Here is a 230,686-nt window from a genome sequence, read left to right on the forward strand (position 1 = left end):
CTGGCCACGACGCTGTCTGCCGCGGTGTATGCGGCCACGGGGCTGGACGCTGGCAGCTATCACCCGGGCAAGGACATCGTGGCCAAGGCGCTGCAGGACGCGCGTCCGGCGCAGGATGCGCTGGCGGCATCGACCCGTCGTCCGTCGGGCAATCCGGCGAGCAACGCGGCGCTGGGTTTGCCGGCACCCGACAGCGGTGCATTCGGCGCGGCGATCAAGCGGCTCGAGATCGGCGAAGGCGGGCATGTGCTGATCGCGCTCGCCGATGCGCACGGCTCGGTGGCGGGACATCTGGATCTCGAAATGCATCCGGCTGAGCAGGTCGGCAGCGTCGGCTGGTCGTGCTACAGCACCGACATTCCCGACGTGCGGCAGTTTGCCCCCACCTGCACCTATCTTCCGGGCTTTGCTGGAAGGAACACAGTGGACCTGATCGCGGTGGACCGCTTCACCTTCGACATGGCGCTTTCGATCAACGGCCAGCAGGTCGACAAGGCCAGCAAGGTCTGCCTGCGAAAGAACGAGGCTTACCGTTTCAGCCATGCCCAGGATGCCGTGCATCCGCCCGTCCAGGGCGCGGTGAGCGTGCAAGCCATCGACGGCGGGCAGTTGGAGATCCAGAGTGACCTGGCGGGCGGCATCATCAGGGAGCCGATCCATCCGAAGCTGCACTCGTTCCCCGGCCAGACCGCCACCATCCAGGTGGGCGAGAAGATCGGCGGCGACCATCCGCAGGACCACACGGTGAAGCTGGATATCACCGCAACGCCCGGTTGCGCGTAGGCGCGGACGCCGCCATACGGCAGCGTTTCGTCAGGAGCGCTGGCTATACTCCCCCCAACGTTGTGGGGAGTACCGTCCGTGAAGTTGAGCCGTCTTGTCGCCGCCGTCGCGGCGCTGGGGATCGTGTCCTTGAGCCATGCGGCGTCGCCGGTGCTCGTGGTCCACGGCGGCGCGGGCGTGATCAAGCGCGAGATGAGTCCCGCCAGGGAAAAGGCCATACGCGCGGCGCTGACCCAGGCCCTGCAGAATGGCTACGCACAACTGAAGGCCGGCAAGACCGCGGTGGACGCCGTTTCGGCGGCGATCACCGTGCTGGAGGACGACCCCAACTTCAACGCGGGCAAGGGCTCGGTCTTCACCCATGACGGCAAGAACGAAATGGATGCCGCGATCATGGATGGCGCCACGCTGGGGGCCGGTTCCATCGCCGGCGTGCATCGTGTGAAGAATCCGATCCTGCTGGCGCGTGCCGTGATGGAGAAATCGCAGCACGTGATGATGGTGGGCGATGGCGCCGAGGCGTTCGCCAGGCAAGAGGGCATCGTGCTGGTCGATCCGGCCTATTTCCGCACGGAAGAGCGCTGGCAGCAGTTGCAGAAGGCGCTCAAGGAAGACGCCAACGACGAGAAGCATTCGGACGTGGAGACGGCCAAACATTTCGGCACGGTGGGTGCGGTGGCGCTCGATGCGCAGGGGCACCTGGCGGCCGGCACCTCGACCGGTGGCATGACGGACAAGCGCTGGGGCCGCGTCGGCGATTCGCCGATCATCGGCGCCGGCACCTATGCCAACTCCGGTTGCGCCGTGTCGGGCACGGGCTGGGGCGAGTACTACATCCGTACCGTGGCCGCGCACGAAATCTGCATGCGGGTGACGCAGATGCGCGTGCCGCTGCGCCGGGCGGCGGCCGAAGTGATCAATCAGGAAATCCCGTCGATGGGCGGCAACGGCGGTGCTATCGCGTTGGATGCGAATGGCACGGTATCCATGCCGTTCAATACCGATGGCATGTATCGCGGCTGGATCGGCGCCGATGGGGTGCCGCATGTGGCGATCTACGGCGATGAGGACGACGGTGCGGCGGAGCCGTTGCCGGCGGATGCGGGTTCGTCGTCTCCGCCGTAAATCGCGCTTTGCGCGGCAGGCTCGTCGCCTGCCTTGGTCTTGCTGCTTATTCTTCGTTTTCCGGGCGCTCACGCACCGGATGCTTGCTGAGCTTGCGCTGCAGCGTGCGGCGATGCATGCCGAGCCGGCGAGCGGTCTCGGAAATGTTGCCGTCGCATTCGGTGAGCACCCGTTGGATGTGTTCCCACTCCAGGCGACGCAGCGCCAGCGGTGCTTCCGGCGCGTCGATGACATCGTCTTCGCCGACGTTGGTGTCGCCGTCGAGCAGGGCGCGAACCACCGCGTCGGCATCGACCGGCTTGGCCAGATAGTCGTGCGCGCCGCGCTTGATCGCTTCCACTGCGGTGGCGATGGAAGCGTAGCCGGTCAACAGCAGCACCCGGATCTCGGGCACCAGGGCCTGCAATTCGGGAATCAGCCGCAGGCCGTTCTCTTCGCCGAGCTTGAGGTCGAGCACGCAGTATCGCGGCTGATGGCGGCGGGTCAGGGCGCGGGCCTCGTCGGCATTGCTGGCGGTGATCACTTCGAAGCCGCGCGAGCTGAGCGCGCGGGCGAGCACGCGGGCAAAGGTGGCGTCGTCGTCGATGATGAGTAGTTGCTGGTCGCTCATGGTGTTTCTCCTCGGCGCAATGCCGATAGGTGCATTTTCGCCGCTGCGACAACGCATTCCCATGTGGCCATGTGCCACTGTGGCTATCCGCCGCACGGGATTATGGCGCGGCGATCACCGCCAACGGCAACCGCAGCCGCATCTGGGCGCCATGGCCGGTGTTGAGGGCAATCAGCTCGCCGGCCAGGCGCTCGGCGGTCGCCTCGGCCAGGGCCAGGCCAATGCCCAGGCCGGTCTGCTTGTGCGAGCGGCCGAGTTCGGAAAGCTCGCCCGTGGGATCGGAAAAGCCCGGGCCGTGGTCGGCCACGATCAGTTCCAGCCAGCCGCCATCGCGGCGCACGGTGAGCGCCACGGCCTGCGATTGGTTGAGCGCGGAAGCGTCGGCAGCGTTGTTGAGCAGGTTGAGCAAGGCATGGCGCAGGCCGGGCGGCGTGCGCAGCACGGTGCGAGCGGCTTCCTGGTCCAGTGCCAGCGCCAGGTCGGCTTCGGGACGCAGCAACTGGAAGCGTTCCAGGCAGCCGTGGATGAAGGAGTCCACCGTCAGCTGCTCGGGTTCCTGCGACAGCTGCGCCTTGCCGAACGCCACCATCTCGCGAAGGATGGTGCGGCAGCGATCCACTTGCCCTTCGAGCAATTCGAGGTCTTCGGCCAGCGCCGTGTCGCCCGCGTGTTCGCGGCGAAGTTCGGGCAGCAGGGTGCGCATGGTCGACAGCGGGGTATTGAGTTCATGCGCGGCGCCGGCCGCCTGCGTGGCGATGGCGAGGATGCCCTCGTCGCGCAGCGCACGTTCGCGCACGCGCTGCATCTCCAGCTGCTGCAGGCGGGCGGAGCGCGACAGCCGGTTGATGAAGAAACCCAGCAGCACGGCCATGATCACGAAGTTCACGCCCATGCCGAGCACATGCAGCGAGAAGTCGCCGGTGGAATACATCGACACCGGCAACGGCACGTACCAGAACAGCAGGATCGCGTAGGCCGCGCCCACCAGGGCCGCCACCACCAGCACGGCGTCGACGGTCAGCGCCGCCGCGCTCAGCGCAATGGGAATCAGCAGCAGCGTGATGAAGGGATTGCTCGCGCCGCCGGTGAAATACAGCAGGTAGCCGAGCACCGAGGTGTCCACGCCCACGTGCAGGATGGTTTCCCACTGGCGGATGGGCCAGGGCTGGGTGAGGCGCCACGCGGCGAACATGGCGAATACGGCCAGCAGGCCGATGCCCACCATCAGCGGCAGCAGCGGAATGTCCATGCGCATCCACAGCGCACAGACCAGGACGGCGGTGCTCTGGCCCGCGATGGCGCAGATGCGCAGCCAGGCGAGGCTGCGGAACAAGGTGCGGGGGCCGATGCGTTGCTGGGTGGAAGGGCGTTTCATGCCGGCGATGTTAGCCGGTTTGCGCGGCCGGCCCGTTGTCAGGGCACGCCGCTGCGTCACTTTGCGCCGTGCCGATGGCCCTGAAAAACTCGCCCCGACGAGCGGGGCGAGGGGTTCGATCAGACTTCTTCGCTATGCACGGCCGGCAACGGCGTATGCGCTTCGGAGTGGCTGCGCGAAAGCTTGTTCATCAGCGGCAGCATGACCACGGCGATCACCGTGCAGGCGATGCCGACGAAGCCCAGCTTGTTGAACAGGCCGACGTAGATGTTCAGCGACTCGACGGGGCTGCTGATGTTCTCGGGCATCGCGGCAATATTGGCCACCACGCTGCCCAGGTACTGCGAGATACCCACGGCCACGTAGTAGGCGCCCATCATGAAGCCGCCCATGCGCGCCGGCACATAGCGGGCAATCATGGCCAGGCCCAGGCCGCTCACCAGCAGCTCGCCCAGCGAGTAGAAGCCGTAGCCCCAGACCATCGTCCACGAGGATACCTGGCCGTCCACGGCACTCATGGCGCCGAGGCCGTACATGAAGAAACCCACTGCCACGGCGGCGAAACCGAGCGCGAACTTGAACGCGACCGACGGATCCTTGCCGACGCGGCCGAGGCCGTTGTACATCAGCACCAGCACCGGGCTGAGCACGACGATCCAGATCGCGTTGAGGTTCTGGTACTGCTCGGGAATCCAGTTGAAGAGGTGGGTGCCGAACACGTCGAACGAGAGGTTCACGTTCTTCTGCGCGAACAGGTTCAGCGAGGTCGCCATCTGCGCGTAGAAGATGAAGAAGAAGATCGTCTGCACGGTGAGCACGAGGGCGGCGATCAAGCCGGCACGTTCACCCTTTTCAGCGTTGCGGATCAGGTGCACGAAGATGCCGAGAATCACGAGGCCGGCGAGGTACACGCAGATCTTCGCGGCCAGCAGGCTCTGCAGGATGAAAGCCGCCACCACCACCAGCACCAGCGAGGCGCCGACCAGCGCAAGCGCGCGCTTCATCGACACCGGCTGCTCATCCGAGGGTGAGCCGATGTGCGCCAGCGTGCGACGCATCAGCGTGTAGTTGACCAGGCCAAGCACCAGGCCCACGGCGCAGGAGCCGAAGGCAGTGTGCCAACCCATCGCATCGCCGTAATGCTCGCCGACGTAATCGCGGATCCACGGCGTGGCCGTCATCGAGACCATCGAGCCGATGTTCACCGCCATGTAGTAGATGGTGAACGCGCTGTCGATGCGGACGTCGTCGCCCTCGTAGATCTTGCGCACCAGGTTGCCGGCGTTGGGTTTGAAGAAACCGTTGCCGACGATGATCACGCCCAGCGACACATAGGTGAGGGTGGGATCGTTGGAGGGAATCCACAACATCGCGTAGCCCAGCGCGAGCACCACCGCGCCGGTGACCATGGTGCGACGCGTGCCGATCAGCTTGTCGCCGACCCAGCCGCCGATGGCCGGCGTGGCGTAGATCAACGCGGCGGCCGCGCCCCAGACGAGGTTGGCCTTGGTATCGATGAAGCCGAGCTTCTTCATCATGTAGGTGACCATCAACACCTGCATGCCGTAGAAACCGAAGCGTTCCCACATCTCGATCAGGAAGACCGTGTAAAACGATTTGGTCTGTGAGACCGGCGGATTCTGGATTGCCATTCAATAGTCCGTACTGCGGTTCAAACAAAAGCCGCGCAAGGCGGCTGACTCGTGTAACCCCTAACGGGTCACAAAGGGGCCAAGCCTACCCGATCATTCATTCAGGTGCCGTTGCGACGCCGCAAGCAGGAACCTGCGACCTGCCGGGGGCGCCGGGGATGTGGCAAAATTTCGGCTTTACGCCTGCCGTCCGCAGGCGCGGCCTGTCCGCACGACCAAGAGGAAGACACCATGGCCGCCAGCGGTTTCCGAGGGCCCCGGCAAATCTGGAACGCTTTCAAGTGGTCCATGAAGGGGCTGCGCGCCGGCTGGCGCCACGAGGCCTCCTTCCGGCTGGAGGTCTGCCTTGCCCTGGTGCTGGTGCCGCTGGGACTGTGGTTGGGCCTCGGTCCGCTGGAAAAGATCGCCCTGGTGCTCCCGCCGGTGCTGGTGCTGTCGGCCGAACTGCTCAATTCGGCGGTGGAGGCGGTGGTGGACAAGGTCAGCCCCGAGTTTCACGAGCTGGCGGGCCGGGCCAAGGACATGGGGTCGGCCGCGGTGTTCCTGCTGCTGGCCATGACCGCCCTGAGCTGGGGCCTGATCCTGTGGCCGCGCTGGGTCGGCTGAGCTCGTCATTCCGGCGCAGGCCGGAGTCCAGAGCCTCTGTAGCCGGCTTTCGCGAAGTCCCTCAAAGCTTGGTTGCTATCGCGACAACCTGGCTTATTCGCTACTGGATTCCGGCCTGCGCCGGAATGACGGAGAGGGAAATGAACGCCCAGGCGAGATTTTGAACGGCTCTAAGACTTCGTAAGATTGCGCCGTCACATGCGGGATGCTGCAATGGCCACTCCACCGGATTGGAGCACCCCCATGAAACTTCTTCGTGTCCTCGTCTTGCTGTTGGTCGCCGTGGTCCTGTCGGGCTGCGGATACAACGCCATCCAGCGCCAGGACGAATCGGTGAAGGCGGCCTGGTCCGAAGTGCTCAACCAATACCAGCGCCGCGCCGACCTGGTGCCCAACCTGGTCAATACGGTGAAGGGCTATGCCCAGCACGAGGAACGCGTGCTCACCGAGGTCACCAACGCGCGCGCCAAGGTGGGCAGCACGCAGCTGACCACCGACGATCTGAACAATCCCGAGAAGCTCAAGCAGTTCCAGGCGGCGCAGGGCGAGCTGTCCAGCGCGTTGTCGCGCCTGATGGTGGTGACCGAGAACTACCCGAACCTCAAGGCCGACGGCCTGTTCCAGAACCTGCAGGCGCAGCTGGAAGGCACCGAGAACCGCATCACCGTGGCGCGCAACCGCTACGTGAAAGAGGTGCAGGAATACAACTCGATGATCCGCACCTTCCCGAACAATCTCACCGCGAAGATCTTCGGTTACCAGGTGAAGCCGAACTTCTCGGTCGAGAACGAGAAGGCCATTTCCACCGCTCCGACGGTCGATTTCAACAGCACGCCGGCACCCGCTGCCTCGGCGCACTGACGTGATCCGGCGCGTGACGCGCCTGCTGCTCGTGCTAGCGGTGGCCCTGCTGCCGCTGGCGCTGCTGCACGCGGACGAACCCGTTCCGACGCTCACGCGTCATGTCACCGATCTCACCGGCACGCTGACGCCGCAACAGGTCGACCAGCTCGACACGCAGCTGGTCTCGCTGGAAAAAGCCAAGGGCGCGCAGCTGGTGGTGTTGATCGTGCCGACCACACAGCCGCAGGACATCGCGGAGTATTCGCTGGCCGTGGCGGAGGCGAACAAGATCGGCCGCAAGGGCACCGATGACGGCCTGCTGCTGCTGATCGCCAAGAACGATCGGCGTGTGCGCATGGAAGTCGGCTACGGGCTGGAGGGCGCGGTGCCCGACGCAGCCACGGCGCGCATCACGCGCGAGTACATCGCGCCGAAATTCCGCACCAACGATTACTACGGTGGCATCCATGACGCCGTTGGCGCGCTTACCCAACTCATCAACGGCGAAGCGCTGCCACCGCCGGTGGAGAGCGGCAACCGCGAGCGCCGTCGCGGCATCGACTTCGGCCACGTGCTGCTGATCGGCGTGTTCGCCGCGATCTTCCTGCGCAGCGTGCTGGGCCGCACCACGGTCTGGCTGCGTACGTCGGTCGGGGCGGCGATCACCGGCGCGCTGGTGTGGCTGCTGGCGGCCTCGCTGGGGGCGGGCATCTTCGGCGCGCTTATCGGCGGTGTCCTGATGCTGCTACCGGGCGGCGGCGGGCGATCGGTCGGAGGCGGCGGCTGGGGTGGTTTCGGTGGCGGCGGGTTTGGCGGCTTTGGCGGCGGCGGAGGTTTCGGCGGCGGCAGTGGCGGCGGCTTCGGAGGAGGCGGCGGCTTCAGCGGCGGTGGCGGCAGTTTCGGTGGTGGTGGTTCATCGGGGAGCTGGTGATATGTCGCGCACCCAACGTCTGCTGATGAATCTGTTCGACGGCTGGTTCCAGTTGCGCCGTCGCTTTCCCAAGAGCCTGCTGGACGAGATGGCCGCGGCGATCGCCCACGGCGAGCGCGATCATCGCGGCGAGGTGTGCTTTGCCGTCGAGTCGCGGCTTGCACCGGGCGCGGTGTTCGCCGGCTTGAATGCCGAGCACCGTGCGAAGCAGGTGTTCGCGCAACTGCACGTGTGGGACACGCAACACAACAGTGGTGTGCTGTTCTACGTGCTGATGGCCGAGCACCGCGTAGTGATCCTGGCGGACCGTGGCGTGGCGGCGGTGGTCACGCAGGCGGAGTGGGATGCCGTGCGCGACCACATGCTGACCCGCTTTGCGCGTGGCGAATGGCGGCAGGGTTGCCTCGACGGCATCGCCGAGGCGCACGCGCTGTTGCTGCGGCATTTTCCGGGCAACGACAAGGGTGCGCCGGACGAGTTGCCGGATCGGCCTGTCTTGCTCTGATCCTTGGTTTCGCAAGGTTGTGTCGCGCACAAGTGCGCTCCCACAAAGGCTCAGTGACCTTGGGGGAGCGCACTTGTGCGCGACGCAGCGTTCCGTTGTATCGCCGCTTTCCTGACAGGCATAAAAAAAGCGGGCCCGAAGGCCCGCCTTTTCGAAGCGTTCGGCTCTTTCGAGCTTAGAACTTCTGGTTGTACGACACGTACCAGTAACGGTCGATGTCGAACGCCGGGTTGTACGGCGCGCTGCCGGTACCCGAGGTGGTCACCGAGTAGTAGTACGGACCCTTCTTGTTGAAGATGTTGTTCACACCCACCGAGAAGGTGCCCTTCCACGGAGCCGTGTAACGGAACTGTGCGTCGTTGAACGCAACCGAACCCTTCTGGCTCATGCCATAGGTGCCCCACCACGGATTGGTGTAATCCGGCGAGGAGCACTCGATGGTCGCGGTGTAGCAGCTGTCCTTCAGGCCTGCGTAGTAGCGGACCGTCCAGCTGGCGCCGAACTGCTTGTAGTCCCAGTCCACCTGCAGGTTCGAACGCAGACGGTACATGCCGTCTTCGCCGGTACCGCCGGAGGTGCCGCCGGACATGAAGCCGACCAGGTCCTGCGGGGTGGCGCCCGGACCGGTCACCACCTGGTACTTGGTCAGGTAGGTGCTGTCCGAAGCGATGCGGAAGCGGCCGAACGAGGTTTCCGGCAGACGGTAGTGAATACCGACGTCGTAGCCTTCGGTCTTCAGCGTGCCCAGGTTGGCCAGGCCTTCGTTGAGCGAAGAGATCGAGCCTGCGACCAGGTTCGAGGTCGCCGTCGGGCTGCGCTGGAAGCCGTTGCAGAAGTTCTGGTCGTTGTTGATGTAGCAGTAGTCGACGATCTGCTGTGCCACCACCGACGAGATGATGTTCTTCACGTAGATGTTGTAGTAGTCGACCGAGAAGTCCAGGCCTTCCACGTAGTGCGGGCTGTAGACCAGGCCCAGCGTACGGGTGATCGAGGTTTCCGGCTTCAGGTTCGGGTTCGAACCGGAGAGGAACGCCACCGGCGTCTGGCCACCGTTGGTGCTGGAGACCTGCGCACCGGTCTGGTCGATCTGGCGATAGTTCGCCGGCACGCCAGCGGCCGTGCAGCGAGCCTTGACCTGCGAGTTGGTCGCGGCAGCGCCGTAGACCGAGTCGCACGGATCGAGGAACGTTTCGAAGCTCTGGCCAATGCCGCCATCCAGATCGCTGATGGTCGGTGCACGGAAGCCCTGGGCCCAGGTACCGCGAACCAGCAGGTCCGCGAACGGACGGTAGCGGAAGCTGTACTTGTTGTTGGTGGTGCTGCCGAAGTTGCTGTAGTGCGAGTAGCGGCTGGCGATGTTGATGCCCAGCTCCTGCGCACCCGGCAGATCACGCAGAAGCGGCACGTCGAGCTCGGCGTACGCTTCGTTGGTGTTGTACGCACCGTTGGTCGGGGCGCTGGCCAGGTTGGTGGTCAGACCGGCGGCATCGGCAGCGTCGGGACGGAACACGCCCTTCTCGCCGCGGTGCTCCACGCCCACGGCCAGGTTGACCGTGCCGGCCGGCAGGTCGAACAGACCGCCGGACACGTTGGCGGTCCAGTCGGAGGTGTAGCTGGCCTGGCGATCGGTGCTGACCGAGTTCAGGTAGTTCCACACCGACTGCGGGGTGGCACCCGGACCGGCGAGGATGTTCCACGGCACGCAACCGGCGGCGCGATCGGCGGCGCTGGCGCAAGCGACCTGGCCGTCGATCATGGTCGTCGGGCCCAGGGCCGCGCGAGCATTCGGCAGGTTGATGTTGCCGGTGGTCTGGATCTTGATCTGGTTGGCGTCGTAGGTGAAGCCAGCGTCCCACGACCAGTCGTGGTTGAGGAACTGGAAGTAACCTTCGGCGCCCACGTCGATGTGCGCGAGCTTGGACTGGGTGTCCGTGATGCGCGGCATTTCCACCGTGCGGCGGAAGAACTCGAGGTCCTGGCCCGGGTACGGGTTGTAGTAGTTCTGACCGCTGATCAGCACCGGATCGTCAGCCACGCCCGACTGGAACGGGTAGCCGGCGAGCTGGCTCGAGGTATCGCGCGTGCTGTAGCTGGCGGCAGCGTGCAGCGTGATGTTGTCGGTGAGCTTGTAGCGATCCTGCAGGTACAGGTTCTTCAGCTTGGTGCCGGCGCGGAAGGTCATGTCCGACTGGGTGTTGTACTTGTCGACATTGCTGTTGGGGTCGTACAAGTGGTAACCCGCCGGCGCACCAGCCGTCTGCGTGGCCGAGCCGTGGTTGTACACGTACTGGTCGCCGGTGTTCGGATCGACGATGCGGCCGTACGGACCCAGGCCGAGGCCGGCCGTCGGGTGACGCGGACCCTGCGCGTACGAGGTCTCGGGACGCTCGCTGTTCCACATCGGATCGACGTTCTGGTACGAGGCGCCGAGGATGATCGAGTTCTTCTCGGTCGAGTGGCCCCAGGTGAAGTCGTAGTTCTGCGTCTCGCCGTCGCCCTTGCCGTTCTGGCCGTAGTAGACGTTGGCTTCGGCGCCGTCGAACTTCTCCTTGGTGATGATGTTCACCACGCCGCCGATGGCGTCGGAGCCGTAGATGGAGGAGGCGCCATCCTTGAGGATGTCGATGCGCTCGATCATCGAGACGGGGATGGTCGACAGGTCGGTCAGGCCCGAGAGGCTGGTGCTCCAGCGACGGCCGTTGACCAGCACCAGGGTACGCTGCGAACCCAGGTTGCGAATATTGACGTAGCGACCGCCGACGTCAGCGCCCGAGGACAGCGTGTCCTGCGGGGTGATGTCCGGAGTACCGGCCGACGGCATGCGGGCCAGGATGTCGTTCACGTTGGTCAGGCCGGTGGCCTGGATCGCCGCGCGGTCCATGGTGAACACAGGCTGCGAGGTTTCCACGTCCACGCTGCGAATGCGCGAACCGGTCACGGTGACGGTCTCGAGGCTCTTGGCCGAGGACTGTTCAGCCGGGGCAGGAGCGGCATCCTGTGCGGCCACCGACCATGTCTGCAGCACGAGCGCTGCGGCGATGGCAGTAGCCAGCAGGGTCTTTTGCTTCATTGTTGGAACTCCGAACAAAAAATAGCCATCAGCCAGCTCGCGAGGGCTGGGCATCCGGGTATGGGGATGGCGCGTACTACCCTGGGGAAGGGGTGCGTGCCGTGGCATCGCCGGGCTTGGGGGACAGGCGATGTAATCCCGAAGTTAAAACAAAGTGACGTGTGGGTGCAACCCTATTGCAACAGTCAGGAACTGGATGGTTTTGTTGAGGGCACTAATGTTTTGACCTATCGAGCAGCTGACGAAGGTGCTGAGATGTGCCATCAGTCATGCTCCGTCACCCGGTTCTCGTGGCGCTGCTCTAGGCCGCCGCCGCCCGCTACACTGGCGCTTTATTGCCACCCGTTTGCCCATGACGCATCCATTCATCGTCGCCTTCGACCCCGTCGCCTTCAAGCTGGGACCACTACAGATCCACTGGTACGGCTTGATGTATCTGGGCGGGTTCCTGGGCGCCTGGCTGCTTGCCGAATACCGCCGCCAGCGCGGCCGCCTGCCGGTCTCGCGCGATGCGCTGGGCGACCTGGCGTTCTACGCGATGATGGGTGTGATCGTCGGTGGGCGCATCTGGTACATGCTGTTCTACGCCGACATCCACTGGATCTGGACCGATCCGCTGGCGTTGTTCCGGGTGTGGGACGGCGGCATGAGTTTCCACGGCGGCCTGCTCGGCGTGCTCGCGGCCGGCCTGTGGTGGTCGCGTCGCAACAACATGCATTTCTTCGACACCGTCGATTTCGTGGCGCCGATCGTGCCGGTGGGCCTGGGTCTGGGCCGCCTGGGCAACTTCATCAACGGCGAGTTGTGGGGCAAGCCGAGCGATGTGTCGTGGGCGATGATTTTCCCCAATGCGCACAGCGCCGACGTGGATTGGGCGGCCACGCATCCGCAATGGCAGGCGGTGCTGGCGCAGTTCGGCGGCTTGCCGCGCCACCCGTCGCAGCTCTATGAAATGCTGCTCGAAGGCGTGGCGATGTTCACCGTGCTGTTCCTGGTGTCGCTGAAGCCGCGGCCGCGCTATCTCGTTTCCGGATTGTTCGCGCTGCTGTACGGCTGCTTCCGCTTCGGCGTGGAGTTCGTGCGCGTGCCCGACCCGCAGCTGGGCTACCTGGCCTGGGGCTGGTTGACCATGGGACAGATCCAGTCGTTGCCGCTGATCATCATCGGCCTGGTGTTGGTGTGGATGTCGCGTAACGCGCCCACCATGCGGCTGTACCACGTTTCGCTGCCGAACAAGGAGTAAGCCGTGCGCGCCTATCTCGACCTGCTGCAGCATGTGCTCGACCACGGCACGGAGAAGGCCGATCGCACCGGCACCGGTACGCGCAGCGTGTTCGGCTGGCAGATGCGTTTCGATCTGGCGCAGGGATTTCCGCTGGTCACCACCAAGAAGTTGCACCTCAAGTCGATCATCCACGAGCTGATCTGGTTCCTGCAGGGCGACACCAATATCGCCTACCTGAAGGACAACGGCGTCAGCATCTGGGACGAATGGGCCGACGAGGACGGCAACCTGGGCCCGGTCTACGGCCAACAGTGGCGCGCCTGGCCCACGGCCGATGGCGGCGTGGTGGACCAGATCCGCTGGGTGGTGGAGGAGATCAAGCGCAACCCGGACTCGCGCCGCCTGCTGGTGAGCGCCTGGAACGTGGGCGAGCTGCCGAAAATGGCGCTGATGCCGTGCCACGCGCTGTTCCAGTTCTACGTGGCGGACGGCAAGCTCAGCTGCCAGCTGTACCAGCGTTCGGGCGACATCTTCCTGGGCGTGCCGTTCAACATCGCCAGCTACGCGCTGCTGACCCACATGATCGCCCAGGTATGCAACCTGGGCGTGGGTGATTTCGTACATACGCTGGGCGATGCCCATCTGTACAACAACCACGTGGAGCAGGCCCGCCTGCAACTGACCCGAGAACCGAGAGCACTGCCCAGGCTCCAGCTCAACCCGGACGTGCGTTCGATCCTCGACTTCCGTTACGAGGACATCGCGATCGTGGGTTACGAACCCCACGGGGCGATCAAGGCGCCGGTGGCGGTGTAGTCATTTGCCGGGTTCGGCGTCCGGTCCTGCTAAGATCGGCGCCGCGCCAGGCCGCCCCAAGGGCGGTGCGGTGGTCAACACTGTCGATGAATGCAAGGATTTCCATGGCTATTTCGCTGATTGCCGCGCTGGATGAGAACTTCGCTATTGGCCGCAAGGGCCAGTTGCCCTGGCATCTGCCGGACGACTTGCGCTGGTTCAAGGAACTTACGCTCGGCAAGTATGTGCTGATGGGCTACAACACCGCGGTGGCGATTGGCCGGCCGCTGCCGGACCGCACCAACCTGGTGATGAGCCGCAAGCACGAAGCGCCGTTCCCGGGCCAGATCACCGTGCGTTCGCTGGCCGACGGCACCGCGCGTGCGGGCGGCACCGGCCTGATGGTGATCGGCGGCGGCGAGATCTATCGGGAAGCCCTGCCGGCGGCCAAACGCCTGTACCTCACCTGGGTCAATGGTGCGGTGGACGGTGCGGATACGTTCTTCCCGGGCGTGCACTTCAGCGACTGGACCGAGGTGTCCCGCGTGCACCACAAGAAAGACAGCACCCACGCGTACGACTTCGACATGGTCGAGTACATCCGCAACGACTGAGCGGATCGCCCATGCCCGCCCCGATGGCCGGCCCCATGCATGTGATGGCCGGTGTCATGCTCGATGCGCAAGGGCGCGTGCTGCTGGCCCAGCGGCCGCCCGGCAAGCACTTGGCCGGCTTGTGGGAATTTCCCGGTGGGAAACTCGAGGCAGGTGAATTGCCTGCCGACGGTCTGGTGCGCGAGCTGCGCGAAGAGCTGGGCGTGGAGGCGGTGGTCGGCGCGCCGCTGATCCGCGTCCCCTGGCACTATAGCGAACGTTTCCTGTTGCTCGATGCGCGCCTGGTGCACCAGTGGCGGGGCGAGCCGGCTTCGTTGGACGGGCAGGCGCTGCGCTGGTGCGAGCCCGCCGCAGTCGAGCTGGATCTGCTGGCGCCGGCCGATCGGCACATCCTGCGCGCACTTCAACTACCCACGCGTTATGCGATCACCTCGGATGTGCCGCCGACGGCATTCGACGAATGGCAGCAACGCATTCGTCGTGCCATCGCGGTGGGGCAGTCGATGGTGCTGCTGCGGTTTCCGCAATGGTCGACGACCGAAGTACGGAAACTTGCGGCGAGCCTGTTGGACGAGGCGCGCGCGAAGGGTACCCCTCTGCTGCTCAGCGGCGACGTGGAAGGCGCGCTGGCGCTGGGGCAGGGCGTAGGTGTCCAGCTGAAATCGGCGCAGTTGGCGAGCTGGCAGGAGCGTCCCTTGCCGGCCGCGCAATGGGTGGGAGCCAGTTGCCACCAGGCAGATGATCTTGAGCGAGCGGTGCAGATAGCCGATTTCGCTACCTTATCGCCGGTGGCTTCGACGGCGTCGCATCCTGATGCTACGCCGCTGGGTTGGAATGCGTTCGCACGGCTGGTCGATAGGGCCGCCGTACCGGTCTATGCGCTCGGCGGCATGACGTTGGAGCAACTCGATGCCGCGCGGCAAGCCGGCGGGCAGGGCGTGGCCGGTATCCGCGGATTCTGGTGAAGATGGCTTAGCCCTTCGCCTGTGCGAGCGACAGATAGCGCGCGTGCAGCTCCACCACGGCCTTGTCGAGCGCCGATTCGTCGCCGCTGTTCTCGATGACGTCATGTGCCAACGCGAGACGTTGTTCGCGACGCGCCTGGCGTTCGATCATGCGCCGTGCCAGCGATTCGTCGATGCCGTCTCGCTGCAGCAGGCGCTGCAGCTGCACCGATTCGGGCACATCCACGACCAGCACGCGGTCCACCCAGCGGTAGTGGTCGTGGTTCTCCGCGAGCAGGGGAATGGCCAGCATGCAGTACGGGCCGCGATCGGCCTGCACACGCTCGCGCAGCCACCCGCGAATGCGCGGATGCGTGATGGCTTCCAACGCACGCCGTTCCGACTCGTTGGCGAATACGCGCTGGCGCATCGCTGCGCGGTTCAGCTGCCCCGTCGCGTCGAGCACTTCCGCACCGAAGTGCGCGGCGATGGCGGCCAGGCCTTCCGAACCCGGCGCGATGACTTCGCGCGCCGCGACGTCAGCGTCGTAGACATGGATGCCCAGTGCTTCGAACCGTCGCGATACCGCGCTCTTGCCGGCAGCGATGCCGCCGGTGAGGGCAACCACATAGGCGGTACGCGGCGCGGTCAACGCAGTCCCGTCAGCTGCATGTACTGCTGAAGCAGCCATTCGCCAGCAACGAACCACACCCATCCCGCCGCGGCAATGAAGGGGCCGAAGGGCATCGGAATATCACGGCCGTGCTTGCGCAACGCAATCATGCTCCCGCCCACGATCGCGCCAATGAACGAGGACAGCAGGATCACCGGCAGCAACGCCGTCGGCCCCATCCACGCACCGAGCGCGGCGAGCAGCTTGAAGTCGCCGTAGCCCATGCCTTCCTTGCCGGTCAGCAGCTTGAACAGCCAGTACACGCTCCACAAGCTGAGGTAGCCGATAGCGGCACCGAGAATCGCGGTGTTCGGCGACACGAACAGCGGCACCAGGCTGAGCAGCAGGCCGAGCCAAAGCAACGGATAGTTCAACTGATCGGGCAGGTACTGCGTGCGGAAATCGATGCCGGCCAGCGCCAGCAGCATCCAGGTGAATACCAGTCCGGCCACCGCCGTCCAGCTGGCGCCGAACTTCCACACGATCACCGCACTGGCCAGGCCGCTGAGCAGTTCGACCAGCGGGTACTGGATGGAAATGGCGGCCTTGCAGTAACGGCAGCGCCCGCCCAGCAGCAGCCATCCGAACAGCGGGATATTGTCCCGGACTGCGAGCGGATGCTTGCAGTGAGGACAATGCGACGGCTCGCGCACGATGCCGGGTGGCAGCGGTTGGCCGTCGGGCTCGATGGCCAGCGTGTCGAACGCATCGAGTCGCCATTGCGCCATCAGACGTTCGGGCAAGCGCAGGATCACCACATTGAGGAAGCTGCCGACCAACAGGCCGAGCACGCCGGCGGCGATCGTCCAGCCCCATAGAGGAAGTTCAAGCATGCGCGATTCCGAAGCCTTGATATGAAAAAGGCCCCCCTCCCGGCGGGAGAGGGGCCTGGACTACGAGAGCTTACACGGTGGCCGCGAGCTTGAAGATCGGTAGATAGAGCGAAATAACCATGCCACCCACAAGCACGCCCAGGATCACCATGATCAGGGGCTCGAGCAGCGTGGAAAGTGTATCGACAGCGTTGTTCACCTCTTCCTCGTAGAACTCCGCGACCTTGAACAGCATGTGGTCGAGCGCACCGGATTCCTCACCGATGGCCGTCATCTGCACCACCATGTTCGGGAACACGCCGGTCTGTCGCATCGACAGCTGCAATTGGTGACCCACTGCCACGTCTTCACGCATCTGCTTGACGGCGTCGCCGTAAACAACGCTGCCAGTGGCGCCAGCCACGGCATCCAGTGCCTCGACCAGCGGCACGCCGGCGCGGAAGGTCACGCCGAGCGTGCGGGCAAAACGGGCAATGGCCGACTGGCGAAGAATATTACCGATGACCGGAAGCTTTAACATCACGCGATCAAGAAAGTGGGCGAACTTCACCGATCGTTTGTTCGCCATCACCAGCGCAACGACTCCACCGATAATGCCGAAAACGACCACCCACCAATAAGCCTTCATGAACTCGGAGGCATTGATGACGATCTGGGTCGGGGCCGGCAGTTCCGCGCCCGCGTCCTTGAAGGTCTGCGCGAACACCGGCACCACGAACAGCAGCATGATCATGCTGACCAGCAACGCCACGGCCAGCACCATCACGGGATAGAACAACGCCTTCTTGATCTTGGCCTTGATGGCCTCCGTGCGCTCCTTGTACGTCGCCACCGTATCCAGAACGGTGTCGAGCACACCGGAGGCTTCGCCTGCGTGAACCAGGTTTCGATAGAGCTCATCGAACTGCACCGGATACTTGGCCAGCGCTTCATGCAGGGCCGAGCCGCCCTCGATGGTCTGCTTCACATCCACCAGCATGTTCTTGAAGCGGATGTTCTTCTGGCCGTCGGCAATGATCTCGAACGACTGCACCATGGGTACGCCGGAAGCCATCATGGTGGCGATCTGGCGACTGAAAATGGCTACGTCGCGCGGCTTGACCGCGCTGCCGGTGGCGCCGAACAGCGGCTTGCCGCGTTCCTTCACCGTCTGGGGATTCATGCCCTGGCGGCGCAGCTCGGCCTTGACCAGCGAGGCGTTCTTGGCCGCCATATCGCCCTTCATGCGCTTGCCGCGCTTGTCCAGGGCGATCCAATCGTAGGTTGTCAGCTGGCTGACCTCAGCGCGCTGGGCGCCGAGCGACTTCACGTTCTTAGCGGTGGCCACGGCCATAGCATTTCCCCCTGCTGTTACGGTCGGGCCGCCTCAGGATGGCGGCCGTCTTATCGGTGCAGCTTAAGACATTCCCTAGGCCCAATACGTGGCACCTGACGCAACTTCGGTGCGACGGGCTGCCCACCCGGACACCCTCTCTGGCCAGAACCGGGATCAGTCCTTCGTTACGCGGTCGATCTCGGCCAGGCTGGTCATGCCCTTCTTGACCTTCAACAACGCGGAGGCACGCAGATCGTTCACCCCTGCGTTCTTGGCTGCCTCGGCGATCTGCAAGGTGTTGCCGCCCTGCAGGATGATCTTCTGGATCTCCTCGAGCATCGGCATGACCTGGTAGATACCCACGCGCCCTTTGTAGCCCTCATTGCAGCTATCGCAGCCGACGGCTTCATAGACAGTCAGCCCGGCGTCGATATCCTCTTGGGTGAACCCGGCGTCCAACAGCGTCTTCGGCGGGAGTTCGATAGGCCGCTTGCAGTCGTGCAGTCGGCGCGCCAGGCGCTGCGCAATGACCAGGGTGACCGACGAAGTGATGTTATAGGGCGCAATGCCCATGTTCATCATGCGCGAGATGGTCTGCGGCGCGTCGTTCGTATGCAGGGTGGAGAGCACCATATGGCCGGTCTGCGCTGCCTTCACAGCGATCTCGGCCGTTTCCAGATCGCGGATTTCGCCCACCATGATCACGTCCGGATCCTGTCGCAGGAACGAGCGCAACGCAGCCGCGAAGGTCATGCCGCGTTTGACGTTCTGCTGGACCTGGTTGATGCCCTCGACACGGATTTCGACCGGGTCTTCGACCGTCGAGATATTGCGCTCTGCCGTATTGAGGATATTCAGCGCCGTGTAGAGCGACACCGTCTTGCCGGAGCCGGTGGGACCGGTGACCAGCACCATGCCGTAGGGCTTGTGGATCGCGTCGATATAAAGCTGCTTTTGCGCTTCCTCATAGCCCAAGGCGTCGATGCCGAGTTTGGCCGCAGAACCGTCCAGGATACGCAGCACGATCTTCTCGCCGAACAGCGTGGGCAGGGTGCTGACGCGGAAGTCGACCGAGCGGCTCTTGGACAGATTGAGCTTGATGCGCCCGTCCTGCGGCACGCGGCGCTCGGCGATGTCCAGGCCCGACATGACCTTGATGCGCGAGGAAATGCGCGAGGCGAGTTTCATCGGCGGGCTGGCGACGGCACGCAGCATGCCATCCATGCGCAGGCGCACGCGGTATTGCGTTTCAAACGGTTCGAAATGGACGTCGGAGGCGCCACGCTTGATGGCGTCTACCAGGATCTTGTTGACGAACTTGACCACCGGGGCGTCGTCGTTCGAGGTAGCGTCGATGCCGGTGCTCTCGGCTTCGTCGTCACCGCCTTCCAGCGTCAGTTCATCGAAATCACCACCGCCCATTTCGGGCATGGCGTTGCTCATGGTGTTGAGCGTGGTTTCGATGACGCGGAAGAGCTGCCCGCGCTCCACCAGGATCGGCTCCACCATGCAGTTGGAGTGGAACTTGATCTCGTCCAGCGCATGCGACTGCATCGGGTCGGCAATGCCGACGAACAGCCGCTTGCCGCGTTTGAACAGCGGCAACGCCTTGTGCTTGTTGATCAGCGCCTCGCTGATCAGGTTCGTCGGCAAATTGGCCGGAACCAGGGCGCTCACGTCCATCATCGGCATGCCGAATTCATCGGAGGCGATGCGGGTCAGGCGGGCGCTGTCGACCAGGTTGTTGTCCAGCAGCCAGGCTGTCAGCGAGGCCTTGCCCTGGGTCGACTCGGCCACGGCCCGCCGGACGTCGGTCTCCGGCAGCACATCTTCCGATACCAGCCTGCGCGCCAGGCCGGTAAGGCCCGCGAGCGACGGTTGCATTAGCGTTGACATAGCGAAACGGTCCAGCCCCCTGATACGAAGGGAATTTACCCCAGTTGACGGGGTTGGTCATCCCAGCAGCTCAGGGTTTGGAAGCCCCGGGGTGACCGGGCGCACAGAACCAGCCTTAAACGAGCGCACCGAACCCGCATGCAACAGCCGTGCCTCGCGGGTTCTGGCCGTAGACCGCGCCCTGGCGTTGGGATAGAAAGGCCCGCCAGTTCCCAAGAAGTGCCATCAGTGACCCATCCCGACACCCAACCGCCCTTTCTCGTCTTTGGCGCTCCTTGTATCGAGGAGGCTGAGATCGCCGAGGTCGAGGCCTGCCTTCGTTCCGGCTGGCTCGGAACAGGGCCCAGGGTTGCGCAGTTCGAGCGGGATTTCGCCCACTGGCGGGGCGTGCTCCCCTCGCAGGTGGCTGCCGTCAACTCCTGCACCGCGGCACTCCACGTGAGCATGGTAGCGGCCAACCTGGAGCCGGGCAGCGAGGTTATCACCACGCCGCTCACCTTCTGCGCCACGGTCAACGCCATTCTCCATGCAGGGCTTACGCCCGTGCTCGCCGATGTCGATCCGGTCACGCAGAACATCGACCCGGACGCCATCGAGGCGGCGATCACCCCGCGAACCCGGGCGATTGTGCCCGTGCATTTCGCCGGACGCCCCTGCGCCATGGATCGGATCATGGCGATCGCCAACAAGCACGGCCTGACCGTGATCGAGGACTGCGCCCATGCCATCGAAAGCGAGTTCCAGGGCCAGCCGGTGGGTACCTTCGGCGATTTCGGCTGCTTCAGCTTCTATGTCACCAAGAACGTGGTGACAGGGGAGGGCGGCATGATCCTGGGGCGCGACGAAGAGCGCATCGCCCGGGCCCGCATCCTGGCCCTGCACGGCATGAGCAAGGACGCCTGGCACCGCTTCGGCGACCAGGGTTATCGCCACTATCAGGTGGTCGAATGCGGTTTCAAGTACAACATGATGGACTTGCAGGCCGCCATCGGTATCCACCAGTTGGCCCGCGTGGAGAGCAACTGGCAACGCCGCCGGCAGCTGTGGCAGCGCTATGACGAAGCGCTTGCGGACCTTCCGATCGGGCTTCCGGCCCATCCCGCGGAAGGGACGCGTCATGGCTACCACCTGTACACGGTGATGATCGACGCCGCGCGCTGTGGCGTGGACCGGGACAGCTTTCTCGATGCCACGAATGCAATGGGAATCGGCACAGGCGTCCATTATCTGTCGGTGCCTGAGCATCCGTATTACCAGCAACGCTTCGGCTGGCGGCCCGAACAATGGCCGGTGGCGATGCGCCTGGGGCGCCAGACCGTCAGTCTGCCGCTGTCGCCGGCCATGTCCGATGAAGACGCGGAGCGCGTCATTGATGCGCTCCCCTCCGTGCTTCGGGCCTAAGGACGGTCAGCTGCGCTGCGTGCCCCTCGGGGCGATGTGACGAAGCGCCCGCAATTCAGTATCGATCTGCGCCAGGCAAGGATCACCGTGGCGCTCAGGTTATGATGCCGCCTTACTTCCGGGGACATGCTCTTGAACCGTCTAAGCATCATTCTGCCCGCCAAAAACGAAGGGGCGGCGCTCAAGGAGCTGCTCCCCCGTCTGCGTCTGGCGCAACCAGAAGCGGAAATCATCGTGGTAGACGACGGTTCGACCGACGATACGCGCGGCATCTGCGCCAGCGCCGGCGTGAGTTGCCTTTCCTCGCCCTATTCCATGGGCAACGGTGCTGCCATCAAGCGCGGTGCGCGCGCAGCCACGGGCGATGTACTGGTGTTCATGGACGGCGATGGACAGCATGACCCTGCCGATATCGCGCGCTTGCTGGAAAAGCTTGAACAGGGTTTCGACATGGTCGTGGGCGCCCGTGACTGGGGCAGCCAGGCAGGCGTGGGGCGTGGCATCGCCAACACGATCTACAACTGGCTGGCCACGCGCATGACTGGCCACCCGGTTGCCGATCTGACCTCAGGTTTTCGGGCTGTCCGCGCCGACAAATTCCGTGAGTTTCTGCACCTGTTGCCCAACGGCTTCTCTTACCCCACCACCAGCACCATGGCATTTTTCCGCAGTGCCTATCCGGTGGCTTACGTGCCGATCAAGGCAGCGCAGCGCGTTGGGAAAAGCCATATCAAGCCGCTGAAAGATGGCGTGCGGTTCTTGTTGATCATTTTCAAGATCGCGACCTTGTACTCGCCGTTGAAGTTGTTTGCGCCGACGAGTGCATTGTTTTTCCTGCTGGGTTGCATCAACTACGCGCGGACGTTCTTCATCGACGGACGGCTGACGAACATGAGCACCCTGATGTGGAGCGCGGCGGTGATTGTTTTTCTGATCGGATTGATTTCCGAGCAGATTACGTCGCTCATCTATCGGCGCGATGCGTAGACCGATCTGCGTGATGCGGTCATGAAAAGAATGCGCTTGCTCGCACTGACAACGTCCTATCCGTTGCGCACGGGTAGTTCCGCTGGCGTATTCGTGCAAAGCCTTTATCGGCATTTGTCGGTCGGATACGCGATCGATGTGATCTGTCCGGCCGATTCGAAGCCTGCGACGGCGACTGTTGACGACGGCGCGGCATCGGGCATTCGCATCCATGCGGTGCGTTACGCTCCGCGTGCCTGGCGTACCTTGGCCCAAGGGTCGGGTGGAGTCGTGACAGGTCTGCGTCGCTCGCCATGGCATGCGTTGCTGCTGCCGGGATTGTTGATCGCGCTGTTTTGGCGCTGCTTGATGAGCGCAGGCGATGCGGACTTGATTCATGCCAACTGGTCGATATGTGGGGTCATGGCGGGCATCGTCGGGCGTCTACGAAGAAAACCCGTAATCACCACGCTACGCGGCAGTGATGTGGCGCGCGCGACACGTTCCCGGTTGGATCGAAGCATCCTCAATCTGGCCGTGCGCCATAGTCGGATCGTGATCTGCGTTTCGGTGGCCATGGCCGAGCAGCTTCGCACGCGATTTCCGCACCGTGTCGCTGACATCCATGCGTGCCTCAATGGCGCCGATGAAGCCTTCTTCCAGATCGACAGGGCAGTTTCCGGTGGCACCGACTTGCGGGTGTTGGCAGTGGGCAACCTGATCCGCCTGAAGGGCTTCGACGTCTTGATCGAGGCTGTTGCTCGTGCGCGTCAGCGCGAGCGCTTGCATGTATGCATCGTCGGTGGCGGCCCTGAGCGCGAGCCGTTGCTTGCTCAAGCGGCATCCCTGGGCGTGTCTTCGTGTATCACGTTGGTCGGCTCGGTGCCCGCAACCGAGATACCGAAACAAGTTTCCGAAGCGGATGTGTTCGTTCTTTCCAGTCGTTCGGAAGGTCGACCCAATGTTGTCGTGGAGGCGCTGGCTGGCGGTCTACCCGTCATTTCCACTGATCTGGAGGGTGTGCAGGGAATGGTCAGGAATGGTGACACCGGCTGGCTGGTCGCAGTCGATGACGCAGATGCAATGGCCGCAGCGTTGGATGAGGCGGTCACCGATCGCGTTGAACTTCAGCGACGCGGTGAACGCGCACGTGCGGTGGCTCGCACCCAGATCGGGACATGGGCGGATACCGCGCGCTGTTATACGACGTTGTTTCAGACAGCCCTGGCGGCAGGCGGAGCGGGGCATCCCTCATGTGCGGAATAGCTTTTCTGCGGGCTCCCGCGCTCTCGAGCGGAGAGCGCAGCGAACGCATGGCGGAGGCCTTGCAGCGGCTCAAGCATCGCGGTCCCGATGAATCCGGGCACTTCCTCGGTGGTGATTTCGTGGCGGCCCAGACGCGACTGGCGATCATCGATCTCAAGGGTGGCCACCAGCCCATGCGCGATCACAGCGGGCGCTGGGTCCTGGTGTTCAACGGCGAGATCTACAACTACCGGGAATTGCGAAAGCAATTGGCGGGACGTTGGACCTTCCGGGATGACAGCGACACCGAAGTGCTGCTAGCCGGCTTGGTCACCGAAGGTGCGGGCTTCGTGGAGCGCCTGGATGGTATGTGGGCGTTCGTATTGCACGACACCGCTTCCGGTGACCTGCTGCTTTCAAGGGATCGCTTCGGGAAAAAGCCGCTGTACTACCGCCGCCATGGCGAGCTTTTTGCCTGCGCCTCCGAATTGCCGGCACTGGCCGCACTGACTCCGGATGTGGCCGTCACGGAAGATGCTGCGGGCATCGCCGATTACTTCCGTTACGGCTATGCGCTGCCCGGCAGGACTTGCGTAGCAGGCGTCAGTGAGGTCTTGCCGGCGCACATGTTGCGCTTGCGCTCGGATGGCCACATCGTCCAGCAGCGCTATTGGACGCCCTCGGTTGAACCTTGGAAGGGCGGCTTCGAAGAGGCTGCCGAGCATGTTCGCGAGCTATTGACGCAGAGCGTGCACCGACGCCAGCTGGCATCCGACGTTGAAGTCGGTGCGTTCCTTTCCGGCGGAGTCGATTCAACGACCGTGTGTGCGCTTGCGCAGAAATCCGGATTCGGGAAGCTGCGGACGTTCACGGCGGGCTTTCACGAACCGACCTACGATGAGCGAGCGCCTGCGGCGCGTGCGGCTGCCGAGTTGGGGACGCTGCACACGGCAGAAGAGATCAGTCCGGATATGGCGGCGGCCCTTGCAACGGAGCTTCCCCGCCGTATGGGTCAGCCGTTTGGTGACTCCTCGCTGGTTCCCAGCGCATTGGTCGCTTCGGTGGCTGCCCGGCACGTCAAGGTGGTCCTGACGGGTGATGGCAGCGACGAGATCTTCGGTGGATACGCCAGATACATGGGCCGATTGCTGCGCCAGCGCTATCACCGGTTGCCCGCGCCGCTACGGTCGATCGTCGAGCGCGGCGTGTTGGCGATGCCCGAACCCTATGCACATCACAGCGGCAGTCTCTTGAAGCGCGCGCATCTTTTCGTTCGACTGGCGCGCGAGGACAGAGATGCTTATATCGGGCCGCCCGCCATCCGCAAGGAAACGCTCGCGCAACTGGTGCCCGGGCTCGGCACGGGAAATTCGATGCCCGATCTGCCCTGGCCCAATGACCCGGACGAGCTAAGGCAGATGCTGTTGATGGATAGCCTGGTGTATTTGCCCCAGGACATTCTGCAGAAAGTCGATCGCGCGACGATGATGTTCTCGGTGGAAGCCCGCAGCCCATTCCTGGACAAAGAGCTCTTCGAGTTCGTAGTTCGTCTACCATGGCAATGGCACTTCTCGGGCATGCGCGGAAAGCGCCTCCTGCACGCAGCGATGCGCGGCCGCGTGCCCGACTTCATCTGGAATCGACGCAAGCAGGGCTTTGCTTCGCCGGTCAGTCATTGGCTGCGCGGCTGGCTGGGAGACGACCTGATGGCGATCGCGGATTCAGGGGACACCGGTGTTGTGGATGTTGCGGGGCTGCGCGCGCTGCTGCATGAGCACCGTGCAGGGCGGGCCGATCACTCCCAGCCCCTGTGGTTGGCCTATGCCTACCTGCGCTGGCGCGCCGGTTGACCGTGTGACCACGCAGGCCGATCGCATCCTTCTCGTCTTACCGAGCCTCGAACGAGGCGGCGGTGAACGTGTAATGCTGCAACTGGCTGGATCGTTCCTGTCTGCAGGGCGGGAAGTGCATGTCGCTGCGCTGCTCGGCGGTGGTCCGCTGCGAGCTGCCGTTCCAGAAGCGGTAGTGCTGCATGAGTTGCTCGATGCTGGTGATGTGTCCAAGGGTCTTGCGCTGGCATGGAAAGCGCTCCCCAGGTTGACGTCGCTCATCCGCACGATCAAGCCACATGCCGTGCTGAGCACGATGACCGGCACCAATCTGCTGGCGGTGTTGGCATGCATGCGGGCGCGTAGCGGAACGCGCCTTGTTTTGCGTGAAGCATCCAGCCTCGTCAACACCAAAAGTGCCATCAAACGACGGGCTATGCGTTGGCTTTATCGCCGCGCTGACGCGCTGGTCGCAGTTTCCGTAGGGGTAGCGCAGGATCTGCGTGGACTGGGCCTTGCCGAGAACCGCATCCATGCCATACGCAATCCAGTTGATGTCGAACGACTGCGTCAGCTCGCTGCTGTCGGCTTGCCGCTATCGTTGCAGGGGAAGGTCCCTTATGTGGTCTCGCTGGGACGTTTGACCGAAGCGAAGGATTTCCCCACCTTGTTGCGTGCATACGCGATGAGCACGTTGCGCCGTACTCATCGCCTCATCATCGTCGGGGAGGGCGAACAACGCGCGAATCTGGAAAATCTGATACGCGATCTCGAGCTGGCGGATCATGTCGTTCTAACGGGAGCGATGGACAATCCGCATCCTGTGATGGTGAGCGCGGCATTGCACGTTCTCTCTTCCCGCTGGGAAGGCTATCCGAATGTCTTGTTGGAGGCTCTGGCACTGGGGGTTCCGATAGTTTCCACCGATTGTCCGCATGGTCCGCGCGAGATACTGGAAGGCGGGCGCTACGGTCGTCTCGTGCCGATCGGCGATGCGGTTGCATTGGCAAGTGCAATGGACGCGGAACTTAGGCGGCCATCGGTCGGGGTTGATGCTGTGCTGGCTACCCATGGCCATAGGACTATTGCATCGGGCTACTTGGCCTTGCTCGACGGCTTAGCCGAGGTGTCGCAACGATGAATCGACCCTGGCGAATTTGGCGCAACGTGGCGTATCTGCTGCTGGTGGGCGTGGCGATTGGGCTGGTCGTGTATTGGTGGCCGGTGCTCGCTGGGATCTGGCGCGAACAAGCGCTGACCTTCGTGGGCGCCGTCGCAATTATGGTTTGCGGCACGCTGGTGCAGGCGCGCAATTTTCTCGTGTTCCTGGACTCCCCGGTTCGTTTGCGAGTCCGGCGTTTCGTGACCGTGTGGGCGTGGGGTGCGTTGGCTAACTACGTGGCACCGTTTCAATCCGGTGGCATTGCCATCCGCGTGGCATGGCTGGGGCGTCACAAGGTGAGTGTTACGGACAGCTTGCTGGCAACCTGGCGTCAGCTGGCGTTGAGTCTATGGGTGGCGCTTGCAGGGCTGACCATCGGGCTGCTGCTTATCGACGATCCACGGGCCCGTTGGCCTGCATTCGTGTTATTTCTGCTATGGCTGGCCACTTTCTTCATGCGCCAACTCTGGTTGAAGTGGCTGGAGAGCATGAAGCGTCCCGCATGGCTGGCCGATCGGAAGCAACTTATGCATCGCGCCGTCACCGGCCTTACCCTGGGTGGCATGCTGGGAGTCATTGCCCAGTACGTTCTGGGCACGCTATTGCTTTATTGGGTGTACGCGGGGTTTGGCGCCTCCATAGGCTTCGGACAGGCGCTTATTCTGGCGTGCTTGGTTTATGCGTCGTCCCTGATCTCCGTCTTGCCAGGCAATCTAGGCGTGACGGAGGCGATCTACATGCTGGGTGGTCATGGTTTTGGCCTGGACTTGGCGCAGGCGGGGGCATTGGCGTTACTGATACGCGCGGCGCATATAGCTACCAACTTGCTGGTTGCACTGGTGGGTATGCGACATGGCGAAAGTGGATTTGGGACGAGGCATGATTAGTTCTTGGCAAAGCCGGCTTTGCGAGCTTCCCGTTGAAACGGTGCGAGATTGTTTGTTGTGCGAAGGCGTTGCTGGAGCGCCTGATCGGCGGTGGCGCAAGTATCTCCGTCTCATGCCTCCCTTCGACGTGGTGCGTTGCCCGGCCTGCGCTCTGCGCTGGCTAAGCCCTCGTCCTACCGCTAAAGGTTATGAGTCGCTCTATACGGACGGCATGTATTTCGGCGGTGCCGGCGCCTCACCCGCCGACTACGAGTCCGCGTCGAGAGCCCGAGTTGAATACATGCGTGCCAGGGTCGCGCGTCTTGAGCGGATGTCCAACAAAAAAGGGGCGTTGTCGATTCTCGATTACGGCGCAGCGACTGGTGACTTCGTTCGTGCGGGTCGCGATGCTGGACATGATTGCATGGGCATCGAGCTATCCGCAGATGCGCGAGCTGTTGCGCAGCAAAAGAACGGCGTGACCCTGCTGTCGATTGATTCCGTCGAGGAGATGATGAATGCCCGATTCGACGCCGTTCACATGAATCATGTGCTCGAGCACATGCCCGATCCACTTGCACATGCTCGCTGGTGCGCGCAGGTTATCAAGCCGGGCGGACTATTTGTTCTGGAAGTGCCGCAACAATTTGACAACGACCTTGATAGGCTTCGTCGCGGCTTGCGCGTCGGCGGAAAGCAGTCGCGGTTCGATGCCTATTCGCTGCATCACACGTATTTCTTTACTCCATCGACGATGGAGGCTTTGCTCGTCAAGGCGGGCTTCAAGGTGTTGAAATTGTCTACTTTCAACAGCGACAAAACGCCCCTTTGGCCGTTCTCGCCCAAGAATTACGTGCTCAGGTCGTTGCTTGGTATGGCCGATCTTCTGCATGCGGGCGGCAACATCATCGAAGTATTCGCGCAACGGATCGAGTGAAGGGGCCGTTGTTGCTGGTGGCCTGCACCATGGGGTGCGATTCTGCCGTGGTTCGCGCGCTGTAGCAGTACGTCGTCGCGCGCTGCACGGAATCAGCGCTTCATAATGACGCCTTGGCCGGTGGCAAGGTGCAGGACCTCTAAGCCTTCCGATGCGGCCAGTTCATCTGCGGCGCGTGTTGCACCGGGACAGGTCTTGAATCCGTAGTCGTCCATGACGATAACTCCGCCATTTACGAGTCGAGGATAGAAAAAATTGAGGCTGTCGCGTGTCGGCTGATAGAGGTCGACATCGATATGAACGAGTCGGAATTGTCGATCCGCGACTTCAGCAAAACGTTCGGGGATCCAGCCTGGTAATACTACGACTGAGTCGTAACGAGCGAGGTTGTGCCGTACCGTTGCCTCACTCGCGGTCAGGTCACCGCCGCCTTCAGACCAAGGCATCACGGACTCCGCGACGTTCAGGTCCGTCGCATCCGGAGCGGAAAGTCCTTGGAACGAATCAAATAAGTACAGTTTCCCGTGAGTGGATGCCTGCGCGATAAAAAACGCAGATGTACCGACGTAGCAGCCGCATTCGGCCAAGTCTCCGGGCAATGCATTGTTTAGTTTTACGTATTCGCGCAACGTCCACTTGCGGTCTTGCGAGTACGGATTCTCTGGCGACATGCGATTGAAGTCATCCAAGAATGCTTTGTCGTCGCGCCAAAGCTTGTGATCTTCGCTGATCGGAAAGTCGCCGAAAGCAGCCGCGGCCGCGCGAGCCAACTCCTGACGTACTCGTCTGCGTTGCGCAGGGTTGCCTGCGATAAGCCATTTCACTGCTCTGCCCAAGCGGGTTGGTGTGATCATCATCGTTGGCGATTCCGGTGCTTGCGGTAATGTTTGCGGGCAGAGACTAGGTCTTGATAGCGGATGGGCAGAGCATCGGCGGCGTTAGGGTAGACGCTCAAACACGAATTCATTGCAACCCAGTCCACGGGTAAGTATTTGGCGTCGTAACTCGAATCCTTGGGCTGACAGTCTGCTCACCACGTCTTCCGGTTTCGCGACTTCGAATGGATATCCACCCAGCCAGTCGCGCCAGTCGTGTGTGATGGACATGCCGCGCTTGAGCGCATAGTTACGGATATGGCTACCCGGAATCTCGCGACGTTGGCAGTCCAAAGCCAGGCTATAAAGCCAGAACAGCGGAAAGAACACTGCGCTGATGAGCCAACGTCCAAGAGTGCCGCTGCAGTAGCACCGTTTGATGCCGTGCCAGATTCGGGAGCGCACGCCTTGGTCGTTGTATAGGGCGATAAGCAGGGTTCCGCCGGGGCCAACGCACTGTTGCGCAAGATCCAGAGCCGGCCACATGGCTCCCGTGTGATGGAGCACACCCCACGAGTAGACAAGATCGAACTTTCCGAGCGACTGCATGAAGGCCGCATCGAGCACGGAGCCCTGTGACACGGCCCAATGTTTATTGCGGCCGCCGTACAGCCGACGCAATTCTTCGGTGCAGGCTACGGAGTCGGCGTCATAGTCGAATGAAACCACTTCGGCACCAAGCTGCTCCATGGCCAGGCTGGATAAACCACTGCCTGAGCCGATATCCAGTACGCGCCAGCCCTGCAGATCCTCTCGGCCCAGCAGGTCGCAAATGGCACGGCGCGATTGATCGACTCGATGTTCGTCCAGCAAGGACAGGAACGAGCGCCAGTTTTTTCCGAAGGCAAAGCGCATGAATCGTAGGTCGTCCTGATTGGCAATGCGAATGTCGAGATTGTCAGTATGTGTTCTTGGTGCGACGGCGAATTTATTGCAGTTGGTCGTTTGGTGCAGCTGCCGTGCGTTTGTCAAGCAACTCTTGCAGGGAGTGGATGGCGCTGTCCAACCGCCCGCCAAAATTCATGGTTTGTAACTGTACTAAAGCTTGGCGTGCCTTGGCTTCATATCCCAGGGATGCGAGCATACGCACCATGGTGATGCGATAAGCGGGCTCGCTGGGGGCGGAATTCACGGCTCCCTCAATCATGCTGAGCCCTAGCGGGCGATCGCCCAGCACGTTCCAGGCATAGTCACTATAAGTGGCCTGCAACCGGGCGCTGGGGCCCGGATGCGAAAGCGCTGCCTCGAATGCCTGCACCATGCGATCCGAGGGCAGGGAGCAAGCGCTGTCCTTGGCACATTGCGCCAGAGCGGCTAGAGAACTTTCGTCCTGTACTCCGGATTTTCGAGCCTTGAGCTTGGCAATCATGCTATCCCACCACGGTGCCTTCAGGGGCAGCCCCATGCGCGAATTCATGAAGATCAGGGCTTGCTGGGGCAATATCGACGATTCAGGAAGGCTCGCAGCTCTTTCCAACGGGGCGTAGGCAAGTTTGGTATAGGGCGAGGCAGGGTCGTAGTGCGAATAGATGATGTACGTGCGGCCCAGTTCGTATTGGGCCCGTGGCGAGTCGGGCGCACGTTCGGCAAGCTCCCGCGCTAGGCTCAGCGGGTCGCCCCAGGCATAGGCGGTGAGTGAGGTGAGGCCGGTCCACCATAGCATCAGACCGATAAGCACGACGCGGCGCAGCCACGGCCATATCGTCGAATCGCTTGCTACCTTTGCCAACCACGGCACGATCGCCAACAGCACGCCGAAACTGGCGAAATAGTTGCGGTGTTCGTACACCAGCTCCAACTGCAGGATGGTGCCAGTCAACAACTGGCAGCCTAAGAACAAGGCAATGCCAAGAGCGATCAATGGTTGCCGTTGGCGCAGTCGAAATATCAAGACGACCAGCGCGGCTAGAACGAACAGGCTAAACAATGTGGTCCAGGGCGAAAGCAGTCCGGTCGAGATGTGAAAGTCGTCGTGGTAGAACGACAAGGCATGCAACGTGGGCAGCACCGTCCATACGAGGTAGTCACAAACGACACGAGCTTCGGTGAGCAATCGTTGGCCGAGCGAGAAATCGCGCGTTGCCCAGTTGGCTGGATTCAAGACATGTGGAATCTGCCAGGCAAGCCCAGCGACCATTGGTATAAACAGCACGCATACGAACAAGCCGATTAGACGGCCATTTCGCTTCGCTACCCCGCCAGCACTTACTTCGGAATGGCGTCGGAAACCGAAGATGATCCATTCGATCAAGAATGCATACAGGGGGAGCATCACTGCCGTTTCCTTGGCGAGCAGGCCAATGGCAGTAGGGATTGTCAGGCTTGCAGTGCAAAGCCAGAAGCCATTCGATGGCGAGTCGCTATTGCCGGCTATGGTGGAGCAGGCCAGCATTCGCTGTCGCCCCGCTACGTAACCGATCAGTCCAGCAAGTACAAATAGGTTGGCCAGACTTTCTTCACGTTGAACTACATACAACACGGCTGTGAGGTTGATCGGGAGCAGCATCCAGCCTGCGGCGGTCAGCGCTGCAACCAGCGAATCAGTAGTAGTTTTAGATGCGATCCTCGTCGGAGTGCTGGCGGTTGCGAGCAGAAGTCGCACCAGCACGAACACCAGCACGCCGTTCAAAAGGTGGATGACGAGGTTAACCAGCTTCCAACCGAACGGATCCAGACCGCCAATCAGATAGTTCGTAGCGAAGCTGAGCGAAGCCAGGGGACGCTTGAAATCGCTGGCCGGTGAGGACAGCGCGGCCCGCACCAAGGCCGGCAAGCTAACCTCATGAGGCTGCACGCCGGTGTTATCCACGATGTTGGGATAGTCGTCGAATAGCCAGTAGCCTCCGAGGCCGGGCCAATAGACGATCATGACAATGAGCAGCGAGATGGGTAGAAGCCAGCGCGTTGCGTGCGTTTTCCAGAATGGGCTCATGTCACCGGAGTTGGAGGCTGGGGGGCTATTGTGGCGCATCGCGCGCCACAACCAGACTACCCGGCTTTCTCGGAGGCGTTTCGGCCATTTTTCCGCATTTTCTCGATTTCGAGGATCTCAGCTTCATTGATTGCGCGATCGTCCACTAATAAGCGACGTAGCAGTGGCAGGCGGGTGTAGTCGGTGCCACGCAGCACGCCGATAGCCCGGTCGTAGAGATGGGCGCTGACCAGGTACTTCGCCTGCAAACGCGGAACGTTGGCGTCCGGATCGTTCTGATAAGTCAGGTCGAGTTCGTGGATAGCCATACCGAGGTTCCCCTGGCTGACCGCCCAGTAGTGCTTCTGGTAGTGGATGAACCCAGCAGCCATGCCGTTATTGCGGTATTCCGGATTGGACAGCAATGCGTCGGCGATACCCAGCCAGGCATCGGAAGTAAGCACGGGGCATGTCCCCTGGGCTCCGATCGTACGCAGAGTTTCCAGATTCTCCAGTTGAGCCTGCCTGAAACTTGCAGTGCGTAGCAGCGAGTTGAGCCTCTCTATATCCGCTTGAACCAAGTCGTTTTGTACGCATTTGAGCAAGATGCGGTCTATGGCGAGCGAGATATCGTTTCGATGTCCTTGAGCGACCTTTTCGAGTACTTGCAGGGCTGTGGCCGGCTGGCCGTGCTTGTAAAGCCGATCAGTAAGATAAGTCTGTGCGCGCACCGAGTCCGGCTGGGTATTGGCCCAGACCAGCGCCAGGCGGTCTTCCGACGCGTACACGCGAGCGCTCAATGCCGTGGTGATGCAGCAGGCCAATAGCCAAAGGCCAGTGCCCAGGTACAACAAGCGGCGCTGTTGCCCTCCGGGTTGCCGAACCACAAACAGCGCCAGCGCCATGAGGGGGCCGATCAGCGGCATATAGTTGCGATGCTCGAAATACAGTTCCAGCATCACAGTGGAGCTTTCGATCAACTGGCCGCCGAGATACCAGAGCACTGCCAGCGCAAAAAGTGGCCATCGGCGCAGCCATGCCAAGGCGGCAGCCAGTGCTCCGATCAGTACCAGCAGGGCAGGCAGTGTGGTCCAGGGCGAAAGCAGATTGCGCGACACGATGTAGCCATCGTGATAAAGGCCGTACAGGCCAAAGCGCGGCAGGAAAATCTTGCCGAGGTAGTCGAACAGGATGCGCGGCTCAGTCAACAGACGCTGACCGACCGTGAAATCCCGCGTGCTGGCGTGTCCCCATTCGGCGGGAAGCGTCCATATCAGGTAGGCCGCCACAAACAGTGTGACGGGCCAAATCAACAGGCGTCGCACCCAGGCCAGTGCGGGAGGCAGGCGTTGCACGTCCGAACGCAGTAGCGTGGCATCTAGTGCCAACGCGTATATAGGTAACAGAATGCCGTTTTCCTTGCTTAAGAACGCCAGGCCCATGCAAACGCCCAAACCCAGCGCCATCAACGTGCCGCGTCGCCAAGTTGGACGCTCCGTCGCAAGCAGCCCTTGTACGTAAGCCAGCAACCCTAGCAGCATAAACATCGCCATCAGCAACGTCATACGCTGAACCACGAGAAGCACGCCCGAGAGTTGGATCGGGTTGAGCAGCCACGCTGCCGCGGTCAACCACGCAACTAGCCATGCACGGGCGTTCAACGAATCAGGTGTGCTCGGGCCGGACAGCCAGCGACGTGAGACACGTTCGACGAGCGCGAACACCAGGATGCCATTGAATAAGTGGATGCCGAGGTTGATCAGGCGGAACGGGAACGGATGATCTGGCCAAGAAGCTTTTTGCAACAAAAAGCTCAACATAGCCAATGGCCTGCCGGGGAAGTTGCGTGGCTGGGAGAGATACACCCCCAGGTCGCGCCAACTGGATGGGTGCTCGATGCTGTCCAGCGCAGCTAGGTTGGGAAAGTCGTCAAACAGGAAGGGGCCATGCATGGCTGGCCAGTAGAGCAGTGCACAGACGAGTAGCGTGAGCGTCAGCCCGAGCAGGGCGCGTGTTCGGGCGGACATCAAAAGTTCCGAGTAATCAAAGGATGCAGCGACAAGCGCTGCAACGAACAAAGGCTATTTGCAGGTCTGGGGCAGGTATATCGGATCTGCATCGCTGCTGCATTGCCAGCTTATGGCGCCGCCCATGCCCCCGGCCATAGTAAGCGTGACCTGTTTGCCCTGCAGCCTGGGCGCGACTGTGTGGCTTCGCATCAGCGCAGTGATCGCGCAGCCTGCGCCTCCAGGGGCGATGTTCACGCTGGCCACGTAATTGCCGCTATAGCTGGCTCCTGCTGGCAATCCGTTTGCTCCGGGCGTTGGGCAGCTCCCGGTTTGGGTGTAGTACTCGCCGACATTGGTTTTTAGGCCATCTGCAAGTGAGAACGCCTCGCTGAGTTGCGCCTTGCCAGTGGAATTGGTGTACACGGTGATCGCGATGCTGGAAAGAATGGCGATAATGGCCACCACAATCATCAATTCGATCAACGTAAAACCGCGCGTATGTTTCATGTTGGTGGCCCCTGGAGATGCCGCATAGCAAAGCAATTGGCAGGCCAGCGTTCGTCATCGAGCGTGCGCAACATCACATTAAAAAAGAAAGCCCCTCATTGGAGGGGCTTTCGAGTAGGGCATAGAACGACCGTACGCAATTAGTTGCCCACGCAGACCTGCGGCTCGTACTGCGTCGGGATGGTGCTGGCGTTGCCTGCGTCGCAAATCCAGCTGAAGGATCCGCCGTTGTTCTTGCCCGAAATGAGGACCTTCTTGGTGCTCAGCGGTGACGAAACCGACGGCGTGGCCTTGAACGTGACTTCGATATTGCAACCGGTGGGAGCATTGTCGACTACCGTTGCTGTTGAAACGTACTTGCCGCCGTAGCTGGCTCCAGTGGTAGCCAGGCTGCCACCCGTGCCATTGGGACCGCCGACCACGGGGCATGAGCCGGTCTGGTTGAAGTACTCCACGACCGGCGTCTTCAGGCCGTCGGCCACGGTCTGCGACTCGGAGAACTGCGCCTTGGTGATGTAGCTCTGGTACTGCGGGATGGCGATGGCGGCCAGGATCGCGATGATCGCCACGACGATCATCAATTCGATCAGGGTGAAGCCCTTCTGCACGTTCTTCATGGTGGATCCTCTGTTTTTGGTTAGCTAACCGGTAATGCCCCCTGAGCCCCGGTCCCGATTCCCCCTAGGCGGGAACGGACCCCCTTACTGCGGCCTGGAACGACCAGGAAGCTCGCGGCAATTGCAGCACGTTGTGTGCCACTCATGCCGTTTGGCAGGTCCCCGCTTTGGAGCGGGTGTGTGGATTGTGCATAGGGTCACGAGACGCGGCAACCTGATTGGCCCGGTGTTTTTGCAGGATTGTCGAGCCCGTCTCGGTGCGGCGAAGGCCTATGCTTAGACGGGGCACAAAGTGACGCAGCGCGTCAGTGAAATAGTGAGACGGCTGTCTCAAAGTGCTCGGGATGGTCACATCCATTGGGGTTTGACCGCTGATGCGGCGCCTGTTTTCGGGGTTCTCCGACATCTGCAGGCTGACATCGACATCCCTGGCGGCATTCGTGGCTAGCACATCCACGCCTGATAGCCATGCGGCACCAAGCCTTGCCTCAGACCCCCGCCGACTCTTAACGTCAGCGCTTTCGCAACACCCAGGAACCCCACCCATGAAACCCTTGTTTGTCGCGCTGGCGCTCGCGCTGGCCGGTACCTCCGCCATGGCGGCTGAGGTCGAAAACCACGGCACCCACCCCTTCAACATCCGCGATCTGGTGATGATGGATCGCGTTGGCGATCCGCAGCTGTCCCCGGATGGCCGCCAGGCGCTGTACACCGTGCGCGCCACCGACTACGCCGCGAACAAGGGCGTGACCTCGATTTATGTGCTCGATGTAGCCAAGGGCGGTGCGCCGGTCAAGCTGGTGGAGAAGGCTTCCTCGCCGCGTTGGGCGCCCGACGGTTCGGCCATCTATTACGTTGCCGAAAAGGATGGCGTCTCGCAGTTGTGGCGTCGCCCGCTGGGCGCAGCGGCCACCGCATCGCAGGTGACGCATGCGCCGATCGATGTCGATGGCTATAAGCTTTCACCCGATGGCAAGAAAGTGTTGCTGACTTTTGGTGTGTTCACCGATTGCGTCGATCTGGCCTGCACCAAGGAGCGTCTGGACGGCCGCGCCAAGGACAAGGCCTCCGGCACGGTCTACGACAAGCTCTTCGTGCGTCATTGGGATACGTGGGCCGACGGTCGCCGCGCGCAGCTTTACATCGCGGACCTCGATCAGCCTGCAGCGCAACCCGTGCTTCTGACGCGCGGCATCGATGGCGACGTCCCGAGCAAGCCGTTCGGCGACGACGGCGAGTTCAACTTCTCGCCCGATGGCAAGACCGTGTATTTCGACGTGCGCATCGCGGGCAAGAGCGAGCCGTGGTCGACCAATTTCCACGTCTACAGCGTGCCGGCCGACGGTTCGGCGGCACCGCTCAACCTGACCGCCGAAAACCAGGCGTGGGATGCCTTCCCGGTGCCTTCGCCGGATGGCAAGACGCTGTACTACCTTGCCATGAAGACGCCGGCGTCCGAGTCGGATCGCTTCCGCATCATGGCGTTGGACCTGGCCAGCGGTCAGAAGCGTGAAGTGGCGCCGAACTGGGACCATTCGGCGGGCGGCATGCAGGTATCGGCCGATGGCAAGACGCTCTACGTCACCGCAGACGACAACGGACAGCACCCGCTGTTTGCCGTCGACGTGGCCAGCGGCAAAGCCACCACGCTCGTCACCAACGGCGAAGTGGGCGGCTATTCGCTGGGCAAATCGTCGCTACTCGTACAGCGCGATGACCTGAAGCGTTCGGCGGATCTCTATACCGCCGACCTGCAGGGCAAGGGCCTCAAGCAGGTCACGCATTACAACGCCGAGCAGCTCAAGAAGGCGCAGATGGGCGAGCCGGAGTTCTTTACCTTCAAGGGTTGGAACAACGAAACGGTGCAGGGCTATGTGGTGAAGCCGGTGGGCTACAAGGCCGGCAAGAAATATCCGGTGGCCTTCATTATCCACGGCGGCCCGCAGGGTGCGATGAACAACAGCTGGAGCTATCGCTGGAACCCGCAGACGTACGCAGGCCAGGGCTTCGCGGTGGTCACCATCAACTTCCACGGTTCCACCGGCTACGGTCAGGCATTCACCGATTCGATCTCGGGAGACTGGGGTGGCAAGCCGCTGGAAGACCTCAAGGCGGGCTGGAGCGCTGCACTGTCCAAGTACAGCTTCCTCGACGGCGATCGCGCTTGCGCGCTGGGCGCCAGCTACGGCGGCTACATGATCTACTGGATCGCCGGTGTGTGGAACCAGCCCTGGAAGTGCCTGGTGGATCACGACGGCGTGTTCGACGCCCGCGCCATGTACTACGACACCGAAGAGCTCTGGTTCGAAGAGCGCGAGAACGGTGGCACGCAGTACGAGCACCCGGAAAACTACGAGAAGTTCAACCCGGTCAACCACGTCAAGGATTGGCGCGTGCCGATGCTGGTCGTGCATTCGGCCAAGGACTTCCGCATTCCGGACACGCAGGGCCTGGGTGCCTTCACGGCGCTGCAGCGTCGCGGCATCCCGAGCAAGCTGCTGCACTTCCCGGACGAGAACCATTGGGTGCTCAAGCCGCAGAACAGCGTGCAGTGGCATGAAACGGTCAATGCGTGGCTGAAGCGGTGGACGGCCACGGATGCGTCCGCACCTGCCAGCAAGTGATGGCTGAGTTTCAGATGTAAAAACGGCGGCCTCCGGGCCGCCGTTTTCTTTTGCGCGTGAGCGGAAGTAAACCGCCGATCAGAGCCAGCGGTTGCGCTTGAGGATGAAGTAGATCGTGGTCACGATGGCAAGCACCAGACCGATGATCATGGGGTACGCCCAGGGCTTATTAAGCTCGGGCATATGCGCGAAGTTCATGCCGTACCAGCTGGTGATCAGCGTGGGGGCGGCGAGCATGGCGGCGTAACCGGCGAGGCGCTTCATCACTTCGTTCTGGCCGAAGGTCACCAGCGACAAGTTCACGTTGATGGCTGCCGCGAGCATTTCGCGCATGGCGCTGATCGATTCGTTGACGCGGAACACGTGGTCGTAGACGTCGCGGAAGTAGGCGCGCAGTTCGTCGGGGATGAGCTGCGGATGCTGGCGCACAAGCTGGCTGATGATGTCCTGCATCGGCGCCACCGCGAGGCGCAGGGTCATCAGGTCACGCTGCATGTCGTACAGGCGACGGATCGTGCTGCGCCTGAAGGTGTCGGAGAAGATGTCCTTTTCCAGCTCCTGCAGCTCTTCACGGAAGTCGCGCACGATCGGCAGCAGGTTGTCGACGATGAAGTCGAGGACGCCGTACAGGCCGTATGCCGGGCCGAGCGCGAGCAGGTCCGGCGTGTGCTCGCAGTTGCGGCGAGCCGGCGCGTAGGAAAGCGAGGCGCCGTGGCGAACGGTGACCAGGTAACGCGGGCCCAGGAACACGTGCGTTTCGCCGAAGGCGATATGCCCGTTGACCACCTGCGCGGTTTGCACCACCACGAACAGCGAATCGCCGTAGGTTTCGATCTTGGTGCGCTGGTGGGCCGCCTGGGCGTCCTCGATCGCAAGATCGTGCAGGTCGAACTCTTCCTGCAGTTTGTGCAGCAGTGACTCATCGGGCTCGTGCAGTCCCACCCAGACAAACGTGTCGGGCTGCTTGAGCACTTCACTGATCTCATCGACGCTGATGTCGCCTATACGCTGTCCATCGAAGCGATAGGCGACGCAGTTGACGACCATGGAGGTCGGAGGCACGAGGTCGGTGGGCTTGGTGGCGGTCATATCCATGCGTAAATCATGCGCCGCCATCGAAGACAGGGCAACGACAATGGCTCAAGCCGCGGAGGCGTTCACCGATTGTGGGCGCCGCATGCACCACGCCATCACGAGCCACACCGGCAGCGCCAACAGCAACCACGGCTGATTCTGCTGCACCACGCCGGGCAGCAAATGCAGCAAGCAGGCGACGAGGACGGCGAGCAGTTGCAGTGCGATCAGGCCGGTGGCGAAGCGAGATACGGACAAGCGCTTGCGTGACCGCCACAGCGCGGGCAGCAGGAAGAAGGCGAGTGGATTGAACAGCAGCAGGTTGACGTTGCCCCACGCCGAGTGATGCGTGGTGAGTGTCCACAGGATCAGCAGGGTGACGCCAACAAGGCCTGCGAGCACCAGATACAGCGAGCCCAGCAGCGCGTAAAGCAGGGGCGCAAAGCGATACGTGGCGAGCAAGAGAACGGCGAAGAGCAGGGCGGCCAACGCCAGGGGCAGACGAAGATCCGGTGCCGTCGCAGGCGGCGCATCGAGGCGATTGGGCGACAGCAGCTGTTCGTCCAGCACCAGCGGTTGCGCGCGGCCTTCCGCGTTGTTCACCGTGACATGGTTGATTTCCCGCTGCAGCTCCATCGGCAGGAACGCTTCCTGCCATGCGTTCATCGGCTGGTCGGCGTAGGGGCCAAGGCCAAGGTCGAGAATCAGCATCAGCCATGCCTGTTGACTCATCAGGCGAGCCGTTTGCTGGCGATACGTCATGCCGCCGGGGCGCGCTTCGAGCTGCGGCTTAAGGGTGCCGCCGAGTGCCTTGTCGAGTGCGTCGCGCACGCGGGTGGCGCAGTTGCGTACGTAGTAGTCGTAGTCGTAGCGCGCGTTTTCGGGCTGCAGGTTCCACAGCAGGTAGTCGCGCATGTCCGCGGCCTGGGCCGCGGTGAAGGCGAGGCGCTGGCGCGTTACCGAGCGGCCGACTTCGGTGTAGTAGTGCTGGTCGACGTCGGACGGCGCGGCGTCCATCAGGTAGTGCATCTGGCCGCGGGCGAAATTCAGCAGGAAGCCGCTTTCGTCGAAGTCGAACACGCCGTAGTTGAAGGTGACGGCTTCGCCGCTCACGGTGTCGCGCAGCTCGATGGCGTCGTGACCGAAGCGCTCCCAGTAGGTGTCGCCGGGGCCATAGGTGATCAGCGACACTTCGAGGTTGCTGCCCGGTGCATTGGCTACGCCGGCGCTCGCCAGCGCAGGCCAGAACAGCGCGCAGCACAGCAACAGGCTGGCGACGCTGGCGATAAAGCGACCAAGGCGCGTTGGCGCCGGCGTCCTGCCTGGAGAATGCACGCTCAGTTTTCCTGGCGGGTCACGCGGAACGCCTGCACGCGGCGATCGTCCGCTTCGGTGACGTGGAACAGGTAGTCGCCGATCACGATTTCCTCGCCCACTTCCGGCAGATGGCCGAACTCGGAGGTGCACATGCCGCCCACCGTATCGAATTCCTCGTCGGAGAAGTTGGCGCCGGTCTGCTCGTTGAAATCGGCGATCGGGGTAAGCGCGCTGACCACCCAGTCGCCGCCCGATTGCTCGTGCATCAGCGTGGGTTCTTCTTCATCGTCGTGTTCGTCGTCGATCTCGCCGACGATCTGTTCGAGCACGTCCTCGATGGTGATCAGGCCGGCGACGCCGCCGTACTCGTCCACCACCAGCGCCATGTGGTTGCGCGTGTGGCGGAACTCCGCCAGCAGCACATTCAGGCGCATGGATTCGGGAATGAGCACCGCCGGGCGCAGCACGCTGGCGATGTCGAAATGATCGCCATTGCCCACGAAGCGCAGCAGGTCCTTGGCGAGCAGGATGCCGAGGATGTCGTCCTTGTCTTCGCCGTGCACGGGGAAGCGCGAGTGGCCCGATTCGACCACGGTCTCGAGGATATCTTTCAGGGGGGCTTCGGCCGAGAGCATCACGATCTGCGCGCGCGGGATCATGACGTCGTCCACGCTCAGCTCGGTCACCTTGATCGCACCCTCGACCATGGTCAGGGTGTCGATGGACATCAGGCCGTTGGCCTGGGCGGTGCGCAGCTCGTCGATGAGCTCCTTGCGGTTGCGCGGCTCGCCAGAAAACATGTGGCCCAGTCGATCCCACCAACTGCGGTGAGCCGGGCCGCTGGTACTGCCAGGGTCCTCGTTCATTACTCGTGCGGATGCTGCCCAAGGTCGGGCGGAATGGCCAGTCTAGCGGAAAATTCGTGACGATTCAGGAACAAGGCGAGGGAGGGGAGGGGCGCCGATACAGCAGGGGCGGCCCAGCCCGCACCATGCGAAGCCCTTGAGTTCAGCGGGCGCTGGCCGTGGCCGGCGGCTGCGACGGCGCTCTGGCGACCCCGGCCGTCTGGCCGCGGCCGCCATTCCAGCCGCCGCCCAGGGCCTTGTAGAGGTTGACCTGGTTCACTGCCTGGTCGAGTTGCAGGCCGACCAGCTTTTGCTGAGCCGCATAGAGGGAGCGTTGGGCGTCCTGGGTGGCGATGTAGTCGTCCATGCCTTCCTTGAAGCGGACCTGCGAGATGCCGTAGACGCGTTGCGACTGGTCCACGAGTTCCTGTTGGGCCTTGAGTTCGGGCACGATGTGGTCGCGCACGGCCAGCGCATCGGCCACTTCGCGGAAGGCCTGCTGCACGGTGCCCTCGTAGGCGGCCGTGGCGCCGGTATAGCGGGCCTTGCTGGCGGAGAGCTCGTTCTTGTTCTTGCCCCAGTCCAGCAGCGGCATGGTGGCCGAAGCGCCGGCGTTCCAGGCCAGCGAGCCGGCCGAGAACAGGTTGGAGAGGCCGCCGCTCAACGCGCCGAGCGCGGCGGTGAGCGCGATGTTCGGGAAGAAGGCGGCACGGGCGCGGCCGATGTCGGCGTTGGCCGCACGCAGGCGGTCCTCGGCAGCGACGACGTCGGGACGGCGATCCAGCAGGGACGAGGGGAGTCCCGCCGGCACATCGGTCAACAGCGGTGCCTGCCACTGGCTCGGGGTGCCGTAGCCCGCCGGCAACGGCTGGCCGATCAACACCGTTATGCCGTTGATGTCCTTGGCGATGCGGGTCTGCACGTCTTCGACGTCCACCTGGGCGGCGTTTACTTGGGTTTGTGATCGGCGCATGTCGAACTCCGACACGCCGCCGTCCCTGAAAGCGTTCTGCATCACCTGCGCGTGTTGCTGCTGCGCGGCGAGCGTCTGCTGGGCCAGCTGCAGCAGGGCGCGATCGGCATTGAGCGCCAGATAGGCGTTGGCCACTTCGCCGATCACGGCGATGCGGGCGGCCTGGTAATCGGCGGCGCTGGCCTCGGCCAGCTTGCCCGACTCGTGCGCAATGGCGCGCTGGTGGCCGAAGAAATCGAGTTCGTAATTGGTCATGCCGGCCTGCGCCTGGAAGGTATTGAACGAGGCGGCGGTGGTTCGGTTGTTCTGGATCGGGCCCAGCAGTCCGTTGCTCGGTTGTTGGGTCATTCCCGGCAAACGCTGGCGTCCGGCGTAGCCCTGCAGATCGATTTCGGGAAACAGATTCGCTCGCGCCACACCATAGCCCGCACGCGCCTCGGCCATGTTGGCGGCAGCGATGCGCAGGTCGCGGTTGTTGTCCAGCGCAATCTCGATCAGGCGTTGCAGCGCCGGGTCCTTGAAGAAGTCACGCCATTCCAGTTCGGGCATTGCAGGCGCCGGCGCGGGTGCGGCCGTGGTCGAGGCCTGGGTGACTCTCGCCTGTTCGGGATAACGGTTGGGTACCGGCATGCTCGGGCGCTGATAGGTCGGTTCCATCGTGCAGGCGGCAAGCAGGCAGGTGGTAAGAGACGCAGCGACAATCAAGGGCTTCATGGCTAGCTCCGGAATCAGCGCGAAGAAAAAGGCAGGCCGGCGAGACGGGCCAGGCGAAGGAAGGCACGCAGCGGCCGCGCCTTGGTGGCAACGTTGTGCGGCGTGTGGCTGAAGATCAGTTCGATGAGTCGATGCCGCAATGTTTCATTGGTTTCGAAGTGCACGCACAGGCGGCGCCTGCTGTGGCGGGCGACCCGCGCCGGCACCCAACCCACCTCGGGAACCAGCACGCGCAGCCGTTCACCACGTGCGGGCATGCCTGGGCCGCGGCGCAGGGCGGCACCACTGAGTGAGATATCGATGAATTGACTGGTTTCCTCCCGCGCACCCACCCGCCAGCGTGTGCCGCGGTGGAACGGAAAGCGCTCTTCCTGGCGCAGTCGCGGAAGATCCACGCAGGCCATGATGGCGGCCAGGTTGAGCACCAGGGCAATCAGCGTCCAGCCGAGGTTGAACATGGTGCCGGCGCTCATGTCGGCATTCATGATGGTGTTCGCCGCACCGGCCTGGAGCAGCAGCATCAGCGCGATGAAGAAGCCGGCGAGCCGCCAGTGCACCACGACCTTGCTGCGATCCAGCCCTTTGGCGGTGACCTTGAACGGACGGCCAAACGGACGGATGCAGGCCGAGATGATGGTCCGGGTTACGGCATAGGCCGCTACCAGCTGCGTCACCTCGGTGAAGATCGGCAACGTCTTGCGTTCGGTGATCCACGGGCCGTAGAACCAGAAGCCGATCAGTGCCGGCAGGCCGTAGTACAGGAATCGCTCCGGCGAGGTGTAGAACGCGGCGATGCCGAAGTACCAGTACAGCACCGGCGCCACCAGCATCATCAGCAGGAACGGCTTGCCGATCCAGTGCAGCATGCCGTGGATGTAGTGCAGGCGGTCGATCAGTTTGTAGCCCGCGCCACGCAGGGGGCCGTCCTTGAGCAACGCCACCTGCATGGTGCCGAGGCACCAGCGGCCGCGCTGGTTGATGTATTCCACCAGCCCTTCGGCGGAAAGCCCCACGGAAAGGCGCTCGTTGAGCCATCGCGTGATGTGGCCGCCTTTGCGCAACAGGTAGGTGGTGTGGATGTCTTCGCACACGCTGTCGGTGGGAAAACCGCCGGCGTCGGTGATCGCCTTGCGGGAAATCACGAACGATGTGCCGACGCAGAATGCCGAGTCCCAGGCGTCGCGCGAGGGCTGGAACACGTCGAAGAACACGCGTTGCTCATCCACCCAGCTGTCGGTCGCCCCCAGATTGTGCTGGATCGGATCGGCGTTGTAGTAGAACTGCGGCGTCTGCACCAGCGCCACCTTCGGATCGGCGAACAGGCCGAGTACGCGATAGAGGATGTTTTTCTGCGCCGCGAAATCGGCGTCCAGCACCAGGATGTAGGGCGCATTGGTGTGGCCGGCGGAGAGCCGCAGGCCGTTGTTGAGGTTGCCCGCCTTGGCATGGCGGTTGTCGGGTCGGCGGGTGTAGTTCACGCCCAGCTCGGCGCAGCGGTCGCGCAGCCAGTCGCGGCGCGTATCGTCCAGCACCCATACGGCGACATGCGGATAGTCGATCGCCTTGGCGGCAACGATGGTCTTCTCCAGGATCTGCCAGTCCTCGTTGTAGGTGGCGATGAAGACGTCCACGGCGGGCACGTGGGTGCCGGCCGCGCGCAGTCGGGCTTCGCCGGCATCGGCCTGCGGGCGGTTGTCACGTCGACGCACCATCACCGCGATGGCCGCCAGGGTGTACACGATGGAGACCATCTCGAAGGCATAGAACACGTACGACCACACGCTGGCGAGGCCGTGGGTGGGATCGGGCAGCGTGTCGGCCGTACGCCAGAGCGCGTAACGCAGCAGCAATCCGCCGGACAACAGGCCGAACAGCAAGCGGTCAAACTGGCGATGCGGATTGGCAAAGCGCGCCATCCCCGCGCCGAGGAGCAAGGTAAGCCCGATCACTTCGAGCATGGACATGTCGTCGAAGGGAAAGCTCATGGCGTCTGCTCCGCGTGGGCAATCGCGTGACCCACGAAGGGATTCCAGCCTTTGGCGGCCAAGGCGGCCCAGGCGGTCGCGCCAAGGTGAGGCTGGTGGTAGTAGAAAAAGTCGGCGTAGGTGGAGGTTGGACCGATCGCAAAGTCGGTGGCGATGCGCGGCTGCGGCGTGGCGTAGAGCATGCCGCTGCTGCTACGCTGCGCAGCGAGCACCTGCCACAGCGCATCAGGCACGGTCTTTCCGCTCGCCTGCAGTGTCGTGGCGACCTGCGCCGTTCCCTCGGTCCACACGCCGTCCGGCTGGCGGCGATAGCCGTAGCCGTCGCCGCTTCGATGTTGCGAGTCGACCCAGGACCACACCTGGTCCCAGTCGGAGGGGTGCGGATCGAAAGCGAGCAGCGGCCATACCTGTGCGTCGAGCCCGGATTTGTCCCGGGAAAGCGTCTTGCCGTCGTCCAGCGTGCCCACGAAAAAGCGGTGCTGGGCCGGGTCCCACATCGACCTCACGAAGTCTCCCGCCAGCTTGGCCTGTTGCGTCAACGCGGCGTCGCCGGCCTCGCGTCCGGCCCATGTCGCGGCCGCATAGACGTCCAGATTGTGTTCCGTGGCCTTCCAGTGCTGTGGGCGTTGGGCGTTGTCGTAACCGAACACGCCACCCTCGTAAGCGGCGGGCGCCTTGCCCAATGTGTGAGCCTGTATCCAGCGCAGCTGGGCCACGGCGGCATCCAGGTATCGCCGGTCGTGGCTGCTGTCATGGACGGTGAGCAACAACAGGGCTGCCCATGCGGCGTTACCGGTGGCCGTGCCGACCTGATAAGGATCCTGGCTCCAGTAGTTGCCCTTGCTCTCCCAATAGCCAGGCAATTCAACTTTGTCGTCTGCGATCGCGCCGCTGCGATAGGCGTTGCGAAGACGGCCATCGTTGAAGCTGGGGTCGTGCGACGCAGCGATCAGCAGCGCATCGGCGATGCGCCTGGCTTGCGCGGCGTCGCCGCAAGCCGTGAGCGCGATGCCGGCCAGTGCGTTGTCGTAGACGAACGCCACGTTCTCCAGCGCTCTCACCGATCCGGGCTGCAGATTCGGATAGCTGGACAACACCATGGGACCTTGCCCGGGAATGGCCGTGGCGGCCGAGCGCAGCGCGGAGCAGGTGCCATCGGCAAGCTGCTGCCGGGTCGTGTCGGTGGACAGCGCGGACCCGGAAGCCATCATGGCCAGAAGCAGTGCGATGCTGGGGAAGTAACGTCGTCGTACGAACATGCCGACCTCCATCATGCGATCAGCGCAAGCTCGCCGTGACGCTTCGGCCCGGAGTGCACGGCGGCATGCCGGCGTTGGCGCCGTCTTGCGTATCCCACTGCGCGAGCGCATAGACCGAGCCGTCTTCGGCATAGGGGAAGGGAGCGCTGTAGCCGTTCTGCAGCGCTTCGTTCGCGGTGGGCAGAATTTGCGAGATATGCGCGTCGTGCGACCGACCCGAGGGTTCGATCTGCACGCGCAACCTCGTGCCCACGTTCAGTCGTCCAGCCATCCTGGCCGGGAATACGGCAACCACGTCGGTCTTGCTGCAATCGGAGGCGCGTACCAAGGTTGCTCCCGCCGTCACCTGGGTGCCGACGGGCGCCACGATGTCCTGCGCCGCGCCGTTGCCGAACGCCTTCACCGCGTAATCGGAGAGCGTCTGCACGCGATCCTGTTCGTGGGTGACCAGGTTGTTGAGATCGCTCATTTGCTTGTTCAGCGCATCCAGCTGGGCCTGCTCGCCGGTAATGCTGCTTTGCAGGTCGGCGCGCCGCTGCGAAAGCTGGCTCAGCTGGTCGTTGCTGCTCTGTCCCGAGGCCACATAGATGCCCCGCTGGGCGGCGGCGATGCTGGCGCCCATGCCGTCGGCGCTCTTGTCCAGCGCATCGGCTTCGTTGCGGGCGGCGTCCGCCTCGGCACGCGCTGCCGATACGGTAGCTGCACTCACCGCGCCATCGCGCTGCAAGGTCATGGCGCGCTGGTACTTGGTGTCCAGCTCCTCCAGCTTGGCCGAGGCCGCGTCCTGCTGGGCCTGCAGCGACGCATAGGTGTTCTTTAGCTGAGACACATTGGCGTTCTGGTACTGATCGTACTGATGGTTGACGTATTCGAGCATGCGCCGATCCGCCTGGATGCGATGATCGAGGTCATCCAGACGGCTCTGCAGATCGAGTCGCTGCGTCAGCAAGGTGGTCAGCGAATCGCGCGCCACGGTGTTGTTCTTGATGACGGCAATCGTCTGGCCCGGCTCGATGGACTGTCCGATCTGCGCATGCAGTTCGCTGACGGTGCCGCTGATGGGCGTGGTGATCAGCATGGCGGGAGCATTGAGCACGGCACGCGTGGCGCGGTTGGACAGCCAGGGCTCGAGCAGCGTGGAAAGCAGGAGCCACGCGATGAATCCCAACAACCCATAGCCAGCCAGGCGAGGCACGATCGCGAGCGGCGACTTGCGTGCGGGGGCCAGTTCCCGGGATGGCGCAGCAGCGGTGTGGGGAAAGCGTTCGGTGGGCAGAAGGTCGGTCTTCAAAACAATCGCCTTTAGAAAATAGACGTCGCGCAGACGCCTGCGCCCGTGCGCCGAAGCGGGGCGGAAATAGGCACATCTCGTGGAGATGGCGGCCAGTGAATTGAAGTCCGGAGGATGGGTGGCTTACGTGCCGCGACGTCGAATGACGTTCCTCGTTGATGCGATGCGTCAGTTACCGGACCCGCCAAGGAATAGTGCGTTGGCGATGAACCTCGCCTGTCTTCGGCCCGGAAAACGCTCAGGAACAGTTAGATATCAGTTCAAAAAATGAATAGGCGTCACTCGCGCAGAACACGCGATTGACATCAAGCTGTCGCATTGCAGCAGCGTGTGAGATGAAGGGATGACAGTGATCAACACGTTGCGCGCTGTTTTTCGCGTGCTGGCTTCGATGGGCGCGAGTTTTCGCGCAAAAGCCTGCGAAGCGGATGGCGTCATCAGTCGTCGTTATCGTCGACAGCGTAGGGATCGTCGATGCCGAGGCCAGCCAGGATGCGCGTTTCGAGCGCCTCCATCTGTTCGGCCTCCTTGTCATCGATATGGTCGTATCCGATGAGATGAAGCACGCCATGTACCGTCATGTGCGCCCAGTGGTGGCGCGATGGCTTGCCTTGCTCCAATGCTTCGCGTGCCACGACCGGTGCGCAGATCACGAGGTCGCCGATCAGCGGCAGGTTGATGCCGGGTGGAAGCTCGACCGGAAAGGACAGCACGTTGGTCGCGTAGTCCTTGCCGCGGTAGTCGCGGTTGAGCGTACGACCTTCTTTCGCATCGACGATGCGAATGGAGAGTTCGGCAGCCTTGCGGCGCTTTGCGCCACGGAGGGCGGCCTCGACCCATTGGTGGAAGCTGCCCGAGGCAGGAACGCCCTTGCGCGAGGCGCCGTAGCCTACCGAAAGCGTCACGGGTGCACTCATCGCGGCGGCTCGTCGGATGCCTGCTCGAACGCTTCGTACGCGCGCACGATCTTCGCCACCAGCGGATGGCGCACCACGTCGCGCGAGGTGAAGAAGGTGAAGCTGATGCCGTCCACGCCGCGCAGCACTTCCACGGCATGGCGCAGACCCGAGCGCACGTGGCGGGGCAGGTCGACCTGGCTGACGTCGCCGGTGATCACCGCCACCGAACCGAAGCCGATGCGGGTCAGGAACATCTTCATCTGCTCGACCGTGGTGTTCTGCGCTTCATCGAGAATCACGTACGAGTCGTTGAGCGTGCGTCCGCGCATGTAGGCCAGCGGCGCGATCTCGATCACGTTGCGCTCGATCAGCTTGGCTACCTTTTCGAAGCCCAGCATTTCGTAGAGCGCGTCATACAGCGGGCGCAGATAGGGATCGACCTTCTGCGACAGATCGCCCGGCAGAAAGCCCAGCTTTTCGCCGGCTTCCACCGCGGGACGCACCAGCAGCAGGCGCTGCACGCGATTGGCTTCCAGCGCTTCGACCGCGCTGGCCACCGCGAGGTAAGTCTTGCCGGTACCGGCCGGACCCACGCCGAAGCTGATGTCATGCGTGGTGATGGCGTGCAGGTAGCGCGCCTGATTAGGGCCGCGTCCCTTGATCACGCCGCGCTTCACCCGGATGGTGACCTCCTGCGTGCCGTCGGCATCGGCGACGATCGCCTCGATGCCCGATTCGGCCAGGTGCAGGTTGATCTTAGCGCCGTTGAGCGACTCGCTTTCGGTGACGCCGTAAAGCGCGCGCAGCACTTTTTCCGCCGCACGCGACGCGGTTTCCTCGCCGATCACCTGGAACAGCGCACCGCGATGGTTGATCTCCACGCCCAGGCGCAGTTCGATCTGGCGCAGATGTTCATCGAAGGGACCGCAGAGATTGGAGAGCCGTGCGTTGTCTTCCGGCTCGAGGGAAAAGTCGCGTTGATGGAGGCCGTTGGTCATCGGTATGGGTCAGAGAGGGCGGTGCATCACGTAGACATCGGTCGGGCCATGGGCGGCGTGGCGGAATGCGCCCGGCACCTGACCGACGATGCGGAAACCGTGGCGCTGCCATAGGCGCACCGCGGAGGTATTGGTCGAGACCACAAAGTTGAACTGCATCGCAGTGAAGCCTGCGTCGCGGGCCCATGCCATCGAATGTTCGCACATGGCCGAAGCCACGCCCTGTCCGCGCACGGCATGGGAAACCATATAGCCGGCATTGGCCACATGGTCGCCCAGGCCCGGTTGGTTCGGGCGGAGCATGTAGCAACCCAGCACCAGTTTCTCGCGTTCGGCGATGAAGCAGCGCGTGGGCGGCGAAGTCCACCAATCGCGTGCCTGTTCGAACGTCAGGTCGGGCGGATAACTGTAGGTGTCGCCCGCGGCCACCACGCTGCGGAACAGCGGCCAGACCAGGCCGAACTCGTCGGCGCCGATTTCGCGGATCGAGAGGGCTGCCGTCACGAGGCCAGCGCGACGTCTTCGTCAGCCAGCTTCACGCGGCCACGCAGCGAGTTGCTCATCGCTTCGGTGATCACCACGTCCACGAACTGGCCGATCATGCGGGTGCTGCCGGGGAAGTTCACGAAACGCATGTTCTCGGTGCGGCCGGTGACTTCGTTCGCGCTCTTGCGGCTGATCTTTTCCACCAGCACGCGCTGTACCGTGCCGACCATCGCCTCGTTGATCCGGCGCGCGTTGTCGTTGAGCTTGGCCTGCAGGCGCGTGAGGCGTGCATGCTTCTCTTCCTGCGAGGTGTCGTCGGCCAGATTGGCGGCCGGCGTGCCGGGGCGCGAGGAGAAGATGAAGGAGAAGCTCTGGTCGAAGCCCACATCGTCGATCAGCTTCATGGTCTTCTCGAAGTCTTCGTCGGTCTCGCCGGGGAAGCCAACGATGAAGTCCGAGGAGATGCAGATGTCCGGACGCACCGCGCGCAGCTTGCGGATCTTCTGCTTGAACTCCAGCGCCGTGTAGCCGCGCTTCATCGCAGTGAGGATGCGATCCGAGCCGGCCTGCACGGGCAGGTGCAGGAAGTTGCACAGCTGCGGCACGTTGGCGTACGCCTCGATCAGCGAATCGGAGAACTCCAGCGGATGCGAGGTGGTGAAGCGGATGCGGCCGATGCCTTCGATCTGCGCCAGCGCGTGGATCAGCACGGCGAGATCGGCGGTGCCGCCGTCGTGCGTGGGGCCGCGATAGGCGTTGACGTTCTGTCCCAGCAGGTTCACTTCGCGCACGCCCTGTGCGGCCAGCTGGGCGACTTCCACCAGCACGTCGTCGAACGGACGGCTGATTTCCTCGCCGCGGGTGTAGGGCACCACGCAATACGAGCAGTACTTGGAGCAGCCTTCCATGATCGACACGAACGCGGTCGGGCCTTCGGCGCGCGGTTCGGGCAGCCGATCGAACTTTTCGATTTCGGGGAAGCTGATGTCCACCTGCGGCTTGCCGCTGGCACGCTGCGCCTCGATCAGTTGAGGCAGGCGATGCAGCGTCTGCGGACCGAACACCAGGTCCACATAGGGCGCGCGCTTGATGATGTCCTGGCCTTCCTGCGACGCCACGCAACCGCCCACGCCGATCAGCACGGGCTTGCCGCCGGCCTTGTGTTCCTTCCAGCGGCCGAGCTGGCTGAAGACCTTTTCCTGAGCCTTTTCGCGGATCGAGCAGGTATTGATCAGGATGACGTCCGCCTCGGCTTCGTCCTGGGTCAGTTCCAGCCCGTGCGAGGCCTTGAGCACGTCGGCCATCTTGGCCGAATCGTACTCATTCATCTGGCAGCCGTGGGTCTTGATGAAAAGCTTGCCGGTCATGGGCTTGGGTACCGTGGTTCCGAAGGCGGCGCGAGGTTTGCCGAACCGCGCAGTTTACGCTCCCGGCGGCGCTGTCGCCACTGGAACCCGCGTGCCGGATCAATCACTTGCGCGCAGGCGGGGCCGGAAACAGGCACTGCCGCACGAATCGACCCGCGAGCGCTTGGCGGAAGGCCCGCGCAGAGGCACACTGCCGCCTGGCCCGGCGCTTGCAAAGCATTGACCGGGAAGAAAGAACGAGGGGGAACGATGTCGCTGCTTGACCGTGATGAGGCCGCCGCCAAGGCTGGGCGGCCCGAGGGGAGTCCGTGAGTGGGCTGCCTTCATCGCGGCTGGGCGCGACGGCGATCCGGCGGCTGCTTGCCGTGGCTGCCGTGCTGGCCGGTGCGCTGTCGCTGCCGGTGCATGCCGGCGCGCTCTACCGCTGCTCCGGTTCGTCGGGTGAGGTGGTTTTCAGCAGCAGCACGGCGGGCTATCAGGGGTGCAGCCGGATTGCCGGCGCGCCCGAACCGGTTCGCAGAAAGCCCGCGCCCACCGCGCCTTCGCTGGCCACGGTGAAGGGTTCGGCGGAAACCTCGGCCAACAAGGTCGCGCCCGCGCCCGTGCCGCAGCCGCCTTCGGTGGCCTGGGTCGAGGATTCGGTGGTCACCAGTGCCCGAGTCGTTCCGCCCAAGCCGGCGGGCAAGCCGGGGCAATGGAGTTACAGCGAAGCAAGCCCAGCGCGTAGTGCCTCCGTTCCGGACAAGCCCGTCGCGGACGCCGACGGTGACGGCAGCCGCGTCTTGCGCGGCGCGGTCTATCGCGTGGTGCGCAAGGACGGCAGCGTGGAATACACCAACTTGCGTCCGGCGGGCGAGCAGGGCCACGCGGTGACCATGCTCTTCAGCTACATCGCCACCTGCGTCGCGTGCAACCTGCATTCGAACATCCGCTGGGATGCGGTGGCGCTCAATCTCGGCGCCTATACCGACGTGATCCAGCTGGCGAGCCAGGAGTCGGGTGTCGACGAGGCGTTCCTGCGCGCCATCATCCATGCGGAAAGCGCGTTCAACCCGCGTGCGCTTTCCATCAAGGGCGCCCAGGGCCTGATGCAGCTGATGCCGGGTACGGCCAGCGACATGGGCGTGCGCGATGCGTTCGATTCCGCGCAGAACATCCGTGGCGGTGCGCGTTATCTCGGCCTGTTGCTGCGCACGTTCAACGGCAACGAGCGGCTGGCGGCGGCTGCCTACAACGCGGGCCCCGGTTCGGTGCAGCGCTACAACGGCGTGCCGCCGTTCGCCGAAACGCAAGTTTATGTGGAACGCGTCGGCACGCTGCGCAAGCGCTACGGTTTGGCCATCCATCCGGGCGGCGGCCGCTCGCCGGTGGCGGCGGCGGGGCTGTCAGCTATCCAGTGAGGCCGTGGGCGTGGTCGGCGGACGCTGCGCGAGAATGATTTCGGTGTGGAACGGCGCGCCGTTGCGCAGGCCCGACACTTCCACCTTGCTGCCCGGCTTGAGCGCGGCCTCGTGCTTGCGCAGATCGGCGGGATCGACAATGTCCTGCGAGCCGATGCGCAGCAGGATGTCGTGCGGCTGGATGCCGGCCGTCGCCGCCGGACCGCCGGGATAGATATCGGTGACCTGCGCCCCGCGTGCGGCGGCGGGCAGGCCGCTGTCGGCGGCGACGGGCACGAAGGTGTAATCGGCGCCCATCCAGCCGCGCACCACATGGCCGGTATCGATGATCTGATCGAGCACGCGCTTGGCGCTGGCCACCGGAATGGCGAAGCTGATGCCTTCGGCATTGGCGGCCTTGCCGATCAGCAAGGTGTTGATGCCCACCAGCTCACCGTCGGTGTTGACCAGTGCGCCACCGGAGTTGCCGAGATTGATCGCCGCATCGGTCTGCACGAAATCTTCCGGGCTCGAGCTGCTCAACTGGCGGCCGATCGCGCTGACGATGCCCATGGTCACCGTCTGGTTCAGGCCCAGCGGATTGCCGATGGCCAGCACCACGTCGCCGGTGCGGGTGGGGCGATGGTCGGCGATGTGGATCACCGGCAGGTTGCCGGCGTCGATCTTCAGCACGGCCAGATCGGTCTCCACATCCGCGCCGACCAGGGTGGCCTTGGCCACGCGCCCATCGTAGAGCAGCACCTGGATATCGTCAGCGTTGGCGATCACATGATTGTTGGTGAGCACGTAACCCTGCAGCACGATCACGCCCGACCCCAGGCTTTGCTCGCGCCGCTTGTATGCCGGGCCGGCAGGGCGCCCGCCGAACAGGCGCTGCAGCACCGGGTCGGTGTACATCTGCACGGCCTGCTCGGTGACCATCTTGTTGGCGTAGATGTTTACGACCGAGGGTGCAGCCTTGGCCACAGCGTCTGCGTAAGAAATTGGGCCGCTCGTGCGTGCCGGCGCGGAAGCGCTGCTGACCGACTCGGTGTTGGCGGTCGGCGCAACCCCGAAACGTTCCCTGAGCCGATGGCCGACATCGGGCCATGCGAGGCTGATGACGAAGGCAGCCGCCAGCCCGAGCACCACGAAGCGGGCGATGAATGCGAGCGTGCCAGCGGCATGTTTCATGTCGTAATGCGTTTCACGGCAAGGCGTTAGAGAGGGGTGTGCGCATGTGTCGCAGGCACGGCGGTTTTATTGTACGAGTCATGCCCTGACGCTACACTAACGCGATTTTGCGGGAGCCTGATTCTACTGGCGCTTGCGAAGCGGGTCGTCCCGGGGTTGCCCCGGTGCGCTGAGGTCCCGACAACGGAAGCCTGTAGCTCTCGCTGCATGCTCATCGTGCTGGTGCCGCGCGTGCCTGCTGTTCTCTAAGGGGGAGTCTTAGGGGGAATTTTGGTTCGCAGCATGTAGTCTCTTGCTGCCGAATTTGATCGATGCGCTTGGCAAGCACCTGTGGAACTCATTAAGTTCCGCGTCTCAATGGCATGTAAGTACCGGAGAGCCTGATGGCGAACGAAGTCGTCGATCACGGCCGCCGCCGCTTCCTCACAGCGACCACGGCAGTGGTTGGTGGTGTGGGAGTCGTAACGGCAGTCGTGCCCTTCATCAAATCGTGGGAACCCAGTGCGCGGGCCAAATCCGCTGGTGCGCCGGTCACGATCGACATCAGCAAGATCGAAGAGGGCCAGCGGGTAACCTACCCGTGGCGCGGTCTACCGGTGTTTGTAGTCAACCGCACCAAGGCGCAGCTCGACGCGTTGCCCAGCCAGGATGCCCGCCTTGTCGACGCCAAGTCCGACAGCGGTTCGGCCGAGCAGCAGCCCAAGTACGCGCAGAACGAAACCCGCTCCATCAAGCCCGAGTGGCTGGTGCTGGTGGGCCTGTGCACGCACCTGGGTTGCGTCCCCGACTTCGTGCCGGTGATGAAGCCCGAGCCGTTCGATCCGGATTGGAAGGGTGGCTTCTACTGCCCCTGCCATAAGTCACGCTATGACATGTCCGGTCGCGTCTACCAGGGCGTGCCGGCACCGAAGAACCTGCTCGTGCCGCCGTACCATTTCATGGACGACACGCACATCCAGATTGGCGTGGATCCGAAGGAGGCCGGCTGATGGCCAACGTATTCACGCGTATCGGCGATTGGGTCAATGAGCGTGCGCCGGGCCTGATGCCCACGTACCGCAAGCACATGACCGAGTACTACGCGCCGAAGAATTTCAATCTTTGGTACTACTTCGGTTCGCTCGCGCTGGTGGTGCTGGTCAACCAGATCGTCACCGGCATCTTCCTCACCATGAACTACAAGACGAGTGCGGCGGAAGCCTTCAACTCGGTCGAGTACATCATGCGTGACGTGGAGTGGGGCTGGCTGATCCGCTACATGCACTCCACCGGCGCCTCGCTGTTCTTCGTGGTGGTGTTCCTGCACATGTTCCGCGGCCTGATGTACGGCTCGTACCAGAAGCCGCGCGAACTGGTCTGGCTGCTGGGCATGCTGATCTTCCTGGCGCTGATGGCCGAAGCCTTCATGGGCTACGTGTTGCCGTGGGGCAACATGTCGTTCTGGGGCGCCAAGGTGATCATCTCGCTGTTCGGCACGATTCCGGTGATCGGCGGTGCGCTGGTCGAATGGATCATGGGCGACTACCTGCCGGCGGATGCCACGCTCAACCGCTTCTTCGCGCTGCACGTCATCGCCTTGCCGCTGGTGCTGTTGCTGCTGGTGGTGCTGCATCTGGCCGCGCTGCACGAAGTGGGTTCGAACAACCCCGATGGCGTCGACACCAAGCACGGTCCCAAGGGCAACCGCTGGGATCCGACCAAGCCGGCCGATGGCATTCCGTTCCATCCGTACTACACGGTGAAGGACTTGTTCGGCGTCGGCTTCTTCCTGGTCATCGCGGCGTTCATCATCTTCTTCGCGCCGACCTTCGGTGGCTGGTTCCTGGAGCATGACAACTTCATTGCCGCCAACAACCTGGTCACGCCGTCGCACATCAAGCCGTCGTGGTACTTCACCCCGTTCTACGCGATCCTGCGCATGATCCCGTCGTTCTTCGGCACGGCGTTCTGGGGTGTGCTCGGCATGTTCGGCGCGATCGCACTGCTGTTCGTGCTGCCGTGGATCGATGGCGGCAAGGTGCGTTCCATCCGTTATCGCGGCACCGGTTTCAAGGTGGCGCTGATGACCTTCGCTGCCTCCTTCATCGGCCTGGCCCTGGTGGGCGCGGGCGTGGTGGGCGAGTTGACCACGGAGTGGGTGCCGGCGGATGCGACCTTCTGGGAAAACGCGTTCGGTCGTGTGATGACCTTGCTCTACTTCGGTTACTTCGTGTTCCTGTGGTGCTACACGCACCTCGGCTGGGAAAAGACCAAGCCGGTTCCGGAGCGGGTGGTGTTTGACCATGAATAAGCGGCAGCCCTCGATGAAGAAAATCATTTCCACGGTTGCGCTCACCGTTGGCTTGCTGGTCGGCACGAATGCGGCCATCGCGCAGGAAGAGGGCAAGTTGCCCGCGGCCGGCACCAACGTGCACGACCAGGCGTCGCTGCAGCGTGGTGCCAAGCTGTACTTCAACTACTGCGTGGGTTGCCACTCGCTGAAGTACGTGCGCTATTCGCGCATCGCCGAAGACCTGGGCCTGTCTGAAGACGAGGTGATGAAGAACCTCAACTTCACCGGCGCCAAGTTCGGCGACGTGGTGATCTCGCACATGCCGGAAGATTCGGCCCAGCAGTTCTTCGGCAAGGCACCGCCGGATCTCTCGCTGGAAGTGCGCGCCAAGACCGCCGACTGGGTCTACGGCTACCTGAACTCCTTCTATGTCGATCCGACTCGTCCGGTGGGCTGGAACAACACGGTGTTCCCGAATGCCTCCATGCCGTTCCCGCTGTGGGAGCTGCAGGGCATCCAGACCGCCGTGAAGAAGGAAGGCAGCGACGACGTCGAGAAGCTCGAGCTCTCCCAGCCGGGCAAGCTCACGCCGGCCCAGTACCAGCAGGCCACGCGGGACCTGACCAACTTCCTGGAGTACGCCGCCGAACCGGCCGCCCTCCAGCGCCAGCGCTACGGCATCTGGGTGTTGCTGTTCCTGGCGGGCTTCACTTTCCTGGCATATCTGCTAAAGAAGGAGTACTGGAAGGACGTCCACTAAGACGTCACCTTTCAGAGCCTACGGTACGGCGGCACGAGCCTTCAGAAGCTCGGCCGCCGTACATGGATAAGCCGATGGGGAGATCGCGCATGGTCCAAAGCGCTCGTTCGCGTACCGCACTCGCCCTTTACACCACCGCAGATGGCATCCAATGCCACCGGACGCGCCTCGTGCTCGCCGCCAAGGGCGTGAGCTACGACAGGGTGGTCGTCGACCCCGCCAAGCCGCCGGAAGACCTGCTCGACCTCAATCCTTACGGCAGCACGCCGACCCTGGTCGATCGCGACCTGACCCTCTACAACACGGCGGTCGTCTGCGAATACCTCGACGAACGCTATCCCCACCCGCCGCTGATGCCGATCGACCCGCTGTCCCGGGCACGCCTGCGCCTGGCCACGGTGCGGATCGAGCTGGACTGGCTGCCCGAGGTGGACACCATCAAGGCGGGCGGCCGCCCGGCCGACGCGGCCCGCAAGCGGTTGCGCGAGCATCTGCTGGGGGCGTTGCCGCTGTTCAAGGCGTCCCGGTTCTTCCTGAATCCGGAAATGAGCCTGACCGACTGCCTGGTGGCCCCGGTCGTCTGGCGCCTGCCCTGGCTGGGCGTGGACCTCGGCCGCGAGGGCAAACCCATCCTGGACTACGGCGAACGCCTGTTTGCCAGCCAGGGCTATGCGCGCAGCATGACACCCGAAGAAAAGGCCATGCGGCCCTGAGGGCGGTTGGATACGGTCCGGCCAGGCCCGCCGGCCGGCCTGGCCCGGCCATGCCTTATGGCGCGGTTGCGACAACTCGCCCCGCCTTGGCATTAAACTGACACGATCCATCTGGCGCGCCCCGGGTCTCCCGAAGGGCGTGCTCTCCATAGGTTTTTGCATGACCGACGACAATCACCCGCCGATGTCCTCCAATCGCCCCTATTTGCTGAGGGCGATTTACGACTGGATCACCGACAACAATCTGACCCCCTACATCCTCGTGGACGCTTCGCGGGAAGGGGTGCGGGTGCCTCCCCAGGTCATCAAGAACGGCCAGGTGGTGTTGAACCTGGCCATGCGCGCCGTGGCCAGCCTTGATCTGGGCAACGACTGGATCAGTTTCCAGGCGCGCTTCTCCGGCGTCAGCCACAACATCCATATCCCGGTGCAGGCCGTGCTGGCGCTGTACGCGCAAGAGAATGGGCAGGGCATGATGTTTCCGGCGGAAGAGGGGGGCGATCAGCCGCCGCCGTCGTCGCCCGATCCCAACGACACGCCGCCGCCGCCCGAAGGCGAGGCTGGCGAGAAACCCAAGCGCAGCGCGCCGTTCCTGCGCGTGGTGAAGTAAGCCCCAGCCATCGCGCCGACGCGGTCGGCGCGATCAGGAATGTAGGGCCTCAGTGCAGCGTGTTGTCCTTGCGCAGACGCGGGCGCAACGGCACCACGTTGTCGTGCGCCGGCGGCGGCACATGTTCGGAAAGCAGGCCGGGCAGGTGGCTCTGGATGGTAGGCAGGCTCAGGCCGCTCAGCGAAGAGCCGATCAGCCACAGCTTGCCGGGTTCGCGGTCGTTGCCATCGATGCTCACTTCGAAGGTGTAGCAGCGCTCCAGCAGCAGCTGGCCGTGCTGGCGCAGCAGGCGCAGGCCGCGCAGGCCGACGCTTTCATCCAGCAATTGCAGGCCATGCTGGCGGCATTGCAGGCGCGCCTCCTGCGTGGCCTGCTCGCGGCCACGGGCAAGCTTCAGCCACGAGCCGACAATGCCCAGCAGCAGTACCAACAGGATCAGATCAGAAAGCTCGCTCATGGGGCGAGAGTGTAGGCGTCGCGTGTGGCTTGCAAGGGGCGCGGTGTGAAAGTCGCTACCGGCGCCCTCGGTCTCTCCAGCCCGTCATTCCGGCCTGCGCCGGAATGACGAGCCAAAAAGCCTCGACGCTTAGTCGAGCTTCAAGCGCAGCGACAAATCCACCGCCCGCACGTGCTTGGTCAGCGCACCTACGGAGATGAAATCCACGCCCGTGCTGGCGTATTCGCCGATGGTGGACAAGTCCACGTTGCCGGAAATCTCCAGCTCCGCGCGCCCCTTGGCGATGCTTACGGCTTCGCGCATCAGCGGCAGGGTGAAGTTGTCGAGCATGATGCGATCGGCGCCGGCATCGAGCGCCTGCTGCAGCTCATCGAGGTTTTCCACTTCGATTTCCAGCAACAGCTTCGGATGCAGTCGTCGCGCGGCTTCGGCGGCTGCCTTGATGCTGCCCGCCGCGATGATGTGGTTTTCCTTCACCAGGATGGCGTCGTACAGACCCACGCGATGGTTATGGCCACCACCGCAGCGCACCGCATATTTCTGGGCAAGCCGCAGGCCGGGAACGGTCTTGCGCGTATCGAGCACGCGTACCTCGGTGCCCGCGACAGCGGCAACATGGGCCGCGGTCGCGGTGGCCGTGCCGGAAAGCAGCTGCAGGAAATTCAGCGCCGAGCGCTCAGCCGTCACCAGGGCACGTGCCTTGCCGCGCAGGCGGCAGATCACCGAGCCGGCGGCGACGCGGTCGCCATCGCGCACGGTCCACTCGATCTGCACCTGCGGATCGAGCCGGCGGAAACAGGCGTTGAACCAGTCGATGCCGGCCATCACCGCCTCTTCGCGGCAGGTCAGCGCCGCGCTCGCGGTGGCGTTCGCCGGCAACAGCTCGGCGGTGGCATCGCCGGCGCCGATGTCTTCGGCGAAGGCGCGTTCGACATCCGCCTGGATCAGCTCGGACGGCGGTGAAACAAGTTGTACTGAAGTCATTCGCTCGTTGCTTGGGACGTGGCCGGTTGGCTGAGGCGACCGACGATGGCATCCAGCGCACGGTCGAACAGTGCGGTGGATTCAAGCACGCGCGCGGTGCCGCTGGCGAGTGCCTGGGCGAGTTCGTGCGGCGCGTAGTCGGCCACCTTGAGGCCGCGACGGTTCACGAACAGGTAGCGGCCGCTCATCGGGCTGATCCACGAGAGCTTGGCGCGCTCGATGGTTTCCGGGCCCGTCACGAACTCCAGCCAGGTGCCGGGTTTGAGTTCGGCAACGAGCAGCGCCTCGGGCGTATCGAGCACCGGTTCCTGCTCGGGCTCGGAGCGGTCCAGTTCGGCCTCGGATTCGGCGATCGGCTGGATGCTCTCGGGAATCGGCAGGCTGGTGGATTCTTCCGCCGCCTGTACTTCGGCCTCCGGCACGGCTTCGCCGAGCTGGTGGCGGTAGTAGGTGTGCAGCTGGGCCAGCAGGCGATCGATGTCGCTTTCCTGGAAGGCCACGTTGCCCAGGCCGCGGCGCAGCGCGCGCTCGATGCCCGGCAGCATCTGGCGCAGCGCGCGTCGCTCGTCGAGCGTGCGGGCCGGCTTGGTGCTGTCGATGAAATCGTTGGCGAAGCGCAGCGCGTCGCGGAACTCGCTCGATTCCTCGCCCTGGCGAAGAATGGTGAGCACCAGGTAATTCGCCCACGCACGCGACAGGATGCCGTGGATCAGCGGCGGAAGGTTATGGCCTTCTATACGGCTGAGGATCTCGCGCGCGGCGCGGCGGCGCGCCTGTTCGAGCTTCTCGCGGCCACGGGTGGACTCGGCCACGCGCTGCTCGGCCAGTTCGGCACGGCGGCGGCTGATGTCCTGGAATTCCTGCAGCTCGGCGCACAGGCGCTCGAAAATGGTCATGTCATCGTCGAAGTCCTGCAGCAGGCGGTCGACGATGGATTTGATCTTGTCGTGCAGGCGATGGTCGCGATCCGATTCCGCCGACCAGCCCTTGGCGGCGTCCGCCAGGCTGTCGAGCAGCCGGCGTGCCGGATGCTGGCGATGCGCGAACAGCTTGCGGTCGAGGATGGCGGCCTTGAGATACGGAATCTGCAGGCGTGCCAGCAACACCTGCATCTCGGTCGGCAGGTTGCGGTCTTCGAGGATGAACTCGAACAGCATGCCGACCAGGTCGATGGTGTCCTCGTCGATGGTCGACACCTGGCTGGGCTTTTCGCCGCGCAGGGAGCCGATCTGGGCGAGCAGGTGCTCCTTGAGCTGCTGTACCTCGTTGGCCAGCTCGACCGCATTGCCGGTATTCACCGCCATGTGCTGGTTGATGGCCGCCTGGCTCTGCAACACGCTCAAGGCGCCGATCAGTTCGTTGGCGCTCGGCAACTGCACCGCGCCGGCCGGCAGGTGCTGTCCGACACCGACGGCGCCCGTGGGCACCGCGCGGCGCGCGCTGAACAGCGTGCGCAGGGTCTGGATCAGTTCGCTCGATGCATTGCCGCTGTCGTCGTCGCCAAGGAAGCTGCCTTCCCCCTGTTCCACGGCAGCTGCAGCGTCCGCTGCGGGCGCGGCCTGGCCGCCCGTACGTGGAGCGCCGCCGCCACGCTGGATCTCGTGGCGCAGCTGCGGCAGCACGCCGGCACGCACCAGTTCGGCGTTGATCTCCTGGTAAAGCTCGTCCAGCGAGGCCAGCACATAGCGATCGAACAACTTGTAGATGATCAGCTTGACGCGCATTTCCGCGCTGAGCTCGCGCATCGCCTGGCGGAATGCCTGCGACAGCGCGGCCGGACCCACCGGATTGGTGGCGTCGTCGATCTTGATGCCCCCGTAGATGACCGACAGGCGCTGGTTCACGGCGAACAGGTCGCGCGTGAGGCGCGTTTCGTTCTTGCCGATCATGCTGGTGATGGCCAGCGATTCTTCCAGTTCGTTGTCGGCGACCAGCGACAGCTCCACCGAGCCGACCGGCAGCGACACGCCGCCGGTGTTGCCGGTGTTGTTGCGGTAGCTCGAGGCGAAATCCGTGAGTTCGCGGGAGATCTGCGCGAGGAAGCTGCGTTCCACCATCGGACGGCGCTTTCGCACTTCGCGCATGCCATCGAAGTAGTGCATCTGGGCGGCGTTGTTCTCCGCCTTCTCGGCCAGGTCGAACAGGGCATCGTCGACATGCTCGAACATGCCGTTGATCAAGATCTGCAGGCGACGGCCCGCAATGTCCCGGACGGTGTTCAAGAGGGCGCCTCCGCGCTCGCTGGATGGGTCCAGGCGCTGGGTCAGGCTGACGATATTGGATGATTCGCTGGCGTCTTTCATCGCCTTTCACCCCCTGAAAGAGCTGCCGATGTGCCTACAGACACATACGACAATACGCCAGCCTACGATAAGGGAAGTCATGGGCCGCTGTCATTCGCCGTATCGATATATGTCGACACGTTCACAAGAAGCAGGTCCTTGCGGCCATTTGGGCTGTAAAGGCCGTCAGGCGGCCGCCGGAAAGTCAGTGAGCTGCAAGGTACCGATGCCTTCCTCGGGCAGCATCACGGGGATGCCGTCCTCGACCCGATAGATGACCTTCCGGTCGGTGGTAATGAGGGCTTCGGTGACCGGGGCGCTCACGGGGGCACCAGCGACGTTCTGCACCTGGCCGGCCCCGATGGCCTGGTTCAGTGCTTCCAGCTCCTGGCGCTGGAGCGGGCGGACGGGAACCTTGCTGACCGGGCAGCAGAGGATTTCGAGCAGGCGTTTGTCCATGGGGAGTGGGTCGTGCCGAGACGCGGAAAGTCCGTACAATAACCCTTTTGGATGGCTTGGGTCATGACCTCGACTTCCCTCCCGCCGCGCGTGGGCGTTGTGATGGGCTCCCGTTCGGACTGGGAAACCATGGAGCACGCCTCCAGCGTGCTGGCCGAGCTAGGCGTTGCGCACGAGGTGCGCGTGGTGTCGGCGCATCGGACGCCGGATCTGCTGTTCCAGTACGCCGAGGAAGCGGTGGGTCGCGGAATCCAGGTCATCGTGGCCGGTGCCGGCGGCGCCGCCCACCTGCCGGGCATGCTGGCGGCCAAGACGCGGCTTCCCGTGTTTGGCGTGCCGGTGCAGTCCAAGGCGCTCAATGGCATGGATTCGCTGCTCTCCATCGCGCAGATGCCGGCCGGTATTCCGGTGGGTACCCTGGCCATTGGTCGTGCCGGTGCCGTGAATGCCGGCATCCTGGCCGCTTCGGTGCTGGCGCTGCACGATCCGGCCATTGCGGCCGCACTCGATGCCTACCGCAGCCGACAGACGCAGACCGTCCTGGACAACCCGGACCCGCGTTCGTGACGGCGCGTCGCCAACCGGTACTGGGCATCCTCGGCGGGGGTCAGCTCGCTCGCATGCTGGCGCTGGCCGCCGCACCGCTGGGTGTGAAGACGTTGGTGGTCGATAGCGCTGCCGACGCCTGCGCCGGCCAGATCGCACCGCTGGTCGTCGCCGACTGGACCGACTACGACGCGCTGGAGCACTTCGCCCGCGAAGTGGATGTGGTCACCTTCGATTTCGAGAACGTGCCGGCCGAAACCGCGCACTGGCTCGCCCAGCGCGTGGACGTATTCCCCGCGCCGCGCGCGCTCGCCGTGGCGCAGGATCGTCTGGCCGAGAAGACGCTGTTCCGCGAATGCGGCCTGCAGACGCCGGAATTCAAGACCGTCGACACGCGCGAAGACCTCGATCACGCGCTTGCCGTGGTCGGCTCGCCGGCGATCCTCAAGACGCGTCGTCTCGGTTACGACGGCAAGGGCCAGTTCCGCATCAAGACCCTGGCCGATGCCGATGCTGCGTGGGCGGCGCTGGGTTCGCAGGCGCAGGCGCACGGCTTGATCCTCGAAGCGTTCGTGCCGTTCGATCGCGAGTTGTCGGTGATCGCCGTGCGCGGTCGCGATGGCGATTTCCGCACCTGGCCGCTCACCCAGAACTGGCATACCGACGGCGTGCTCTCGCTCAGCCTGGCACCCGCTTCGGACATCGCCGCGCTGCAGGCGCGCGCCACCGGGCTGGCGCGCACGCTGGCGGAGAAGCTGTCCTACGTCGGTGTGTTCGCGCTGGAACTGTTCGTGAAGGACGGCGAGTTGCTCGGCAACGAGATGGCGCCGCGCGTGCACAACTCCGGTCACTGGACCATCGAAGGCGCGCTCACCAGCCAGTTCGAAAACCACGTGCGCGCGGTGCTTGGACTGCCGCTGGGCGATACCTCGGCGCGAGGCCTGTCGGCGATGTTCAACTGGATCGGCGAGCTGCCCGATGCCGCGCCGGTGCTTGAAGCCATCGATGCGCACTGGCATGACTACGGCAAACAGCCGCGTCTCGGTCGCAAGGTGGGGCATGCCACGGTGTGCGCGCCAGGTGCCTCTCAATTGATAGAACGATTGGCCGGTATCGCCCATGCGCTGGGTCGTGACCCGCAGGCGAAGCCAGCGGTCGACAAGCTGCTGGAAGGTAAATAAGGACCGGGCCATTGTGGGAGCGCACTTGTGCGCGACGGCGGCGCGTGGGTGCTCCGCTCCGCAGGTTTGTCGCGCACAAGTGCGCTCCCACAGAAGAGCCAACAAAAAACGGGGCCGCGAGGCCCCGTTTTTCTTACCACATCCAGCAAAGGAATCAGGCCAGATTCTTGGCCGCGAATTCCCAGTTCGCCAGGTTCCAGAACGCCTCGATGTACTTCGGGCGGGCGTTGCGGTAGTCGATGTAGTACGCGTGTTCCCACACGTCGCAGGTCAGCAGCGGCTTGTCGCTACCGGTGATCGGGGTGGCCGCGTTGGAGGTGTTGACGATGCCCAGCGAACCGTCCGGACGCTGCACCAGCCAGGTCCAGCCCGAACCGAAGTTGCCCACGGCCGACTTGGTGAACTCTTCCTTGAACTTCTCGAACGAACCGAATGCCTTGTTGATGGCGTCGGCCAGCTTGCCGGTCGGCTCGTTGCCGCCCTTGGGGCTCAAGGAGTTCCAGTAGAAGGTGTGGTTCCAGACCTGGGCGGAATTGTTGAACACGCCGCCGGACGACTTCTTGATGATGTCCTCGAGCGAGGCGTTCTCGAACTCGGTGCCCTTGATCAGGTTGTTGAGGTTGGTCACATAGGCCTGGTGGTGCTTGCCGTAGTGATACTCGAGCGTCTCCGCGGAGATGTGCGGCTCGAGTGCGTTCTTTTCATAGGGCAAAGGGGGGAGTTCGATCGCCATGTGGTGGCTCCTGGGCGTTGGCTGAGGAAAGAGGCGTCGGGCTGGATTGGCCGAGGACCGGCGACCCGCGCACGACTGATACACTATCGATCTCATTGCATTGTAACGATGAAGCACTCGAATTATGGACGTTAACGAGCGAATCAAGGCGGTCCTGGCCGAACATGCGATCGTGCTCTTCATGAAGGGCACGCCGCAGTTCCCCATGTGCGGCTTCTCCGGCCGCGCCGCGCAGGCGTTGACGGAGGCGGGCGCACAATTTCACGCCGTCAACGTGCTGGCCGATCCGGAAGTCCGTGCGGCGCTGCCGCATTACGCGAACTGGCCGACATTCCCGCAGCTCTTCATCCAGGGCGAGCTGATCGGCGGTTGCGACATCATCGAAGACCTCAAGGCGGCTGGCGAACTCGCGCGCATGGCGGCCGATGTGGCGGGAGCCGATTCCTGATGGCGCTTCCCCTGGTTCGTTTGCCGGAAGGCTGGGTGCTTGAGCCCGGTTCGCTGGCCGGCCGCGTCGTGCTGGTCACCGGTGCCTACGGTGGCCTGGGCGCTGCCGTAGCGCGTGCCGCATCGCGCGCCGGCGCGACGGTGGTGATCACCGGTCGCCGCAAGCGCCAGCTCGAACAACTTTACGATGCGATGGTCGGCGAGGGTCTGCCCGAGCCGGTGATCCATCCGCTCGACATGGAAGTGGCCACGCCGCGCGATTACGAAGCGCTGGCCGATGGCCTCGAACGCGACTTCGGCCGGCTCGACGGCATCGTGCATGCCGCCGCCAGCTTCAAGGAGCTGACCCCCTTGGCCGTGCACAAGCCCGACGACTGGCTGCGTGCGATGCACGTCAACGTGTCGGCGCCGTTCGCACTCACCCAGGCCTGCATGTCGCTGCTCACGCGCGCTTCGGACAGTGCCGTGGTGTTCGTGCTGGACAATCCGGAGCTGGTGCAGCGCGCGCATTGGGGCGCCTACGGCGTGTCGAAGGCTGCGTTGGAACGGCTGGTCGAAATCCTGCATCAGGAAACCGAGCAATCACCGCTGCGCGCGCATGCCCTGTTGCCTGCGCCGATGCGCACCACGCTGCGGCGTGCGGCGTATTTCGGCGAAGACACCATGCTCCAGCCGCCGCCGGACGCGGCGGCCGAGGCGGCCATCTATCTGTTGAGCGAGAAGGGCCAGCACGCGCGCGGCGCGGCGCTCGATCTGCGCGCACCGGCATGACCATGAAGCAGGAACAGCGCTGACATGGAAACGCAGATGACCACGCTGTCGGCGGCGATCTTGTTGTTCCTGATCATGGACCCGCTCGGCAACATCCCGATCTTCCTGAGCCTGCTCAAGGACGTGGCGCCCAAGCGGCGCCGCAAGGTGATGATCCGCGAGCTGCTGATCGCGCTGGGCGTATTGCTCGGCTTCCTGATCGGCGGCCAGCATCTGCTCAGGCTGCTGCAACTGCGGCAGGAGTCGATCAGCATCGCCGGCGGCATTGTGCTGTTCCTGATCGGTATCCGCATGGTGTTTCCGCCGGCCGACGGCGGCGGCATCTTCGGCAAGCAGGGCGAGGGCGAGCCGTTCATCGTGCCGATGGCCATCCCTGGCGTGGCCGGGCCATCGGCCATGGCCGCTCTGTTACTGCTGACCAATACCCAGCCTGGCCGCACGGCGGACTGGGCCATTGCCTTGCTGGGCGCGTGGCTGGCGACCTCGGTGATCCTGCTGTGTTCCACCTATCTGTTCCGCTGGCTGGGCGAGAGCGTGCTCACGGCGCTTGAGCGGGTGATGGGCATGCTGCTGATCGCGCTGTCGGTGCAGATGTTCATGGGCGGCGTGACCGCGTATCTGCATCTTGTCGTTTGAAACAGCACTAACGTCACACACCGTGACCTTTCGGACCAATCCGCATAACCTTGCTGTCATAATCCGCTACCAGCATTTGGGGTAAATCCCAGGAGGCGGTCATGCTCAGTGTCGAACAGACCCTCACCGAACGTCTGCCATGGTTGGCACAACATCCCCTGATCCGCCGGCCGATGGCTGGCATGCTGGGCCGGCTGGCCGATGAGGATGGTTTCAACCGCACACTGGTAGCCGCCGGAGAGGCCGAAGGCTTCGATTTCGTCGAGCGCGTGCTCGACGTGCTTGGCGTCAGCTACTTCGTCAATCCTCGCGAGCGCGAGAACATCCCGGTGGAAGGGGGCGTGCTGATCGTCGCCAACCATCCGCTGGGCATGATCGATGCGCTGACCTTGCTGCAGATGGTGGGCTCGGTGCGCAGCGACGTGCGCATCCTTGCCAACGACTGGCTGATGTCGATCGAGCCGCTGCACAAGTTGCTGCTGCCGGTGGATGTCTTCGGCAAAGGCGCGGCCTCGAAGATGCGCGACATCTATCGCGCACTCGACAACGGCGAAGCGCTGATCGTGTTCCCGGCCGGCGAAGTCTCGCGCGTACGCCCCTCGGGCGTGAGCGATGGACGCTGGGCCGATGGTTTTGCGCGCCTGGCGCAGCGCAGCCGCGTGCCGGTGCTGCCGATCCACGTGGCTGCCCGCAATTCCGCCATGTTCTACGGCCTGTCGATGCTGGCCAAACCGCTGAGCACGGCCATGCTGCCGCGCGAAGCCATCTCGCCGTCCAGCCGCCGCGTGGGTTTCAGCGTGGGCCAGCTGGTCTCGGCCGACGAACTCGAGCAGCACAGCGGCGGTTCGACCAAGCGTGCGGCGAAGCTGATGCGTCGCCATGTCTATCGTGTGGGTCGTCATCGCGGCCTGATCTTCGGCGGGCAGGCGCCGCTGGCGCATCCCGAGCCGACCGAACGCGTGGTGGCCGAGCTGCAGTCGCAGGCGGAGAAACTCGCCGATCTCAATGACGGCAAGCAGATCCTGCTGTTCAAGGGCGCTTCGGACAGCGCCGTGCTGCGTGAAATCGGCCGCCTGCGCGAACTGACCTTCCGCAAGGTGGGCGAGGGCACCGGCGCGCGTCGCGACCTCGATGCCTACGATCCGCACTACGAGCATCTGGTGCTGTGGGATCCGAAAGCACTGCGCATCGTCGGTTCCTATCGCTTCGGTCACGGCGGCCGCCTGATTGCCGAACGCGGCATGCAGGCGCTCTACACCTCCAGCTTGTTCCAGTACTCGCCGGCGCTGGAATCGCGCCTGGCGCAGGGCCTGGAATTGGGCCGCAGTTTCATCGCGCCGGCCTACTGGCGTTCGCGTGCGCTCGATCAGCTGTGGCAGGGCATCGGCCTGTATCTGCAGCGCCATGCCGATCTGCGTTATCTGTTCGGTCCGGTGAGCATGTCGGTCAGCCTGCCGCGCGAGGCGCGCGAGTGGATCGCGGCGGCGCACCAGCATTATTTCGGTGCACCGGGCCTGGCCTCGGCGCGTCAGCCGTTCGTGGTGTCGCCCGCGGTGATCGAACTGGTCCGCGATGCCCTGGAAGGCCTCGATCCGGCCGCCGGCCTGGGCAAGCTCAAGCATCATCTGGATGCGTTGGGCGTGAGCCTGCCGGTGCTGTATCGCCAGTACGTCGACCTGGTGGAACCGGAGGGCGTGCAGTTCCTCGACTTCGGCGAAGACCCGGGTTTCTCGGGCTGTGTCGATGGCCTGGTGATGCTGGATCTGGCCACGCTCAAGCCGGCCAAGCGCGCCCGCTATCTGGGGAAATGAGGGCGCCGTCAAAACTCTGGGGCGCTTCGGCGTCCATAGGACGATTGGCCATTGCCTGACAGGGGTTTTCGGTGGTTCCTTATTGACCACCGGGGGCAGGTAAATACGTGTTCGTGATCCACCGCGTGATCCTGCGGTAAATTTCTTGTAAAATAGTTATGCCAAGCTGACGGCGTTGGTCGAGGCAGAAGGGAGCGTGTTGCTGCCCCTGACCAACCGTCGTAACTGAATTCGTAATTTCGCCCGATTTTTACCGATCGGGCTTTTTTACGCCCGGAGAAAACGTTTAAATTTACGTTAAATGGCATGAAATTGCGTTTTTAGGCAATGGGTTGCGGAATATTTTTCGATAAATCGCGAGTTCTTTCTGTCGGGCGACGTCCTTCTTTACTTCTTGTTTGCTGACGACCTCCGGGCGGCAGCTGACTTCAAACTTTTGTCCATTCTGGAATGATGATGATGAAACGAAACCACCTTTCCATGGCCATCGCTGTCGTGTTTTGCATGGCTGCCGGTGTTGCCTCGGCCCAGGACAGCACGGGCCAGACCAGCAACCCGCAGACCAAGGAACCGGTACAGCGTTCGGGTCCGTCGAGCACGTCCAACACCACCACCTCCAACGACACCAAGCGTGCCCAGCAGCTGGACACCGTGACGGTGCAGGCGCAGAGCCTGTCGCTGGGTGACGGCCTGATGTCGGTGCAGACGGCTCCGAAGGCGGTTTCGACCATCAGCCGCGACGCCATCGTCAAGGCAGCCCCGGGCGGCACCTTCGTGCAGATGATCGACTCGATCCCGGGCGTGAACGCCTCGACCGACGACGTCAGCGGCCTGGCCAACGGCAACTACCAGATCCGCGGCTTCACCAGCGACGAAATCGGTACCACCGTGAACGGCGCGCCGATCAACGACAGCGGCAACTACAAGGTCTATTCGACCGAGTACGGCGACACCGAGAACATGGGTGACATCACCGTGCTGCAGGGTTACCCGGACGTCGACACGCCGATCTCCGGCGCGGCCGGCGGCGCCATTTCCTGGGTCACCATCGACCCGTCGCACACGGCCGGCCTGGACTTTGCCCAGAGCCTGGGCAACCACGACTATCGCCGCACCTATCTGCGCTTCAACACCGGCGACCTCGGTCCGGTGCGCGCGTGGCTGTCCTACTCGAACAACACCGGCGACTTCTGGCGCGGCCCGGGTGACCTGAACGTCACCAAGGTCGACGGCAAGGCGCTGTGGACGATCGACGACAACAACTACATCTCCGGTTCGGTCCAGTACAACCGCGAGCGCAACTACAGCTACGACAGCCTGACCAAGGCCCAGGTGCGTACGGGGGGCTATTTCCAGAGCTACGACGAGCCGTACAGCCCGACCGATACGTATTACTGGAAGCTCCACACCAACCCGTTCACCAGCTGGCTGGCCAGCCTCGATGGCGAGTTCAAGCTGGCTGACAGCCTGCGCCTGTCGGTGGTGCCGTACTTCTGGTACGGCAACGGCGGCGGCGGTGGCGGCTACAAGTTCACCGAATCGACCGTGCCGCAGAACGTGATCGGCGTGGCCGACCAGGACCTCAACGGCGACGGCAAGATCGGCGGCACCGCCGTGGCTTACGACGTCAGCCAGACCTTCACCTACCGTCCGGGTGTCATCGCCAAGTTGAACCAGGACTTCGGCATGGACGACAGCCTGGAATACGGCTTCTGGTACGAGCGTGCCCGCCAGCAGCAGCAGGAAGTCTTCAACCCCGCCGTTGGCGGCGAGCCGTCCGATTTCTGGGGCGACTCCAACTACATTCGCTACTCCAATGGCGTGATCCAGCGCTTGTACCGCGAGTACACCAACTCCGAGATCAAGAAGTTCTTCGCCACCAACACCTGGACCCCGAACGACAAGTGGACCATCACGGTCGGCGCGGCGTACCTGTGGGAAGACCGTGCCGGTTACGACTACGAGAACTGGGGCAGCTACAGCACTCCCACTGCCAAGACCAACCAGTTCGGCGGCACGGCCGAAGCGACCTATCACAAGGTCAGCCCGACCGCTGGCGTGAAGTACCAGCTCAATGACGAGAACCAGTTCTACATCGGCGCCGGCCGCACCTACCGCGCACCGATCAACGGCTCGCTGCTGCAGAACGTTGCCGTGGCGGACAACCCGAAGAACCTCGCCAACGCGGCAGCCGGCACCTATCAGTCCAAGCCGGAAGAGGCCACCACGGTCGACCTGGGCTGGCGCTTCTATGCCGATCGCTTCTCGGCCAACGTCGACGCGTACGAGTCGCACCTGGTCAACAAGCAGATCTCGGGCTACGACGTGAACTCCGGCCAGACGGTGTACCTGAACCTGCCGAAGATGCACATGCGCGGCGTCACCGCTGAAGGCAGCTACAAGTTCGCCCAGGACTGGACCCTGTACGGCAACTACTCGTACCAGAAGGCCATCCTCGACGGCAACGTGGCCACCTTTGGCGACGGTACCTACCCGACCGAAGGCAAGACCTTCCTCAACACGCCGAAGAACTCCGGCTATGTGCGCCTGGGTTACGACCATGGTCCGTTCTGGGCCAGCCTGGACGCCAAGTACCGCGGTCCAATCTGGGGCGACTGGTCGAACACCGAGCAGGTGGGCGGCTACACGGTGTTCAACTTGAACGCCGGCTGGAAGTTCGACGACTTCGCCACCTGGCTGCGCAGCCCGTACATCAAGCTCAACGTGTTCAACCTGACCAACAAGCGTGCGCTGACCAACGCCAACAACATCGGCGCGTTCCTGGCCAGCAATCCGGGCAACACCATCAAGGACGTCAACACGGGCGGTACGCTGTTCACCTCGGCGCCGTACTACTCGCTGCTGGAAGACCGCACCTACATGGTCACCTTCGGCATCTCGTTCTTCTAAGTCGAACGGCTTAAGCAGTACCCGAAACCGGCGCCGCAAGGCGCCGGTTTTTTGTGCCCGAAGAAATGTTTTCGGCCATCAATAACTTACGCGAAGCGTAAGAATGGCCCGCAAGAACTGTGAGTATTTCGTCAAAAAGTTACGAAATTGTAATATAATGCGGATACATTCGTCGTGATGAGTCGCGGTCGACGGCCCCTGCGGGGCTGGTCCCGGACGAATCAAATAATTTAGGGAATCAGTCACTTAAGACGGTGGCGAGGGGGCATGGGACTCCTTCGGTCTGGTCCCATGCCTTTTTTGCGACTTTCTTAAGGGGTTGAATCTCGATGAACCATTCGTTGCGTACGAAATTGCTGCCGCTGGCGATTGCGGGCTTGCTCGCCACGGCTCCGGTACTTGCCCAGGACACCTCGTCTTCCATCAGCGGCCGCATCGTCGACGCCAGCGGCCAGCCGATCGCCGGCGCCACCGTGCAGATCGTGCATGAGCCCTCGGGCACCACCAAGACCACCACCACCGACGCGGCCGGCCGTTATTCGGCACAGGGTCTGCGCGTGGGCGGTCCGTTCGACGTGAAGGTGTCCAAGGACGGCACGCAATCCGAACAGGACAACGTCTACCTGCAGCTGGCGCAGGACACCGCCGTCAACCTGACCATGGGTGTGACTGCACAGACCGCCGATGCGCAGAACCTCAGCGGCGTGACTGTCTCGGCGAACACGCTGTCGCAGACGTTTACCCCGGAAAACAAGGGTCTGTCGACCAATGTGTCGCGTCGCGAACTCGATGCCACGCCGACCCCGGGTCGCTCCATCCAGAACGTGGTTCGTCTTGATCCCCGCGTGGTGATCACCGACCGCGCGCGCGGCGAGATCTCGGCCGTCGGCCAGAACAGCCGCTACAACAACATCACCGTCGACTCGGTCAGCGCGAACGATCCGTTCGGCCTGAATGCGAACGGCCTGCCGACGCTGGGCACGCCGATCTCGCAGGACACCATCGAGGAATACAACATCTCGACGGCCAACTACGACACCGCCACCCGTCGCGGCATCGGCGCGAACGTCAACGCCGTGACCAAGAGCGGCACCAACGATTTCCACGGTTCGGTCTACTACGCGTTCCAGAACACCGACATGATCGGTGACAACGAACTGGACAAGCCGTACGCCGGTTTCAACCGCCAGTGGACGGCAGGCGGCACCGTCGGCGGTCCGATCATCAAGGACAAGCTGTTCTTCTTCGCCTCGTATGAAAAGAGCGAGCAGGTCGGTTCGGGCAGCCCGTACGGTCCGCAGGATTCGGGCGCCGCGACGCCGATCAAGGGCCTGACCAGCCAGCAGGTGCAGCAGGTGCGCGACATCGCCGCCAAGTACGGCCTGACCGATATCGGTTCGGTGGGCGGCGGCAACTCGAACCTGCAGGACAAGCGTTACCTCGCCAAGGTCGACTGGAACATCGCCAACAACCATCGCGCCAGCTTCACCTATAGCCAGACCAAGGAACAGAAGCCGATCATCACCGGCAGCACCACCAAGCTCGTGCTGTCCAGCGGCTGGTACAACACCAACGTCGACAACAAGAGCTACGCGCTGCACTTCTACGACGATTGGTCGGACATCTTCTCCACCGACACCACCTTGTCGTATGCGAACTTCAACCAGAACCGCGGCCCGTACAACGGCGTGGCGATGCCAGACATCACGGTTTATCCGACCCAGTTTGGCGGTCCGGCGATCGAGTTCGGCACCGAGTACTCCAGCCAGGCCAACGTGCTGAAGGTGAAGACGCTCGATGCCGCCTGGGCGGGCACCCTGTACCTCGGCGATCACACCCTGAAGGGTGGCTTCGACTACGAAAAGGGCAAGTACTACAACCTTTTCCTGCAGAACTACTACGGCAGCTACACCTTCGAAGAAATCCCGGGCCCCAAGGGCACCACGGGTCTGGATAACTTCGCCAACGGCCTGTACTACCAGTACCGCTACAACCGTCCGGCCGGCACCCTGGGCCTGGGCGATGTCGCCGCCAACTACAACCTGACCCAGTGGGGCATCTTCCTGCAGGACACCTGGCAGGTGACCAACAACCTGTCGCTGCAGTACGGCGTGCGCGTCGACGTGCCGCTGATGGATGACAAGCCGCTGTACAACGCTGCCTACGCTGCAGCGCCGGGCCCGATCGTCAAAGGACAGGCGACCGGCGGCTACGGCCAGACCAACCAGTACACCATCAACGGCCATCGCGTGGTGCAGCCGCGCATGTCGTTCAACTATGCGTTCAACACCGAGCGCATGACCCAGTTGCGTGGTGGTGCAGGCCTGTTCGTGACCAACCAGCCGGCGGTGTGGCTGGGCAATATCTTCTCCAACTCGGGTGTGACGCAGACGCAGTACAACTGCGGTCCGACCCAGTCGCCGCCGTGCAACGTCAACCTGCCGGCGTTCAGCCCCGATCCGCACAACCAGAACAACGGCCCGAACGGTGCGGGTCAGATGACGGTCAACACGATTTCCAAGGACTGGAACATCCCGACCGCGTGGAAGTTCAGCCTCGGCGTCGACCGCGAGCTGCCCTGGTATGGCCTGATCGCTACCGCCGATTGGGAGCACATCAAGCAGCGTGATGCGATCTGGTTCCAGAACGTGAACCTGGGCACGCCGACCGGCCAGCTGCCGGATGGTCGCAACAGCTACTACGCGGCCTTGACCGACCCCGCTGCGACCAAGCCTGGTCCGCGCGCGCATGCCAACCCGGCCTTCTCGGGTCAGATGATCAACCTGGCCAACACCAGCAAGGGCAGCGCCGACAGCATCGCGTTGTCGCTGAAGAAGCCGTTCTCGGAAGAGTGGTCGGGCATGGTCGGCTTCACCTGGAGCCGTTCGACCGAAGTGAATCCGGGCACGTCCTCGGTCGCCAACTCGAACTACAGCAACAACTACGTCTACAACTCCAACGAAAACGTCGCCAGCACCTCGAACTACTCGGTGCCGCGTCGCGTCATCGCCTCGCTCAACTGGCAGCATCGCTTCTGGGGCGACTACGCCACCAGCGCGAGCATCTTCTACGATGGTCACTCCGCGTCCCCGTACAGCTGGACGTTCGGCAATGACGCCAATGGCGACGGCTACATCAACGACCTGGTCTACATTCCGCGTCCGGGTGAAGTCGAGTTCCGTCCGAACACCGATCCGAAGCTGATCCAGCAGTTCTGGGACAACATCCAGAAGAACGATTACCTGAAGGATCACCAGGGCGAAGTGGCCAAGCGCAACGGCGACCGCGCCGGCTGGCTCAACCAGATCGACCTGAGCTTCAGCCAGGAAATCCCGGGCATCTTCAAGGGCAACAAGGGCATCATCCGCTTCGACGTGTACAACTTCACCAATCTGCTGAACAAGCATTGGGGCATCGAGAAGCGCGTGACCTTCCCGGGCGGCCGTGCACTGGCCGACTACGCCGGTGTCGATCCGAAGACCGGCAAGTACATCTACAACATCGATTGCGGTGGCAAGTCCTCGTGCACCACCTACAACCAGGGTGGTGGTTACACCCCGCTGCCGATCCCGACCTACATCAACAACAACGACGACCTCGCCCAGCGCTGGTCGGTGCTTTTGACGGTGAAGTACGCGTTCTGACGCAATTGCTTGCGTAGCTCGACCTCTGGCCGGCGCCCTCGGGCGCCGGCTTTTTTATTAATGGAAGAAACGCGTGAAACTTGACCCTGCCATGCCCGGCGCGGGAAGCTACGCGGTCCGCCGCGTTTTGCACGGACGAGCGAGCCGCGAGGGCGCGGCGAGGAGATTGGTTGAATGAATGACATGCATGCCGGCAAATCCGGCCGACTTGCCACCGTGAGCGCGCGCATTTCGCCCGCCGGTGGCCTGGATATCCTGTCCCGCAACGAAGTGGCGCGCCTGCGCGACGCCAGCGGTTCGGGCCTGCACGCCTTGCTGCGCCGCTGCGCGCTGGCGGTGCTCACCTCGGGCAACATGAGCGACGATCCGCGCTCGATCCTGGAACAGTTCCCCGATTTCGACATCCAGGTGCTGCAGCAGGACCGCGGCATCAAGATCGAGCTGACCCATGCGCCGGCCCAGGCCTTCGTCGACGGCCAGATCATCCGCGGCATCAACGAGCTGCTGGTGGCCGTGGTGCGCGACATCGTCTACGTCTCCACGCAGATGGAGCAAGGCAATTTCGATCTGGACGACAGCGTCGGTCTTACCCACGCGGTGTTCGAGATCCTGCGCAACGCGCGCATCCTCAAGGCGCAGATCGATCCGAACCTGGTGGTGTGCTGGGGCGGCCATTCGATTTCGCGCGACGAGTACGAATACACCAAGCAGGTGGGCTACCAGCTTGGCCTGCGCAGCATGGACATCTGCACGGGTTGCGGCCCGGGCGCCATGAAGGGCCCGATGAAGGGCGCGACGATTGCGCACGCCAAGCAGCGCCGCCGCAACAATCGCTACATCGGCATCACCGAGCCGGGCATTATCGCGGCCGAGTCGCCGAACCCGATCGTCAATCACCTGGTGATCATGCCGGACATCGAGAAGCGTCTCGAAGCGTTCGTGCGCATGGGCCACGGCATCATCGTGTTCCCGGGCGGCGTGGGCACGGCGGAAGAGATCCTCTATCTGCTCGGCATCCTGCTGCATCCGGACAACGCCGGCGTGCCGTTCCCGCTGATCCTCACCGGCCCGAGGCAGTCGGCTGCGTATTTCGAGCAGATCGATCGCTTCCTTCGCCTGACCCTGGGCGAGAGCGTGACGCAGCATTACCAGATCATCGTGGACGACCCGGCCGCCGTGGCGCGCGCGATGGTTCGCGGCATCGAGAAGGTGCGCAACTATCGCCTGGACACCAAGGATGCGTTCTTCTTCAACTGGTCGCTGAACATTCCGTACGCGTTCCAGCTGCCGTTCCGTCCCACGCACGAGGCTATGCGCTCGCTGGCGATCCATCGCGATCGTCCGCGCCACGAGCTGGCGGCCGACCTGCGCCGTGCGTTCTCGGGCATCGTGGCGGGCAATGTGAAGGAAGAGGGCCTGCGTGCCATCGAGAAGTTCGGCCCGTTCGAAATCGACGGCGATGCTGACGTGATGCATTCGCTGGACGATCTGCTGAAGGCCTTCGTGGCCCAGGACCGCATGAAGCTCCCCGGCGGCACGGCCTATGTGCCTTGCTATCGGGTGCTCACCAGCAAGGCCGCCTGAACGTCATTGATTGGTCAAAACGGCTTGACAGCCCGGAGCTGAATATTCAAACTATTCAGCTCACCCCGCCCGAATAGCTCAGCCGGTTAGAGCACTTGACTGTTAATCAGGGGGTCGTTGGTTCGAGTCCAACTTCGGGCGCCATATTCGAGAAAACCCTGCCTTCGGGCGGGGTTTTTTTATGCCTGCGTTCCGGGGTGGTCTCAATGACCTCTGATTGTGGCGTTCAGACTATTCCGGTGAACTGCGCCCTGCGATCCAGCGCACAATCATGCCCAATGCCCGGGCCGTGGAGGCCGCGATGCGTGCTGGATGGCTGATCGCAGGAATGCTGGGGCTCGCGGGATGCGCGAGCAGCGGGGACCTCACGCACCGCAAGCCCACCTTCCGGGCGAGTACGGCCAAGCTCGACTCGGTCTATGCGGCCTGCGTGCAGGCGCGCTGGGCAGCGATCTCGCCCGGTGCGCGCATCGTCGAAACGCCGACGACGCTTCAGGTGGTGGTGGTCAATGCCACCACGAGCGCGGAGGAGTTGTTGGTCATCCACAGCAGGGCCGCCGGGGCCGAGGTGGCGTTGTACGAGCGCATCGAAGTGTTGGCGTTGCGTGCGTATCGGGATTCGGCCAAGGCATGCCTCTAGTGGCTCGCCGCACAGAGCCTGGCCTCGTTCGGGGCGGCCGTGCCCGCGGCAATGCGTCCCGCGAGGCTGAGCCTCAGCGCCAGTGCGTCCTCCGCATGGCCCGCGCGGCACAGCGTAAAAGTCGCGTTGCTGCCGCCCGCCGTGCCGCTGGGCTGGAAACGGATGCGCGTGCGGCCGTCGCTGCTCATGATGATCAATCGGGCGTAACCGGCATGCACCAGCGCGGGCGGGCCATCCAACTGGCTGGCCTGAGTGCTGCGATAGCGGCCCGCCGCCCAGCCGCGATCCCAACGCACGCTGTCCACGCATTGCCGGCCGTTCATCGAGGGGCAGAGCAGGGTGCGCCGCCCGCTGGTGATGGCCAGGCTGCGGGCATGCTGGAGCGAGGCGATCAGCTCGATCTGGGCGGTGATCAGCTGGTAGTGCGCCAGCATCCGCCCCATGGTGGGCATCGCGATGCCAAGCAATATCGCCGCAATAGCCAGCACGATGGCGGCTTCGATCAGCGTGAATCCGCCGTGGCGGCGCGAATGATAGGCTTCCCGTCCTGTTCTCACCGGCCGCCTCCAGCGCCACGGAAGCGTTCAGCCTAGCGATGGACTAGCGCCGCCCCAGTCATCGGGCACCAGGGCCGCGTGTCGTAGCCTGCTGACAGGCCCTGTCAGCAGGGCAATTTAAAATGCACCGTCGCGACCGCATGTAGAGAGCCATGACTGACCGCTTCGAACTCGTCTCCCCCTACCAACCCTCCGGCGATCAGCCCGAGGCCATTCGCAAACTCGCCGAGGGCTTCGAGGCCGGTCTCGCGGCGCAGACGTTGCTGGGCGTGACGGGCTCGGGCAAGACCTACACCATCGCCAACGTGATCCAGCAGGTGCAGCGGCCGACCATCGTGATGGCGCCGAACAAGACGCTGGCGGCGCAGTTGTACGGGGAGTTCAAGGAATTCTTTCCGCACAACGCGGTGGAGTACTTCGTCAGCTACTACGACTACTACCAGCCCGAAGCGTACGTGGTGGCGTCGGACACGTTCATCGAGAAAGACGCGTCGATCAACGATCACATCGAACAGATGCGACTGGCGGCCACCAAGGCACTGTTGTCGCGCAAGGACGCGATCATCGTGGCCACGGTGTCGGCGATCTACGGCCTGGGCGATCCGGAAGACTATCTCTCGCTGCGGCTGATCCTCGCCAAGGGCGAGCATATCGATCAGCGTCAGCTGATTCGCCAGTTGACCGAGCTGCAGTACACGCGCAACGAGATGGAGTTGCGTCGCGGCACGTACCGCGTGCGCGGCGAAGTGATCGACGTCTTTCCGGCCGAATCGGAAAGCGAAGCGCTGCGCATCGAACTGTTCGATGGTGACGTCGAAAGCATGGCGCTGTTCGATCCGCTCACCGGCGAGACCATCCGCAAGGTGCCGCGCTACACCATCTATCCGCGCACGCATTACGCCAGCACGCGCGAAAGCGTGTTGAACGCGATCGAGACGGTCAAGGTCGAATTGAAGGACCGCCTCGAGCAGCTCTACAAGGACAACAAGCTGGTGGAAGCGCAGCGCCTCGATCAGCGCACGCGTTTCGACATCGAGATGATGGCCGAGGTCGGTTACTGCCAGGGCATCGAGAACTATTCGCGCCACCTCACGCGCCGCGGTCCGGGCGAGCCGCCGCCGACGCTGTTCGACTACCTGCCGGCCGATGCGTTGCTGGTGGTGGACGAATCGCACGTCACCATTCCGCAGCTGGGCGCGATGTACAAAGGCGACCGCTCGCGCAAGGAGACGCTGGTGGAGTTCGGTTTCCGCCTGCCGTCGGCGATGGACAACCGTCCGCTGCGTTTCGAGGAATGGGAGGCGCGCGCGCCGCGTTCCATCTACGTGTCGGCCACGCCGCGCGACTATGAGTTGCAGAAGTCCGGCGATGCCGTGGTCGAGCTGGTGGTACGCCCCACGGGCCTGATCGATCCGGAAGTGGAAGTGCGCCCGGTGCGTACGCAGGTCGACGATTTGCTGGGCGAAGTGCACAAGCGCGTGGCGATGGGCGACCGCGTGCTGGTCACCACGCTGACCAAGCGCATGGCCGAGAACCTCACCGAATACCTCGGCGAGCATGGCGTGAAAGTGCGTTATCTCCATTCGGATATCGAAACGGTCGAGCGCGTGGAGATCATTCGCGACTTGCGACTGGGCGAGTTCGACGTGCTGGTGGGCATCAACCTGCTGCGCGAAGGTCTGGACATGCCCGAGGTCTCGCTGGTGGCGATCCTGGATGCCGACAAGGAAGGTTTCCTGCGCTCCACCGGCTCGCTTATCCAGACAATCGGCCGTGCCGCGCGCAACCTGCGCGGCAAGGCGATTCTCTACGCCGACAACATCACCCGCTCGATGCAGGCGGCGATGGATGAAACCGCTCGCCGCCGCGAAAAGCAGCAGGCATACAACGAAGCCAACGGAATCACCCCGCAATCGGTGGTGCGCCGGATTGCCGACATCATGGAAGGCGCGCGCAGCGAGTCCCCCTCGCGCGGGCGCGGCCGCCGCGGTGAGCGTCAGGGTGCCGTGGCGGAGAAGGGTGCCGACTACGCCACGCTGAACCCCGATCAGGCGTCGGCCATGGTCAAGAAGCTCGAGGCGCAGATGTACAAGCACGCCGAGAACCTGGAATTCGAGGAAGCCGCACGGCTTCGCGACCAGATCCACAAGCTGCGCGAGCGAACCGGCTAGGCGCCGTTGAAGGCGGGGTGGTTGTCCCCGGCAGGCCGAGCACGTATACTGCGCGGCTCGCACGGTACGCCGGGCGAGCTCCGGGCGGTTAGCTCAGCGGTAGAGCACTACCTTGACATGGTAGGGGTCACAAGTTCGATCCTTGTACCGCCCACCAATACCGACGAAACGGCGTGGCCTTAGGTCACGCCGTTTCTTTTTGCGCTGAAGGAGCTGGTCGATGACGTACCTCTGGGTCAAGAGCTTCCATGTCGTGTTCGTCATTGCCTGGATGGCCACGGTGTTCTACCTGCCGCGCATCCTGGTGAACATCGCCGAGGCGGGCGAGGAGCCGGTCGTGAAGGCGCGGCTGCTGCTGATGGGGCGTCGGCTGTACCGGTTCGGGCACAACATGTTCGGCGTGGCTTTCCTGTTCGGGCTCGCCTTGTGGGAGGGCTGGCGCCTGTTCCCGCAAACGCTGCCGGATGTGGTCGCGTCGAGGCACTGGATCGACGCCAAGCTGACCCTGGTCGTGCTGATGCTGGTCTATTTCATCTGGTCCGGGCGCCTGCTCAAGCGCAGTGAGAAGGGCGGGGCGCTGCCATCGCCGAAGACGCTGCGCATCATGAACGAGCTGCCCGTGCTGGTGCTGCTGGGCATTGTGTTCCTGGTGATCGCCAAGCCGTTCTGAGACCCGTCCGCTAGACGATCCCTTGTGGGAGCGCACCCTGTGCGCGACAGCGTATGGCGAAGCGGACTATTCCTATGCTGCCGGTCACGCACAGGGTGCGCTCCTACTGAGGCTTGCTGTTGGCGGCTGATTTGACACCGCGCAATAGGCTAAACTAGCGTTCTATCTCCACCACCCCGAGACAAGGTGGCCCGCGCCCAGAGCGCCGGTCGAGCGTGTGACATGGCAACTACGAGCTTCCAACGCTGATCTGAGCCACGCCTTGTTTGACACAAAGGGCGCATGGCGTCTTTTTTTATGCCCGCCGTCCAGGCAGGCAAGAGCAAGACCGGCCATCCATGGCCGGATCATGAATTAAGTGCCAGCCATCCGGGCTGGCAAAGCAACACCGGCCATCCATGGCCGGACTCTTCAAATAGAGCATTTCCTTTGGACGTCTTTTCTAGGTGTCAACATGATTGAAATCACGCTACCCGACGGCAGCAAGCGGCCGTTTGATCATCCGGTGACGGTGCAGGACGTGGCAGCCTCGATTGGCGCCGGTCTGGCCAAGGCCACCCTGGCGGGCAAGGTGGACGGCAAGCTGGTGGATGCCAGTTTCCCGATCGACCACAACGCCAGCCTCGAGATCGTCACCGAGAAGAGCCCGGAGGCGCTGGACATCCTGCGTCACTCCACCGCGCATCTGCTGGCGCAGGCCGTGCAGCGCCTGTATCCGGGCGCGCAGGTGACCATCGGGCCGGTGATCGACAACGGCTTCTACTACGACTTCGCCTATGAGCGCCCGTTCACGCCCGACGATCTGGTGAAGATCGAGGCGGAGATGGAAAAGATCGTCAAGGAAGCGCTGCCGGTGACGCGCAGCGTGAAGTCGCGCGACGAAGCGGTGAGCTTCTTCCGCGGCATGGGCGAGGAATACAAAGCCGAGATCATCCAGAGCATTCCGGCCAACGAAGAACTCTCGCTGTATTCGCAGGGCGATTTCACCGACCTGTGCCGCGGCCCGCATGTGCCCAACACGGGCAAGCTGCGCGCGTTCAAGCTGATGAAGGTGGCTGGCGCGTATTGGCGCGGCGATTCCAACAACGCGATGCTGACGCGCATCTACGGCACGGCGTGGTTGAACGACAAGGACCTGAAGGCTTACCTGCATCAGCTGGAAGAAGCCGAGAAGCGCGACCACCGCAAGATCGGCAAGGCGCTGGATCTCTTCCATCAGCAGGAAGAAGGTCCGGGCATGGTGTTCTGGCACCCCAAGGGTTGGGCGATCTGGCAGCAGGTGGAGCAGTACATGCGCCGCGTGTACCGCCAGAGCGGCTACCAGGAAGTGCGCTGCCCGCAGGTGCTGGACGTGTCGCTGTGGAAGAAGTCCGGCCACTGGGACAACTACCAGGAAAACATGTTCTTCACCGAGTCGGAGAAGCACACGTACGCGCTGAAACCGATGAACTGCCCGGGTCACGTGCAGATATTCAACACGTCGCTGCACAGCTATCGCGACCTGCCGGTGCGTTACGGTGAGTTCGGTGCCTGCCATCGCAACGAGCCCTCGGGCGCGCTGCACGGCATCATGCGCGTGCGCGCCTTCACGCAGGACGACGGCCACGTGTTCTGCACGGAAGCGCAGATCGAATCCGAAGTGACGGCGTTCCATCAGCAGGCCATGAAGGTCTACGGTGACTTCGGCTTCGAGGACATCGCGTTGAAGATCGCCCTGCGTCCCGACAAGCGCATCGGCAGCGACGAGGTGTGGGATCGTGCTGAAGACGCGCTTCGCGCAGCGCTGGGTGCGGCCGGCGTACAGTGGGAAGAGCTGCCGGGCGAGGGCGCGTTCTACGGTCCGAAAATCGAGTACCACATGAAGGACTCCATCGGCCGTGCCTGGCAGGTGGGTACCATGCAGGTGGACTTCATGATGCCCGAGCGCCTGGGCGCCGAGTATGTGGATGAGAATTCACAGCGTCGTCACCCGGTGATGCTGCATCGTGCCATCGTGGGTTCGATGGAGCGTTTCATCGGCATCCTGATCGAGCATCATGCCGGTCTGCTGCCGACCTGGCTGGCCCCGGTGCAGGCCGCCGTGTTCAGTATTACCGACGCCCAGGCCGACTATGTCCGCGAAGTGACGCAAACCCTTGTCGATAAAGGTTTCCGCGTACACGCCGATTTGCGCAATGAGAAGGTCGGCTATAAAATCCGCGAACATACGATGCAGAAAGTCCCTTACCTGCTGGTGGTCGGAGATCGCGAGAAGGAATCGGGGGCAGTATCCGTGCGTACGCGTTCGGGCGAGGACCTAGGCAGCATGCCGCTGGTCGCATTGATCGAACGCCTGGAAGCCGAGACCCGTCGCTAAGCGCACGGGCCGGCACTTTTAAGAACTCTTCTGGAGGATTGTGGTATCGCTACCACCGACACAAAGGGCAACCGCCGTAACCTTGAGATCCGCGTCCCGCGCGTACGCGTGATCGGCGCAGATTCGGAACAGCTGGGCATCCTGACCCGTGACGAGGCACTGGCCTTGGCACAAGAAGCGGGCATGGACCTGGTCGAGATCCAGCCGAACGGTGATCCACCGGTCTGCCGCATCATGGACTACGGCAAGTTCAAGTTCGAAGCCCAGAAGAAGGCCCAGGCCGCCAAGAAGAAGCAGAAGCAGGTCGAGATCAAGGAAGTGAAGTTCCGTCCGGTCACGGACGTGGGCGACTACCAGATCAAGCTGCGCAACATGCTTCGCTTCCTTGAGGAAGGCGACAAGGTCAAGGTCACCATCCGCTTCCGCGGCCGCGAAATGTCCCACCAGGACCTGGGCCAGAACCTGGCCCGCAAGATCCAGGAAGACGTGGGCGAGAACGGCGTGGTGGAGTCCTTCCCCCGTTTGGAAGGGCGCCAGATGGTCATGATGATCGGGCCCAAGAAGAAGTAAGTCTTGAGGAAAAAGCGGCCTGAGGGTCGCTTTTTTCTTGGTGACAGCCTCCAGCCGAAGCGCGCTTTTCCCTCTCCCCGCAGGGGAGAGGGCAGGGTGAGGGGCGGGTGCTCGCGGTAACCGCACCTACATTCGTCATTCCGGCGCAGGCCGGAATCCAGTGGCGTCAAGGCCTGGTTGTCGTCGCATGGCTCAAGCCTGAGGCTCTGGATGACCAGCTTCGCTGTTGTAAAGCGCCTCCGGCCTGCGCCGGAATGAGGGTGAGGGGTATTTGGCCACTGAGGCCAGCCCGGGCCCTCACCCCAACCCTGTCCCCGGCGGGGAGAGGGAGTCAGACTGCGGCGAGACCAGTTTCTGCTGGCAAATCGCCCCATCCCTCCGTATAATCGCCGGTTCGACCCACCAGGACGGGTCGTGAACCGATCGTGGCAGGACGGAAAGAGTGACCTTCGGGGTCGCCGCCAGATCAGTCAGAAACCGGGGTTCAACCCCATCAAGGAGCATTCCCATGCCCAAGATCAAGACCAACCGGGCGGCTGCGAAGCGTTTTCGCAAGACCGCGTCGGGCAAGTTCAAGGCCGGTCACGCCTTCAAGTCGCACATCCTGACCAAGAAGTCGACCAAGCGTAAGCGCGGTCTCCGTGCCACCAACCACGTCAAAGCTTGCGACACCAAGGGTGTAGCACGCATGTTGCCGTACTTGTAAGGCGAGGAGATAAACCATGGCTCGTGTAAAGCGTGGCGTTACCGCCCGTCGTCGTCACAAGAAGATCATTGGCCGCGCGAAGGGCTACTACAACGCCCGTCGCAAAGTCTTCCGCGTTGCCAACCAGGCCGTCATCAAGGCTGGTCAGTACGCCTATATCGGCCGTAAGCAGCGCAAGCGTCAGTTCCGCGCGCTGTGGATCGTTCGTATCAATGCCGCCGCTCGTCAGTTCGGTCTGTCCTACAGCCGCCTGATCAACGGTCTGGCCAAGGCCGGCATCACCGTCGACCGCAAGGTGCTGGCAGACATCGCCGTGCACGACATCAAGGCGTTTGGCGCGATCGCTGAAAAGGCGAAGGCCAGTCTGGCGGCGTAATTTGTGCGCTCATCCTTGATCGCTAAGATCAAGAAGCGGCCATCCATGGCCGCACTCTTCAAGGGATGCGCGTGACGTTCGCGGGGAGGAGGCCAGAAGCCTCCTCCCCGTTTTCGTTTCTGACTTTCAACCCGGAATCGCATCGATGGACGATCTGGATAGCCGCGCCGTGCAGGCGCTGGCCGATATTGGCAACGCCGACACGCTCGAAGCACTCGACGCGCTGCGCGTGGGCCTGCTGGGCAAGAGCGGTATCGTCACCGCCGCACTGAAAGCGCTGGGCGCGCTCTCGCCCGACGAGCGCAAGGCGCGCGGCGCCGAGGTCAACCGCATCAAGGATCGTCTTGCCGACGCGCTCGCCGCGCGCAAGCAGGTGCTTGAGCAGGCGGAACTCGATCATCGCCTCGCCTCCGAAACCATCGACATCACGTTGCCTGGCCGCAACGGCGAGCGTGGCGGCATTCATCCGATCACGCGTGCGCTCGAACGCATTTCCGCGATCTTCTCGCGCCTGGGTTACCAGCGCGCCGATGGTCCGGAAATCGAAGACGACTGGCACAACTTCGAGGCGCTGAATTTCCCGCCGCATCATCCGGCGCGCGCCATGCACGACACCTTCTACTTTGGCGATGGCCGCCTGCTGCGCACGCATACCTCGCCGGTGCAGGTGCGTTCGATGCAGGGCCGCCAGCCGCCGATCCGCATCATTGCGCCGGGCAAGGTCTATCGCAGCGATTCGGATCAGACGCACTCGCCGATGTTCCATCAAATCGAAGGCCTGCTGGTCGATGAGACCTCGAGCTTCGCGGATCTGAAGGGCACGTTGGCCGAATTCATCCGCGCATTCTTCGAGCGCGATTTCGAGATGCGTTTCCGCCCCAGCTACTTCCCCTTCACCGAGCCCTCGGCCGAAGTGGACATCCGCTGGGATGCCGAAGATGGCAGCACGCGCTGGCTCGAAGTGCTGGGCTGCGGCATGGTGCATCCGAACGTGCTGAAGAATTGCGGCATCGATCCGGAGCGCTATACCGGTTTTGCCTTCGGCCTGGGCGTGGAGCGCTTTGCGATGTTGCGCTATGGCGTCTCCGATCTGCGCGCGTTCTTCGAGAACGATCTGCGCTTCCTCAAGCAGTTCGCGTAAACGCAGCAGGAACCGATACGCATGAAATTCTCCGAGAACTGGTTGCGCGAACTGGTCGAGATCCAGGCAGACCGCGCGACGCTATCCCATGCCCTGACCATGGCCGGTCTGGAAGTGGAAGAACTTACCCCGCTGGGCGACAGCCTGGACGGCGTGGTGGTGGCCGAGATCATCGGCGCCGAAAAGCATCCCGAAGCCGACCGCCTGCAGGTATGCAAGGTGGACGCGGGGCAGGGCGAGCCGCTGCAGATCGTCTGCGGCGCGCCGAATGCACGCGTGGGCATCAAGGTGCCGCTGGCGATGGTCGGCGCGACCCTGCCCGGCGGCATCAACATCAAGGCGGCCAAGCTGCGTGGCGTGGAATCGTTCGGCATGCTGTGCTCGGCCAAGGAGCTTGGCATCGACGCCGATGCATCGGGCCTGCTCGAGTTGCCGGCCGATGCGCCGGTGGGCAAGCCGCTGGCTGCCTATCTGGGCCTGCCCGATGCGAGTTTCGAACTGAAGCTCACGCCGAACCGCCCGGATTGCCTTGGCCTCTACGGCCTCGCGTATGACGTGGCTGCCTTGTTCGGCAGCCGCGTGAAGACGGGCGAACAGGCGGCTGCGCCGGTGACCAGCGAAGCGCGTCGCGGCATCCGCCTCGAAGCGGGCGCCGATGCGCCGCGTTATCTTGGCCGCATCATCGAGGGCATCGACGCGAAGGCGCGCACGCCGCTGTGGCTGGCTGAGCGCCTGCGTCGCGCGGGCCTGCGTCCGATCAGCGCCGTGGTCGACGTCACCAACTACGTGATGCTCGAACTCGGCCAGCCGCTGCATGCGTTCGACAACGACACGCTGCACGGCGACATCGTGGTGCGCCACGCGCGCGATGGTGAAACGCTCAAGCTGCTCGACGGTTCCGAGGCCAAGCTCGACCAGGGTTTCGTGCTGATTGCCGACGCCACCAGCGGCCTCGCCGTGGCCGGCGTGATGGGTGGCTTCGATTCGCGCGTCACCGACGACACGCGCAACGTGTTCCTGGAATCCGCGCACTTCGCACCGGCTGCCATCATGGGCCGCGCGCGCAAGCTGGGCATGCATACGGATGCTTCGCATCGCTTCGAGCGCGGCGTCGATCCCGCGCTGCCGCAGCGTGCGCTGGAACGCGCCACGGAGTTGCTGCTCGCCATCGCCGGCGGCAACGCTGGCCCCGTGCTGGTTGCCGAGAACCTTGCCGATCTGCCGAAGCCGGCCACCGTGGTGCTGCGCCGCGCGCGCCTCAAGCGCGTGCTGGGTATCGAGGTGGCTGATGCCGAAGTGGCGCGCATCTTCACCGCACTGGGCATGAAGGTGGTGCCGCAGGCGGATGGCTGGCAGGTCACCGCACCGAGCAGCCGATTCGATATCGAGCGCGAAGAAGACCTGATCGAAGAGGTCGCGCGCATCCATGGCTACGACAATATCCCGACCCATACGCCTGCAGGCGCGCTGACCCTGGCGGCCGAACCGGAAGCGCGCCTCAACGAGCTCGCCGTGCGCGAGCAGCTGGCCGCCCGCGGTTACTACGAGGCGGTGAACCTGGCCTTCATCGGCAACGATGTGTTGCAGCGCTGGGGCATGACCGAGCAGCTGGTGCCGCTGGCCAACCCGCTGTCGGCGGAGCTGGCGATCATGCGTCCGTCCCTGCTGCCGGGGCTGATCGTGGCACTCTCGCACAACCGCGCCCGCCAGCAGGAGCGCGTGCGGCTGTTCGAACTGGGGCGCACGTTCCGCATCAGCGCCGAGGCCGCCGCCCGCAAGGACGCGCCGACCGAGACGCCGACCCTGTCCATCGTCGCCAGTGGCATCGCGCATGCCGAGCAGTGGGGCGAAGCCTCGCGCACGCTCGACTTCCACGACCTCAAGGGCGACCTCGATGCGCTGATCGCCTGGGGCGGCGAACCCGACCGCTGGGCCTTCCATGCCGACGGCTTGCCGGGCTGGCTGCACCCTGGCCGCGGCGCCCGCGTGACCCGCGACGGTCAGACCGTCGGGTACCTGGGTGCACTGCATCCGCAGCTGGCTAAAGCCCTGGACCTCGGTGCCGATGTCCATGTGCTCGAACTGGAGCTGGAACCGGTGCTGGCCCGCCGCCTGCCCAAGGCCGTGGCCGTGCCGCGCTTCCCGTCCGTACGCCGCGACATCGCCGTGGACGTGCCGGAAGAGGTGAGCTGGTCACAGATTGAGCAGGTGGTTCGCTCGACCCTGGGCAGCCAGCTCAAGGAGCTGCGCCTGTTCGACCGCTATAGCGGAAAGGGGGTCGAACTAGGCCGAAAGAGTCTCGCTATGGGCTTGATTTTGCAGGACGCTTCACGCACGCTTACTGACGACGACGCTGACCGTAACATTCGTGAAGCAGTCGCAGCGTTGGAGATGGCATGCAAGGCGAAGTTGCGAGGATAAGATGGCGCTGACCAAAGCAGAGATGGCCGAGCGCCTCTTTCTCGAGGTGGGCCTCAACAAGCGTGAGGCAAAAGAGTTCGTGGACGCCTATTTCGAGGTGGTCCGCGAGGCGTTGGAAAAGGGCGAGCAGGTGAAGCTGTCGGGTTTCGGCAACTTCGATCTGCGTCAGAAGAACCAGCGACCGGGACGCAATCCCAAGACGGGCGAAGAGATTCCGATTTCCGCCCGCCGTGTGGTGACGTTCCGACCGGGTCAGAAACTCAAGGTGCGAGTCGAGGGCTATGCTGGATCAAGGGAATAACACCGAGCTGCCGGTCATCCCGGCGAAGCGCTACTTCACCATCGGTGAGGTGAGCGAGCTGTGTGGCGTCAAGCCGCACGTGCTGCGGTATTGGGAACAGGAATTTCCCGCACTCAATCCGGTCAAGCGCCGCGGCAACCGCCGCTATTACCAGCGTCACGACGTGCTGATGATCCGTCAGATCCGTGGCCTGCTGTATGACGAGGGCTTCACCATCACCGGCGCCCGCGCCCGGCTGGAAGGTCCGCAGGCGCGCATGGAGTCGAGCATTTCCCACCAGATCGTGCGCCAGGTGCGCATGGAACTGGAAGAAGTGCTGGTGCTGCTGCGTCGCTAAGCTTTCAAGACGACTTCCGGTACTACCGGCTTAGCTGGTAGACTTGTCGTCTTGCCGATCATCGGGGCGTAGCGCAGCCTGGTAGCGCATCTGCCTGGGGGGCAGAGGGTCGTGGGTTCGAATCCCGCCGTCCCGACCAATTCGGCAACTGATATGAAAACGGCGCCCTTGGGCGCCGTTTTTGTTTGCAGGCCTACGGATATCTCAATAGAGAACGCGACTGCGCAACGTCCCCGGGATGGCCGCAAGCCGGTCGCGCAGCTCGCCCGACTGCTTCTCGTCGGCCGCCACGTCGATCACCACGTAGCCCACTTCGCTGTCCGTTTGCAGGAACTGCGCATCGATGTTGATGTTGCCCGCGGAGAACAGTTCGTTGATGCGCGAGAGCACACCCGGCACATTGCGATGGATGTGCAGCAGGCGGCGGCTGCGCGGATGCTCCGGCAGCGAGACCTCGGGGAAGTTGACTGCCGAGAGGGTGGAACCGTTGTCGCTGTAGCGCACCAGCTTGGCGGCGACTTCGATGCCGATGTTGTCCTGTGCCTCCAGCGTGCTGCCGCCGATGTGCGGGGTGAGGATCACGTTGTCCATGCCCAGCAGCGGCGACACGAACGCATCGTCGTTGCCCTTGGGCTCCACCGGGAACACGTCCACGGCGGCGCCGGCTAGGTGCTCCGAGCGCAGCGAGGCGGCCAGTGCATCGATATCCACCACGGTGCCGCGCGAGGCATTGATCAGCAGCGAGCCCTTGCGCATGCGGGCGAGTTCGCGGGTGCCGATCATCATTTGCGTCGCGGGCGTCTCGGGTACGTGCAGGGTCACCACGTCGGCGCGTTCCAGCAGGTCTTCCAGGCTGTTGGCGGCGCGGGCATTGCCCAGCGACAGCTTGGATTCGATGTCGTGGAAGATCACCCGCATGCCCAGGCTCTCTGCCAGCACGCCGACCTGGGTGCCGATATGGCCGTAGCCGACGATGCCGAGCACCTTGTCACGCGCCTCGAAACTGCCGGCAGCGGATTTGGTCCAGCCGCCGCGATGGCACAACGCATTCTTCTGGGGCACGCCGCGCAGCAGCATGATGGTTTCAGCGATGACCAATTCCGCCACGCTGCGCGTGTTGGAGTAGGGCGCGTTGAAGACGGGAACGCCGAGCCGGCGGGCGCTGCCCAGGTCCACCTGGTTGGTGCCGATACAGAAGCAGCCGACCGCAATTAGCCGTTTAGCCTGCTGAAGCACCTCGTCGGTGAGCTGGGTGCGCGAGCGGATGCCGACGATGTGCGCCTCGGCGATGCGGGCCTTCAACTCGGCTTCCGGCAGGGCTTTTTCGTGGTATTCCAGCTGGCTGTAACCCGCCCGCTGGAAGCTTTCCACGGCGCTGCGGCTGACGCCTTCGAGCAGGAGTACCTTGATGTCTTGTTTCGGGAACGAGGTCTTCATGGGCCGTTGCGCGATGGAGAACGCCTGCACTATGCCAGACCTTGAGGCCGTTTTGCGGCGTCGCAACACTGGACGATGCCGCGCCACGCTGGCAGGCTTGCGGAGCACCCGGGGAACGCGACATGACTGATGCTCGACTGGCTGAGCTCGCCGCTCGGTTACCCAATCTTCGCCTGCTGACCGATCCGGCCGACCTGGAGCACTACGGCCGCGACTGGACCCGTCGCTGGACACCGGCGCCGCTGGCGATCGCGCTGCCCGGCAGCGTGGAAGAAGTGCAGGCGATCGTGCGCTGGGCCAACGAGCGGAACGTCGCGGTCGTCCCGTCGGGTGGCCGCACCGGCCTCTCGGGCGGCGCAGTGGCGGCCAATGGGGAGCTGGTGCTGAGCCTGGAGCGCATGAAGAGCGTGCTCGGATTCGACGCGGTGGATCGCACGCTCACGGTGCAGGCCGGCATGACGCTGCACGCGGTGCACGAAGCGGCCAGGGAGCAGGGGCTGCTCTATCCGGTCGATTTCGCGGCGCGCGGCTCTTGCTTGATCGGCGGCAATATCGCCACCAATGCCGGCGGCATCCGGGTGATCCGCTACGGCAACACGCGCGAATGGATTGCCGGGCTGACCGTGGTGGCCGGCAATGGCGAGCTGCTGCAGCTCAACCGTGGGCTGATCAAGAATTCCAGTGGCTACGACCTACGCCAGCTGCTGATCGGCTCGGAAGGAACGCTGGGCATCGTGGTGGAAGCGACCTTGAGGCTCACCGACCCCGCGCCGCCCTCGCAGGTGATGCTGCTGGCCGTGCCCAGCATGGCCGCCTTGATGGAGGTGTTCGCGCTGTTCCGTTCGCGGCTCACCCTGCAGGCGTTCGAGTTCTTCACCGGTGCAGCGCTGCGCCACGTGCTGGTGCATGGGGCCCAGCGGGCCATCGATGGCGATCATCCGTATTACGTGGTGACCGAATTCGATGCGGGCGAAGCCGCCCAGGACGCCGCGCTGGCGGCTTTCGAATATGGCCTGGACCAGGGCTGGATCAGCGATGGCGTGATCGCGCAAAGCGAAGCCCAGGCCGCGGCCCTGTGGCGGTTGCGCGAAGGCATCACCGAAAGCCTGGCGCCGCATCGCCCCTACAAGAACGACATCTCGCTGCGCATCAGCGCCTTGCCGGGCTTCCTGCAGGAAATCCAGGCCTTGCTTGGGCGTGAGTACCCGCATTTCGAGGTGGTGTGGTTTGGCCACATCGGCGACGGCAACCTGCATATCAACGTGCTGCGGCCGGACGATCTGTCGGACAGCGATTTCATCGCCCAGTGCGAGCACGTCACCAAGTTGTTGGCCGAAACGCTGCAGCGACATGGCGGCAGCATTTCCGCCGAGCACGGCATCGGGCTGGTGAAGCGCGCCTACCTGGGCAGCACGCGTGGCGAGGCAGAGATTGCGCTGATGCGCGGAGTGAAGCAGGTGTTCGATCCCAAGGGATTGCTCAATCCGGGCAAGCTGTTTGCCTGAGAGACGTTCGATGTCTTATCCGGCGCTATCCATTTCCCTCACGTCATTCCGGCGCAGGCCGGAATCCAGTAGCGAGTACGTAGAGTTGTCGCGATAGCCGAGCATGCCCTGAGAGGTTTTCGCGAGAACCTGGGACTGAAGCTCCTGGATTCCGGCCTGCGCCGGAATGACGTGAGGAAGGGTAGGGCCAGGCGGTACCGGCTAAGCAGGGACTAAGTCGGAGCGGCGATGCTGTGCAGACCTCATTGCTGCCGGATTCCCCATGCGTGCATTGCCCACTTTGCTGTTCTTTGCCGTGGCGGCGTTCGCCGGTCCCGCGGCCGCCGACCCGGCACCCGCGAACTTCCGCGTGCTTGCCCATTTACCGCTCGGTGGTGCCGGAGGCTGGGATTACCTCAGTTTCGATGCGCAGCGACGCCATCTGTTCGTGACGCGGGGCGATCACATCGACGTGGTGGACGTGGATCAACACAAGCGCATCGGCGCGATCTCCGGGACCAAGGGCGTGCACGGCGTGGCGTTGGATCAGTCCGCGCATCGCGGCTTTGCCAGCAACGGGCAGGCCGCCTCGGTGACGGTGTTTGACCTCGACACGTTCCGTGTCGTCGCCACCATCAGCGGAACCGGCGAGAAGCCCGATGCCATCGTCTACGACGGTGCGTCGAAGCATGTGTTCACGTTCAATGGCAAAGGCCATTCCTTCAGCGTGATCGATCCCTCCACGAATACGCTGACGAGCACCGTGGCGCTGCCTGGCAAACCGGAGTTCGCGGTAAGCGATGAGGCCGGTTCGATCTACGTGAATATCGAAGACACGGCACAGCTGGTGAAGATCGACACCACCCACAACACCGTGGTCGCGACGTGGTCTCTCGGCGCCTGCGAAGCGCCGACCGGTCTGGCCATCGACCGCAAACGACATCGCCTGTTCTCGGTTTGCGACAACAAGCAGATGGCCGTGACCAACGCCGAGAATGGCCAGGCCGTGGCGCGGGTACCGATCGGCGAAGGCCCGGATGCGGTGGTGTTCGATGAAGACGCTTCGGTGGTGTACAGCTCCAATGGCGAGAGCGGCGATATCACGGCCGTCCGCCAAAAGGACGCCGATCACTACAGCGTCGTCGCTTCGATTCCCACCCAGCCCAGCGCGCGCACGCTGGCGCTCGATCCCAAGCTGCACCGGCTCTACCTCTCGGCCGCCACGTGGGCATCGGCACCGAAGGAGGGCGCTCGCCCGGACATCGTGCCGGACAGTTTTACGGTGTTGACGGTCGGAGCGCCCTGAAGCTGTCTCCGGCGCACTGAGTGAAAAGGGGGCCTGGGGACGGCGTGATAGCCTTATAAGCCGTCCCCGTTCGCTTCAGGAGCATCGAGCATGTCGCAGGAACTTCGCACCCTGTATCCCGAGATCGAGCCGTATGACAGCGGCATGCTCAAGGTCTCTGACCTGCACACGCTGTACTACGAACAGAGCGGCAACCCCAATGGCAAGCCGGTGGTGTTTCTGCATGGCGGTCCGGGCGGCGGCACCAATCCGAAATGCCGGCGCTTCTTCGATCCGGCGGTGTACCGCATCGTGCTGTTCGACCAGCGCGGTTGCGGCAAGTCCACGCCGCATGCGGAGCTGCACGAAAACACCACCTGGAATCTGGTCAACGACATCGAGCGCATCCGCACGCACCTGGGCATCGATCGCTGGCAGGTGTTCGGCGGTTCATGGGGTTCCACGCTGGCGCTGGCCTATGCGCAAACCCATCCGGAGCGAGTGACCGAACTGGTGCTGCGCGGCATCTTCATGCTGCGGCGCTGGGAGCTGGAGTGGTTCTACCAGAAGGGTTGCGACGCGCTGTATCCCGATGCGTGGGAGACCTATCTGAAGGCCATTCCCGCGGTGGAGCACGGCGACCTGATGAGCGCGTACTACCGCCGCCTCACCAGCAGCGACCCGATCGAGCGCGTGGAAGCGGCGCGCGCCTGGTCGGTATGGGAGGGTGCCACCAGCTATCTGTGGCAGGACGAAGGCCATATCCAGTCCAGCGGCGAGGACGAATTCGCGCTGGCCTTCGCGCGCATCGAATGCCACTACTTCGTGCATGGCGGCTTCTTCGAGCACGACGACCAGCTGCTGCGCAACGTGGAGCGCATCCGCAAGATTCCCGCGGTGATCGTGCAGGGACGCTACGACGTGGTGTGCCCGATGCGCAGCGCCTGGGATCTGCATCGCGCGTGGCCGGAAGCGGATCTGCGCATCGTGCAGGATGCCGGCCACTCGGCCTTCGAGCCGGGCAATATCTCGGAACTGGTCAAGGCGACGGACCGTTTCCGCGGCTGATTGAATCTTTACTGCAGAACCCCGGTCGGTGACGGCCGGGGTTTTTCATGGGAAAGATCAACCGGCGGGCAATTGCTTGGTGCCGAAAATCTTGTCGCCGGCATCGCCAAGCCCCGGCAGGATGTAGCCGTGTTCGTTGAGGCGTTCATCGATGGAGGCGGTATAGATCTCCACGTCCGGATGCGCCGCTTCGATGCGCTTGAGGCCTTCGGGTGCAGCGACCAGAAACAGTCCCTTGATGCGCTTGCAGCCGGCGGCCTTGAGCATGTCGACCGTGGCAACCAGCGTACCGGCCGTGGCGAGCATCGGATCGACGATCAGCGCGATGCGCTCGTCCATGCGGCCGGTGAGCTTCTCGTAATAGGTGATGGGCTCGAGCGTTTCCTCGTTGCGCTGCAGGCCGACCACGCTGACCTTGGCGGCGGGGATCATGTCGAGCACGCCGGGTAGCATGCCCAGGCCCGCCCGCAGGATCGGCACGATGGTGACCTTCTTACCCTTGATCTGATGCACGGTAAGCGGACCGGCCCAGCCTTCGATGCGTTGCTCGACCGTTTCCAGATCCTTGGTGGCTTCGTAGGTCAGCAACGAAGCCACTTCCGAGGCCAGCTCGCGAAATTCCTTGGTGCTGATGCCGGCCCGGCGCATCAGGCCGAGTTTGTGCTGGATCAGAGGATGGTGGACTTCGACGATCTTCATGGGGAAACCTGGCGGCAAGGTCGGGGCATTGTCACTCACGGCGCGCGATGAGGGCGAGGGGTTTGTCCAGCCGAAGCTCCCGATCCATGGCCGCCTGCGCCACCAGTTCGACATCATGGCTGACCAGGATCAGCGAGCCGCGATAGGCCGCGAGCGCCTGCTCGAGTAGCTGGCGGCTGTCGAGATCCAGATGGCTGTCAGGCTCGTCGAGCAACAACAGGTCGTAGGGTTCCCGCGCGCTGTCGAGCACGAGCAGGGCCAGCTTGACGCGCTCGCCGCCGCTCAGAAGACCCGCGGCCAGCTCGGCCCGCTCGCCCCGCAGGCCGATGCCGGCGAGGTACTCCCGATAGCGCGTCGGCGAATGGCCGGGTGATAGCGCACGCAGGTTCTCCAGTGCGCTCTGCTCATCGCGCAGCAGGCCGTAGTGCTGGTCGAGCAACAGCACTCGCTCGCCTCCGCGAATCCGGCCGTCGCGCGGGGCCAGCCGTCCCATGATGGCGGCCAGCAGACTGGATTTGCCGCTGCCATTGTCGCCATGCAGATACAGGCGCTCGCCGGGAGCGAGGTACAGATCGATCGGCTGATCATGTCCGTGCGGCGGTATGACACCTTCCAGTTGAAGCGGCGCGTGCGTCGCCGCAAGCGCACCGAGATCGAATCGTTGTGCACGATGAACATCGATGCGCGAACGCGCCTGAGCGAGTTGTTCGCGCTGCCTCGCCTGCTGCAGCTGTTGTGAGGTGTGCAGCCGCGCACCGGTGTCTTCCGAACGCTGCTTGCGACGGTCCAGCAGGATGGTCGGCAGGTTGGCGTTCGCGCGTTCGCGGTTGGCCTTCTGCTGCCGGTGGACGAGACGTTGCTGCTCGTCGTGGTGCTGCCGTTCCAACGCTTTCTGTTCGCGGCGTGCCTGATTCCATTGCCGTTCGGCGGCCTGCCGTTCCGTATCGCGAAGCATCGAGTAAGCCGCGACATTGCCGCCGTAGCGGCGCAAACCGCGCGGCGAAAGTTCGTCGACGCTTTCCACCTCGGCGAGCAGGGCGCGGTCGTGGCTGATCAGCAAATAGCCGCCGGCATGCGTGATCAGCCGTTCGCGCAGCCACTGGCGGCCACGGCGATCCAGGTGATTGCCTGGCTCATCCAATATCAGGAAATGCCGCTCGAGTTCGAACAAATGGTTCAGTCGGAGGCGCACGCGTTCGCCGCCGCTGAGGCTTTCCCAGGGGCGTGAAAGGTCGTGGGGGAGCCCGGCCTGTTCAAGCCATTGGCTGGCGCGTTCGTGCACGTTCCAGTCGTCGGCGAGTGTGTGGAAATCCGCCGGGTCCGCGCTGCCTGCTTCGATGCGCTGCAGGGCGTCGAGTTTGCGGTCCACGCCAAGGGCCGCGGCGATCGTGCCGCCGAACGCAGGCCACCGTTGTGGCAGATGGGCAAGCTCGACGTGACGCACTACCTGGCCGTGGGTGGGTTCGATCAGGCCAGCCAGCACCCGGCCAAGCAGCGACTTGCCGCTGCCGTTGCGGCCGACCAGCGCATGGCGCCCGGTAGAAAAGGACGTTTCGAGATTCTCGAAAACGGGATCGCGGCCCGGCGGTGCAAAGCCGAGTTGGTGAATAAGTAGGGATAGTGCCGTCATAAACCCTCCGGAATGGGAGTGGCATACGACAGGGCGCCGAGCGCGAAACGCGCCAAGGGATGTCGACCGCCCTGTCACTCGTGGCCAGACGCAACGCACCCGTGAAGGCTGCGATCGGTTGGCAGGCGAGCGGCTTAGAGGCGCATGTCGGCGGTGAATCCCTGGAGGAAAAGAGTGCGCAGCATAACAGCAGGCACTTAAAGGCAAACAAAAAGGGCGCCGATACGCATCGGCGCCCTGGTGGCTTGTGCCAATACGATCAGTGGCCCGCGTTGGGCGTGTTGCTCAGGCAGGTGCTCATGAACTGCTTGCGGGCATCGCCCTTGAGCGACTTGGCCTGCGGATCGGCGTTGCAGGACTTCATCTTTTCCTGCTGGGTCATCTTGGCCGGTGCGGCGCTTTCACCCTTCAGGCAGCTGCTCATGAAGGTCTTGCGGTCGTCGCCGGTCTTGCCCGTGGCCTGCTTGTTGCAGTCGGCCATGCGCTGCTGCTGCGAATTCTTGGCGGGCGCGCTGGTGGGGGCCGTCTGCGGCGCGGCAAAGGCGGTAGAGGCGGCAAAGGCCAGCGCAACGCCGGCGACCATCAGACTCAAACGCGAAGACATGCGGGTACCCTCCTTGAGAACATGACCGGCGAGTGCCGGCGCGGCAAGTCTATGCCTGCAGACAGGCCGCGTGGGAGGGCATATAGGGTCGCCTACGGACCCCGTTCAGCAAGCTTGAGGGCGACAAGCAAATCGGACTTTTCCCGGCCTGCCGGGGGGCTAAAAGAAAGGCCACGCCCGTCACCGGGCGTGGCCTCCTTAGGGATGTGAAGCTACCGATCAGTGACCGTGGCCGTGCCCTTCGTCCTGGTCATCGTCGTCGTGGTGGCCGTGCCCGTGGTCGCCGTCATCGTGATGGCCGTGCCCATGATCGTCGTCATCGTGATGACCATGCCCTTGTTCGCCGGACAATCCCGGCACGAACAGGTCGACCACGAAGCCATCGTGATCGGACACGCCGATCGCCTTGCGCACGTCGGTGGCGGTGGCGGCATCGGCTTCCGTTTGTACTGGCGCGTCGAGGTCGGCGCGACCGTACTGCATCTTCAGGAAACGCAGCCGGGCGACGTCGTTCATCAGCGCATGATCGAGCACCTGCACCGTGGGCACTTCGCGGCCGGAGTTGCCGGAGCCTGCCGCGGTATAACCCTGGATCGGGCCGAATTCCTCGGTGTAGAGGAACGAGTAGCGATCATTCTCAGGTACCGATTCCACCGCATCCCACAGGGCCGGACGCACGATGTTCTTGCCCAGCTTCAGTTGGTTTTCGCTGTCCTTGTACTTGCCCGATGCCAGTCCCACCACGTCCACCCAGCCATCGCTGAACTGGTAGGCATTGAAGTCGCCCACCACCATCAACGGCAGCCACGGATTGGCGCCCTGCAGGTTCTGCACTTGGCGCGCCAGCGAACTGGCCTGCAGGAAGCGCTTCTGGCGGTCGCGCACGGCGCTGTCGTCGTTGTCGTCGACATTGGTGCGTGCCTTCATGTGCACCGAGATCACCTGGAAGCGCACGCCGCGCGCTTCGGCGGTGAGCAGCAGCGGCGGATGGTCGTGCACGAACGCGGTCTGGCCGTTGTCGTTCCAGGTTTCGTCGGCGGCCAGTTGCTGCACGGAGACCACGCGAACGCGGTCGCTACGTACCAGGAAGCCTACGTTGATGCCGCTGGGATCGTGTCCAGGCACCAGATAGGCCTGGTACTTGGCGCGATAGTCGTCGCCCAGCTGCGTGGCCAGGCCTTGCAGCAGCGGCAGGCTCTTCACTTCCTCCACCGACAGCACGTCGGGCAGCTGCAGCACGCTGCCGATATAGGCGGACAGGCGTTGCGTCTTCAATGCCACTTCGTCGGCCGTCGGCTCCTTGCTGTCGCCGCTGCAGGTGAAGACGGTGTTGAAGTCGGTATCGCAGAAGCGCTCGGTGTTGAACGCACCGATGCGCAGGGCATACGGCGCGGTCGGAGAAACGGAACGCGGCATTTCCGCAACGTGCTTCAGGGTGATCTTGGTCGGGATGAAGGTGTAGGCACCGAAGTCGTAGGAGATGATGCCTTCAGCACGGAACGTGGTGCCCGCCACAAACGGCGTGTTGAGCGGCACGGCGCCGAAGTCCGCCGTGTTCATCTTGAACACTTCCGGGTTGCCGCTCCAATTGGGGAGCTGCACGCCGTCAGGCACCGGCACGCCATAGCGCACGCCGGGGAGACGCAACGAGCGCTTGCCATTCGCGGTGATGCTCACTTCCGCATAGGGCTCGCCGCTGAAACGCTTGTTGCCTGTGTTGATCATGCCGTTCTCGATCACCACGCGCATGCCCACGAAGCACTGGAAGTTGGTCGCGCCGCACGACAGCTTGGCCGGATCGGACGAAGGCATCGCCTCGCCAAATACCACCGCCTTGGGCAGGCGTGCGCCGTGCGAGGTCACTGTCACCACGGGGCTGGTGAGCTCGGGCAACTGGTAGTAGTTGGCGACCCTGGCGTCCACGTTCACCACATCGCCCACCACCACCGTCGGCGTGCTGGAGGTGAACACATAGATGCCGTTGGACGTAAGCGGATCGGCATCGGCGCGTGCGTCCGGTGTCTGCATGGTGAAGCCCGCCGGGCCCACCGCGGTGACGATGTTGCCGGTGGTCTTCACCGGCTTGCCCAGCAGCGGCGAGATCTGATCGCGCCCCTGGATCTGCCAGATCTCGGCGGCAACCGGGATGTCGTAGAGGATCGCGCCGATCGCCGTATCGCGCGACAGCGGGAGATTGCCGCTGGGCTGGCTCAGCTTGACCTCGAAGGCTTTGTCATCGCTCGGCGTGGTGCGGCCGTGCACCACTACGTTGAAGTTCGCCTGCATCTGCCCTTCGGCGATGCTCAGGTTGGTATCGAGCGCGTCGTAATCGTGATTGGCGACGGTCGCCGTGCCATCGAGCGTTGCCACGTGCACCGATACGCCACCGGTGGGAGCAGGCTGGGTGAGCGAGACCGTGAACGGCATTTGGACGTCCGCCGCACCACGCACCGTGGCGCTGGCATCGGCGACGGACAAGGCCTGGCCCAGCACGACGCACGAGCTCGCACTGTTGTGCGGCGTCGTGGGAGAAACCACGTTGAAATCGGCCTGGTTGTCTCCGGTGTTTTGCGGCAGGCCCGCAGCCGTGGGCTTGCGGCCATAGCCCTTATCGGCATTGGTGGTGCCGAGCGACGCCAGTGGCGTGCCGGCCTTGTACACAGAACCGGTGGAAAGGCCGACTTGATCGACCAACTGGCCCGAGCCGTCGAGAATGGCGAGGCCACCATCGTCGGTGACGCCCGTGCTGTACTTGAGATCGCCCGCCACGCTGCCGGAATAACCGCTGCTCGCGCTGTTGGTGAGCAACAGATAGCAGCCCGGCGCAATCGACGTGCCGCTCGGCAGCGTCAGGCGCGTGCCGGTGGTGCCGCTGACGTTGGAGGCGTTGAATTTGTAGCCCGACAGATCCAGCGACTTGCTGCCGCTGTTGAACAGCTCGACGAATTCGTCGTTGCCGCCGGCCGGGCCACGGACGCGAAACTGGCTGATGCTGAGGTCTGCCGCTTGCGCAGCGGTTGCCGACAGGGCGAGCAACAGTGCGGCTAAAAGGGCACGTCGAATGTGCGCTGGTTTCATTGACCACTCCCTTCCTGGGTCCAGGGCGGACCCCAACAGGGAGAGGCTAAGCAGCTATTGCGACAGTTTTGCGAAGGAAGTTGCGGCAGCGCTTCATTTTGCGAAGCGCTTTGCGTTCCGATGTGTGACCGGCATCGTCGACGTTGCGTGAACGATGCCGGTCACCTTGCGACTTCAGGCGGCTTCGGCCTTCGTGTCGGCTTTGAGTTTGCGCGGCCCCTGCAGCAGGGCCTGGCGCACGTGCGAGACGACCAGGTCCACTTCGTCGCTGGTGACCAGGAAGTGCGGCGTGAAGCGCAGCGAGTTGGTGCCGCCGTGGATCACGCCAACGCCGCGCTCGCGCATGAATTCCTCGATCGAACCGGCGCCGTAGCATTTGAACTCCGGTGCCAGCTCGCAGGAGAACAGCAGACCGGTGCCTTGCACCTTGGTGATCAGGCCGCCCAGCTCGTTCTTCAGCGCGTTGAGCTTGTCGACGAATTCCTTGCCGCGCTCGCGGATGTTGTCGCGCACCTCGTCGGTGAGCAGGTCGAGCGTGGCGAGCGCCACGTCGAGCGCACGCGGGTTGGCCGTCATGGTGTTGCCGTAGATGCCCTTGCGGTACAGCTCGGCGGTGCGCTGGGTAACAGCCAACACGGACAGCGGATACTGGCCGGCGTTGAGCGCCTTGGAGAAGGTTTCCATATCCGGCGGCGCGAGTTTCTCGAAGCCCGGATAATCGGTGACCGACAGCACGCCGTGCGCACGCAGGCCCGCCTGGATGGAGTCGACCAGCAACAGCGCACCGTGCGCTTCGGTGAGCGCGCGCGCCTTCTGGTAGAACTCCGGCGTCACCGCGCGGCCCGGATCGCCTTCGCCCATCACCGGTTCCAGGAACATCGCCTCGATGAACCAGCCGTTCTTGTCCGCATCGGCAAACACGGCTTCGAGCTGGGCGATGTCGTAAGGCTGCACGGTGAGCAGCGTGTCCTCGTGGCGATAGCTGGCCAGATGCTGCAGGTAGGTCTTGCGCGTGGAATCGGAATACAGCGCCGGCTTGTCGGTGCGGCCGTGGAAGGCACCCTTCACCACCACGCGCTTGATCGCGCGACCGGCATAGCGCGCGCCAGGGTCGGTCAGCAGCTTGGCATTGACGTCGGCAATGCGGCAGGCGAGGCCCACCGATTCCGAACCGGAATTGAGGGCGAGGTAACGCGCATACGGATTGCTGTCGCGGTTGCGGCCCAGTTCGCGATCCATCGCCTTGGCAAAACGCATCTGCGAGATGCTCGGCGTCATCACATTGGCCATCACCTGCGGACGCGCGAGCGCGGCATCGATGGAGGCGTTGTTGTGGCCAAAGCCGAGCATGCCGTAGCCGCCGTTGTCGTGGATCACGGCGCCCTTGAAGCTCACCACCCACGGACCGCGCGCCGCGGCGGGCAGGTACGGGTTGATGGCATCGTCCGGATAGAAGTTGACGAACTCCGTCTGCACCTGCGCCATCTGTTCGGCTTCGTCGAGCTTGAGGAAATCGCCCAACTCGCCGCGCAGTTCGCGGTGACGCGCGACCGCATCGCTGATGGCCTGCGCCAGGTCAGGGTGGCTCGCTGCGAGGCGTTCGACGGTGGCATCGTCAAGGCCGCTGGTCTGCGGTGCGCCGCCGAATTCGCGCAGTTCGCGCAGCTGATCAATCACACCCATGGGCTTCTCCTTCAAGGTCGACTTGCCTGCCGTCCCGATGGCATGCGCGCCGATGTGTCAACGAATGCAAAGGCGGAAGCGCGTGATCATTCAGCGTTTCCGCGGGCTCCAGAGCCTGTTTCCAATCTCTGCGAACCATGTCGCACTGCGATCCGTCACGGATGTGGCAATGCAACGACTGCCCGAGCATAGCGCGGCGTTGTCGCCGCCGGTACCCCGGGTGACGCTTGTCATGTATAGCGGTTGACGTGGACAACTGCCGGCAAACCCTTATGCCGCCTAGCATGGCGGCCAAGGAGGAGGACCCATGATCCAGTCTGTCGCAGTGGTGGCCAGCTTGTCTGGCGCCGTCAAACGTTACGGCGCTTTAAAGGCGCTGGATGGTCTCGATCTCATGCTGCACCGCGGCGAATTGCTTGCCTTGCTGGGCCCCAATGGCGCCGGCAAAAGCACCGCCATCAGCCTGCTGCTGGGGTTGGCGCGTGCGGATGCGGGCAAGGTGGAATTGTTCGGTCGCGATCCGCAGGACATCGAGGCGCGCCGCCGTATCGGCGTCATGCTGCAGTCGTCGTTTCTGCCGCCGACGCTCACCGTGGGCGAACTGCTGCGCCTCACCGCCAGTTATTACCCGGCGTCCCGCTCGATCGACGAAAGCGCCGACATGGCCGGCGTCGCCGACCTGTTGTCGCGTCGCTACGCGGCGCTGTCGGGCGGACAGCAGCGGCGCGTGCAGTTTGCGCTGGCGCTGTGCGGCCGGCCCGAATTGCTGTTCCTGGACGAGCCCACCGTCGGCATGGATATCGAGGCGCGCCAGAAGTTGTGGGCCGCCATTCGCCGTCTCACCGCCGAAGGCTGCGCAATCGTGCTTACCACGCATTACCTGGAAGAGGCCGAGGCGCTTGCACAGCGCGTGGTCGTGCTCGGCAAGGGCCGCGTGTTGAGCGAAGGCAGCGTGGATGCGTTGCGCTCGCATGTGGCGACGACCCGCATCCGCTGCATCAGCGATCTGGACGTGGCGGCGCTGTCGCAATGGTCCGACATCTCGCTGGCGGAGCGCGACGGCACGCATATCCTTCTGCACAGCGATGCACCGGAGAAGGTGCTGCGGCGTCTGCTCGACGCCGATCCGGCGCTATCGGAACTGGAAGTGCGCCGCGCCGGCCTGGCCGAAGTGTTCACCGAACTCACCCGCGAATCGGGCATCGAAAAGGAGGCTGCGTAATGTCCGTCATCACGATCCATCGGGTGCCGCCACTGCCCATGCCGCCGCGCCGCCTGCTGGGCGCCTACCTGATGGAAGCGCGCAGCGAATGCCTGCGTTACTTCCGCATGCCGGGGTTCCTGCTGCCGGTGACGCTGTTTCCCACCATGTTCTACCTGCTGTTCGGCATCGTGATGAATCGCCAGTCCGGCGCCGAAACCGCGCGCTATCTGCTGGCCAGTTACGGCGTGTTCGGCGTGATGAGTCCCGGCCTGTTCGGTTTCGGCGTGTCGCTGGCAATGGAACGCGAAAACGGCCTGCTGACGCTCAAGCGGGCGCTGCCGGCACCACCGGGTGCCTATCTGCTGGGCAAGATGGCGATGGCCATGCTGGCGTCGGGTACGGTGATGGCGTTGTTGCTGGCGCTGGCGGTCGGCGTGGCGCATGTGCAGCTGGGCGTGCTGCAGATGCTGCTGTTCCTGCTCATGGGCATGCTGGGCGTGCTGCCGTTCTGCGCGCTGGGCATGCTGGTCGGCACCCTGGTGAAGGGGCAGGGGGCACCGGGCGTGATCAATATCATCTACCTGCCGATGTCGTTCCTGTCCGGCTTGTGGATGCCGCTGTCGACGCTGCCCTCGGTGCTGCAGCAGATCGCCCCGATCTGGCCGAGCACGCACCTGCGCGAGCTGGCCTTGAAGACGGTGGGCATGGGGCAGTCGCCGGCATGGCCGCACCTGCTGGTGCTGGCCGCCTATGGCGTGGGTTTCTTCCTGCTGGCGTCCCGCCGGCTGCACCGCGTCGGTTGAAGTAGCATGGACACGAGGCGGATCGATCACGGGGAGCGGGGCACGGTGCGTCAGTGGCTGAAAAACTGGTTTACCCCCGCGCCGGATTCGCTGGTGGCGATCAGCCTGCAAAAGGGCAAGTCGCCGTGGGTGGATGCGATCCATCTGCTGTGGTCGGTCTGGGTGTTCGTCATTCCCGCGTTCGACCACTACACCTGGTCGTGGGCATTCTTCACGCTGCTGACCTATCCGCTGTTCCTGCTGCTGTACGCGAAGTGTTGCTTGGCCTCGCGGCGTCAGGCGCGCTATTTCGCGCTGACGCTGGTGGCCATGTCGATGCTGTTGCTGCCCTGGTATTCCGCCGCGCTGACCTATTTCGTGTACGGCACCATCATGTTGCGCAGCTGTCGCATGGCGCTGCGCAATTACATGGGGATGCTGGTGATGCTCAACGTCATCCTCATCGCCGAAGTGTCGTTGTTGCACTACGCATGGCAGGCGGTGATCTGGATCCCGGTCACCTCGATCATCGTGGGCCTGGTGGTGCACGCCGAACGACTGAGCGAAGAAAAGGAAGCGGAGCTGCGCCTGTCGCACGACGAAGTGCGCCGCCTCGCCGCGCTGGCCGAGCGTGAGCGCATCGGCCGCGACCTGCACGATCTGCTGGGGCATACGCTGTCATTGATCACCTTGAAGCTCGAGCTGTCACGCAAGCTGTTCGATCGCGACAGCGAGGCGGCCAAGCGGGAAATGGCCGAGGCGGAACGCGTGGCGCGGCATGCGCTGTCGGAAGTGCGCACGGCGGTGTCGGGTATCCGCGCGACCGATCTGGCGGCTGAACTCGCGGCTGCCCGGCTCATGCTGGAAGCCTCGATGGTGTCCCTCGAATGCACGCCCTTGCCACCGTCGCTGCCGATCGAGGTGGAGCGGGGCCTGGCCCTGGTATTGCGCGAAGCCGTGACCAATATCGCCCGGCATGCGCGCGCCAATCGTGCACGGGTGTCCACTGCTGTGGCCGGCCAGGCCTTGAAATTGAGCATCGAGGACGACGGGCGCGGCGGCGTCGGTATCCATGGCAACGGCCTCAAGGGCATGCATGAGCGTGTGCGTGCCCTGGGCGGCACGCTTGAAGTGATCTCGCCGGTAGGCAAGGGCACGCGGCTGCACATTACGGTGCCGCTTCGTTCGCGGCCACCGCAGCGGGAGCTGGCCCAGGATGAGGAAACGCCGAATCCGGCGGCTGCAGGTTGAACCACAGGAGCATTGCATGATTCGTGTATTGCTGGCCGAAGACCAGGCGATGGTGCGCGGCGCTTTGACCGCGCTGCTCAACCTCGAAAGCGACATCGAGGTGCTTGGTTCGGCGGCGGATGGCGAGGCCGCATGGCGCGAAGTGCAGCGCGTGAAGCCCGATGTGCTCGTCACCGATATCGAAATGCCGGGACTGACCGGCTTGGAACTGGCCCAGCGCATCCAGCGCCATGAGCTGCCGATCAAGGTGATCATTGTGACCACCTTCGCGCGTCCGGGTTTTCTGCGTCGCGCGCTGGATGCCGGCGTTTCCGGCTACCTGTTGAAGGATGCACCGGCGGAGAATCTTGCTGAAGCGTTGCGCATGGTCCATCGCGGCGGGCGCGCCATCGATCCGCAGCTGGCGCTGGAAGCCTGGTCGGAGGCCGATCCGCTGAACGATCGCGAGCGCCAGGTGCTGCGCCTGGCGGGCGAGGGCCAGTCCGCCAACGACATTGCCACGCAACTCAACCTCTCGCATGGCACCGTACGCAACTACCTGTCCGAAGCCATTGGCAAGCTCGGCGCGGCCAATCGCATCGAGGCGTATCGTCTCGCTCGCCAGAAAGGTTGGCTGTAGCCTTGGGGCACGTCATGGGCTGCCATGGCGCTTGATCCTGATCGGGTGCGCGCTTAGTGGCCGAAGTGTTTCGACGTTTCGTTGGTCTTGCCGGCCTGGCCGTGGCGTTCGTCATCGCCGGCTGCGCGTCGCGACAGCCGCCGCTCGCCAACGACGCCTACGTGTGGCAGCACCAATGGACGCCAGCGTTGGCGCGTTCGATATCGGACAGCGGCCAAGAGCTGCGCGCGTGGCGCGTGCTGGCCGCGGAGATGGATGGACGAGGCCAGTGGCGTACGTTCTCACCGGCATGGCCGGTGTTGGCGGCCAGCGGCAAGCCGGTGATTGCGGTGGTCCGCCTGGAAGGCGCACTGCAGCAGTGGGACGAAACGGTGTTGCTCGAACGCACCCGCGCGTTGCTGTCGCAGTGGCGCCTGCAAGGTATTCGCTTCGCCGGCATCGAGATCGACCACGATTGCGCCACTTCGCGGCTGCCGGCCTACACGCATTTCCTGGCATCGCTGCGCCCGCTGCTGGCGCCGGGCGAACGCTTGTCGATCACCGCGTTGCCCACCTGGCTGGAGAGTCCCGGGCTTGACGCTTTACTGGCGCAGGCCGATGAGACGGTGTTGCAGGTGCACGCCGTGCAGTCGCCGCGCGCGGGTTTGTTCCAACCGGAGCGTGCGCGTGCATGGTTGCGCGAGTTCGCCCGTCACACGGGTAAGCCCTGGCGCGTGGCGCTGCCGGCATACGGCACGCGGGTCAGTTGGGACGATCAGGGGCGGGTGGTCGCGATCGAAAGCGAGCGGCCCACCCTGGTGGACAGCACCGAGTCGCGTGAGCTGTTTGCCGAGCCGGCCGCCATGCAGCGTTTTGTGGCGGGGTTGGAGGCCGATGTGCCGCACGGGCTCGCAGGCATCGTGTGGTTTCGCCTGCCGACCGAAGGCGATGAGCGCGCCTGGAGCATGGCCAGCTGGCATGCGGTACTGCGGCGCACGCCACTGACCTCATCGATCACGGTGAACACGGTGCCCAGCGGCGATCCGTCGCGCCTCGACGTGCAAATCGTCAACTCGGGCACGAGCGACATGGCGTTGCCGGCACTGGTTCGCATCGACAGCGCCTGCGAGGCAGCCGACGGCATCAACGGCTATGCGCTGCAGCGCACGCCGCAGGGGCTTTATCTGCAACGGACTCGGGTCGGGCTGTTGCGTGCAGGTCGTCAATTGGCGATCGGCTGGCTTCGCTGTAGTCGCTCGCCCGGCACCGTGCGGATCGACCGCTGAAGCCTGGCGTCGCGCGGGGCGCAGGCCATAATGGCGCCATCGGGGCGAAGGACGCCCTTCCACAGGTGAAAACATGTTCAAGCGCTCATGGATAGTCGCTGCGGTGGTAGCCGGTCTCGCCGGTGCCGTGGCCTGGGCCTGCGGTCCCATGTTTCCCAATCAATTGCTCGATCATCGCGGCGACACCTTGAAGGCCGTGCCGCAGAACAGCTTTGCGTTCGAGGCGACGCATCTGCTCGTTGCCACCGACAAGCTGGCGGTCGAGGAGCCCTCCCTGTACGACGATGGCGGCCAGCACAAGGACGACGCCGCGCAGGCCAAGTCGCTGGGTATTTCCATCGCGCAGCTGGGGCGCGTCGACACGCTGCGTGCGCTGGACGATGGCGATGCGGCCTACGCCCAGGGCAGCGATCTGCCGGAAGACCTGCGTGCCTATACCGCGGGCGCGGTGGATTACGCCAAGGGACATGAGGACAAGGCCAGCTTGCGTTTCGAGCAGGTGTTGGCCCTGCCGCCCGCGCAGGCGACGCTGCGTGGCGTATGGGCGGCCTATATGCTCGGCCGCATCCATGCAGCGAACGCGGCCAGCGCCAGCAACGACGCGACGGCCTTTTCGCGCGAACGCGCGGCGGCCGCCAAGGCGTTCCAGCTGACGCGAACCCGGGCGGTCGAGGGCGCGCTCGATTCGCAGGGCCTGGCGGTGTCCAGCTTTGGCGAGGAGGCGCGCCTGTACCTCTACGGTCACGGCACGCAATGCAGCTGGAACGACCTCTACGGCGTAGCCGACGCGAACAACAGCGAAGATGGCGACGCCACCCACACCCAGGGCGCGAACGCGGCCTGTGGCGACGGCGTGCCGGCTGCGGATCTCAAGCGTGCCATCACCTTGTACGCCGCCCAGGCTGGACATGGATCGAATGTCGGTGTGCAGTCGCTGGTGGCCATCGCTGACTATGCGATGCGTCATCCGCAGCGCATGGCTGAGCTGATCGACAATCCCGTGTCCCAGCGGCTGCTGGTGGCCTACGCGTTGGCGCGCATGGGCGGCTCGTCGGAAGAAACGCCCGCTGGCTCGGCGCCCAAGCCGGACCAGCCGCTGCTGGCGCTGGTGCAGGCGATCGAGCAGCGCGGGATGGACAAGTTGGAAGGCGCCGATCGTCTGGCCGCGCTGGCCTACCAGACCGGACGCTACGAACTCGCGGCCAAGCTGGTGGACAAATCATCCGGCCCACTCGCGGAATGGGTACGTGCCAAGCTCGCGTTGCAGAAGGGCGACCTGGCTGCGGCCAGCGCCTCCTATGCGGCTGCGGTCAAGGCATTTCCCAAGGCGGGCGATGCGCAGGCGGCGATCGAGCCCTCCAACGCGAATCTGATCACCGGCGAGCAAGGCGTGCTTGCACTGGCGCGTGGCGAATACGTCGAGGCCATGGGGCATCTCTACGATGCCGCGGTGGCCGTGGGCGGCGACGGCAATGTCTACGACTGGGACTTGGAAACCACCTCTTACGGTTACGGCAATGACGCCATGTATATCGCCGAGCGTGTGCTTACGGTCGATGAACTGAAGTCTTTCGTCGACGCCCGCGCGCCGGCCACGCCGCTGACATCCAAAAGCCCAAGCAGTGATGATGCCTACCGTTATCGCTCGCCGATTGCGGACAGCCTGCGCTGGGTGCTGGCTCGCCGCTTGATGCGCTTGGGTCGCTATGGGGATGCCTTGCCCTACTTCCCCGCGGACAACGACTGGCGTTTCGGCACCTACGGCGACGACGGAAAGCTGCAGGTGCAGAGCTTTCGCACGCCGGCGCTCAGCTATGCCAAGGCACTGCACGATAGCGAGCACGCCTGGACCGACATCGGCAAGGCCCAGGCCCTGTATGCCGCGGCCGTCATTGCGCGCGAGCACGGCATGCAGATCCTGGGTTACGAGCAGGGTCCCGACTACACCGACAGCGAGGGCAGTTATCAGGGGGGCAGTGGGCAGACACCGCAATCGCTGCAGCAGGCTTATGTGACCGAAGGCGAGCGGCAGCGCTACGCCGCCAGCGAAGCCAAGCCGAACTATCGCTTTCACTATCGCTACATAGCCGCGGACCAGGCCAACCGTGCTGCCGACCTGCTGCCGCCGCGCTCGCAGGCATTCGCAGCCGTGCTCTGCCAGGCGACCGGTTGGATGATGGAAGGTCCGCCGGACTACGAGGATCACTACCAGGGATACGGCGAGCCCGCGCCCAGCGAGCCGTCGGAGCGCCTGCGCCGCGTCAAGGCCTACTACCAGCGTTATGTGAAGCAGGGCGCTTACGTGGAATGGGCCGGCGGCTTCGGCACGGGGTGCGAAGTGCCCGATTTCGACCGCGCACGTGCACTCAAGCGCAGTGAGCAGGTGGCGGCGATCAAGCACGCCGTGCGTCACGGCTGGCCATTGGAGCTTGGCGCGGTGCTGGTGCTGATGGGGGGCCTGGTCGCCTGGATCGCGCGGCGTCGGCGGCGCAAAACCCCGGCCTGAGGGCCGGCCAGGGGTTTTGCGCGATAATGGCCTATTCGACGCCAGTATCCCGCCGTGAAGAAGACCGATTTCGATTTTGAGTTGCCGCCTGAACTGATCGCCCAGGCGCCGCTGGCTGAGCGTTCGGCCAGCCGCCTGCTGCTGCTCGATGTGGAGGCGCAGGCGCGCCAGGACCGCATGTTCCGCGAGCTGCCGGATTTCCTGCGCGAAGGCGACCTGCTGGTGTTCAACGACACCCGCGTGCTGCCGGCACGCCTGTACGGCCGCAAGGACACCGGTGGCCAGGTGGAAATCCTGATCGAGCGCGTCACCGGCGCGCACGAAGCCACCGTGCAGTTGGGCGTGAGCAAGAAGCCGAAAGAGGGCGGCCGCATCGAGCTGGCCGACGGCAGCCATGCGGTGGTGTTGGGGCGCGACGACGCATTCTTCCGGCTGCGTTTCGAATCTCCCGAGCCGTTGGAGCGGCTGCTGCTGAAACTCGGCGAAATGCCGCTGCCGCCGTACATCGAGCGTCACGCCGATGCCAGTGACATGGAGCGCTATCAGACCGTGTTCGCCCGCGAGCCGGGCGCGGTCGCTGCGCCCACGGCGGGTCTGCATTTCGACGAAGCGATGCTGGCGACGCTGCGCGAACGCGGTGTCCAGTTCGGCTACGTGACCTTGCACGTCGGTGCGGGAACCTTCCAGCCGATCCGCGCGGATGACATCAAGGACCACCAGATGCATCGCGAATGGCTCAACGTGGGCGCGAGCCTGGTCGAGCAGATTCGCCGCACGCGTGCGGCCGGTGGCCGGGTGATCGCCGTGGGCACCACGGTGGTGCGCGCGCTGGAAAGCGCCGTGCGCGATGGCGAGTTGCAGCCGTTTGCCGGCGAGACGCAGATCTTCATCTTTCCCGGCTACCAGTTCAGCAGCATCGACGGCCTGCTGACCAACTTCCACCTGCCGCAATCGACCCTGCTGATGCTGGTGTCGGCACTGGCGGGGCGCGACTTCATGCTGGGGTCGTATCGGCACGCCGTGGAGCAGAAGTACCGGTTCTTCTCCTATGGCGACGCGATGCTGATCCTGCCGCGAGGCTGAGCTTCTTTGTTCGTCATTCCGGCGCAGGCAGGAATCCAGTGCCCCAGGGACCGGCTATCGCGAAGAGCTGAACATGCTCTACCGCGACAACCGCTCGTCATCGCACTGGATTCCGGCCTGCGCCGGAATGACGGGTAGGAAGTGGGCGCGAGTCCAACGGCCTGGAGAAGCGCCAACCTCCGAAACAAGCGATAATTCACCGATGACTTCCATGACTTTCGAACTCCAGGCCACCGATGGCGCGGCCCGCCGCGGCCGTCTCACGTTTGACCGCGGCACGGTGGAAACACCGGCCTTCATGCCGGTGGGCACCTATGGCTCGGTGAAGGCGATGACGCCGCGGGATATCCGCGAGGTCGGCGCCGAGATCATCCTGGGCAACACCTTCCATTTGTTCCTGCGCCCCGGCCTCGAGGTGGTGGAACAGTTCGGCGGACTGCACAAGTTCATCGGCTGGGACAAGCCGATCCTCACCGATTCGGGCGGTTTCCAGGTGTTCTCGCTGGCGCACAAGCGCAAGATCACCGAGGAAGGCGTAGCATTCGCTTCCCCGGTGGACGGCTCAAAGGTGTTCCTGTCGCCGGAAGAATCGATGCGCATCCAGAAGGTGCTCGATTCGGACATCGCGATGATCTTCGACGAGTGCACGCCGTATCCCGCGACGGAGAAGGTAGCCTCCACTTCGATGGAGTTGAGCCTGCGCTGGGCGGAGCGTTCGCGCCGCGCGTTCGACGACCTGAAGAACCCCAATGCGCTGTTCGGCATCGTGCAGGGCAGCGTGTACGAAGACCTGCGCCGCCGTTCGGCCGAAGGCCTGGTCAACATCGGCTTCGACGGCTATGCCGTGGGTGGCCTTGCCGTGGGCGAGCCCGAGGCCGAGCGCAACCACACGCTGGATTTCACCGTGCCGCTGCTGCCGGCCGACAAGCCGCGCTACCTGATGGGCGTGGGCCGTCCGGAAGACATCGTCGAAGCGGTGCGCCGCGGCATCGACATGTTCGATTGCGTGATGCCCACGCGCAACGCGCGCAACGGTTTCCTGTTCACCGAGCAAGGCACGCTGCGCATCCGCAACGCCAAGTTCGCGCTGGACACCCGCGTGATCGAAGAGGGCTGCGACTGCTACGCCTGCAGCAACGGCTTCAGCCGCGCCTACCTGCGTCACCTGGACCGCTGCAACGAGATCCTCGGCAGCCAGCTCGCCACCATGCACAACCTGCGTCATTACCAGCGCCTGATGGCCGGACTGCGCGCAGCCATCGCCGAAGGCAGGCTGGACGATTTCGTGGCGGAGTTCTATGCGCGCAGGGCGGGCGGGTTGTCGGACTGAGATTTCGAGGCTCAAGCGCCGGACCTATTTTCAGCCGAATCACTACCTAGCCGTCATTCCGGCGCAGGCCGGAATCCAGTAGCGAAGCAACAGGCTTCCGCGAGAGCGCCAAGCGGTTTGTGCCGGATCGCCAACACTGAGCCTTCCGGATTCCGGCCTGCGCCGGAATGACGGCTAGGAGGCGTGTCGGGGAGCGCTATCCAGGGAACCTTCACCCTCCCGGCCGGGTCCAGACCTTGCAAACCGCCCCTGCCGACGCCAGAACCCCTCACGGGCGGGCCTTGCGACGCATGCAGGGGCCGGGGGCGCGTGGCATAATCCACGATCTTTTATCAGGTGTTGGCAGAAAACGCTGCCGATACCGCTACTTGCGAGACGAGCAATGACCTTTCCGATGTCCTATGTGATGGCCCAGGCCGCTCCCGCAGCCGCTCCGGGGAATCCCCTGCTGGGCCTGGCCCTGCCGATCCTGCTGCTGGTGGTCATGTTCTTCGTGATGATCCGCCCGCAGATGAAGCGCCAGAAAGAACATCGCGCGATGCTTTCCGCGCTCTCCAAGGGCGACGAAGTCGTCACCAACGGCGGCATTGCCGGCCGCGTGGAAGAGATCGGCGAGAGCTTCGTCACGGTCGAGATCGCGCCGAACGTGAAGATCAAGGTGCAGAAGGGCGCCGTGCAGCAGGTCCTGCCCAAGGGTTCGCTGAAGTCGTCCTGACGACTTGCCGGAGCGGAGGGGCTCCGGTCCACACGATGCATTGCTCGCCGCGGCTGCCTCTGCCGCGGCTTTTGACGGATTCAAGGCATGAGTGATTTTCCACGCTGGAAATATGCGCTGGTCGCCATCGTATTGGTGCTCGGTATTGTCTATGCGTTGCCCAATGTGTTCCTGCCGGTGCCTGCCGTGCAGATCACGGCCAACCGCAACGGTACGGTCGACCAGGCACTCGAACAAAAGGTCACCGACGCGCTGAAGAAGGCCAACGTCGTCAGCACCGGCGTCGAGCTCAATGGCGATCATCTGCTCGCCAGCTTCGCCAATGCCGACCTGCAGAAGACCGCGGGCGATGCCATCAAGGCCTCGCTGGGCGACGACTACACGGTGGCCTTCAACCTGAAGTCCACGGTGCCGCACTGGCTCGGCGCCATCGGCGCGAAGTCGATGCCGCTGGGTCTGGATCTTCAGGGCGGCGTGCACTTCCTCATGGAGGTCGATCAGAACGATGTGATCGACAAGCAGGAAACGCGCTACGCGGACGATATCCGCAGCCTGCTGCGCGAAAAGAACATCCGTTACGAGTCGGTGGTGCGCAATACGCAGCGCGGCCAGGGCGTGTCGGTGGTGCTGAAGTCCGCCGAGGATCGCGTCGCCGCCGGCAACGCCATCACCGCGGACTATCCCGATCTCACCGTGACGGACGCGAATGCCACCGGCGATCGCTTCCCGCTCAACGCGGTGGTGCGTCCGGACAAGGCGCGCGAGCTGTCGCTCAACACCATTCGCCAGAACCTTGGCACGCTGCGCAACCGCATCAATGCGCTGGGCGTATCCGAGCCGATCATCCAGCAGCAGGGCGACAGCCGCATCGTGGTGGAGCTGGCCGGCGTGCAGGACACGGCCGAAGCCAAGAAGCTGATCGGTGCCGTCGCCACGCTGGAATATCGCGCCGGTTACGGCTCGCCGCAGCAGGCCGTGGACGCGGCCCGCACCGGCATCGTTCCGCCCGACGCCCGCCTCTACAAGGGCCGTGACGGACGTCCGTACCTGCTGAGCAAGAACATCATCGTCACCGGCGACCAGCTGGTGGACGCATCGTCCAGCTTCGACCAGCAGACCGGCAGCGCTGCCGTGTCGGTGACGCTGAACGCGGCCGGCGCCAAGAAGATGCTCGACTTCACCACCGGCAACGTCGGCAAGCCGATGGGCGTGGTGTACGTCGAGCGCGTGGTCGACACCAAGATCGTCGACGGCAAGGAAGTGCGCACGCCGAAGGTCACGGAAGAAGTGATCAACTACGCCACTATCAACGGCGTGTTCGGCAAGAACTTCCAGACCACCGGCCTGGGCAGCCAGAAGGAAGCATCCGACCTCGCGCTGCTGCTGAAGGGCGGTTCGCTGGCGGCGCCGGTCGATATCGTCGAAGAACGCGTGATCGGTCCCAGCCTGGGCCAGGACAACATCCAGAAGGGTCTGCGCGCCGTGACGCTCGGCCTCGCGCTGGTGCTGCTGGCGGCTGCGCTGTACTACAAGCTGTTTGGCCTCGTGGCCGACGTGGCGCTGTTCTTCAACCTGGTGATCCTGATTGCGGTGATGTCGGCGGTGGGCGTGACCCTGACCATGCCGGGCATTGCCGGTATCGTGCTGACGCTGGGTATGGCGATCGACGCGAACGTGCTGATCTGCGAACGCATCCGCGAAGAACTGCGCAACGGCTCCTCGCCGCACGCCGCGATCCGCGCCGGTTACGACAAGGCGTGGGCCACCATTCTCGACGCGAACGTCACCCACCTTATCGCCGCACTGGCGCTGACCACGATGGGCTCGGGCCCGATCAAGGGCTTCGGCGTGACGCTGCTGATCGGTATCCTGACCTCGATGTTCACCTCGGTCACCGTGACGCATGCCATCACCGCGCTGATCCACGGTCATCGCAAGCTCAAGACGTTGTCGGTCTGAGGAACAAATACACATGGAAATCTTCAACCACAACGCTAACGTGAACTTCCTCGGCATGAGGAAGTTCAGCGTGGGCCTCGCGATCCTGCTGATGGTCGCGTCCATCGTGCTCATCTCGGTAAAGCACCTGAACTACGGTCTGGACTTCACCGGCGGTGTGTCGCTGGTGGTGGATTACGACAACACGGTCCAGGTCGGCGAAGTCCGCGACGCGCTCGAGAAGGGCGGCATCGAGCATGCGCTCGTGCAGAGCCTGGGCGGCACCAAGGAAGTGTCCATCCGCCTGCAGCCGAAGGACGACCCGAACTCGGGTATCGGCAGCACCGGCAAGGTGAACCTGGACAAGATCGCCGACGACGTCACCAAGACGCTGCAGGCGGTACGTCCCGACGCCAAGCTCAAGAGCCGCGACTATGTCGGCTCCGCCGTGGGCGATGAGCTGCGCAGCGACGGCATCCTGGCCGCCATCGTGGTGATCGTGGGCATCGGCCTGTACCTCGGCATCCGCTTCGAATGGCGTTTCGCCGTGGCGGCCATCGCCACCGAAGCGCACGACGCGCTGATCACCGTGGGCATCTTCGCGCTGATGCAACGCGAATTCGACTTGACGGTGCTCGCCTCGGTGCTGGCGGTGATCGGTTACTCGATCAACGACAAGGTGGTGGTGTTCGACCGCGTGCGCGAACTGTTCCGCTTGGCCCGCAAGGCCGAGCCGGAGGAGATCCTCAACCGTTCGATCAACAACACGCTGTCGCGTACCATCATCACCGCGCTGTTCACCGGCATCACCATGGCCGCCCTGTACTTCTTCGGCGGCCCAGCCGTGCACGGCTTCGCCATCACCATGTTGATCGGTATCGTGGTCGGCACGCTCTCCTCGATCTTCGTGGCGAGCCCGATCCTGCTGTGGCTGGGCGTGTCCAAGCAGGACCTGATGCCCAAGACCAAGGACAACCCGGAGCTGGCGCGTCGTCCATAAGCGGATTGCGTTGCTTCGTTGGAAAAGAAAAGGCCCGGGATTTCTCGGGCCTTTTTCTTGCAGCGGATACCCGTCCGTTTCGACGCACCGGCTGCTTTACTAGGCGATGCTGCGTTCTGCTTTGCGTGCTGAAGCAGGCGAAGCGTTTTGCCATGGGGCGAGCAAGCACACGCCCGCAACCATCACCGAGACCGCGAGGGTGATGATGGCGTCCAGTCCGAACAGATGGCGAAGCGCCAGCGGCACACCGGGCCGCGAAAACGTAAAGAGCGAATAGGCGGTGACGATCGCATAAAGGGCCGACAGAGCGACGGCCGGCTTGGTCTTTACTTTCGCAGGACAAACCCAAAGACCTACCGCGATGGCGCACAAAGGAGTCAAAAATCCTGCCGCACCGAAAGCCAGTAGATGGTTACTGTCGGCAGTCAGCTCGTTGACCTGGCCTGAGCCGAACATTCTGAGGATCCAGATATGGACATGGGATGCTTGCCATGTGGCTGGGATGAAGGCCAGCCATCTTGCAATCGTGACGGCTTGCCCATAGCCGGCGGTGGCATTGCGCGGTCGCTCATTCCATCGTGGTGCTAGGACTTCGTGCGCAAGAGGCGAGCTCGGCGTCGGCGCGCGTTCGGTCTTCTCGATCAGCTCCGTCCACATCGGCTCCTCGTCGTTCTCGCGCGCTCGCAGTTCCTGCGTCAATGCACGTCGAGCTTCAACAGTCAGTTCGTGGGGGTTGAGCGAGGCTATAGCGACCAATGCGTCGACACTAAGCCTTTTATAGTGGCTGCGAAATTTTTCGAGCGCTTGATCGTCGATTTCCGGCGTCGAGTCCGACATGGCATTTCCCTTCCTTGGTTGCGCGTGTGCCTTGCCTGGGAACGCGGGTGTCAGGCTGTCTCGATGGACTGATTAGAGATCGGCCGTTGGGTCGTGGGCAATGGCTCATCTTGCGGCGGTTGCATCACGTGATGCGCCAGACCATGCAGGTCGAGCTGATCCACCGGAATCGGCCGGTAACCCGGACCGAACGCGACCTCGCCGAACTTCCAGCCTTCCCGCCGACGCACCGAACCCCAGAAACGCTTGGCCGCATTCCAGTGCAAGCCGACCAGGCCGTGGTTGTTGTCGTCGTCGACCATCGGATCGCCCACGCCGGTGGGGCGCAGCGGTTCGTTGTAGAGCGCTGTGCCGAATACCACGTCCCAGATCGAGAACACCTGGCCGAAGTTGCAGTTGTGCAGGTTGGGGCGGGTGGGGTCGACCAGCATGTGGTGCAGGCGGTGGAACTTCGGCGACACGAACACGCGGTTGAATAGCGGGCCGAACGCGATGCGCACGTTGGCGTGCGAGAAGTTCTGCACCAGTTCGCCCACCAGCACCAACCACGCGAATTGCTCGGGTTCCACGCCCATCACGATGCCCACCGTGGCGAGGATCATCGACTGGATGAAGCCGTCGATCAGGCTGCCGCGATCGTTGGTCCAGCAGCTCATCTGGCGCGTGCTGTGATGCATGCTGTGCAGCGCCCACCACCACGGCAGCGCGTGCTGCAGGCGATGCATCCAGTAGTACACCAGGTCGTAGACCACGTAGTAGCAACCGAACAGCAGCCACGGATGCTGCTTCAGCCACGGCACCCAGTGCGTGATGGCGAGCGGCGAGGCGCTGGCATCGCCGGGGCCGGTGTCCGGACCGCCGAAATAGTTGGCGATGGGCGTGAGGATGAGGAAACTGAAGATCGGGAAGATGCCGACCAGCATCATCACCGTGTATTGGAAATCGACCTTGGTGAGCTTGCGGTGCTCCCACTTTTCCGCCGGCACGATGCTCTCGAGCGGACGGAAGATCAGGCCGATCACGCACAACTGGAAGGTGGCGATAAGCAGCGAGGCCGAGATGTCGCGCGGGTCGCCGGCCAGGCCTTGCAGATGCAGCAGCTGCAGTACCGGCAGCACGCCATGGTTGGCAAACCCGTTGACCAGTTGGGACCACAGTTCGGACATCGTCGACACCTTGCGCTGAAACGTGTCGGTCCTGCAGGCGGGGAAAGGAGCGGGGCGCTACAGAACCGGGTAGTTCAGGATACCGCCGGCTCCCGGCCGCATCCAATCCGCAGGATTTTGACCGCCGTAACCTTTCGTGCAGCTAACTCAGCGGCGTAGACGTTGGTCGAGTTCGTGCAATCGTTCGGGTGTGCCGACGTCGGTCCATGCCCCCCGATAGTGGTTGCCGGTGAGCTGCTGGCGCGCGATGGCGCGTTCAAACAGCGGCCGGAGCTTGAATCGTGGCGGGTTCTGCCCGGCACCCGCATCGTGGATCACCTGGCGCCAGTCATCGAGCAGCTCGCGACGAAAGACCCCGATGCCGCTGTAGGTGAGGCGTGGCGCATTGCCTTCCTGGTGGATCAGGCCCTGGTCGTCCAGCCCGAAATCGCCCGAGGGATGGTGAGCGGGGTTGTCCACCATCAGCAGATGTCCCGTGCCGCGAGGTTCGGCGGGCAGCGCGGCGAGGTCCGCATCGGTCCAGACGTCGGCGCTGACGGTGATGAAGGGTTCGGGGCCGAGCAGGCTCAGTGCATTGAGCATGCCGCCGCCGGTCTCCAGCGGCGTTGGACCTTCGTAGGCGTAGCGGATGCGCAGCCCCCAGCGCGAACCGTCGCCCAACGCCTCGGGAAACTGTTCGGCCAGATGCGATGTGTTGATTACCACGTAATGCACATCGATGGCGGCGAGCTTTTCCAGGTGCCATTCGATCAGGCGTTTGCCGCCCGCTTCCAGCAGCGGCTTGGCCGTGTGATTGGTGAGCGGCCGCATGCGCTCGCCCAGGCCAGCGGCGAAGATCAGCGCATGTCTCATGCGGCGGCCACCTGGGTGAGGTCGCGGCCCTCCGCGTGTCGCTTCAGCAATGCAACGAAGTCCGCGAGTTCGGGGTAGCGCTCCGCCACCGAGACCACGTAGTGGTACACGCGCGGCACGTCCGCGAGATAGCCCGGCTTTCCATCGCGATACCACAGGCGATAGAACTGGCCGAGTACGCGAATGTGGCGATGCAGGCCGGTGAGGTCGAACCAGCGCAGGAAACGCTCGCGGCTGATTTTTTCATCGATCACGTTCGCCTTGAGCAGGCGCTGGCGATACGACTCGACCCAGCCTTCCACGCGCTCGCGCGGCCACACGATGTAGGCATCGCGCAGCAGTGAGGCGAGGTCGTAGGTGATGGGGCCGGAGAGTGCCCCCTGGAAATCGATGATGCCCGGATTGTTGTCTTCGACGATAAGCAGGTTGCGGCTGTGATAGTCGCGATGCACGAACCGGCGCGGCTGTTCGAGCGCATTGCGGATGATCACGCTGAAGGCGGCCTCCAGCACGTCCCACTCGTGGCACGTGGGAGTGCGGCCGAGGTGCTTGCCCAGGAACCATTCGGGCATCACTTCCAAACCGCTCACCAGGCGCGCGTGATCGAACAGCGGCAGATCGGCGTGCTCCATGCGCGTCTGCATCAACAGCAGTGCATCCATGGCGTCGGCGTAGAGGCGATCGGCGCTGTCGTCGTTCAAGGCGGGCAGATAGAGCTGCGTGCCAAGGTCCTCGATCAGCAGGAAACCTTGCTCGAGATCTGTCGCATGCACGGCCGGCACGTGGATACCGGCCGCGGCTAGCCGTGTGCCCATGGACAACCAGGGACGCGGATCTTCCAGCGCGGGCGGCGAATCCATCACCACCCAGCTCTTGCCGTCGTGATGAGTGCGCCAGTAGCTGCGAAAGCTGGCATCCGACGAGGCGGATGCGAGCTCGAGCGAATCATCGCCAAGGGCGGAACGGGTCCAGGCGAGGCGGGCGGCGGCGCGGTCGGGAACGGTGCTCATGGCGGGCTGGGAGTGGCGATGAGAGAAGCTTAGCGGGTATTCGCCTCGTCATGCCGGGATCCAGGGTAGGCCTGAAATCTACTATGGGAAACCTACTGTGGGAGCGCACCCTGTGCGCGACAAACCTACGGAGCGGTACCTCCAAGCACCGCGTCGCGCACAGGGTGCGCTCCCACAAACTAGCGAACCCGCTCTCGCCAAAAAAGAAAGAAGGAGTAAGAACGCACGCTCACGACAAGTTGTACGCCTTCTCCTCATGCAACGAGAGATCCAGGCCAACCTGCTCCTGTTCTTCGTCCACCCGCAGCCCCAGCGTCCAGTCAATCACCTTCAAAATCACCAGGCTCAAGACAGCGCTCCACACCACCGTGAAACCCACACCCTTCGCCTGTATCCACAACTGCCCGAACAGCGATTCCACCGTGCCGAAGCCACCCAGCTTGGGCGAGGCTAGCGGCCCGGTGAGCAGGGCGCCGAGGATGCCGGCGATGGCGTGCACGCCGAACACGTCGAGCGAGTCGTCATAGCCAAACCTGTGCTTCAGGCGCGTGGCGCTGAAGAAGCAGACGACGCCGGCAATCAGGCCGAGCATCAGCGCGCCGCCTGGCCCGGCGGTGCCGGCTGCCGGTGTCACCGCGACCAACCCGGCGACCGCACCGGAGACGATGCCCAGCACGCTCGGCCGTCCATGCACGATCCATTCGGTCGCCAGCCAGCCCAATGCCGCAGCGGCCGTGGCGATCTGCGTCACCAGCATCGCCATGCCGGCGCTGCCATTCGCTGCCACCGCGGAGCCCGCATTGAAGCCGAACCAGCCCAGCCACAGCAGGCTGGCGCCCATCACGGTGTAGCCGAGATTGTGCGGCGGCATCGGCACGTTCGGATAACCGCGCCGCTTGCCGATCACCAAGCATGCCACCAGACCCGCGATACCCGCGTTGATGTGCACCACCGTGCCGCCGGCGAAATCCAGCACGCCCAGATCGCCGAGGAACGAGCCCGGTCCGCTCCACACCATGTGCGCCACCGGCAGGTACACGATGGTGAGCCACAGCCCGCTGAACCACAGCAGCGCGCTGAACTTCATGCGTTCGGCGAACGCGCCGATGATCAGCGCGGGGGTGATGATGGCGAAGGTCAGCTGGAACATCACGAACACGCTTTCCGGCACCGTCTGGTAACGCGAATCGGGTTTGAGGCCCGCGAGAAATGCGCGATCGAATCCGCCAATGAACGAATGCAGGTTGGTCACGCCGGCCTGCATGCCTTCCGTGCTGAAGGCCAGCGAGTAGCCATAGACCATCCACAGCACCGACACCATCGCGGTGATGGCGAAGCACTGCATCAGCACCGACAGCAGGTTCTTCGCGCGCACCATGCCGCCGTAGAACAGCGCCAGGCCGGGAAGCGTCATCAGCAGCACCAGCGCGGTGGCGGTGAGCATCCAGGCGGTGTCGCCGCTGTCGATGTGCGTGGGTGCGATGGCGGCCTGCGCCCAGGCGGGCGAGGTGGCCAGCAGGCCGATGAAGGCGAGCGAGGTCTTCAGCTCAAAGCGCATCGACGTCGACCTCCTGCGTGCGAATGCGGATGGCCTGTTCCAACTCGCTCACGAACACCTTGCCGTCGCCGATCTTGCCGGTGCGTGCGGCCCCGATGATCGCCTCCACCGCGCGGTCGAGCAGTTCGTCCGCCACGGCCACCTCAAGCTTCAGCTTGGGCAGGAAATCCACCACGTATTCGGCCCCCCGGTAGAGCTCGGTGTGGCCGTGCTGGCGGCCGAAGCCCTTCACCTCAGTGACGGTCATGCCCGTTACTCCCACCTCGGTCAGCGCCTGGCGCACATCGTCCAGCGTGAACGGTTTGATGACGGCCGTAATCCACTTCATCCCCAGCGCTCCCCGTGCGGTAGATATGTCGCGGTGCAGCAGGATGCGTGCCACGGGGGCGAGTCTGTGAAGTCTGCATTCAAGCCAAAGCGTGAATGGACCAGTTTTCAATGGGTTAGGGGCAGGGCGGCACCCGGCTTCGCGGGGATGACCGTGGGGGAAGACCAATCTTTTGGGTGGGCGGTGGTGCGACGTTGCGCGGAAAAGGGGCGTTTACCACAGCCAAATCCCGCTTTTGGTGCATTGCCGCGGTTTGACCCCAAGGGCATTAATCAGTACCATTTTGGTACCGATTCCCCGCAGTCTCCCTGGCCGATTCCCCCATGCTCCGCGTCAGCCGACTCACCGACTACGCCACCGTGGTGATGACCTGCATCGCCGCCCATCCTGACGACGTGCTCAGCACGGCGCAGATCGCCGATGAGGCGCGCCTGGAGCTGCCCACCGTGAGCAAGCTGCTGAAGTCGCTGAGCCATGCGGGTCTGGTCGAGTCCTTCCGCGGCGTCAACGGCGGCTATCGCCTCGCGCGGCCGGCTGGGGACATCACCCTGGCCCAGATCGTGGAAGCGCTGGAAGGCCCCATCGGCATGACCGAATGCAGTCTCGCTGAAGGCCAGTGCGAGCGTGAGTCGCTTTGCGGCGTCCGCTCCAACTGGCAACACGTCAACAGCGTGGTGGATAGCGCGCTGCGTGCCGTCAGCCTGTCCGACATGCTCAAACCACCCAGTCGTCGTATCGACGCCAACCTGATCGGATGACCGCCAGGCCATCCATGACGACCGCCCACGACGACACGAAGAACACCATGACCACCGAAACCACTGTACGCAGCGACCTCTCCGCCACGACCCTGCGCGACAACGTCGAAGTCGCCGAGGCGCTGGGCCGTCGCTACGAAGCCGGCTTCGTCACGGACATCGAGACGGAGTATCTGCCGGCCGGTTTGTCCGAAGACATCGTGCGTCAGCTTTCCGCCCTGAAGAAAGAGCCGGAGTGGATGACCGAGTGGCGCCTCAAGGCGTATCGCCACTGGCTCACCATGCCGACGCCGGACTGGGCCAAGTTGAAGCTCACGCCGATCGACTACCAGTCGATCAGCTACTACGCCGCGCCCAAGTCGGGCCCGAAGTCACTGGATGAAGTCGACCCGAAACTGCTCGAAACCTACGACAAGCTCGGCGTGCCGCTGCATGAGCGCGCCAAGCTCGCCGGCGTGGCGGTGGATGCGGTGTTCGACTCGGTCTCCGTGGGCACCACCTTCCGCAAGGAACTGGCCGAAGCGGGCGTGATCTTCTGCTCGATGAGCGAAGCGATCCGCGAGCATGCCGAACTGGTGCAGAAGTACCTGGGCAGCGTGGTGCCGGTGGGCGACAACTTCTTCGCGGCGCTCAATTCGGCCGTGTTTTCCGATGGCTCGTTCGTATTCATCCCCAAGGGCGTGCGTTGCCCGATGGAGCTGTCCACCTATTTCCGCATCAACGCCATCAACACGGGGCAGTTCGAGCGCACGCTGATCGTGTGTGAAGACGACGCCTACGTCTCCTACCTCGAAGGCTGTACCGCGCCGATGCGCGACGAGAACCAGCTGCATGCGGCGGTGGTGGAGCTGGTGGCGCTGGAGCGCGCGCAGATCAAGTATTCCACGGTTCAGAACTGGTACCCCGGCGACGAGAACGGCGTCGGCGGCATCTACAACTTCGTCACCAAGCGTGGCGACTGCCGCGGCAACGATTCGAAGATTTCCTGGACGCAGGTGGAAACCGGTTCGGCGATCACCTGGAAATACCCCAGCTGCGTGTTGCGCGGCGATCGTTCGGTGGGCGAGTTCTACTCCGTCGCGCTCACCCATCATCGCCAGCAGGCCGACACCGGCACCAAGATGATCCATATCGGCAAGGGCACCAAGTCGAAGATCGTCTCCAAGGGCATCAGCGCCGGCCGCAGCAGCAACAGCTATCGCGGCCTAGTGAAGGTGGAGAAGGGTGCCGAAGGCGCGCGCAACTACACGCAGTGCGATTCCCTGCTGATCGGCAAGAAGTGCGGCGCGCACACCTTCCCGTACATGGAAGTGAAGAATCCCACCGCCATCGTCGAACACGAAGCGACCACCTCGAAGATTTCCGACGACCAGCTGTTCTATTGCCGCAGCCGCGGCATCGGCGAGGAAGACGCCGTGTCGATGATCGTCGACGGCTTCTGCAAGCAGGTCTTCCGCGAATTGCCGATGGAGTTCGCGGTGGAAGCGAAGAAGCTGCTGGAAGTGTCGCTGGAAGGCGCGGTCGGCTGATCGCCTTCATCGCTGCATCCGAACCCTATTTTGAACACGCGGCGCTCCGGCGTTGCCCACTGAAGAAACCGTCATGCTGAAGATCGAAAATCTGCACGCCCGCGTCGAGGGCAAGGACATCCTCAAGGGACTCACGCTCAGCGTGGGGGCCGGCGAAGTGCACGCGATCATGGGGCCCAATGGTGCGGGCAAGTCCACGCTCGGCAACGTGCTCTCGGGTCGTGACGGCTACGAAGTGACCGAAGGCTCGGTCACGTTCAACGGCGTCGATCTGCTGTCGCTGGAACCGGAAGAGCGCGCTGCTGCCGGCATGTTCCTGGCGTTCCAGTACCCGGTGGAAATCCCCGGCGTGAACAACACCTACTTCCTGCGTGCCGCGCTCAATGCGCAGCGCAAGCAGCGCGGTGAGAAGGAACTGGACTCCATGCAGTTCCTCAAGCTGGTGCGCGAGAAGCTGAAGATCATGCAGATCTCCGATGAGCTGCTGCATCGCGCCGTCAACGAAGGTTTTTCGGGCGGCGAGAAGAAGCGTAACGAGATCTTCCAGATGGCCGTGCTGGAACCGAAGCTGGCGATCCTCGACGAAACCGATTCGGGCCTGGACATCGATGCGCTCAAGCAGGTCGCGCAGGGCGTGAACGCGCTGCGCTCGGCCGAGCGCGGCTTCCTGGTCATTACCCATTACCAGCGCCTGCTCGATTACATCGAACCCGATTTCGTGCACGTGCTGGCCGATGGCCGCATTGTCGAAAGCGGCGACAAGACGCTCGCACTGAAGCTGGAGGCCCAGGGCTACGCCTGGGTGAACGACAAGGATCCGGCGCTCACGGGAGCCTCGGCATGAGCGAGGCCCAGCGCACGCCGTTCGTCGAATCATTGCTGGAGGCTGCCGCGCAGGCGCAGCTGCCGGGCAGCGGCATCGGCTGGCTGGATGCCGCGCGCCGCGAGAATCTCGATGCGTTCGAGGCGGGCGGCCTGCCGGATAGCCGGATGGAAGCGTGGAAGTACACGGCCCTGCGCGCGCTCGGTCAGCGGCGCTTTGCTGCTGGCGATGCCCAGGCGTCCGCGCGTGCGGTGGAGATGGATGGCTTTGCCTTGCCGGGCATCGAGGGTCCGTCGCTGGTCTTCGTCAACGGCGTGTTCCGCAGCGAACTCTGCCGCCTGGACAACCTGCCTGCTGGCCTGAGTCTTCAGCCGCTCTCGCAGGCACTCCAGGGCAATGCCGAACCGCTGCGTTTTGCGCTCTCGCGCCACTATCGCGAAGGCGGCGACGTGTTCGCCCGTCTCAATGCCGCACTCGCCGGTGACGGCGTGGTGCTGCGCGTAGCCGCGGGCGCCAAGGTCGCACAGCCTGTGCGCTTGCTCTTCATCGGCGCGCCAGCCGGCGAAGCCATGGCTTCGCACGTGCGCCAGATCATCGAACTGGGCGAGGGCGCGGAGCTCGCGCTGATCGAGCAGCACGTGGCCGCTGGCGTACACCAGAATCTCGCGACCCAGGTTACCGATATCGTGCTGCGCCAGGGCGCCGTGCTGCGCCACGTGACGCTGCAGGACGCTTCCGAAGGGAGCACGCTGGTGCGCCATGACAGCGTCCAGTTGGATGGCGAAGCCCACGCGGCAATGTACGCGCTGGAGCTTGGCGGCTCGCTGGTGCGCCACGATCTGCATGTCGTGCTGGCGGGCGACAAGTCGCGTCTCGACACGCGCGGCGTATTCGCGTTGCGTGGCCGCCAGCATGTGGATACGCAGATGTCGATTCGCCACGAGGCGCTCAATACGGCGTCCGAGTCCGTCTGGCGCGGCGTTGCCGATGAGCGTTCGCGCGGCGTGTTCCGCGGCGCCATCGTGGTGGCCGAAGGCGCCGATGGCAGCGACGCCAGCTTGAGCAGCAAGAATCTCCTGCTTTCGGGCCAGGCCGAGATCGACACCAAGCCCGAGCTGGAAATCTACGCCGACGAAGTGAAGGCCGCGCACGGCGCCACCGTCGGCCAGCTCGACGAGCGCTCGTTGTTCTACCTGCGCTCGCGCGGCATTCCCCTGGCCGAAGCACGCGCCATGCTCACGGCCGCGTTCTGCCGCGCTGTGTTCGAAGCGTTGCCCGAAGATGGCTTGCGCGACTACATCAACGAACGACTGATGGCGCAATTGCCCTCCGCCTAAGAACGGCCCGACAGCAATCAGGCGAAACGAATACGATGAACGCACAGACCCAGACTAGCCCCACCGTTTTCGATGTGCAGCGCATCCGTGCGGATTTCCCGCTGCTGTCGCGCACGGTGCACGACAAGCCGCTCATCTACTTCGACAACGCCAACACCAGCCAGAAGCCGGCGAGCGTGATCGAGGCGGTGGACCAGCATTACCGCCTGCGCAATGCCAACGTGTCCCGTGCGGTGCATCTGCTCGGCGAGGAAGCCACGGCAGCGTATGAAGGCGCGCGCGACAAGCTGGCGCGCTTCATCAACGCCACTTCGCGCAACGAGCTGATTCTCACCTCGGGTACCACCCAGGCGATGAACATGATCGCCTACAGTTTTGCGATGCCGCGCCTGAAAGAGGGCGACAGCATCCTCACCACGGTGATGGAGCATCACGCCAACATCGTGCCGTGGCAGATCGTGGCGTCGCGCACCGGCGCCACGGTGAAGGCGGCGCCGATCGACGATCGGGGCGAGCTGATCGTCGAGAAGTACATCGAGATGCTCACGCCCGACGTGAAGCTGGCTTGCGTCACCCATGTGTCCAATGTGCTGGGCACGGTGAATCCGGTGCGCGAGATCGCCCGCGAATGCCGCAAGCGCGGCATTCCGCTGGTGGTGGACGGCTCCCAGGCCGTGCCGCATCGCCCGGTGGACGTGCAGGCGCTGGGCTGCGATTTCTACGCCTTCACCGGCCACAAGATGCTCTCGCCCACGGGCACGGGCGGACTATGGGCGCGCAAGGAACATCTCGAGGCGATGCCGCCGTTCTTCGGCGGCGGCGAGATGATTCGCGAAGTGAGTTTCTCCGGCACCACCTTCGCCGCGCCGCCGCACAAGTTCGAAGCAGGCACGCCGAACATTGCCGGCTTCGCTGGCGTCGGCGCCGCCATCGACTATTACGATTCGATCGGCTTCGACGCCATCCACTCGTGGGAGCAGCAGCTGCTGAGCTATGCCACCGAGCGCCTGCGCGACATTCCCGGCCTGCGCCTGTTTGGCGAGGCGAAGGAAAAGGAGCCGGTCATTTCCTTCCTGATCGAAGGCGCCCAGGCCACCGATCTCGCCACGCTGCTCGACCTGCAGGGCGTTGCCGTACGCTCGGGCCATCACTGCGCGCACCCCTTGATGCAGTTCTTCAAGGTGCCCGCCACGCTGCGTGCCTCGCTCGCGTTCTACAACACGCGCGAAGAGGTCGATGCGTTCATTACCGCACTGCTGAAGGTTCGCAAGTTGCTGATGTGATCCAAGGCTGCAGTCTTTGGCACAAACGAAAACGCCGCGGCATGACCGCGGCGTTTTCGTTTTTCTACCTGGCGTGAAGCGTTACCAGATCTTCACCTGCTTGTCCGCCGATCGCACCATCACGTCACCAGCCTTGCACTGGAACGCCTGAGCAAAGGCCGGCATGTTCGACGGTGCGCCGATGGCGCGGAACTGGGCGGGTGCATGCGGGTCGGTGTTGAGCAGGGTGAGCTGCGCTTCCGGGCGGATGCTGCCGCGCCACACGCGGCCCCAGTTGAGGAAGAAGCGCTGGTCCTGGGTGTAGCCGTCGATCTTCTTGTTCGCTTCGGCCGGGTTGCGCTTCAAGGCCATCTGCAGCGCATCGTAGGCGGCATTGAGGCCGCCGAGATCGCCGATGTTCTCGCCCATGGTCAGCTTGCCGTTGACGAACTTGCCCGGCAGCGCTTCGTAGTGGTTGAACTGGTCGGCCAGCCGGTCGGTGCGGGCTTCGAACGCCTTGCGGTCCTCGTCGGTCCACCAGTTGACGTTGTTGCCCTTCGCATCGAACTTGCTGCCCTGGTCGTCGTAACCGTGGCCCATTTCGTGGCCGATCACGGCGCCGATGCCGCCGTAGTTGAGCGCGTCATCGGCGGTGGCGCTGAAGAACGGCGGCTGCAGGATGGCGGCGGGGAACACGATCTCGTTCTTCAGCGAGTTGTAGTACGCGTTCACCGTCTGCGGCGTCATGCCCCATTCGGTGCGGTCCACCGGCTTGCCGATCTTGGCGACCATGTAGTCGTAGTTGAACTTGTCGGCGGCCTGCACGTTCTGGAAATAGCTGTTGCCGGCCGGGATGGTGAGGCCGGCCCAGTCGCGCCACTTGTCCGGATAGCCGATCTTCGGCGTGAACGTGGCCCACTTCTCCAGCGCCTTCTTCTTGGTCGCATCGCTCATCCACGGCAGGTTCTCGATGCGGTTCTTGTAGGCCGCGCGCAGGTCGCCGACCAACTGCTCGGCGCGTGCCTTGGACTGCGGCGAGAAAGTCTGCGCGACGTAGAGCTGGCCAAGCGCCATGCCCATGCCGTCTTCCACGCTGTCGAGCGTGCGCTTCCAGCGCGACTTCATTTCCTTCTGGCCGTTGAGCGTCTTTGCGCTGAACGCGAAGTCTTCCTGCTGGAACGGGGTGGAGAGATAGGGCGAGGCCGCATCGATGGCGTGGAAACGCAGGTAGGCCTGCCAGTCGCTCACCGGCACATCGGCCAGCATCTTGTCGAACTCGCCGAAGAACTTCGGCTGCGACAGCGAGAAGCCGTCCTTGACGTCTGCACCCTGTGCCTTGAAGAACGCGGCCCATTCGAAATGCGGCGTCACCTTGTCGGCGTCGGCGATGCTCACGAAGTGGTAGCGGTTCTCCGGCTGGCGCAGTTCGGTGGGCACCAGCGAGGCGGCCGCCAGGCGCGTTTCGAATGCCATCACGGCCTTGGCCTGTTTCTGTGCATCGGCTTCGCTCACGCCCACCAGCTGCAGCGTGCGGGCGATGTGCGCGACGTATTCGGTGCGGATCTTTTCGAAGTCCGGCTTGCTGTAGTAGTCCGCCGTGGGCAGGCCCAGGCCACCCTGGTTGGCGTAGGCGATCTGGCGGCTGGAATCCTTGAAGTCCGCGTTGCCGCCGAAGCGGAAGCCGACCGGATTGCCGCGGGCATAGCTTTCGGCGATGTGGGCGACGACGTCCTTGTTGTTCTTCAGCGCATCGATGCGCGCGAGTTCCGGCTTGATCGGCTCGTAGCCGGCCTTCTCGATGGCCGCTTCATCCATGCCCGAGGCGTAGAAGTAGCCGATCTTCTGTTCGATCGAGCCGGCCTTGGCGCTCGCGGCGTCCTTGGCGGCCTTGTCCACGATGCCGTGCTGTATGTTGAGGCTGTCTTCGCGCAGCGCGTCGAACGAACCCCAGCGGGTGCGGTCGGCGGGGATGGGGTTCGCGGCCAGCCATTTCGCGTTGACGAAGCCGTTGAAGTCGGTGCAGACGCCCTTGCTGGCGTCCAGTTCCTTGACGTCGAATGCGCCGCTGGGAGCGGCCAGCGCGCCGGTGCACAGACCCAGGCCCACGGCCAGCGCGAGCGGTTTCACAATACGGTTCTTCATGGAGTCTCCCCTGAAATGGGATGCGGCGCGCGCATCAAGTCGTGTTCGCGGGGCGCTCGGCCCCAATCCACAGGCTAGGCAGGGGCGTCGGGCAGGGGATAGTGTCGAAGGTCATTGTGCGGTGCGATCCATGCCGGGGCGTTATCATGACGAGATGTTCCCGCACACTCTTCCCGTCTTCAGGCCGGCAACCGCCGCCGACGTAGCAGCCATCGTGGCCTTGGTCGAATCCGCTTATCGCGGCGAATCCGGCCTGCGCGGCTGGACCACCGAAAGCCATCTGCTGGATGGCCAGCGCACGGATGCCGAGAGCGTCGCCGAGTTGATCGCCCGCGACCGCAGCATCGTGCTGCTGGGTGAGCGCGATGCTGCGCTGGTGGCTTGTTGCCATATCGAGCATCAAGGCGACGCAGGATATTTCGGCATGTTCGCCGTGAACCCGGAGTTGCAGGCGTCTGGCCTTGGCCGCGCCCTGCTGGCCGAAGCGGAGCGCGTGGCGCGCGACAACTGGCAGGTACCCGCCATGCACATGACGGTGATCGAACAGCGCGGCGATCTGATCGCCTGGTACGAACGGCGCGGTTATCGCCTTACCGGCAAAACTGCGCCGTTTCCTTATGGCAACGAGCGTTTTGGCCTGCCGCGGCGCGACGACCTGCGTTTCGTCTATCTGAGCAAGACGCTGGTCGAGGAGACGGCATGAATCTCGCCGACTGGATTTTCGTGGGCACGCGCAGCGAGATGCTGCCGGGCGAATACAAAGTGGTGTGGGATGGCGACACCGCCATCGCCGTCTACAACATCGACGGCGACCTCTATGCCATCGAAGACGTCTGCAGCCACGACGGCGGCGAACTGGCCGGCGGCGAGGTGCACGGTTTCGAAGTGGAGTGCCCGCGTCACGGCGCGCGCTTCGACGTGCGCAACGGCGCGGTGATGTGTCCGCCAGCGTACGAGCCGATTGCCAGCTTTCCGGTGCACGAAGTGGACGGGCAGATCTGGACGCGCGACGACCGTTGAAATCGCGCACGCGTTCGCTCAGAAGCGGTAGACGAATGCCAGCGTGGTGGTGAGCTGGTTGGCCGAGCCAAAGCGACGCACCAGCGTGCTGTCCGCAGAATCGCCCAGCAGTCGCGCGTAATTGATGGCGACGGCGACGCCGGTGTGCTCGCTGGTGGGCATGTAGGCGTCGTATTCGAATGAGATCTGCTGGCTGCCCGCACCGGGCGACCACGGCGTGATGCCCAGCTGTGTTGCCTGTTCCGGTGTCACGCCGAAGAAGCGGCGCATCGCCGGGCCGTTCATGGCCTGCCATTGCAACTGCACGCTGTGATTGAAGTAGCCGATGGCAGGCAGGTCGCAGTCTGCGTACAGATTCAGGTACGCGCCGGCGCCCTGCGTGTCGTGCGCCAGGTTGCCGCCCACGCTGAACGCCTTGGTGGCCTGGTATTCCAGATAACCACCGGCGTTGAGCCGTGGTGACAATGAGTCGACGATGCCGCCCAACCTGGGTCCAAGGTCGCTGCGTTCGCGGCCCCACAGATAATTGCCGTAGAAGCCGCCGCGCCATGGTCCACTGTGGATGACATCCACCGTCAGGCCATCGAGCGTGGAGAGCGTGATGTGCCAGGGCAACTCGGCGTCGATGTATGGCACTGGCTGATTGCGATGGTCCTTCGATCCTATCCACCCCGGCATGCGCTGTACGCCGGCACCAAGGATGATGTTGCGCTCGTCGGTGGAAGCGTCATCCGCCCGTGCGATGGAGGAAAGCACGCAGGCGCAGAGCAGCGCAGCGGTGCGCAGCATCGCGGGAGCGGTGAAGCGCAGCGGCATGCCGAGCGTCATCACGCGCCGGGTTTGGCGCGCGCACCCGTGTTGTCGCCAAATTGCACGATCACGCGCTGGCCGATGCGCAGCGACGGCGGCGGCGTTTCGTCGAACACCAGCACGCATTCGACCGTGCGCGTGTTGGCGCGGATCAGCGGATCTTCTTCCAGCGCGCTGGGACCGAACACGGTGCCGATGCGTTGCACGTGCGCGCTGAGCGTGGGCACGCCGCTGCCGCTGTCGTCCACGACTTGCGCATGCATGCCGTCGTGCACGGCGCTGACGAACGATTCGTTGAGTTCGGCACGCACGATGCGGGCGCCTTCCGGCAGCAGCACGAAGGCCACGCCGCCTTGCGGCGACACCGTGGCGCCGGGCTGGATGTCGCGCTCGACGATCTGCGCATCCACCGGCGCGAGCAGGCTGCGCTGCGCCAGTTCGTAGCGCGCGGCTTCCAGCTTCTGTCCCGCCATGGCGTCGGCAGCGCGCGCATTGTCGAGTTCGCCTTGCAGTTGGGTGGCGGCGTCCTTGGCGTCGTCGGCGCTCTGGCCATCGCCGGCACCAGCGGCTGCGGCCGCCTGCAGTCGGGTGGCGCGCTGCTGTGCCGCTTTCAATCGTGCTTCGAGCAGATTGCCCTGGGCCCGGGCCTGCTTTTGCTCGGCCTCGGCCGCGCTCACGGCGAGCTGTGCCGGTTTGGTATCCAGTACGGCCAGGACCTGGCCCTTCTTCACGTGATCGCCTTCGCGCACCTTGATCTCGGCCACCACGCCTTCGCGCGGCATGCTCAGCTTGAGCAGGCCGCCTTCGATATCGACGCGCCCGCGTGCCACCGCCGCGTACGTGGCGGTAGGCGCAGAGGATGCGCTCGACTTGCCGCTGTCGTCATGCGAACAGGCGACCAGCACGGGCGCCAGCAGCACCAGAGCGAGCAGGGAATGAAGCGGGCGCAAGGTCATGCAGCAGGTTCCTGGTGGCCTGACGTCGAGGTCGGAGAGGGCACACGGTCGCTAAGGATACGGCCATCTTCCATGGCGAGCACGCGATCGGCGTGGCCCACCAGTCGCGGATCGTGGCTGACGCACAGCACCGTGGTGCCGTGGTCGCGGGCAATGCGGTGCAGGATGTCGATGATGATCTGGCCGTTGGCCGCATCGAGCGCGCTGGTGGGCTCGTCGGCAAACAACAGGCCTGGTTCCTTGGCGAGTGCGCGGGCGATGGCCACGCGCTGCTTTTCGCCGCCGGAAAGTTCGGACGGGCGCAGGCCCATGCGCGGGCCCAGCCCCACTTCTTCCAGCGATGCCACGGCGCGGCGTCGCGCTTCGCCGGGCGCAAGGCCGAGGTAGCTCAGCGGCAGTTCCACCTGTTCCACCGCATTCAACGCGGGAAACAGGTTGAAACCCTGGAAGACGAAACCGGTGTGCAGGAGACGGAAGCGTTCCAGCTCGCGCATGCCGAGCACGCCCAGGTCCTCGCCCAGCGCCATCACCTGACCGCTGTCGGCAGCCTGCAGGCCGCTCAGGATTGCGAGCAGGGTGCTCTTGCCGCAGCCGGACGGACCGGAAATGAGGGTGAGTTCGCCGGCGTGCACGTCCAGGGTGAGGTCGTGCAGCACGGTGTGGTGAATCGGTCCGGAGGAGAACGACTTGGTGACGTTGCGGGCCTGCAACGACACGGTAGGCATGGCATGGGGCTGAGCGCTCATCCTTACCTCAGCAACGTGGCGGGATCGGCGCGGCGCAGACTGCGCATGGCGGCCAGGCCGGAGACGATGGCCAGGCCCATGCCCAGCGCGAGGCAGGCCAGCGTGGTCCACGGATCGAGCGCCACCGGCACGCTGCGGCTGCGCGCAATGGCCAACGCGACGGCGCCGAGCAGGGTGCTGCCGACCAGGCCCAGCGCGCCCACCCAGAACGCCTGTTCCATCACCACGCGGCGCAGCGCACCGACGCCGACACCCAACGCGTTGAGCGTGGCGTATTCGCGCACGGAGCCGATCACCGCGGCGACCAGGGTCTGGCTGGTGATCACGGCGCCGACCAGGAACACGATGCCGGCGAGGAACAACACGCCGGCGCCGGCGCCGGTATCGAACATCCAGTAGAGCTGCGAGCGGCGGGCGAAATCCTGTGCGGTCCACACGTCGTACTTGCCGAACGCGCCATTGCCGCGCAGGCGCGCAGCGATGTCGTCGGCAGTCGCCGGGTCGCGCAGCTTCGCCACGAAATACGTCATGCGGTTGGCGTTGGACGGATCGGTGTCGAGTTCGGCCGCGGTAGCCAACGAGGCCACCACGTTCACGCCACCCAGCGCGCGCAGCCCGTTGCTCACGCCCACCACGCGCACGCGATGGCCATTGATGACGGCGCTGTCGCCCACCTTCACGCCGAGGCTGTCGAGGTCGGCACGGTCGACGATCACCGCATCGGGTTCGTTCAAGCGCGCGCGCAGCGCAGGCGGCAGCGCGTGGGCGAACAGCATGCCGTCGGGACGTGCATTGATGCCGGAGACGAACACCGATACACCGCCGGTATCACTGGGTCCGCGCCAGTCGGCATCGACCCAGTGGAACGGTTCCACCGCGGTGACGGCCGGGTCCATGCGCAGTCGCATTTCCACGCCCGAGTCGATCGAGCGGCCGAGGTTCACGCTCTGCGTGCCGGGATAGCCGGCCCACAAATCCGCCGACGATCCGGTGATGTAGACGCTGGCGCTGCCAAAGATGCCCAGCACCAGAGCCGCCTGCAGCAACTGCAGCAGGCCGGCGAACCCCACCGCGAGGATCGCGGGCAGGAAGCGGCGCCATTCGTAGACGAGTGTCTTGCGTGCCAGCGCGACCATCAGTCCGCGCCCCCCGCGGCTTGCGCGGTGGTGGGTGCGGGCGGGGTGGGCATGGGCGCACCGCCCAGGGCCTTGTAGAGCGAGACATAGGCGAGATCGCGTGCGGCGATGGCACTCACGCGTTCGAGCTGCGCACGCTGGTTTTCGATCAGGCCTTCCTGCACGTCGAGGTTGCTGCCCAGGGTAAGTTCCGCGCGCTTGCGCAAGGCGGCAGTGCTGCTGTCCAGCGCCTCGGTGGCGCGTTGCATGGCGTCCTCGCGCAGGCGCGATTGCTCCAGGTCGCCCATCGCGGTTTCCGCTTCCGCCACGCCCTGCAGCACGGCCTGGCGATACGCAAACACGGCGGCCTTGAGTTCGTGATCCTTGGCATGCGCCGCAGCCACGCGCTGGCCCCAGTCAAACAGTGGCACGTCGATGATCGGGCCGACCGAGGAGATCGCTTCGCCGGTGTGCACGCGATAGTTCGACAGAATATTGGTCGACCACTGCAGCGATGCGCCCAAACCGATATGCGGATAGATGTCCGCCCGGCTCAGGCCGAGCTCGCCGGCCGCGCGCAGCACGTCGGCTTCCGCGCTGGCGATCTCGGGACGTGCGCGCAGCATGTCGGCCGGTGCGGTGGTCAGTTGCCACTCGCCCAGCTGCGGTTGCGGGCCGGGCGTAAGCCAGGCCGGATCGGGTTCGGGCTGTCCCATCAGTACGGCCAGCTGCTGCAGGCAGGCGTTGATGGCCTGCTGCGGCTCGGTCAGCGCGGCTTCGGCGCGGGCCAGTTCGGCCTGGCTCTTGGCCACTTCGACGGGCGGCGCCAGCTTCAACTGTTCGCGCACTTGCACCAGCCGCAACTTTTCCTGCTGCGCATCGCGGATGGCGGTGAGCAGCCGGGCCTGTTCCTGGGCCGAGCGCAGTTCGATCCAGCGACGGCTGACCTCGGCCACCAGCGACACCTGGGCGCCGCGCAACGCGGCCGCCGCTCCGTTCTCCTGCCCTTGTGCCGCACGCTTGCTGCTCTGCCAGGCACCGAACAACGGCAGCTCCCACAGGGCGTCGAAGCCGACCACGAAATAAGAGGCGGTGGCGTCCGGATCGATCACGTCATTGGTGCGCCCGTGAACATTGGGCAGATAGGGATCGTAGGCGTGGTGGTTCTGCGTGCGTGCGGCGCGCAGGCGCTCGGCTGCCTCCGCCACGTTCAAGTTGTTCTGCAGGGCACGATCGATCAGGGCATCCAGCTCAGGATCGCCCAGCGCCTGCCACCAGCCGCGCAGGTCGGCGGAGGGCGGCGCGACGCCGGTCGGCGCGTTGCGCCAGGTCTCGGGGACGGGCGGTTTGAGCTCGGGCAGGGGAGCCACCGAGCAACCGGCCAGCAGCGCAAGTCCACACGCCAGCAGGCCGCTGGCGAGCAGAGAACGATCCCGGCGAGATACAGCTTCCATTTTCGGCAGATCCGGGTTGTTTCGACGATGAAGCACGAAATTCCTGGGGGTTCGATCGACGCGGCGATCCGGGACTGGGTAAAGGATACCGGACCTTCCCTACAACTGGCTTATGGCGGGGCCGAGAAAGTCTGTTTGGATGAAGACATTTGCGCAGCTTCTTTCGGCAAGAAAGGGGGCCGAAAGGGGTGTCTTTCTAGTCTTGTCATCACACTGCATTAGCGGAGCTGCACCGAGTGACAGGCTGGACCATCCTCTGCGATTTCGACGGCACCATTTCCGTCGAGGACGTGATCGACTCCCTGCTCGACCGTTTCGGCCGTCCCGGCTGGGAAACGCTGGAGCAGGACTGGCGTGCCGGCCGCATCGGCTCGCGCGAATGCATGACCGGGCAGGTGGGTCTGCTGGACATGACCCAGGAAGCGCTGGACAAGCATCTCTCCTCGCTGTGGATCGACCACGCGTTCCCGGCCTTCGTGGCCAAGACACGCGAATTGTCGACCCCGCTGCGGGTGGTGAGCGACGGCCTCGACTACGCCATCCACAAGATCCTGGGCCGTTACGGCCTGGACGATCTGCCGCTGGCGGCCAACCACCTGGCCCCGGCCACGCCGCCGCGCCAGTGGCAGCTGACCTCGCCGTTCCAGGCCGACGGTTGCCGCAGCGGCACCTGCAAGTGCGCCGTGGCGGCCCAGGCCGCCAAGACGGGTACCAAGACGTTGCTGATCGGCGACGGCGCCTCGGATTTCTGCGCCGCCGACCGCGTCGATTTCGTGTTCGCCAAGCATCGCCTGATCGAGCATTGCCGCGCCGCCGGCATCCCCTACGTGCCGATCACCGGCTTCGAGGATGCGCTGGAGCTGCTGCCCCGTCTGCTCGATGGCAGCCTGCTGGCCGAACACACGCCGGGCGAACCCGCCCTGGCCGTCACGATCCCCTGAACGGGCCTGGCCCGTTCATCCCCACTCTGATCGATTCCGGATTTCCTGATGAACGCTTACGACAAGAACGCCGCTGGCGTGGTGATTCCCGACGCCCAGCTGCTCGCCGATGAGGCGCAGTGGAGCTCCTTTGGCGACACCGTGCACTACGTCGATCCGCCGAAGATCTTCCGCCACGGCGAAGGCAGCTGGATGATCGATACCGCGGGCACGCGCTTCCTCGATCTGCAGATGTGGTACTCGGCGGTGAACTTCGGTTACGGCAACAAGCGCCTGAACGACACGCTGAAGAACCAGATCGACGTGCTGCCGCAGGTCGCTTCGCAGTATCTGCATCAGACCCGCATCGAACTGGCCAAGACCATCGCGGTCGACGCGCAGAACAAGTTCGGCCTGAAGGGCCGCGTGCACTTCAACGTCGGCGGTGCGCAGGCGGTGGAAGACTCGCTCAAGCTGGTGCGCAACTACACCGGTGGCAAGAGCCTGATGTTCGCGTTCGAGGGCGGTTACCACGGCCGCACGCTGGGCGCTTCGTCGATCACCTCGAGCTACCGCTACCGTCGTCGCTTCGGCCACTTCGGCGAGCGGGCGATGTTCGTGCCGTTCCCGTATCCGTTCCGTCGCCCGAAGGGCATGACGCCGGAAGAATATTCCGATGCCTGCGTGCGCCAGTTCGCCCGCCTGTTCGAAACCGAATACAACGGCGTGTGGGACCCCAAGGTCAATCAGGCTGAGTACGCCGCGTTCTACGTCGAGCCGATCCAGGGCACCGGCGGTTACGTGTTGCCGCCGATGAACTTCTTCAAGGACCTGAAGAAGGTGCTCGACCAGTACGGCATCCTGATGGTGGTCGACGAAATCCAGATGGGTTTCTGGCGCACCGGCAAGCTGTGGTCGATCGAGCACTTCGGCGTGACGCCGGACATCATCGTGTTCGGCAAGGCGCTCACCAACGGCCTCAATCCGCTGTCGGGCCTGTGGGCGCGCGAAGAGCTGATCAACCCGACCATCTTCCCGCCGGGCTCCACCCACTCGACGTTCAACTCCAACCCGCTGGGCACCGCGCTGGGTCTGGAAGTGATCAAGATGGGTTACGAGCTGGACTACGAGACCAGCGTGCCGAAGAAGGGCGCGCACTTCCTCGAAGGCCTGCGCGACCTGCAGAAGCGCCACAAGGAAATCGGCGACGTCGACGGCCTCGGTCTGGCCATGCGCGCCGAGATCTGCACCGACGATGGCTTCACGCCGAACAAGGCGCTGCTGGACAAGATGGTCGACATCGGCCTCGCCGGCGACCTCGAGCACAACGGCAAGAAGATCGGCCTCGTGCTCGACGTGGGCGGCTGGTACAAGAACGTGATCACCTTCGCGCCGTCGCTGGACATCACGCACGAAGAAATCGACCTGGCCATCGCGCTGCTCGATCAGCTGCTGACCAAGGCAAAGAAGGCGATGTAATCAACACGACGCCGCGAATCACAACTCGCGGCGTCTGTTTATGGTTTGTCTCAAGTTGTTCCCATGCAGGGGAAGTGTGACGAACGGCGATGCGCATGCATCGCCGTATTTTTTTGTGCGGTGCCTGCAGGTTGTCCTGGCTGGCGATGTCGAGTCAGCACGCGTCATGCCAATGCAGTCATCGGGATGACAGTGATTCGCTCGTCAAAGCGACGGCATTCGCACGATTGCTTGTAGGCATTTGCTGATGCGCCGTCCAACGCCATGAAACGTCGGAGATTTTTCGCGCACGCTTTGCCGATGCAAAAATAATTTTTCAGACAGTGGCGTATATGCGCTACTTAAAGTGATTTCTAGTATGGCGCCGGTTTCTTACGTTGCCGCTGGAAGGACTTGTCGTGAACAAAATCTATCATGTCGTTTGGGATGACGAGAAAGAATGTTTCGTTGTCGTCTCTGAGTTGGCCGCGGGTCACCAGAAGTCGGGCTCGGCCAAGCTGACTCTCGCCATCGCGGGCGCCTTGCTGGTCGGCGGTCTCTCCGCGCCCGCCATGTCCGCTGGCGTCTCCGCACTCAAGAGTGGCCTGGATACCATCGCGAGCTATTACAGCGTCAACGATGGCGGAGTACAGGGCGGCAACTACAACAACGATGGTGCGACGGGTGCGAACGCGCTGGCGGCTGGTGTGGATGCCAGCGCATCGGGCAGGTCGGCGCTGGCCGTCGGAACCGATGCAACCGCATCCGGGGATTCCTCGATTGCCATGGGTGACGGTTCCGTGGCGACGGGACTGATGGCGACGGGTATCGGTTCTGGCGCGCAAGCCATTGGAGACATGTCGACCGCTGTGGGATCGACCAGCAGCGCCACCGGAACCGGTGCCACTTCGTTCGGCTATGGCGCCAATGCGGCCGGAGTCAGGGCGTTGGCCTCCGGTTACAGCGCCAGTGCCAGCGGCGACAATTCCACCGCGCTCGGCAACAGTGCCAAGGCGCTCGCCGCTGATGGCGTGGCCATCGGCAGCAAGTCGCTGGCCAATACCGCTGCAGGCATCGCAGGCTATGTACCTGCCGCAGCGACAGCAGCGCAGGCGGCCGCGATCAACGCCACCAGGAGCACACTTGGCGCGGTCAGCGTGGGCGATGCCGCGACCAACAAGTTTCGCCAGATCACCGGCGTCGCTGCAGGTACCGCTGACAGCGATGCCGTGAACGTGGCGCAGCTCAAGGGCGCCACCGCCGACGCGGTGCTCTATGACAACAGCACGCACGACAGCGTCACGCTGGGTGGCTCCACTTACAATCCGGTCACCAGGACCGGCGGCACCAAGATCACCAACGTCGCCAACGGCGTGGCGCCCAGCGATGCCGTGAACAAGTCCCAGCTCGATGATCTCGCCGACACGCCGCTGACCTTCGCCGGCAACACCGGCACGGTGCAGAAGAAGCTCGGCGATACCGTGTCGATCCAGGGCAAGGGCACGTCGGCGGGCACGTATACCGGCGACAACCTCAGGACCGAGGTGGACGCCAATGGCGTGCTGCAGGTGCAGATGACCGACAAGCCGGTGTTCACCAGTGTGACCACGGGCAACACCACGGTGGACACCAACGGTCTGACCATCGCTGGCGGCCCCAGCATCACCATCAACGGCATCGATGCAGGTGGCAGCAAGATCACCAACCTGGCGGCCGGCGAGGTCAGCGACACGTCGACTGATGCCATCAACGGCTCGCAGCTGAAGCAGGTGCAGGACGCCGCCAACGCCGGCTGGAACGTGACCGATGCGAACGGCAACACCGCCAAAGTCGGCCCGAACGGCAAGGTGACTTTCACCGGCGACAACAACGTCACCGTCACCCAGACCGGTACCGACAACAACGGCCAGGTCGAGATGACCCTCAACAAGAACCTCGATCTTGGCGATACCGGCAGCGTCACCATGGGCAACACGGTGGTGAACAACAACGGCCTGACCATCGCCGGTGGCCCCAGCGTCACCATCAACGGCATCGATGCGGGCGGCAAGAAGATTACCAACGTCGCCGATGGCGAGGACCCCGCCGATGCGGTGAACGTCAGCCAGCTCAACACGACGGTGGAGGGCGCGAAGACGCACTATTTCAGCGTCAACGATGGCGGTACACAAGGCAGCAACTACAACAACGATGGCGCCACCGGTACGAATGCCATCGCGGCTGGTGTGGGTGCCAAAGCCGCCGGTGCCTCGTCCGTGGCGTTGGGCCAGAACGCCAGCGCCAGCACCGGCAACAGCGTGGCGCTGGGTACGAACTCGACCACGGGAGCGGTGAAGGGCACCGCGGGCGCGACCATCGCCGGCGACAACTATACGTTTGCCGGCAGCAGTCCGACGGGCACGGTGAGCGTTGGGGCTGCGGGGCAGGAACGCACCATCACCAACGTGGCTGCGGGCGTGCTCTCTTCCGACAGCACCGATGCCGTGAACGGCTCCCAGCTCTATGCCACCAACCAGGCCGTCGACAAGCTGGATGGTCGCGTAAGCAAGGTCGAAACCACGGTCAACAACATCGCCGGCGACATCAGCAACATCAGCACCGGACAGGCGGGCATGTTCCAGACCAGCGCCGACCAGAAGACGCCGGCCCCTACGCCTACCGGAAAAAACTCTGCTGCAGGCGGTGCAGGCGCGACGGCTTCGGGCGAGAACAGTCTTGCCTTGGGCAACGGTTCGCAGGCGACCGCGAGCAACAGCGTGGCCATTGGCAACAACTCGGTTGCCGATCGCGCCAACGCCGTGTCGATGGGTTCGACGGGCAACGAGCGTCAGATCACCAACGTGGCTGCCGGTACCCAGGGCACGGATGCGGTCAACGTGAGTCAGCTGAAATCGGCTCAGGCTGGCGGCGTGCAGTACGACACCAACAGCGATGGCTCGACCAACTACAACTCGGTCACGCTCAATCCGAGCGGTGGCAACGCCACCATCCACAACGTGCAAGCGGGTACGGCCACTTCGGATGCGGTGAACGTGGGTCAGCTCAACGATGCGATGGGCAACACGAAGAACTGGGCGAAGAGCTACACCGACCAGCAGGTCAACCAGATGGGCAAGCGCGCCTATGCCGGCACGGCCTCCGCGTTGGCATCGGCGGGCATTCCCCAGGCCTATCAGCCCAATCGGAGCGTCGCGGGCGTCGGTATCGGCACCTATCGCGGGCAGAGCGCCATCTCGGTGGGCGTTTCCACCATCACTGAAAGCGGCCGCTACATCTTCAAGGCCAGTGCGACGGGTTCGCAGCAGGACGGTCTCGGCGCAAACATCGGCGCGGGCGTGGCCTGGTAAGAGCCAACCATGGACATCCCTCTGCCGACGCGGCAGAGGGATCAACGGCTTTTGTATTCAACGGTATCAAGGTCTGCAAACAAACATGCGCATCCATATCAAGTTCTTCAAAGTCGCGCTGCTGGCGGCGGCATTCGCGCTGACCGCCTGCGGCAACGTCAGTCGCAACGTCCACAAGGACGGCCAGTCCGCGGATTCGATCAACTGGCCGGCCATTCGCGACACCACCCCGATGCACAAGGATGGAACGTTCCCCAACCTCGACAACCTCGCCCGTATGCATGCGGGCCTCAACAAGCAACAGGTCAGCGATCTGATCGGCTATCCGCATTTCAGCGAGGGTGTGTGGGGCGTGCGTGAGTGGAACTACGTCTTCCATTTCCGCGAGCCGGTGGAAAGCGATCATGTGGTGACGTGCCAGTTCAAGATTCTGTTCGACACCGACAAGCTGGCGCAGCGCTTCTACTGGCTGCCCGACGAGTGTTCGCGCTTCCAGCAGCCTGCACGGGCTCCGGCGCCATTGCCGGCGGTGGTGGCGCCAGCCGTCAGCACCGAGCGATTTACGCTTGGTTCGGATGCGTTGTTCGCATTCGATCGCGCGGGACCGTCGGACATGTCGGCTGAGGGCCGCGCCAAACTCGACAGGCTCGCCGAGGGTATCCAGCAGCACGCAGGCCAGGTGCAGGGTGTTCGCGTGGTCGGCTACACCGATCGCTTGGGCAGCGACGCCTATAACGATGATCTTTCGCAGCGGCGCGCCGACACGGTGAAGAACTACCTTGTCTCTCGCGGTGTGGAGAGCAGCCTGATTCAGGCCGAAGGCAGCGGCAAGCGCAATCCGGTGGCGGAATGCGCCCAGGCCGAGCGCAGCGCGTTGATCGCCTGTCTCGCCGCGAACCGCCGCGTCGAAGTGCTGGTCTCTGCGCTGAAGGCCGAGACTCGCGTCAACTGAGGATCGGACAAGTCCGCATGCGTCGAAACGTTGCCCCGCCATTGTGCGGGGCAACGTCGATCAGGGACTGTCCCAGCTCAGCGCATCCTTCCGCGCTTGCGCGGCCGAACGACCAGCAGGGGTTCGGCTGCAACGGCGGTTTGCTTGAGCGCATCCACCGACGCGTCGTTCGTCGGCTCGAACGTCTTCGCGGCGGACAAGGCTTCGGTGGTCTCCTCGGAAGAGGTCGCTACCTCTTCCGAGCGAATCTCCGCCGAAACGACGACTTCGGCGAAGTCGTCCGACGGCATGGCCGATGCCGAGCTTGCTTCGCCTTCCGGCGAACGGTGATGCATTCGTCCGTTGATCTGCGCGCCGGCCACTACCAGGATGGAGCGATAGTGGAGATCGCCGGCGATCCTTGCCGAGCTGGCCAGTTCGAGTCTTTCCGTGGTGTAGACGTCGCCAGATACGTGGCCATGAACGACGGCGGCGGGCACGTCGATATTTCCTCGCACCACGCCTTGCTCACCGATCGTCAGCAACGCTCCCGGCTCGGTGGCAATGACCTGGCCGTCGATGCGCCCATCGAGGAACAGGGAGCCGGTGAAGCTGATGTCACCGGTCATGCAGGTGCCTTGAGCGATCAGGCTGGTGGCGACATTGGCATGGTCTGACGTGGGGCGTTTGCGATTGAACATGCTGCTTCGGGTTGTCATGTCTTGTGGGCGGTCCCGGGCGGGAGATTGAATGTCGGGGACGCGAAGCTAAGGTCCTTGCGCCTGGGCGGCGCAAGCGGCGGCTTGGGCGCGCTGAACAGTGCGATCTGCAGAAGCCGGCTCGCCCGCGCGACGTAATGAGGCAGCGGCCAGCGGGCCGGCCAGTCGCCGACGAAGCGTTCCATCGCGTCGGCCCACTTCAGTGCCGCGTTCTCGTCGGCGACGCCCAACGAGCGTTCAATTTCGCAGGCGACGGTTACGATCGCACGGCGGAGCATGACGCGAGAGCGGACCTTGTTGAAGATCGGATCGGAGAAGCCGAGATCCGGCGTTACCTCTCGCGTTCCCTCGTGGCGGTCGCGCTCCAGGCTCTGCTGCGCCACGGCGCGCAGACTCTTGTTCGGGCTATAGATCGAAACATGCAGGATCAACGCGCGGTCGCTCTGTACCTTCATCAGCCGCAAGCGTGTGGAGAGCGGCGGGGCTTGTTCGTGGGTGCCGGCCATCAGCGAAAAATACAGGGCACGGGCAAACACGCGATTTTCGGCATCGCCGTCGGTATAAGAGGCTTCTTGCGCTGCCGCAAGGTCGGCGCAACGCGACAGCGCCGCGCGCCGTACCGAGGGATCGGGATCGGAGAGGGCTAGTCGGGGAAGCGCGGCAAGCAGTTTCTCGTCACGGCCGAATTCGGCGGCGACGCGGCGGAAGAGCGACGTTCTGTGGTGCCAAATGGAGCGTTCTTTGGTCTTGGCCATGGCATGGAGTCGTGGTGGACACACATGCCAACGTTCCGGCGGCGCGTGGCTTGTTCATCCGCAACGGTGCAGGTGATTGCCGCGTCCAATGGCGCGATGGGCGATCAGATGCCGCACCCGATGCCCTCATGTGAGGCTAGGCATGTTCCACGACTTGCCCGGACAAATACATCGGATTGCTCTGAAAGGACGCGGCGGCGTGCCGGGCTGCGTCAGCTGACCGACCGCGTCGTACGCGCCGGCGGAAACACCACTTCCACGCGCAAGCCACCCATGCTGCCATTGAGGAAGCGCACGGCGGCGCGATGGCGCTGCGCGATGCGCTGCACGATGGCCAGTCCCAGGCCGGTGCCTTCTTCGGTCATGCCCGGCACGCGGAAAAAACGTTCGCCCAGGCGTTCAAGGAAGGCCGCGGGTACGCCGGGGCCGTTGTCTTCCACGCTCACGCAGGGACCTTCGCTCAGCACTGACACGCCGATGGTGAGGATGCTGCCGCGGCCGGCGTAGCGCAGGCTGTTGTCGATCATGTTGTCGAGCATCTCCTGCAGCGACAGGCGATCGGCGTCGATCCACACGGGGCCGGCCGGCCCTTCGTAGCCCAGATCGACGCCAGCGGCGATGGCGTCGTGCACGCGCACGCCCAGCAGTTCGGGAATCACCTGCGCCAGGTCCAGCAGCACGCACGGCGCGGTTTCGTTGAGATCCGGCGACTGCGCGCGCGTCAACGCGAGCAACTGGCTGGAGGTGCGGCTGGCCCGTTGGGTGAGGCGCAGGATGTGTTGCAGGGCGTCGGTGACCGTTTCCTTGCTGGGATCGGCCTGCGCGCGCTCCACGTGCACGCGCAGCCCGGCCAGCGGCGTCTTGAGCTGATGCGCGGCGTCGGCGATGAAACGATCCTGCAACGCCAGCATGCCGCGCTGGCGCGCGAACAAACCGTCGATGGTGCGCGTGAGCGGAAGGATTTCAACCGGCACATCGGCATCGCCGATCGGGGCCAGATCGTGTTCGCGCGAAGCCAGCCGCGCCGTGAGCGGATCGAGCTGGCGCAAACCCACGCGCACGCCGTAGAGCACCAGGAAAAACACGCTGGCGATCAGCAAGGCCTGCGCCGGAATGCTGAGCAGCAGGATTTCGCGGGCGCGCTGGTGGCGATCGTGGAAGGTCTCGGCCATGGTGACCGTGAGCTGGTCGCTGGGATCCTGCAGGTTCGGTATGCGCACCGTGGCGGCGCGCAGTTCGCGGAACTTCTGCGTCGGCGTGACCAGCGTGGTGGTGAAGAGCGCAGGCTCGCCATCGGAACTGGCCCCGCTCAACGGCGCGGGCTGCAATTCGGCCGAGCCGGCCAGCAGGCCGTGCTTCTGGCTGCTGACGTTGAAGTAGTTGTGCCCTTCGGGCGCGTATTCCAGCAGGAAGCGCGCCTGCGGCGAGATCTGTCCGCCGAGGTCTTCCTGGCTGAGCATCTGGGCGAGCGTCATCGCATCGTCGCCCAGGTCGCGGTCATGCACGTGGTTGGAATAGATCAGCGCGCCGCCGTAGGTGATCAGGCTTTCCACCGCCAGCAACATCATCAACGGCACCAGCAAGGAGGACAGCAGGCGATGGCGCAAGCTGGGGCGGCCATCGGGTTCGATCATGCGATAGAGCCACGATGCGTCCTGCGTGCGCGCCCGTTCGCTCATGGCTTGGTTTCCTTGCCTTCCTTCACTTCTTCCAGCAGGTAACCGAGGCCGCGGATGGTGCGTACCTGCGTGCCCGAGTCAGCGAGCTTGCGGCGCAGGCGATAGATGGCGATGTCCAGGCCGTTGTCGGTGAGTTCTTCGTCCCAACTGCACAACGCTTCGACCAATTGGGCGCGACTGGTCACGCGGTCGGGGCGTGCGGCCAGTGCTTCGAGCAGGCCGAATTCGCGGGCGGTGAGCTCGAGCGGCTGGTCGTCGATCCAGGCGCGGTGGCCGGGAAGATCCAGGCGCAGCCGTCCCATGGTGAGTTCAGGGGCGCCCTGCGAGGTGTAGCGGCGCAACAGCGCGCGCACGCGTGCTTCGAATTCGGCGAGCGCGAACGGCTTCACCAGGTAGTCGTCGGCGCCCAGATCGAGCACCCGCACGCGTTCGCGCAAACCTTCGCGGGCGGTGATCACCAGCACCGGCAGGCCGGTGCCGCGCTTGCGCAGCCGCTGCAGCACATCGGCGCCGTCCAGGTTGGGCAGGCCCAGGTCGAGAATAAGCAGGTCGTACGGAGTGTCGCGCAGGGCAGCATCGGCCTTGGCGCCATCGGTCACGCAGTCCACCGCGTGGCCGCCCTGGCGCAGCGAGGCGCTGACACCGGCGGCAATCGAGGGATCGTCCTCGGCAATCAAAATGCGCATAAAGTCTTCCGGCTGAGGTGGCAGTTCGGCGCGTGAATGGGTGCGCGAGCCATCATTATTGAATTGCGAGTGATTCTCATTTGTGGCAACATTCCGACCCTATGTCAGGAGCAGGCTGCCCAGATGGTGGGAAGCTTAGCGCCCTGGTGCAGGTTTGAGACAACGGGCGGGCGACTCGGTTGCATGCGCGTCATGCGGTTTGGCGTTGATTCGAAAGAGACCATCAACAGGCTCTGAAAGGCAGGCATGGAATCAGCGGCGCGGTCGCACAACAACCGGATGGGAGCGAGCCGCGCGTTCTGGCTCAAGCAACTCCATCAATGGCACTGGATCAGCTCCGCGCTGTGCCTGGTGGGCATGCTGCTGTTCGCCATTACCGGTTTCACGCTCAACCACGCCGGCCAGATCGAGGCGCAGGCGAGTACGGTCCATCGCAACGCGCAATTGCCCGCCGCCTTGCTCAAGGCCGTGAGTGGCGACGAGGAGCGCAAGGGCGTGGCCTTGCCGGCCGCCGTGGCGGACTGGGTTGGCGCCACGCTCGACGTTGACGTGGCCGGCCGCACCGGCGATTGGTCGTCCGATGAAATCTATCTCTCGATGCCGCGGCCGGGCGGCGATGCGTGGCTGAGCATCGACCGCGAAACCGGCAAGGTGGAAACCGAGCGCAGCTCGCGCGGCGTCATTGCCTACCTCAACGATTTGCACAAAGGCCGCCATGCCGGACCGGCGTGGGGCTGGTTCATCGATGTATTTGCGCTGGCCTGCGTGATCTTTTCGGTCACCGGCCTGCTCTTGCTGAAGATGCATGCCGCGCAGCGCGGCGCGACCTGGCCGCTGGTTGCCTTCGGACTGGTGCTGCCGCTGCTGCTTGCGCTGATCTTCATCCACTGACATGAAAAGTGAGCGGACGAGCATGAAGATGTCCGGGTCCAGCGGTACACCATTCCCGTCTTCCATCGTTTTCGATTCTTCTTCTCGCGCCTAACCGAGGACATCATGCGCCGCCTTTCCCTGACCCTCCCCGCGATGCTGCTGGCCGCTCCGGTCGCCGCGGCCGACCTCAACGTCACAGTGCAGATTCCCCAGCTCAACGTGGCGGAATACCACCGTCCGTATACCGCCGTGTGGGTGGAGCGCGAAGATCATTCCGTCGCTGCGCAGCTGGCCGTGTGGTATGCGCAAAAAGAATCGAAGGAAGGCGCTGGTACCAAGTGGCTGCCCGAGTTGCGCCAGTGGTGGCGTCGCGGCGGCCGCGAGCTGCAGATGCCGGTGGACGGCGTGTCCGGTGCAACGCGTCCGGCCGGCGACCAGAAGCTGAGCTTCCACGAGGGCAAGGCGCCGCTGGCCGAGCTGGCGCCGGGCAAGTACGAACTGGTGGTGGAGGCCGCGCGCGAAGTTGGCGGCCGCGAAGTGGTGCGCGTGCCGTTCACCTGGCCCGCCACGGCGCCGCAGCAGCTCGCCGCCCAGGGCAGCAGCGAACTCGGTGCCGTCAAAGTCGATCTCGCCCCCTAAATGAAGGAGCACAACCGCATGAGCAAGCATTCGTTGAAGTGGGGCGCATTGGCGCTGGCGCTGGCACTGCCGTTCACCGCGCAGGCGCACAAGATGTGGATGGTGCCGTCGGCCACCAACGTCTCCGGGGCCGACCCGTGGGTGACGGTGGATGCGGCCGTCTCCAATGACCTGTTCTATCCCGACCATATGCCGGTGCAGCTGGACCGCGTGACCATCACGCTGCCGGACGGCCAGACGGCCAAGCCGGAGAATGCGCTCACCGGCCAGTACCGCAGCGTGTTCGACGTGCACCTGACCGAAGCCGGCACCTACAAGATCGCCGCCGTGAATGGCGGCCTGTTCGCCAGTTACGAAGTGGACGGCCAGAAGAAGCGCTGGCGCGGCGATGCGGCCGAGCTGGCCAAGTCGATTCCGTCCAACGCGAAGAACGTGGAGGTCTCCGAATCGATCAACCGCGTGGAAACCTTCGTCACCAACGGCAAGCCGAGCGATGGCGCGCTCAAGCCCAGCGGCAAGGGCCTGGAGCTGGTGCCGGTGACGCGCGTCACCGATCTCGCCTCGGGCGAGGCGGCGACGTTCCAGCTGCTGCTCGACGGCAAGCCGGCATCGAACCTCAAGGTGATGGCCATCGCCGGCGAGACGCGTTATCGCAATGCGCCGGAAGAAATCGACGTCACCACCGACAAGGATGGCAAGTTCAGCATCACCTGGCCGCACGCCGGCATGTACTGGGTGAACGCCAGCACGCAGGACAACAAGTCCAGCATCAAGCAGGCCAAGGTGCGTCGCCTCTCCTACGCCGCCACGCTGGAAGTGCTGCCGCAGTAATGCCCCACGCAAGCGATGCCATCGATCGGAACGGTGCGCTGTCCATGAAGCCTCTCGACATCGTGCAATCCGCGCAAGGCGAGACCATGGGCACGTTCTGGTCGGTGCGTGCGGTGATGCAGGCGGAGCGGTCGCTGGCATCGCAGGTGGCGGGCATCCAGGCGGTGCTCGATCTGGTCGATGGCCAGATGAGCACGTACAAGTCCAGCTCGTCGCTATCGCGTTTCAATGCGGCGCCGGCCGGTACGTGGCACGTGTTGCCGGCCGAGTGTTTCGAAGTGGTGAAGCACGCGTTGCAGGTGGCGCGCGACAGCGATGGCGCGTACGACCCCACGGTAGGCCCGCTGGTGAATCTGTGGGGTTTCGGTCCCGATGGCGCGCGACGCGAACCGCCGTCGCGCGCATCGATCGAGGCTGCGCGTGAGCGCATCGGCTGGTGGCGCCTGAAGTTGGATGCCAGCACGCACAGCTTGTATCAGCCCGGTGGCGTCTATCTGGACCTTTCGTCGGTGGCCAAAGGCTACAGCGTCGATCTGGTCGGCCGTTTCCTCGATGCTGCCGGCATCGATGCGTGGCTCGTCGAAGTCGGCGGCGAGATGAAAGGCAAGGGCAGCAAGCCGGATGGCTCGCCGTGGCGCATCGGCATCGAGCGCCCCGGTGCGGCGAGCGGCGCCGTGCAGTACGCCGACCAGCTCAGCCAGGTGGTTTGCCTCACGGGACGCGCCATCGCCACCTCCGGCGACTATCGTCGCCAGTTCGCTGCCGAGGGTGTGACCTATTCGCACCACATCGATCCGCGCACAGGTCGGCCGGTGCCGCAAACGGTGGCTTCGGTCAGCGTGCTGGCGGGTGAGGCGATGCAGGCTGATCCGATGGGCACCCTGATGACCGTGCTGGGGCCGGAGCAGGGCATGGCGTATGCAAAAGACCGCGGCCTCGCAGTGATGTTCATCGTGCACGGCGCAAACGGGTTGGAAGAATATCTTTCGCCGGCGTTCGAGGCAGCGCTGGCGTCATGAGCCCGCCGTCCGCCACATCGAAGCGCCCCGCCTGGGGCAATCTGCTGCTTGGTGGATTGCTCGCCGCGCTGATCGCGGCGTTGATGACGCTACACGCGCACGAATGGGAATGGCACGACCCGGGCGCATTGCGCTGGTTCAGTGCAGCCATCGTGTTGCTGCTGTGGGTGGGATTTACCGTGTGGCTGGCCTGGTATCGTCGTCGCGCAACGCAGCGGCAGTCCCAGCGTATGCCGGCCACCCATGCCCATGCGTCGCGCAGCATCCTCGTCGTATTCGCAAGCCAGACCGGCAACGCCGAGCAATGGGCGCGGCAGACGGCGGACAGCCTGCAGGCAGCCGGCGAGTCGGTGCGATTGAGCGAGCTCGGACAATTGGATCCGGAAACACTGGTCGGCGCGGAGCGCGTGCTGTTCGTGGTGAGCACTACCGGCGAAGGCGATGCGCCCGACAGCGCCGCCCGCTTTGTTACGCAGTTCATGCGCTCGCCCCAGTCGCTCGCCACGCTGCGCTACGGCCTGCTCGCACTGGGCGACCGCGACTACGACGATTTCTGCGGCTTTGGCCGCGCGCTGCAGCACTGGTTGCAGCAAAGCGGCGCGACCCCGCTGTTCGATGCGGTGGAAGTGGATAACGGCGACGCGGCGGCGCTGCGCCATTGGCAACATCATCTCGCGTTGCTTTCTGGTGCGAGCGATTTGCCGGATTGGCAGTCGCCGGACTATCAGCGGTGGCAGCTGGTCGAGCGCAGCCTGCTCAATCCCGGCAGCGCAGGCGGTCCATGCTTCCATCTGGCGCTGCGTCCGTTGGATGGCGGGGCGAGCTGGCAAGCGGGCGATCTGGTGGAGATCGGGCCACGCCATGCGCCTTCCGATGTCGAAACATGGTTGACGACGCATGCGCTCGACGGCGACGTCATGATCGAGCACGCAGGTCGCCGGGCGAGCTTGCGCGAGTGGGTGTCAGCGAGTCATTGGCCGGATGGCGATGCCCGGCACGAAACGCCTGAAGCGCTGGTGGCGGCCTTGCAGGCGCTGCCGCACCGCGAATACTCGATTGCTTCCGTGCCGACCGACGGTGCCGTGCACCTGCTCGTGCGTCGCATGCAGCGGGACGACGGTTCGGCAGGCATCGGCTCGGGCTGGCTCACCCAGCATGCGCAAGCCGGTGGCGAGATCGCGTTGCGTATTCGCGCCAATCCCGGCTTTCACGCGCCAACCGATGATCGACCGTTGGTGCTGATCGGCAACGGCACCGGTCTGGCAGGCTTGCGCGCCCTGTTGAAGGCTCGTGTGGAAAAGGGCCGCGGACGCAACTGGTTGCTGTTCGGCGAACGCGAATCCGCCCACGATTTCTATCACCGCGACGAGATCCTGCAATGGCAGCGCCAGGGCATGCTCGAGCGGCTCGACTTGACCTGGTCGCGCGAGGGCGAATCACGCCTCTACGTACAGGACCGCTTGCGAGCCTCCGCCGATGTGTTGCGTCAGTGGATTGAGCAGGGAGCCGCCATCTATGTGTGCGGCAGCCTTGCGGGAATGGCCCCGGGCGTCGACGCGGTCCTGCGCGAAACCCTGGGCGACGCCAAGGTCGAACAACTGCGCGAAGCGGGTCGCTACCGTCGCGACGTCTATTGAGTTGCCGTGACCTTTAGCCTATAGGATGGCGATGCGCCGATGCCGCAGTCTGGACGGCGTTCCTTGGGGGGAGGGGTACATGCGAATGTGTTTGCAAGGCGCGCCGCGTCTCTGGCTGGCGCTGGCCTGTTTGGCGCTGTCAGCGGCGGTGACCGCGCAGGATGCACCGGCACCGGCAAGCAGCACCGCCACGCCGCCGCTGGCGATTCCACTGGCCAAGGCCCGCGCTGCCGCACCGCATGAAGCGAGCGCGCCCGATGCATGGGGCGGCGTCCGCACAGGCAACGAACCCACGCTCTCCGATCGCGTCGCAAGTTATCGCATCGACGCCGAGTTGGACGCCGCCAGGCACAGCGTCAAGGGCAGCGAACAACTCAGCTGGCGCAATCGCAGCCAGCATCCGGTCAATCGCATCTACCTTCATCTCTATCTCAATGCCTTCCAGAACGAAGGCAGCACCTTCTTCACCGAACGCAGCTTGTTCGCGGCGCATGGGCATTCGCGCGCAGAAACCACGCCAGCAAAAGGCGAGTGGGGTTGGATTGACCTGACCGGCGTGCAGCAGGGCAACGCGGCGCTGAAGTGGAGCTTCGTACATCCCGACGACGGACCGGCCACCGACCAGACCGTGGTCGCCATCGATCTCGCCGAGCCGGTGCCTCCCGGCGGCACGCTCACCTTGGATATCGACTTCGTCAGTCAGCTGCCTCGCGTGATCGAGCGCACCGGCTGGTGGGGCAACTTCAATCTGGTGGCGCAGTGGTTCCCCAAGATCGGCGTGCTCGAGCTGCCCGGCGAGCGTGGCGCCACCCAGGCGCAATGGAACGTGCACGAGTTCCATTTCAACAGCGAGTTCTACGCGGACTTCGGCAGCTACGATGTGCGGCTCACGGTGCCCTCCGACTACACCGTCGGCGCGGTCGGCGCGCAGCAGGGGGAGCCCTCCGAACAGAACGGCAAGACCACCTATCACTTCCTGCAGCACGACGTGCACGATTTCGCCTGGGTCGCCGCCAAGGGATTCCGTACGCTGGAAGGCAGCTGGCAGGGGCCGGGCAGTCCGAGCGTGGCGGTACGCGTGATCTATCCGCCGGAATACATCGCCACCGCGCAGCCGGTGCTCAAGGCCACGCTGGACTCGCTGACGTATTTTTCCGACACGCTGGGGCCGTATCCATATCGCACCGTGACCGCTGTGGTGCCGCCGTTCAATGCGGATGAAGCGGGCGGCATGGAGTATCCGACCTTCTTCACCGTCGAGGGCGACAAGGCGATCGACAAGGGCACCATGGATCAGTGGAACATCGACTTCGTAACCATCCACGAATTCGGCCACGGCTATTTCTACGGCCTGCTCGCCTCGAACGAATTCGAGGAGCCGATGCTCGATGAAGGCATCAACGAATACTGGGACGATCGCATGTTGCGCGAACGCGGCCAGCGCGTGCTCGCGCCCGGCAGCTGGTTGCGGCGCGCCGGCATCACGCCGTCGATGGAGGCGTTCGCCTTCGAACGCCTAGATGCCGGCCTGGCGCATCCGTTCGATCCGTTGGGACAGAACAGTTGGGATCGCTATTCCACCTCCAGCTACGGCACCGTGTATTCGCGCACGGCCACGGCCATGCACGATCTGGAGGAACGGTTGGGCAAGGACACGATGGCGCAGGCGATGCGCGAATACTATCTGCGCTGGCATTTCCGCCATCCCTCCGCCGCGGATCTGCGCGCGACGCTGATCGATGTTTCCGGCAATGCGCGCGCGGTGGACGAGGTATTCGACCAATTCGTCTATGGGACGGTGCGCATCGACGATCGTGTGGTGACGATCGACACCAGCAGGGTGCTGCCCGAAGCCGGCAGCTGGGTGAAGAACGGCCAGCGCACGGAGCTGACGGACGATGACCGCTACGAACAGGTGGCGAAGGCGGAAGACGCGTGGAAGAAATCCCATCCCGACACGGGAAGAACCAAGCCGGGCGCGTTTCCCATCCGCAGCACGGTCACCGTCGTGCGCGAAGGTGCGGCCGTGCCGCAGATCCTGCGCGTGACGTTTGCCGGTGGATCGCACGTCGACGTGCGCTGGGACGATGACCGCCGCTGGGCTCGTTTTGTCTTCACGGGCGATACCGCGGCAGTTTCCGCCGAACTCGACCCCGAACAAAAAGTCCTGCTCGACGACGACAAGCTCAACGACAGCCGCACCACGAAAGCCTATCCCTCGGCCTCGCGCCGCTGGACGGCCGATCTCGCGGCGCTGTTGCAGTCGCTGTACGCATGCCTGGTGACGCTGTGATGGCCTACAAGAGTTCTCGTCGTGTCGATCTGGGTGCCGTCGCATTGGCGCCGTTCGCGGCCTTGCAGTGGCGGTTGCTGCTGTTGTGGATAGTGGCCACGCTCATCGCCACGTCGGTGGCGGCGCTGCCGTTGCTGCAGTCGCTCGGCGCCTTGCTCGATCACTCCACGCATGCGCAGGTATGGGCGAAGCAGTTCGACGGCCTGATGTTCGGCGATGTCGCGGTGGCGTTGTCGAAACAGCATGCGACGCTCCATGGCGCCGGACTGGCCAGCGTGCTGCTGATGCTGCTTTGGCTGCCATGGCTCAACGGCATGGTGGTGGCGAGCGGCCGGGCAGGGCGCTCGCTCGGCTTCGGCCCGTTGTTGCAGGGTGGCCTGGCCGAATACGGCCGCATGTTTCGACTCACGCTCTGGTCGATCCTGCCGTATGCGCTCGCTGGCCTGCTGGCGCAGTGGGGGCTCGATTGGGCCGACGACCGCAGCGATGCCGCCACGCTGCAGTCGCAAGCCGACAGCGCGCAGCACATGGCGTGGTGGGCCGCCGGCATCGTGATCGTGTTGACCCAGGCCTGGGTGGAAGCCGCGCGCGCGTCGTTCATTGCAGATGTGGGATTGCGTTCGGCCACCGTCGCCATGCTCCGCGGCCTGCTGCAGCTGTTGCGGCGCCCCGTGTCGAGCTTGCTCGCCTACGTGTTGATCACCGCGTTGGGCTTCGCTTTGGCGCTTGCGTTCGGGCTCCTTCGCGCGCACACGGTGTCGGTAGGCGCGCATGGTTTGCTGTGGGGCTTCCTGCTCACCCAACTGGTGGTGGTTGCCCTGGGCTGGATGCGTATCGCCCGCTTGTTCGGGCTGGCGGAAATCGGTCGCTCGCTTGGGCTGGGCCGGCGATCCAGCCTGTAAGAGCCCGGGTCAGGCGGTGGGAAGGCGAACCAGCACCAGTTCGCCGCCGCCTTCGATGCGGACCGGATGGCTGGGGATCGGGTCGATCCACAGCATGTCGTTTGCTTCCAGCGGTTGCGAACGATGGTCGGCGATGACTTTCGCGCGGCCTGACAACAACAGCAGGAACCAGCGCCAGCCCGACGGCGCCAGCAGCACCATGGCACCGTTGAGCGGACGCACGATCAGCTCGCCCTGCACGTCGCCGCGCAACTTGAGGTTGAACGTGCGCGTGGGAGCGCTGGGCAGGCAGGTCTGCGGATCGTGGCTCAGGTCGAACTGCGCGACCTGGAGGCGAGCCAGATGTTGCGTGTGGCCATCGGCGAAGGCGAGCTCCACCGGGGCGTCCAGCGGCACGAAGTGCCGGCGCAGGTCAGTATGTGATGGAAAGACGGCTTCCTGGTCCACGTCCACGAGCGTCATCTGCCATTGCCAGTTTTCTTCATCCGGACCGCTGGCGACGGTGGTGATGTAAACCGGTCCCTCGGCCCAGGGTGAGCCGTGCAGGCTGTCGATGGGCAGGCGGCTGAGCTGGCTCATGCCCAGGCGCGACGCTTCTCGGTGCAGGGCGGGTAGTAGGCGAAGACGTGGTTGTGGGCGCCGAAGAAATCCATGTCTTCGATGTGCTCGCCGCCCAGGCGTTCGGCGACGCGGTCGGAGGCCTCGTTGCCGATCTTCACCAGGCTGATCACGCGCGGTGCGCCCAGCGCATGCCAGGCGAAGTCGAGGATGGCGCCGCCCGCCTCGGTGGCATAGCCGTGGTGGCGGAACTCGGGCTTGAGCATCCAGCCGAGTTCCAGATCCGGCCAGCCTTCGGGGCGCATCAGCCCGGCGCGGCCGATGAATTCGCCGGTGTCCTTCAGTTCCAACGCCCACATGCCGTAGCCACGCAGTTGCCAGTGACCGATCAGCATGGCCAGCGAGCGCCAGGCGTTGGTGCGGTCCAGCGGCTGGCCGTCGCCGATCCAGCGGGTGCTGGCCGGGTCGGCCAGCATCGCGGCGTAGTCGTCGAAATGACGTTCGGCCAGGGCGGTAAGGCGCAGTCGCGCGGTTTCAATAACAGGTATGTCGATCATGATCTTCAGCAAGCAAGTCGGGTGCCATCGAGCAGGGACGCCAAAGCGTGAGTGCTCGTCCGAAGGCTTTCGATCCATGGCATGCCTACGATCTTCTGCCCGGTGGCAGCGTCAACGAAGGCTTCTTCCTCTCCCGGGGGCAGCAGATGGCGGTAGTCCACCGTCATCTCCGTTCCAGCCGCGAGGTCCTGCGCGGCAAACACGAAACCCAGATGCCACAGCCCCGTGGGTTCGAAGCTGTGGTTGATATAGCACTCATCCGGCCAGTCCGGGGACACGGTGTAACGGTCCTCGAACCAGCGCGCACTGGCGTACAGCTGCGCCGACAGCTCCGGCGAGCTCACCAGCTCGTCGTGGCGGTAGGTGCGGTCGATAGCGTCCGGCGCCGTGACGATCTGTCCGGCGCGCACGTCATCCAGCAAGAACAACCCCTGACCCGCACCGGCGATGTTCGACGCGGCTATGCGGTAACGCGGAACAATCATGGCAGCCCTACGCCAATGGCAGGCGGGCGAGTGTAGGCGCATCCGGCCGGGGTTTCCATACCCGGCCGGCACCATTTGTGTACGCAAGTAATTGACGCGGTTTGTTTATTGCCCGCCGGCTTTGCCCCCTTTGGGCGCGGGCTTGGCCGGAGCGGCCACCTTGGCCGGTGCTGCCGATCCCTTGGCGGCGGGTTTTGCCGCGGCGTCTCCGCCGCTCAACAGGATGGCGCTACGGTTGCGTTCCATCGTGGCTGGGCCGAAGCCTTTCACGTGCGACAGGTCGTCGACGGTCTTGAATGGCCCGTGCTCTTCCCGGTACGCCACGATGGCCGCTGCCTTGGCCGGTCCGATCCCGTCCAACGAGTTGGCCAGGGTGGCGGCATCGGCCGTGTTGACGTTGACCGGCGTGCTTGCGAAGGCCGGCCACGCCAGCGCAAACGCCAACAGTGCTGTTGCGATCTGCTTGATCATGATGATTCCCCGTGGTTGATGCGACCTCCTCCCGGCCGCCCGATGACTGTGCCGAGCCGCCACCAGCAGGGCTGTCGGCTGTCGGCAATCGCTGCGGGGGAAATGCGCCTGATGGCGCGTGGGCCTTGGCGCCGGGGCAGGGCGCCTAGCCTGGGCTGATACAATGGCGGTCTTTTCCCACGCTGTCAGGAGTCGTCCATGGATACCGCCCGCCTCAATCGATTCATCAGCGGACTGTGGGATGACGAGATCGTGCCGCAGCTGATCGAGTACATCCGCATTCCCAACAAGTCGCCCATGTTCGACCCCAAGTGGGTGGAGCACGGCTACATGGATGCCGCGGTGAAGCTGATGGAAACCTGGGCGCGCAGCAAGCTGTCCTCGCTGCCGGGCGCCACGCTCGAGGTGGTGCGCCTGGAAGGCCGCACGCCGCTCATCTATATCGAAGTGCCGGGCACGGGCGACGACACCGTGGTGCTCTACGGCCATCTGGACAAGCAGCCGGAAATGACCGGTTGGGCCGAAGGCCTCGGTCCGTGGACGCCGGTGCTGAAGGGCGACAAGTTGTATGGCCGCGGCGGCGCCGACGACGGCTACGCCATCTTCGGTTCGCTGGCCGCGCTGCTGGCGCTGCATGAGCAGGGCGTGCCGCACGCGCGTTGCGTGGTGCTGATCGAAGCCTGCGAAGAGTCGGGCAGCTACGATCTGCCGTACTACGTGGATCATCTGGCCGAACGCATCGGCAACCCGTCGCTGGTGGTGTGCCTGGATTCGGGTTGCGGCAACTACGAGCAGCTGTGGCTCACCACCTCGCTGCGCGGCATGACCGGCGGCGAGCTGACCGTGCAGGTGCTGGAAGAGGGCGTGCATTCCGGCGACGCCTCCGGCGTGGTGCCCTCCAGCTTCCGCATCCTGCGCGAGCTGCTGAGCCGCCTGGAAGACCAGGAAACCGGCACGATCAAGCCGAAGGAACTGTACGTCGACATTCCGCAGCAGCGCATCGACCAGGCCAAGAAGTCGGCCGAGGTGCTGGGCACGGCGATCTACGACAAGTTCCCGTTCGTGGCCGGCATGCATCCGGTCACCGAAGACCTGACCGAACTGGTGCTCAACCGCACCTGGCGTCCGCAGCTCGCGGTGACCGGCGTCGACGGCATGCCGCCGCTGGAGAGCGCGGGCAACGTGCTGCGTCCGAAGACCTCGGTGAAGCTCAGCCTGCGCGTGCCGCCGACCTTGTCGGGCGCCAAGGCAGGCCAGTTGGTCAAGCAGCTGCTGGAAAAGGATCCGCCGTACGGCGCCAAGGTCACCTTCAAGCTCGAGAAGGATGGCAGCGGCTGGAATGCGCCGCAGCTGTCGTCGTGGTTGGAAGAAGCCGTGGCCAAGGCCTCGGAAACCTATTTCGGCGCACCCGCTGCATATATGGGCGAGGGCGGCAGCATTCCCTTCATGGGCATGCTGGGCGAGAAGTTCCCGAAAGCACAGTTCCTGATCACTGGCGTGCTCGGCCCGCATTCGAATGCGCATGGCCCGAACGAATTCCTGCATATCCCCACCGGTAAGAAGGTGTCGATGGTGGTGGCCGATGTGGTCGCCCATCACTACGCGCAGGGCGCCAAGGCCTGAACGTGATCGTCGCCTCGGCTGCTGGCCGAGGCGACGCGTTTTCTGCCCGTGCTGGATGCCGGTAGCGACCGGATCGGTCCGTTCGGGCTCAGCCAGGGGCAGCCATGTCCGATCCAACCAACGATTACGCCTATCTCGCCCATAACTGGGCGGCCGTGCGCGAGCGTGTCGACGCGGCGTGCCGTGCGGCGGGGCGTGAGCCGGGCGAGGTGTCGATTCTTCCGGTGAGCAAGACGTTCGGTCCGGAGGTGGTACGCGCCGCGATGGCATTGGGCCTGCATCGCTTTGGCGAGAACAAGGTGCAGGAGATCCGCAGCAAGTCCGAGGCGCTGGCCGGCGAGTCGATCGAGTGGGTGGTCATCGGCCACCTGCAGACCAACAAGGCCAAGGAGGTGGCGCGGCTGGCCAGCGAAGTGCAGTCGCTGGACCGGCTGGAGCTGGCCGATGCGCTGCAGCGGCGGCTGGAGATCGAGGATCGCTCGCTGGACGTGCTGATCGAGGTGAAAACCTCGCCGGAGGACAGCAAGCACGGCCTGCCTGCCGATCAGCTGTCGTCTTTCCTTCACGCGCTGCGCGGCTACGACCGACTTCGTGTGCGCGGCCTGATGACACTGGCGGTGCAGTCGGATGACGCCGAAGCGGTGCGGGCCTGCTTCCGCCAGTTGCGTCATCTGCGCGATGCCGGACAGGATCAGGGCCATGATTTGGCACGACTTTCCATGGGCATGAGCGGCGATTTCCCGCTCGCCATCGCCGAGGGCGCGACCGAAATCCGTGTCGGCACAGCCATTTTCGGTGTGAGACAGATCCCAAAAACGTACGGTACCGGATTGAATAATTAGTTCACTAATTGATCAATATGTAACCAATTTGACACAGCTTTCATTTAGAAATCAGTCATTTATCACTCGGGAGATACCAAGCATAGGCCGTGCCAGATTTCGAAACGACGGGGTACAGTTAACCGCGTCCGAACAAACGATCTAGATCTCTTTGCTAAGTTCACGACTCCATCACGGCCCGTCCACCTCTGGCTGACGGTCTAACTCACGAACTGCAAAGGGATTTGTCCCACATGCCAACGAAGCGAATTTTCGCCGCTGCTGCGCTTGCTGGTGCACTGCTTACGTCCCTTCCGCTTTTCGCTGAACCGCTTACCGCCACTCCGGCCACCGCGCCGTCCTCGGCCACCGTCACACCGAATCTGATGGGCCAGCTGTCGCTGTTCTCGCCGGCCGCCATGCTCGCCCAGTCCGCCGCTCCCGCCCAGCTCGCCGCCAAGGCTGCCGCCGCCGACAAGTCGGCCGGCGCGGTCGACGAAGACGACGCCGATGGCGACGGCATGCCCGATAGCGGCGTCAGCGCCGTTGCCGCCCTCGCCAACGACACCTCCGATCTGCGCAAGACCCTGATCGGCATGGCCATGCAGCTGCGTGACATCCGTTACGTGCGCGGCGGCCACGATCCGTCGACGGGTTTCGATTGCAGTGGCTTTGTCCGCTACGTGTTCGCCCATGCGGTCGGCCTCGAGTTGCCGACCAACTCCGCGTCGCAGTTCGTGGCTGGCCTCAACGTCAACCGCGGCGACATGAAGCCGGGCGACCTGGTGTTCTTCCGCACCGCCGGCAAGCGCGGCCAGGGCCGCGTCTCGCACGTGGGCATCTACATCGCCAACGGCCAGTTCATCCATTCGCCCTCGCGCGGCAAGACCGTGCGCGTGGACAGCCTGGACCAGTCCTATTGGGCGCAGCGTTTCGCCGGCGCCAAGCGCCCGGGTGCGCTGGCTCGCAGCTGATTTCGACGTCACCGTCAGTCAAAGGCCGCCCAATGGGCGGCCTTTTTTTATGCCTGCGCATGAGGCCTGGCCGTTAACTGCCGAGTTGCTGAAGCTCGTCCGACGGGACGATGCGGAGACCGCTTCCTGGGGCCTTGGCCAGACGCCACATGGCGGTGGCCACGGTGCCGGCCTCGATGCCGCGCCAGCGGCCGGGCAGGACGCGTGAGAACGGTGCGGCGAAGATCTCGCCCATGCGCGGCTTGTGGCGAGAACCGAGCAGCAACGAAGGCCGCACGATGGTGAGCCGTGGCCATTCCTGCTTCTGCAGCGCGAGTTCGAGCTCGCCCTTGGTGCGGTTGTAGAACAGCCGCGAAGAAGGCTCCGCGCCCAGTGCGCTGATCACCAGATAGTGGCTGGCGCCCAGGGCGCGCGCATGTTTGCCCAGCGACAGCGGCAGGTCGTAGTCCACCATGCGAAACGCTTCGCGCGACCCGGCCTGCCGAATGGTGGTGCCCAGGCAGCAGAACACGGTGTCCGCCTGCCCATGCAACTGCGCGACCAGGTGGCTGACCATGCCCACCGGGTTCTCCAGCTTGGGATGGGGTGGCAATGGACGGCGCGTCGGTGCGTATACGTGCGCCACGCTGTCGTCCGCCAGCAGCAGCGCGAGCAGCTTCTGCCCGGTGAGCCCGGTGGCACCGGCAAGCAGGACATGGCGGGGCGCAGTGGTCATGGCGACATTCTATGGCGATGATCGTTATTGCAGCGGAAGGGCTGCCTGTCTGGGCATGAACCCCGTGTTCGGAAATCGTTTTTACCCCAGGCAAAGCGACGCCGCTCGCCACCTTGGCTTCCGGTTCGACCGGCTCTAGGCCGGACGGCCGTGGCGGTGCTGGGCGGCTACGGTTACGCTTGGGCAGATCACCTCGCGGATTTTCCCCGATATGCCGTTTGACCTTCCTCCCGTCACCCGCAACCTGCTGATCGCCAACGTGGCGGTGTACCTCTTGCAACAGGTGATGGGCGAAACGCTGCTGACCTACTTCGCGCTTTGGCCGTGGGGCCCGGATCAGGTCGCCGAGGGCGCGCAGGGGCTGGTGTCGGTGGGTTTTCGTCCCTGGCAGCTGGTCAGCTATGCCTTCATGCACGGCAGCCTGACCCATCTGTTCTCGAACATGCTGGCGCTCTTCATGTTTGGCGGCCAGATCGAGCGGGTGTTCGGCGCGCGCAATTTCATCGTCTACTACTCCGTTTGCCTGTTGATCGCTGCGCTCGCCCAGTTGATGGTAGTGCAATGGTTTACCGGTGGTTTCTATCCGACGCTGGGTGCGTCGGGCGCCATCTTCGGCATCCTGCTGGCGTTCGGCATGCTGTTCCCGCACGAGAAGATGATGCTGATCTTCCTGCCGATTCCGATTTCGGCATGGGTATTCGTCACGCTTTACGGCCTGGCCGAGCTTTTCATGGGCGTCACCGGCACGCAGGCGGGCGTCGCGCACTTCGCGCATCTGGGCGGCATGCTCGGTGGCTTCGTGCTGATCCAGTACTGGCGGGGCAAGCTCCCCATCAAGCCGCAGCGTCGTCTCTACCGTTGATCGCTGCAGTCCTCGTCTTTCGGCCGTCTCCATGACCCAGCATCTTCAGCGTCGACTGACGTCGCGTCACATTACGTTCATGGCGCTCGGCATGGCCATCGGCGCGGGCCTGTTCCTCGGCTCGGCCGATGCGATCAAGCTGGCTGGACCGTCGGTGTTGTTCGCTTATCTGTTCGGTGGCGTGATGATCTTCATCATCATGCGCGCGCTGGGCGAGATGACCGTGCGCGATCCGGTCGCCGGTTCCTTCAGTGTCTACGCACAGCGCTATCTCGGTCCGTTTGCAGGCTTCGTCACCGGCTGGAATTACTGGCTGCTGATGGTGGGCGTGGGCATGGCCGAAGCCACCGCCGTTGGCGCGTACATGCACGAGTGGTTTCCCGATTGGCCGCGCTGGATCTGGGTGCTTGGCAGCGTGGTGATGATCGGCGGCCTGAACCTGCTCACCGTGAAGATCTACGGCGAGATGGAGTTCTGGTTCACCCTGGTGAAGGTGCTCACCGTGCTGGCGATGATCGCCGGCGGCCTGGCCATCATTTTCGTCGGCTGGGGCAACGGCGGGAAGCCGACGGGACTGTCGAACCTGTGGTCGAACGGCGGCTGGTTTCCGCACGGTCTGCTCGGCATGGTGCTGGCATTACCCGTGGTGGTGTTCTCCTTCGGCGGCGTGGAAACCGTGGGCATTGCCGCGGGCGAAGCAGCGCAGCCCGAGCGCACCATTCCGCGTGCGGTCAATTCGGTGTTGTGGCGCATCCTGATCTTCTACGTGGGCGCGCTGTTCGTGATCATGGCCATCTATCCGTGGAACGGCCTGGGCGAGCATGGCAGTCCGTTCGTCACCACCTTCGCCAAGCTGGGCATTCCGCAGGCGGCCGGGTTGATCAACTTCGTGGTGATCACGGCGGCACTCTCAGGCTTCAACTGCACCACCTTCAGCGGCAGCCGCATGTTGTACAGCCTGGCGTGCAAGGGGCAGGCGCCGGCGGCGCTGAGCAAGGTGAACGAGCAGGGCGTGCCGGTGCGCGCGATCCTGGTGACGCTGGCCGTGCTGTTGTTGGCCGTGCTGCTCAACTACCTGGTGCCGGCCAAGGTGTTCGGCATGATGATGTCGATCCTCTCGTTCAACACGGTGTGGACCTGGACGATGGTGCTGCTGGCGCACTACAGCTTCCGTCGCCAGCTGCGCGCCCGCGGCGAGGCGCCCGCGGGTTTCCGCCTGCGCTGGTGGCCGCTCAGCGGCATTGTCTGCCTGGCCTTCCTCGGCTTCGTGGTAGTGATGCTGGGGGTGAGTCCGGATACGCGCGTGGCGCTCTATATCGGCGCCAGCTGGGTTACCGTGTTGGCGATCACCTACCGTCTATTCCAGGTGGAAGGACGTATGGAGCTTGCAGCGCAAAGTTAGACTTGGGCGCGGTTTTCGCCGCACATCAAGGAGTCTTCATGTGCGTACCATCGGGCTGATCGGCGGCATGAGCTGGGAATCCAGCGTGCTTTATTACCAGTGGATCAACCGCGGTATTCGCGATCGATGCGGCCCACTGCATTCAGCCAGGCTGCTGCTCGACAGCCTCGATTTCAGTGAAGTGGTGGCCTGGCAGCGCGAGGGCAACTGGGACGCGGCAGGCGAAGCGCTGGCAGCATCGGCGCGTCGGTTGGAAGCAGGCGGCGCCGACTGCATCATGTTGGCCACCAACACCATGCACAAAGTGGCCGATGCGATTACCGAGGTCACCACGCTGCCGTTCATCCATATCGCCGATCCCACCGGCGCGGCTATTGCGCAGCGAGGCATGAAGTCGGTGCTGCTGCTGGGCACCGCGTTCACCATGAACGACAGCTTTTATCGCTCGCGCCTGCAGGAACGACACGGCGTGCATTGCCTGCTGCCTTCGGAGCCGCAGCGCGCGCAAGTGCATCGGATCATCTACGAAGAACTTTGCGCCGGCGTGATCACCGACGCGTCGCGCGATACCTATCGCACCATCGTCAACGAGGCGATGGCCGCTGGCGCGCAGGGCGTCATTCTAGGCTGCACCGAAATCGGCTTGCTGCTGGGTCAGCAGGATGTGTCATTGCCGTTGTTCGACACGGCCGCCTTGCATGCCGACGCAGCCGTAGCGTTTGCGCTGGATCAAGCCACGCCCTAGTTCATCCAGGGCGTGGCTGTGCAGCTTATCGCAGTGCGAGGAAATCCGGACTCACCACGAAGCGCACCGCGTCGAGACGCAAACGGGCTCCCGGCAAGGCCTTGAGCAGCGCCGTGCGCTCGTCGGTGATGGCCACCACTTCCGCTTCGCTGATGGCCGGATTGACCGCACGCAGGGCGAGCAAGCGCGACAGTTCGGCATCGAGCGTGTCGGTGGCCAGCGCCACCGCTTCATCGACATTCGCCTTGGCGCGTTCGCTGGCAATGGCTTCCGCCTTCTCCAGCATGGGCGGCACCAGCTTGGCGAGGAACTTGCGGTAGCGCGCCACTTCGATGGTGCGATCCGCGGCCTTGCGCAGGCCGACGTCGCTGGGGCGGAAATCCGCGCGTTCGGTCAGTCGCGTATCGATGGTGACGACGATCGGCTGCGGCGGCAGGAAACGTTCGGCATCGAGCTTTCGGTCGGCCACGCATTCGATCAGGAACACGCTTTGCAACAGCGCGCTGCGCGGCGGCAAGGCGTCGTCGACGAGGAAGGCCGCGTTGCCCTGTTCGTTGGATAGCGTGAGGTCGAGCGCGCCCAGCACCATCGGGTGATCCAGGCGCAACAGCGGCAACTCTTCGCGCGCCAGCGCCACCTCGCGGGCGAACGTAACGGCTTGCGGACCTTCGGCGAAGCCGGGCAGGGCATCGGTGGACAGATACTGCGGATCGAGCAGCAGCACCTTGCCGCCCAACTCTTCGGCGTGAATGCCGAAGCGCTCCAGCAAACCCTGGATGAAGGCGTCGCGGCTCGGATCGTTGTCCTCGCGCGTGAATGCCTGCGCCAGTTCGTCAGCGTGCAGGTCGCGGCTGGCCGCGAGTTCCAGCAAGTGGTCGCGGCCATCGCGGATCAGCTCGGCCATTTCCTCGTGCGCACCGCGCGTTTCCGCGAGCAGTACGTCGAGTTCCTGGTCGCGATTGTCGTCGCCGCGCGCGTGCTCGCTGGCCAGACGCGACAGCGCATCGCCAAAGCGGCGCAGCAGTTCGCGGCCGTCGGCCGGACTGGAGCGGAATGCATCGACGCCTTCGTCGTACCAACGGGCGAGCACATGTTGTGCGCTATCGGCCACGGCGAGCACGTGAATACTGATGTCGTGCTTCTGGCCAATGCGGTCGAGGCGACCGATGCGCTGTTCCAGCAGATCCGGATCCAGCGGCAAGTCCCACAGCACCAGGCGATGGGCGAACTGGAAGTTGCGTCCTTCCGAGCCGATCTCCGAACACAGCAGCAAGCGCGCACCATCGGGCTGCGCGAAGTACGCCGCGTTGCGATCGCGCTGCACGATGCCCAGGCCTTCGTGGAAACGTGCCACGCCCACGCCGCTCTTGGTGCGCAGCGCTTCTTCCAGCGCCAGCACCTTGGCCTGGCTGCGGCAGATCAGCAGGAACTTGTCCTGCGGATGTGCATCTAGCAGGGACACCAACGCGTCGATGCGCGGGTCGTTGCCGTAATCGATCTCGATGGTCGGCGAAGGCTGCTGGATATCGGCGTGGAACTCGCCGAGCAGCGCCTGACGTGCCTCGTCGCTCAGCATGTCCTTGTCGATCAGGTGCCAGACGGGCGCGCGCTTGGGAAAGCCGCCGATGCTGGCGCGGCGATTGCGGAACATCGCGCGACCGGTGCCGTGGCGATCGATCAGCGCGGCGAGAATCTCGCGTGCGTGCTCCGGCTTGGTGGTGTCGACCAGATGTGCCTGCAGCGCATCGTCGCCGGCGAAGGCCTCGCGCAGCGTGGCCAGTTGTGCGTCGTCGAGTGCCTTTCCATCCAGCAGCCGATCGGCAACTTTCGACAGACTGTGGAAGCGGTCCGATTCGGCCAGATAGACGTCCAAATCGTGATAGCGCTGCGGATCGAGCAGGCGCAGGCGGGCGAAGTGGCCGCTGCGGCCGAGCTGTTCCGGCGTGGCGGTAAGCAGGATCACGCCCGGCGTGGCCGCGGCGAGCTGATCCACCAGCGTGTAGCGCGGACTGGCCGCGTCGGGTGCCCAGGCGAGATGGTGGGCTTCATCGACCACCAGCAAGTCCCAATGGGCGTCGAGCAGCTGCTGCGCGCGCTTGGGCGATTGCTCCAGGAAGGTGAAGTCGGCGATGACGAGCTGCTCGTCCTCGAACGGATTGGAGGTGTCGCCGCCTTGTTCCAGCGACTCGCAGCGTTCTTCGTCGTAAATCGAGAAGCTCAGGTTGAAGCGGCGCAGCAGTTCCACGAACCACTGGTAGACCAGCGTATCGGGCAGCAGCACCAGCACGCGCCCGGCGCGGCCAGTGGTGAGCTGGCGGGCAATGATCATGCCGGCCTCGATGGTCTTGCCCAGGCCCACTTCATCGGCGAGCAACACGCGGGGAGGGCGGCGCGATGAAGCAATGCCTGCCACGCGCAACTGATGCGGCACCAGCCCGATGCGCGATGCACCCAGGCCCCACGCCGGCGAGCGGCGCGCCTCGGCACGGCGCTTGAGACCTTCCAGACGCAATTCGAAGTGGGAGACGGGGTCGGTGCGGCCGCCGATCAGGCGGTCATCGGCCTGGCTGACGCTCTGTTCGTCGTCGAGCTGGCCTTCTTCCAGCTCACGGCCCTCGCCGCGATAGACCAGCAGGTCTTCCCGTACTTCCACCCGCTCGACCAGAAACGCCAGGCCCTTGCCCGCCACGCGCTGGCCAGGACGGAATTCCGCGCGCACCAGCGGCGCCGAGTCCACCGCGTAAGGCCGCAGCACCCCCGCCTTGGCAAAAAGAACTTGCACCCCGCGTCCCTCGACGCGCAGCACGGTGCCAAGGCCAAGCTCAGGCTCGGCGGTGGAGATCCAACGTTGACCGGGTACGAACATGCGTCACTTATGCGGGGCACAGAAGGGGAAATTATCCGCTGCTTGGCCCTGGATGACCATGCCCAAGAAAAAGGGCTCCAGAAAGGGGCCCTTTTCTTCGCACTTGCCGTTGTGTTCAACGTGAAGAGGCCGTCATGAGCTACCAGCAATTGCTGTCTGTTCCAGTGACGGTCTGTACGCCAAGGTTGGTGATGGCGTAATCCCCGCACGTATCTTTCTGCTGATCGCCCTGTGCCGCCGCCGTGGCTGTAAAGCCGTTGGTCGGCGTGCCCAGGGTGAGGGTGACGTTGTAATAGTCCTGCGTGGCGCTCGGAGCCTGAATGGTCGCGCCGGTGTAGCCCAGATCGGTCAGAGCACCGTACTTGTTCTGCGTCGCGTAGTACTTCTCCTGACGACTTGCTACGTCCAACAGCGTGGTCTTTGCCGCCGTACGGCGCGACTTGCGCACTTCGCGCATGTACTGCGGCATGGCGATGGCGCCCAGGATGGCGATCACGGCCACCACGATCATCAACTCGATCAGGGTGAAGCCACGCTTGCACTGACCGGAGGCGGACTCCGGTCGGGCAAGGCCAAAGCGGGTGTGGTTTGTCGTTGCTGTTTTCATAGGTTCACTGGTTCTGGACATGTCCAACTCCCCTTAGTGGACTTGCAGCCACGTCAGGCGCTTGTTGTACATCGAGCCCGGCGGATTGATCTGGTTGACGGCGCCCGCACCGTTCACGGTCTGGCTGACCAGATAGGGCAGCTTGTTCGCCGTGACCACCGACGGGCTACCCGTGGCATTCAATGCGATGCCGCTGACCGGCGCGCCGCTGATGTTGACGAAGTTGCCGCTGGCATCGGAGAAGAATGAGTTCTGGAACGCGCCGCCGTTGGCCGGGTTGATCGCCATGGTCCAGCCCTGCGCACTCTGCACCGTACACGTCAGCGGCGAATTGTTGGCCGGTACCGTCGTGTTGACGATAAACGAACCGTCCGTCTCGATCGGGCTATAGATGACTTGCTCGGTCTGGTTCTTGCCGCCCACGCCGCTCACGCCGTTGGCGCCGGGCAGGCTGAGGTACCAGCCGAACTGCGTGCCCGGCGAGGTGCTGAGCTTGCCCTGCGCATCGATGCTGGCGCAGGTATTGCCCACGAAGCAGATCGAGTTATTGCTCAGCGTGCGCGCACCCTGGCCAATACCCGACTGCGCGGCGCTGAACGTGCCTGTGACGGTTTGCGCCTGCAACTGGCCGATGCTGATGCCCGAAGTCGGCTGAGAACTGGCTGGCAAGCTGGCGTAGCCAGCGCCAGCGGTGCCGCTCTGGCCATAATCCCAGTCCCAGATGCCGTAGAGCCCTTGTTGACCCGAGGAATACTGGATGTCCGCGGTAGTCGTCTGCGGAATCACCGAGCCGGTGCCGAACTCGATCATCACACGCGGCTGGCCTGTCGCCGAAGGCGCCACCGACAGCACCATCAATTGAGTGGCGATGGGCTGGTTGGTGATGGTTGTCGCGGTCACAGTGCCGGTACCCGAATCCGTCACCGAACTCGAACCCATGAGCGTGCCCGGCTGCGCCGATACCGAGAGCGTGGTCGTGACCGGCGTGACCGTAGCGGCGCCACTGGTGGGCGTTACGGTGGTGGTCGTGGTCGTGGTCGTGGTGAACAACGGCGTGGCGCTGGAATTGCCGTAGTTGAACACGGCCCAATCCGTCGCGGTTTCGCTGCTAAGGTCAAAGCGCCAGACATTGCCGTAGTTGTCGCCGGCATAGACCACGTCGGTGATGTGGTCGCCATCCAGATCCACTGGCGTCACATAGGCGATGCCATTGGGGTTGGCAGCGGAGCCCACGCCGGTGCTCAGGTAATACACCTTGTCGAGGGCGCCGGTGCTGCCGATGGTCATCACGAAAATGCCGGCATCGCCCGTGCTGCTCTTGAAGCCGTTGCCGAAAATGATGCCCCACTCGCCGTTATGCAGACGGCGGATCTGCGGCGTGCCATAGGTCTGGCCCAGGTTGCTGCCACAATTGGTGGTGCCTGTGCACGACAGCGTGCTGCCGTTCCATTCGCCCTTGACGATGCTTGCCGCGTTGGCATTGGTGAATTGCGTGGGATCGGTGATGTCCAGCGCGAAGATCGCCCTGCCGCCCGGCCCCAGGCCGCTCACCAGCCAGGTGTGCCAACTGTTGTTGTAGAACAGGTCGCCGGTGCCCGGTGTGGCATCGACATAGTAAGCGTGCGAGTACTTGGGATTGGCGTAGTCGAGCGTGTTCTGAGCGTTGTGGATTTTCTTCAGCACGGCCTGCGGCATGTATGCCATGACTTCGAGGCCGTCGTTCGGCGTCGTACTGTTGTCTATGTAGTTGCCGTTCTTATCGTACGAGCCGGTGCGGAAGCCGTGCAGAAAACCGTCGTTGGCACCGTCGTACACCACGTTCAAGCGCGTGGCCGAGCTGGCGAGGAAGGCGGAGTACAGCGCGCCTGAGTTTTCCGCCGGTGTCTGATCAGGATGGAGCTTGTCCGACCAGCTGTCAGCATAGGGGGCGGATGCCGGACCCACCCACGTGGGGCCGGAGTCGATGATATCGGCGAGCACGCTGTTGCGGTCGCGGAAGATCTGCGACGTCGTAGCATTCTTTGCCGGTTGTTCGTTGGAGCGATCGCCCATCAGGTAGGCAAGTCGATCCTGACCATGGGTATCGTCGTTCAGCCAGCCTTGCTGCGTTGCAGTGAGATTGTTCCAGGTCAACTGGATGCCCGTATTGCTGGTGGCGCCGCCGACGGTGGTGTCCTGATAGCTGTAGATCACGCGGTTGCTGGCAGACTGCGCGGTATTGGAACCGTTGGTGGACTGGCAGGCTCCGCCGGTCAGTACGCACGATGCATCCCAGTTGGCCACCGGGCTGATCGAGACGGCGCTGCCGGTCACCACCAGGTTCTGCGCGGTTAGCTGACCCCACCAATTATTGGTGTGATAAGCGGCCAGATAGACCTGAGTACCTGTTCTTACCTCACCCGACTGGATGTTCAGTCCGGCCGAGCTAGCCGAGGTTTCGGCTGGCGTCACCTGGAAACAGGTGATTTCATGCACGTTACTGCTGCCGCCGGTCGAACCGCCGAAGCCGAACAGAAAGGAGGAAGGAATCGGCGCATTCGATTGCGTGATGTCCTGTCCGGTCAATACTGGGTTATAGGTGCCGCCGTTGTAGCTGTACCAGAGGCTGAGCAGGCCCGCCTGAGTGATCTGCAGTTTGTACGAAATCGGCACGGCATCGGTGCGCTTCTTGGCCGATTCGAGCGCGATCGGCGTCGAGGAATCCAGGTTCACGAACGCACCGGGAATGGCGGCGTAGTCGGGGAACTGCTGACTGAAATTATTGGTGATCTGTTGCGAGGTCGCCTTGAACGTGATGGCGTAGTAGTTGCCATCTGAGCCCAGGCCATACATGGTGCCGGTGCCGGTGTAGCCGCTGGCATTGGCCGAGGAAGGCGTTGTGACGGTAGCGCCAGTCTGGGTGAAGGGATAGTCGGTCTCGGTGGCGGTTACGACGGTTTCCGTGTTTTGCGAACCCACGCAGGTAACGCCATTATTTGTCTTCGTGAAATTGCTATTGGTCGTTGTCTTGTCGGAGCCCAGATCGGAGCGAGACTTTTGCACGCCGGCGCCGAGTTGATAGAGCCCGCCGGTGTAACTGAGCGTGCTGCTGCTGCCGTTCTGCTGACCGCCAGTCGTAACGGTGCTGGGAGTGCCGGTCGACGCACTGACCGTGGGGCAGTTGCTGAGACCGGTGCTCTTGTTGTTCTTGGTGGCGCTGGCCCAGGTCACGGCGGATGTCTTTACCGTGGTGGTGGTGGCGATGGCCGTCGGGATGAACGGCTTGCCCGAGTTGTACGTGTACGCCAGGTTGTACAGCGTGGTCTTGGTTGACCATGAATACGTGCCGCCGTTCTTGCAAGTGGCCTGCACGTCGGACTTGGTCGCGTTCTTGTTATACGCCTGCAGAGCAGCGAGATTGACGTTGCCGTACGCGCGCAGACCGATGCGCCCTGGCTGATACTGATTGCCGTCGCCGCCGTTGCTGGTGCCCGCCTGGCTGCCGGTACCGGTGTTGTCAGGCGAGTTGAGGAAGTTGCCGAACTCATCCATGCCCAGCCCCATGTACGCGCCGGCCATGCCTTCGTACGGGCTATTGGTATTGGAACAGCTGTAACCGAGACTGCCGCCCCAGGAACCGATGCTAGGCACAGCGGTCAGCTGATTGCCCGAAGAGTCGTTCAAGGTATTGGCCAGACCATTGGTGCTCGCAGCACCCAGCAGGTAGAAGCCGATACCGTCGGCGCCGTCCTTGGCAGTGCCGCCCGAGTTGCCGCCGTAGGTATAGGTAGTAAAAGTAACTTGAATACCCAGGTTCGATGCGTACGGCTGCGTGTCGATGATCGCGCCGTTCTCGCTGAAGCTGTTGGTGAGTCGAAGCGCGCCGCTGCCTGCCGCATCGGCATTGGTTGAGCCCAGGCCGACCAGGGCCGTGCTGTTGGCGGTGTCGGCGCTGTAGTAGGTGCTGGCGAGCGATGCACATGACGGAATCAAGCCGCCGTTCGAAGCGGCCTGTCCGTTACCCGCGGTAAGACATGCTCCGTTGAACGCCTGCCACGGCAATTGCGCCGTCGTGCCGGTGAAACCGTCCTGGATAACGTTGGATGCGGTCTGCGCCTGCGCGGACGAACCCATGACCAGGCCGCCTGCAAACATCAGGCTCGCCGCCAGGGCAATCCTGCAGCCCTTCATACGAATGTTTTTCATCAGAGTCCCCCGAGATTCTTGATGCCGCTGGACGTTTCGTACGTGCTCTGCACCACGGCCACGGCGTTGGAATTGCCGCCGTAGGCCAGCGCGGTGACCTGATACAGCTGGCCCGCGCCGTCCGGCGAAATGCCCAGATACTGAATGTAGAACTGCGGATTGCCGTAGTACTTGCCCGCTCCGCCGGTGGGGTCAACAGGCAACACGATGTTCATGGTGGAGTAGGGGAGGCCATTGCCCAGCGACATCGGCACTGCCGATGTCGCCGGAACGATATTCACGCCGTTCTGGCAGATGGTCGCTGTGGACAGCGGAGTCGCCGTGGCGCAGGTGCCGCCCTGGACGAGTGAGGACTGCGTGGTGGCGAGCAGATACTCGCCGTATTGCAGCGTGCTCTGTGCCACCTGGAACGCACGCGCCTTCTCCTTGGAGTTGGCCGCCATGTTTTCCTGTGAGGTGAAGCTCCGATACATGCTGACGCCCAGAAAAGTCAGCACCAGCAGCATCACCATGGCTGCGATCAGGATATAGCCGTCTTGACGGCCCTTGCTTGGTTGGATTGCCGGTTTCATGGGCATGCCTTGCGACGGTCCGTGAGGTCCGCGATGAGGTTTGAGATCAGGAATGAGTAATGGCGATGACGCGAGTGATCGGCGGCAGCGTGGCCGGCTGATTGATCGCATTGGGCTGCACGGCCAACGGGTTGTTGAAGGTCAACTGGATCTTCACCGAGCGCACGCGATCCCAGAAGCCGTCGTTCTGTACGATGTCGGCGGTCAGGTACTGCAGAGCCGTGCCATCGTTGAGCGTGTCGACCCCGTACCAGACTTTCATCGCGTTGACCGTGCCCTGCGCGATCGGCAGAAAGGTCGTGCCATCGGTGGAGCAGCTCAGAAAATTGGTGGTGGTGTCAATCCGGTACGTATTGGTCACTACCGTGCCGGTACCCTGGCTCTGGCCCTGGCAATCGAGCGTGGTGCTATCGGCCGAGGTCTTGTCGGCGATATAGCGCACCGTCAGCGTGTCGGCGCCGGTGCCCGTGTCGTGCGTGCCGTAGATGTACTGGGCCTGCTTGATGCTGCCCGACTGCGGTAGCAGATCCGCCGAATAAGTGGTGCCTGCATGCGCGGGATAGTTGAGGTACACCGGAAAATAGCCGCCGGTCTGTACCGTATTCGCCATCGTGGTCAGAACCATGCGCTGGTTGTCTTCCAGCTGCGCCAGCTGGCCTTGCGCGCTGAAAGTCATGCGCGTCTGGTACCAGATCTGGAACAGACCGGCCAACAGGAACACACCGATGGCGAGCGCCACCATCAGCGAAATTAGACTCATGCCGCGTTGGTAGGTGGGCTTATGCATGGCGATCACAACTGGTTGGTGAGGGAGTACGACACCGTCGAGGCACTGGCGGGCGCGCCTTGCGTGCCCCCGTTGATTGCGATGGTGGCGTTGGGTTTCCAACTGATTTGCACCGTGCAAATGACCGGGGCGCCGGCCTGGCAGGTGATCGCTCCTTGCGCGCCTGGAACCTGCCCCTGCAGATCGGCAGCCCATCGCTTGAGGTCGTAGCTGGCCAGTTGAGGGGCGCTGCAAGTAGTGGCTGAGCAGTCGTTGCTGAAGCCTTGCAGAGTGCCATCGCTCAGCGCGGTGGAACTAGACACGGCAAGCGTGGCGGGTGCGTTGCCGGCACCCCAATAGCCCGAATTGGCAATCATCGCATCGGACATGCTGCGCGCTTCCAGCGCAATAACCGATTCTTGCTGCGAAGAATGCGTGCCCGAAATTGCTGTCGCCTGCATGGCAGCAATGCCCAGCGCGCCAAGCGAAATAACCACCACAGCAATCAGCACTTCAAGCAGGCTGAAGCCGCGAGTGTGGGAAGAGAACGAGTGCTTCATGGGCACACTCCCGCGTTGAGCAATTGGGACTTGAGATAGGTCATGCCTACGTTGGAAAGCACCACGCAACGGCGGTAAGCCAGCGTGTTGCCCGAGTCGTGCACGCTCAGCGCGCCGAATTTGGAATTGGTGCCAATGGACGCACCACCCATGCGGTTGAATCCGAGGAAGTTCAGACTGCCGCCAAAGGGCCCCGTTTCCGCCGTGCCAACCGTTCCCGATACCGTGTCGCCTGCCTGCAGCCCTGCATGCACGCGAATCAGCGTATCGCCCGACGCAGTGGCAAACGTCTGGTTGTTGGCGATGTCGGTAAAGATGATCCAGCCGGTTTCCCAATTGGCTGCGCCACTGCAGGTCGGTGTCGTGGCCGTGACATTCGTCGATGGGCAGATCACCACCGGTACGCCCTGTTTGATGGCCGCTGAGCGAGCCATCTGCAGGTCGGTGTTGATATCGTTGATCTCGCTGCCGATCCTGTTCTGGACCAAGGTGGCCTTGTAGGACGGAATGGCATAGGCAAGAAAGATCGCGATGATGGCGATCACTACCGCCAACTCGACGAGTGTGTATCCGGCAGCCGGCTCGCGATGCGTTCGCATCGTGTCCCCCGTTGGGCGTGTCGTACTGATGATGTTTCGCCGGGTGATACCCAGCGCCCCTTACTTCCCCTTGGCCTCGCAAGCAGGTCTGTGCAGGTTCATTACCTGCGGACATCCCGGCGAACGGTAGGCGCATGAATATTCTGAGGTAGGAGCTATCTCAATCAAACGGCCGCTCGTCGGCTATTTGACGCCTTCCATCGCCGCTAAGTGATTGAGTTCAAAGAATGAATCGAAAGTTCTTGCGGCGACAGGCATCAGCGCCTGCTCAGCTCTCCGCCCACTGCCTGAGCAGGTTGTGATACACGCCCGTCAACTGCAGCAGTGCCTGCGGATCGGCCTGCGTTTGCGTGAGCGTCTGGATGGAAGCATCGAGTTCGAACAACAAACGGCGTTGGCTGTCGTCGCGGACCAGGCTTTGCACCCAGAAGAACGAGGCGATGCGGGCGCCGCGCGTGACTGGCACTACGCGGTGCAGGCTGCTGGAGGGATAGATGATGGCGTCGCCGGCGGGGAGCTTCACGTCGTGCTCGCCGTAGGTGTCGCTGATGATCAGTTCGCCGCCGTCGTATTCCTCCGGTTCGGCGAGGAACAGCGTGCAGGAGATGTCGCTGCGCAGCTGTTCGCCATGCGGCATGGACATCACGGCGCCGTCGACATGGAAGCCGTAGTGTCCGCCGCCTTCATAGCGGTTGAAGCGCGGGGCCAGCGTGCGCAGCGGCAACGTGGCAGCGTGATAGAGCGGATGCTTGGCCAGTGCATCGAGCACGATGCGGCCCAGTTCGGCGCGCAGCGGCGAGGCGTCGGGCAACTGCAGGTTGCGTTTGACCTTGGCGCCTTGGGGACCGACGGTCTCGCGCCCGTCGGTCCACGTGGCCTGATCGAGTGCCTGCCGGATGGCACGCACCTGGGTCGGGTCGAGGATGTCCGGAATATGCAGCAGCATGTCGTGCCTCGACGTGGGAGTGTGGCGTCGCCGTGCCGACTGCCATCGGAACGGCGACGTTGCGCTCGATCAGCAATGCTTCATCAGAATCGGACGTTCGCCGTGATCATCGCCGAGCGCGGGGTACCTGGGGTGTAACGGTAGCCGCTCTTGTTGATCGCCGCGACATAGTCCTTGTCGAACAGGTTGTACACGTTGAGGCGCAGGTCGAAGTTCTTGCTGACCGGGTACGAGGCCATTGCATCGAACACCCAGTACGCCTCGGTGTACGCCGGCGTGCCGATGGCGCCATCGGTGCCGCGCAGCATCTCGCCGTTGTAGCGGGCGCCGCCGCCGATGGTCAGGCCAAACGGCAGCTGGTAGCTGGTCCAGCTGGTGAAGGCCTTCTTCGGCGTATAGGCGAGGTCGGAGGAACCGTCCTGCGCCACCGCGCTGCCGCTCAACACGCTGGCATTCATGGTGGTGAAGCCGGCGCTGACGGCCCAGTTTTCGGTGATCTTGCCGACCGCGCTCAACTCCACGCCCTGCACGCGTTTCTTGCCGATCTGGTAGTAGAGCAGGGTGACCGGATCCTGCACGAGATCGTTGCTCACCGTGGTCTGGTAGAGCGCGCCAGTCAGCAGGATGCGCTGGTCGAGCAGCTCCCACTTGGTGCCGATTTCATAAGTGCGTGCACGTTCCGGCTCGAGGTTCGGATTGTCCAGGCTGTTGGTCGAGCTGGACAGCGTAAGCGTGTTGCCGCCCGGCGGTTCGGCCGACACCGCGTAGTTGACGTAGAACGAGCCGTACGGGACCGGCTTGTACAGCACACCGAGCTTCCAGTTCCACAGGTTGTCGCCGGTGGTGGTGGTGAGACCCTGCACGACGGTGCCGGTGGGCAGCGTGCCGCAGACCGGGCCGTTCCTGGCGCCGCACGCCACGGTGCTGGAGTAATCGGTGGTGTAGTGATCCATGCGCGTGCCGGCGTTCACCTGCCAGTGCTCGCCGAACTTCAGCGTGTCGAACACATAGGCGGAGGCGGTATCCGTCTGGCCGTCCGTATAAGCGCCGTTCTGGCCGTAGACCAGGCCCTTCACATCCCAGTTCGGGTCGTACAGGTTGGCCGCCGGCCAGGTCGTGCCATTCATCGCGACGTAGCCGATGGTGGTGGCTTTTTCCTGCGTCAGCTCGATGCCGGTGCTGAGGTTGTGCGTGATCGCGCCGGTCTCGAAGTTCCAGGTGAGGTTGGCCTGGTCGGTGAGGATGCGGTTGGACTGGTGCTTGAAGGTCGGGTTGCTGCGCGCGATGGTCCAGGTCGACGGATCGTTCGGGTTCGGCGTCAGCAGGTTGGCGGCGCTACCCATGAACGAGGTGAGCAGGTAGTCCTCGAACGTGCGGCCCCAGCGCAGCGTGTTGTGGAACGCCATCTGCTCGTTGAAGTCGTGTTCGAGGCGCACGGTGAACATGTCGGCGGTGACATGGTCATGATCGGCCGTGGTGCCGTAGAAGTTGGACGAATCCACCTCCGGCGCATCGGCCAGGAACGGGCGCTTCGGATCGGGGCTGCTATAGCCGGGCAGGCCGATGGTCGGCACGCCGCCGTCCGGTACGTTGTTCTGCTTGATGTGCAGGTAGTCGATGTAGACGCGGGTGGCGGTGCCCAGGCCGAAGGCGAATTCCGGCGCGACGCCCCAGCGGTTGTTCTCCACCTTGTCGCGACCGGGCACCCCGAAATCCTGGCCCATCACGTTGAGGCGGAAGGCGCTGGTGTTGCTCACCACCTGGTTCCAGTCGGCGGTGACGCGGCGCTGGTCGGCGCTGCCGTAGGAGAGCGAGGCGCTTACGCCGTTGCCCAGTTCCGGCTGCTTGCTCACCATGTTCACGGCGCCGGTGGGCGCGGTGCGGCCGTTGTCGGTGCTGGCCGGACCCTTGATCACTTCCACCGACTCGGTGTTGAACACGTCGCGCGAAATGGTGCCCAGGTCGCGCACGCCGTCGACGAAGATGCTGCCCGAGGTATCGAAGCCACGCATGTAGATCGCATCACCGGTGGAGGTGGTGCCGTTCTCGCCGACGTAGAAGGTGCCCACGCCCGGGCTGTTGCGCAGCGCTTCGGTCAGCGTGGTGGCGCCCTGCTGCAGGAACAGGTCCTTGCTGATCACGTTGATGGTCTGGGTGGTATCCAGGATCGGCTGGGTGTACTTGGACGACTGCAGGTTGTCGATCTTGTAGTCGCTCACGGCCGAGGCTTCCACGGACACGCCGGGCAGGTTCTTCGTCGTGGCGGCGGGATTGGTGGTGGCGCTGTCGGCCGGCGCATTGGCGGCCAGTGCCGGCTGCGCCATGGCCAGGCCGGTCATGAGGGTCGCCGTGGCGACGCTCAAGGCGTTGCGGGTGATGGGGTGCTTGCGGCTCGTGATATGGGCCATGGGGGACTCGTCTAAGAGAAATCAGCAAGTTGACCGGTCAGCCGGGGCTGACCAGGGCAGTCGACGAGTGGCGGCGGCGGGCGTCGATTGCGGCATGAATCCTGAAAAAACCAGGGTGGGGATGCGTTTGTTGCTCGATCGGGTGGTCCTTCACCTGCAAGAACCCGCCGGCAGACATTTCGTAAATGTTATTGGTAATGAGAATGAGTTGCAATTGGTTGCAAGATCCTGAGACTCGAGGAACGGGTCGCCGAACACCGAAAGGGCCGGGTGCAGCCGCTTGGCGTACCCTCTCCAGCCTGTTCTGAGGAGAGTCGAACGATGCGGATTCTGGTGATTGGTGCGGGCGCCACGGGCGGATATTTCGGCGGACGCCTATTGGAGAGCGGGCAGGACGTGAGCTTTCTGGTGCGCGAGCGGCGCGCCGCCCAACTGGCCGAGCACGGCCTGGTCATTCGCAGCAGTTTTGGCGATGCCACGCTGCCGCATCCCCCGACGGTGCAGGCCGGCGAGCTGCGAGAGGCGTTCGACTTGATCCTGCTGAGCTGCAAGGCCTATCACCTGCCACAGGTGATCGAGGACATGGCGCCCGCGGTGGGACCGCACACGGCGATCCTCCCGGTGCTCAACGGCATGCGCCATCTTGATCTGCTGGATGCGCGCTTTGGCGCGGCGCGCGTGCTCGGTGGCCAATGCGTGATCGCGGCGACGCTCGATGCCCAAGGCAACGTGCGCCATCTCAACCAGTCGCACAGCGTGACCTTCGGCGAGCGCGATGGGTCACGTTCGGAGCGCGCCGAACGCGTGCTCGAATCGATGTCCAAGGCGAAATTCGAGCCGCGCCTGAGCACCACCATCCTGCAGGACATGTGGGACAAATGGGTGTTCCTCGCCTCGCTCGCCGGCATCACCTGCCTGATGCGCGCGCCGGTGGGCGACATCGTGGCGGCACCCGGTGGTGAGCAGGCCACGCTGCAATTGCTCGACGATTGCCGCCGCGTTGCGGCGCATAACGGGCATGAGCCCGGCGAGGCTGTCCTGGCCCGTGCGCGTGGCGTGCTTACGGAAAAGGGTTCGGCGCTGAGCGCGTCGATGATGCGCGACCTGGAGCAGGGCGGTCCGATCGAAGCCAATCACGTGGTGGGCGATTTGCTGGAACGCTCGGGTGCGTCGGCGGGCGAACTGGGGATGCTGCGTACCGCGTATGCGCACCTGAAGGCGTATGAGGTGCGGCGCTCGCGCGGCAGCTAGGTCCTCGGCGAGGCTCCTGTGGGAGCGCACCCTGTGCGCGACACCCGCATGCTGCGATATCGCCGTGGCCGTCGCGCACAGGGTGCGCTCCCACAAGTGCTTTCGGATGTTGAAATGGACGTCCAAAAGAAAAAGGGCGCTGCACGAAGCAGCGCCCTTTCTTGTTGCCGATGCCGAAGCGTCAGCGGTGAAGGCTTACCAGATCTTCACCTGCTTCTCGCCCGAACGCACCATGGTGTCGCCCGGCTTGCACTGGTAAGCGGTAGCGAAGGCTTCCATGTTCGACGGAGCGCCCATCGCGCGCAGCGAGGCCGGTGCATGCGGATCGGTGTTGAGACGGAGCAGGGCTTCCTTCTCACGCACGCTGCCGCGCCACACGCGAGCCCAGTTCAGGAAGAAGCGCTGGTCTTCGGTGTAACCGTCGATCTTCGCGGCGGCTTCCTGCGGGTTCTTCTTCAGAGCTTCCTGCAAGGCGTCGTACGCCACGTTCAGGCCGCCCAGGTCGGCGATGTTCTCGCCCAGGGTCAGCTGGCCGTTGACGTGCACATCCGGCTTGTCCTTGATCGGCGCGTAGTCGTTGAACTGCGCGACGAGCTTGGCGGTGCGGGCCTCGAACTTGTCCTTGTCTTCCTTGGTCCACCAGTTGGCGTTGTTGCCTTCGCCGTCGAACTGGCTGCCTTCGTCGTCGAAGCCGTGGCTGGCTTCATGGCCGATCACCGCACCGATGCCGCCGTAGTTGATCGCGTCGTCGCCGTTGGCATAGAAGAACGGGGGCTGCAGGATCGCGGCCGGGAAGTTGATGGTGTTGTCGGTCGGGTTGTAATAGGCGTTGACCGTCTGCGGCGTCATGCCCCAGTCCTTGCGGTCGGTCGGCTTGCCGATCTTGTTGAGGTCGTACTGGTAGTTGAACTTGGCGGCGGCCATCACGTTGCCGTAGTAGTCGCCCTGCTTGATGTCCAGGCCCGACCAGTCACGCCACTTGTCCGGGTAACCGATCTTCGGCAGGAAGGTGTTCCACTTGGCGACGGCCTTTTCCTTGGTCTCGGCGCTCATCCAGTCGAGGTTCTCGATGCGGGCCTTCAGCGCGTTGCGCACGTTGGTGACCAGCTCTTCGGCACGCTGCTTGGCTTCCGGCGTGAATACCTTGGCTACGTACAGCTGGCCCAGGGCTTCGCCCATCGACTCGTTCACGCCGCCGAGCACGCGCTTCCAGCGCGGCTTCTGCTCCGGCTGGCCGGACAGGGTCTTGCCGTAGAAGTCGAAGCGGGCGTCCTGGAAGGCCTTGCTGAGCAGCGGCGAGGCGTCGTCGATGGTGTGGAAGCGCAGGTAGGCCTGCCACTGGTCGGCCGGCGTGCTGGCCAGCATCTTGTCGAACTGGGCGAAGAACTTCGGCTGCGACAGCGAGAAGCCCTTGTCGACGGTCACGCCCTGGGCCTTGAAGAAGTCTTCCCAGTTGAAGTGCGGGGTGATCTTGTCCGCTTCCTTCAGGGTCACGAAGTGGTACTGGTTCTCCGGGGTGCGCAGTTCTACCGGCGCCAGCGAGGCGGCGGCCAGCTGCGTTTCGAACGCCAGCACCTGGGCGGCCTGCTTCTTCGCATCGGCCTCGGCCACGCCGGTCAATTCCAGCATCTTGACGATGTGGTCGACGTAGGCGTCGCGGATGTCTTTGTACTTCGCGTCGGTGTAATAGTCCTTGGTCGGCAGCCCCAGGCCAGCCTGCTGGGTGAAGCCGATCTGCATCTTGGCGTCCTTGAAGTCCGCGCCGGAGCCGAACTGGAACACCTGCATGTCACCCGTGGTGAAGTTCTGGGTGAGATAGTTGGCCACGTCCTTGCCGGTCTTCAGCGCGGCGATGGCGTCGAGCTTGGGCTTGATCGGGTCGAAGCCGGCCTTTTCGATGGCGGCGTCGTCCATGCCCGAGGCGTACAGGTAGCCGATCTTCTGCTCGATCGAGCCGGCCTGGGCGCTGGCGGCGCCCTTGGAGGCGTCGTCGACGATCTGGTGCTGGGTGTTGAGGCTGTCCTCGGCCAGCTTGTCGAACGCGCCCCAACGGCTGCGGTCGTTCGGGATCGGGTTGGCGGCCACCCACTTGCTGTTGACGAAACCGTTGAAGTCCTGGCAGGCCTGGATGTTGGTGTCCAGGTCGGCGATGTCGAACACGCTCTTGGGTGCGGCAGCTGCCATGGCAGCGGTGCTGGCGGCGGCAGGCGCGGTGCTGCTGGCGGCCGGGGCCTTGTCGGCATCCTCATGCTTGCCGCAGGCGCTGAGCGACAGGGCGAGGCTCACGGCGAGCGCGATGGGCTTCATATACGGTTTGGTCATGGATTTCCCTCTGTGGTTCGTTGGCCGAGCGGACGGCCGATGGTGGCTGCGATCGCGCGAGTCTTGGGCCTTGGCCCGTATCACACGCGTGACTTTTGAGGCTAGGCCGTAAGTCACGGTCCAAACAGTGTCAAAGGTCAGGGGGTTTGGGCGCAACCGGGGCCTGGCCTGGGGCTTGGACGTCATTCCGGCGTAAGCCGGGGTCCAGGTGCGATGCGCTGCGATTGTTGTGATCCCGCCAGGGTGCCGCCTACGACGCAAAGCTAGTCCCCTTTTTGGGACGCTCGAGTCACTTTTCTTTGCGGGCCCGCGCATGCGCAGGAGCGCAAGTGAACGGCGCAGCCGGCCCGAAGGGCGGGGGGCAGGATGCCCGGAGTAAAAGAAAAGTAACCCAAAGATTTGGCCTCAGAAGCTCACACCGACTGCGATATACGAGCCTGCAGGATTTGGAGCCCGGATCGTCACGATCTCCCTGATCGACGGTATGGCTACATCGCGAGTAAGGCGGTGCTGAAGACTTAAAGCGATGCACCGCACTTCTCCCTCTCCCCTCCGGGGAGAGGGCCGGGGTGAGGGCCGGGTGCTTGCGGGAGCGTTGCTTGGTGCGCGCTTGTTCATCAGCTCCGCGGCGCCCATCACAGCACGCAAATCGCATGAAAATACGACGCCTTCTGTTACTCGCCTGTCACCTGGCGAACCTATCGTCGCGAGAATTAGCGCTTGAGGGGAAGCGCATCACCGCGACCGTAGGGAGACTTCCATGCGAAACAACCTCGCAGTATGCATTGCCGCGTGCGTTCTGAGCTTTTCCGCAGTATCTCTCGCTCAACTTCCCGTCTATGCCGAATCACTCGACCAGGCTAGCCTGCATCATGGTGGCGATGGGCATGGAGACGTCCATACGTCTACACCGATCAAGCATCTGGTGGTGATCTTCCAGGAGAACGTGTCCTACGATCATTACTTCGGCACCTATCCGTATGCGGCCAACGGCAAGGGCGAGCCGACGTTCTATGCGCGTCCGTTCACGCCGCGCGCGAACGGTTACGACGCCAGGCTGCTCACGCACAATCCGAATCAGGCCAACAGCGACAACGGCACCGGTGCGATCAATCCGTTCCGCCTGTCGCGCGCGCAGGCCGCCACGGCCGATCAGGATCATGCCTACGGTCCGGAACAGAAGGCCTTCCATGGCGGCGCGATGGATCTGTTCCCGAAGTACACCGGTACCGGCGAAACGTTGCCGGGCGCTACGCCGGACGAGGAAGGCACGGGCCAGGTGATGGGTTATTACGACGGCAACACCGTCACCGCGCTGTGGAACTACGCCCAGTGGTTCGCCCTGAACGACAACAGCTACGGCACGACGTTCGGCCCGTCCACGCCGGGTGCCATCAACCTGGTGTCCGGCCAGACCAATGGCGTGACGCAGACGCTCAACGGCACCGGCAACGAAGTGGCTGACGGGCAGGGCGGTCTCACGCTGATCGGCGATGCCGACCCGATCGGCGACGTGTGTTCCTCGCCTACCGGCAATCAAGTGCAGTTCGGCGGCAAGAACGTGGGCGACCTGCTCAACAAGGCGGGCGTGACGTGGGGCTTCTTCGAAGGCGGCTTCGACCTCACCCACGTCAATGCCAACGGCAGCACCGGCTGCGTGCGCAAGACCACCTCGGCCGTCACGCAGGCCAACGAGAGCGACTACATCCCGCATCATCAGCCGTTCCAGTATTACCCGAGCACGGCCAACCCCACGCATGCGCGTCCCACCTCGATCAAGACCATCGGTCACCAGGGCGATGCAGGCAATCACCAGTACGACATCAACGATTTCTACGCGGCCGTGCAGGCGGGCAACTTCCCGTCGGTGAGTTTCCTCAAGGCGCCGGGTTACCAGGATGGCCACGCCGGTTATTCCGATCCGCTGGACGAGCAGCAGTTCATCGTGCACGTGATCAATTTCCTGCAGCAGCAGCCCGACTGGCGCGACACGGCGGTGGTCATCGCCTATGACGACTCCGATGGCTGGTACGACCACCAGGCGGCGCCGCGTATCAATGCGTCGAGCACCAGCTCCGATGCACTCGACGGCGCCGGCCTGTGCAAGGCACGCGACACGCTGCCGGGCACCAACAGCAAGGGCCAGCCGGTGCAGGGGCGTTGCGGTTTCGGTCCGCGCCTGCCGCTGCTGGTGATCTCGCCGTGGGCGCGCAGCAACCATGTCGATCACACGCTGACCGACCAGTCGTCCGTGACGCGCTTCATCGAGGACAACTGGCTGCGCAGCGAGCGCCTCGGCGGTGGTTCGTTCGACGGCGTGGCCGGTTCGCTGGTGCCGATGTTCGACTTCTACCAGCCTTTCGTCGAACAGCATCGACTGATACTGGATGAGCAGACCGGCCAGCCGGTGAAGCAGCCCAAGCCGTGGCCGTGGTCCGGTCTGACGCACGGGCACGGGCACGGTTGAGATCGACGCGATGAGATGGCGCGCCCCGGACATCGGTCCGGGGCGTTTCGCTTTTTTCAAACAGAGGTGGTGAACCTTGCATCCCTCGCGCCGACGTTTTCTGCAGGGCATGGGCCTGATCGCCGGAACGGGGGCGTTGCGCGTGTTTGGCGCGCCCATGCACATGGCCATGCAACACGCCGCCAAGGGCAGCGGCCTTTGCAAGCACGCCGTGGCCGATCAAGCGACGGTGCCGCGCTTGCTCGATCCCACGCGCCTGACGCCGTTCGTCGATCCCTTGCCGCGGCCGCAAGTACTGCGTCCGAAAGCCGGCGAAACGCTGCATATCGCCATGCGCGAGAGCGAGCAGCGGCTGCATCGCGAGTTGGCTCCTACGCGTCTGTGGACGTATGGCAACAGCATGCCCGGTCCCACCATCGAGGCGCGCAGCGGCGAAGCGGTGCAGGTGGAATGGAGCAACCAGCTTCCGCACAAACACTTCCTGCCCATCGATCATCACGTTTGCGGGGCCGAACCCGATCAGCCGGAAGTGCGTGGCGTGGTGCATGTACACGGCGCACGCGTTCCTCCTGCGGATGACGGCTACCCCACCGACTGGTTCGTACCCGGCCAGTCGCGCAAGCAGGCTTACCCCAATCGGCAGGACGCCGCGACGCTGTGGTATCACGATCACACCATGGGCATCGAGCGGTTGAATCTCTATGCCGGCCTGTTCGGCATGTACCTGTTGCGCGACGAACACGAGTTGTCGCTGGGTCTGCCCGATGGCGACTTCGAGCTGCCGCTCGTGTTGACCGATCGCCTGCTCACTGAGCACGGCCAGCTCCATTACCCCACCTCAGGCGTCAGCGATGCGCCGTGGGTGCCGGAAGTGTTTGGCAACGCCATGCTGGTAAACGGTGCACTGATGCCGCGTCTCGATGTGCAGGCGCAACGCTATCGTTTCCGCGTATTGAATGCGGCCAATGGGCGCTTTTTCCGATTGAGCCTGCGTGGCCTGCGCCCGTTCGTGCAGATTGGCAGCGATCAGGGCCTGCTCGCCGCCCCCGTCCAACAAACCAGCCTGGTCCTTGCACCCGGCGAGCGTGCCGACTTGATCGTCGATTTCGCCGCCATGGGTGGCAGCGCCATTGAGCTGATGAACGACTCGCTGCCGTTGATGCAGTTCAAGGTGGCATCGGGCAAGGTCGCTGACGCGAGCCGCGTGCCTTCCACGTTGCGCGAGGTGCCGCGAGTCGCCGAGGCGCATGCCACGACTACACGCGTGCTGACCATCGATGAGTACGCCGACTGCGTCTCCACGCCGATGCTGATGCTGCTGGATGGCAAGCATTGGCACGAGCCGGTGAGCGAGAAGCCGAAACTCGGCAGCACCGAAATCTGGAGCCTGGTGAATCTCACCGAGGATACGCATCCGATCCACCTGCATCTGGTGCGCTTCCAGATCCTCGACCGGCAGCCGTTCGACGTGGACGAATATCTCGAATCGAAGACCTTGCGTTACACGGGTCCGGCGCAGCCGCCGCCAGCGCACGAAGCCGGCTGGAAGGACACCGCGCAGGTCTATCCGGGCATGGTGACGCGCTACATCATCACGTTCGAGGGCTATACCGGGCGTTATGTGTGGCATTGCCACCTGCTGGAGCATGCATCGAACGAAATGATGCGGCCGTTTGAGGTGGTGGCCTGAGGGCAGCCCGTCGCGCCCAAGGGCGCTCCCACAAATACAAGGCAGACTGTGGGAGCGCCCTTGGGCGCGACAAGCCTCACACGTGGTTTCAGCGATGAGATCTATTCGCTGTCCCGTGCAAGCTCGCGAGAAACCACCGGCGAAGCCGGCAACGTATCCGGTGCCACCGCGCCACCGGAAATGATGAAAGCCATGGCCTGATCCATGGTCCAGTCGGTTGGCGTGAGTTCGTCTACCGCCACCACTTCCAGGTAACCGCCCGTCGGGTTGGGCGTGGTGGGGATATACACGGCCGCCATTTCCCGTCCGGTGCCTTCTTCGGTCATGACGCGGGTGACGAAGCCCACCACCTTCATGCCCTTGCGCGGGAAGTCGACCAGTACCACGCGCTGCACGCCCGAAGGTTTCTGCTGCAGCACCGCCATCAGTTTCTTGGTGCCGCCATAGATCGTCTGCACCAGTGGGATGCGTGCGAGCAGCGCATCGAAGCCGTCGATCAGGCGCTGGCCGATCACGCGATTGGCGAGCGCGCCCAGGATGTACAGCACGCCCAGGGTCAGCAGCAGCGCAATCACGAAGGTGATCCAGGCGTTGTTGAGCACCACGCCCGCAAGCGGCGAGCCGGACGACAGCGTGGCCAGCAACGCCGACGCCAGCGGCGTGCCAATGCCGGCGAGCATGCTCAGCACGAACTTGAATACCACCCAGGTCACCCACAGCGGAATGAACGTGAGCAGGCCGGTGAACAGGTAACGCTTGATGCGCAGACGCTTCATGGAATCGATGCCGGGGAAGGGACGCGGCATTCTCCCACGGGACTAGCTTCGCGTCGTTGGCGAGATGCCCGCTGTCGCGGCCTGCCCGGCGGGTTCGGTGCGCGCCTTGGGCTTGAGCCGCACGTACAACTGCTTGCGCACGCGGGCCACCACCTCGCCGCTGCGCGTGGTGACATCCACCTCGAACCAACGCAGCACCTTGTCGCCGCCGGCGGCCGCAGCGCGGAGTTCGTCGAGCACGGATGTTTCCAGCTTGAAGTGCGCGTAGACGTCCTCGCGCCCGGGCGAGACGAAGTCGATGGCGCCGGCCTTGTCCCACACGAAGTAATCGTTGCCGAGTCGATGCATGGTCAACAGCATCCAGAACGGATCGGTCATGGCGAACAAATTGCCGCCGAACTGGGTGCGCACGTAATTGCGGTTCCAGGGGCGCAGCCGCAGCACCACCCGCAGTTCCGTCCAGTCTTCGGACACGTATTGGACGCGGATGCTGTTGAACAGGAACGGCGGCCACAGGTTCATCAGGTGGCGAAAGGTGGAGGCGCGCATATCGGGCGGGTCAGATGAGGGGGGCTTAGGATACCTCCTAAACATACGGATGCGTATGTTGCGTTTGCCAGCCTTGCGCTAGCCGCTGGAACGGCCCCGGAAAGCGCGCGCTGCTGCGCCTGGGTCGGCCATGGCGCCTGCGTTAGAATGAGCGGTTGACGGCGCACGCTTGACGGCGCCTCGGTGTGGATAACGCCACAGAACAATGCAGCAAAGGGTTCTCACCGCATGAATACCGCCTACCGCACCTCCCTGGCCGGCACGTCGCTGGACTATTTCGATGCACGTGCCGCCGTGGAGGCGATCCAGCCCGGCGCCTACGGCGCGCTGCCGTACACCTCGCGCGTACTGGCCGAGAATCTGGTGCGCCGATGCGATCCGGCCATCCTCACCGAGTCGCTCAAGCAGCTCATCGAGCGCAAGCGCGAGCGCGATTTTCCGTGGTTCCCGGCGCGCGTGGTGTGCCATGACATTCTTGGCCAGACCGCGCTGGTGGACCTGGCCGGCCTGCGCGATGCGATCGCCGAGCGCGGTGGCGATCCGGCCAAGGTGAACCCGGTGGTGCCGGTGCAGTTGATCGTCGATCACTCGCTGGCGGTGGAATGCGGCGGTTTCGATCCGAATGCGTTTGCCCGGAACCGCGCGATCGAAGATCGCCGCAATGAAGATCGCTTCCACTTCATCAACTGGACCAAGAAGGCGTTCGAGAACGTCGACGTGATCCCGCCGGGCAACGGCATCATGCACCAGATCAATCTGGAAAAGATGTCGCCGGTGATCCAGGTGCAGGATGGCGTGGCCTATCCGGATACCTGTGTGGGCACCGACAGCCACACGCCGCATGTGGATGCGCTCGGCGTGATCGCCATCGGCGTGGGCGGCCTGGAAGCGGAAAACGTGATGCTCGGCCGCGCCTCGTGGATGCGACTGCCCGACATCATCGGCGTGGAGCTCACCGGCAAGCGTCAACCTGGCATCACCGCGACCGATATCGTGCTGGCGCTCACTGAATTCCTTCGCAAGGAGAAGGTGGTCGGCGCGTATCTCGAATTCCGCGGCGAAGGCGCGGCCAGCCTCACGCTGGGCGATCGCGCGACCATCTCGAACATGGCACCCGAATACGGTGCCACCGCCGCGATGTTCTTCATCGACGGTCAGACCATCGACTACCTGCGCCTCACCGGCCGCAGCGACGAGCAGGTCAAGCTGGTGGAAACCTATGCCAAGGTCGCGGGCCTCTGGGCCGACACGCTCATCGCTGCGCAGTACGAGCGCACGCTGACGTTCGATCTGTCGTCGGTGACGCGCAACATGGCCGGCCCGTCGAACCCGCACAAGCGCTTGCCGACGTCCGATCTCGCCGCGCGCGGCATCGCCGGCGAGTGGACCGAACAGCCAGGCCAGATGCCCGATGGCGCCGTGATCATCGCTGCCATCACCAGCTGCACCAACACCAGCAATCCGCGCAACGTGATTGCCGCCGCCCTGCTGGCGCGCAACGCGAATGCGCGCGGCCTGACGCGCAAGCCGTGGGTGAAGAGTTCGCTGGCGCCCGGTTCCAAGGCCGTGGAGCTGTACCTGAAGGAAGCGAACCTGCTGCCGGACCTGGAGAAGCTCGGCTTCGGCATCGTGGCGTTTGCCTGCACCACCTGCAACGGCATGTCCGGCGCGCTCGATCCCACCATCCAGCAGGAAATCATCGAGCGCGATCTTTACGCCACGGCGGTGCTTTCCGGCAATCGCAATTTCGACGGGCGTATCCATCCGTATGCGAAGCAGGCGTTCCTCGCCTCGCCGCCGCTGGTGGTCGCGTATGCCATTGCCGGCACCATCCGCTTCGACATCGAGAAGGACGTGCTCGGCATCGATGCGAACGGCCAGTCGGTCACGCTGAAGGACATCTGGCCATCGGACGAAGAGATCGACGCCATCGTTTCCTCCAGCGTGAAGCCGGAACAGTTCCGCCAGGTCTACGAGCCGATGTTCGCGCGCAGCGGCAGCGCCGGCACCCGCGCCGCACCGCTGTACGACTGGCGCGCGCAGAGCACCTACATCCGCCGGCCGCCGTATTGGGAAGGCGCCCTGGCGGGCGAGCGCACGCTCACCGGCATGCGTCCGCTGGCGGTGCTCGGCGACAACATCACCACCGACCACCTGTCGCCGTCCAACGCGATCATGCTCGACAGCGCGGCGGGCGAATACCTCGCCAAGATGGGCCTGCCCGAAGAAGACTTCAATTCGTACGCGACCCACCGTGGCGATCACCTCACCGCGCAACGCGCCACCTTTGCCAACCCCACGCTGATCAATGAAATGGCAGTCGTCGATGGCGAAGTGAAGAAGGGCTCGCTGGCCCGTGTGGAGCCGGAAGGCCAGGTGATGCGCATGTGGGAGGCGATCGAAACCTATATGCAGCGCAAGCAGCCGCTGATCATCATCGCCGGTGCCGACTACGGCCAGGGCTCGTCGCGAGACTGGGCCGCGAAGGGCGTGCGTCTGGCGGGCGTGGAAGCGATCGCGGCCGAAGGCTTCGAACGCATCCACCGCACCAACCTGATCGGCATGGGCGTCTTGCCGCTGGAGTTCAAGCCCGGCACGGATCGCAAGACGCTGCGCATCGACGGCAGCGAATCCTTCGACGTGGTCGGCCAGCGCACGCCGCGGGCGGAACTCACCCTGGTGATCCATCGCAAGAACGGCGAGCGCGTCGAAGTGCCGGTGACCTGCCGCCTGGACACCGCCGAAGAAGTATCGATCTACGAAGCGGGCGGCGTGCTGCAGCGCTTCGCGCAGGACTTCCTCGAAGCATCGCAGGCCGCCTGAGCACTGTTTTAGCCCTCTCCCCTCGCGGGAGAGGGTTGGGAGAGGGGCAGGATTATGGAGCAACGACAATTCGCCAAAGCCTTGCGCAAGAACATGACCGACGCGGAGCAACTGCTATGGCGGCATCTGCGTGCGCATCGGCTTGGCGATCAAAAGTTCCGGCGGCAGCAACCCATCGGGCTCTATATTGTGGATTTCGTGCATTTCGGTGCCCGGTTGGTCATCGAGGCCGATGGTGGGCAACACAACGATAGCCCGGATGACGCGGTGCGCGATGCCTGGTTGCGCAACCAGGGCTTTACGGTGTTGCGCTTCTGGAATAGCGACATATTGCAGAATATCGAAGAAGTGCTTTAGGCGATTTTGAAGGAACTCGCCAAAAGCGACCCCCTCTCCCCCAGCCCCTCTCCCGCAAGGGGAGAGGGGAGTGGCGACGATGTAACGACACGAGATTTCCATGAGTCATAAACCTCAGATCCGCATACCCGCCACCTACCTGCGCGGCGGCACCAGCAAGGGTGTGTTCTTCCGGCTGGACGATTTGCCGGAATCGGCGCAGCAAGCGGGCGCAGCGCGCGATGCGCTGCTGTTGCGCGTGATCGGCAGTCCCGATCCCTACGGCAAGCAGATCGACGGCATGGGCGGCGCCACGTCCAGCACCAGCAAGACGGTGATCGTGTCCAAGAGCAGTCGCGCGGATCACGACGTGGATTATCTGTTCGGCCAGGTCTCGATCGACCAGGCCTTCGTCGACTGGAGCGGCAACTGCGGCAACCTCTCGGCAGCGGTGGGGCCGTTCGCCATTGCGGGCGGGCTGGTCGATCCCGCACGCGTGCCGCGCGACGGCATCGCCATCGTGCGCATCTGGCAGGCGAACATCGGCAAGACCATCATCGCCCATGTGCCGATGACCGACGGCACCGTGCAGGAAACCGGCGATTTTGAGCTGGACGGCGTGACCTTCCCCGCCGCCGAAGTGCAGCTGGAATTCATGGATCCGGCGGCCGAGGAAGAGGGCGCCGGTGGCGCGATGTTCCCGACCGGCAAGCTGGTCGACGAGCTGGACGTGCCGGGCGTCGGTACGCTCAAGGCGACCATGATCAACGCCGGCATTCCCACCATCTTCGTCGAGGCTTCCGCGATCGGCTACACCGGCACCGAGCTGCAGGACGCCATCAACGGCGATGCAAAAGCGCTAGCCAGGTTCGAGACCATCCGCGCGCACGGCGCATTGCGCATGGGCCTGATCAAGTCGCTCGATGAAATCGTCACGCGCCAGCACACGCCCAAGGTCGCTTTCGTCGCCCCGCCGGCTGATTACGTCGCATCGAGCGGCAAGGCGGTGGCAGCGGGCGATATCGATTTGCTGGTGCGCGCGATGTCGATGGGCAAATTGCATCACGCGATGATGGGTACGGCAGCCGTGGCCATCGGCACTGCCGCGGCGATTCCGGGCACGCTGGTGAACCTGGCGGCGGGCGGCGGCGAACGTCAGGCGGTGCGCTTCGGCCACCCGTCGGGCACGTTGCGCGTCGGCGCCGAGGCGGTGCTTGTGGACGGCAACTGGGCCGTCACCAAGGCGATCATGAGCCGCAGTGCGCGCGTGCTGATGGAAGGCTGGGTACGAGTGCCGGGCGGCTCCTTCTGAGTTGATCAGGATGCCCCGCACATGACGGGGCGTCTTTGAATTGCCCCAGAATCGGCGCATGCCGAGTTTATGGTTGCGCCGTGACATGCCTATACTGCGGTCCGGCGGTGGCACGGGGGTGCCGCGCCTCAGGGGAGATTGCATGGAAAAGCGAATCCGGCGCGCCGCCTTCGGCGTGCTTTGTCTTCTGTCGTTTCAATTGTTTGCCGCCACGGTGTCGTTCGAAGACCTGGCGCGCCATGCGCAGTACAGCCAGGTCAAGATCTCGGCCGACGGTCATTACCTCGCCGCCACCACGGTGGTGAAGGGCAAGCCGATGCTCGCCCTGATCGATCTGGTCAATCACAAAGGCACCATGCTGAAGCCGCGCGAAGGCAATCAGGTGGTGGACTTCTGGTGGGTCAACGACCATCGCGTGCTCTATACCGAAGGCACCCAGGTGAGCGGCTGGGATCAGCCGTTCGCGACGGGCGAACTCTTTGCCGTGAACGGGGATGGCTCAAGCTCAGGCCTGTTGTTCGGTTACCGCGCGGGCACCAGCATGGGCAGCACGCGTACCCAAAAGGTGCAATCCGAGCGTGCCTCCGGCGAGCTGGTGAGCATCTTGCGCAACGGCGACCGCAATCACGTGATGATCGCCTCCAATTCGTGGGAGAGCGGCGCCGATGGTGCGTACACGCAGCTCTTCATCATGGATGTGAACAGCGGCATCAAGCGGCCGGTGGGCACGGCACCGCTGCGCAACGCCTCGTTCGTGGTCGACAACCATGGCGTGGCCCGTTTCGCCATGGGCTCGGATAGCCACGCTTATCCGGTGGTGTATTACCGCGAAGGCGAGGGCCAGCCATGGCAGTTGCTGTTCCAGGGCTCGGCCACGCGCGACGTGCCGTGGCCGGAAACCTTCAATCGCGATGACACCGTGGTCTACATGTCGTGCCCCAGCACTACTGCCGTAGGCGCGCTGTGTCCGTGGGACGTGGCGAGCAAGACCATGAAAGCGCCGGTATGGACGAACGACGTGACCGTTGGCGAACAGCTCATCCTCTCGCTGGACGGGCGTGATGTCGTGGGTATGTACGCCATGCCCGGGACGCCTTCGGCATCCGCGTTCGTCCCCGGCTCGGACACCATGAAGGCAATCGCCGCACTCAGCAAGGCGCTGCCCGGCGAAAGCGTGCGCATCGTTTCCAGCACGGAGGACGGCAGCAAGGCGGTGGCGCTGGCTTCCTCGGACATGGATCCGGGCACCTACTACCTGTGGGATGCCGCCACGGAAAAAGCCGAGCAACTGCTGCAGCGCGCGGACTGGATCAAGCCCAATCAGATGGCTTCCAAGCAGCCGATCGAATTCAAGGCGCGCGACGGCATGACCATCCACGGTTACCTGAGCATGCCGCCGGGTCGCGAAGAGGCCAAGCACGTGCCGCTGGTGGTGATGGTGCACGGCGGTCCGTTCGGCATCCGCGACGACTGGGAGTACGACCCCCTCGTGCAGGTGATGGCCACGCGCGGCTATGCGGTGTTGCAGGTGAACTTCCGCGGCTCGGGTGGTTACGGCGAGGGCTTCGAGCATGCCGGCTACCAGCAGTGGGGCGGCACCATGCAGGACGACGTGACCGATGCGACCCATTGGGCCATCGATCAGCGCATCGCCACGGCAGGACACATCTGCATCTTCGGCGCCAGCTATGGCGGCTACGCGGCACTGGAAGGCGCGGTGAAGGAGCCGGATCTCTATCGTTGTGCCGTCGGCTACGTGGGCGTCTACGACCTGGCCAAGATGTACACCGACGGCGACGTCTCCGATCGCATCTCCGGCAGGAACTTCCTGCGCAGCACGCTGGGCACCGATCCGGCGGTCTTGGCCGCCCACTCGCCGATCAACCAGCTGGACAAGCTCAAGGCCAGCGTGCTGCTCGTGGTAGGCGGGCAGGACCAGCGTGTGCCGCCCGTGCAGGGCGAGTCGCTGCACCGGGCGCTCGACAGCCGCGGCGTTGCACACGAGTGGCTGTACAAGGCTGGCGAAGCCCACGGTTTCTACGACGAGAAGAACAACGTGGAACTGTTTGAGCGCCTCACCCAGTTCCTCGATCGCAACATCGGTGGCAACGCTGCCGTGGCCGGCGCGCCCTGAAAAAGCACAAAGCCCACTCCCGTGAGGGAATGGGCTTTGTGTGCAAGGTCGTTCGAGGCGGCGGGCAGGCCCGCCGCCTCGAAATTCTCAGAACAACAACGACGCCATCCGACGGCGATAACGTCCGACCAGCTCCGCATCGTCGAGCGTGGTGAAGGCGGCCAGCAGGCGCTTTTTCGCCCCGCCCTCGTTCCAGTCGCGGGCCTTTTCCAGGATGGCCAGGAATTGATCCAGGCCGGCCGAAGCATCGCCCTCCAGCAACAGGCGCACGCCGAGCAGATCGCGTGCCGCCCAATCGCCGGCATCGGCCTGCACACGCTGCTGCAACTCCTGCAGCGACGGCGCGCCCTTCAGCGCGCGGGCCAGGTCCAACTGGCTGCGCAGGCGTACGGCACGCGCATCGGTGGCGAGGTTGGCGGGCAGCGAACTCAGCTCGGCCTCGGCGGCGTCCGCATTGCCCGCGCGCATCAGGGCCAGGGCGAGGTCGAGTTTCAGTTCCGCGCGCTCGGGCTCGGCCGCAATGGCTTGCTGGATGCGGTTGATCGCTTCCTCCGGCGACTCCGGCGCGGCTTCCACCTCGTCCGCGGCGCCATCGAGCGGCTGCACATGGCGTTGCAGGAACTCGCGCAACTGGCCTAGGGGCAGGGCGCCCTGGAAGCCATCGACGATCTGGCCGTCCTTCACCAGCATCACGGTGGGAATGCTGCGGATGCCGAACATGGCGGCGAGCTGTTGCGACTTGTCCACGTCGACCTTGGCCAGCCGGAACGCGCCATTGAACTCGCCGGCCAGTTTCTCCAGCATCGGGCCCAGCGTCTTGCAGGGTTCGCACCAGGTCGCCCAGAAATCGACCAGAATGGGCGTGGTCAGCGAGGCTTGCAGTACCTCGGCTTCGAAGTTGTCCTCGCGCACGTCGAACACGTGCGTATCGGCGGTCGTAGCACTCACTGGGAACTCCCGTAGACGAATGCCCTTCACATCAGGGCGTCAGCCAGCATATCAAGGTGGCCGGGCCCAGCGTGAACGCCGGGTTCGGCTCCCTGCGCCTATCGACACGGATATTTGCGAAAATCCCCCCCATGACCATGCCATCGCAAGGCCTCAAACCGGCGCTCGCTCCCCCCACGCTGTGGATTTGCGAGCATTGCGACACGGTCTACCGCCGCCGCAAGCTGGCGCGTGGCGAAGTGGCACGCTGTGTCCGCTGCGACGCCTTGCTCGCCCGGCACCACAGCATCGGCGTGCGCGGCATGTTCGTCCTGGTCATCACCGCGATGATCGCCTTCGTGCAGGCCAACATCTGGCCGATCGTGACGCTGGGCCTCAACGGCCATCAAATCAGCGCCACGCTGTGGGGCTGCATCATGATCATGTGGCGCGAGCATGCCCAGGTGGTGGCCGTGATCGCCGCGCTCACCTTGTTCTTCCTGCCCATCGTGAAGATGGGTTTCCTGTTCTGGATCTTGGCATACGCGCGCCAGCGCCGCCGTGCGCCGGGATTCCGCTGGATCATGGTCACGCTTTATCGGGTGGGGCCCTGGACGATGAGCGAGGTGTTCGTGCTCGGCGCGCTGGTGGCCATCGTCAAGGCGCACATGTATTTCGAGGTGCAGGCCAATCCGGGCATCTTCGCCTACGGCGTGCTGATGCTGATCATCACGGCGTTCTCCAGCATCGACGTGCGCCGCTTCTGGGATCTCACCGAGGAAACGCCGGCATGAGCGAACTGCCTCGCGCCAGCGATCTGGGCCTGATCGGTTGTCACGTCTGCCGCATGGTATGCCGCGACGTGAAGGCGCCGGATGCGGCCTGCCCGCGTTGCGGTTCGCCGCTGCACAAGCGCAAGTCGGGCAGCTATACCCGCACCTGGGCCTTGCTGATCGCCGCATTCATGTTCTACTTGCCCGCCAACATCCTGCCCATCATGCGCACGGTGAGCCTGGGCGACGTGGACGACAACACCATCCTCAGCGGCATCATCGAGCTGTGGGTCAAGGGTTCGCCCGATCTTGCCGTTATCGTCTTCACGGCCAGCATCGTGGTGCCGGTGTTGAAGTTCTTCGCGCTGGGCCTGTTGCTGATCAGCTCGCAACGCGGCAGCCAATGGGCGCAGCGCCAGCGGGGCAAGTTGTACCGGCTGGTGGAGTTCATCGGTTACTGGTCGATGCTGGACGTGTTCGTGGTGGCGCTGTTGACCGCGCTGGTGCAGTTTGGCTTCTTCAGCCAGGTGGAACCCCTGCCTGGTGTGGTGTTCTTCGGGCTCACCGTGGTGATTACCATGATCGCCTCGATGACGTTCGATCCACGATTGATCTGGGATGGCAGGGATTCCGATGACTAAGAGTCTGTATTCATATGCCAAGTACTTCGCGTTGCGCTTGAGCGGTCGCCTGGTGGTGGCGCGTGGCGCAGCGCCTGCCTGGCTGGCAGGTCAAGCCGCGCGCCACCGCCAGGCGACCGCTCAAGCGCAACCCTTCGGGCCGGGTCTGTTTGCCCACAGGGCCGCGTCATCACCCGGTCGTGTATCGACATACACTCCCTCGTTCTTTCTTGCCCTGCGTGCAAACAGCTTCCGGCGCGAGGCACTTGGCATATGAATACAGACTCTGACATCAAGCCGTTGAACGAGGACCTGCCCGAACCCGTGGTCAGCAAGCCGCGGGTGAACGCCTCGCTGGTCTGGCTGGTGCCGGTGATCGCCGCGCTGGTCGGCCTCTCGCTGGTGATCCACGCGTGGTACGAAGCGGGCCCCAGCATCAACATCAGCTTCCAGACCGCCGAAGGCCTCGATCCGGGCAAGACGCCGGTGAAGTACAAGAGCGTGATCATCGGCAAGGTGACCGCGGTGCGCCTCAGCGAAGACCGCACCCACGTGGTGGCCAAGGTCGGCCTGGAGAAGAGCGCCAAGGGTTTTGCCACGGCCGATTCGCGCTTCTGGGTGGTGCGTCCGCGCATCGGCCTGGGCGGCGTGTCCGGTATCGATACGCTGCTCTCCGGTGCGTTCATCGGCGCCGACGCGGGCCAGTCGCAGGAGCCCAAGGACGACTTCGTCGGCCTGGAGTCGCCACCGACGGTCACCCATGGCGCGCCGGGCAAGACCTTCGACCTGCACTCCGACGACCTCGGCTCGCTGGATATCGGCTCGCCCGTTTACTACCGCCGCATCCAGGTGGGACGCGTGTCGTCGTATCACCTCAACAAGGACGGCAAGGGCGTGACGCTGCAGATCTTCGTCGACGCGCCCAACGATCAGTTCGTCACCACCTCCTCGCGCTTCTGGAACGCCAGCGGCATCGACGTGTCGCTGGGTGCCGACGGCCTGAAGGTCAATACGCAGTCGCTCGCCACCGTGCTGGCGGGCGGCGTCGCCTTCCAGGATCCGCCGGGACCGCACGACGCCACGCATGCGCAGGAAAACGACGCTTTCACCCTGTTCAACGATCAGGCCACGGCGATGGCGCCGCCCGATGGCGAGCCGCGCTATATCCGCATGCGCTTCGACCAGTCGCTGCGCGGCCTGGCGGTGAACGCGCCGGTGGAATTCCTCGGCGTGCCGTTTGGCCGCGTGGTCTCCATCAACCTCGATTACGACGAGAAGACGCAGAGTTTCCCGACCATCGTGGGCGCGGTGGTGTATCCGGCGCGCCTGGGCAAGGCGTACAACAAGCTGGTGGAGATCGCCAAGTCGCAGGGCGACGACGAGCAGATGTCGATGATGATGGGCCGGCTGGTCGCCCGCGGCCTGCGCGCGCAGGCCCGCACCGGCAACCTGCTGACCGGCCAGCTGTACATCGCCATGGACTTCCTGCCCAAGGCAACCGCGGTGACCTTCGACGGGCGCGCCAAGCCGCTGGAAATACCCACGGCACCGGGCGACTTCGACAAGATCCAGCAGCAGATCTCCGACATCGTCAACAAGATCCAGAAGATTCCGTTCGACAGCATCGGCAACAACCTCGACCAGTCGCTGGCCGAACTTAACCGCACGCTCAAGCAGGTCAACAGCGGCGTGTTGCCGGAAGTCAGCAACACCCTCAAGGGCGCGCAGAAGACGCTGGGCAACGCGGACAACATGTTCTCGCCCGACTCGCAGCTGCAGCAGAACCTGGGCGGCACCTTGCAGGAATTGCAGCGCGCGGCGCGTTCGCTGCGCGTCATGACCGACTATCTGGGCGCGCATCCGGATGCGCTGCTGCGCGGCCGTCGTGCCGACGACAAACTGGCACCGACACCGCCGCCCGCACCGCCGCCGGGCGAACCGTCACAAGGGAGCAAGCCATGAAGCGCTGGGGAACGTTGAACCTGGCCGTCGCCACGCTGGCACTGGTCCTGGGTGCGTGCGGTTCGGCGCCGCCGCTGCGTTACTACACCCTGGTGCCGCCCGCGGGTGGCGACGCCACGGTGGCGCCCACGGCACAGTCGTTCCTGTTCGAGTTGCTGCCGGTGACGGTGCCGGCGCAGGTCGACCAGCCGCAGATGGTGGTGCGCGAGGGCGGCCAGGGTGTGGCCGTGCTGCAGGGCCAGCGCTGGATCGCACCGCTCGGCGACGAGGTGCGCGGTGCGCTTAGCGCCGACCTCTCGCGCGATTTCCGCGCCCAGGATGTGACCGGCCTGCCCAGCCAGGGCAAGGCGACCGTGCGGATCAAGCTGGACGTTCGCCGCTTCGATTCCGTACCGGGCAGCTATGCCTACATCGACGCAGCCTGGAGCGTGCGTCCGCTGAAGGGCGGCGACGGCGTGGCCTGCACCAGCCGCATCAGCCAGACCGTGGGCCAGGGCTACGACGCCCTGGTGCAGGGCCACCAGCAAGCGATCGATCGCCTGGCGGGGCAGATCGGTGCGGTGGCCGGTGCAGTGGCGGCCGGGCAGGGCGTGAGCTGTCCGGCGGGTTGACCTCAGGCCCATGTGGGAGCGCACTTGTGCGCGACGGCGACCTGCATGCCGCCGTTTCATCGGCTTGTCGCGCGCAAGCGCGGCTCCTACAGAAAAATCGTAGCCTTGACGCCGTTTTGCCACTGTTTGGCGCAGCCCCGACCCCAGTTCTGCTAGTCTGCCCAGTTCCCAGCTGACCATCGGAAAGGCCGGTGGCAGCCCGCAAAACTCACGGCGCCGGACACATGCAGGACATTCAGGATCAAGGGTCGCAGGACCAGGCAAACGAGCAGGGCTACCAGCCGCAGGCGCTGGAAATCGCCGCTCAGACCTATTGGCGCGAGCAGCGCGCCTACGAGGTGAAGGAAGACACCTCGCGGCCGAAGTTCTACTGCCTTTCCATGCTTCCGTATCCCTCCGGCGCCTTGCACATGGGCCATGTGCGCAACTACACCATTGGCGACGTGATCAGCCGCTACCAGCGCATGCAGGGCAAGAACGTGCTGCAGCCGATGGCCTGGGATGCGTTCGGCCTGCCGGCCGAGAACGCCGCGATCAAGAACAAGACCGCGCCGGCCAAGTGGACCTACCAGAACATCGAGCAGATGCGCGTGCAGATGCAGCGCATGGGCTTCGCCTATGACTGGTCCCGCGAATTCGCCACCTGCCGTCCCGACTATTACCGCTGGGAACAGTTGATGTTCACGCGGTTGATGAAGAAGGGCATGGCCTACCGCAAGAACGCGGTGGTGAACTGGGACCCGGTGGACCAGACCGTGCTGGCCAACGAGCAGGTGATCGACGGCCGCGGCTGGCGCTCCGGCGCGCTGGTCGAAAAGCGCGAGATCCCGCAGTGGTTCCTGAAGATCACCGACTACGCGCAGGAACTGCTCGACGGGCTGGACGCGCTGCCGGGCTGGCCCGATGCGGTCAAGACCATGCAGCGCAACTGGATCGGCCGTTCCGAAGGCCTGGAGATCCATTTCGAGGTGGATGGCGAGAGCGAACCGCTCACCGTCTTCACCACGCGTCCCGACACGCTGATGGGCGTCACCTTCGTTTCCATCGCGGGCGAACATCCGCTGGCGCTCAAGGCCGCACAGAACAATCCCAAGCTCGCCGCGTTCCTTGACGAACTCAAGCACGGCGGCGTCTCCGAAGCGGAGCTGGAGACGCAGGAAAAGCGCGGCATGGATACCGGCATCGAAGCCGTCCATCCGCTCACCGGCGAGAAGATCCCGGTGTTCGTGGCGAACTTCGTGTTGATGGGCTACGGCACCGGCGCCGTGATGGCCGTGCCGGGCCACGACCAGCGCGACTGGGAATTCGCCAAGAAATACAGCCTGCCGATCAAGATGGTGGTGGTCGACCGCGCCGTGCTCGACGCCGTGGCGGAAATCAAGCACGACCTCGGCAAGGGCGTCGGCGCCGATCCGATGCGCGCGGCGCTGGGCGGTGGCGGCAACATCGATGCGTACGAAACCTCGGCGGCCGTGCAGCTGATCGAAGCGTTCGAGCAGAGCATCCAGGAAGACAGCGCCTTTACCGAACGCGGCTACCTGGTCAATTCCGGCGAGTTCGACGGCATGGATTACGGCCAGGCGTTCGAGGCCATGGCCGCGCGCTTCGAGCGCGAGGACAAGGGCGTGCGCCGGGTGAACTGGCGCCTGCGCGACTGGGGCGTGAGCCGCCAGCGTTATTGGGGTTGCCCGATCCCGGTGATCTACTGCGCCAACTGCGACGCCGTGCCGGTGCCGGAAGACCAGTTGCCGGTGGTGCTGCCGGAAGACGTCGCGTTCTCCGGCGTGCAGTCGCCGATCAAGGCCGACCCCGAGTGGCGCAAGACCACCTGCCCGCAGTGCGGCGGTCCGGCCGAGCGCGAAACCGACACCTTCGACACCTTCATGGAGTCGAGCTGGTACTACGCGCGCTACACCAGTCCGGGCGCAAGCGACCAGGTCGACGCGCGCGCCAACTACTGGCTGCCGGTGGACCAGTACATCGGCGGCATCGAGCACGCCATCCTGCATCTGCTGTACTTCCGCTTCTATCACAAGCTGATGCGCGACGCGGGCCTGGTGCATTCGGACGAGCCCGCCACCAACCTGCTGTGCCAGGGCATGGTGATCGCCGAAACGTTCTATCGCGACAACGCCGACGGTTCGAAGGACTGGATCAACCCGGCCGACGTCGAGATCGAGCGCGACGACAAGGCGCGCATGATCGGTGCGCGTTCGAAGAAGGACGGTGAGCCGGTGAAGATCGGCGGCACCGAGAAGATGTCCAAGTCCAAGAACAATGGTGTCGACCCGCAGTCCATGGTGGAAAAGTACGGCGCCGATACGGTGCGCCTGTTCTCCATGTTCGCCGCGCCGCCGGAGCAGTCGCTGGAATGGAACGAGGCCGGCGTGGAAGGCATGGCGCGCTTCCTGCGCCGCTTCTGGCGCGACGTGACCACGCATGCGGCGAACCCGGATCATCCGGTGGTCGATCCGTCGGCGCTGGACGCCGGCCAGAAGACGCTGCGCCGCCAGGTGCACGAAACCATCCAGAAGGTGAGCGACGATTTCGGCCGCCGCCATTCCTTCAACACGGCGATTGCCGCGCTGATGGAACTGCTCAACGCGCTGAACAAGTTCAACGACCAGACCGATCAGGGCCGTGCCGTGCGCCACGAGGCGCTGGAGGCGATGGTCCTGCTGCTCAATCCGGTGGTGCCGCACGTGAGCCATGCGCTGTGGCAGGTGCTTGGCCATGCGCAGTCGGTGCTGGAAGATCAGCCCTGGCCGCAGGTGGACAGCGCCGCGCTGGTGCGCGACTCGCTCACGCTAGCGGTTCAGGTCAACGGCAAGTTGCGCGGTACCATCGAGGTGGCCGCCAATGCATCGAAAGAAGAATCCGAGGCGCTGGCCCGCGCGCATCCGCAAGTGGCCGCCTTCCTGGAAGGGCAGGCCGTGCGCAAGGTGATCGTGGTGCCCGGCAAGATCGTCAACATCGTCGCAGGATGAAATCCATGAGCCGTGTGTTCAAAGCTTCGCTGCTGTTGATGTCCGTCTCCGTGTTGGCAGCGTGCGGATTCCATCTGCGCCAGAGCGTCGCCTTGCCGCCTGCCATGCAGCGTGTGCATGTGACGGCCGGCAACCCCAACCTGCAGCGAGGCCTGGCTCGCGCGCTGTCGAGCTCCGGCGTGACGGTGGAAGAACATGCCGGCACGGGTATCGCGGAACTCAATGCACCGCTGGCCCAGTTCAGCACCGACACGCTGACGGTAAGCGGCCAGGCGCGCGTCACCGAGTACACCGTTCGCTACCACGTCGAGTTCGATGTGAAGGACGGCGTCGGCCAACCGCTGGTGCCGCATCAGCGCGTCGATCTGCAGCGCGAATTCAGTTACGACGCCACCAATACCGTCGGTACCCAGGCCCAGGTCGATGCGATCCAGGGCAGCCTCAACGACGACATGGTGCAGGCCATCCTGTTCCGACTGCAGGCCGCCGGCCGGCATCCGGGCCAGACGGCCGCCGCGGCGGCTGCGCAGGAAGCGCAGCCGGCTTCGGCCAGCAGCACCCACTAAGACGCCGAACCGTCATGCCGCTCAACGCCATGCAATGGCAGAAATCGCTGGCCGCCGAGCAACTGCGGCCGGTGTATCTGCTGGCGGGCGAAGAACTGCTGGTGCTGGAAGCGGCCGACGCGTTGCGTGCGCAGGCGCGCAAGCTCGGCTATGCCGAGCGCGAAGTGCTCGATGTCGGCAATCATTTCGACTGGGATGATCTGGCGCGAGCGGCCGCAGGCATGTCGCTGTTCGCCACGCGCCGCCTGCTCGACCTGCGTCTTCCCACCGGCCGTCCCGGCACCGAGGGCGCTAAGGCGATCAACGAGTTCTGCGCCAATCCGCCGCCCGACGTGACCCTGCTGATCACGGCCATGGACTGGAGCAACAAGCACGAGGGTGCCTGGACCCGGAACCTCGATGCGGCCGGTGCGCTGGTGGTGTTCAATGCGCCGCGCCCGAACGAATGGGCGTCGTGGATTGGTGCACGCCTGTCCTCTCGCGGGTTGTCCGCCACGCCGGATGCCGCGGCCCTGCTGGCCGAGCGCGTCGAGGGCAATCTGCTCGCCGCCGCGCAGGAAATCGACAAGCTGGTGGTGCTGCATGGCCAGGGCAAGATCGACGCGCAGGAGATGGAAAACCTCGTCGCCGACAGCGCTCGCTACGACGCCTTCAAACTCACCGACGCCGCCTTTGCCGGCGAAGGCGGCCGCGCGCTGCGTATCCTGGCGGGCCTGCATGCCGAGGGCGAGGAACTGATCGGCCTGATGGGCTGGCTGGTCAATCAGCTGCAACTCGCGCTGCGACTCGCCAATGCCCACGACTTCGCCGCGCAGGCACGCAGCGAACGCCTGTGGCCGGCGCGCGAACAACTGTTCCGCAAGGCACTGCGGCGTGCGCCGCGCGAACACTGGCTGCAATGCCTGGCACGCGCCGCGCGCATCGATCGCATGGCGAAGGGGCGTGAGCAAGGCGATGCCTGGCTGGAAGCCGAACGCCTGATCGCCGCCATCGCCGAACCGCGGGCTGCCGGCGCGCTCGCATGAAGCCGCTGGCCCTGTTCGGCGGCACCTTCGATCCCGTGCATCTGGGCCACCTCAGCGTGGCGTGGGAAGCATCCGAGCTGCTGGATGCCGAAGTGCGCCTGATGCCGACCCACGTGCCACCGCATCGCCATGCGCCCACGGCATCGCCCGCGCAGCGTGTGGCCATGTTGAAGGCGGCGCTGCAAGGCCAGGACCGGCTCACCCTCGACACGCGCGAACTGCGTCGCGAAGGTCCGTCCTACACCATCCACACGTTGCGCGAGTTGCGCGAAGAACAGGGCGATCGCCCGCTGGTATTGCTGCTGGGCGCCGACGCATTCGCCAACCTGCCCAGCTGGCACAGCTGGCGCGAACTGTTCGAGCATGCCCATATCGGCGTACTCAACCGGCCCGGCATCGACGCGGCATGGTCGGTGGAACTGGCCGTGGAAATCCTCCCGCGGCGCGTGACCGATCCTGATGTGCTGCGGGAATTGCCCGCAGGCAAGGTGATCGAGCTGGCCGTGACGCCGCTGGAGATTTCCGCGACTCGGGTGCGTGAGCTGCTGGCGGAAGGACGCGATCCCCGTTATCTGCTTCCTTGCGGGCTGTTCGACGATCCCACGGTGCTCGCGCCGTATCGCGCTTAGCGAAAGCAGCTTTGCAATGAAAGCCCGATTGGGCTGGGCTGTTGTGGGAGCGCACTTGCGCGCGACAACCTAACGGAGCGATACCTTGACGCGCACGCGTCGCGCACAAGTGCGCTCCCACAGGCAGGCGCACACGTTCCCGCGTGCACCCGACCCTCTCCCCGACGGGGAGAGGGAGAAGTGATGTGCACCGCTACGACGTCCTCGGCACAAACCGCAACGCCACCGAGTTCATGCAATAACGCAGTCCCGTCGGCCGCGGGCCATCATCGAACACATGTCCCAGATGGCTGTCGCATCCCGCGCAACTCACCGCAATGCGTTCCCAGCCAAACGTCGTGTCGCGTATCTCGATCACATTCTGCTTCGCGATCGGCTGCCAGAAACTCGGCCAGCCGGTGCCCGAATCGAACTGCGTGGCCGCGTCGAACAACGCCGTATCGCACGCCGGGCAACGGTAAAGGCCGGGACCCGTTTTTTCATGCCGACCGCTGAAGGCGCGTTCGGTGCCGGCGCGGCGCATCACATAGTACGCATCGTCGCTGAGGCGCTCATGCCATTGCGCATCGTTGAGCACCAGCTTGGGCACATGGCATTGCCCCAGCTTGCGGCCGTCGTCGGCGAAGCAGATCAGCAAGACGTCGCCGCCCGTGGCGGGCGGCGTGGCCGCCATCGCGGTGCCGCTGAGCGGGCCGTTCTTCAACAGCGTGGGTAGTGCAAAGCCTCCGATGGCAGCCAAAGCTCCTCCTGTCAGCGCTGCGCGCAGAAAGCGGCGACGCTCCAGTTTCACGATGTCCTGCGTGCGGGACATGGGAACCTCCATGAGGTTGGGAAATCAGCCGAACGTGAAGGCGTACGCCTGCACGCCGGGGTCGAGGAAGGTGATCTCGAACGTCCGCTCGCCGGTGCCGTTGGCCTGGCGAACCAGTTGATAGAGACGTTGCGAAGTCACCGTGCCGTTGCCGTCGGCATCGGTATCCATGCCGTGATCGTTGCCTGGCGCCTTGCCGTCGATGGTGACGCGGAAGCGCGCCGGCTTGTCGTCATGCAACGGTCCCAGCACCAGATGCAGGTCGCGTCCACGGAAGCGGTAGACGATGCTGCCGTTGGCGGCGTCGAGGCGCGCGCTCTCGTCGCGCACGGTCCAGCGGCCGTTCAACGCCCACTGGTTGGTCATCAAAGACGCGGGTGCGTGGTAGTTCCATGCATCGTCGTGCGCCACCTGGCCGCCCGCGAAATTCTCGGCACGTGCGTAACCGACATACGTCTCCGGCGAGCGCATGGCATCGCCCGAACCTGCTGCCTCGGCGCCTTGTGCGCCAGGCTGCACGTAGCCGCCCGGCAGGTTTTTCTGGCCGGCTTCGGTGAGCAACTGGCGGATCACGTCCTCGCTCTGCGCATACTCGCCTTCGCCGAAATGATGGTGACGGATCCGGCCCTGCGGATCGATGAAGTAATGCGCCGGCCAGTACTCGTTGTTGAAGCCTTTCCAGATCGCGTAGTTGTTGTCGAGCGCGACCGGATAATCGACGCCCAGATCCTTGATCGCCTTGCCGACGTTCTGCGGATCCTTCTCGAAGGCGAACTCGGGTGCGTGCACGCCGATCACCACCAGGCCGTGATCCTTGTACTTGTCGGCCCATGCATGCACATATGGCAAAGCACGAATGCAGTTGATGCAGGAGTACGTCCAGAAATCGACCAGCACCACCTTGCCGCGCAACGATTGCACCGACAGCGGCGGGCTGTTGAACCATTGCGTGGCGCCTTCCAGCGAAGGCAGCTCGCCCTCCACCGGCAACGGTTCGCCTTGCTTGACGACGGGTGCCGGCGGTGGCGCGGGACGGGCGGCGTCGATCAATTTCTGCTCGAGGCCACCGGTACTGGCCAGGGAGACGCGTGTCAGCAAGCCGGTATCCAGGCCCAACGCAATCGCCGCGACACCGGCCAGCACCAACACGCCCAAGGCGCGGCGCACCCATTCGCCGGCGCCCAGAGAGCGCTTCATCAGCGAAAACACGCGGCCGCCGATGATCAGCGCCAACGCCAAGGACGTGGCGGCACCGGCAGCGTAGGTAAGCAGCAGCAACGAGGTTTGCAGGCTGGCGCCGTTCAAGGCCGCGCCGGTCAGCAGGAGTCCAAGGATCGGGCCGGCACACGGCGCCCAGAGCAAGCCGGTGGCCACGCCCAGGCCGGCGGCGGACCAGACCGAATCGTGTTCGTCGGAGTGCTGCGAGAGTGTGTTGCCCAGCGCCACGAATGGGCGGCTGATCCACTCGGCCAGTCGCGTCGACAACAGCGTCAAACCCAGCACCGCCAACACCACCATGGCGATGACGCGCCCGTACTGGTTGGCCTGAATTGCCCAGCTACCGCCCACCGCTGCCAGCGTGGCGACCAACGCGAAAGTGAGCGCCATGCCCAGCAGCATCGGCAGGCCGTTGCGGGCAAACGGGCGATCGGCCCTGGCGAACACGAACGGCAGCACCGGCAGGATGCACGGGCTGAGGATGGTCAGTACGCCGCCAAGATAGGCGAGGATCAACACGAGCATGGTGCGGAGGTCCGTGGGGTGTCACCGGATCATTCGTCCCGGCTACGTCTCAGGTTACATGCGCCCCAACGGAAAAGGCCCGGCACAGGGCCGGGCCTCGTGGCTTGCGGTGAGGCGACGATCAGAAGCTGGCGCGGACGCCCACGCTATAGGTCTGGGTGCTGTCGTTGTTCACGCGCACACCGCCGTGCAGCGCCCAGGTCTTGTCGAAGCTGTAGACCAGGCCGAAGGTGCCGTACACGTTGCCCATCACGCCTTCATCGCCGTTGCTGTAGCCGATATAGGCGTTGGCGGTGAGGTTGTCGGTGACGCGGCCCATCACGCCGGTATTGACCGACCAGATGTTGGCGGCGTCGCGGTAGCGCTCGCAGCCCCAGCCATCGAAGCAGCCGCGCAGGCTATAGCGATCATGCGTGTAGGCAACCTGCGTCACCCAGTCGGCGCGGCTGCCGATGCTGGCGGCGTAACCGAAGCCCAGCGACCAGGGACGGTCCTTGCCGCTGACGTGAAGGCCATCGTGGTCGCCGAGCTGGCGGTCGATGTAGCCCTTGTCGAGGCTGGTGTCGGTATAGCTGCCGAATACATGGAAATTATTGGCAAACTGATACGAACCGCTCAGCGACGCGCCATCGGCGTAAGCGCCATGTCCCGACTGGCTCACATTGACGTAATCCAGCTGCACATAGGTGTAGCAGATGCCGTTGCTGTCGGTGGCCTGGGCAGCGATAGGAGCGATGAAAGCGGCAAGCGCCATCGCCAGCAAGGTCTTCTTCATGCGGGTCTTCCTTGGGATTGAAAAGCGAACGGTCTGTGGGGTGCGGACTCGGCGCGCATTAGGCCAGCAGCGGGCAGGCGCGCACCATCGGAAGCCTCTGAAAAGGCTGGTGACCGTGCAATTCAGGGAACCTCTACGTCGTATCGGGGAAGGGGCGGATAGCGCCCCGGAGGTAACCGGGGTCGGCTTCGGGTCGAATAGGTCAAGAGGATCTGCGACGCCCGGATATGACTGCCACCTTGACCGCACCCCGCACGATAGGTCTAGATATCGTCCTTTCCCGCTGGGCTAGGACCGATTCCATCGTGAGCGATGCTGCAGCCCCCGACGGCGACACGCAGGAGCGCCAGCGCGCCGCGTGGATGGCTGCGGCGCAAGGCGGCGATCGTCGGGCCTATGAACGGGTGCTGGCCGCTTCCGTGCCGCTGATCCGCGCTGCCGCGCGACGTCAGGGCGTGGTGGTGGACCAACTGGACGACGTGGTGCAGGAAACCCTGCTCACCGTGCACCGGGTACGCCATACCTACGATCCGTCGCGCTCGTATGACGCATGGTTGTCGGCGCTGGCATCGCGGCGCGCCATCGACGCGCTGCGCAGCCAGGGGCGCCGCGGCAGCCGCGAGGTCCACGACGAGCTGGCCTATGACACGCATGCGGACGCGGACGACGCCACGGCGGCCGCGGAGCGCGAGCAAGAGGCGGGCCGCCTGCGCGAGGCCATCGCCTCGCTGCCGCCGGGCCAGCGCGAAGCCATCGAACAGCTCGGCCTGAAAGAGCGTTCGCTGGCCGAGGTATCCGCCGAAACAGGGCGCCAGACCGGTGCGCTGAAGGTCAACCTGCATCGCGCACTAAAGGCACTGCGCGCGCGTTTTCACGGAGAACCCTGAGCATCATGGCCGAACCCCGACTCCCCGAGTCACTGATCCAGTCGCTGGGCGAACAGCTCACGCCGGTGCGGCGACTGCCGCCCGCGTGGTTGCGCACGCTCGGCTGGCTGCTGGCAGTGGCGGTGATCGCGGCCGGCCTGCTGATGCACTACGGCGCCGGCCCGATGATGCATCGCTGGAGCGCGGCCCCCGATATCGCCATCGCCGGCGTGGGTGCGGTGATCACGGCGGTCAGTGCCGCCTGGGCAGCCTTCACCCTGGGTGTGCCGGGACGTTCCTGGCGCTGGGTCTGGCTGCCGTTGCCCAGCCTGTTGCTATGGGTAGGTGCCAGCGGGCTGGGTTGCATGCGCGACTGGCTGGGGCCGACCGCCCACATCGCCAAATTCAACGAGGCCAGCGATTGCCTGATCTTCATCATCAGCCTCTCGGTGCCCTTGTCGGCGCTGTTGATCTGGCTGCTGCGCCGCGCCTGTCCGCTGCGTCCGGTGCTGGCGGCGATCATGATCGGCCTGGCGTCGGCGGCGGCTTCCGCGGCCTTGCTCGAGATCTGCCACGCCTTTGCCGTAGCGGCCACCGATCTGCTCACCCACGCGATGGCCGTCGCCATCGTGGTGCTGGTCAATGCCGTCATGGGCGGCCGCCTGCTGCAGCCTGCATTGAAATAAAAGCAGCGTTTGCGGCATCCGCTCCAAGGTGCGTGATCCCCTGAAAACAGGCTGCTGCGTCGCAGCAGCCGTGTGTTGCGTCAAGGCGCTGGCGGGTGCCGCGCAGGCAGGCGATCGACGACTGCCACAGCGAGAAGCAGGCGGATGCATCGCGCCGCCTCGCACCATCGCATGCACCGCAACAATCGCAATTTATTGCTGCCGCGCAGCCCGTATTGCAACTGAATGGCCGTCATTGCGTGAGACAACCAAGGGCCATGCATGGGTATAGGCTGCGCAGCGGAAGGACCGGCAATGATTATCTTCGCCGCCGGTTTGCCGTCGTCGTTCGGCAAGGACGATCACGGTTGTTGCATGGAAGTGCGGCCCCACCGCACGGTTACCTCACCGCTTCTGGAGACACCTACCCATGAAAGTTTCCCGTTACGCCGTACTCGCCTTCGCGACCGCCACCGTGTTCGGCCTGGCCATGTCGCCGGTCATGGCACAGAACAGCGCGCCGCAGTCGACCCCGCCGCAGTCGAGCCAGGATGCGATGAAGTCCAGCTCGGACGCGATGAAGTCCAGCAGCGACTCGATGAAGAGCGATTCGATGAAGAGCGACTCGATGAGCAGCGACGCCATGAAGAGCGATCCCAGCCAGACGCATCACAAGAAGCAGCACAACAAGAAGAGCGGCGCGCCCGCCTCGTCGTCCAGCGCCGGTCACTGATACCGACGCGCGGAGAAGTGAGGCTCTTCCCGCGAGGGGAGAGCCTCTTTTTTTCCATGGACCGGGCCGCAGCGATTGCTGTCACGGAAGGCATTTGTTGCCGTTCAGGGCGAGGCGAGCGGGCGTTCTTAAAAGCGACGCTGGCCGTCGCCAGCCCCGCCAGGGAGGCGCCCGCGGTCCAGGCGGTTCGACCGGTTGACATGGGCTTCAAACTGGTCCGGTATACTGCGGGTGCGCCATCCCGCGCGTCGATCCCGCATCGAGGCAAAAGCACTTGAGTCAGACTGCCAAGCGCAGCACCAAATCCGCCACCACGGCGGTCGTTCGTCAGCAAGTCATCAACGCGCTGGACGAATTGAAGGCCAAGGACATTCGTGAAATCGACGTCCGCGGCAAGACCTCCATCGCCGATCTGCTGGTCATCGCTTCCGGCACCTCCGCGCGCCACGTCAAATCCATTGCCGACGAAGTCGTCAAGTTCGCCAAGCAGGCGGGCGTGATGCCGCTCGGCGTGGAAGGCGAGCGCGAAGCCGAATGGGTACTGGTGGACCTGGGTGACGTGATCGTTCACGTCATGCTGCCGCGCATTCGCGAGTTCTATGGCCTGGAAAGGCTGTGGACCGTGGGTGATCGCGAAGTAGACACCGAAGTCGCCAACGCGGGCTGATGGCCTGCGCGCTGGCGGCGAATGCCGCGCTCCGTTCCACGGGCGCGGCTTCCCCCTTGTTTCCCCGATTTTTGGATCGTGATTCATGCGCGCCCGCCTGATCGCCGTCGGTGAACGCATGCCTGCGTGGGTAGCCGAAGGCTTTGCCGAATACCGCAAGCGGCTATCGCACGACCTCCCGCTGGAATTGATCGAGCTCAAGCCCGGCACTCGCGGCAAGGGGCGCGATGATGCGCGCGCGATCCAGGATGAAGGCGCTGCGATGCTGGCAGCCTTGCCGCGCGACATCCACGTGGTTGCGCTCGATGGGCGCGGCAAGACCTGGTCCAGCGAAGAGCTAGCCGCGCAGCTGGCCAAATGGCGCATGTCCGGACGCGATATCGCGTTTCTCATCGGCGGTCCCGACGGCCACGCGCCTGAGGTGTTGCAGCGGGCCGATCAATCGTGGTCGCTGGGGCCGCTGACGCTGCCGCACATGCTGGTGCGGCTGGTGCTGGCCGAACAGCTCTATCGCGCCACCACCTTGCTGGCGGGACACCCGTACCACCGCGCTTAGGCCGTGGCTTCATCCGCCAACGGCGAGGGCGTCGTCCGATGTGCCGCCCGAGCGTTTTTTCCCTCGAAAGTGGTCATAGGCGCGCCTGGGACGCCCACGCATACTGGCTTCAACACCGCCATTGCGAGGATCCGCGCATGTCCGTCCCGGTACGCCAGGCCACCATTCACGACCTCGATCGGATCGCGCCGCTGTTCGACGCGTACCGGGTGTTCTATGGCCAGCCGACGGATATCCCGCGCGCCACGCAATTCCTGCGCGAACGCTTTGCGCATCACGACTCGGTGGTGCTGCTGGCGACGGATGAGGAGGGCGCGGGGGCGGGATTCGTGCAGCTGTATCCGATCTTTTCCTCGGTGCGCACGGCACGCATCTACCTGCTCAATGATCTTTTTGTCGCAGCGGGCATGCGCCGACGCGGTGTGGCTGCGACCTTGATGCGCGAAGCGGTGGACTTCGCGCGTGCGGTGGGCGCATCGGGCATGACCCTCGCCACGGCGCACACCAACGCGCCCGCGCAGCGTTTGTACGAGTCGTTGGGGTGGACGCGCGATGACGAATTTCGCGAGTACACCATTCGGTTCTGAATTGCTCCGATTCTGAAAACATCGACCATCGTCGGGCTTGCCAGGAGTTCGAGGTTTCCGCGCGCTACCATCTGATGCTTGCCGTGCAGGAGATATCACATGGACAAGCGCATTCGTCATGCAGGACTGGCCGCCAAGGTGACCACGGCGGCCCACGCCGCCGAGCGGATCGATCACGGCATGACCATCGGCATGAGCGGTTTCACCGGCGCGGGTTATCCGAAGGCCGTGCCGCGCTGGCCGCGCGCATGGTGGCGACGCACGAGCGTGGCGAGCCGTTTCGCGTGCGCATGCTGACGGGCGCTTCCACGGCGCCGGAACTCGATGGCGCGCTGGCGCGTGCCGACGGCATCGATCTGCGCCTGCCGTACCAATCCGATCCGGAACTGCGTGCGCGCATCAATCGCGGCGAGATGGATTATCTGGACGTCCATCTCAGCCATGTCGCCCAGTACGCGTGGTTCGGCTTCTTCGGCAAGATCGATCTGGCGGTGATCGAGGCGGCGGCGATCATGCCCGACGGCAGCCTGCTGGCCTCGTCATCGGTGGGCAACAACAAGACCTGGCTCGATCTGGCGGACAAGGTGATCGTCGAGGTCAACCACTGGCAGCCGCTCGAACTGGACGGCATGCACGACATCTACTACGGCACTGCCTTGCCGCCGAATCGCCGGCCGATTCCGTTGCTCAAGCCGGACGACCGCATCGGCGAAAAATATCTTCGACTCGACCCCGACAAGGTCATCGCGGTGGTGGAGACGAACGCGCCCGACCGCAACAGCGCGTTCGCGCCGCTGGACGATTGCTCGCGCCAGATCGCCGGTCACCTGATCGATTTCTTCCGCCACGAAATCGCCAAGGGGCGTCTGCTGCCGCAATTGCTGCCGCTGCAATCGGGCGTTGGCAATATCGCCAATGCCGTGCTGGCGGGTTTGCGCGACGGCGGCTTCCGCGGACTGAGCGCATACACCGAAGTGATCCAGGACGGCATGCTCGATCTGCTGCAGGACGAGGTGCTGTCGGTGGCATCCGCCACGTCGTTCTCGCTGAGCCCTGCCGGCATCGAGCGCTTCCTCGCCAACATCGACTTCTTCCGCCAACGCATCATCCTGCGCACGCAGGAGATCTCCAATCATCCGGAACTGGTGCGACGCCTGGGCTGCATCGCGATGAACGGCATGGTGGAGGCGGATCTCTACGGCAACATCAATTCCACCCACGTGGCCGGCACCAGCATCATCAACGGCGTCGGCGGTTCGGGTGATTTCGCGCGCAACGGCTTCCTGTCGTGCTTCCTCACCCCGAGCACGGCCAAGAACGGTGCGGTGTCGTGCATCGTGCCGATGGTGAGCCATGTCGACCACACTGAGCATGATGTTTCCGTGATCGTCACCGAGCAGGGGCTGGCCGATCTGCGCGGCCTGTCGCCGCGGCAGCGTGCCAAGGTGGTGATCGAACGCTGCGCGCATCCGGGCTACCGCCCGATGTTGCAGGATTATTTCGACCGCGCCATGCAGCACAGCCGCGGCAAGCACACGCCGCATCTGTTGCAGGAGGCACTTTCCTGGCACCAGCGTTTCCTCGACGGCGGCGATATGAGACCTTAGGCGTTCTTGTCGCCACCGGAGCTGCTTCAATGCTCTATCTCGCTTCCCAATCGCCGCGCCGTCGTCAGTTGCTCGAGCAGATCGGCGTCACCTTCCGCATTGTCGACGTCGACGTTCCCGAACACCGCACGCTGGGCGAGTCGCCGCGCGACTACGTGAGCCGTGTGGCGCGCGAAAAGGCCCGCGCCGGCCTGGCCGTTTTGGAAGAACACGGCGCGGCCGTACTGGGTGCCGACACCGAAGTGGTGCTCGATGACGAAGTCTTCGGCAAGCCCGACGATGCCGAGGACGCTGCCGTGATGCTGCGTCGCTTGTCGGGGCGCGTGCATGAGGTGATTTCCACCGTGTGGCTGGTGACGCGTTCGGGCGAATGGTCCGATACCAGCCTGTCGCGCGTGACCATGCCGACCCTGGACAACGCCACCATCACCGCCTACATCGCCACCGGCGAGCCCTTCGGCAAGGCCGGTGCCTACGGCATCCAGGGTCATGGCGCCAAGCTGATCGAACATCTGGATGGCAGCCATTCCGGCGTCATGGGCATGCCGATTTACGAGACGGCGCGCCTGCTGCGTTCGCACGGGTTGATCGGCGCCTGATCGACGCCAGCGACCGCTACTGGCTCATCACGAACCACGACACCACCGCCAGCAGGTTGTTCATGCCGTGCGCCACCACGGCCGGCCAGATCGAGCCCGATTGCACGCGCAGCCAACCCAGGATGAGGCCGAGCAGCGCAAGATTGGGCAAGGCGTACCAGAGGAACGACAAGTCGGGCAGGTGCACGCAGGCGAACAGCAGGGCGGACAGCACGATGGCCACGCCATTGCCGGTGTAGCGCGCCACGGCCGACAACAACACGCCGCGAAACAGCAGTTCTTCCACCACCGGCCCGATGCTGACCACCAGCAGTGCCAACGGCAGGCGCAACGCCAGCGAGGTATGGGCACCCAGCTGCTTGATGTCCTGGCTTACCTCATGGCCTTGCGCCAGCCACTGCGTAAGCACTCCGCCGACGATCGGCATCATCACGCCCGCGGCGAGCGCCGCTACGTAAAAAGTGGGATGTGGAGAAGAAGTGAAGCCCAGTCCGGGCGGATCGCCGACGGCCCATTGCTGCGGCCACCAGCGGCGGCCCAGATGCACGACCACCGCGGCTGAAATCAGCAACGTGATCATCACGGCCGCAGCCGTCATGTCCGATTGGCCCAGCCAATGGCGGCCCAGCGGGATGATGTCGCCCGGTGCGCCGCCCTCGCGCAGCGCGACGATGACCCCGGCGCCCAGCGCGAGCGCGCTGCCCACGGCAAGCTGCAGGGCGAAATACAGGGCGATCAGGGCGATGGCATGGCCCAGGGCCGGCGCGCGCGATGCGGGGTGTGGCGGCGAAACGGGTGGATCGGTCAGGCGGTTCGCATCCATCGAAGACATTCCAGGGCGCACGCGCGCAGTAGTTGCGTCAGCAGGTTTCGCGCTCACCGGCTGACAGGGTCACGCTAGACCCTGCTGCGGCGTGTGCCAATCCTGTCCTTTGGCACGGTTCGCCGGCCGCCTGTCATCGTCTTCGCCACGCTGCCTTGTATAGTGGCGGGACGTTCCAAGGAGGAAATCGGCGCTCAGGCGCCAGCCCATGTTTGCATTCGACTGGCTGTCCGACCCGACTGCCTGGGCAGGTCTACTCACCCTCGTGGTGCTGGAGATCGTGCTCGGCATCGACAATCTCGTCTTCATCGCGATCCTCGCCGACAAGCTGCAGTCGAAGGAGCGCGACAAGGCCCGCGTGCTTGGCCTCCTGCTGGCCCTGATCATGCGACTCGCGCTGCTGGGCGCGATGTCGTGGCTGGTCAAACTCACCACGCCCATCCTTCAACTCGGCGCGATCTCGCTCTCGTGGCGCGACATCATCCTGCTGCTGGGCGGCGCGTTCCTGCTGTTCAAGGCCACCATCGAGCTGCATGAGCGGCTGGAGGCCAGCGACCACGACGAAGCGGCCAAGCGGACGCACGCGCGGTTCTGGCTGGTGGTGGCGCAGATCGTGGCACTCGATGCGGTGTTCTCGCTCGATTCGGTGATCACCGCCGTGGGCATGGTCGATCACCTGTCGGTGATGATGATCGCTGTGGTGGCGGCGATGATCCTGATGATCAGCGCCAGCAAGCCGCTCACCAGTTTCGTCAATTCGCGACCGACGGTGGTGATCCTGTGCCTGTCGTTCCTGTTGATGATCGGTTTCAGCCTGGTCGCGGAAGGCTTCGGTTTTCATATTCCGAAGGGCTATCTGTACGCGGCGATCGGCTTCTCCATCCTGATCGAAGTGTTCAACCAGACCATGCGCCGCAACCGCCAGCGCAGCCTGCTGGGCAGCGCGCGCACGATGCGCGACCGCACCGCCCTGGCCGTGCTGAATCTGCTGGGCGCAGGCGGCGACGATGAAGACGCCACGCCCAAAACTACGGCGGCCAACCCCGAGGGCAGCGTCGCCGTGTTCGGCAAGGACGAACTGGCGATGGTGCAGGGCGTGCTGGATCTGGCGCACCGGCCGGTGCGTTCGATCATGACGCCGCGCCCGGAAATCAACTGGATCGATCCGCGCGAGAACGCCGAGCAGCTTCGCGCCGAAGTCACCGCGTCCAGCCATGCGTGGCTGCCCGTGGCAGGCGACGACCTCGATCAACTGGTCGGCGTGGCGTCTTCGCGCGACTTGTTGGCGAGCCTGCTGGAACACGGCCAGATCGACGTGGAACAGGTCGTGCGCAAGCCGCTCACGGTGCTCGAATCGCTGAGCGTGTTGCGCCTGATCGAGGAATTCCGCCGCTCGCCGTTGCAGGTCGCACTCGTGGTGGACGAGTACGGCAGCGTGCTCGGCCTGGTCACACCCACCGACGTGCTCGAAGTGATCGCCGGCGAATTTCCCGACGACAGCAGCGGCGATCCCGCCGCCGTGCAGGAAACCGACGGCACCTGGGTGCTAGATGCCAGCCTGGATCTGCGCCGCGTCGAACACCTGCTGGGTTTGAAGCTCACCGGCGACGACAGTTTCTCCACGCTCGCCGGTTACGTGCTGCAACAGCTGGGACGTCTGCCCAGCGTGGGCGATACGTTCAGCAGCGAAGGCCTGCATTTCGAAGTGGTGGGCATGGATGGCGCGCGCATCGAGCGCCTCAAGGTGGCTTCGGTGGAATGAGGCGAGGCCAGTCGCGCACAGGGGGCGCTCCCACAGGCACGGCAGTTGTGGGAGCGCACCCTGTACGCGACTGGATTTGCCTCAACCTATCATCATCGCGCGCACCAGGCCGATCACGCCCAATACCAGCATCACCGCCCAGGCCGCCGACGAAAGCAGAAAGCCGCCACTGCGTTTGGCGGCCTCTTTCAGATAAGCCACCGCGTACCACACCCGGCCGACCACCCAGACCAGGCCAGCCACGCTGGCCCATAGCGGGTAGCCATACTGGACGGCCAGCCACAGCGTGGGCAGGAAGATCACCGTAGCTTCGAGGGTGTTCATCTGCACCCGCCACGCGCGCTCGAACGCCGCATGGCCGCTGATCGCCGGCGCCTGGATGCCGTATTTTCCGCGCGCATGGCCGGTCGCCCAGAGGGTGCCGACTTGCAGCAGGACGGTGAGCAGTACGACGACGGCAGGCAGGTGCTGGATCATGAGGGGCGTCTCGGAGAAAGGTCGCCCACTGTAGCCATCGCGTGCCAATGGCGGGAGAGGGCGCGAGGCGCTATCGTCATGCGACCCCAAGGACTTGCGAGGGCCCTCCTATGGATTGGCAGAAAGGCGAACGCAGCCAGAACGTCGAAGTCGATTCCGGCGGTGGCGGTGGCGGACCCCGCTTCGGCGGCGGTCGCGGCATGGGCATTGGCGGCATCGTGGTGCTGGCCATCCTGGGCCTGGTGTTCTTCAAGGATCCCACCGCGTTGCTGGGCCAGGCCGATAGCGGCGGCCAGCAGGTGGCCGCGCCCAGCGGCCAGCCGGCGCAGGTCGATCCGCAGACCAAGGACTTCGTCAGCGCGATCCTCGGTTCCACCGAGAAGACCTGGGGCGACATCTTTGCGGCGCATGGCCGGCAGTACGTCGATCCCAAGCTGGACCTGTTCAGCGGCGGTGTGAATACAGCCTGCGGCGCGGCATCGACCGCGGTGGGTCCGTTCTATTGTCCCGGCGACCAGCGGGTCTACCTGGATGTGTCGTTCTTCCGTGAGTTGGAAAGCCGTTTCCATGCTTCCGGCGATTTCGCCCGGGCGTACGTGATCGCCCATGAAGTGGGTCACCACGTGCAGAACCTGCTGGGCGTGTTCGACCAGGTCGAGCAGGCACGTCGACGCGGCGCGCGCATGGAAGGGGCCGACGGCCTGTCCGTGCGGCAGGAATTGCAGGCCGACTGCTTCGCCGGTGTGTGGGCCAACCACAGCCAGCAGCGCCTGCAATGGCTGCAGCCGGGCGACATCGAATCGGCGCTCAACGCGGCCAGCAAGATCGGCGACGATGCGCTCCAGCAGCAGGCGCAGGGCAGGGTGGTGCCGGACTCGTTCACGCATGGCACCTCGGCGCAGCGCGTGAAGTGGTTCCGCGCGGGCTTCGACAGCGGCGATATCGGCAGCTGCAATACTTTCGCGGGTACGCCGTAAAAGCGAGGCTGCCAGGTTCACCTCAAAGTTTCCTATCCCTCACCGTCATTCCGGCCTGTGCCGGAATGACGAGCAAAGCATCGAAGGCCCGCCATGCGGGCCTTCGGCGTTCTAGAATGCACGTCTGACGCCTCGGGGGGCGTACGTCGAACGAACTGCATGCTGCATCCCTGCCTGAGTTGCGGTGCCTGTTGCGCCTTTTTCCGCGTGGCCTTTCATTGGTCAGAGGCGGATGCGTCGCTGGGCGGAGTAGTGCCGCCCGAACTCACCGACACGCTCGATCCGCATCGCCTGGTGATGCGCGGCACGCAGGCCTCGCGGCCGCGCTGTGTCGCCTTGCAGGGCGTGGTGGGCGAAGCGGCGCATTGCGGCATCTACGAGCAGCGGCCGTCGGTGTGCCGCGAAGTGGAGCCGTCATGGGAGTTCGGCCGTCCCAGTGCGCAGTGCGACAAGGCGCGGCTGGGACACGGCTTGCCTGCACTGACCCCGGCGGACTGGCCGGCGGCGGATCAGCGCGACATCAGCGGATTGGCCTCGTTCTGAAAGGCCAGCGCGAACTGCTTGAGGTCCGCTTCGTTGACGTCGGAAATGACCACGTAATGCATGCCGTCGCCGGTCCAGCGGATCACCGTGTAGCCGTGTTCCTGCGTCGTCGCCTGGGGCACTGAGCCGCCTTCCGCGGGCCATTGGAACAGGTTGATCACGTGCAGGCGGCGCTTGTAGACCAGCGCGGCCACGCTGTGTCCTTCCAGCGCATCCAGGCGGCCGCCCACCAGCGGGAATCCTTCGCCGGCCAGGTCCTTGACGCGCGGCGAGAAATCGAGCTTGCCCTCGAACCACGGCTTCACCGTGTGCTGGTCGGTCGAGACCACATCCATCAGGTGCTCGCCCTGCAGCGAACGGACATGGCCGGAAATCGCCTGGGCCACGATCGCGTCGCCAGTCCCGCGCGTCGGCATCCAGTGCAGCCACGCAGGCACGGAAAGCAGCACCGCGGCGGCGAAGCCGGCCGCCGCCGCCCAAGCCACCGGCGCGCGGCGTCGCGCCGGCAGCGGCACCACCGTGGATGCCGCCGGCGGCGTGGTCCACTGGGCGCGCAACGCATCGGGCGCGCGGCGATAAAGCGTGGGTTCGGACAAGGCCTTCTGCATGATGGCGTAGGTCTCGTAGCGCGCCTTGCAGGCGCTGCATTCGCTGAGATGGCGAGCCATGGCGGCGCTGTCGGCGGCATCCAGCTCGTCGTCGAGATAGGCATGCAAAAGCAGCCCGGCGTCATCGCACATCATGACGACGTACCTCCTTGGGCCGGCAGGTGAGTTCGTCCCGCAAGCGTTCGCGGGCACGTGCAAGACGGGACATCACCGTGCCGATCTTCTGTTCGGTGATGGCCGCGATTTCCTTGTATGAGCATTCTTCGAGTTCGCGCAATACCAGCACTTCGCGCAGCGGCGGCGGCAATTTTTCCAGCGCCGCCTGCAGGGCGCCCACGTCGACGGCGAGCAGGGTGAGGGTTTCGGGCGACGGGCCGTCGTCCACCAGCGGATGCTTTACGTCGTCCAGTTCGTCGTGCAGGGCGTCGTGCGGTGCGCGGCTGCGCAGCGTGTAGAACGTGTTGCGCACGATCGCCAGCAGCCACACGCGTACGTCGCCGCCATGGAAGCTGTCGAAGTAACGCAGCGCGCGCAGCATGGCTTCCTGCACCACGTCCTGCGCATCGGCCGGGTTGCGTGCAAGCCAATGCGCAAGGTTGTGGGCCGCATCGAGATACGGCACCACCTGCGCCTCGAAGCGGACGCTTCGGGCGGCATCGGTTCCTCTTGGACTGGCGTTCGGCTCGGTCGGCATGAGAGGGAATACCCGGGTTGCAGCGACTTTATTCCATCGGGATTTTTGGCGCGCGTGCCGGGAATAGACCCGGTCATGGCCGGGTATTGGGGTAAGGGCCGTGGGCAAGGTGCCTGCCGCCATTACCGGAGATTCGACCATGCAAGACATCGAAGACCGCGATACCGAAGGCCGCCGCCATTTCCTCAAATGCATGGCCTGGGCGGGCACCGGCACGTTGTGGCTGATGCACGGCGGCGTGCTGAAAGCCCAGCCGTTGACGACCAAGGGGGCCACCGCTGTCACCGACGCCACCTTCAGCTTCGTGCAGATCAGCGATTCACACATCGGCTTCCACAAGGCGCCGAACATGGACGTGGCCGGCACGCTGCGCCAGTCGCTGGCGATGATCAACGCGCAGAAGAAGGAGCCCGATTTCGTCCTGCATACGGGCGACCTTACGCATCTGTCGCGACCGGAGGAATTCGACGCGCTGTCCGGCATCATGCAGGACGCGCGCATGGCCAAGGTGTTCTACGTGCCCGGCGAACACGACGTGATCGGCGACAACGGCGCCGAATTCTTCCGCCGTTTCGGCGAACGCCAACAGAGTGGCGGCTGGTACAGCTTCGACCACCATGGCGTGCATTTCGTTGGACTCGTCAATGTGCTGAATCTGAAAGCCGGTGGCCTGGGTTCGCTCGGCGCCGATCAACTGGCGTGGCTGAAGAAGGATCTCGCCGGACTTTCAGCGGACACGCCGCTGGTGGTGTTCGCGCACATGCCGCTGTGGCCGCTGTATCCCGATTGGGGCTGGGGCACGGACGACAGCAACGAAGCGGTGAGTTATCTGCGCCGCTTCGGTTCGGTGAGCGTGCTCAACGGGCACATCCATCAGATCCAGCAGAAAGTGGAGGGCAACATCACCTTCTACACCGCGCGCTCCACCGCCTATCCGCAACCTGCACCCGGTGCGGCGTCGGCGCCGGGACCGCTGAAGGACGTGGCGCCGAACGACCTGCATCGTTATCTGGGCATCCGCGACATACGCCACGTGCAGGGCAGCCACGCACTCGCCGTGACCGAAGAGGTGATGGCATGAACGTGATGAGCTGGATGCTGGTGGTGATCTCCGCGCTGGTGCTGTCCACTGCAGCGCTTTCGCCAGTGATGGCGGCGAATGCCGCGATGACGACGCCGGCCAAACCGATCGCAGTGGATATCCGGGACTTCACCTTCGCCCCGAAGACCTTGACCGTGTCTGCCGGCACCCGCGTGGTATGGACCAATCGCGACGAGGAACCGCACGTCGTGGTCAGTGCAGGCAATCAGTTTTCGCCATCACGCGCGCTCGATACCAGCGACAGCTACGCGGTGACATTCGATCACGCCGGCACCTACACGTACTACTGCGCGATGCATCCGATGATGGTGGGCACCGTCATCGTGAAGTGAGCGCGTTGTCGAAGCGGTAGATATCCATCGCGAGCAAGCCGTATTCGATGCCGGCATCGATGCGCTGGGCGTGCGCGCTTTCACCGGCCGCACCCAGCGCCACGAACAGCGGGAGCAGGTGTTCGTCGGTGGGATGCGCACGCTCGGCAAACGGTGCCTGTCGACGATAGTCGAGCAGGGCGGCGACATCGCCTTCGGAGAGTTTCTGCTCGATCCACTCGATGAACGGACGCACGTACGGCGCTTCGCGTTCCTCGCTGTAACCCGCGCGGAAATCGTGCAGATTGTGGGTGATGCTGCCCGAGCCGATCACCAGCACGCCGTCGTCACGCAGCGGCGCCAACGCACGGCCCACGGCGTACTGATGAGCCGGCCCCAGTTGCGGCTGGATGGACAAGGGAACGACAGGGATGTCGGCCTCGGGATAGAGCAGCCGCAGCGGCACCCAGGCACCGTGGTCCAGGCCCTGGGTCGGATCGAGCGCAGTGGGCAGTCCAGCCTTGTCCAACAGTTCGGTCACCCGCGCGGCCAGTGCAGGCTCGCCCTTCGCCGGATACTGGATATCGAACAGCGCCTGCGGAAAACCGTAGAAATCGTGGATGGTCTCGGGACGCGTTGCGCCGCCCACGTGCGGCTGGCGCGCGAGCCAATGGGCGGTAGCAATCACGATGGCCCTGGGGCGCGGCAGTTCACGCGCGAGCTCGGACAGCCGTTCGCCCACGAGGCGAGGCTGGATCGCGGTCATGGGCGAACCGTGGGAGATGTATAGGCTGGGAAGGGGACTCATGGTGGCGTACCTCTGGGGACCACCTTAGGGTAGGGATTTCGCGGGCGATTGCAGCGGGTGCCGGGTGAACGATGCGTCGCTGGGATGGAACGATGGCTGGGGATGGTCATTCCGGCGCGAGCCGGAGGCGCTTTTCAACAGCCGAATGACTGGTCACCGGTAGCGGTGCGCTGCGATTGCCGCGTTCCCGCGACCGGGCCGCTTACGACGCGAAGCTAGTCCCGTGGGACGCAGCGGGCGTTTCGATCGGCTGCCGCCGCTCGAGTTACTTTTCTTTGCTGGCCCACGCATGCGCAGGAGCGCATGCGAACGGCGAAGCCGGCCCGAAGGGCGGAGGGCAGGATGCCCGGAGTAAAGAAAAGTAACCCAAAGAAATGGCCCCTAAAGCTGGCAGCATCGTGTTGAATCCAAGCGCGAACGCGCGAGGGGCGTCCCACCGGATCTCCATGGGAGGGTACCCCAGGGGTACTTCCAAGCGCTGCGCAACGCGCCCGAATCGCTGAGGACTTAAAGCGGAGGCTCGCTTCGCATCACCCTTGGCTTCTCTTCGCGATGCACATCACTTCTCCCTCTGCCCGCCGGGGAGAGGGCCGGGTGAGGGGCGGGTGCTCGCGGGAATCTGTGTCCTTTTCTGTGGGAGCGCACTCTGTGCGCGACAGTCACGCTGGGATGTATCGCTCCGTAGGTTTGTCGCGCACAGGGTGCGCTCCCACAGTAAATCTGCAGATCTTGGCTCTTGGCTCTCGGCTTGGCTCCTGGCTCTCAGGGGACCCCGTATGACGCGGCGGGTGGGTGGAGGAAAGCCCGCAGGGTGGCCCGCATGGATGCGGGCCAGTTTTTCGCCAGGGCAGGATGCCCTGTCGAAAAACCCCGGAGCCCACCCGCGCACCTGGAGGGCGCAGCCCGGAAGGCGCGTCATCCGGGGGGCCCTTCTCTTTGGTTACTTTCTCTTGGGCAAGCAAGAGAAAGTAACCCGGCCTCCGGCAGGAGGACGGAAGCCCGCGGCAGGCGAGCCAGGTCGCGATCACGCGACAACCGAAGACTGACGAAACTGGATGACCAGCCTTCGGCTGTTGAAAAGCGCCTCCGGCCCTCGCCCCCTTTTCGGGGTGCGCCGGGATGACGAGCAATAAACCCGTCGCGCTTACTTCGCGCGACGCGGCCCCTTATTCCCACCCGCACCATGCCCCTGCGGCCGCGGCTTCCCGCCGCCCGGCTTCTTGTTGAAGCCGCCACCCGGACGGAATCCACCACCCGCGCGACGCGGAGCGGCATCGCCGGCGCCGCTGTCGTCGCCGTCCCACGGCTTGATGCGCAGCTGCTGCTGGCTCACCCACACCTTCTGCAGGTGCTGGAACACTTCGGCCGGCATGCCATCGGGCAGGTCGATCAGGCTGTATTCGCCGCGGATGCTCAGGCGGCCGATGTGGCCGCTTTCCAGGCCCGCTTCGTTGGCAATGGCGCCGATGATGTTGCCCGGCTTGACGCCGTGCTCATGGCCCACTTCCACGCGATAGGTGCGCTTGCCTTCTTCCGTGTTGTGCGCGCGCACCGGGCGCGGCGTGAAATCGCGCTGACCGCCGTCGCGATCATGCGGACGGTGCTCGCGTTCGCCGCGATGTTCGCGGTGCTCGCGATCGCCACGGTCACGGCCATGCTCGCGACCCTGCGGTTCGCGCGGGGTGAATTCGCGCTTGGGCGGCGGCGTGAGCAGCAGCGGCTGGTTGCCCTGGGCGATGCGCGCCAGTGCGGCAGCGATCTCGATCGCGGGAATGTTGTGTTCCTGCTCGTACTGCTCGATCAGCTGCTGGAACAGCTGCAGTTCGCCCACCGCGATGGTGTCGCTGATGCGCTGCTTGAACTTGGCGATGCGCACGTCGTTGACCGCTTCCACGGTCGGCAACTTCATCTCTTCGATCGGCTGGCGCGTGGCACGCTCGATCGCGCGCAGCATGCCCTTCTCGCGTGGCGTCACGAACAGGATCGCTTCGCCGCTGCGGCCGGCACGGCCGGTGCGGCCGATGCGGTGCACGTAGCTTTCGGTGTCGTACGGGATGTCGTAGTTCATCACGTGGCTGATGCGTTCCACGTCCAGGCCGCGCGCGGCCACGTCGGTCGCCACCAGGATGTCGAGCTTGCCTTCCTTCAGCTGCTGGATCACCCGCTCGCGCTGGGCCTGCGCGATGTCGCCGTTGATGGCGGCAGCGGCGAGGCCGCGCGCCTGCAGCTTCTCGGCCAGTTCTTCGGTGGCCGACTTGGTGCGCGCGAAGATGATCATCGCGTCGAACGGTTCGGCCTCGAGGATGCGGGTCATCGCATCGAGCTTGTGCATGCCGCTGACGAACCAGTAGCGCTGGCGAATGTTCGCCGCGGTGGTGGTGGACGACTTGATCGTCACCTCGCGCGGGTCTTTCAGATGCTGCTGGGCGATCTTGCGGATCGGCGCCGGCATGGTGGCGGAGAACAACGCGACCTGGCGCTGCGGCGGCGTCGCCTGCAGCACTTTTTCCACGTCGTCGATGAAGCCCATGCGCAGCATTTCGTCGGCTTCATCGAGCACGAGGAACTTCAATTCGGACAGATCGAGCGTGCCGCGATCGAGATGGTCGATCACGCGGCCGGGCGTACCCACCACGATCTGCACGCCGCGCTTGAGCGAGTGCAGCTGCGGCCCGTAGCTCTGGCCGCCGTAGATCGGCAGCACCTGCAGGCCCGGCATGTGCGTGGCGTAACGCTGGAATGCTTCGGCCACCTGGATGGCCAGTTCGCGCGTCGGCGCCAGCACCAGCGCCTGCGGCTTGCCGGGCTTCAAATCGATGCGCGAAAGAATCGGCAACGCGAACGCGGCGGTTTTGCCGGTGCCGGTCTGCGCCTGGCCGAGCACGTCGCGGCCTTCCAGCAGCGGCGGAATGGTGGCGGCCTGGATCGGCGAGGGCGATTCGTAGCCGACGTCGGTGAGCGCGCGCAGCAGCTCCGGATGAAGGCCAAGCGCAGCAAAGCCGACGGCTGCCGGCTGGGAATCGGAAGACGGGGAGGACATGGGGAACCTCGACATGGCATGCACGAGGGCATGCGGGAGAATGCCGCTATTGTAGCAGGCTGACCCGGCCCGGCCGGGATTTTTGTGTCGCCTGAAGGCTAAATCGTGAGGATTATTCATGTCTGGACGTCTTGATGGTCGTGTCGCGCTGGTCACCGGCGCGTCTTCGGGGATTGGCGAGGCCACCGCATTGGGCCTGGCCGAGGCGGGCGCCAAGGTCGCCATTGCCGCGCGTCGGCGCGACCGGCTCGAAGCATTGGCGGCGAAGCTGCAGGCGCTGGGCGCCGACCCCATCGTGCTGGTGGCCGATCTGGCCGACGAGCACGAAGCCAAGCGCATCGTGGCCGAGACGGAGGCGCATTACGGCCGCCTGGACATTCTCGTGAACAATGCCGGCGTGATGTATCTGGAGCCGGTGGAAGAGGCCGATCTCGGCCGCTGGCGCCGGATGCTGGAACTCAACGTGCTCGGCCTCATCGCCTCGACGCAGGCCGCGTTGCCCGGCATGCGGCTGCGTCGCGACGGCCACATCGTGAACATCTCGTCGACGGCGGGGCGCGTGGCCAATCCGAATGCGGCGGCGTATTCGGCCACCAAGTTCGGCGTGGTGGCGTTTTCCGAGGCGCTGCGGCGCGAGGTTTACCAGCACAACATCCGCGTCACGGTGATCGAGCCCGGCGTGGTGGAAACCGAACTGCGCGATCACATCGGCCACGCCACCACCAAGGACAACCTCAACGCCTGGGCCGACAGCATGCGCCAGCTGCAATCGGTGGACGTGGCCGAGGCCATCGTGTTCTGCGTGTCGCGTCCGGCGCACGTCAACATCAACGAATTGCTGATGCGCCCGACCGACCAGGAGCGTTGAGCCAGGCGCATTATGATGGGCGGGTTCCGCCCATCCGAAGGATTCACCATGACAGGGATCGAAACGATCTCCGAGCAGCGCTGCCACGGCGGCGTGCAGGGGTTCTACCGCCATCATTCGGATCGCTGCGGCGGTCCGATGCGCTTTGCGCTGTTCCAGCCGCCGCAAGCGGCGCAGGAAGCGTGCCCGGTGCTGTACTTTCTTGCGGGCCTCACCTGCACCGAAGAGACCGCCACCATCAAGGCCGGCGCGCAGCGCGTTGCGGCGGAGCTGGGCTTGATCCTGGTGATGCCCGATACCAGTCCGCGCCAGACCGGGCTGGAGGGCGCCACGGGCGATTGGGAATTTGGCGAGGGCGCGGGCTTCTATGTCGACGCCACGCAGTCGCCGTGGTCGTCGCGCTTTCGCATGCACAGCTACGTGGTGGATGAGTTGCCCGCACTCATCGCGCAGCACTTTCCGGCGGACATCGCGCGCAGCGGCATCACCGGTCATTCGATGGGCGGCCATGGCGCGCTCACCATCGCCTTGCGCCATCGCGACAAGTACCGTTCCGTCTCCGCCTTCGCCCCGATCGTCGCGCCCAGCCAGGTGCCGTGGGGACAGAAGGCTTTCCCGCGCTACCTGGGCGACGACGCTGCGACATGGGCGCAATACGACGCCTGCGAACTCGTGCGCAAGCAGCGTTTCGACGGCACCATCCTGATCGACCAGGGCGAAGCGGATGGTTTCCTCGCGACGCAGCTCAAGCCTGAGCTGTTCGACCAGGCCTGCGCGGAAGGCGGCCAGGCGCTGCTGTTGCGACGACACGCCGGTTACGACCACAGCTACTACTTCATCACCAGCTTCATCGACGATCATCTGCGTCATCACGCCTCGGCGCTGGGCCGCTCGTGAACGTGCTGCATCCGATCACCACGCAACGTACCGTGTTGCGGCTGGTGGAAGTGGCCGATGCGTGGAAACTGCTGCGCTATCGCGAGCAGAACCGCGAACACCTGGCGCCGTGGGAGCCGTTGCGTGATGACGCGTACTACACGCTCGATCACTGCGTGCAGACGCTGGCCGAATCGCGCGAAGCGGTGCGGCTCGATCGAGCCTATCCTTTCTTCGCGATGGATCTGTCAGGCCAGGAAGTGCTCGCCTGCGTCACCTTTGCCAATGTCGTGCGCGGCGCCTTCCAGGCCTGTCACCTGGGCTACAGCGTCGCGTTGCGGCGGCAGGGCCAGGGGCTGATGCAGGAAGTGCTGGAAACAGCGCTGCCGTGGGCGTTCCACCAGTTGGACATGCATCGGGTGATGGCCAACTACATGCCGCGCAACGAACGCAGTGGGCGCCTGCTGAAACGTCTTGGTTTCGAGCGCGAAGGCTACGCCAAGCGCTATCTGCAGATCGCCGGCGTGTGGGAGGACCATGTGCTCACGGCGCGCGTTCGCGAGCCGTGACCTGAGCAACGCGACGTCGCTCAGCCTTTGGTCGACGTAGCCGGCGCGGGCAACGCGGGGCGTACGCAGCGTGGCGGCATCCATTCGGTGGCGCCGGCAATGATGTCGCAACTCCACACCAGCGGGGCGTTGCCGCCGGTCGCCGAGTTGTCGAGAGGGGTGAGCAGAAAGACCGGGTCGGGTTCCGCGCCGGTGTTTTGCGTCGCGATGGTGATGCGCCCGGTTTCGGAGACATCGATCTTCGACGTATACGCATTGAGCGACGATGCGGCGTTGAAGCTGAGGTCGCCGGGCTTGAGCTGGCTCAGTCCGCCTCGCACGGTAGCGGCTTCCATCACCACCAGTTTCGCCGCTTCACCGGACTGCAGCGCTTCGTCTAGGTGCTGCGCGACGCGATGATTGCGCCAGGTGGGAATCGCTATGGTCGCGACCACCGCCACGATGGCGAGCAGTGCAAGGCCGATCATGATGGGCTTGGAACGTTCGCCGGGCATCTCGGTGCTCCTTTGCCGTGAGGGCGTGCGTACACCTTCGCATAGTTCGCCGACACGATGGCCAACGTCACGCGTCACGGTTCAGGAAATAGTGCGGGTCACGTGCGCAGCCCGACGGGCCGCTTGCAACTCTCGTGAAGCCTCGACGCCTGAGCGCGAGGCCTCACGATGCGGTCGTGCTTACGCCTTGGCGGCAGGACGGCCGCCGCGACGCTGACGCTTGCGGTTGCCTTCGGCCGGACGCTCGCCGCCGCCGAAGCCATGGCCCGAGGCATGACCATGCGGACGATGTGAGCCCTGCGGACGGCCGCCCTGGGGACGGGCCGGACGCGCCTGGCGCTGGCCCTGCACCGGACGCGGCGCAGCGGCATCGGTACGCAACGGATGCGACGGTTCGAAGCCCGGCACGTCGCTGAAGGCGATGTCCTGCTTGAGCAGCTTGCGGATGTCGCGCAGCAGGCCCGACTCGTCATGGCTCACCAGCGACACGGCCATGCCTTCGGCACCGGCGCGGCCGGTGCGGCCAATGCGGTGCACGTAGTCTTCCGCGACCATCGGCAGGTCGAAGTTGATCACGATGGGGAGCTGGTCGATGTCGATGCCGCGAGCCGCGATATCGGTGGCCACCAGCACGGTGACACGGCCGGTCTTGAAGTCGCTCAGTGCACGCGTGCGGGCATTCTGGCTCTTGTTGCCATGGATGGCGGCGGCACGCATGCCGGCGGCGCCCAGGAACGTCACCAGCTTGTCGGCGCCGTGCTTGGTGCGGCTGAACACCAGGGTCTGGCGGCGGCTGTCCTGCGACAGCACGTGCAGCAGCAGGTCGCGCTTCTTGCCCGCATCCACCGGATGCACGTGATGGGTGACGGTGGTGGCCACGCTGTTGGCCGGGGTCACCGACACTTCGCGCGGCTGATGCATGAACTGCATCGCCAGCGCCTTGATCGGGCCGGCAAAGGTGGCCGAGAACAGCAGCGTCTGGCGCTGCTTGGGCACGGCGGACAGGATGCGCTTCAACGCGGGCAGGAAGCCCATGTCGAGCATGCGGTCGGCTTCGTCGAGGATCAGCACTTCCACGCCGGACAGGTCCAGCGAGCGCTGCTGCATGTGATCGATCAGGCGGCCCGGCGTGGCGATGACCACGTCCACGCCGCGACGCAGCGCCTGCATCTGCGGGCCCATGCTGACGCCGCCGAAGATGGTGGTGCTGCTGACGCGCAGGTACTTGCCGTAGTCGCGCAGGTTGTCGTGCACCTGGGCCGCCAGTTCACGCGTCGGCGTGAGCACGAGGGCACGGGGGCGACGGGTCTGGGTGGCGCCGGCATTGGACAGGTGCTGCAACAGCGGCAGCGCGAAGGCGGCCGTCTTGCCGGTGCCGGTCTGGGCAGCAGCGAGCAGGTCGCCGCCTTCCAGTACAACCGGAATGGCCGCAGCCTGGATGGGGGTAGGGACGGCGTAGCCTTGGTCGGCAAGCGCGCGCAACAACGCGGGCGCTAGGCCCAGCGATTCGAAATTCATGGAAGCTCCAGAGCAACCCGGAGCGTTCGAATCGAACCGCGTTGCAAGTATCAAGTGGGGGAATAGGCACGACGGAAGGGTCGTGACAGCGAAGTATAGCGCAAATAAGAATTACCTGCCGGGTTTGCCAATTTGGCCTTGGAAAGCCCGGCCTGGCGCCGTTTCCCCAGGCCTAGGCCGGGCGTTCCGCCACCAGCAGGTAGCTGTCGAACGGCATCTTTCCATGCAGGGGCCGGATGTTCACCGCGAGACCGGCCGCTTCGAGCTGGCCGCGCAGTTCCTCGGCGCTGGGGTAGTGCTGGGCACCCACGCGCATCCAGCCACTGACGCTGAGGAAGAACTCCGAGACGCGGGTGAGGGCGTAACGCCAGCTGCGCTCGCGCAGCACGTTGCGGATCACCAGCAAACCGCCCGGGGCGAGATGGACGATGGCGTTCTCCAGCAGCGCGTGCTGGCCCTCGCGAGGCAGGTAGTGCAGCACGTCGAGCAGGGCCACATGGCCGCGGATCGGCTGCTGCGCGGTGCCATCGGTCTGGCGAAGGTGCAGCAGGCCGTCCAGACCCGACTGGCGCAGCGCACGGTTGCCCGCCTCGATCTTGCGCGGATCGCTGTCCACGCCCAGATAGCGCATCACCACGCCGCGCGCATGCAGGTACTGGCCGAGCAACCCGATGCCGCAGCCAATGTCCAGCAGCGGCATCGGCCGGTTCTTGATCAGCGCCTCGGTGGCTGCATAGGCAGGGTCCGCCGCCAGCTTGCCCTTTACGTAGCGGCGCTGGAGCCAGTGGTCGTAGGAGTTGGCGATGCGGTACATGGCGGCGTCCATGGTCGACATGTGAGCCCACTCCATGGCTGCGTGATGTGAAGGCGAGCATGCATTCAAACATCGGCGAGCGCCACTCCCGGCGATGGTCGCTCTTGCGCTGCGGCGATGGGGATGGTTCGCTTGGCGCCCTGCGTGCCGCGCGGGCGGTTCCCCTTTGGTCTGGATGGAGTTGTACATGTCGCCGTTCGCGCCCTTCCGAGAGCTCACCACCACCCAGCGGCACACCGTGCTGGCCAGTTTCTTGGGCTGGACGCTGGACGCGTTCGACTACTTCCTGCTGACTTTCGTGATCGTGGGCGTGGCGCAGGAATTCCACGTCGGCAATCAGGAAGTGGCGTTCGGTTTGCTGCTCACGCTGGCGGCGCGTCCGCTGGGTGCGCTGTTGTTTGGACGGCTGGCCGATCGCTATGGCCGGCGGCCGATCCTGATGCTCGACGTGATCCTGTTTTCCGTGTTCGAGCTGGCCACGGCGTTCTCCACCTCGCTCACCATGCTGCTGGTGTTGCGCTTCCTGTTCGGCGTGGCGATGGGCGGCGAATGGGGCATCGGCGCTTCGCTGGCGATGGAATCGATTCCGCCCAAGGCCCGCGGCGTGGTGTCCGGCCTGTTGCAGAGCGGCTATCCGGTCGGCTTCTTCCTGGGCGCGCTGGTGAACTGGCTGCTGGTCGATCACATCGGCTGGCGCGGCCTGTTCGTGGTCGGCGCCTTGCCGGCCTTGCTGGTGCTGTACATCCGCCGCAGCGTGCCGGAGTCGGAAGTGTGGAAGCAGGAGCGCGCGGCCAAGGACAAGAAGGGACTGCTCGAATCCATGCGTGGCCACTGGAAACTCGCCATCTATCTCATGCTGTTGATGATGGCGTTCAACATGTTCAGTCACGGCTCGCAAGACCTGTACCACACGTTCGAGGAAGAAGGCCTGCACCTGCCCACCGGCTCGGGCGCAGCCTTCATGCTGGTGGCGATGCTCAATCTCGGTGCGCTGGTGGGCGGGCTGTTCTTCGGCGCGTTGTCCGAGCGCATCGGCCGGCGCAAGGCCATCATCCTGGCCGCCTTGCTCTCCATCCCGGTGATCCCGTTGTGGATGTACGGCAGCACGCTGCCATTGCTGGCGCTGGGCGCGTTCCTGATCCAGGTGATGGTGCAGGGCGCCTGGGGCGTGGTGCCCACCCATCTCAACGAACTGGCGCCCGAAGGCATGCGCGGCACGCTGCCGGGCTTTGCCTACCAGACCGGCAACCTGCTGGCGGCGGTCACGGCGAACGCCCAGCTGTGGATCGCCAAGCAGCATGGCGGCAGCCTGGCCTTCGCCATGGCGGCCTGGATCGCCGCCGTGGCGGTCCTGCTGGCCCAGTTGGCCTGGGTTGGCCCGGAGGCGCGTGGCGTCCGCTTCGGCAGGGCGCACCCCGGCACGGGCGAGTAGCCGGCCGGACTGCTAGAATTCACGGTTTGATCCATCACGAGACACGCAATGAAGGCTGGCAAGGACAAGGTCATCTCGCTCCACTACACGCTGACGGTGGACGGTGAAAAGGTCGAGAGCTCCCTCGACCGCAACGAACCGCTGTGGGTTCTGCTCGGCCACGGCCAGCTGATCCCGGGTCTGGAAAAGGCACTGGAAGAGCACGAAGCGGGCGAAAACCTGCAGGTCGAAGTGGCCGCCGCCGAGGGCTACGGCGAGCGCCAGCCAGGCATGACCCAGCGCGTGCCGAAGAAGTACTTCCAGCAGGCTGCCAAGCTGAAGCCTGGCATGACCACGGTGCTGGCGCTGAAGGAAGGCGGCCACCGCGTGGTGGTGGTGGAGAAGGTGGGCATGACCACGGTCGACGTGGATCTGAATCATCCGATGGCCGGCAAGACGCTGAATTTCGACGTGACCATCAATGAAGTTCGCGATGGCACCGAGGAAGAGATTTCGCACGGGCATGCGCATCCGCCGGGTGCGGAAGCGCACTAAGGCGGTGAGCTTCCTTTTTCAGGAAGCGAACGGGCCTTTGAAAAAAGCCGCTCCCCACGGAGCGGCTTTTTCTTTGCTCGTCATTCCGGCGCACGCCGGAATCCAGTAGCGACCACACCCGGTTTTCGCGGGTGGCGGCAGAGCAATCTGTTCATCGCGAAAACCGCACCTCGCGTCTCCTGGATTCCGGCGTGCGCCGGAATGACCAGCAAAGGTGGCCGGCACCGGAATGACGAGCTGAAAACAACAACGGCACCTCGCGGTGCCGTTGTTGTCTGCGGAAGGGACGGCCAAATCAAACCAGCACAATCTCCACATCCACATTGCCACGCGTCGCATGCGAATACGGGCAGATATCACGATGGGCGGTGTCGACCAGTTCCTGCGCCACCGCGCGGTCGATGCCCGGCAGGTTCACTTCCAGCTTCACCGCGATGCCGAAGCCGGTCGGTTCGCGCGGACCGATGCCCACCTGCGCAGTCACCGAAGCATCCTTCAAAGCCACGTTCTGCTGGCGCGCGACGAAGCGCACGGCGCCTTCGAAGCAGGCCGCATAACCCGCGGCAAACAGCTGTTCCGGATTGCTGCCGTTGCCGCCCGGGCCACCGAGGCCCTTGGGCACGACCAGCTGCAGGTCGAGCACGCCGTCGTCGCTCTTGGCGTGGCCTTCGCGGCCGCCGTGAACGGTAGCGGTGGCGGTGTAGAGAATCTTGCTGATGTT

General features: G+C 64.2%; 200 protein-coding genes, 3 tRNA genes and 1 pseudogene (2 of these 204 cut by a window edge). 118 read left to right on the plus strand and 86 right to left on the minus strand.

Features of this window, described 5'->3' with window-relative positions:
• Positions 1–783, plus strand: partial view of a M56 family metallopeptidase gene (locus ISP20_RS05225; RefSeq protein ID WP_204635032.1) — the final stretch only. Its footprint begins 873 nt before the window's first position; only the last 783 of its 1,656 coding nucleotides appear in the window; its start codon lies off the left edge, out of view; its stop codon occupies positions 781–783.
• A 78-nt stretch (positions 784–861) separates the two neighbouring features.
• Entirely contained in the window at positions 862–1,908 is a 1,047-nt protein-coding gene (locus ISP20_RS05230; RefSeq protein ID WP_204635033.1) for an isoaspartyl peptidase/L-asparaginase, read from the plus strand.
• Between the two features lie 46 nt (positions 1,909–1,954).
• Here ISP20_RS05230 and ISP20_RS05235 read toward each other — a convergent pair whose 3' ends face one another.
• The 3 genes from ISP20_RS05235 to ISP20_RS05245 all read right to left on the minus strand — a co-directional run bounded on the left by ISP20_RS05235 (position 1,955) and on the right by ISP20_RS05245 (position 5,545).
• Positions 1,955–2,518 carry a response regulator transcription factor gene (locus tag ISP20_RS05235; RefSeq protein WP_204635034.1) on the minus strand — a complete coding sequence of 188 codons (564 nt, stop codon included), beginning with the start codon at positions 2,516–2,518 and terminating at the stop codon, positions 1,955–1,957.
• 100 nt (positions 2,519–2,618) lie between these two features.
• A complete protein-coding gene (locus ISP20_RS05240) occupies positions 2,619–3,893 on the minus strand; it encodes an ATP-binding protein (protein ID WP_204635035.1) in 1,275 nt (424 codons plus the stop codon).
• Between the two features lie 119 nt (positions 3,894–4,012).
• Positions 4,013–5,545 carry a peptide MFS transporter gene (locus ISP20_RS05245; protein WP_204635036.1) on the minus strand — a complete coding sequence of 511 codons (1,533 nt, stop codon included), beginning with the start codon at positions 5,543–5,545 and terminating at the stop codon, positions 4,013–4,015.
• A 231-nt stretch (positions 5,546–5,776) separates the two neighbouring features.
• Here ISP20_RS05245 and ISP20_RS05250 point away from each other — a divergent pair, with 231 nt between their 5' ends.
• The 4 genes from ISP20_RS05250 to ISP20_RS05265 all read left to right on the plus strand — a co-directional run bounded on the left by ISP20_RS05250 (position 5,777) and on the right by ISP20_RS05265 (position 8,430).
• The gene (locus ISP20_RS05250) at positions 5,777–6,151 is read left to right on the plus strand and encodes a diacylglycerol kinase (RefSeq protein WP_204635037.1); all 375 of its coding nucleotides are present in this window, start codon (positions 5,777–5,779) and stop codon (positions 6,149–6,151) included.
• 243 nt (positions 6,152–6,394) lie between these two features.
• Complete coding sequence (locus ISP20_RS05255; protein WP_204635038.1) at positions 6,395–7,012, plus strand: LemA family protein; 618 nt, start codon at positions 6,395–6,397, stop codon at positions 7,010–7,012.
• Position 7,013: 1 nt separating this feature from the next.
• Complete coding sequence (locus tag ISP20_RS05260) at positions 7,014–7,925, plus strand: TPM domain-containing protein (RefSeq protein WP_204635039.1); 912 nt, start codon at positions 7,014–7,016, stop codon at positions 7,923–7,925.
• Position 7,926: 1 nt separating this feature from the next.
• On the plus strand, positions 7,927–8,430 hold the full coding sequence (locus tag ISP20_RS05265; protein ID WP_204635040.1) for a TPM domain-containing protein: 504 nt from the start codon (positions 7,927–7,929) through the stop codon (positions 8,428–8,430).
• A 175-nt stretch (positions 8,431–8,605) separates the two neighbouring features.
• Here the strand turns inward: ISP20_RS05265 and ISP20_RS05270 are convergent, their stop codons facing one another.
• Complete coding sequence (locus ISP20_RS05270) at positions 8,606–11,500, minus strand: TonB-dependent receptor plug domain-containing protein (protein ID WP_204635041.1); 2,895 nt, start codon at positions 11,498–11,500, stop codon at positions 8,606–8,608.
• Between the two features lie 352 nt (positions 11,501–11,852).
• On the opposite strand from ISP20_RS05270, the gene lgt reads away from it, so the two are divergent.
• From lgt to ISP20_RS05290, 4 genes are all read left to right on the plus strand, one after another.
• On the plus strand, positions 11,853–12,743 hold the full coding sequence (gene lgt / locus ISP20_RS05275) for a prolipoprotein diacylglyceryl transferase (protein WP_204635042.1): 891 nt from the start codon (positions 11,853–11,855) through the stop codon (positions 12,741–12,743).
• 3 nt (positions 12,744–12,746) lie between these two features.
• Positions 12,747–13,541 (plus strand): thymidylate synthase, encoded by a 795-nt coding sequence (locus ISP20_RS05280; protein ID WP_204635043.1) that lies wholly within the window; start codon positions 12,747–12,749, stop codon positions 13,539–13,541.
• A gap of 104 nt (positions 13,542–13,645) precedes the next feature.
• Positions 13,646–14,134: a dihydrofolate reductase gene (locus ISP20_RS05285; RefSeq protein WP_204635044.1), complete on the plus strand. Its 489-nt coding sequence runs from the start codon at positions 13,646–13,648 to the stop codon at positions 14,132–14,134.
• Positions 14,135–14,145: 11 nt separating this feature from the next.
• Positions 14,146–15,099 (plus strand): Nudix family hydrolase, encoded by a 954-nt coding sequence (locus ISP20_RS05290; protein WP_239535364.1) that lies wholly within the window; start codon positions 14,146–14,148, stop codon positions 15,097–15,099.
• Between the two features lie 7 nt (positions 15,100–15,106).
• Here ISP20_RS05290 and coaE read toward each other — a convergent pair whose 3' ends face one another.
• From coaE to pilB, 4 genes are all read right to left on the minus strand, one after another.
• Positions 15,107–15,730 carry a dephospho-CoA kinase gene (coaE, locus tag ISP20_RS05295; RefSeq protein WP_239535366.1) on the minus strand — a complete coding sequence of 208 codons (624 nt, stop codon included), beginning with the start codon at positions 15,728–15,730 and terminating at the stop codon, positions 15,107–15,109.
• Positions 15,727–16,584 carry a prepilin peptidase gene (locus tag ISP20_RS05300; protein WP_204635046.1) on the minus strand — a complete coding sequence of 286 codons (858 nt, stop codon included), beginning with the start codon at positions 16,582–16,584 and terminating at the stop codon, positions 15,727–15,729. Before ISP20_RS05300 ends, coaE begins: the two co-directional genes overlap by 4 nt.
• A gap of 70 nt (positions 16,585–16,654) precedes the next feature.
• Positions 16,655–17,917: a type II secretion system F family protein gene (locus ISP20_RS05305; protein ID WP_204635047.1), complete on the minus strand. Its 1,263-nt coding sequence runs from the start codon at positions 17,915–17,917 to the stop codon at positions 16,655–16,657.
• A gap of 156 nt (positions 17,918–18,073) precedes the next feature.
• Entirely contained in the window at positions 18,074–19,795 is a 1,722-nt protein-coding gene (gene pilB, locus ISP20_RS05310; protein ID WP_204635048.1) for a type IV-A pilus assembly ATPase PilB, read from the minus strand.
• Positions 19,796–20,023: 228 nt separating this feature from the next.
• On the opposite strand from pilB, the gene ISP20_RS05315 reads away from it, so the two are divergent.
• From ISP20_RS05315 to ISP20_RS05345, 7 genes are all read left to right on the plus strand, one after another.
• Positions 20,024–21,196: a DegT/DnrJ/EryC1/StrS family aminotransferase gene (locus ISP20_RS05315; protein ID WP_338030968.1), complete on the plus strand. Its 1,173-nt coding sequence runs from the start codon at positions 20,024–20,026 to the stop codon at positions 21,194–21,196.
• Between the two features lie 132 nt (positions 21,197–21,328).
• Entirely contained in the window at positions 21,329–22,183 is an 855-nt protein-coding gene (locus ISP20_RS05320) for a glycosyltransferase family 2 protein (protein WP_204635050.1), read from the plus strand.
• Between the two features lie 21 nt (positions 22,184–22,204).
• Positions 22,205–23,428 carry a glycosyltransferase gene (locus ISP20_RS05325; RefSeq protein WP_204635051.1) on the plus strand — a complete coding sequence of 408 codons (1,224 nt, stop codon included), beginning with the start codon at positions 22,205–22,207 and terminating at the stop codon, positions 23,426–23,428.
• A gap of 47 nt (positions 23,429–23,475) precedes the next feature.
• Entirely contained in the window at positions 23,476–25,257 is a 1,782-nt protein-coding gene (gene asnB, locus ISP20_RS05330; protein ID WP_239535368.1) for an asparagine synthase (glutamine-hydrolyzing), read from the plus strand.
• Between the two features lie 4 nt (positions 25,258–25,261).
• A complete protein-coding gene (locus tag ISP20_RS05335) occupies positions 25,262–26,377 on the plus strand; it encodes a glycosyltransferase (protein WP_204635053.1) in 1,116 nt (371 codons plus the stop codon).
• Positions 26,374–27,285, plus strand: a complete 912-nt coding sequence (locus ISP20_RS05340; RefSeq protein WP_204635054.1) for a lysylphosphatidylglycerol synthase domain-containing protein — start codon at positions 26,374–26,376, stop codon at positions 27,283–27,285. Before ISP20_RS05335 ends, ISP20_RS05340 begins: the two co-directional genes overlap by 4 nt.
• Positions 27,251–28,201, plus strand: coding sequence for a class I SAM-dependent methyltransferase (locus ISP20_RS05345; RefSeq protein ID WP_204635055.1), 951 nt, complete (start codon positions 27,251–27,253; stop codon positions 28,199–28,201). Before ISP20_RS05340 ends, ISP20_RS05345 begins: the two co-directional genes overlap by 35 nt.
• Positions 28,202–28,293: 92 nt before the next feature.
• Here ISP20_RS05345 and ISP20_RS05350 read toward each other — a convergent pair whose 3' ends face one another.
• The 6 genes from ISP20_RS05350 to ISP20_RS05375 all read right to left on the minus strand — a co-directional run bounded on the left by ISP20_RS05350 (position 28,294) and on the right by ISP20_RS05375 (position 35,120).
• Positions 28,294–29,058 carry a TylF/MycF/NovP-related O-methyltransferase gene (locus ISP20_RS05350; RefSeq protein WP_204635056.1) on the minus strand — a complete coding sequence of 255 codons (765 nt, stop codon included), beginning with the start codon at positions 29,056–29,058 and terminating at the stop codon, positions 28,294–28,296.
• An 81-nt stretch (positions 29,059–29,139) separates the two neighbouring features.
• The gene (locus tag ISP20_RS05355) at positions 29,140–29,931 is read right to left on the minus strand and encodes a class I SAM-dependent methyltransferase (RefSeq protein WP_204635057.1); all 792 of its coding nucleotides are present in this window, start codon (positions 29,929–29,931) and stop codon (positions 29,140–29,142) included.
• Between the two features lie 73 nt (positions 29,932–30,004).
• Positions 30,005–32,008: a tetratricopeptide repeat protein gene (locus tag ISP20_RS05360; protein WP_204635058.1), complete on the minus strand. Its 2,004-nt coding sequence runs from the start codon at positions 32,006–32,008 to the stop codon at positions 30,005–30,007.
• Positions 32,009–32,064: 56 nt separating this feature from the next.
• Entirely contained in the window at positions 32,065–34,014 is a 1,950-nt protein-coding gene (locus ISP20_RS05365; RefSeq protein WP_204635059.1) for an ArnT family glycosyltransferase, read from the minus strand.
• A 54-nt stretch (positions 34,015–34,068) separates the two neighbouring features.
• Positions 34,069–34,503 carry a pilin gene (locus ISP20_RS21705; protein WP_204635060.1) on the minus strand — a complete coding sequence of 145 codons (435 nt, stop codon included), beginning with the start codon at positions 34,501–34,503 and terminating at the stop codon, positions 34,069–34,071.
• A 140-nt stretch (positions 34,504–34,643) separates the two neighbouring features.
• Positions 34,644–35,120 (minus strand): pilin, encoded by a 477-nt coding sequence (locus ISP20_RS05375; protein WP_204635061.1) that lies wholly within the window; start codon positions 35,118–35,120, stop codon positions 34,644–34,646.
• 545 nt (positions 35,121–35,665) lie between these two features.
• On the opposite strand from ISP20_RS05375, the gene ISP20_RS05380 reads away from it, so the two are divergent.
• Positions 35,666–37,744 carry a dipeptidyl-peptidase 5 gene (locus tag ISP20_RS05380; protein WP_204635062.1) on the plus strand — a complete coding sequence of 693 codons (2,079 nt, stop codon included), beginning with the start codon at positions 35,666–35,668 and terminating at the stop codon, positions 37,742–37,744.
• Positions 37,745–37,822: 78 nt separating this feature from the next.
• On the opposite strand, the gene corA is transcribed toward ISP20_RS05380, so the two are convergent.
• The 11 genes from corA to miaB all read right to left on the minus strand — a co-directional run bounded on the left by corA (position 37,823) and on the right by miaB (position 50,952).
• On the minus strand, positions 37,823–38,839 hold the full coding sequence (gene corA / locus ISP20_RS05385) for a magnesium/cobalt transporter CorA (RefSeq protein WP_239535370.1): 1,017 nt from the start codon (positions 38,837–38,839) through the stop codon (positions 37,823–37,825).
• Positions 38,840–38,884: 45 nt separating this feature from the next.
• Complete coding sequence (locus tag ISP20_RS05390; protein ID WP_425490803.1) at positions 38,885–40,105, minus strand: lipoprotein N-acyltransferase Lnb domain-containing protein; 1,221 nt, start codon at positions 40,103–40,105, stop codon at positions 38,885–38,887.
• 50 nt (positions 40,106–40,155) lie between these two features.
• Positions 40,156–41,001 carry a CorC family transporter gene (locus tag ISP20_RS05395; RefSeq protein ID WP_204635064.1) on the minus strand — a complete coding sequence of 282 codons (846 nt, stop codon included), beginning with the start codon at positions 40,999–41,001 and terminating at the stop codon, positions 40,156–40,158.
• A 142-nt stretch (positions 41,002–41,143) separates the two neighbouring features.
• Positions 41,144–42,667: an efflux transporter outer membrane subunit gene (locus ISP20_RS05400; RefSeq protein WP_204635065.1), complete on the minus strand. Its 1,524-nt coding sequence runs from the start codon at positions 42,665–42,667 to the stop codon at positions 41,144–41,146.
• Between the two features lie 14 nt (positions 42,668–42,681).
• Positions 42,682–44,652, minus strand: coding sequence for a glycosyltransferase (locus ISP20_RS05405; protein WP_204635066.1), 1,971 nt, complete (start codon positions 44,650–44,652; stop codon positions 42,682–42,684).
• Entirely contained in the window at positions 44,649–45,911 is a 1,263-nt protein-coding gene (locus ISP20_RS05410) for a hypothetical protein (protein ID WP_204635067.1), read from the minus strand. Before ISP20_RS05410 ends, ISP20_RS05405 begins: the two co-directional genes overlap by 4 nt.
• A 19-nt stretch (positions 45,912–45,930) precedes the next feature.
• A complete protein-coding gene (locus tag ISP20_RS05415; protein WP_204635068.1) occupies positions 45,931–47,202 on the minus strand; it encodes an HlyD family secretion protein in 1,272 nt (423 codons plus the stop codon).
• 437 nt (positions 47,203–47,639) lie between these two features.
• Positions 47,640–48,119 carry an rRNA maturation RNase YbeY gene (ybeY, locus tag ISP20_RS05420; RefSeq protein WP_204635069.1) on the minus strand — a complete coding sequence of 160 codons (480 nt, stop codon included), beginning with the start codon at positions 48,117–48,119 and terminating at the stop codon, positions 47,640–47,642.
• A complete protein-coding gene (locus tag ISP20_RS05425; protein ID WP_204635070.1) occupies positions 48,116–49,099 on the minus strand; it encodes a PhoH family protein in 984 nt (327 codons plus the stop codon). The genes ybeY and ISP20_RS05425 overlap by 4 nt, the downstream gene beginning before the upstream one ends.
• Positions 49,100–49,108: 9 nt before the next feature.
• The gene (locus tag ISP20_RS05430) at positions 49,109–49,603 is read right to left on the minus strand and encodes a GNAT family N-acetyltransferase (protein ID WP_204635071.1); all 495 of its coding nucleotides are present in this window, start codon (positions 49,601–49,603) and stop codon (positions 49,109–49,111) included.
• Complete coding sequence (miaB, locus tag ISP20_RS05435) at positions 49,600–50,952, minus strand: tRNA (N6-isopentenyl adenosine(37)-C2)-methylthiotransferase MiaB (RefSeq protein WP_204635072.1); 1,353 nt, start codon at positions 50,950–50,952, stop codon at positions 49,600–49,602. Before miaB ends, ISP20_RS05430 begins: the two co-directional genes overlap by 4 nt.
• A gap of 308 nt (positions 50,953–51,260) precedes the next feature.
• Here miaB and ISP20_RS05440 point away from each other — a divergent pair, with 308 nt between their 5' ends.
• Complete coding sequence (locus ISP20_RS05440) at positions 51,261–52,352, plus strand: lytic transglycosylase domain-containing protein (RefSeq protein ID WP_338030969.1); 1,092 nt, start codon at positions 51,261–51,263, stop codon at positions 52,350–52,352.
• On the opposite strand, the gene ISP20_RS05445 is transcribed toward ISP20_RS05440, so the two are convergent.
• Positions 52,338–53,525 (minus strand): S1C family serine protease, encoded by a 1,188-nt coding sequence (locus tag ISP20_RS05445; protein ID WP_204635073.1) that lies wholly within the window; start codon positions 53,523–53,525, stop codon positions 52,338–52,340. The two genes, ISP20_RS05440 and ISP20_RS05445, sit on opposite strands and share 15 nt — an antisense overlap.
• Positions 53,526–53,908: 383 nt before the next feature.
• Between ISP20_RS05445 and petA the strand changes: the two genes are divergently transcribed.
• The 5 genes from petA to ISP20_RS05470 all read left to right on the plus strand — a co-directional run bounded on the left by petA (position 53,909) and on the right by ISP20_RS05470 (position 57,880).
• On the plus strand, positions 53,909–54,514 hold the full coding sequence (gene petA / locus ISP20_RS05450; protein ID WP_204635074.1) for a ubiquinol-cytochrome c reductase iron-sulfur subunit: 606 nt from the start codon (positions 53,909–53,911) through the stop codon (positions 54,512–54,514).
• Positions 54,514–55,815, plus strand: a complete 1,302-nt coding sequence (locus ISP20_RS05455; RefSeq protein ID WP_204635075.1) for a cytochrome b — start codon at positions 54,514–54,516, stop codon at positions 55,813–55,815. Before petA ends, ISP20_RS05455 begins: the two co-directional genes overlap by 1 nt.
• 13 nt (positions 55,816–55,828) lie before the next feature.
• On the plus strand, positions 55,829–56,557 hold the full coding sequence (locus tag ISP20_RS05460; RefSeq protein ID WP_204635871.1) for a cytochrome c1: 729 nt from the start codon (positions 55,829–55,831) through the stop codon (positions 56,555–56,557).
• 89 nt (positions 56,558–56,646) lie between these two features.
• Positions 56,647–57,270, plus strand: coding sequence for a glutathione S-transferase N-terminal domain-containing protein (locus ISP20_RS05465; protein WP_204635076.1), 624 nt, complete (start codon positions 56,647–56,649; stop codon positions 57,268–57,270).
• Positions 57,271–57,430: 160 nt separating this feature from the next.
• Complete coding sequence (locus ISP20_RS05470) at positions 57,431–57,880, plus strand: ClpXP protease specificity-enhancing factor (RefSeq protein WP_425490777.1); 450 nt, start codon at positions 57,431–57,433, stop codon at positions 57,878–57,880.
• A gap of 49 nt (positions 57,881–57,929) precedes the next feature.
• On the opposite strand, the gene ISP20_RS05475 is transcribed toward ISP20_RS05470, so the two are convergent.
• From ISP20_RS05475 to ISP20_RS05490, 4 genes are all read right to left on the minus strand, one after another.
• On the minus strand, positions 57,930–58,337 hold the full coding sequence (locus tag ISP20_RS05475) for a DUF3301 domain-containing protein (RefSeq protein WP_204635077.1): 408 nt from the start codon (positions 58,335–58,337) through the stop codon (positions 57,930–57,932).
• A 129-nt stretch (positions 58,338–58,466) separates the two neighbouring features.
• Positions 58,467–59,321 carry a carboxylating nicotinate-nucleotide diphosphorylase gene (gene nadC, locus ISP20_RS05480; protein ID WP_204635078.1) on the minus strand — a complete coding sequence of 285 codons (855 nt, stop codon included), beginning with the start codon at positions 59,319–59,321 and terminating at the stop codon, positions 58,467–58,469.
• Positions 59,318–61,624, minus strand: coding sequence for a DUF1631 domain-containing protein (locus ISP20_RS05485; protein ID WP_204635079.1), 2,307 nt, complete (start codon positions 61,622–61,624; stop codon positions 59,318–59,320). The genes nadC and ISP20_RS05485 overlap by 4 nt, the downstream gene beginning before the upstream one ends.
• Before the next feature lie 165 nt (positions 61,625–61,789).
• Positions 61,790–62,062 (minus strand): Trm112 family protein, encoded by a 273-nt coding sequence (locus tag ISP20_RS05490; protein WP_204635080.1) that lies wholly within the window; start codon positions 62,060–62,062, stop codon positions 61,790–61,792.
• A gap of 63 nt (positions 62,063–62,125) precedes the next feature.
• Between ISP20_RS05490 and purE the strand changes: the two genes are divergently transcribed.
• Positions 62,126–62,629: a 5-(carboxyamino)imidazole ribonucleotide mutase gene (purE, locus tag ISP20_RS05495; RefSeq protein ID WP_204635081.1), complete on the plus strand. Its 504-nt coding sequence runs from the start codon at positions 62,126–62,128 to the stop codon at positions 62,627–62,629.
• Positions 62,626–63,789, plus strand: a complete 1,164-nt coding sequence (locus ISP20_RS05500) for a 5-(carboxyamino)imidazole ribonucleotide synthase (RefSeq protein WP_204635082.1) — start codon at positions 62,626–62,628, stop codon at positions 63,787–63,789. Before purE ends, ISP20_RS05500 begins: the two co-directional genes overlap by 4 nt.
• A gap of 154 nt (positions 63,790–63,943) precedes the next feature.
• Here ISP20_RS05500 and sodB read toward each other — a convergent pair whose 3' ends face one another.
• Positions 63,944–64,522, minus strand: a complete 579-nt coding sequence (gene sodB, locus ISP20_RS05505) for a superoxide dismutase [Fe] (protein ID WP_204635083.1) — start codon at positions 64,520–64,522, stop codon at positions 63,944–63,946.
• Between the two features lie 124 nt (positions 64,523–64,646).
• On the opposite strand from sodB, the gene grxD reads away from it, so the two are divergent.
• The 9 genes from grxD (at position 64,647) to ISP20_RS05550 (ending at position 76,965) form a co-directional block, all read left to right on the plus strand.
• Positions 64,647–64,970, plus strand: coding sequence for a Grx4 family monothiol glutaredoxin (grxD, locus tag ISP20_RS05510; protein WP_204635084.1), 324 nt, complete (start codon positions 64,647–64,649; stop codon positions 64,968–64,970).
• On the plus strand, positions 64,970–65,740 hold the full coding sequence (locus ISP20_RS05515; protein WP_204635085.1) for an SDR family NAD(P)-dependent oxidoreductase: 771 nt from the start codon (positions 64,970–64,972) through the stop codon (positions 65,738–65,740). The genes grxD and ISP20_RS05515 overlap by 1 nt, the downstream gene beginning before the upstream one ends.
• Positions 65,741–65,776: 36 nt before the next feature.
• Complete coding sequence (locus tag ISP20_RS05520) at positions 65,777–66,376, plus strand: YhgN family NAAT transporter (RefSeq protein ID WP_204635873.1); 600 nt, start codon at positions 65,777–65,779, stop codon at positions 66,374–66,376.
• Positions 66,377–66,477: 101 nt separating this feature from the next.
• On the plus strand, positions 66,478–68,187 hold the full coding sequence (gene olsF / locus ISP20_RS05525) for a bifunctional ornithine lipid synthase OlsF (RefSeq protein WP_204635086.1): 1,710 nt from the start codon (positions 66,478–66,480) through the stop codon (positions 68,185–68,187).
• Positions 68,188–68,667: 480 nt separating this feature from the next.
• Entirely contained in the window at positions 68,668–71,097 is a 2,430-nt protein-coding gene (locus tag ISP20_RS05530) for a TonB-dependent receptor (protein WP_239535372.1), read from the plus strand.
• Between the two features lie 329 nt (positions 71,098–71,426).
• On the plus strand, positions 71,427–74,741 hold the full coding sequence (locus ISP20_RS05535; protein WP_204635088.1) for a TonB-dependent receptor: 3,315 nt from the start codon (positions 71,427–71,429) through the stop codon (positions 74,739–74,741).
• A gap of 174 nt (positions 74,742–74,915) precedes the next feature.
• Positions 74,916–76,325: a nucleotide 5'-monophosphate nucleosidase PpnN gene (gene ppnN, locus ISP20_RS05540; RefSeq protein ID WP_204635089.1), complete on the plus strand. Its 1,410-nt coding sequence runs from the start codon at positions 74,916–74,918 to the stop codon at positions 76,323–76,325.
• Between the two features lie 67 nt (positions 76,326–76,392).
• Positions 76,393–76,469, plus strand: a tRNA-Asn gene (locus ISP20_RS05545).
• A 157-nt stretch (positions 76,470–76,626) separates the two neighbouring features.
• Entirely contained in the window at positions 76,627–76,965 is a 339-nt protein-coding gene (locus tag ISP20_RS05550; RefSeq protein ID WP_204635090.1) for a hypothetical protein, read from the plus strand.
• On the opposite strand, the gene ISP20_RS05555 is transcribed toward ISP20_RS05550, so the two are convergent.
• Positions 76,962–77,522: a GspH/FimT family pseudopilin gene (locus ISP20_RS05555; RefSeq protein WP_204635091.1), complete on the minus strand. Its 561-nt coding sequence runs from the start codon at positions 77,520–77,522 to the stop codon at positions 76,962–76,964. The two genes, ISP20_RS05550 and ISP20_RS05555, sit on opposite strands and share 4 nt — an antisense overlap.
• Positions 77,523–77,674: 152 nt before the next feature.
• Here ISP20_RS05555 and uvrB point away from each other — a divergent pair, with 152 nt between their 5' ends.
• From uvrB to ISP20_RS05615, 12 genes are all read left to right on the plus strand, one after another.
• On the plus strand, positions 77,675–79,693 hold the full coding sequence (uvrB, locus tag ISP20_RS05560) for an excinuclease ABC subunit UvrB (RefSeq protein WP_204635092.1): 2,019 nt from the start codon (positions 77,675–77,677) through the stop codon (positions 79,691–79,693).
• Between the two features lie 82 nt (positions 79,694–79,775).
• Positions 79,776–79,850: transfer RNA gene (locus tag ISP20_RS05565), tRNA-Val, on the plus strand.
• A gap of 63 nt (positions 79,851–79,913) precedes the next feature.
• Positions 79,914–80,363 carry a CopD family protein gene (locus ISP20_RS05570; protein ID WP_204635093.1) on the plus strand — a complete coding sequence of 150 codons (450 nt, stop codon included), beginning with the start codon at positions 79,914–79,916 and terminating at the stop codon, positions 80,361–80,363.
• Positions 80,364–80,817: 454 nt separating this feature from the next.
• A complete protein-coding gene (gene thrS, locus ISP20_RS05575) occupies positions 80,818–82,719 on the plus strand; it encodes a threonine--tRNA ligase (RefSeq protein ID WP_204635094.1) in 1,902 nt (633 codons plus the stop codon).
• A gap of 45 nt (positions 82,720–82,764) precedes the next feature.
• Entirely contained in the window at positions 82,765–83,289 is a 525-nt protein-coding gene (gene infC, locus ISP20_RS05580; protein WP_255409191.1) for a translation initiation factor IF-3, read from the plus strand.
• Between the two features lie 508 nt (positions 83,290–83,797).
• Entirely contained in the window at positions 83,798–83,995 is a 198-nt protein-coding gene (rpmI, locus tag ISP20_RS05585) for a 50S ribosomal protein L35 (RefSeq protein ID WP_038615747.1), read from the plus strand.
• A gap of 16 nt (positions 83,996–84,011) precedes the next feature.
• Positions 84,012–84,371 (plus strand): 50S ribosomal protein L20, encoded by a 360-nt coding sequence (gene rplT, locus ISP20_RS05590; RefSeq protein WP_017463630.1) that lies wholly within the window; start codon positions 84,012–84,014, stop codon positions 84,369–84,371.
• A 145-nt stretch (positions 84,372–84,516) separates the two neighbouring features.
• On the plus strand, positions 84,517–85,512 hold the full coding sequence (gene pheS / locus ISP20_RS05595) for a phenylalanine--tRNA ligase subunit alpha (protein WP_204635095.1): 996 nt from the start codon (positions 84,517–84,519) through the stop codon (positions 85,510–85,512).
• 21 nt (positions 85,513–85,533) lie between these two features.
• Complete coding sequence (gene pheT, locus ISP20_RS05600) at positions 85,534–87,933, plus strand: phenylalanine--tRNA ligase subunit beta (protein ID WP_204635096.1); 2,400 nt, start codon at positions 85,534–85,536, stop codon at positions 87,931–87,933.
• Position 87,934: 1 nt separating this feature from the next.
• Positions 87,935–88,234: an integration host factor subunit alpha gene (gene ihfA, locus ISP20_RS05605; RefSeq protein ID WP_114823863.1), complete on the plus strand. Its 300-nt coding sequence runs from the start codon at positions 87,935–87,937 to the stop codon at positions 88,232–88,234.
• Complete coding sequence (locus ISP20_RS05610) at positions 88,215–88,571, plus strand: MerR family transcriptional regulator (RefSeq protein WP_204635097.1); 357 nt, start codon at positions 88,215–88,217, stop codon at positions 88,569–88,571. The genes ihfA and ISP20_RS05610 overlap by 20 nt, the downstream gene beginning before the upstream one ends.
• Positions 88,572–88,633: 62 nt before the next feature.
• Positions 88,634–88,710, plus strand: a tRNA-Pro gene (locus tag ISP20_RS05615).
• A gap of 65 nt (positions 88,711–88,775) precedes the next feature.
• Here the strand turns inward: ISP20_RS05615 and serA are convergent.
• On the minus strand, positions 88,776–90,008 hold the full coding sequence (gene serA / locus ISP20_RS05620; RefSeq protein ID WP_204635098.1) for a phosphoglycerate dehydrogenase: 1,233 nt from the start codon (positions 90,006–90,008) through the stop codon (positions 88,776–88,778).
• A gap of 122 nt (positions 90,009–90,130) precedes the next feature.
• Here serA and ISP20_RS05625 point away from each other — a divergent pair, with 122 nt between their 5' ends.
• From ISP20_RS05625 to pip, 3 genes are all read left to right on the plus strand, one after another.
• On the plus strand, positions 90,131–91,513 hold the full coding sequence (locus ISP20_RS05625; RefSeq protein WP_204635099.1) for an FAD-binding oxidoreductase: 1,383 nt from the start codon (positions 90,131–90,133) through the stop codon (positions 91,511–91,513).
• Between the two features lie 262 nt (positions 91,514–91,775).
• Complete coding sequence (locus ISP20_RS05630) at positions 91,776–92,798, plus strand: YncE family protein (RefSeq protein ID WP_204635100.1); 1,023 nt, start codon at positions 91,776–91,778, stop codon at positions 92,796–92,798.
• A 90-nt stretch (positions 92,799–92,888) separates the two neighbouring features.
• On the plus strand, positions 92,889–93,845 hold the full coding sequence (gene pip, locus ISP20_RS05635) for a prolyl aminopeptidase (protein ID WP_204635101.1): 957 nt from the start codon (positions 92,889–92,891) through the stop codon (positions 93,843–93,845).
• A 57-nt stretch (positions 93,846–93,902) separates the two neighbouring features.
• On the opposite strand, the gene upp is transcribed toward pip, so the two are convergent.
• The 5 genes from upp to ISP20_RS05660 form a co-directional block, all read right to left on the minus strand.
• Positions 93,903–94,544, minus strand: a complete 642-nt coding sequence (upp, locus tag ISP20_RS05640) for a uracil phosphoribosyltransferase (RefSeq protein ID WP_204635102.1) — start codon at positions 94,542–94,544, stop codon at positions 93,903–93,905.
• Positions 94,545–94,575: 31 nt separating this feature from the next.
• Entirely contained in the window at positions 94,576–96,174 is a 1,599-nt protein-coding gene (locus ISP20_RS05645) for an ATP-binding cassette domain-containing protein (RefSeq protein WP_204635103.1), read from the minus strand.
• Positions 96,175–96,433: 259 nt separating this feature from the next.
• Positions 96,434–96,778 (minus strand): PsiF family protein, encoded by a 345-nt coding sequence (locus ISP20_RS05650; protein ID WP_204635104.1) that lies wholly within the window; start codon positions 96,776–96,778, stop codon positions 96,434–96,436.
• Between the two features lie 219 nt (positions 96,779–96,997).
• Positions 96,998–99,856 (minus strand): lamin tail domain-containing protein, encoded by a 2,859-nt coding sequence (locus ISP20_RS05655; protein WP_204635105.1) that lies wholly within the window; start codon positions 99,854–99,856, stop codon positions 96,998–97,000.
• Between the two features lie 174 nt (positions 99,857–100,030).
• On the minus strand, positions 100,031–101,539 hold the full coding sequence (locus ISP20_RS05660; protein WP_204635106.1) for an aminotransferase class III-fold pyridoxal phosphate-dependent enzyme: 1,509 nt from the start codon (positions 101,537–101,539) through the stop codon (positions 100,031–100,033).
• Positions 101,540–101,846: 307 nt separating this feature from the next.
• Between ISP20_RS05660 and ISP20_RS05665 the strand changes: the two genes are divergently transcribed.
• The 11 genes from ISP20_RS05665 to secF all read left to right on the plus strand — a co-directional run bounded on the left by ISP20_RS05665 (position 101,847) and on the right by secF (position 115,232).
• Complete coding sequence (locus tag ISP20_RS05665; protein ID WP_204635107.1) at positions 101,847–102,761, plus strand: ABC transporter ATP-binding protein; 915 nt, start codon at positions 101,847–101,849, stop codon at positions 102,759–102,761.
• On the plus strand, positions 102,761–103,546 hold the full coding sequence (locus ISP20_RS05670) for an ABC transporter permease (protein ID WP_239535374.1): 786 nt from the start codon (positions 102,761–102,763) through the stop codon (positions 103,544–103,546). The genes ISP20_RS05665 and ISP20_RS05670 overlap by 1 nt, the downstream gene beginning before the upstream one ends.
• Before the next feature lie 45 nt (positions 103,547–103,591).
• Positions 103,592–104,776 (plus strand): sensor histidine kinase, encoded by a 1,185-nt coding sequence (locus tag ISP20_RS05675; RefSeq protein ID WP_338030970.1) that lies wholly within the window; start codon positions 103,592–103,594, stop codon positions 104,774–104,776.
• Between the two features lie 16 nt (positions 104,777–104,792).
• The gene (locus ISP20_RS05680) at positions 104,793–105,395 is read left to right on the plus strand and encodes a response regulator transcription factor (RefSeq protein WP_204635109.1); all 603 of its coding nucleotides are present in this window, start codon (positions 104,793–104,795) and stop codon (positions 105,393–105,395) included.
• Positions 105,396–105,451: 56 nt separating this feature from the next.
• Positions 105,452–106,660 carry a DUF3142 domain-containing protein gene (locus tag ISP20_RS05685; RefSeq protein ID WP_338030971.1) on the plus strand — a complete coding sequence of 403 codons (1,209 nt, stop codon included), beginning with the start codon at positions 105,452–105,454 and terminating at the stop codon, positions 106,658–106,660.
• 73 nt (positions 106,661–106,733) lie between these two features.
• Positions 106,734–109,166 carry a hypothetical protein gene (locus ISP20_RS05690; protein WP_204635110.1) on the plus strand — a complete coding sequence of 811 codons (2,433 nt, stop codon included), beginning with the start codon at positions 106,734–106,736 and terminating at the stop codon, positions 109,164–109,166.
• A gap of 54 nt (positions 109,167–109,220) precedes the next feature.
• On the plus strand, positions 109,221–110,249 hold the full coding sequence (queA, locus tag ISP20_RS05695) for a tRNA preQ1(34) S-adenosylmethionine ribosyltransferase-isomerase QueA (protein WP_204635111.1): 1,029 nt from the start codon (positions 109,221–109,223) through the stop codon (positions 110,247–110,249).
• Positions 110,250–110,451: 202 nt separating this feature from the next.
• Positions 110,452–111,579, plus strand: a complete 1,128-nt coding sequence (tgt, locus tag ISP20_RS05700) for a tRNA guanosine(34) transglycosylase Tgt (protein ID WP_204635112.1) — start codon at positions 110,452–110,454, stop codon at positions 111,577–111,579.
• Between the two features lie 382 nt (positions 111,580–111,961).
• A complete protein-coding gene (yajC, locus tag ISP20_RS05705; protein ID WP_204635113.1) occupies positions 111,962–112,294 on the plus strand; it encodes a preprotein translocase subunit YajC in 333 nt (110 codons plus the stop codon).
• An 87-nt stretch (positions 112,295–112,381) separates the two neighbouring features.
• Positions 112,382–114,253: a protein translocase subunit SecD gene (gene secD, locus ISP20_RS05710; protein WP_204635114.1), complete on the plus strand. Its 1,872-nt coding sequence runs from the start codon at positions 112,382–112,384 to the stop codon at positions 114,251–114,253.
• Between the two features lie 13 nt (positions 114,254–114,266).
• Positions 114,267–115,232: a protein translocase subunit SecF gene (secF, locus tag ISP20_RS05715; RefSeq protein WP_204635115.1), complete on the plus strand. Its 966-nt coding sequence runs from the start codon at positions 114,267–114,269 to the stop codon at positions 115,230–115,232.
• A gap of 99 nt (positions 115,233–115,331) precedes the next feature.
• Here secF and ISP20_RS05720 read toward each other — a convergent pair whose 3' ends face one another.
• From ISP20_RS05720 to ISP20_RS05745, 6 genes are all read right to left on the minus strand, one after another.
• The gene (locus ISP20_RS05720) at positions 115,332–116,069 is read right to left on the minus strand and encodes a hypothetical protein (protein WP_204635116.1); all 738 of its coding nucleotides are present in this window, start codon (positions 116,067–116,069) and stop codon (positions 115,332–115,334) included.
• Positions 116,070–116,119: 50 nt separating this feature from the next.
• A complete protein-coding gene (locus ISP20_RS05725) occupies positions 116,120–117,235 on the minus strand; it encodes a sterol desaturase family protein (protein ID WP_239535376.1) in 1,116 nt (371 codons plus the stop codon).
• 147 nt (positions 117,236–117,382) lie between these two features.
• The gene (murU, locus tag ISP20_RS05730) at positions 117,383–118,087 is read right to left on the minus strand and encodes an N-acetylmuramate alpha-1-phosphate uridylyltransferase MurU (RefSeq protein ID WP_204635117.1); all 705 of its coding nucleotides are present in this window, start codon (positions 118,085–118,087) and stop codon (positions 117,383–117,385) included.
• Positions 118,084–119,097 (minus strand): aminoglycoside phosphotransferase family protein, encoded by a 1,014-nt coding sequence (locus ISP20_RS05735; RefSeq protein WP_204635118.1) that lies wholly within the window; start codon positions 119,095–119,097, stop codon positions 118,084–118,086. Before ISP20_RS05735 ends, murU begins: the two co-directional genes overlap by 4 nt.
• Positions 119,098–119,326: 229 nt before the next feature.
• On the minus strand, positions 119,327–120,655 hold the full coding sequence (locus ISP20_RS05740) for an ammonium transporter (protein ID WP_204635119.1): 1,329 nt from the start codon (positions 120,653–120,655) through the stop codon (positions 119,327–119,329).
• Complete coding sequence (locus ISP20_RS05745) at positions 120,645–120,983, minus strand: P-II family nitrogen regulator (RefSeq protein WP_204635876.1); 339 nt, start codon at positions 120,981–120,983, stop codon at positions 120,645–120,647. The genes ISP20_RS05740 and ISP20_RS05745 overlap by 11 nt, the downstream gene beginning before the upstream one ends.
• Before the next feature lie 323 nt (positions 120,984–121,306).
• Between ISP20_RS05745 and ISP20_RS05750 the strand changes: the two genes are divergently transcribed.
• From ISP20_RS05750 to ISP20_RS05770, 5 genes are all read left to right on the plus strand, one after another.
• Positions 121,307–121,741, plus strand: a complete 435-nt coding sequence (locus ISP20_RS05750) for an SUF system Fe-S cluster assembly regulator (RefSeq protein WP_204635120.1) — start codon at positions 121,307–121,309, stop codon at positions 121,739–121,741.
• A gap of 47 nt (positions 121,742–121,788) precedes the next feature.
• A complete protein-coding gene (sufB, locus tag ISP20_RS05755) occupies positions 121,789–123,270 on the plus strand; it encodes a Fe-S cluster assembly protein SufB (RefSeq protein ID WP_204635877.1) in 1,482 nt (493 codons plus the stop codon).
• A 73-nt stretch (positions 123,271–123,343) separates the two neighbouring features.
• Positions 123,344–124,114: a Fe-S cluster assembly ATPase SufC gene (sufC, locus tag ISP20_RS05760; protein ID WP_204635121.1), complete on the plus strand. Its 771-nt coding sequence runs from the start codon at positions 123,344–123,346 to the stop codon at positions 124,112–124,114.
• Complete coding sequence (gene sufD, locus ISP20_RS05765; protein WP_204635122.1) at positions 124,111–125,430, plus strand: Fe-S cluster assembly protein SufD; 1,320 nt, start codon at positions 124,111–124,113, stop codon at positions 125,428–125,430. The genes sufC and sufD overlap by 4 nt, the downstream gene beginning before the upstream one ends.
• A 35-nt stretch (positions 125,431–125,465) precedes the next feature.
• Complete coding sequence (locus tag ISP20_RS05770) at positions 125,466–126,713, plus strand: aminotransferase class V-fold PLP-dependent enzyme (protein WP_204635123.1); 1,248 nt, start codon at positions 125,466–125,468, stop codon at positions 126,711–126,713.
• 81 nt (positions 126,714–126,794) lie between these two features.
• Here the strand turns inward: ISP20_RS05770 and ISP20_RS05775 are convergent, their stop codons facing one another.
• Positions 126,795–128,834, minus strand: coding sequence for a M13 family metallopeptidase (locus ISP20_RS05775; RefSeq protein ID WP_204635124.1), 2,040 nt, complete (start codon positions 128,832–128,834; stop codon positions 126,795–126,797).
• Between the two features lie 130 nt (positions 128,835–128,964).
• On the opposite strand from ISP20_RS05775, the gene ISP20_RS05780 reads away from it, so the two are divergent.
• Positions 128,965–129,537: a GNAT family N-acetyltransferase gene (locus tag ISP20_RS05780; protein ID WP_425490779.1), complete on the plus strand. Its 573-nt coding sequence runs from the start codon at positions 128,965–128,967 to the stop codon at positions 129,535–129,537.
• Positions 129,534–129,854, plus strand: coding sequence for a non-heme iron oxygenase ferredoxin subunit (locus tag ISP20_RS05785; RefSeq protein WP_204635125.1), 321 nt, complete (start codon positions 129,534–129,536; stop codon positions 129,852–129,854). Before ISP20_RS05780 ends, ISP20_RS05785 begins: the two co-directional genes overlap by 4 nt.
• Positions 129,855–129,872: 18 nt before the next feature.
• Here the strand turns inward: ISP20_RS05785 and ISP20_RS05790 are convergent, their stop codons facing one another.
• From ISP20_RS05790 to ISP20_RS05810, 5 genes are read right to left on the minus strand one after another with little or no spacing between them, the layout of a single operon-like run.
• Positions 129,873–130,670, minus strand: a complete 798-nt coding sequence (locus ISP20_RS05790; RefSeq protein ID WP_239535378.1) for a MipA/OmpV family protein — start codon at positions 130,668–130,670, stop codon at positions 129,873–129,875.
• A gap of 11 nt (positions 130,671–130,681) precedes the next feature.
• Entirely contained in the window at positions 130,682–131,620 is a 939-nt protein-coding gene (locus tag ISP20_RS05795) for an efflux RND transporter periplasmic adaptor subunit (protein ID WP_204635126.1), read from the minus strand.
• On the minus strand, positions 131,617–132,366 hold the full coding sequence (locus ISP20_RS05800; RefSeq protein ID WP_204635127.1) for an ABC transporter ATP-binding protein: 750 nt from the start codon (positions 132,364–132,366) through the stop codon (positions 131,617–131,619). Before ISP20_RS05800 ends, ISP20_RS05795 begins: the two co-directional genes overlap by 4 nt.
• Positions 132,367–132,368: 2 nt before the next feature.
• Positions 132,369–133,502: an ABC transporter permease gene (locus ISP20_RS05805; RefSeq protein WP_204635128.1), complete on the minus strand. Its 1,134-nt coding sequence runs from the start codon at positions 133,500–133,502 to the stop codon at positions 132,369–132,371.
• The gene (locus ISP20_RS05810; protein WP_239535380.1) at positions 133,502–134,935 is read right to left on the minus strand and encodes a TolC family protein; all 1,434 of its coding nucleotides are present in this window, start codon (positions 134,933–134,935) and stop codon (positions 133,502–133,504) included. The genes ISP20_RS05805 and ISP20_RS05810 overlap by 1 nt, the downstream gene beginning before the upstream one ends.
• Before the next feature lie 236 nt (positions 134,936–135,171).
• Between ISP20_RS05810 and ISP20_RS05815 the strand changes: the two genes are divergently transcribed.
• The 4 genes from ISP20_RS05815 to ISP20_RS05830 all read left to right on the plus strand — a co-directional run bounded on the left by ISP20_RS05815 (position 135,172) and on the right by ISP20_RS05830 (position 141,612).
• Positions 135,172–135,876, plus strand: a complete 705-nt coding sequence (locus tag ISP20_RS05815) for an MtnX-like HAD-IB family phosphatase (RefSeq protein WP_204635130.1) — start codon at positions 135,172–135,174, stop codon at positions 135,874–135,876.
• A 48-nt stretch (positions 135,877–135,924) separates the two neighbouring features.
• Positions 135,925–137,334: an aspartate aminotransferase family protein gene (locus tag ISP20_RS05820; RefSeq protein WP_204635131.1), complete on the plus strand. Its 1,410-nt coding sequence runs from the start codon at positions 135,925–135,927 to the stop codon at positions 137,332–137,334.
• Positions 137,335–137,732: 398 nt separating this feature from the next.
• The gene (locus ISP20_RS05825; RefSeq protein ID WP_204635132.1) at positions 137,733–140,660 is read left to right on the plus strand and encodes an ESPR-type extended signal peptide-containing protein; all 2,928 of its coding nucleotides are present in this window, start codon (positions 137,733–137,735) and stop codon (positions 140,658–140,660) included.
• 85 nt (positions 140,661–140,745) lie between these two features.
• A complete protein-coding gene (locus tag ISP20_RS05830) occupies positions 140,746–141,612 on the plus strand; it encodes an OmpA family protein (RefSeq protein WP_204635133.1) in 867 nt (288 codons plus the stop codon).
• 77 nt (positions 141,613–141,689) lie between these two features.
• On the opposite strand, the gene ISP20_RS05835 is transcribed toward ISP20_RS05830, so the two are convergent.
• The 4 genes from ISP20_RS05835 to ISP20_RS05850 all read right to left on the minus strand — a co-directional run bounded on the left by ISP20_RS05835 (position 141,690) and on the right by ISP20_RS05850 (position 145,430).
• A complete protein-coding gene (locus ISP20_RS05835; protein WP_204635134.1) occupies positions 141,690–142,292 on the minus strand; it encodes a bactofilin family protein in 603 nt (200 codons plus the stop codon).
• A gap of 14 nt (positions 142,293–142,306) precedes the next feature.
• The gene (locus ISP20_RS05840) at positions 142,307–143,065 is read right to left on the minus strand and encodes a hypothetical protein (protein WP_204635135.1); all 759 of its coding nucleotides are present in this window, start codon (positions 143,063–143,065) and stop codon (positions 142,307–142,309) included.
• A 212-nt stretch (positions 143,066–143,277) separates the two neighbouring features.
• Complete coding sequence (locus tag ISP20_RS05845; RefSeq protein WP_204635880.1) at positions 143,278–144,699, minus strand: sensor histidine kinase; 1,422 nt, start codon at positions 144,697–144,699, stop codon at positions 143,278–143,280.
• Positions 144,700–144,740: 41 nt separating this feature from the next.
• The gene (locus ISP20_RS05850; RefSeq protein WP_204635136.1) at positions 144,741–145,430 is read right to left on the minus strand and encodes a response regulator; all 690 of its coding nucleotides are present in this window, start codon (positions 145,428–145,430) and stop codon (positions 144,741–144,743) included.
• A 246-nt stretch (positions 145,431–145,676) separates the two neighbouring features.
• Here ISP20_RS05850 and ISP20_RS05855 point away from each other — a divergent pair, with 246 nt between their 5' ends.
• The 7 genes from ISP20_RS05855 to ISP20_RS05885 all read left to right on the plus strand — a co-directional run bounded on the left by ISP20_RS05855 (position 145,677) and on the right by ISP20_RS05885 (position 153,624).
• A complete protein-coding gene (locus tag ISP20_RS05855; protein WP_204635137.1) occupies positions 145,677–146,321 on the plus strand; it encodes a PepSY-associated TM helix domain-containing protein in 645 nt (214 codons plus the stop codon).
• Positions 146,322–146,426: 105 nt separating this feature from the next.
• Positions 146,427–146,942, plus strand: coding sequence for a DUF2271 domain-containing protein (locus tag ISP20_RS05860; RefSeq protein ID WP_204635138.1), 516 nt, complete (start codon positions 146,427–146,429; stop codon positions 146,940–146,942).
• Positions 146,943–146,960: 18 nt separating this feature from the next.
• The gene (locus ISP20_RS05865; RefSeq protein WP_204635139.1) at positions 146,961–147,773 is read left to right on the plus strand and encodes a DUF4198 domain-containing protein; all 813 of its coding nucleotides are present in this window, start codon (positions 146,961–146,963) and stop codon (positions 147,771–147,773) included.
• 44 nt (positions 147,774–147,817) lie between these two features.
• Positions 147,818–148,792, plus strand: a complete 975-nt coding sequence (locus ISP20_RS05870; protein ID WP_204635140.1) for an FAD:protein FMN transferase — start codon at positions 147,818–147,820, stop codon at positions 148,790–148,792.
• Positions 148,789–150,429 carry a sulfite reductase subunit alpha gene (locus ISP20_RS05875; protein ID WP_204635141.1) on the plus strand — a complete coding sequence of 547 codons (1,641 nt, stop codon included), beginning with the start codon at positions 148,789–148,791 and terminating at the stop codon, positions 150,427–150,429. The genes ISP20_RS05870 and ISP20_RS05875 overlap by 4 nt, the downstream gene beginning before the upstream one ends.
• A gap of 79 nt (positions 150,430–150,508) precedes the next feature.
• Entirely contained in the window at positions 150,509–152,722 is a 2,214-nt protein-coding gene (locus ISP20_RS05880) for a M1 family metallopeptidase (protein WP_239535382.1), read from the plus strand.
• Positions 152,704–153,624, plus strand: coding sequence for a hypothetical protein (locus tag ISP20_RS05885; RefSeq protein ID WP_239535384.1), 921 nt, complete (start codon positions 152,704–152,706; stop codon positions 153,622–153,624). The genes ISP20_RS05880 and ISP20_RS05885 overlap by 19 nt, the downstream gene beginning before the upstream one ends.
• Positions 153,625–153,633: 9 nt before the next feature.
• On the opposite strand, the gene ISP20_RS05890 is transcribed toward ISP20_RS05885, so the two are convergent.
• The 4 genes from ISP20_RS05890 to ISP20_RS05905 form a co-directional block, all read right to left on the minus strand.
• Positions 153,634–154,203 (minus strand): HutD family protein, encoded by a 570-nt coding sequence (locus tag ISP20_RS05890; protein WP_204635142.1) that lies wholly within the window; start codon positions 154,201–154,203, stop codon positions 153,634–153,636.
• Positions 154,200–154,739, minus strand: a complete 540-nt coding sequence (locus tag ISP20_RS05895) for a GNAT family N-acetyltransferase (protein WP_204635143.1) — start codon at positions 154,737–154,739, stop codon at positions 154,200–154,202. The genes ISP20_RS05890 and ISP20_RS05895 overlap by 4 nt, the downstream gene beginning before the upstream one ends.
• Before the next feature lie 5 nt (positions 154,740–154,744).
• Entirely contained in the window at positions 154,745–155,224 is a 480-nt protein-coding gene (locus ISP20_RS05900) for an SET domain-containing protein-lysine N-methyltransferase (protein WP_204635144.1), read from the minus strand.
• A 105-nt stretch (positions 155,225–155,329) separates the two neighbouring features.
• The gene (locus tag ISP20_RS05905) at positions 155,330–155,695 is read right to left on the minus strand and encodes a ComEA family DNA-binding protein (protein ID WP_204635145.1); all 366 of its coding nucleotides are present in this window, start codon (positions 155,693–155,695) and stop codon (positions 155,330–155,332) included.
• Positions 155,696–155,893: 198 nt separating this feature from the next.
• Here ISP20_RS05905 and ISP20_RS05910 point away from each other — a divergent pair, with 198 nt between their 5' ends.
• The 3 genes from ISP20_RS05910 to ISP20_RS05920 all read left to right on the plus strand — a co-directional run bounded on the left by ISP20_RS05910 (position 155,894) and on the right by ISP20_RS05920 (position 159,113).
• The gene (locus ISP20_RS05910; RefSeq protein ID WP_204635146.1) at positions 155,894–157,318 is read left to right on the plus strand and encodes a M20 family metallopeptidase; all 1,425 of its coding nucleotides are present in this window, start codon (positions 155,894–155,896) and stop codon (positions 157,316–157,318) included.
• A 104-nt stretch (positions 157,319–157,422) separates the two neighbouring features.
• Positions 157,423–158,160: a YggS family pyridoxal phosphate-dependent enzyme gene (locus tag ISP20_RS05915; protein WP_204635147.1), complete on the plus strand. Its 738-nt coding sequence runs from the start codon at positions 157,423–157,425 to the stop codon at positions 158,158–158,160.
• A 233-nt stretch (positions 158,161–158,393) separates the two neighbouring features.
• Entirely contained in the window at positions 158,394–159,113 is a 720-nt protein-coding gene (locus ISP20_RS05920) for a C40 family peptidase (protein WP_204635148.1), read from the plus strand.
• Between the two features lie 73 nt (positions 159,114–159,186).
• Here ISP20_RS05920 and ISP20_RS05925 read toward each other — a convergent pair whose 3' ends face one another.
• Entirely contained in the window at positions 159,187–159,828 is a 642-nt protein-coding gene (locus ISP20_RS05925) for a Rossmann-fold NAD(P)-binding domain-containing protein (protein ID WP_204635149.1), read from the minus strand.
• A gap of 211 nt (positions 159,829–160,039) precedes the next feature.
• Between ISP20_RS05925 and ISP20_RS05930 the strand changes: the two genes are divergently transcribed.
• The 3 genes from ISP20_RS05930 to ISP20_RS05940 are packed head-to-tail and all read left to right on the plus strand — an operon-like array spanning position 160,040 to position 162,837.
• Positions 160,040–160,690: a rhomboid family intramembrane serine protease gene (locus ISP20_RS05930; RefSeq protein ID WP_204635150.1), complete on the plus strand. Its 651-nt coding sequence runs from the start codon at positions 160,040–160,042 to the stop codon at positions 160,688–160,690.
• A gap of 31 nt (positions 160,691–160,721) precedes the next feature.
• Positions 160,722–162,092: an amino acid permease gene (locus ISP20_RS05935; RefSeq protein ID WP_204635151.1), complete on the plus strand. Its 1,371-nt coding sequence runs from the start codon at positions 160,722–160,724 to the stop codon at positions 162,090–162,092.
• Between the two features lie 40 nt (positions 162,093–162,132).
• The gene (locus ISP20_RS05940) at positions 162,133–162,837 is read left to right on the plus strand and encodes an amino acid racemase (protein WP_204635152.1); all 705 of its coding nucleotides are present in this window, start codon (positions 162,133–162,135) and stop codon (positions 162,835–162,837) included.
• A 25-nt stretch (positions 162,838–162,862) separates the two neighbouring features.
• Here ISP20_RS05940 and rapA read toward each other — a convergent pair whose 3' ends face one another.
• The 10 genes from rapA to ISP20_RS05990 all read right to left on the minus strand — a co-directional run bounded on the left by rapA (position 162,863) and on the right by ISP20_RS05990 (position 176,560).
• Positions 162,863–165,703 (minus strand): RNA polymerase-associated protein RapA, encoded by a 2,841-nt coding sequence (rapA, locus tag ISP20_RS05945; RefSeq protein WP_204635153.1) that lies wholly within the window; start codon positions 165,701–165,703, stop codon positions 162,863–162,865.
• A gap of 139 nt (positions 165,704–165,842) precedes the next feature.
• Entirely contained in the window at positions 165,843–166,331 is a 489-nt protein-coding gene (locus ISP20_RS05950; RefSeq protein ID WP_275586777.1) for a type IV pilin protein, read from the minus strand.
• Between the two features lie 12 nt (positions 166,332–166,343).
• On the minus strand, positions 166,344–170,495 hold the full coding sequence (locus ISP20_RS05955; protein ID WP_204635154.1) for a PilC/PilY family type IV pilus protein: 4,152 nt from the start codon (positions 170,493–170,495) through the stop codon (positions 166,344–166,346).
• Positions 170,495–171,067 (minus strand): pilus assembly PilX family protein, encoded by a 573-nt coding sequence (locus ISP20_RS05960; protein WP_204635155.1) that lies wholly within the window; start codon positions 171,065–171,067, stop codon positions 170,495–170,497. The genes ISP20_RS05955 and ISP20_RS05960 overlap by 1 nt, the downstream gene beginning before the upstream one ends.
• Positions 171,068–171,113: 46 nt before the next feature.
• Positions 171,114–171,854 carry a PilW family protein gene (locus tag ISP20_RS05965; protein ID WP_204635884.1) on the minus strand — a complete coding sequence of 247 codons (741 nt, stop codon included), beginning with the start codon at positions 171,852–171,854 and terminating at the stop codon, positions 171,114–171,116.
• A 5-nt stretch (positions 171,855–171,859) separates the two neighbouring features.
• Positions 171,860–172,393: a type IV pilus modification protein PilV gene (pilV, locus tag ISP20_RS05970; RefSeq protein WP_204635156.1), complete on the minus strand. Its 534-nt coding sequence runs from the start codon at positions 172,391–172,393 to the stop codon at positions 171,860–171,862.
• The gene (locus ISP20_RS05975) at positions 172,390–172,992 is read right to left on the minus strand and encodes a GspH/FimT family pseudopilin (protein WP_204635885.1); all 603 of its coding nucleotides are present in this window, start codon (positions 172,990–172,992) and stop codon (positions 172,390–172,392) included. The genes pilV and ISP20_RS05975 overlap by 4 nt, the downstream gene beginning before the upstream one ends.
• A 268-nt stretch (positions 172,993–173,260) precedes the next feature.
• Entirely contained in the window at positions 173,261–173,938 is a 678-nt protein-coding gene (locus tag ISP20_RS05980; RefSeq protein ID WP_204635157.1) for a Fe2+-dependent dioxygenase, read from the minus strand.
• Positions 173,939–174,021: 83 nt separating this feature from the next.
• Positions 174,022–176,346 (minus strand): catecholate siderophore receptor Fiu, encoded by a 2,325-nt coding sequence (locus ISP20_RS05985; RefSeq protein ID WP_204635158.1) that lies wholly within the window; start codon positions 176,344–176,346, stop codon positions 174,022–174,024.
• A gap of 37 nt (positions 176,347–176,383) precedes the next feature.
• On the minus strand, positions 176,384–176,560 hold the full coding sequence (locus tag ISP20_RS05990) for a hypothetical protein (RefSeq protein WP_204635159.1): 177 nt from the start codon (positions 176,558–176,560) through the stop codon (positions 176,384–176,386).
• A gap of 107 nt (positions 176,561–176,667) precedes the next feature.
• On the opposite strand from ISP20_RS05990, the gene panE reads away from it, so the two are divergent.
• On the plus strand, positions 176,668–177,597 hold the full coding sequence (gene panE, locus ISP20_RS05995; RefSeq protein ID WP_204635160.1) for a 2-dehydropantoate 2-reductase: 930 nt from the start codon (positions 176,668–176,670) through the stop codon (positions 177,595–177,597).
• Positions 177,598–177,792: 195 nt separating this feature from the next.
• Here panE and ISP20_RS06000 read toward each other — a convergent pair whose 3' ends face one another.
• On the minus strand, positions 177,793–179,919 hold the full coding sequence (locus tag ISP20_RS06000) for a M13 family metallopeptidase (protein ID WP_204635161.1): 2,127 nt from the start codon (positions 179,917–179,919) through the stop codon (positions 177,793–177,795).
• A 760-nt stretch (positions 179,920–180,679) separates the two neighbouring features.
• On the opposite strand from ISP20_RS06000, the gene ISP20_RS06005 reads away from it, so the two are divergent.
• Positions 180,680–182,386, plus strand: coding sequence for a phospholipase C (locus ISP20_RS06005; RefSeq protein ID WP_204635162.1), 1,707 nt, complete (start codon positions 180,680–180,682; stop codon positions 182,384–182,386).
• A 76-nt stretch (positions 182,387–182,462) separates the two neighbouring features.
• Positions 182,463–184,076, plus strand: coding sequence for a multicopper oxidase family protein (locus tag ISP20_RS06010; protein WP_239535386.1), 1,614 nt, complete (start codon positions 182,463–182,465; stop codon positions 184,074–184,076).
• Positions 184,077–184,177: 101 nt separating this feature from the next.
• Here ISP20_RS06010 and ISP20_RS06015 read toward each other — a convergent pair whose 3' ends face one another.
• Positions 184,178–184,852 (minus strand): DUF502 domain-containing protein, encoded by a 675-nt coding sequence (locus tag ISP20_RS06015; protein ID WP_204635163.1) that lies wholly within the window; start codon positions 184,850–184,852, stop codon positions 184,178–184,180.
• A gap of 42 nt (positions 184,853–184,894) precedes the next feature.
• Positions 184,895–185,401 (minus strand): DUF4442 domain-containing protein, encoded by a 507-nt coding sequence (locus tag ISP20_RS06020; RefSeq protein ID WP_204635164.1) that lies wholly within the window; start codon positions 185,399–185,401, stop codon positions 184,895–184,897.
• 228 nt (positions 185,402–185,629) lie between these two features.
• Here ISP20_RS06020 and acnD point away from each other — a divergent pair, with 228 nt between their 5' ends.
• The 4 genes from acnD (at position 185,630) to ISP20_RS06040 (ending at position 192,006) form a co-directional block, all read left to right on the plus strand.
• Entirely contained in the window at positions 185,630–188,224 is a 2,595-nt protein-coding gene (acnD, locus tag ISP20_RS06025) for a Fe/S-dependent 2-methylisocitrate dehydratase AcnD (protein ID WP_204635165.1), read from the plus strand.
• A 54-nt stretch (positions 188,225–188,278) separates the two neighbouring features.
• Positions 188,279–188,581, plus strand: a complete 303-nt coding sequence (locus ISP20_RS06030; RefSeq protein WP_239535388.1) for an endonuclease domain-containing protein — start codon at positions 188,279–188,281, stop codon at positions 188,579–188,581.
• A 100-nt stretch (positions 188,582–188,681) separates the two neighbouring features.
• The gene (gene prpF / locus ISP20_RS06035) at positions 188,682–189,872 is read left to right on the plus strand and encodes a 2-methylaconitate cis-trans isomerase PrpF (RefSeq protein ID WP_204635166.1); all 1,191 of its coding nucleotides are present in this window, start codon (positions 188,682–188,684) and stop codon (positions 189,870–189,872) included.
• Between the two features lie 142 nt (positions 189,873–190,014).
• Positions 190,015–192,006, plus strand: coding sequence for an alpha/beta hydrolase family protein (locus ISP20_RS06040; RefSeq protein WP_204635167.1), 1,992 nt, complete (start codon positions 190,015–190,017; stop codon positions 192,004–192,006).
• An 87-nt stretch (positions 192,007–192,093) separates the two neighbouring features.
• Here ISP20_RS06040 and trxA read toward each other — a convergent pair whose 3' ends face one another.
• Positions 192,094–192,954: a thioredoxin gene (gene trxA, locus ISP20_RS06045; RefSeq protein WP_204635168.1), complete on the minus strand. Its 861-nt coding sequence runs from the start codon at positions 192,952–192,954 to the stop codon at positions 192,094–192,096.
• Between the two features lie 131 nt (positions 192,955–193,085).
• Here trxA and ISP20_RS06050 point away from each other — a divergent pair, with 131 nt between their 5' ends.
• From ISP20_RS06050 to nadD, 8 genes are all read left to right on the plus strand, one after another.
• Positions 193,086–193,727, plus strand: coding sequence for a paraquat-inducible protein A (locus ISP20_RS06050; protein ID WP_204635169.1), 642 nt, complete (start codon positions 193,086–193,088; stop codon positions 193,725–193,727).
• A complete protein-coding gene (locus tag ISP20_RS06055; RefSeq protein ID WP_204635170.1) occupies positions 193,724–194,347 on the plus strand; it encodes a paraquat-inducible protein A in 624 nt (207 codons plus the stop codon). The genes ISP20_RS06050 and ISP20_RS06055 overlap by 4 nt, the downstream gene beginning before the upstream one ends.
• Before the next feature lie 252 nt (positions 194,348–194,599).
• Complete coding sequence (locus ISP20_RS06060; RefSeq protein WP_204635171.1) at positions 194,600–196,288, plus strand: PqiB family protein; 1,689 nt, start codon at positions 194,600–194,602, stop codon at positions 196,286–196,288.
• Positions 196,285–196,899, plus strand: a complete 615-nt coding sequence (locus ISP20_RS06065) for a PqiC family protein (protein ID WP_204635172.1) — start codon at positions 196,285–196,287, stop codon at positions 196,897–196,899. Before ISP20_RS06060 ends, ISP20_RS06065 begins: the two co-directional genes overlap by 4 nt.
• Positions 196,900–197,123: 224 nt before the next feature.
• Positions 197,124–199,886, plus strand: coding sequence for a leucine--tRNA ligase (gene leuS / locus ISP20_RS06070; protein ID WP_204635173.1), 2,763 nt, complete (start codon positions 197,124–197,126; stop codon positions 199,884–199,886).
• A 5-nt stretch (positions 199,887–199,891) separates the two neighbouring features.
• Positions 199,892–200,452: an LPS-assembly lipoprotein LptE gene (locus ISP20_RS06075; protein WP_204635174.1), complete on the plus strand. Its 561-nt coding sequence runs from the start codon at positions 199,892–199,894 to the stop codon at positions 200,450–200,452.
• Between the two features lie 14 nt (positions 200,453–200,466).
• On the plus strand, positions 200,467–201,477 hold the full coding sequence (holA, locus tag ISP20_RS06080) for a DNA polymerase III subunit delta (RefSeq protein ID WP_204635175.1): 1,011 nt from the start codon (positions 200,467–200,469) through the stop codon (positions 201,475–201,477).
• Positions 201,474–202,106 carry a nicotinate-nucleotide adenylyltransferase gene (gene nadD / locus ISP20_RS06085; RefSeq protein WP_204635176.1) on the plus strand — a complete coding sequence of 211 codons (633 nt, stop codon included), beginning with the start codon at positions 201,474–201,476 and terminating at the stop codon, positions 202,104–202,106. Before holA ends, nadD begins: the two co-directional genes overlap by 4 nt.
• Positions 202,107–202,299: 193 nt before the next feature.
• Here the strand turns inward: nadD and msrB are convergent, their stop codons facing one another.
• From msrB to ISP20_RS06100, 3 genes are all read right to left on the minus strand, one after another.
• The gene (gene msrB, locus ISP20_RS06090; protein WP_204635177.1) at positions 202,300–202,917 is read right to left on the minus strand and encodes a peptide-methionine (R)-S-oxide reductase MsrB; all 618 of its coding nucleotides are present in this window, start codon (positions 202,915–202,917) and stop codon (positions 202,300–202,302) included.
• A 24-nt stretch (positions 202,918–202,941) separates the two neighbouring features.
• The gene (locus ISP20_RS06095; RefSeq protein WP_204635178.1) at positions 202,942–204,660 is read right to left on the minus strand and encodes a cytochrome c biogenesis protein DipZ; all 1,719 of its coding nucleotides are present in this window, start codon (positions 204,658–204,660) and stop codon (positions 202,942–202,944) included.
• A 121-nt stretch (positions 204,661–204,781) separates the two neighbouring features.
• Entirely contained in the window at positions 204,782–205,435 is a 654-nt protein-coding gene (locus ISP20_RS06100; protein WP_204635179.1) for a hypothetical protein, read from the minus strand.
• 362 nt (positions 205,436–205,797) lie between these two features.
• Between ISP20_RS06100 and ISP20_RS06105 the strand changes: the two genes are divergently transcribed.
• The 8 genes and pseudogenes from ISP20_RS06105 (at position 205,798) to ISP20_RS06140 (ending at position 211,715) form a co-directional block, all read left to right on the plus strand.
• Positions 205,798–206,322: a sigma-70 family RNA polymerase sigma factor gene (locus ISP20_RS06105; RefSeq protein ID WP_239535535.1), complete on the plus strand. Its 525-nt coding sequence runs from the start codon at positions 205,798–205,800 to the stop codon at positions 206,320–206,322.
• 5 nt (positions 206,323–206,327) lie between these two features.
• Positions 206,328–206,987, plus strand: coding sequence for an NrsF family protein (locus tag ISP20_RS06110; protein ID WP_204635181.1), 660 nt, complete (start codon positions 206,328–206,330; stop codon positions 206,985–206,987).
• A 409-nt stretch (positions 206,988–207,396) separates the two neighbouring features.
• The gene (locus tag ISP20_RS06115; protein ID WP_204635182.1) at positions 207,397–207,699 is read left to right on the plus strand and encodes a hypothetical protein; all 303 of its coding nucleotides are present in this window, start codon (positions 207,397–207,399) and stop codon (positions 207,697–207,699) included.
• A 274-nt stretch (positions 207,700–207,973) separates the two neighbouring features.
• Positions 207,974–208,366 (plus strand): ribosome silencing factor, encoded by a 393-nt coding sequence (gene rsfS / locus ISP20_RS06120; RefSeq protein ID WP_204635183.1) that lies wholly within the window; start codon positions 207,974–207,976, stop codon positions 208,364–208,366.
• Positions 208,367–208,451: 85 nt separating this feature from the next.
• Entirely contained in the window at positions 208,452–208,922 is a 471-nt protein-coding gene (rlmH, locus tag ISP20_RS06125) for a 23S rRNA (pseudouridine(1915)-N(3))-methyltransferase RlmH (protein WP_204635184.1), read from the plus strand.
• Positions 208,923–209,059: 137 nt separating this feature from the next.
• The gene (locus ISP20_RS06130; RefSeq protein WP_204635185.1) at positions 209,060–209,509 is read left to right on the plus strand and encodes a GNAT family N-acetyltransferase; all 450 of its coding nucleotides are present in this window, start codon (positions 209,060–209,062) and stop codon (positions 209,507–209,509) included.
• 99 nt (positions 209,510–209,608) lie between these two features.
• Positions 209,609–211,116, plus strand: a pseudogene (gene scpC, locus ISP20_RS06135) (succinyl-CoA:acetate CoA-transferase ScpC).
• Positions 211,117–211,145: 29 nt separating this feature from the next.
• On the plus strand, positions 211,146–211,715 hold the full coding sequence (locus ISP20_RS06140; protein WP_204635186.1) for a Maf family protein: 570 nt from the start codon (positions 211,146–211,148) through the stop codon (positions 211,713–211,715).
• Positions 211,716–211,731: 16 nt separating this feature from the next.
• Here ISP20_RS06140 and ISP20_RS06145 read toward each other — a convergent pair whose 3' ends face one another.
• On the minus strand, positions 211,732–212,538 hold the full coding sequence (locus ISP20_RS06145) for a CPBP family intramembrane glutamic endopeptidase (protein ID WP_204635187.1): 807 nt from the start codon (positions 212,536–212,538) through the stop codon (positions 211,732–211,734).
• Between the two features lie 208 nt (positions 212,539–212,746).
• On the opposite strand from ISP20_RS06145, the gene ISP20_RS06150 reads away from it, so the two are divergent.
• Entirely contained in the window at positions 212,747–214,300 is a 1,554-nt protein-coding gene (locus tag ISP20_RS06150; RefSeq protein WP_204635188.1) for a TerC family protein, read from the plus strand.
• Between the two features lie 81 nt (positions 214,301–214,381).
• Here ISP20_RS06150 and ISP20_RS06155 read toward each other — a convergent pair whose 3' ends face one another.
• Positions 214,382–214,777 (minus strand): MAPEG family protein, encoded by a 396-nt coding sequence (locus tag ISP20_RS06155; RefSeq protein ID WP_239535389.1) that lies wholly within the window; start codon positions 214,775–214,777, stop codon positions 214,382–214,384.
• Positions 214,778–214,887: 110 nt separating this feature from the next.
• Between ISP20_RS06155 and ypfJ the strand changes: the two genes are divergently transcribed.
• Together ypfJ and ISP20_RS06165 are read left to right on the plus strand one after the other, a co-directional pair.
• Positions 214,888–215,754, plus strand: coding sequence for a KPN_02809 family neutral zinc metallopeptidase (gene ypfJ, locus ISP20_RS06160; RefSeq protein ID WP_204635189.1), 867 nt, complete (start codon positions 214,888–214,890; stop codon positions 215,752–215,754).
• Between the two features lie 159 nt (positions 215,755–215,913).
• Complete coding sequence (locus ISP20_RS06165) at positions 215,914–216,297, plus strand: YkgJ family cysteine cluster protein (RefSeq protein ID WP_204635190.1); 384 nt, start codon at positions 215,914–215,916, stop codon at positions 216,295–216,297.
• Here ISP20_RS06165 and ISP20_RS06170 read toward each other — a convergent pair.
• Both ISP20_RS06170 and ISP20_RS06175 read right to left on the minus strand, forming a co-directional pair.
• Complete coding sequence (locus ISP20_RS06170) at positions 216,264–217,040, minus strand: anti-sigma factor family protein (protein WP_204635191.1); 777 nt, start codon at positions 217,038–217,040, stop codon at positions 216,264–216,266. The two genes, ISP20_RS06165 and ISP20_RS06170, sit on opposite strands and share 34 nt — an antisense overlap.
• Positions 217,027–217,599, minus strand: a complete 573-nt coding sequence (locus ISP20_RS06175) for a sigma-70 family RNA polymerase sigma factor (RefSeq protein ID WP_204635192.1) — start codon at positions 217,597–217,599, stop codon at positions 217,027–217,029. Before ISP20_RS06175 ends, ISP20_RS06170 begins: the two co-directional genes overlap by 14 nt.
• Positions 217,600–217,738: 139 nt before the next feature.
• Between ISP20_RS06175 and ISP20_RS06180 the strand changes: the two genes are divergently transcribed.
• Both ISP20_RS06180 and ISP20_RS06185 read left to right on the plus strand, forming a co-directional pair.
• Positions 217,739–218,680: a metallophosphoesterase family protein gene (locus tag ISP20_RS06180; protein WP_204635193.1), complete on the plus strand. Its 942-nt coding sequence runs from the start codon at positions 217,739–217,741 to the stop codon at positions 218,678–218,680.
• Positions 218,677–219,033 (plus strand): plastocyanin/azurin family copper-binding protein, encoded by a 357-nt coding sequence (locus ISP20_RS06185; protein WP_204635194.1) that lies wholly within the window; start codon positions 218,677–218,679, stop codon positions 219,031–219,033. The genes ISP20_RS06180 and ISP20_RS06185 overlap by 4 nt, the downstream gene beginning before the upstream one ends.
• Here the strand turns inward: ISP20_RS06185 and ISP20_RS06190 are convergent.
• Together ISP20_RS06190 and ISP20_RS06195 are read right to left on the minus strand one after the other, a co-directional pair.
• Positions 219,020–219,820, minus strand: coding sequence for a dioxygenase family protein (locus ISP20_RS06190; RefSeq protein WP_204635195.1), 801 nt, complete (start codon positions 219,818–219,820; stop codon positions 219,020–219,022). The two genes, ISP20_RS06185 and ISP20_RS06190, sit on opposite strands and share 14 nt — an antisense overlap.
• Before the next feature lie 1,144 nt (positions 219,821–220,964).
• Positions 220,965–222,860 (minus strand): DEAD/DEAH box helicase, encoded by a 1,896-nt coding sequence (locus ISP20_RS06195; RefSeq protein WP_204635196.1) that lies wholly within the window; start codon positions 222,858–222,860, stop codon positions 220,965–220,967.
• A gap of 118 nt (positions 222,861–222,978) precedes the next feature.
• Between ISP20_RS06195 and ISP20_RS06200 the strand changes: the two genes are divergently transcribed.
• From ISP20_RS06200 to rimJ, 3 genes are read left to right on the plus strand one after another with little or no spacing between them, the layout of a single operon-like run.
• Complete coding sequence (locus ISP20_RS06200) at positions 222,979–223,728, plus strand: SDR family NAD(P)-dependent oxidoreductase (protein WP_204635197.1); 750 nt, start codon at positions 222,979–222,981, stop codon at positions 223,726–223,728.
• Positions 223,729–223,776: 48 nt separating this feature from the next.
• The gene (fghA, locus tag ISP20_RS06205; RefSeq protein WP_239535391.1) at positions 223,777–224,625 is read left to right on the plus strand and encodes an S-formylglutathione hydrolase; all 849 of its coding nucleotides are present in this window, start codon (positions 223,777–223,779) and stop codon (positions 224,623–224,625) included.
• Positions 224,622–225,173, plus strand: a complete 552-nt coding sequence (gene rimJ / locus ISP20_RS06210) for a ribosomal protein S5-alanine N-acetyltransferase (protein ID WP_204635198.1) — start codon at positions 224,622–224,624, stop codon at positions 225,171–225,173. Before fghA ends, rimJ begins: the two co-directional genes overlap by 4 nt.
• A gap of 20 nt (positions 225,174–225,193) precedes the next feature.
• Here rimJ and ISP20_RS06215 read toward each other — a convergent pair whose 3' ends face one another.
• The 3 genes from ISP20_RS06215 to ISP20_RS06225 all read right to left on the minus strand — a co-directional run bounded on the left by ISP20_RS06215 (position 225,194) and on the right by ISP20_RS06225 (position 228,020).
• Positions 225,194–225,667 (minus strand): hypothetical protein, encoded by a 474-nt coding sequence (locus ISP20_RS06215; protein ID WP_204635199.1) that lies wholly within the window; start codon positions 225,665–225,667, stop codon positions 225,194–225,196.
• Between the two features lie 180 nt (positions 225,668–225,847).
• On the minus strand, positions 225,848–227,185 hold the full coding sequence (locus tag ISP20_RS06220) for a DEAD/DEAH box helicase (protein WP_204635200.1): 1,338 nt from the start codon (positions 227,183–227,185) through the stop codon (positions 225,848–225,850).
• Between the two features lie 172 nt (positions 227,186–227,357).
• A complete protein-coding gene (locus ISP20_RS06225; protein WP_239535393.1) occupies positions 227,358–228,020 on the minus strand; it encodes a methyltransferase domain-containing protein in 663 nt (220 codons plus the stop codon).
• Positions 228,021–228,186: 166 nt separating this feature from the next.
• Here ISP20_RS06225 and ISP20_RS06230 point away from each other — a divergent pair, with 166 nt between their 5' ends.
• Together ISP20_RS06230 and ISP20_RS06235 are read left to right on the plus strand one after the other, a co-directional pair.
• Positions 228,187–229,431: an MFS transporter gene (locus ISP20_RS06230; protein WP_204635201.1), complete on the plus strand. Its 1,245-nt coding sequence runs from the start codon at positions 228,187–228,189 to the stop codon at positions 229,429–229,431.
• Positions 229,432–229,479: 48 nt separating this feature from the next.
• Positions 229,480–229,965 (plus strand): FKBP-type peptidyl-prolyl cis-trans isomerase, encoded by a 486-nt coding sequence (locus ISP20_RS06235; RefSeq protein ID WP_204635202.1) that lies wholly within the window; start codon positions 229,480–229,482, stop codon positions 229,963–229,965.
• A 295-nt stretch (positions 229,966–230,260) separates the two neighbouring features.
• Here ISP20_RS06235 and ISP20_RS06240 read toward each other — a convergent pair whose 3' ends face one another.
• A protein-coding gene (locus ISP20_RS06240) for an organic hydroperoxide resistance protein (RefSeq protein WP_204635203.1) crosses the window boundary here: on the minus strand, positions 230,261–230,686 show its 3' portion. Its footprint extends 3 nt past the window's final position; the window shows 426 of its 429 coding nt (coding positions 4–429); its start codon lies beyond the right edge, outside the window; the stop codon is at positions 230,261–230,263.

Origin of the sequence: Dyella kyungheensis (assembly GCF_016905005.1) — a bacterium.
Taxonomy (GTDB): Bacteria; Pseudomonadota; Gammaproteobacteria; order Xanthomonadales; family Rhodanobacteraceae; genus Dyella; species Dyella kyungheensis.

Coding starts and splice junctions, on each gene's coding strand:
- ISP20_RS05235 (WP_204635034.1), bottom strand. CDS start 2,518: ATGAGCGACCAGCAACTACTCATCATCGACGACGACGCCACCTTTGCC.
- ISP20_RS05240 (WP_204635035.1), bottom strand. CDS start 3,893: ATGAAACGCCCTTCCACCCAGCAACGCATCGGCCCCCGCACCTTGTTC.
- ISP20_RS05245 (WP_204635036.1), bottom strand. CDS start 5,545: ATGGCAATCCAGAATCCGCCGGTCTCACAGACCAAATCGTTTTACACG.
- ISP20_RS05250 (WP_204635037.1), top strand. CDS start 5,777: ATGGCCGCCAGCGGTTTCCGAGGGCCCCGGCAAATCTGGAACGCTTTC.
- ISP20_RS05255 (WP_204635038.1), top strand. CDS start 6,395: ATGAAACTTCTTCGTGTCCTCGTCTTGCTGTTGGTCGCCGTGGTCCTG.
- ISP20_RS05265 (WP_204635040.1), top strand. CDS start 7,927: ATGTCGCGCACCCAACGTCTGCTGATGAATCTGTTCGACGGCTGGTTC.
- ISP20_RS05270 (WP_204635041.1), bottom strand. CDS start 11,500: ATGAAGCAAAAGACCCTGCTGGCTACTGCCATCGCCGCAGCGCTCGTG.
- lgt (WP_204635042.1), top strand. CDS start 11,853: ATGACGCATCCATTCATCGTCGCCTTCGACCCCGTCGCCTTCAAGCTG.
- ISP20_RS05285 (WP_204635044.1), top strand. CDS start 13,646: ATGGCTATTTCGCTGATTGCCGCGCTGGATGAGAACTTCGCTATTGGC.
- ISP20_RS05290 (WP_239535364.1), top strand. CDS start 14,146: ATGCCCGCCCCGATGGCCGGCCCCATGCATGTGATGGCCGGTGTCATG.
- ISP20_RS05300 (WP_204635046.1), bottom strand. CDS start 16,584: ATGCTTGAACTTCCTCTATGGGGCTGGACGATCGCCGCCGGCGTGCTC.
- ISP20_RS05305 (WP_204635047.1), bottom strand. CDS start 17,917: ATGGCCGTGGCCACCGCTAAGAACGTGAAGTCGCTCGGCGCCCAGCGC.
- pilB (WP_204635048.1), bottom strand. CDS start 19,795: ATGTCAACGCTAATGCAACCGTCGCTCGCGGGCCTTACCGGCCTGGCG.
- ISP20_RS05325 (WP_204635051.1), top strand. CDS start 22,205: ATGAAAAGAATGCGCTTGCTCGCACTGACAACGTCCTATCCGTTGCGC.
- asnB (WP_239535368.1), top strand. CDS start 23,476: ATGGCGGAGGCCTTGCAGCGGCTCAAGCATCGCGGTCCCGATGAATCC.
- ISP20_RS05340 (WP_204635054.1), top strand. CDS start 26,374: ATGAATCGACCCTGGCGAATTTGGCGCAACGTGGCGTATCTGCTGCTG.
- ISP20_RS05345 (WP_204635055.1), top strand. CDS start 27,251: ATGGCGAAAGTGGATTTGGGACGAGGCATGATTAGTTCTTGGCAAAGC.
- ISP20_RS05350 (WP_204635056.1), bottom strand. CDS start 29,058: ATGATGATCACACCAACCCGCTTGGGCAGAGCAGTGAAATGGCTTATC.
- ISP20_RS05355 (WP_204635057.1), bottom strand. CDS start 29,931: ATGCGCTTTGCCTTCGGAAAAAACTGGCGCTCGTTCCTGTCCTTGCTG.
- ISP20_RS05360 (WP_204635058.1), bottom strand. CDS start 32,008: ATGAGCCCATTCTGGAAAACGCACGCAACGCGCTGGCTTCTACCCATC.
- ISP20_RS05365 (WP_204635059.1), bottom strand. CDS start 34,014: ATGTCCGCCCGAACACGCGCCCTGCTCGGGCTGACGCTCACGCTACTC.
- ISP20_RS21705 (WP_204635060.1), bottom strand. CDS start 34,503: ATGAAACATACGCGCGGTTTTACGTTGATCGAATTGATGATTGTGGTG.
- ISP20_RS05375 (WP_204635061.1), bottom strand. CDS start 35,120: ATGAAGAACGTGCAGAAGGGCTTCACCCTGATCGAATTGATGATCGTC.
- ISP20_RS05380 (WP_204635062.1), top strand. CDS start 35,666: ATGAAACCCTTGTTTGTCGCGCTGGCGCTCGCGCTGGCCGGTACCTCC.
- corA (WP_239535370.1), bottom strand. CDS start 38,839: ATGGATATGACCGCCACCAAGCCCACCGACCTCGTGCCTCCGACCTCC.
- ISP20_RS05395 (WP_204635064.1), bottom strand. CDS start 41,001: ATGAACGAGGACCCTGGCAGTACCAGCGGCCCGGCTCACCGCAGTTGG.
- ISP20_RS05400 (WP_204635065.1), bottom strand. CDS start 42,667: ATGAAGCCCTTGATTGTCGCTGCGTCTCTTACCACCTGCCTGCTTGCC.
- ISP20_RS05405 (WP_204635066.1), bottom strand. CDS start 44,652: ATGAGCTTTCCCTTCGACGACATGTCCATGCTCGAAGTGATCGGGCTT.
- ISP20_RS05410 (WP_204635067.1), bottom strand. CDS start 45,911: ATGTTCGTACGACGACGTTACTTCCCCAGCATCGCACTGCTTCTGGCC.
- ybeY (WP_204635069.1), bottom strand. CDS start 48,119: ATGAGTGCACCCGTGACGCTTTCGGTAGGCTACGGCGCCTCGCGCAAG.
- ISP20_RS05425 (WP_204635070.1), bottom strand. CDS start 49,099: ATGACCAACGGCCTCCATCAACGCGACTTTTCCCTCGAGCCGGAAGAC.
- miaB (WP_204635072.1), bottom strand. CDS start 50,952: ATGACCGGCAAGCTTTTCATCAAGACCCACGGCTGCCAGATGAATGAG.
- ISP20_RS05445 (WP_204635073.1), bottom strand. CDS start 53,525: ATGAAACATGCCGCTGGCACGCTCGCATTCATCGCCCGCTTCGTGGTG.
- petA (WP_204635074.1), top strand. CDS start 53,909: ATGGCGAACGAAGTCGTCGATCACGGCCGCCGCCGCTTCCTCACAGCG.
- ISP20_RS05455 (WP_204635075.1), top strand. CDS start 54,514: ATGGCCAACGTATTCACGCGTATCGGCGATTGGGTCAATGAGCGTGCG.
- ISP20_RS05460 (WP_204635871.1), top strand. CDS start 55,829: ATGAAGAAAATCATTTCCACGGTTGCGCTCACCGTTGGCTTGCTGGTC.
- ISP20_RS05465 (WP_204635076.1), top strand. CDS start 56,647: ATGGTCCAAAGCGCTCGTTCGCGTACCGCACTCGCCCTTTACACCACC.
- ISP20_RS05470 (WP_425490777.1), top strand. CDS start 57,431: ATGACCGACGACAATCACCCGCCGATGTCCTCCAATCGCCCCTATTTG.
- ISP20_RS05475 (WP_204635077.1), bottom strand. CDS start 58,337: ATGAGCGAGCTTTCTGATCTGATCCTGTTGGTACTGCTGCTGGGCATT.
- nadC (WP_204635078.1), bottom strand. CDS start 59,321: ATGACTTCAGTACAACTTGTTTCACCGCCGTCCGAGCTGATCCAGGCG.
- ISP20_RS05485 (WP_204635079.1), bottom strand. CDS start 61,624: ATGAAAGACGCCAGCGAATCATCCAATATCGTCAGCCTGACCCAGCGC.
- ISP20_RS05490 (WP_204635080.1), bottom strand. CDS start 62,062: ATGGACAAACGCCTGCTCGAAATCCTCTGCTGCCCGGTCAGCAAGGTT.
- purE (WP_204635081.1), top strand. CDS start 62,126: ATGACCTCGACTTCCCTCCCGCCGCGCGTGGGCGTTGTGATGGGCTCC.
- sodB (WP_204635083.1), bottom strand. CDS start 64,522: ATGGCGATCGAACTCCCCCCTTTGCCCTATGAAAAGAACGCACTCGAG.
- grxD (WP_204635084.1), top strand. CDS start 64,647: ATGGACGTTAACGAGCGAATCAAGGCGGTCCTGGCCGAACATGCGATC.
- ISP20_RS05515 (WP_204635085.1), top strand. CDS start 64,970: ATGGCGCTTCCCCTGGTTCGTTTGCCGGAAGGCTGGGTGCTTGAGCCC.
- ISP20_RS05520 (WP_204635873.1), top strand. CDS start 65,777: ATGACCACGCTGTCGGCGGCGATCTTGTTGTTCCTGATCATGGACCCG.
- olsF (WP_204635086.1), top strand. CDS start 66,478: ATGCTCAGTGTCGAACAGACCCTCACCGAACGTCTGCCATGGTTGGCA.
- ISP20_RS05530 (WP_239535372.1), top strand. CDS start 68,668: ATGGCCATCGCTGTCGTGTTTTGCATGGCTGCCGGTGTTGCCTCGGCC.
- ISP20_RS05535 (WP_204635088.1), top strand. CDS start 71,427: ATGAACCATTCGTTGCGTACGAAATTGCTGCCGCTGGCGATTGCGGGC.
- ppnN (WP_204635089.1), top strand. CDS start 74,916: ATGAATGACATGCATGCCGGCAAATCCGGCCGACTTGCCACCGTGAGC.
- ISP20_RS05550 (WP_204635090.1), top strand. CDS start 76,627: ATGCGTGCTGGATGGCTGATCGCAGGAATGCTGGGGCTCGCGGGATGC.
- uvrB (WP_204635092.1), top strand. CDS start 77,675: ATGACTGACCGCTTCGAACTCGTCTCCCCCTACCAACCCTCCGGCGAT.
- ISP20_RS05570 (WP_204635093.1), top strand. CDS start 79,914: ATGACGTACCTCTGGGTCAAGAGCTTCCATGTCGTGTTCGTCATTGCC.
- thrS (WP_204635094.1), top strand. CDS start 80,818: ATGATTGAAATCACGCTACCCGACGGCAGCAAGCGGCCGTTTGATCAT.
- rpmI (WP_038615747.1), top strand. CDS start 83,798: ATGCCCAAGATCAAGACCAACCGGGCGGCTGCGAAGCGTTTTCGCAAG.
- rplT (WP_017463630.1), top strand. CDS start 84,012: ATGGCTCGTGTAAAGCGTGGCGTTACCGCCCGTCGTCGTCACAAGAAG.
- pheS (WP_204635095.1), top strand. CDS start 84,517: ATGGACGATCTGGATAGCCGCGCCGTGCAGGCGCTGGCCGATATTGGC.
- pheT (WP_204635096.1), top strand. CDS start 85,534: ATGAAATTCTCCGAGAACTGGTTGCGCGAACTGGTCGAGATCCAGGCA.
- ihfA (WP_114823863.1), top strand. CDS start 87,935: ATGGCGCTGACCAAAGCAGAGATGGCCGAGCGCCTCTTTCTCGAGGTG.
- ISP20_RS05610 (WP_204635097.1), top strand. CDS start 88,215: ATGCTGGATCAAGGGAATAACACCGAGCTGCCGGTCATCCCGGCGAAG.
- serA (WP_204635098.1), bottom strand. CDS start 90,008: ATGAAGACCTCGTTCCCGAAACAAGACATCAAGGTACTCCTGCTCGAA.
- ISP20_RS05625 (WP_204635099.1), top strand. CDS start 90,131: ATGACTGATGCTCGACTGGCTGAGCTCGCCGCTCGGTTACCCAATCTT.
- ISP20_RS05630 (WP_204635100.1), top strand. CDS start 91,776: ATGCGTGCATTGCCCACTTTGCTGTTCTTTGCCGTGGCGGCGTTCGCC.
- pip (WP_204635101.1), top strand. CDS start 92,889: ATGTCGCAGGAACTTCGCACCCTGTATCCCGAGATCGAGCCGTATGAC.
- upp (WP_204635102.1), bottom strand. CDS start 94,544: ATGAAGATCGTCGAAGTCCACCATCCTCTGATCCAGCACAAACTCGGC.
- ISP20_RS05645 (WP_204635103.1), bottom strand. CDS start 96,174: ATGACGGCACTATCCCTACTTATTCACCAACTCGGCTTTGCACCGCCG.
- ISP20_RS05650 (WP_204635104.1), bottom strand. CDS start 96,778: ATGTCTTCGCGTTTGAGTCTGATGGTCGCCGGCGTTGCGCTGGCCTTT.
- ISP20_RS05655 (WP_204635105.1), bottom strand. CDS start 99,856: ATGAAACCAGCGCACATTCGACGTGCCCTTTTAGCCGCACTGTTGCTC.
- ISP20_RS05660 (WP_204635106.1), bottom strand. CDS start 101,539: ATGGGTGTGATTGATCAGCTGCGCGAACTGCGCGAATTCGGCGGCGCA.
- ISP20_RS05665 (WP_204635107.1), top strand. CDS start 101,847: ATGATCCAGTCTGTCGCAGTGGTGGCCAGCTTGTCTGGCGCCGTCAAA.
- ISP20_RS05670 (WP_239535374.1), top strand. CDS start 102,761: ATGTCCGTCATCACGATCCATCGGGTGCCGCCACTGCCCATGCCGCCG.
- ISP20_RS05680 (WP_204635109.1), top strand. CDS start 104,793: ATGATTCGTGTATTGCTGGCCGAAGACCAGGCGATGGTGCGCGGCGCT.
- ISP20_RS05690 (WP_204635110.1), top strand. CDS start 106,734: ATGTTCAAGCGCTCATGGATAGTCGCTGCGGTGGTAGCCGGTCTCGCC.
- tgt (WP_204635112.1), top strand. CDS start 110,452: ATGACTTCCATGACTTTCGAACTCCAGGCCACCGATGGCGCGGCCCGC.
- yajC (WP_204635113.1), top strand. CDS start 111,962: ATGACCTTTCCGATGTCCTATGTGATGGCCCAGGCCGCTCCCGCAGCC.
- secD (WP_204635114.1), top strand. CDS start 112,382: ATGAGTGATTTTCCACGCTGGAAATATGCGCTGGTCGCCATCGTATTG.
- secF (WP_204635115.1), top strand. CDS start 114,267: ATGGAAATCTTCAACCACAACGCTAACGTGAACTTCCTCGGCATGAGG.
- ISP20_RS05720 (WP_204635116.1), bottom strand. CDS start 116,069: ATGTCGGACTCGACGCCGGAAATCGACGATCAAGCGCTCGAAAAATTT.
- ISP20_RS05725 (WP_239535376.1), bottom strand. CDS start 117,235: ATGTCCGAACTGTGGTCCCAACTGGTCAACGGGTTTGCCAACCATGGC.
- murU (WP_204635117.1), bottom strand. CDS start 118,087: ATGAGACATGCGCTGATCTTCGCCGCTGGCCTGGGCGAGCGCATGCGG.
- ISP20_RS05735 (WP_204635118.1), bottom strand. CDS start 119,097: ATGAGCACCGTTCCCGACCGCGCCGCCGCCCGCCTCGCCTGGACCCGT.
- ISP20_RS05740 (WP_204635119.1), bottom strand. CDS start 120,655: ATGCGCTTTGAGCTGAAGACCTCGCTCGCCTTCATCGGCCTGCTGGCC.
- ISP20_RS05745 (WP_204635876.1), bottom strand. CDS start 120,983: ATGAAGTGGATTACGGCCGTCATCAAACCGTTCACGCTGGACGATGTG.
- ISP20_RS05750 (WP_204635120.1), top strand. CDS start 121,307: ATGCTCCGCGTCAGCCGACTCACCGACTACGCCACCGTGGTGATGACC.
- sufB (WP_204635877.1), top strand. CDS start 121,789: ATGACCACCGAAACCACTGTACGCAGCGACCTCTCCGCCACGACCCTG.
- sufC (WP_204635121.1), top strand. CDS start 123,344: ATGCTGAAGATCGAAAATCTGCACGCCCGCGTCGAGGGCAAGGACATC.
- sufD (WP_204635122.1), top strand. CDS start 124,111: ATGAGCGAGGCCCAGCGCACGCCGTTCGTCGAATCATTGCTGGAGGCT.
- ISP20_RS05770 (WP_204635123.1), top strand. CDS start 125,466: ATGAACGCACAGACCCAGACTAGCCCCACCGTTTTCGATGTGCAGCGC.
- ISP20_RS05775 (WP_204635124.1), bottom strand. CDS start 128,834: ATGAAGAACCGTATTGTGAAACCGCTCGCGCTGGCCGTGGGCCTGGGT.
- ISP20_RS05780 (WP_425490779.1), top strand. CDS start 128,965: ATGCCGGGGCGTTATCATGACGAGATGTTCCCGCACACTCTTCCCGTC.
- ISP20_RS05785 (WP_204635125.1), top strand. CDS start 129,534: ATGAATCTCGCCGACTGGATTTTCGTGGGCACGCGCAGCGAGATGCTG.
- ISP20_RS05790 (WP_239535378.1), bottom strand. CDS start 130,670: ATGCCGCTGCGCTTCACCGCTCCCGCGATGCTGCGCACCGCTGCGCTG.
- ISP20_RS05795 (WP_204635126.1), bottom strand. CDS start 131,620: ATGACCTTGCGCCCGCTTCATTCCCTGCTCGCTCTGGTGCTGCTGGCG.
- ISP20_RS05800 (WP_204635127.1), bottom strand. CDS start 132,366: ATGAGCGCTCAGCCCCATGCCATGCCTACCGTGTCGTTGCAGGCCCGC.
- ISP20_RS05805 (WP_204635128.1), bottom strand. CDS start 133,502: ATGGTCGCGCTGGCACGCAAGACACTCGTCTACGAATGGCGCCGCTTC.
- ISP20_RS05810 (WP_239535380.1), bottom strand. CDS start 134,935: ATGGAAGCTGTATCTCGCCGGGATCGTTCTCTGCTCGCCAGCGGCCTG.
- ISP20_RS05820 (WP_204635131.1), top strand. CDS start 135,925: ATGAACGCTTACGACAAGAACGCCGCTGGCGTGGTGATTCCCGACGCC.
- ISP20_RS05830 (WP_204635133.1), top strand. CDS start 140,746: ATGCGCATCCATATCAAGTTCTTCAAAGTCGCGCTGCTGGCGGCGGCA.
- ISP20_RS05835 (WP_204635134.1), bottom strand. CDS start 142,292: ATGTTCAATCGCAAACGCCCCACGTCAGACCATGCCAATGTCGCCACC.
- ISP20_RS05840 (WP_204635135.1), bottom strand. CDS start 143,065: ATGGCCAAGACCAAAGAACGCTCCATTTGGCACCACAGAACGTCGCTC.
- ISP20_RS05845 (WP_204635880.1), bottom strand. CDS start 144,699: ATGATCGAACCCGATGGCCGCCCCAGCTTGCGCCATCGCCTGCTGTCC.
- ISP20_RS05850 (WP_204635136.1), bottom strand. CDS start 145,430: ATGCGCATTTTGATTGCCGAGGACGATCCCTCGATTGCCGCCGGTGTC.
- ISP20_RS05855 (WP_204635137.1), top strand. CDS start 145,677: ATGGAATCAGCGGCGCGGTCGCACAACAACCGGATGGGAGCGAGCCGC.
- ISP20_RS05860 (WP_204635138.1), top strand. CDS start 146,427: ATGCGCCGCCTTTCCCTGACCCTCCCCGCGATGCTGCTGGCCGCTCCG.
- ISP20_RS05865 (WP_204635139.1), top strand. CDS start 146,961: ATGAGCAAGCATTCGTTGAAGTGGGGCGCATTGGCGCTGGCGCTGGCA.
- ISP20_RS05870 (WP_204635140.1), top strand. CDS start 147,818: ATGAAGCCTCTCGACATCGTGCAATCCGCGCAAGGCGAGACCATGGGC.
- ISP20_RS05875 (WP_204635141.1), top strand. CDS start 148,789: ATGAGCCCGCCGTCCGCCACATCGAAGCGCCCCGCCTGGGGCAATCTG.
- ISP20_RS05880 (WP_239535382.1), top strand. CDS start 150,509: ATGCGAATGTGTTTGCAAGGCGCGCCGCGTCTCTGGCTGGCGCTGGCC.
- ISP20_RS05885 (WP_239535384.1), top strand. CDS start 152,704: ATGCCTGGTGACGCTGTGATGGCCTACAAGAGTTCTCGTCGTGTCGAT.
- ISP20_RS05890 (WP_204635142.1), bottom strand. CDS start 154,203: ATGAGCCAGCTCAGCCGCCTGCCCATCGACAGCCTGCACGGCTCACCC.
- ISP20_RS05895 (WP_204635143.1), bottom strand. CDS start 154,739: ATGATCGACATACCTGTTATTGAAACCGCGCGACTGCGCCTTACCGCC.
- ISP20_RS05900 (WP_204635144.1), bottom strand. CDS start 155,224: ATGATTGTTCCGCGTTACCGCATAGCCGCGTCGAACATCGCCGGTGCG.
- ISP20_RS05905 (WP_204635145.1), bottom strand. CDS start 155,695: ATGATCAAGCAGATCGCAACAGCACTGTTGGCGTTTGCGCTGGCGTGG.
- ISP20_RS05910 (WP_204635146.1), top strand. CDS start 155,894: ATGGATACCGCCCGCCTCAATCGATTCATCAGCGGACTGTGGGATGAC.
- ISP20_RS05915 (WP_204635147.1), top strand. CDS start 157,423: ATGTCCGATCCAACCAACGATTACGCCTATCTCGCCCATAACTGGGCG.
- ISP20_RS05920 (WP_204635148.1), top strand. CDS start 158,394: ATGCCAACGAAGCGAATTTTCGCCGCTGCTGCGCTTGCTGGTGCACTG.
- ISP20_RS05925 (WP_204635149.1), bottom strand. CDS start 159,828: ATGACCACTGCGCCCCGCCATGTCCTGCTTGCCGGTGCCACCGGGCTC.
- ISP20_RS05930 (WP_204635150.1), top strand. CDS start 160,040: ATGCCGTTTGACCTTCCTCCCGTCACCCGCAACCTGCTGATCGCCAAC.
- ISP20_RS05935 (WP_204635151.1), top strand. CDS start 160,722: ATGACCCAGCATCTTCAGCGTCGACTGACGTCGCGTCACATTACGTTC.
- rapA (WP_204635153.1), bottom strand. CDS start 165,703: ATGTTCGTACCCGGTCAACGTTGGATCTCCACCGCCGAGCCTGAGCTT.
- ISP20_RS05950 (WP_275586777.1), bottom strand. CDS start 166,331: ATGTCCAGAACCAGTGAACCTATGAAAACAGCAACGACAAACCACACC.
- ISP20_RS05955 (WP_204635154.1), bottom strand. CDS start 170,495: ATGAAAAACATTCGTATGAAGGGCTGCAGGATTGCCCTGGCGGCGAGC.
- ISP20_RS05960 (WP_204635155.1), bottom strand. CDS start 171,067: ATGAAACCGGCAATCCAACCAAGCAAGGGCCGTCAAGACGGCTATATC.
- ISP20_RS05965 (WP_204635884.1), bottom strand. CDS start 171,854: ATGCATAAGCCCACCTACCAACGCGGCATGAGTCTAATTTCGCTGATG.
- pilV (WP_204635156.1), bottom strand. CDS start 172,393: ATGAAGCACTCGTTCTCTTCCCACACTCGCGGCTTCAGCCTGCTTGAA.
- ISP20_RS05975 (WP_204635885.1), bottom strand. CDS start 172,992: ATGCGAACGCATCGCGAGCCGGCTGCCGGATACACACTCGTCGAGTTG.
- ISP20_RS05980 (WP_204635157.1), bottom strand. CDS start 173,938: ATGCTGCTGCATATTCCGGACATCCTCGACCCGACCCAGGTGCGTGCC.
- ISP20_RS05985 (WP_204635158.1), bottom strand. CDS start 176,346: ATGGCCCATATCACGAGCCGCAAGCACCCCATCACCCGCAACGCCTTG.
- panE (WP_204635160.1), top strand. CDS start 176,668: ATGCGGATTCTGGTGATTGGTGCGGGCGCCACGGGCGGATATTTCGGC.
- ISP20_RS06000 (WP_204635161.1), bottom strand. CDS start 179,919: ATGACCAAACCGTATATGAAGCCCATCGCGCTCGCCGTGAGCCTCGCC.
- ISP20_RS06005 (WP_204635162.1), top strand. CDS start 180,680: ATGCGAAACAACCTCGCAGTATGCATTGCCGCGTGCGTTCTGAGCTTT.
- ISP20_RS06015 (WP_204635163.1), bottom strand. CDS start 184,852: ATGAAGCGTCTGCGCATCAAGCGTTACCTGTTCACCGGCCTGCTCACG.
- ISP20_RS06020 (WP_204635164.1), bottom strand. CDS start 185,401: ATGCGCGCCTCCACCTTTCGCCACCTGATGAACCTGTGGCCGCCGTTC.
- acnD (WP_204635165.1), top strand. CDS start 185,630: ATGAATACCGCCTACCGCACCTCCCTGGCCGGCACGTCGCTGGACTAT.
- ISP20_RS06030 (WP_239535388.1), top strand. CDS start 188,279: ATGGAGCAACGACAATTCGCCAAAGCCTTGCGCAAGAACATGACCGAC.
- prpF (WP_204635166.1), top strand. CDS start 188,682: ATGAGTCATAAACCTCAGATCCGCATACCCGCCACCTACCTGCGCGGC.
- ISP20_RS06040 (WP_204635167.1), top strand. CDS start 190,015: ATGGAAAAGCGAATCCGGCGCGCCGCCTTCGGCGTGCTTTGTCTTCTG.
- ISP20_RS06050 (WP_204635169.1), top strand. CDS start 193,086: ATGACCATGCCATCGCAAGGCCTCAAACCGGCGCTCGCTCCCCCCACG.
- ISP20_RS06055 (WP_204635170.1), top strand. CDS start 193,724: ATGAGCGAACTGCCTCGCGCCAGCGATCTGGGCCTGATCGGTTGTCAC.
- ISP20_RS06060 (WP_204635171.1), top strand. CDS start 194,600: ATGAATACAGACTCTGACATCAAGCCGTTGAACGAGGACCTGCCCGAA.
- ISP20_RS06065 (WP_204635172.1), top strand. CDS start 196,285: ATGAAGCGCTGGGGAACGTTGAACCTGGCCGTCGCCACGCTGGCACTG.
- leuS (WP_204635173.1), top strand. CDS start 197,124: ATGCAGGACATTCAGGATCAAGGGTCGCAGGACCAGGCAAACGAGCAG.
- ISP20_RS06075 (WP_204635174.1), top strand. CDS start 199,892: ATGAGCCGTGTGTTCAAAGCTTCGCTGCTGTTGATGTCCGTCTCCGTG.
- holA (WP_204635175.1), top strand. CDS start 200,467: ATGCCGCTCAACGCCATGCAATGGCAGAAATCGCTGGCCGCCGAGCAA.
- nadD (WP_204635176.1), top strand. CDS start 201,474: ATGAAGCCGCTGGCCCTGTTCGGCGGCACCTTCGATCCCGTGCATCTG.
- msrB (WP_204635177.1), bottom strand. CDS start 202,917: ATGTCCCGCACGCAGGACATCGTGAAACTGGAGCGTCGCCGCTTTCTG.
- ISP20_RS06095 (WP_204635178.1), bottom strand. CDS start 204,660: ATGCTCGTGTTGATCCTCGCCTATCTTGGCGGCGTACTGACCATCCTC.
- ISP20_RS06100 (WP_204635179.1), bottom strand. CDS start 205,435: ATGAAGAAGACCTTGCTGGCGATGGCGCTTGCCGCTTTCATCGCTCCT.
- ISP20_RS06105 (WP_239535535.1), top strand. CDS start 205,798: ATGGCTGCGGCGCAAGGCGGCGATCGTCGGGCCTATGAACGGGTGCTG.
- ISP20_RS06110 (WP_204635181.1), top strand. CDS start 206,328: ATGGCCGAACCCCGACTCCCCGAGTCACTGATCCAGTCGCTGGGCGAA.
- ISP20_RS06115 (WP_204635182.1), top strand. CDS start 207,397: ATGAAAGTTTCCCGTTACGCCGTACTCGCCTTCGCGACCGCCACCGTG.
- rlmH (WP_204635184.1), top strand. CDS start 208,452: ATGCGCGCCCGCCTGATCGCCGTCGGTGAACGCATGCCTGCGTGGGTA.
- ISP20_RS06130 (WP_204635185.1), top strand. CDS start 209,060: ATGTCCGTCCCGGTACGCCAGGCCACCATTCACGACCTCGATCGGATC.
- ISP20_RS06140 (WP_204635186.1), top strand. CDS start 211,146: ATGCTCTATCTCGCTTCCCAATCGCCGCGCCGTCGTCAGTTGCTCGAG.
- ISP20_RS06145 (WP_204635187.1), bottom strand. CDS start 212,538: ATGGATGCGAACCGCCTGACCGATCCACCCGTTTCGCCGCCACACCCC.
- ISP20_RS06150 (WP_204635188.1), top strand. CDS start 212,747: ATGTTTGCATTCGACTGGCTGTCCGACCCGACTGCCTGGGCAGGTCTA.
- ISP20_RS06155 (WP_239535389.1), bottom strand. CDS start 214,777: ATGATCCAGCACCTGCCTGCCGTCGTCGTACTGCTCACCGTCCTGCTG.
- ypfJ (WP_204635189.1), top strand. CDS start 214,888: ATGGATTGGCAGAAAGGCGAACGCAGCCAGAACGTCGAAGTCGATTCC.
- ISP20_RS06165 (WP_204635190.1), top strand. CDS start 215,914: ATGCTGCATCCCTGCCTGAGTTGCGGTGCCTGTTGCGCCTTTTTCCGC.
- ISP20_RS06170 (WP_204635191.1), bottom strand. CDS start 217,040: ATGATGTGCGATGACGCCGGGCTGCTTTTGCATGCCTATCTCGACGAC.
- ISP20_RS06175 (WP_204635192.1), bottom strand. CDS start 217,599: ATGCCGACCGAGCCGAACGCCAGTCCAAGAGGAACCGATGCCGCCCGA.
- ISP20_RS06180 (WP_204635193.1), top strand. CDS start 217,739: ATGCAAGACATCGAAGACCGCGATACCGAAGGCCGCCGCCATTTCCTC.
- ISP20_RS06185 (WP_204635194.1), top strand. CDS start 218,677: ATGAACGTGATGAGCTGGATGCTGGTGGTGATCTCCGCGCTGGTGCTG.
- ISP20_RS06190 (WP_204635195.1), bottom strand. CDS start 219,820: ATGAGTCCCCTTCCCAGCCTATACATCTCCCACGGTTCGCCCATGACC.
- ISP20_RS06195 (WP_204635196.1), bottom strand. CDS start 222,860: ATGTCCTCCCCGTCTTCCGATTCCCAGCCGGCAGCCGTCGGCTTTGCT.
- ISP20_RS06200 (WP_204635197.1), top strand. CDS start 222,979: ATGTCTGGACGTCTTGATGGTCGTGTCGCGCTGGTCACCGGCGCGTCT.
- fghA (WP_239535391.1), top strand. CDS start 223,777: ATGACAGGGATCGAAACGATCTCCGAGCAGCGCTGCCACGGCGGCGTG.
- ISP20_RS06215 (WP_204635199.1), bottom strand. CDS start 225,667: ATGCCCGGCGAACGTTCCAAGCCCATCATGATCGGCCTTGCACTGCTC.
- ISP20_RS06220 (WP_204635200.1), bottom strand. CDS start 227,185: ATGAATTTCGAATCGCTGGGCCTAGCGCCCGCGTTGTTGCGCGCGCTT.
- ISP20_RS06225 (WP_239535393.1), bottom strand. CDS start 228,020: ATGTCGACCATGGACGCCGCCATGTACCGCATCGCCAACTCCTACGAC.
- ISP20_RS06230 (WP_204635201.1), top strand. CDS start 228,187: ATGTCGCCGTTCGCGCCCTTCCGAGAGCTCACCACCACCCAGCGGCAC.
- ISP20_RS06235 (WP_204635202.1), top strand. CDS start 229,480: ATGAAGGCTGGCAAGGACAAGGTCATCTCGCTCCACTACACGCTGACG.